This window comes from Aliivibrio salmonicida LFI1238 (assembly GCF_000196495.1).
Classification (GTDB): Bacteria; Pseudomonadota; Gammaproteobacteria; order Enterobacterales; family Vibrionaceae; genus Aliivibrio; species Aliivibrio salmonicida.
The window spans coordinates 1,207,243-1,437,928 of the sequence record NC_011312.1 but is presented as its reverse complement, the minus strand read 5'-3'; the positions used below and the strand labels follow the sequence as shown (position 1 = coordinate 1,437,928).

The window sequence follows — 230,686 nt, the reverse complement described above, 5'->3', positions numbered from 1 at the left end:
TCATTACCGGAACATCCAACTCTAACGATAATTTAGCAATCTTTTGCAGTACTTCGGTTGTATTGGTGTATGGCGCATGTGGAGCAAAAGCTGGCGTAATGCGTGGGTGATCTTTATATTCTTCAATAAAGTTTACTGCGTATTGAATCCCTTCTTCTGCATTAGCAGCATCTGCTACTGGAAATTTAATGACACTTTCACCTAGAATTGCACGCATGCCAATTTTATCAACCGTTTTCGCGACTTCATCTTCAAAGTAGTACATATCAGCATAAGTGGTAACGCCCCCTTTTACCATTTCTACATTTCCTAAATTAGCACCAATACGAACCATATCGCGTGACACTAACTTTTTCTCTAAAGGGAAGACATAACGGTGTAAACGATCTAGAACGTCATCACCTAATGAACGAAAAACGGTCATAGAAGCGTGTGTATGTGTGTTAATTAAACCCGGTAAAACAATATCACCATCGACGTCTAATACCGTTTTTGCGGCATATTTAGAGGCTATGCTTTTGTCGCCCACAGCAATAATTTTATTACCAGAAATAACGACAACACCATTCTCAAATGTCTCTTTCGAATCGTTCATTGTTAGTAACGTTGCATCAGTAATCATCAAGTCAACTTGTTGCGCTGAACTTGCCGAAAACGAAAATAATGAGCCTGCGGCAATAGCGACAGCAAGCAGTGATTTTCTTAAATACATGAATAAACTCATCAATAGTAAAATATTGGCGTGAATGGTATACGCTATTATTTTTATATCAAGTATATTGTCAATAATATATATGGCACCCTTCACATTTCCCTTTCAAACGGTGACTCTACAGCAACAAAAACAAACCAAATAACGACAGCTGTCACATAACCAAGAGTTTATTTCCATATAAATCAAAATACATACAGTCTATCGAACCATAAAAAACACTCGTTAAGTGATTGGTTTTACAACCGCTAACTATTAATTCTCTCAATAAAAATAGTTCACATTCTATTTTTGATGGATTAAGCACCATTTTTATCACTTTTAATTACGTTAACGATATGTAAACATCCTGTTGATTTCTCAATTAATAGAGAAACATTACAAGGACTCACCTATTAGTGAGCACAATATTCTGGAGAAAAAGTACATAATGAAAAAATCACTTTCAAGTAGAATTTTTATAGGTTTATTCGCTGGCCTATTAATTGGTACCGCGATTCAATACCTGTTTAATGGGGTTGCGTTTTTTGATTCGTTCCTACTAGGAGCAGCAGAAGGCGTTGGTGGGATGTTTGTTTCACTCATCAAATTACTTGTTGTTCCTCTCGTTTATGTCTCTATTGTTTGCGGTATCGTTGAACTAAAAGACATTGCTTCATTTGGTCGCCTTGGTGGGAAAACTTTTGCTCTTTACCTTATTAACACCATCATTGCGATAGCCGCAGCATTAACCGTCGGTATGATCTTTGCCCCTGGTGCAGATGCAAACTTAGCAGGAACCGTTGTCGTCGGCTCTGTTGAGCTAAAAGCAACGGAAACCCCGGACATCTTCTCACTCATTACGAATATCGTTCCTAGCAACCCTGTAGAGGCATTTGCTAGCGGTAATATGCTACAAATCATCTTTATGGCAATTTTAACGGGTCTTGCCATTCAAGCCCTTGATCATCGTGGGGGTCCTGCGATTAAAACGTTTAAAGTTGCCAATGAAATCATGATGAAGCTAATTAGCTTAGTGATGAGCCTCACTCCTTATGGTGTGTTTGCTCTGATGATTCAATTAGGTGCGACGTTAGATGCAAATACCTTAATGTCAGTTGCAGGTTACGTGGCTCTTGTTGTTTCGATGCTTGTTTTCTGGATTTTTGTTTTTTATCCAATCATGGTTGGTTTATCAACTGGGATTTCACCTAAAACATTTTTACGTGCAGTACGTGAGCAAATTTTATTCTCACTTTCAACAGCAAGTTCAAATGCGACCATCCCTGTAACGATGCGAACATTAACTGAAAAGTTAAACGTATCTAAATCTGTGGCCGGTTTTGGTGTTCCATTAGGCGCAACCATGAATATGTCTGGTGTCTCTATTTATATTGCTCTTGCCGCTATCTTTGTTGCTAATGCTTTTGGTCAACCTATCGACTCAGCGGATCTATTTACATTAGGCTTCACTATTCTATTACTTTCCATTGGTGCTGGTGGTGTTCCGGGTGGTGGTGTTGTCATGGTCGGCGTTATTTTACACCAACTTGGCCTTCCGCCTGAAGGTCTTGCTATTGTGGCCGCGGTTGACCGTATTAACGATATGTTCTGTACTTCGTCTAATGTTGTTGGTGATACCGCAGTAAATACCATTGTTGCCAAATCAGAAGGTGAAATAGGTAAAGCAGAATCAACCACTGATGAAGTATTTACTGAAAAAGTAAACGGCTAGTTCTATATTTAGTATAAATATCAATATAAAGAGAGAGCTCGTTATGCTCTCTCTTTATATTCAGACATAAAGCATTTATAATGTGACTACATTTTTTTTACATCTTTTGAGCTATGAAGCCTTATTTTCTTACCACTTTACTTTTTCTTTTCCTATCATCTTTTAAAAGTAACGCTGAATCCCTTTCTCTTTACTCTATGAATACAGGTTCATTCCTTTATCACCTCGTTCCTTACGATCCTGATTCACATCAATACTTTGGTAATCAATACTTTTCTGTCGAACGTAAGTTTTCTGAAGATTCAGATTACAGCTTTATGGTGGGCACCTTTCTAAATAGCCAAGCCAATCGCTGTATGCTAATCGGCGTCAGAAAAGACTGGTATCGTGTTAACGACAAATTAGTCATCAAAGGAATGTATTCATACGCTGGAGAGTTCTTCGTTGATGCTTTTGAAAATTGTGGTGACGGAGGGATCTATGAAACCGCAAAAGAAAAAGTAGGGATAGCTTTCGCCCCTTATATTTACCATGCTGCACAATACAATCTAACCGATTATTTTGGTGTTGAAGCTGGTTTTATTCTGCCGGGTATCATTGTGATGAGTATGCAGTGGAGTTTCTAATGTAGAAACGAAACTAAAATAACGCACATAAAAAAACCACGATTCAGTAAATGACATCGTGGTTTTTTATTATGGTGAGAAGAAAAAACGCTTATTCGCTTTCGTTTTCTTCATCTTCTTCTGTTACTTCACCACGTAAATCAAATTGAACGCCTTGTAGGAAGTTACGTAACACTTGATCTTTACAAATACGGTAGTGTTTATGATCGGCTTTACGGAAGAATGCACTCAATTCATGCTTACTTAGACGGAAGTTAACTAACTTCATTAAGTCTAATACTTCATCCGCTTTTAAATTCAAAGCAATCTGTAATTTTTTAAGAATAATGTTGTTCGTTAGTTTTTGCTCTGGCTTTGGTTGCTCGCCTTCACGCTTACCACGTCGATCATTGATGAAACCATTTAGAAACGTTGCTAATTGAACATCTTGACAGCTTTTGTAATCTTTATCTTCGTCTGATTTTAACCAGTTACATACTTCTTCACGAGTTACTTTAAGATCTGCTGCACCAAATAGGGCGATCATTTTTGTATCGTCGAAATCAAAAGTATAGCGAATGCGTCGTAGAACGTCGTTATTAGTCAAGGTAAATCCTAAATGTCTTAATATAAATTAGAGGCAGACTATAACTCGTAATGTAGATAGGTAAAAGATTTATGTCGTTTCTGGATATAAAAAACCCGAGAATAATCTCGGGTTTCATCACAATCACATAAACGTTAACAGTATTATAACTGACGCAGTGCGTTAATACGTTTTTCTAGTGGTGGATGGCTCATTAATAGCTCAGTCAGTGACTTTTTACCATTAATACCAAATGCCATCATAGAGCCTTCAAGTTGAGATTCTTGTCCCATTCGTAGGCGCTCAAGAGCCGCTATCATTTTATCTTTACCGACTAAATTAGCAGCACCTGCATCCGCATAAAACTCACGATGACGGCTGAACCACATCGTTAAGAAACTGGCTAAGAAACCAAACGCAATTTCTAATACCGTTGATACAATAAAGTAAGTCATAAAGCTACCGCCTTCGCCCTCACCTTCTTCATCATTAGAAGTAAACCCACTCACTGCATTGGCGATCATACGAGATAAGAAGATAACGAAGGTATTCACGACACCTTGCATTAATGTCATCGTAATCATATCACCGTTAGCAATATGGCTCACTTCATGCGCTAAAACAGCCTCTGCCTCATCACGAGTCATGTTATGTAATAAACCAGTAGATACAGCGACTAGAGAGTCATCACGTTTTGCACCCGTTGCAAACGCATTCATATCTGGTGAATCGTAAATCGCTACAGTCGGCATACCAATGCCCACTTGTTGCGCTTGGCGAGAAACGGTTTCCATTAACCAATGTTCAGTTTCATTACGTGGTTGTTCAATAACTTCACCACCCACTGAACGTAATGCCATTTTTTTGGACATTAATAAAGAAACTAATGAACCACCAAAACCAAATAATACGGCCATAACCAGTAAGCCAGATAGGCTACCTTGCTGAATCCCCGTGACTGCATAAACAATATTCAATACAATACTGAATACGATCATTACCGCTAAGTTTGTTGCTAAAAACAGCGCAATACGCTTCATTTATTCTTTCTCCGATTAATAATTTAATTCTACTCATTGATTTTGTTTTTTTGAGCAGACACCAAACGCATCTAGCACGTTTAATAGGTATATGCATAAGATAGTGTCATTTCCCACAAATACAAGGGTTTGACGCACTTTGATACACTTTCTTTTATCTATTCACCTTTCTATTCTCTTTCCGTTTCTCTTCACTCAAATAACCGAGAATAAAATCACTTTAGACTTTGGTCGTATTGTCAAAGCAAGTAATTCAACTTACTTTGTGATCAAGAAAAATCATGAGTAATAACATCAAGGATTGAACATGGCAGAACAACAAACTTACCTAATGGCAATTGATATGCTTTGCTGTCACCTAGGATTATCTAAAGAAGAAGCGAAAGCACAACTAGGTATTGAATCCACGAATGATATTGAAAGTAAGATAGCTGACACTCAAGAGGCATTATTGAGCCTATATCAATAACTAAAGCATCACATACAAAAAAGGCAGCTTACTAATTATTAGCAAGCTGCCTTTTACTATTCTATAAACGGTTATTTATAAGTTAACACTTATGCAGTAACAGTTGCTGCTTCTTTCGCTTTCATTTCACCAACAGGCAATACAGTACGACCGTACTCACCGTTAATGACTTGAGCCATAGAGAAGTACATTGCACTGAAACCACAGAATAGACCTACATAACCAGCCATGTGGCCAATTACTACGCTACCTGTGAAATCGCGAGCTGAAAGCAATGCGAACAAAATAGTTAAGCTACCAAATACCACTTGCTTAGCACGTGGATAATTAAATGAACCCAAGAACAAGAAGAATGTTAGAACACCCCACATTGCAAGATACCAACCCATGAAAGCAGGTGATGTTGCTTGGCCTAGGCCCATTTCAGGCATAAGAATTAGACCAACTAACGACAACCAGAAGAAACCGTAAGAAGTAAATGCAGTCGTACCAAACGTGTTACCTTTTTTATACTCCATGATGCCTGCAATTACTTGCGCGATGCCACCGTAAAAAAGACCCATTGATAAGATCGCAGTATTTAAAGGAAAGAAACCAGCGTTATGCAGGTTTAATAACACAGTTGTCATACCAAAAGCCATAAGCCTAATGGTGCTGGATTCGCAAGTTTATTTGACATGCTGGAGCCTCAAAAAAAAGTGTAATGATTAAAAAAGTATTTAGCGTGCGCATTCTATTTACGAGTGACGAACATCACAACTACCAATTATGGAATCTTATATTCCATTTATGCAATTCCCATAAGTAAACCTTCTTTTTACGACTCCGTAACAATAAAATAAATTTCTCCCTCTTCTATTTAGACTCTCTGCACATTTCCGATTACACTAACTATCCTGCTTTATATATAGAGACCCATCATGGAATTGGTGTTTTCCCTTTTACAGCAATTAAGCGTTTATCTTGTTCTTGCTTACCTATTAAGTAAAACGCCTTTATTTCTTCCTATTACGACGATTTCTGGTCGTTGGAGTCACCGCTTCCTTTGCTACATCATTTTTTCTGGCTTCTGCATTTTAGGCACGTATTTTGGACTCGCTATTCAAGATGCCATCGCAAATACCCGTGCGATTGGTGCCGTTATGGGCGGTGTATTAGGTGGGCCTTTAGTTGGTTTTTTAGTTGGACTCACAGGAGGATTACATCGCTATTCTATGGGTGAATTTACCGATTTAGCCTGTGCAATATCAACGACGGCAGAAGGACTATTAGGTGGTTTGTTTCATTTATACTTTCTGAGAAAGAATCAAATAGACCAGTTGTTTAGACCAAGAACGGTCTTAATGATCGCCTTTATCGCTGAATTACTTCAAATGGCGATCATTCTCATCGTTGCAAAGCCATTTGACCAAGCTTATGTACTCGTTTCATCTATCGTTTTACCGATGATTGTTGCTAACTCTATTGGTGCAGCCATGTTCATGAGTATTATCCAAGATAGAAAAGCAATTTACGAAAAATATTCTGCCGCTTTCTCTAATAAAGCACTGAATATTGCACAACGTTCAGTGGGTATTTTAAGCCAAGGCTTTAACCAAGAAAACAGCGAACAAATTGCTAAAATAATTTATGAAGAAACAGGGGTTGGTGCTGTTTCGATTACCGATAAAGAAAAAATATTGGCTTTTATTGGTATCGGTGATGATCACCATTTGCCGGGAACCCCTATTGCCTCAGATTACACACGAAAAGCAATTATACAAAGCAAGGTGATGTACATTGATGGGGATGAGCACCCTTACCAATGCTCAATTAATGACAAATGCAAGTTAGGTTCAGCCTTAGTTATCCCACTCATTGGTGTAAATAATGAGGTAATTGGAACCATTAAACTGTATGAACCGAAACGTAAATTATTTTCCTATATCAACCTTACGTTGGGTGAAGGTATTGCTAAACTGCTCTCAAACCAAATTCTTGCGGGACGATATTTACAACAACAGACCTTATTAACTCAAGCTGAATTACGGTTATTGCAAGCTCAAGTGAACCCCCACTTCCTATTTAATGCATTAAATACCATCAGTGCAGTTATTCGTCGCGACCCAAATAGAGCAAGAGAACTTATTCAGCATTTATCTCAATTTTTCCGCCGAAATTTAAAACAGAACTTTGAGCAAGTCACCTTAAAAGAAGAGTTACATCACGTACAATCTTATCTAGAGATTGAGCTCGCCCGTTTTGCTGACCGATTAACCGTAAATATGGACATTGATGAACGTTTATATTCATTAAAGCTGCCCACTTTTACGTTGCAGCCGCTAGTTGAAAATGCCATCAAGCATGGAACGTCAAATATGTTTGAAGAGGGAGAAATTACAATTAAAGCCTATCTTTCTCATCACCAAGTCATTTTAGAAGTTATCGATAATGCCGGGTTATACATAGAACAAGAAAACAGCGATGGATTAGGAACGAACATTGTTGATAAACGTTTAAAAAATCAATTTGGTGATGCCTTTGGATTAACAATGTCCTGCATTGAAAACCAACAAACCAAAGCCACTATTCATTTGCCAGTAGAGACTATTACTCATGCTTAAAGCCATTGTGATTGACGACGAATTGTTTGCTCGTGAAGAGTTAATTGAACAACTGAATGAAATTGGTCACATTGAGATCATAGCGGAGTGCGGTAATGCCATTGATGGCTTAAAGCAAATTAACCAACATAAACCTGACGTTGTATTTTTGGATATTCAGATGCCTAAGATCACAGGAATGGATCTTATTAGCATGCTTGATCCTGATACGATGCCTAATGTTGTCTTTGTTACCGCTTATGATGAATTTGCAGTAAAAGCCTTTGAGGATAATGCCTTTGATTATCTCTTAAAACCCATCGACCCATGCCGTCTTAAAAAAACAGTCAAACGTTTATTAGCCGCAGAGACAAAACAAGATCTATCCCCTATTGCTCAAACAGAGATTGAATTGATCCCCTGCTCTGGTCATAACCGCATTCTTCTTTTGCCCTCTCATGATATTGAAGTGGCTAGCATTCAAGCATCTGGGGTTGAGTTGCTGACAAAAACAGAAAAAGCATGCACTCAACTGACTCTAAAAGTCCTTGAAGAAAAAACGCCATTGATCCGCTGTCACCGCCAGTTTTTAATTAATCCCCATTTCATTAGAGAGATTAAATTGCATGACAATGGCACAAGTGACACTGTAACGCAAAGTGGTCACGTGGCCCAAGTAAGTCGTCGGCATCTTAAAGAAATTAAAGAACGTCTTGGCATACAATGCTAAATTTATTTTTTATAACGTCATCGTTACACGAACAAAAACCACTTAACATTAAATAACACCACTTAACCTCTTATCTTAACCACTCACCTTTTTTGGGCGTGAACTCTTTACGCCCATCAGTATGATAACCAACATATTAATTTACCTATTATTACATTAGATAACTTTTACAAGGAATGAATTATGGTTTGGTTTCTAACTTGCGTTGCTGCACTGATTGGTGGCGACTTTATTTACGGCGCATTTATTGAAAAAATCTTCGGCATTAAAGAAGACCGAAAAAACCCCGCTTACACAAAAACAGACGGCGTTGATTTTGTACCAATGTCGACACCACGAGTCTATCTGGTTCAACTTCTAAACATTGCAGGTGTCGGTCCAATTTTTGGCCCAATCATGGGTGCCCTTTACGGCCCTGCAGCTATGTTATGGATTGTACTTGGCTGTATTTTTGCCGGTGCAGTACACGATTATTTCTCAGGTATGTTATCTATTCGTAATGGTGGGGCTTCAGTACCAACGATTACCGGAAAATACTTAGGCAATGGCGCAAAACACTTTATGAATGTGTTCGCGATTGTTCTACTTCTTCTTGTTGGTGTTGTCTTTGTATCGGCTCCAGCAAGTATGCTAACAAACCTAATGAATGACCAATTTGATTTAGGTGTCACGATGACATCAATGGTTGTTATCATTTTTGGTTACTATATCTTGGCGACGATCGTGCCGGTAGATAAAATCATCGGTCGCTTCTATCCATTATTTGGCGCTCTATTGATTTTCATGTCTGTTGGTCTAATTTCAGCCATTGCATTATCAAGTGATCACTCCGTTCTTGGTAGCTACGAACCGAGCCAAATGTTCACAAACATGAATCCAAATGATTTACCGCTATGGCCTGCTCTATTCATCACGATTGCTTGTGGTGCAATCTCAGGTTTCCACGCAACGCAATCACCATTAATGGCGCGCTGTATGGAAAATGAAAAAAATGGCCGTTTCGTGTTTTACGGTGCAATGATTGGTGAAGGTATTATCGCGCTTATCTGGTGTGCCATTGCTCTGTCTTTCTTTGATAGCATGGAAACACTTCAAGCGGCTGTCGCAAATGGTGGCCCTGGAAACGTCGTTTATGCCTCTTCATTTGGTCTTTTAGGTACTTTTGGCGGCATCCTCGCTTTCTTAGGTGTTGTTATCCTACCAATCACATCGGGTGACACAGCATTCCGCTCAAGCCGTTTAATCCTTGCTGAATAGTTCAACATGGAACAAAAAACACTTCGTAACCGTCTATTAATGGCGCTTCCACTGTTTGTTCTTGGTGCAGTATTAACACAAGTTGACTTCGGTATTATCTGGCGCTACTTCGGTTTTGCTAACCAAACCACCGCAGTAATGATGTTATGGACAGCCTCAGCTTACCTACTTCGTCACAATAAACTGCATTGGGTAAGTACCGTCCCTGCTATCTTTATGACAAGTGTTTGTATTACGTTTATTTTAAGTAACCATCAACTTGGCTTTGGCTTACCAATGACGCTATCAACCATCACTGGTGTTGTTTCTTCGTTTGTTATTGCAGGCTTGGTGATTGTAAAATCAAAAGGAAAAGGCGAGATTGATTCTGAAGACGAGAGTTTGCAGTCTTAATCAATAAATAAAGCGAGTGTTATAATCGCTTTATTTCGTACATAAAAAACCGAATCACATTCATGATTCGGTTTTTTATTGGTAAGCGTGCGGGGAACTACACCTTGTCTTTTACATTCCAAGGTAAAAGTGAATCGATATCTGGCGATCCAACACATAAACGATCTAGACAATACCTAATATAATCGTAAGGGATTAATCCGTTTGCCTTTGCTGTTTCTACAATGCTGTAAAGCATTGCACTTGAATCTGCACCAGCCGTTGAACCCGAAAATAACCAGTTTTTCCGGCCGATAACAAACGGTTTAACCGCTCGCTCTGCTCGATTGTTATCAATAGATAACAATCCATCATCAATATAACGAACTAATTTATCCCATTGATTTAATGTATAGCTAATCGCCTCACCTAATTTTGTTTTAGGTGATACTCGACTAACTGCGCTATCAAGCCAATCACGGAGCTCTTTAAGTAAATCGCGGGCTTCTGTCTGCCTAGCAACATACTTGGCTTCAGGGGAAGCCTCTTTTAATAACGATTCGATCCGGTATAGCTTTTGGATTTTACTCAATACCCAATCTGCACTCCCTGTTTTCCCTTTTACTTGAACACGTTGAGCCTCAATAAATCGTCGACGTGCGTGTGCCCAACAGCCAACTAAAATCGCTTCAGTTTGTTCATAACCTTGGTAACCATCGGTATGTAAATACCGTTATAACTTTTAAAAAGTTAACTGGATGGTAGCCATGCCTGCTAGATTGATAATCATAAAGTACAATTCCAGGCAAAACACCAGAGCCTGGAGAATCATAGCCAGAGCAGTAGACCCACATATAACATTTTGCTTTTTCAACATCCAACACATTTACCGTTGTTTCATCACAATGCAGAGTGGGTTGTTCAAGCAAAATACGATGTAACTCGTTATTAAGAGGGGTAAATAGTACCGAGCATTTTATTAACCAATCCGCCATCGTTCGCCGTCCAATAATGATACCCCATTGCTGAAATAACGTTTCTTGACGATAAAGTGGAAGACTGTATTGAAATTTAGCCGTAATAATTTGAGCAAGTAAACTTGCGGTCGCAATCCCTTTAGGGATTGGTGACGCTGGCATTGGGGCTTGTTTAATGTCTACTGAAGTATTGTTTTTTTCACAATTTCGGCAAGCATATTTAGGACGAACATGTTGAATAACTTCCACTTTAGCTGGTACAAATTCCAACTTTTCACTGATGTCTTTACCCATCGCATGCATCTCTAGACCGCAACACTTACAAGTTTTATCTTTTATGTCGTGGATAATAACAGTACGCGGTAAGTCTTCAGGTAAGCGTTGGCGTTTTGGCTTTTGACGAGTGTAGGTAATCGTTTGTGTGTCATCATTTTCAATGATGATTTCTTCTTCTGTTTCATTGAATAAATCAAATTGAGTCGAGTCAGATTCACTGCTTTTACCAAAGCGCTGATGTTGAGCCAGCCGAAATTGCTCTAGAAGACGGTTATATTTATTTTCAAGCTGAAGCACAAGTGCTTTCAGCTCGTCAATGGTATCAGGAAGTGGTTTTATTTTATCAGTCATGTAGATGACTATATAACGATAATACAGGTAATCAATCGGTTGCCTCCTATTCTTGACTGAGAATCAACTATTTAAAGGGTTGTTTGATAATGTACCGGTTGATGTCCTAAGATATCAAAACCTTGTAATAGCAGTGTCAGTTGCTGCTCTGATAATGCTAACGTATCGTTATTTATATTTCGTGGCCATTTGAAGCGGTCTTCATCTAATCGCTTGTACCATAAAGCGAATCCTGTTTTATCCCAATACAATATTTTGAGTTATCACGAGGCTTATTGCAAAATATAAATAGAGCATCACTAAACGGTGATAGTTGCATTTCTTGCTCAACAATCACGACAAGGCCATTAATGGCCTTGCGAAAATCGACAAAATCACGATGAAGATAAATGGTGGAAACATCAGTAAATACATTCATGATTGATACCCTTTTAATAAGAGTCCTATCCAGTGAGGTTCAGTATTAGCTGGCAATGTTAATCGCAATTTTCCGATAGAAAGTTGAATATCTGGTAATTGTGGAGTGGCGATGATAGTTGATGTTAACGCTTCTACTTTCAAGAAAGTAGAAGCGTTAATCTTTTGTTTCCATCGTGCTTTACGTGCACTAAATGTCTTTGGCAGAATATTATGGTTACGACAAAATTCAGCGGCACTAAGCTTGCTAGATTGCTGAGATTCAAATAGAGCGTGCCATTGCTCTGGTGTTCTCTTTTTATCTTTTTGCATAATTACGTTCTCGTTAAATGAAAGATCGTAAGATACGCATAATGAATTTTATTTGTTAGGTGTAGTTCCCCGCACGCTTACTTTTATTGGGTGTAATATCTCCAAAAAATGGAAACAAATAAAAACGGCAGTGATACTGCTATCACTGCCGTTTTATCAAAGATAATTAGATTAACTTAATTTATTTCTTTGCCGCGATGCTCGCGTAATCACCTAATAATTTAGACAAAATAGGCAACCAATTCAATGCATCTGTTGGCGGTTTCATCAAAATGGTTTCGACCAATTCACAGTGCTGCTCAAGAGTGACGGCTTCTTCTAAATTAAACAACATCGCATAAGCATGCCATAAAATAAGACGCATCATACGTAAACTATTCTGTTGTGAATTATCCGACTCAGAGAACGCGTGAGTCACCTCACCAAGAGCCACAGCAGCAAGACGAAGCATGGCATCAAGTTGAGCCGTTTGCATTCTGTCTTCATTCACTGTTTCTTCTTGATCAAAGGTAAAAATCTCTTTCATCGTTTCTTCTGGAACCATACGACTAACAACGCGATGACTGAATTCTTCTAAGTCATGTCGTGGCATCGTCACTAGGCATTCAAAAGTATAATCACGTTCCATTTTATAACCTTACTTTTTTAGCTTAGTAATGCCAGCTTTCTTCTGGATTGCATTTTTTAGACGCATACGACGTTCAGCAGATGACTGATCTTGGTTCGCATTAGTCGCATTATTTGTACGACCTTTACGATCTTTAAATCCTGCTTTCGTATTCACTTTTTCAATGTAAGATTCACGGCTTTTTGGTTCATAGCCAGGTTGCTCAACACGGTGAATTCGTTGTTGGATAAGTGTTTCCACTTGAACAACCGTTAACTCTTCTTCACGGCTAACAAAAGAAATCGCATGACCTTTTTTACCAGCACGGCCTGTACGACCAATACGGTGAACGTAATCTTCAGCCAAGAAAGGCATATCGTAGTTAATTACGTGTGGTAAGTCAGCAATATCAAGACCACGAGCAGCAACATCCGTTGCAACCATGACACGAGCTTTGCCTTCTTTAAACTCTTCTAGAGCACGACGACGAGCACTTTGTGCTTTATCACCATGACAAATCACCGCTTTAATACCATCAAGCTTAAGCTCTTTAACGATGTTGTTTGCGGTTTCTTTATAGTTAACAAAAACCAATACTTGTTGCCAGTTTTTACGACCAATTAATTCTGATAGTAATTCAGTTTTACGTTCTTCATCTACCGGATAAACAACGTGTGATATTGTTGTTGCCGTCATGTTTTCACGGTCAACTGAAATACGTTTTGGTTTACGTAAAATATCACTCGCTAACTTATTCATTTGCGCTGAAGACGTCGCAGAGAACAACATAATTTGCGGCGCTGAATTAACTTCCATCATGATATTACGGATTGCGTTAACAAAGCCCATGTCTAACATACGGTCAGCTTCATCGAATACTAAAAATTCAAGGTTAGCGATTGATACATTGCCTTCTTCTATATGTTCTTGAAGACGACCAGGTGTCGCTACTAAGATATCAACACCTGGATCAAGCGCTCGTTCTTGAGAAGACATCTTTTTGCCACCAAATACAGCCGTCACTTTTAATGACGTGTATTTCGTGTAGCTAATAATATTTACTGCAATTTGCTCTGCAAGCTCACGAGTTGGAGCCAGAATTAACGCACGAGCTGAACGACGAGTCGCCGATTTTTTGGTATCTAATAATCGTTGAATTACAGGCAATGCAAACGCAGCAGTTTTACCTGTACCCGTTTGTGCATTAGCCAGAATATCATGACCTTTACGCGCCAAAGGAATAGCTTTCTGCTGAATTGGGGTTAATTTTTGATAACCACATTCAGTTAATGCTTTTACGACTTCAGGTGCAAGACCTTGAGATGAAAATGACATAAAGTGGATTCCTTAAGCGAACAGTCTATCTATTCAGTGATATATAATTTAGCCGCGCATTATAGATGATTTATGGTGAGTTAGCGCACATTTTTTGTTACTCAATCATAAAAAAAAGCAGAAATACCAAAGTACTTCTGCCTTTTTACTCATTTATTTTTAAAACGACCGAATTAGTGAAGTTTTAGGTTTGGACGTAATACTCGATTAATACGACCAACAAGCACGATCAGTGCTGTTTTAAAGACACCATGTAAGGCAACTTGATGCATGCGATAAAGTGAAATATACACAATACGAGCAATACGACCTTCAATCATCATTGAGCCTTTAGTTAGGTTACCCATTAAGCTACCAACCGTTGAGAAGTTGCTTAATGACACTAAAGAACCATGATCTTTATAAACGTATGGTTTCATTTCACGATCAGTCATCTTAGCGACGATATTCTTAAACGCATGGCTTGCCATTTGATGAGCAGATTGAGCACGAGGTGGAACAAAACTACCGTCCGCTTGTTGGCATGATGCCAAGTCACCAATAACAAAAATACAATCATCACGTGTTGTTTGTAATGTTGGTTTAACAACAAGTTGATTGATTCGATTCGTTTCAAGACCTGCGATGTCTTTCATGAAATCAGGCGCTTTAATACCCGCAGCCCATACCATGATTTGTGCAGGAATAACGTCACCATCTTTAGTATGTAAACCTTCTGAATCGGCTTTTGTTACCATCGTTGCCGTACGTACATTCACACCAAGTTTCGTTAATTCACTGTGTGCAGAAGCCGAAATACGAGGAGGAAGAGCAGGAAGAATACGTTCACCCGCTTCCACTAGGCTTACATTCAATTTACTTGAATCTAAATCACCAAATCCGTAAGAACGAAGTTCTTTAACCGCATTATGCAATTCAGCAGAAAGCTCAACACCTGTCGCACCCGCGCCAACGATCGCAATATCTACCGTTTTTTGTGTTGGATGCGAATGTAACTTCAAGAATTGATTATTCATTTCAGTACGGAAACGATTCGCTTGTTCAGGACTGTCTAAGAAAATACAATTATCGCGAACGCCCGGTGTATTAAAATCATTTGATGTTGAACCAATAGCAAGGATCAAGAAATCATAATCAATATGACGAACAGGAACAATAACTTCACCATGCTCATCTTTAATGACAGCTAACTTGATTTGTTTTTTCTCACGGTCAATATCGCACAAGCTGCCCATTTGAAAATCAAATGAATGGTTTTTAGCATGTGCACGGTAACTGATTGCATCAACACCTTCATCCAAAGACCCTGTAGCTACTTCATGCAGTAATGGTTTCCATAAATGGCTCGTTTTACGATCAACCAACGTCACTTCAGCACGGCCTTTGCGACCCAGTGTACGACCAAACTTAGTAGCAAGCTCTAAACCACCAGCTCCACCACCAACAATAACAATCTTAGTCATTGCAATCTTCCTCTAAAAAATAAAAAAGTGTATTAACCCGAATACTCAGATTAAAAAATTGATGCTCTCAACATGTTTTATTACATATAGTAAAAGAGAGTCTTGAGGAAACGGCGTTCACGTCACACTAACTTAGAGCAATTTATGCTTCTTATCGTTCTATTTTTCATTATATCTTTCTATTTCTGATGTTATCAAGCAGATATAGATGTTATGGAGAAGATTTTTTTTGAGGTGTAAAATAAATGACTAAATTGAAAGTTTTTGTAACAGAAATGAGTTTCTTTGGTTTAGATCAAAAAACCCCACGAAATAGTGAGGTTTTGATTATGTTACTAAAATAAGTTTTTGTCTTTAAATCAATGTTTCTTCGTCTTTAAATACTTTCATCGCTTGGAGATGTTGTGAGATTTTTTTAAATTTATGCCCCTCACTTTCATCCCAAATCACTTGGTAGTAAGGTTCAAGTTCTGCCGCCGTTTCAGCATTATCTCTGATTTCATCACTTCTTGATAAAATACATAAGCAATGCTCTTTATTCTTTTGACGGAACTTCTCAATGCACTTAGTTGCAATATCAGCGTATTCTTCAGGTCGATCAATTCGCCCTTCCATGTTCACTTCAGGATGCAAATTAGGATTAAACATCACTTGGCGAATACCACATAAGAAACCAATACGCTCCGCCCAGAACCCACCGAGGCCGACACCGCAAATAATTGGGTTTGGATCACCCGCTTGCTCTATCACTTTAGACACTTCTTTCAATAAGTGCTGCATATCATGTTTAGGATGCAGAGTGCTGTAATTAATAAAACGTACATCTTCATCAATGAATTGAAGCTGCATCACTTTTTCATGATTACCTGGGCTGGTTGAGTCGAAGCCGTGAAGATAAATAATCATGTATTCCCCCTGTTTCTTGAATAAGAACTTTCCATATAGTAAATTTAATCTACCATGAAAAATAAGGTTTTAAAGCCCTTAGCTTGAGCAATAATGAGAACAGTGATCTACCTTAGATTATTAAGTAGTTAATGATAAGTTTTCGAGAATGAAGATTTCGCCTTTACCATATATCCATATGGTATTAAAATGAGTATTTTAACGTCAGTGTCTATATCATAATGAAAGCAGTTAATCCTTTAACAGACAATGAAAAAATAACCCTAAAAGAAGCGATCGCTAATCATCCAAAAAATAGAGTAAGAATACGAGCACATGCGATTATTCTCAGTGATAAAGGCTACTCTATTTTAGCGTTAACTGATATTTTAGACGCTAAATTTGAGACCATATCGTCATGGATAGACCATTGGGAAGCCTGTGGAATGCTCGGATTGTATGACGCTGTTCGTATAGGTAGAAAACCTATTTACACAGAAGCAGAAGTATATCGTTTGAAGTCATTGGTTGATGAAGAGCCACATCAACTTAAACGAGCACAAGCAATACTTGAAGAAGAAACAGGTAAAAAATCCAGCTTAGACACTATTAAACGAAATATAAAAAAAGTGATTACAGTTACAAAAGAGCCCGACACTCATTAAAGTTAAAGCGTGACGATATGAAATTCAATAATTTCAGTAATATATTGAATTCATTGATTGAAATGGAACGTACGAATAAATGTGAACTCTTTTATTTTGATGAGTCAGGCTTTAGTCAGAAATCTAATCTTCCTTATTGTTGGGGACCTATCGGTGTTCAATCGCTAAGGCCTGCTCATCACACAGCAAACGGCTCAATGTTCTTGGCTTCTTAAGTAGACAAGGTAAATTGAGTTTTCAAACAACGGAAGGAAGAGTAACTACCGATACAGTAATTGATGCATTTGAGCACTTTATCAACGCACGAAAAAACGATAAGCCATGCTTTATTATCTTAGATAATGCCTCTTTTCATAGGTCAGCAAAATTTAAACAAAAATTGCATGAGTGGTTGATGAATGATGTATTAGTTTGTTATCTACCACCGTACTCTCCAGAGCTCAATATCATTGAGATATTGTGGAAGAAAGTAAAATATGAATGGTTACCATGTGAAGCGTTCAAAACGTTTGAAGACCTCAGTATTAACATCAAAAACATATTAAATTATTACGGCGAAAAATTCACAATAACTTTTGCGTGACTACTTACTTATTTATTTCTCAATTAAAGGTAAGAATTTCTTTAGCTTGTTCATTTCTCGCTCAGCCAACTCTTGATAACAGTGATCTTTAAGTAATTGATGGCCTAGCGTGAACCATAGCGCCCCCATAAAGCACACCCAAGGTGTCCAATATGTCACCGCTTTTTGCCAAGGTTCGATGTCAACGTTACGCTGCTGACAATAATCAGAAATAACCTCATCAGCATCAAACTGATTAGCAATAATCATCGTTGTTAAATCTTGACTCGGATCGCCGATAGAAGCGTACTCCCAATCAATTAAACCATAGCCTTCTTCCTTTACAATTATATTATAAGCCCCAATATCATAATGACATAAACAGGGAGTAAACAAAGCCTGTTCTTCTTTTGTAGAAAAATAGTCAACGTAAGTTTGCATTTCACTTGTTTTATTTTCTGTTTCTAATGATGACCAGTAATCCAAAATGCGTGATTTCAAACTCATCACATCATTTTTAATATCATCAGTGAAGTCATCTATTATTAGTTGGTGGACGGAGACTAATAGTTCGATCGCAACACCTTGAGCTTTATCAAGGGCAATCACTTCCCCATCAAACCATTCAACTAACAAACCATGTTCATTTGAGTCATGTACTCTTGGGGTAGAAGGGACTGCATGTAACGCTGTTAAAATGTCACGTTCTTTATATCGATCAGCACCAAGTAACTTCGCTTGCTCTGAAACAGGACGCCAAACAAAAGTCCCCTCTTTCGCTTCTACTTTTAAACAGGCATTAGTTAATCCCCCCGTGAGTGGCTCAACATGAATAAGATCTAATTTTAGCGTATTTAAACTCATAGGTATCCTAGCCTCTTTAAAATGGAAACATGGTTTTATTGTTTGAATTTAGAAGTTCAAATAATGCTTTTAAACCCTTTTTAAATTTCTCATCTGAATTAATTGACATTAAAGATAAACGAACATGGTTCAAGTGCGTATCTGTAGCATTAAAATAGCCACCACTACTTACAATTAATCCTCGATTTTTTGCCTCTAAAACAAATTGATCTTGTTGCCAATGCGCCATAAGCGGCAACCAAACATGATAACCATCTGTTTTTAAATAACTATTGCCAAAAACCTCATATACCATCTCTTGTCGGCGTAAAGCTATCTCACGTTGATAGTTTGCTAGTTGATAAGCGACTCCTGTTTCAATCATATCACTCGCAGCAATGTAATTAATTGGAGAAGATAGCCAAATACTGGCTCGAATTTGAGCACCAACATTTGAAATATGTATATCAGGAACCTTAACAAAACCACATCGAATTGCAGGGCTTATTGCTTTAGATAAACTTGTAATATGAAAGCCTTGTTCCGGTAACCAATTACAAATAGCAGGAATAACTTTTTCATTCAAAAAACCATAAATATCATCTTCAATTAGATAAATATTATTCTTAATAATGACGTCTGCAATTTCTTTACGACGAGCTGTGGGCATCGTTATACCAGTTGGATTTTGAAAGCTAGGAATAACGATGACTAATTTAGGTTTATGCTGTTTAATAACTCTAGTTAAATCTGTTGGGGACATCCCTTTGTCATCAAGCGCTACACCCACGATTTGCCTACCAAGCAAACTCGCAATAGCAATAATTCCGGGATAAACCAACGCTTCAATAGCAATGGTATCACCGGGCTTAGTCAATACCTCAATCAATAAAGAAAGAGCATGTTGTGCGCCATTTGTCAGTAAAGTGTTATTGGCATTACCACCAACTAAACCATATTCTTTCGCCCAATTCACACCTGCTAAACGGTGAGTTTCATGCCCTGAGTGCTCCGTATATCCAATGAGATCTGAGGTTAATTGACTAGCTGCTTTCTCTAATGCTTCTTTTAACGGTTGAACATTATGGCTCAAGCAAGGTTGTAATATTGAAAAATTATAGTCTCCGTTGTCTTCAGAAGATTGAATCACTTGATCTAAACGTGACTCACCACATACAAAGGTTCCTCTGCCTACAAATGGTTCAACTCTCTTTTTATCAGCAAGCAATTTATAAGCTTTCGCGATAGTAGCAGGTGTTGTCGATAACTCATTAGCTAGCTCTCTATGAGGAGGCAGTTTAAAGTTTGGGGGATATATACCGTCAATAATTCGTGACTCAATAGTCTCCGCTATTTGCTTAAATTTATTTTCACTCATCTACTCACCGGCACTAAATCCAAATATGACAACATTATGACCTAGTTTATTACTAGCAGATTATGAATGAAATACTTTAATACAATTTAATTGACATATGTCACTAGGTTGTTTTATAGTCAACTCTCAGTTGGTAATTAACATATAGGACATACGGAAAGTGTTCAATTTAAAAAAAGAAAGCAGCCAAGAGCTGCTAAAAATAATAGAAATTCATATTCCTTACGATTCAGCAAGGAAATTAAGCAGCGCATTTTCTCACTTGAGATTAGGAGATGACAAATCATGGCTAAGAACTAGTCATTGGTTCGGAACTACAATAAAGCATTGTTTAATAAAAGAACTTAATTATAAAATTTCTAATTTCAAAGAAAATAAAGATCAACAGGCATTAATTATTAGAGGCTTACCTATTGATCAAAACCTTTGTAAAACACCATATAATGGCTATGTTTCACCAAGTAAATTACCCATCATCAGCGCCATTAACATTGGCATATATCAATTAGCTAAAATTGAACCAACTTCATATCAAAGTGAAAACGATGGACTGCTATTTAGACATGTCGTTCCATCACTAAAAGGGCGAAATGATAAATCCTCACACGGTTCAAAACATACTTTTGGTCATCATGTCGATAATCCTGATCTTCCCCTTACTAATGAAAAAATAACAGATAAAAGTGGCTGTCCAGAGTTCCTATCTCTAATGTCACTACGCTCAGATCTAAAAGTTAAATCTAATTTCATACTCGTTGATGACGTACTTAATCAATTAAGTAACGGAGTTATTGAACAGTTGAGTAAACCTCACTTTGAAATTTCAAGACCGGATTCATTTAAACAATCTGTTAAAACAATTCTCCCACTTATCAGCTTTGATAATGATGGAGTGGCCTACTGCCGTTACGACAAAGAAAATACAACACCACTCACAACAGAAGCTGCAGCCGCTCTTGTTATGTGGGAAGCACAACTCAAAAATACAGAGTTAAATAATGCCATTACTTATCAACCTGGCGATTTCTTAATCATAAAAAATCAACGCTTAATGCATAGCAGAGAAGGATTTTCACCACGAGATGACGGAACAGATCGCTGGTTAATTCGCTTATTCGGCATGAGCTCATTAGAACGAATTATCCCTATTAATGAAGAAAATAAACATATTGCACAAGACTAGGAGCATAGAATGGAAGCACAAAAAGTAGCATTTATTGGATTAGGTGTAATGGGATACCCAATGGCTGGGCACTTACAACACTCAGGACTAGAGACAACTGTTTATAACCGTTCTTTAGATAAAGCCCTTCAATGGTGTACTGAATACCAAGGTTTTTTAGCTTCAAGCCCTGCTGAAGCAGCTAAGAACTGTGACATTGTATTTATTTGCGTAGGAAATGACGATGATGTCCGAAGCGTTGTTTATGGGCCAGAAGGCGTACTGGAAGGAATGAAAGAAAATGCCATTCTTGTTGATCATACAACAGTTTCAGCTGACTTAGCGATAGAGCTTGCGCAACAGTGCAAACAAAAAAAGATCAACTTTATTGATGCTCCTGTTTCTGGGGGGCAAGCTGGTGCAGAAAATGGAACACTTACTATTATGTGCGGCGGAGCAAAAGAAACCTTCGACCAAATTGTTACTACAATAGATTGCTATGCAAAACAAGCAACACTATTAGGAGATAATGGGCAAGGACAACGATGCAAAATGGTTAATCAGATTTGTATCGCTGGTGTATTAAAAGGACTAAGCGAAGCTCTACTTTTAGCAGAAAAATCAAATCTTGATATTGAACAAGTAGTTAACGTACTTAAGCACGGTGCTGCTGGCTCATGGCAAATGGAAAACCGAGCAGTGACTATGGCTGAGCGTAAATTTGATTTCGGCTTTGCTATTGATTGGATGAGAAAAGATCTCTCTATTTGCTTAAATGAAGCTAAGCAACACAATTTATCTCTACCTATGACACAAGAGATTGATAGGTCATACGCGATCTTACAAGATCTCAATCTTGGTCGTATGGATACCTCAATTTTGATTAAAAGTTATGATCAACCTATTACAAATGAATTAGCAATTTAAGGAGGCAATAATGGAATGGATAAGTAATGACATCACACTATGGATTTTAATCGCGTTAATGTTATCTGCATTTGCAGCTGGATTCATTGACAGTGTTGCAGGCGGAGGAGGTTTGATCTTAGTGCCCTCTTTTATTCTTGCTGGACTTCCACCTCAAGTCGCTTTAGGTCAAGAAAAAATAGTCAGTACATTAGGGACTATCGCTGCTATTCGTAATTTTATTCGAAACAAAAAAGTGGTATGGGCAGCAGTAACAACAGGGATCCCCGCAGGATTATTAGGCGCATACATTGGCGCAGAAGCCATCTTGTATTTTGATCCAGATACGATAGGCAAAATAATTATGGGCATGCTACCTATCGGTATTGTTCTATCTTTTATACCTAAAAAAGCCAAAGAAGTTAACCAAAGTGACATTAACCCTAAAATTATTCTTTTTGGTGTCCCTACTGCTGTTTTTGTAATTGGTTTTTATGATGGATTTTTTGGACCAGGAACTGGTAGCTTTCTTATCCTAGCTTTACACTATTTACTTCGCTTTGATCTTGTATCTGCATCTGCTACATCGAAACTGTTTAACTTTGCATCAAACATAGGCGCTTTAATTGCATTTACATTATCTGGCCATGTTCTGTACTTATTAGCAATACCTTTAGTTATCATGAATCTATTAGGAAATCATATAGGAAGCTCATCAGCTCTCAAATATGGACCTAATCTAGTAAAGAGAACATTAACCTTATCACTCACTTTGTTGATGGGTTCCTTAGCTTACAAATTCATTGTCCTTTAAAAACTCAGCCAGGATCTTCCTTTTGATTCTGGCTTCACTTCTTCATTTTTATCTTTACTAAAATACCAAAAAGTACAAATGACCCCCACCATAAGATTTTAGTATTCTTATTTCCTTTTTTGAATTACTATCCGCGCGCAATGAGCCTCTTCTGGATAAGTTCTTACAAAGTTACTTATCTAACGCACTTCTTTTATACCTCTCAAAATAAGCAGTTAATTAAACACTTAAAAGAGATTGGTATTGTTATGGATAAGTACAAATGTCCTCTAACGCTTTATATACTGATCTGTCTGGTTACTACGATTTAATGTGTGCAGACATCGATTATCATGAGCAAAGTAATTATGTACGCCGAATTCATCAGATTTTCGGTAATCAAGGAAGAAACTACCTTGATTTAGCTTGTGGGACAGGACCACACGTTAAACACTTTATTAACTATGGTTATCAAGCAAAAGGCTTAGACATTAATCAACCGATGCTTGATCTTGCAAAGCTGCGTAACCCTGATGCTGAATTTATTTTGCATGACATGAGTAACTTTACTGTTGATAAACCTTTAGACTTAATCACCTGTTTTCTTTATTCAATTCATTACAATGCAAATATTGAAAAGTTAGCAGAATGCATTGAAAGTGTTCATGCGGCATTAAAAACAGATGGCGTATTCTGCTTTAACTCGGTAGCAAGAAATAAGATTGATAATCGCTCATTTGTAAAGCACCCAGCAGAACATGAAGGCAGCCAGTTTACGTTTCAATCAGGTTGGAATTACAGTGGCCAAGGGGATGGGCAGCATTTATTGTTGAAGATCGAGAAAACAACAGATGGCGTAACCGAAATTTGGGATGATAAACACCCAATGGTCGCCGTAGATTTTGAACAACTGCAAGCGCTGTTAGAACCGTACTTTGAGGTTCACTTGTTTGAGCATGATTACGAAAAGATAACGCCTCTTGAGACATCGTCAGGCAATTCCATTGTCGTCTGTATCAAAAAGTAGCAACGCAATAACTATATTTAGAACATAAAAAATCCGCCTATCTAAGGCGGATTTTTATTAAACCTAAATACAGAAATAAAGGCTTATAAGTAGTTTGTATCAACCAGTTCACTGATCTCAACTTTACTAACTTCAGGACGACTGTCCAACCAGTTAGCAACTAATAGTTGTTGTTCAGCCGTTGCTGAGTCATAACGCTCAGTTGAACAAACAAAACCTTCAAATAACTCAAGGCCACCACCACAAAAACATAAATCAATGCTGTTGATGTAATCAATAAATTCATCGACGAATACATCATACTGATCAAAGTCTTTAAACTCAGTCTTACAGCTTAGTTCAAAACCAAGAATCGCAAACTCACCTAAGTAAAGTTTCTTACGAATACGACGATTTTTGTTTTCTAACTTTTTAACTTTCATGGCATTTCTCTCTTTGATTTATCTACCTCTATTTATACTCCTTTCCATCACTTTTCCCAAGCTTTGATTGAAAGAAATCAAGAAATTCAAATACAAAAATGCCAGAGCAGTTACCTACTCTGGCATTCAACGATTAAATAACAAAAAGTGAATTAGCTGTCACTCATAACCGGTGCAGGTTCACCTCTTCGACTTGTTGCTTCATCAACAGAATATTGCTCACCGATAACGTCTATATCTAAGACAAACTTTGGATAATAATCAAAATCAAAAAAACCTTTAATATCGGTAATTTCCTCAATTTTGATATTTGTATTTTGTTTTAAAAGATCGAGTACTTTGGCCATATCGTCATCTGAATTAAAAAACACATAACTTCGTGAACGAGTTTGATTTCTTGAAATCATCGTATGTGTTGTATCGCAGTAATAACATATATCAAATCGATGATATAGTGCCATTACGTTTCTTTTACGGTTAAATTGCGCATAAAGAAACTGCTCAGTTGAAGAAAAACGATGATCAACATACACGGTTTGTTTCTTAGTCATTCCAAATGCAAGTAATAATGATCCACCTGCACCAGCTAATGCCATCGGGCCAATAAAAATAACGGCAAAGACACAGAACGCACAAGCGACATAAGCGACTTTTTGAGCTATAGAATTAATGATTTTTGGTTGATCGAGTTGTTTTGAATAAGAGAATCCTTCGCTAGAAAAAGAATATTCATAGCTGTCATCTAATGCAAATACGAAATAATATATATAATTTATTATTATAAGTATCGGGATAAAGCCATACCCTAACTCGTTTTCAAGAGTCCATACTTCAATATCAAACCCAGTAACAAAAGCGATAAGTAATATACTAAAAGCAACGCAACCTAACCAAAACAACTTACGGTCATAGCGGTTTTTATGTTCAATATTTTTAGCTATCCACTGCATTGAACCTACAGAATGTTCAATTTTTTCTTTATTCTTAAAGCACTCTTGTTCAAACTCTTCAGGTGTAATGTAAAAAGGAAGATACGACATCCTTAATCCTCTAATTTTGTATGATCGATGACAATATCTGCCGATTTATTTAGCGATTGAGTTCCCCATTTATTCAATTTCTCACTATCACTAATCGCGGTATAGACGGCTTTTTGCGTTACAGCATACTGGAATTGATAGCTGTATTGGATCTCTTCTTCACTATTTTGACTTAACATCAAATAATCAATTTGAACGGCAAGATAATTCATCTCACTGCTTATTGGTAAAGTGACTTGATAAACATCACGTTGTTCACTCAGTATTGGTTTTTTATTATCTATTTGAATTTTTTCTAATGTCACTAAATCAACATTAGATAGCCATTCACCACTTTCCAACTCTTCCATGCTTGCATTGCTATTAGTGGTAATGCGCAATGATTGACTTCCCATCCCACGAGGTACCGAAAACCTCACATCAATCGCATGGCATAGTGCAACGGCTGCAGGGTAACTCTGCTCCGATTTAACATACGTCAATTGCGGTTCTTGGTAGATAACAGGTTGTAACTGTATACGTTTTAAATCATTCAATGCCGTATTCAATATATTGGTATTCTCTTCTAAACGTAGAGAAACATCTTTTGATTCACTCCATTTAACCCGCTTAGGGTTCGTTCCCCATGGGAGTAATGCCAACCATTTTTGGTATTCATCTTGTTTGAATTTATCCAATTGATACCCAAATGCGATATAAAAAATAGTGAGTACTAGTAAGGCAGCCATGACTCCAGGGCCAAACATTACTCCAATAGCAAACCTTCCAGAAATAGCACCAATAGCCTGAAAAGCACCAATAGTTGATAATCCGCCTAATGAGTAAACTTTGCCATACTGCATCGTTTTTTCTATGCCATACATATCCTCTAATTTATCGGCTTCCCTTAACAGTTCAGTAACAGATGCTATCGTTCCTAATACAGCGGTCACACCTAACCATCGTGTAAATATTTTAATATCTTTCAATGGTAATTTAGTTAACCAATCATCAACTCCTTCTAACCTTGCTTTCTCTATAGCGCTAACGGTAGACTTTAGTAGTTCTGGGTTTCCTTGAATCTTAGCCCATGCAGTTCCAGTTCTAATACCCGCCCATGCAGATGCTGTATAAGCGATTTTTTGTCCTATTTCAGCATAATTATCTGCCGTGGCTAGGCCATCTTGCCTTATCGTTCTCAAAGAATCATTCAAGCTAATTAGATTAAATACCAAAACAAGGAAACCTAAACCACCGACATCAGCAAAATGATTTTTAGCACTTACCGCAACGCCTTTTAAGCGCTCTTCACTCATACTGTGAATAGCACCTTTAATATCTGATGGCCATTCAAAACGTTGAGGAAAACCAACAACATTAGCCGCTTTAACTTTTTGTAGGCGAGTCATTTCTTTTAACGCCGCTTGCTTTTGTTTTACTGATATCGATTTATTTTCCACTATTGTCGTTGAAGTCTTTATATCGACATCAACCTGAGCCATTCTCTTCTGCCACTTATCGAAATTTTGTGCAAAGCCTTCTGCAACATTGATGCCTATTTTATGCGCTAATTTCTCAGCAAACGTAATTCGATAAAGAGAGGTTGTTCGTGATGCATACCCAGTAGGCATAGCAGGTAAAAGTAAAACAGAGGCTTGCGCGATAGGGCTAACGCCTAATTTAGCTATATATTGAATTAATCCACCAGAAGCAGCGATAAGAACGTGATTCAATTGTTGAATCGTTTCCCCAAGCTTTTTAAAAATTTCCGTTTCACTTACACTTGCGTGCGCCATAAAATCCACAATTTTACTGTACATCATTGTGGTATTACTCAAACCGGCGACTTCGATATAAAACCCATCTTGAATTGTTTGTGGTGTGTCTACATCCTCAATTATCGATTCATGATTTGATTTATTTGCCCCATCATTATCATCATGCTTAGGGAGTAACTCTTCTAATTTCTTAAATAACGTATGACTAAAACCTGCGGTATATAATGGAATAATACTGGTTGGTTTTTCACATTGTGCGGTTAGCCAATCTTTATCTTCTACGGAGGCTAAAAATGTAAATGCTTCTATAAAATGCAAATTGGCGTCTTGGAGTTCTGTCTGGGTTTCTTCTCCCCACAGATCACATTGTCGTTCGATCATAAAAGGAGTGAATGCGTTAAGAAAATGTTTAAAATCTTTTTTAGCCTCAAAAGCCTCTTTTTCTAACTCATCCCTTTCTTTTTGAAGTTCATCCATTTCTGTTAGCATCGCCTCCCAATCAAGCTGTTTACGCCATTTACTTTGAGCTAACCAGTTTTCGTATTTATTTAAATGACTCGCAGGAATGCTGTATTTTGATTGGATGGATTTAGCTATTTCTGACTGTTCGCCCTTATAAACGCGAGCGATTGCATCACTTGATGGACTTTGTGATTTATAGGCGTTACTTGTTTTCTCTCCTGCATCATAGAAACGAGACATATCAAGGTAAAATTCAAGCTCCTTATTGTTTCTTGTGACTGAAGGTGGAAATTTAATATCATCCATAGACCCGAACAATGTCATTTGCATTGCCGTCTGCATTAATGTCCATTGATTAGAGAAATTTTCATCAAAGAAACGATATGGTGTGGCAGCCCCAACAAACTGCGTAGCAAGATCACGACAATCAACCAAGTGGTCATTAACGGCAACAACGTAAGCCACCTCTTCTTCTGGTATCTCTGGAATGAAATCAGACACAAAAGCGACTGGCTTTATTTCAGAGTGCCCATGCTCACCATCTTGCGAATCAGAAGTGCCAACATAACTCGCAGAAAAACGACCATCATCAACCGCCGATTCTTCGATATCAGCAACTTTAGACAACAATTCAATGTCTCCCACATGCGCAGGACAACCGTCTCGGCTTAATACCACCGTTTGCATATAACTTGAGTAGCGACCAATATTTTCAAGTACGTCTTGAAACATGATCCAACTCCAACGGTGCTTAGAATAGAGTAATGACAGCACACTGTTGTTGGGATAGCTTAAAAAGCCCGTAGACGCTTGCTTTTGACCTCTTTCTTTGTTGCTTGGGTCTTCACTATCACTTAATTTAAAATGAGTGAATTGAGTCCCTTCGACTTGATATTCATCAATGGTTTTTTGTTCATAGTTATAAACGTATAACCAACCATCCCTTAACTGACGAAGTGTGTATTGATTAGAGGTTAATCGCCTTGCCGCCAAACCATTGCCATTCCATCCTTCAGGCAAACCAAATGGAGTAATCGACCCATCGCTATTACGTTGTTGATCTATGGCATAACGAACCGGTACAAAATGAGCATCAGCATTTGATGCCTCCTCTTTAGAGGTGAAATCAACCACTTCAGGTTCATTAGAAACGACGTCTGTTTTATTCGTTTCTCCTGTCCAATACATGCTTTTTTCATTAGGTAAGCCATTCGTATCATCAGCGGGTGCTGTCGACATGGTTTTCAAAGAGAGTAAATTACCATCCTTATCGAAAGCTTGAGCGGCCTCTTCATAAGAGAATTCTTCAGTGTTCCAGCACATAGAATTTTTAGGTTGAAATGGGTAATTGTGACTCATGGACAGATCCTTTGATAACCAAACATCTACATAAGCAAAAATAAAGCCACAATTAAATCACTTAAAATCAACACTTTACATAATGCGTAATTTTCAAAAAGACAACAACTTGTGATTTTAACCAACTTATTGTTTTTATTTCTCATACAAAAATGCCAGAGCAGTTACCCGCTCTGGCATTTATTACAAACTCAAGTTAGCTATTGGGTGGTAATTACCAACCTAATAGGCTTTTCTCTTGTTGCTTACGGATTTCAGTTTCATCAGCCCATTCGATCAGACCTGTTTCTAAATCCATTAAACGCATTGTCATTTTGTAATATACGTCTTTATCGCTACCTGCATTTTTCACGATGCTAGAAAGGTTACCGTAAAGCATGTATTGAGCACCAACCATTTTACCGAATTGAATCGCAGTATTTTGATTTACTAGCTCATCCGTATTTTGAAAATTCAGTTGCGTACGAACCGCTTCTACACGATCCATATCAACAAAACGGAATTTACCAGAGTTAAGCAATTTAGTACTGATTGAGTCAGTTACTGATTCTGTATCAATGTGCTCGCTTGTTTTGTTTTTAATGCTTTCAACAAAAACAATTGGACGATTACCTTGAGTGATTTGTGCTACAGAGCCAGATGAAAGCATGCTTTCTGTCATTTCACCGGCAATTTTTTGCAAATCAGTCGAGCCAAAGTCAACCGTTGTTGTTTCAACAGCTTGAGCATCACCGTAACTTACTTTATTAGAACAACCACCAAGTAGTACAGCTAAGCCTAATAATGCAACAACACTTTTTTTCATTTTATTTTCCTCTAAATAAGTGGTTTCTATCTTCAATAAAGAAAGATTATTCTAATGTACGAATTTGAATACGGAATTGCGTCGCTTCTGGTTTCATTGCAACACCTTGAACGCTCATCGTGTCTAAACCACGAACGATAAATGTACGCCATGGTGAATCAGAACCATTCACTTCTAGGCCTTGATCGTCATACCAATAAAAACGGTATTGAAGTTGTTGATCGCCACTGAATTTACTCGTTAGAGAAACAATGCCGCGAACTAAACCGTTATTATCTTGAGTGCTGATCTGATCAACAGACAGTCGGCCACCCAATACGTTATCACCAAAGACAACTTTCTGAGTGCTACTATCAACACTTATGCCTGATGTTTGACCAGAACTACATGCTGCAAGTACCAACGGTAGCAACAATGCAATAAACCATTTTTTCATTATATTTCTCCTAATTGTTTATGCCACCAGGTGACAGCATTTCCTTGTCTAGATACCCAAACCACCACGGTGTGACCTTCTTTTACACTAAAGTTTAGTTCATTACCTTGATACTCAAGTGTATTATTTCCTGCTTCAACGCTCATATTTGTTACGCTGATGATTGCTGGCAGTGTTTGCCAACTTCGAGTGTCTGGTTGCTCGGTTAATGAATTGAATATCGTAAATAACGCATTGGCTAACTCTTCTTCCTTTGTATTACGCGATGTTTTACGTAATTCATCTTTAGCAACAACACGTAGCGCCTGGCGGATCACCATCGCTGGGATACGTTCACTCAAATCATTTTCGGCCATTAACGTCACATCAGCCAGTTGATCGGAAGGCAAGGCTTTATCATTCACTCGTAATGGAGGGAAAGTTTGTCGCTGCATTTTCTTATAATAAGGCAGCGATAAGTTATATTGAACAAAGTTGCCATGGCTATCCCACATTGGCAACCTTAAACGCCAATCATCTAGCTGTGGCAAAATACCTTGTTCATCGATGATAATTACTCGACTATCAGTGCGATTTGGTACTTTATAGGCACCGTATTGTTTTTCTAGTGTTTGGATATCATTTTTCATACCCAATCGACGAGCTAGCCGCTGAACGGATTCAATCACCGTTTTATTATTTGGTGCCACCGCTAACGCTCGCTTGTAATCAATGTAAGCGTCACTAAAATTTCGGTTTGTTTCAAATAATAAGCCAGAATAGTAAAACAAATACCCATTTTGCACGGCTTTAAGTGTTTTGCCTGCATCTGGATAATTCGCTAATATTGCACCTACATTTGCGTTTACACCCTTTTTCTTCGCCTCTTTCTCGGCTGATTTCAACTCTTTCTCTCGGTCTTTTCTGGCTTGTTCTTGGATGTAGTTAGCTTTTCTGACTTCAACCAACGCCCCTTCTAGATCATTATTTTTTAAATAGTTTAGCGAAAGGTATAAATGCAAATAACCCAGTTCATAATCCGCTGGTTTATAATCGATAAGGTTATCGTTAGTCACTAAAGAACCAACTTGGTTCGCAGAGCCTGAAACTGTGATGGTCGCTTCATCACTTTGTACTCGAGCAGCTTGCTCTGCAATTTCAAAATCGGATTTACTCTCAGCGTATTGCTCACTTAATAACGCAATACGACCTAACTCTAAATTATCTAGAATTGGCCCACCGGTATCCTCTGCTGCGTCTTGATAAGCCAGCTTAGCTTCCCCATTCTTAACTAACTCATACGTATCTTGAGTTTGAGCGGAATAATGACTAAACAGATTTCCAACCGATAAGTTGGCACACCCTGACAATATCAAGGTAAAAGAAAGGATAACTGATTTTTTTAAGACTGATTTCATCAAAATTAAAGAAACTCGTAGTAAGAAAAAAGTAAGGCTCCGATCATGGGAGCCTTAATATTGTCTATTAACTTAATAGCATCGGACCTAATGGACGCCCGCCCACAAGGTGCATGTGAATGTGGTATACCTCTTGTCCACCATGGGGGTTACAATTCACGATTAAGCGGTAGCCCTCTTTTGCGATGCCTTCTTCTTGAGCGATTTTCTTAGCCACAGTAAACAAACGTCCCATCACTAACTCATCTTCTTGCTCAAGATCATTGGTTGTTGGGATGAGTTTATTCGGAATGATCAACACATGACTTGGCGCTCTAGGGTTAATATCACGAAATGCGGTCACCAAATCATCTTGATACACCACATCTGCTGGAATTTCTTTACGAATAATTTTGCTAAAAATAGTTTCTTCAGCCATGACTCATCTCCAATAAAACACAGTTTTTTATCTCTAATTCTCTCTAGTATGCGTTACAAATTTCTCGAAAACAATCACTTGAATGATAACTTAACTACAAATTAACCCTCTACATACAAAAAACCATTAAATAAATGAGAGTGATCTCTCTTTATATATTATTAAATTTATAGATATGGTCACAGCAGGCCTTAACTAATAATCATAATATGAATAATTGTTGTCATAATTTTAAGACTTTTCTTATTTACTTTCTAAATTCTAAGTCTTGCATTACTTTTAAAGAGAGAAGAGAACATGAATAGTTCGGTTGTACGTCGCATGTATGCAGGTTTTTCACTCATTGTTATCCTGTTTATTACGACAGTCATTATAATGCTCAATGGAACGAGCAACATCCACAAACAAATGCAATCGGTCTCAACAGAGTCCATGCCCCTTGTCAGTTTATCAAACGAAACAAGTGTTGCCTTACTTGCCGCCGACAAATCCTTTAAAGATTTCCTAACCACTCGTGATCCGGTTCAGATGCAACAAGCTCGTCAGCAATTCTCTGTTGCAGAAACAACATTTAAAAATACCTTTCAGCGCTTAACCGCCGCCGCACAGAGAAACAGTACCACCGCACAACAAAGCGCAGAGTTAGCGTCAATCGAAAGCCAATATTTCACCGAAGCGCTCGTCGCAATGGACAACTACCAAGATTTATTAGTCGCAGAAGACAGCAAACAAAAAGCAACCCGTAACTTTCAACGTTTGTATACTGAGCTTAGTGTACGAATGAAAGAATACATTGACGGTCAAGAAAGCATTGCCGTAAAAATGATGGCAAAAAGCTACTTTGTAAAACTAGAAGATGCAGAGTTAATCACATCAGATGCACTAGCAAGTAATGACGTTGAGTTCGTTAAAAAAGCCGTCAATAAAAACAAGAAAGCCGTGACTCATTTAAACTACGCTTACCGTGGGTTAAACAATCAACTGCCAGAATTAAAACCTATTTTTGATGATTCAGTGAATAAATTCAGTCTTGAAGTCGGTAAAAAAGAAGGCATTCTTAATACGCATTTCATTTACTTAAACGCCAAAGAAACCTTATACACCAACATCTCAAATTTAGCTCATCAAATTGATGCAGGGCTAACGCTTCTTAACTCATTCAATAAATCAGCCAATCAAGGTTTACAGAATTCACTAGAACAGGCTGACGTCATTTATCAACAGAGTTTTTATAAAGCGGTTGTTCTCGGTGTGGTTGTCTCGCTACTTGCAACAGCTATTGGTTTTCATCTTGCCTCATCAGTACGAACGCCACTCAATAATATGCTGCGTATTTTAGAATCATTAACCTCTGGGGATATGACACAACGAATTGCAACAAAGCATAACTCTGAATTTAGTCGTGTATCTCGCCATATTAATACGTTAGCGGATAATTTGCAGAAAGTCTTATTACAGCTAAGTGCGGCTTCTGATGAACTTACGACGGTTGCACAAAATAACAGTTCTACCGCAGAAAAGGCCAAACAGCAGCTACTAGAACAACGCGAAAAAACCACCAGTGTTGCGGCCGCAATGACAGAAATGGAACACTCTGTCGTTGAAGTTGCATCAAGCTCAGAAAGCTCCCTGCTTAAAGTACAAGAAGTTGAAGCGGCATCAGAGCACGGCCAACAAGTGATGACAAATAACATTGCAACGATAGAGCAATTATCAAGTCGCTTAGATGAATCTGTACATGCCGTTGCAAACTTACAAAAAGTCAGCAGTGAAATTGGTTCGATTCTCGATGTGATCAATAAAATTGCAGCACAAACTAACTTACTCGCTTTAAATGCCGCCATTGAAGCCGCTCGTGCTGGAGAGCAAGGTCGTGGATTTGCCGTTGTTGCCGATGAAGTTCGAGTGTTAGCAAAACGCACTGCAGAATCAACCTCTGAAATTGAAACGATGATTGGTAACCTTCAATCCAGTTCAAAAACCACCACTCTCGTCATTGAAAGTTGTGTCGAAGATATGCAACAAAGCGTAACTCAAACTAATGAAGCCAATAATGCCATGGTGATGATTCAAAACTTAATTGAAGAAATAAGTCACATGAGTAACCATATTTCTCAAGCAGCAAATGAGCAGAGTGCCACAACCACTGAAATTGCACGCAGTTTGGAAGACATTAGTCACATTGCAGAAGAGAATCAAACCGCAATGAATGATATTGCCAATGTCAGTTCAACGCTGAATGAGTTAGCCCATCAGCAAAGTGATATTGTGCATCAATTTAAAGTGTAAATTGAAAGGTAATTCCGTTATTCAATATGAAATAGCATAAAAATATAAGCCAATACCTACAGAAGTTTTAATTACTGTCCTACTCTTTAAACATATAGTTAACAATGATGTGTTTCTAATAAAGGACTGAAATATGAAAAAATCATCTTTACTTGTTGCAGTAGCTCTAACTTCTGTAGGATTTTCTTCCCCCCTATTAGCTGAGGCTTATTTTGGGGGGAAAATAGGGTTAGGGCTCATTGATGATGCTTGTTCTGCCTCCGGTCCTTGTGACGATGATGCTTTTGGCTTTGGTGTATACGGTGGTTACCATTTCACTGAGCGATGGGGATTAGAGCTTGGATTTGATTCTATTGGTGAGTTTGAATCGAGTCATTATTATAACAACACAACAAAATATGTTGATAGCCGTCTTACTGCCCTTTCATTAACGCCTCGCTATACCTTTACCGCTACCGATACCATCGATGTATTCCTCAAAGTGGGTGCCGCTTACATGGATTACAGTCGCGCAAATGATGTGGTATTTACGGCGGGTGTAGGCAGTGAATTAGCCATTAGTGAAAGCTTAGCTTTACGTCTAGAATACCAATACTTTGATGATATCGATGATAGCTATATCTATGATCTATCATCCCATTTTATCTCTTTTGGTCTTACTTATACCTTTGGGAGTGCTTCAAACTCAGAACCCCAAGCGGCCTTAATTGAAGAAGAAGAAATTGAAGTTGTCGCAGAACCAGAAAAACAAATGACGGACTCGATGGAACCAATGGCTGAAGAGAAAGGTAAGCGTGCGGGGAACTACACCTTGTCTTTTACATTCCAAGGTAAAAGTGAATCGATATCTGGCGATCCAACACATAAACGATCTAGACAATACCTAATATAATCGTAAGGGATTAATCCGTTTGCCTTTGCTGTTTCTACAATGCTGTAAAGCATTGCACTTGAATCTGCACCAGCCGTTGAACCCGAAAATAACCAGTTTTTCCGGCCGATAACAAACGGTTTAACCGCTCGCTCTGCTCGATTGTTATCAATAGATAACAATCCATCATCAATATAACGAACTAATTTATCCCATTGATTTAATGTATAGCTAATCGCCTCACCTAATTTTGTTTTAGGTGATACTCGACTAACTGCGCTATCAAGCCAATCACGGAGCTCTTTAAGTAAATCGCAGGCTTCTGTCTGCCTAGCAACATACTTGGCTTCAGGGGAAGCCTCTTTTAATAACGATTCGATCCGGTATAGCTTTTGGATTTTACTCAATACCCAATCTGCACTCCCTGTTTTCCCTTTTACTTGAACACGTTGAGCCTCAATAAATCGTCGACGTGCGTGTGCCCAACAGCCAACTAACATCGCTTCAGTTTGTTCATAACCTTGGTAACCATCGGTATGTAAATACCCGTTATAACCTTTTAAAAAGTTAACTGGATGGTAGCCATGCCTGCTAGATTGATAATCATAAAGTACAATTCCAGGCAAAACACCAGAGCCTGGAGAATCATAGCCAGAGCAGTAGACCCACATATAACATTTTGCTTTTTCAACATCCAACACATTTACCGTTGTTTCATCACAATGCAGAGTGGGTTGTTCAAGCAAAATACGATGTAACTCGTTATTAAGAGGGGTAAATAGTACCGAGCATTTTATTAACCAATCCGCCATCGTTCGCCGTCCAATAATGATACCCCATTGCTGAAATAACGTTTCTTGACGATAAAGTGGAAGACTGTATTGAAATTTAGCCGTAATAATTTGAGCAAGTAAACTTGCGGTCGCAATCCCTTTAGGGATTGGTGACGCTGGCATTGGGGCTTGTTTAATGTCTACTGAAGTATTGTTTTTTTCACAATTTCGGCAAGCATATTTAGGACGAACATGTTGAATAACTTCCACTTTAGCTGGTACAAATTCCAACTTTTCACTGATGTCTTTACCCATCGCATGCATCTCTAGACCGCAACACTTACAAGTTTTATCTTTTATGTCGTGGATAATAACAGTACGCGGTAAGTCTTCAGGTAAGCGTTGGCGTTTTGGCTTTTGACGAGTGTAGGTAATCGTTTGTGTGTCATCATTTTCAATGATGATTTCTTCTTCTGTTTCATTGAATAAATCAAATTGAGTCGAGTCAGATTCACTGCTTTTACCAAAGCGCTGATGTTGAGCCAGTCGAAATTGCTCTAGAAGACGGTTATATTTATTTTCAAGCTGAAGCACAAGTGCTTTCAGCTCGTCAATGGTATCAGGAAGTGGTTTTATTTTATCAGTCATGTAGATGACTATATAACGATAATACAGGTAATCAATCGGTTGCCTCCTATTCTTGACTGAGAATCAACTATTTAAAGGGTTGTTTGATAATGTACCGGTTGATGTCCTAAGATATCAAAACCTTGTAATAGCAGTGTCAGTTGCTGCTCTGATAATGCTAACGTATCGTTATTTATATTTCGTGGCCATTTGAAGCGGTCTTCATCTAATCGCTTGTACCATAAAGCGAATCCTGTTTTATCCCAATACAATATTTTGAGTTTATCACGAGGCTTATTGCAAAATATAAATAGAGCATCACTAAACGGTGATAGTTGCATTTCTTGCTCAACAATCACGACAAGGCCATTAATGGCCTTGCGAAAATCGACAAAATCACGATGAAGATAAATGGTGGAAACATCAGTAAATACATTCATGATTGATACCCTTTTAATAAGAGTCCTATCCAGTGAGGTTCAGTATTAGCTGGCAATGTTAATCGCAATTTTCCGATAGAAAGTTGAATATCTGGTAATTGTGGAGTGGCGATGATAGTTGATGTTAACGCTTCTACTTTCAAGAAAGTAGAAGCGTTAATCTTTTGTTTCCATCGTGCTTTACGTGCACTAAATGTCTTTGGCAGAATATTATGGTTACGACAAAATTCAGCGGCACTAAGCTTGCTAGATTGCTGAGATTCAAATAGAGCGTGCCATTGCTCTGGTGTTCTCTTTTTATCTTTTTGCATAATTACGTTCTCGTTAAATGAAAGATCGTAAGATACGCATAATGAATTTTATTTGTTAGGTGTAGTTCCCCGCACGCTTACAGAGAAAGCCGTAGAACCAATGGCTGAAAAAACCACAGGAGTTATCGCACCAGTAGTTGTCACGCAACAAGAAGCACAATCACACCAAAACTTATTTACCAATAATGGGTCGACAATATCTCCAGAAAGCCACTCAGAATTGGATCTTATTGCAAACGTATTACTTGAGCACCCACAAGCAACGGTAAATATTGTCGGTCATACTGATTCATCTGGCTCTGCTGCATATAATCAAAAAATATCCGAAGCACGAGCTCAATCCGTCTCTACTTACCTACAAGAGCAGGGCGTTAAAGAGAGTCAAATTAATGCAAGTGGTGAAGGTGAATCTAATCCTATTGCTACAAATAAAACAGCCGAAGGAAGAAGCGAGAATCGTAGAGTAGATATCGAAATACCAGGTTTTGAATATTAATTAGCCTTATATTTCTGACACAAAGGGTTGAATACATATTCACACATTCAACCCTTTTCTTTTCAACCACTCAATTTGAGCCATACTGTCATTGTTTACACATCGATTAATGACACAATAAAAGATAAGAATATTTAGGAATACTAAACACAAGTACGCCTTCTTTTTTCTGACACAATTGATTGGATGAAAACTCTCTCCACTCACTGTCCGATGACATACTCACTTCAATATTCTTGTTCGATTTATTTAACGCCACAATACCTTGATCTCCTCGTGCAAAAACAAGATGATCGTCACTCGCTTCAATCAAAGTTTGCCCTTCTCCATACATACGATGATGAAAATGAATCAATCCTGACATTTTTTCTTCTTTCCATGCGTTTTTCCAGCGTGGGGAACCAAATGAATTAGTGATACCACTGGTATCTAAATCCGAATAAACCAACGGGATCCCCCCTTCTCTACCAAATAAATACGCATAAGCTAACCACTCGTTATGCTCACTCATCACCAAACTTTTAAATACTTGGTTATTCGGAATATCATGAGTAATGGCAAAAGTAATCGCACGTAAAGGAGACAAAGCCAAGCCATAGCAATAAGGATCGATTAATGACGTTAACGACCCTTTTTTCTCAAACGCTTGATAAAGAATATTAAATAAAGGAAAGTCGTAAGCACCTAACGTGGTTCCCATTAAATAGGGACTTAAAAACGTCTCATACTCTTCTTTTGTTGCTCCACCGTCAGTAATTATCTCACCAAAGATATGTACATCATTGGTTATATCGTCAGTCCATACTTTATTTAGGTGTTCAAGGCTCATGTGCTTTGCTGCATCAATACGAAAACCTTTTACTCCCATCGACTTCAATGCCAATAAATAAGCACGCTGTTGCTCAACAACATGTTCATTATCAATTAAGGTAGGTAAACCTGGATCATGAGGTCCCCCAGATATGCGGCCATTTTGAACTTCCCATTTATCATTCCAATTCTCAATACCAAAAGCATCAACAAAATCAGGTTCAGTAAAAAGAGGTTCAGAGAGATCACCAAACAGCGTTAACGCGTGATATTTTATCGGGTCTTTTTCGTAATCCTCTCTATCCCATCGATTTGGGTATTGAAGATCCGCTCGAATGTCTGATTCGTTTGCCATGTGATTAAACACAACATCGACATAAACCCATAAATTAAATTCAGCAAGACGCTCTATCATATGTTTAAAATCAGAGGTATTGCCTAATGGATTATCAATCAAACGATAGTCTTGAGGTTGATAGCGCTGCCACCACTGAGTACCCGAGGGTAATTGAAGTGATTTCATTGCAGGGGAAACCAACACAGAACGATACCCTAATGCGGCAATCTGCTCTGCTTGTTCAGCAATGCTTTGATAGGTCCAGTCGAACGCATGAAGAATGACATTACTTACTGCGGGTATATTATGTAATTGTCCCGCCATTCCCTGACTCATTTGTGTATCCCTTTTTGTATAACGTCATTCTATTATAAAAAAGCCGTTCACCTTACTCCTCCTCCCTTACTCTATAAAATACAGTAGGAGCAGTAAGGCGTAGAAAACAAATTCAGAGAAAAAATACGACGGCGAACCCCATAAAATATCCCTAAATCTCTTTTATAACAATAGATTACCTTCGATTGGAATAAAGCGGTCAGCGGCATCAATTAATGCATTTGCGGTTAAATCTGCAACGCCATACACTTCAACTTCTTTGTTAAAACGTGACTGAATTCGCTGAACGAGTAATTCAAAATCACCATCGCCCGACAGAATAACCACGATATCCGCCTGCTCAGCAAGCTCGATGGCATCTAACGCAATGCCTACATCCCAATCGCCTTTCGCTGAACCGTCACGGCGTTGAATAAACGGTTTTAACTTTACATCAAACCCAATGCCACGAAGAATATTATGAAACTGCTTTTGCTTATCATCACTACGAGCAATGGCATACGCGTTTGCACCGACAACCTTACGGCCATCAGTCACTTTCGCCCATAATGCATTGTAGTCAAAATGACGTTGGTATACGTCACGCGTAGTGTAGTAGATGTTTTGCACATCAACGAGGATCGCAACTGTTTTCATATTTCACCTTCCTAGGAAATTATCTAATGAGTCTATATGAATCCCTTTAATTTAGGTATACTTCGCCCAAATTTTGTATTGGAAAGACAGTAATAATGACGAAAGGTTACTCTTGTATTGGATTGGTAAACCCAAAAACACCTGAAAATGTAGGCTCAGTAATGCGAGCGGCAGGTTGCTATGGCGTAAACTCGGTATTTTACACGGGAAGACGTTACGATATTGCCAAGAAATTTTGTACTGATACAAAAAGTCAGCACCTCAATGTGCCACTTATTGGTGTTGAAGATCTTAAAGATATTATTCCTTTAGATTGTGTTCCTGTTGCTGTCGATCTTATCGAAGGCGCAAAGCCGTTACCAGATTACAAGCACCCTCCTCGTGCGTTTTATATTTTTGGCCCTGAAGACGGTACATTGAAAAAAGAGATCACTGATTTCTGCCGTGAAACCATTTATGTACCTACCAATGGCTGCATGAACTTAGCGGCTGCTGTGAATGTGATCATGTACGATCGCATGGCGAAAGGTGAAAACTTCTCAAACCATAAGTAGCCTACATTTAAACTAAATAAAGGAACTCGAACATGTTTGATTTATCACGTATTTCGGGTTTCGAAAACGCATCAATTCGCCAGACTGACACTTTACAAATCTTATGGGGCGGTTATGGTGAATTGGTGCGTTTGCATTTAACACAAGCTCCAACCTCTTCTATCATCATCAAACAGATGACCTTACCCAAGCCTAAAGTGCATCCTAGAGGGTGGAATACTGATCTCTCACACCAACGTAAACTCAACTCCTACCAAGTAGAACTCAATTGGTATCAAACTTACGCCAATTCGGTTTCTACCCATTGTCCTGTACCGCGCTGTTTATACGTAGAGCAGCGTGATAACGAGCTGATCTTAGTATTGGAAGATTTAGCGACCTGCGGATTTCCAATCGTAAAAACAAACGCCTCTATTAATGAAGCTAAAGCCTGCTTAACGTGGCTTGCGAACTTTCATGCTGAACACATGAATGTTGAACCGATTGGATTATGGCAAACAGGCACTTACTGGCATTTAGATACGCGACCTGATGAGTTTGAAGCCTTAACGGATTTACCCTTAAAGCAAGCGGCAGTTAAGATTGATGAAACACTAAAAAACACCCGTTACCAAACCTTAGTTCATGGTGATGCTAAGTTAGCGAACTTCTGTTTTTCTGAAGGTGGTAATCAGGTGGCTGCGGTTGATTTCCAATACGTAGGTAAAGGCTGCGGGATGAAGGATGTGATCTTGTTTATCAGCAGTGCGGTTATGCCAGAACAATGTGCAGAGCTTGAGAACGAATTATTGGATAATTACTTTAGCCAACTTAAAGCCTCCCTATTGCGTTTAGGGCGCACCGAGGCAAGTGACGATATTGAGCAAGAATGGCGACCACTTTTCAGTGTTGCTTGGGCTGATTTTCAACGCTTTGTAAAAGGCTGGAGCCCAGAGCATTGGAAGATTAATGGGTATACTGAGGGACTTAAAGAAAGAGCGTTGAAGGGTTTGTAAGGAAAGATCGCAAGTGAGCGACCTTTTTTATGTGGGTTTGGTGGGTGACTTGTTTTTTGGCATCTCCAATTTAGCAACGATAGCCTCTAGGTAATGATAAATATGAAGGTTTCAAATAACAATATGTAGACAAATTTAATAATTCAAAATGGGGAGTTTTCATAACTTGCTTGATCTTGTATGTACCTAAAAATATATTGAGCCTGTTGTTTTACTGCTTCTGATGCCTTCTGCTCTCCTTCAAGAATATCTCCTAACTGAATAAAAACTTGGTTCATATAGTGTTTGACTCTACCTTTATCATCAATATCTTTTAGTAGAGTTTTATCCCAAGGTGCGCCATAAAGGTTACGAACAAATAAAACTAGAGGATGCTCCTGAGGAAGTAGTTTAACAAGACGATCTAACTCAAAAAGAATAGTAACAATGCGATAGTGACCAGAAATAATGCTGTTATATTCAGGTGTATCTTCCCTCTTATAATAATTCAATAGCTGAAATCCAAGATCAATAGGACTATAAATTACGCCCCTTTCTCGAGGTGATTCCAGACCACAAAACTCATTCAGTGACTCAAAGATATCTGCTGAGTGACTTCTCATTAGCATTGTGTCAAATACACTTGCAAATACTTCATCGGTATTAACTAAGTCGCCTGTTTGGGGGATCCTATTGCATCGTAATCCTAGACTCCCAGCCGTATTGAAAATCGAGTGCTCTATCTGGTGAATGGGCAGTGGATTAGGAAACTTTTCAAGACGCTCTCCATTCTCGTCTATTATCAGTCTTCCTTGCCCGTGAGTTCTTAGGATGCGGTCTACTTTATCAATATTTTTCCATGCTGCATCTAGTGGGTGTTGCTTCATTAAATCTGCTCGTGTTAACTTGTACTTAAATGTTGCAAGCTCATTTCTAGGGGAGTTATTCGGAAATAAGTTTAAATACAGCTTAGTTCTATCTTTAAAAACGTAAAAATCACTATGCTTATCTTCTAGTGTATCAAGCAATTGCTCAAACTGTACTTTATGCTCCCTATAACGAGCAAAATCTAATGACTCTTCCTGCTTTTTCCAGACTCTTTTTTGGTGTATTACATTTTGATTGTGCTGACGATTTAACATTATAAGCGAGCCTATTGTACCAATGGCCGCACCTAAAGTGCTTATCGCAGCTAGCCAAGTCGCAGCGTCTCCTATTTGTAAGTTTCCAGCTAACAGGGAGTCTAGTGTATAGCCTAAAATAATCCCACCAAATAAGACTCCTAATATGCCAACTATGAAACACGCTATTATATATACCACACGCACCTAGCCATCATTATTCATTTAAAAACATAATCTTATATGATCCTACATAGACAATCTATCGTTCAACAAATATCTTTGCACAAAGCAGGGCGTTTTCGAGAGATCCCCTTTGCTGTCAGTCATGAGTAGATGTACGGTGATTTCAATAGATAAGATTTGCCACTCAGTAATTACGTTAACCTACTTTGGGGTAGAAACAAACTAGACAATCCTGAAATTACTCCATCTTGGTAATAAATACGTATCATGAAAACAAAATGACTTCCTCCACTATTCCTATGATTCCTATGATTCCTATGATTCCTATGATTCCTATGATTCCTATGATTCCTATGATTCCTTCAGGAAATCATCGCCTAGTTTCACTTAAATAAAAACGCCCCTAAATAGGAGCGTTTGAAGTTGAGTGTTGTCACCAAGAGTCAGATGATTATTTAGCAAGTTGATATTCGCCAATAAGACTCTCAAGTGGAATGTTCAACTTACTATTTAAGCTTCTAATCATGGTGAGTGAAAGTCGTCTCTTTCTTTTTAAAATCTCAGTAACTCGGCTGCGTTGCCCTAATATTGGTGTTAAGTCACTATCACTTAACCCAAGCTGTTCCATTCTGAATTTAATTGCTTCTACTGGATCTGGTGCTTCAATTTTATAATGAACGTTTTCGTATGCTTCAACTAAAGTGGTTAAAATTTCTAATTCATCAAACTCAATATCAGGTAATGCATCAGGATCGCCGCTAGTAAGCTCACTGATACGAGCCATAGCTGCTTTGTAATCATCTTTAGTTCTAATTGGCTTAATATTCATAATTTATTACCACTGCATTGTTATTTGAATAAATCGATGGTTTCGGCATCAACGTTATCATATTGTTTATGTGTCCCTACAAACTTCACGTAGAAAGCCTTTAAACGATAGCTCACTGAAACAATCAATCTATATTTGTTACCACAAATATTAAAAACTACCCTTTTATTTCCTACAATACTTGCGTTTGTATACTGTGCTTTTATTTCATGAGGAGTATTCCAATCTGCTTGAATAACCTCATCGTGCCACGCTTTTAATGCTTCTTCTGAATCTTTATAGAGTGGATTTGAGTAAAACTCTATAAGAATTGGTTTTGAAATAACTCGCACATAGCCTCCGTTCTATAATTGAGTTCCCATTATGGGAATAACTGTACAAAATGTCAACTCGATTTTCCCGCTTTGGGAATATCAAAGGTAAAAAAGTAATAACTTTACGTATTCGACCGTCATCATTTATTTGTTATTGCATAAAAAACTCCCCAGCAAAAAGTACCAGAGAGTTTGATTGTAGATCTAATTGTAACTTTAGCTCTTAATCTAGCTACAAACTAACCTAACTAGTTAACTCGTTTAGTCGCTACCTTTGGTTTATCAACTTCCGTCAATAGTCCTTTAAGTAGACTCACACTGCCTAGCAAGAGAATAATTGTAAACGGCATTGCAGCAATAATGGTAATTGATTGCAGAGATTCAATAGATTGAGTACCACCAATCCACAACATAACCATTGCGATAGCACCGGAGATAACTGCCCAAACTACTTTCTGTTTAACGGGTACTTCTAACTTACCACCGGCGGTCATGCCATCAATAACGATAGAGCCTGAGTCCAACGTTGTCACAAAGAAAACGATAATCAGTGCCACGGCAATAAAGGATAGAATATCCCCAAATGGGTAAGCGTCTAACATATGGAACAAGCTTAGAGAAACATCGCTAATACCTTGTTGAGCGCCCAATAATCCAACTTTATCTATTACTTGTTGAATCGCAACACCGCCGAAGATAGACATCCACGCCGTGGTTACCATTGTAGGAATAAGCATTACGCAAAGAAGGAATTCACGAACGGTACGTCCTCTAGAGATACGAGCAACAAACATACCAAAGAAAGGTGCATACGCAACCCACCACGCCCAATAGAACACAGTCCAACCGTGCAACCACGCTGTATCTTCACGACCCGAGGTTTGACTCAATGGAATAATATTTTTCACATAACCCGTTAGAGCCGTAACCAAAGAATCCAATACGGTAGTGAAATTCAAAACAGCAATAAGGCCAAGGAAGACAAACGCAATAACCATATTCAGGTTACTAAGAAACTTAACGCCACCATCCATACCACGTAGAACAGAAATGATCGCCAGACCCATGATCAATACGATAACGGCTTGTTGAAGATAGATATTATTGTCTATTCCGAAAACATGGCTGATACCACTAGCCGCTTGTGTGCCTCCTAAACCAAGGGAAGTCGCTAGGCCAAACAAGGTAACCAATACGGTTAAGATATCAATCACATCACCTGTTCGCCCCCAAACTCGATCACCCAATAATGGGTAAAATACCGAGCGCATTGAAAGTGGCAACCCTTTATTGTAAACAAAATAAGCAAGACAAAGTGCTGTCATGCCATAGATAGCCCATGCGTGTAAGCCCCAGTGGAAGACCGTTGCCCCCAGAGCAAGTTCACGCCCTGCTTCTGTAAAAGGTTCTACATTAAGCGGGGTTCCAAACCAGTTGGTAAAGAACGCGGTTGGCTCTGCAACACCCCAGAAGATAAGCCCAATACCCATACCGGCAGCGAATAACATCGAGATCCAAGAGGCTTTAGAATAATCTGGTTTCGCGTCGTCACCACCTAAGCGAATTTTACCCAAAGGCGAAAATGCTAAAATAATGGCAAAGATTAATAAGATGTTAGCGCCCCACATAAAGAGGAAGTCAAAATTTGACAACACAGAACCTTTAAGTGAATCAATGGCTGCTTTTGCGTCTGCGGGAGGTAATGCGAGAAGAGTGATAATGAAGAGAAGAGATAAGCCGACTGAGGCTACAAAAACGGTGTTGTGGACATCCATGCCCCATTTACTGATGTTATCTTGACCGACTTCATAATCCGTCGATTCAATACTGTACTTTTCTGATTTAAAACCCATAAACGATAATGTTCACATATCCGGCTAAGCGAACAGCTAGACGAATATAAGGACAACTCCTTATCCAATTACTATTTGATTGAGTAGCGATACCATATAAATAAACATGATAAGAATCAACACGGTAGGTGATTAATTGCTCTTTTTCTCAATCCCAAGTGTCGTATTGTAACACAAAATGGCACTCCTCCGTTGAATGCTAGGGTTTCTCCGTATATAACCGACACTCATAGCTAAAGCTTAAGTCAGTATCAAAGCAATTAAAAATAAGAGAATCTGACCGGTATGGTATCGAAAAAGGATTGAGCCATGACCATTGAAATATTAATGGTCACACAGGTAGCCCCATACAAAAACCACCCGATTAATTAACTTCAAACCAACAATTTATCGAAAAAGTGTAAATAAAAACAGTGCAACCCCCTACCTATAAAGTTGTATTTTTATAATAATTCCTTTCTAACATGAGCGACAACACCCTAAGTATGACTGACCTATTCGATTGTTTTCATAGCACTCGCTTATAGGTTACGTGACATAAAACACACTAATGGACAAATTATAAATGTAACGAACAAGTTTCATTTTAGATCTGCTAACCTGCTCGCACTTTGAAAGTTGTACAAAGTAATTTAATGGAGATTAGTTCATGACGAATGACAACAAAAAAATTAAAAGCTCTTTAACTGCTCGCATCATTACCGGCATGGTTGCTGGTATTTTATGTGGATTTTTGATCCGTACTTTTTTAGGCGACAATAGTTTTATTAACGAGTACCTAGTCAATGGTTTGTTTGATGTTGGCGGAAAAATTTTCATTGCCAGCTTAAAAATGCTCGTAATTCCCCTTGTCTTTGTTTCCCTTGTTTGCGGTACAAGTTCTTTAAAAGACATGACAACATTAGGTCGATTAGGCGGTAAGACTCTCGCTTTCTATATCGGAACCACTGCGTTAGCCATCTCTTTAGCGCTCATCATGGGTATCTTCTTACACCCAGGAGCAGGTGCCGATCTAACCTCTGCGGCTTCTTTTAGCACAGCAGAAGCGCCTTCATTAGGCCAAGTTATTGTTGGCATGTTCCCAAGCAACCCGATGGCAGCAATGTCTCAAGGTAATACATTGCAAGTTATCGTATTTGCGGTGCTATTTGGTATAGCCATCAGCCTTGCTGGAGAAGCAGGGCAACGTGTTTCTGATTTCTTTAGCGACGTAAATGAAGTAATCATGAAGCTGGTTACGCTGCTAATGAAAGTAGCGCCTTACGGTATTTTCTTCTTAATGGCGAAACTGTTTACTGGTTTAGGTTTAGATTCAATCGCAAACCTAGCGGCATACTTCTTAGTTCTTGTTGCGGCACTGCTTATTCATGCCTTTGTCACTTACAGTATTCTTCTTAAAGTTCTTTCAGGCCTAAGCCCTATCGTATTTTGGAAGAAGATGAAAGATGCCATCATGTTTGCCTTTTCTACCGCCTCTTCTAATGCCACTATTCCAGTGACCATGGAAACGGCAACACATCGATTAGGTGTCAGTAATAAAGTCGCTTCATTTACCATTCCTCTTGGTGCCACCATTAATATGGATGGTACGGCCATCATGCAAGGGGTCGCAACGGCCTTTATTGCTCAAGCATTTGGCGTAGATCTAAGCATTGGGGATTACATGACAGTGATCCTAACAGCAACGCTTGCATCTGTAGGTACCGCTGGTGTCCCTGGCGTTGGTTTGATCATGTTAGCGATGGTATTAAACCAAGTAGGCTTACCTTTAGAAGGTATTGCACTCATCATGGGTGTTGACCGCTTACTTGACATGATCCGTACGGCGGTAAATATTACCGGTGACAGTGTGGTGACTTGTATTGTGGCTAAATCAGAAAATGAGTTAGACATTGATGCCTTTAATGATCCAAAAGCTGGTGAAGCGGAACTCGCACTAAAAAGAAGTGCTTAATTAAATACGTATCTCTCGCTTAACCATAAAGGCCTCAACATCATGTTAAGGCCTTTATTTTTCAACTCATTTATTTATGCTTAAGCAAACGGATCTACGTTCATATTCCATAAGGTAAAACATACCTATCAACACTTAACCCTGAAAAAACACTTCACGCTTTATCTCAATCCAAAAAAATAAAGTCTTTTCATTAGTTTAATTAATGCTTATTTATCTATCCCATCTTGTGACAATTACAATAAATACATTTAAATTTATCTTTACAGTTACTTAGTTAACCAAAACTAAACATTCTGACGCTATTTTTCTAATGCTTAATTTTTTAGAGCATTTAATATAATGAGACTTACCTCACTGCTGACAATATATAAAGCAAACAAATATCACATTTTAAAACTCAATATTAACCTTTAATACCACCACAACATCGTAAGCGTGCGGGGAACTACACCTTGTCTTTTACATTCCAAGGTAAAAGTGAATCGATATCTGGCGATCCAACACATAAACGATCTAGACAATACCTAATATAATCGTAAGGGATTAATCCGTTTGCCTTTGCTGTTTCTACAATGCTGTAAAGCATTGCACTTGAATCTGCACCAGCCGTTGAACCCGAAAATAACCAGTTTTTCCGGCCGATAACAAACGGTTTAACCGCTCGCTCTGCTCGATTGTTATCAATAGATAACAATCCATCATCAATATAACGAACTAATTTATCCCATTGATTTAATGTATAGCTAATCGCCTCACCTAATTTTGTTTTAGGTGATACTCGACTAACTGCGCTATCAAGCCAATCACGGAGCTCTTTAAGTAAATCGCGGGCTTCTGTCTGCCTAGCAACATACTTGGCTTCAGGGGAAGCCTCTTTTAATAACGATTCGATCCGGTATAGCTTTTGGATTTTACTCAATACCCAATCTGCACTCCCTGTTTTCCCTTTTACTTGAACACGTTGAGCCTCAATAAATCGTCGACGTGCGTGTGCCCAACAGCCAACTAACATCGCTTCAGTTTGTTCATAACCTTGGTAACCATCGGTATGTAAATACCCGTTATAACCTTTTAAAAAGTTAACTGGATGGTAGCCATGCCTGCTAGATTGATAATCATAAAGTACAATTCCAGGCAAAACACCAGAGCCTGGAGAATCATAGCCAGAGCAGTAGACCCACATATAACATTTTGCTTTTTCAACATCCAACACATTTACCGTTGTTTCATCACAATGCAGAGTGGGTTGTTCAAGCAAAATACGATGTAACTCGTTATTAAGAGGGGTAAATAGTACCGAGCATTTTATTAACCAATCCGCCATCGTTCGCCGTCCAATAATGATACCCCATTGCTGAAATAACGTTTCTTGACGATAAAGTGGAAGACTGTATTGAAATTTAGCCGTAATAATTTGAGCAAGTAAACTTGCGGTCGCAATCCCTTTAGGGATTGGTGACGCTGGCATTGGGGCTTGTTTAATGTCTACTGAAGTATTGTTTTTTTCACAATTTCGGCAAGCATATTTAGGACGAACATGTTGAATAACTTCCACTTTAGCTGGTACAAATTCCAACTTTTCACTGATGTCTTTACCCATCGCATGCATCTCTAGACCGCAACACTTACAAGTTTTATCTTTTATGTCGTGGATAATAACAGTACGCGGTAAGTCTTCAGGTAAGCGTTGGCGTTTTGGCTTTTGACGAGTGTAGGTAATCGTTTGTGTGTCATCATTTTCAATGATGATTTCTTCTTCTGTTTCATTGAATAAATCAAATTGAGTCGAGTCAGATTCACTGCTTTTACCAAAGCGCTGATGTTGAGCCAGCCGAAATTGCTCTAGAAGACGGTTATATTTATTTTCAAGCTGAAGCACAAGTGCTTTCAGCTCGTCAATGGTATCAGGAAGTGGTTTTATTTTATCAGTCATGTAGATGACTATATAACGATAATACAGGTAATCAATCGGTTGCCTCCTATTCTTGACTGAGAATCAACTATTTAAAGGGTTGTTTGATAATGTACCGGTTGATGTCCTAAGATATCAAAACCTTGTAATAGCAGTGTCAGTTGCTGCTCTGATAATGCTAACGTATCGTTATTTATATTTCGTGGCCATTTGAAGCGGTCTTCATCTAATCGCTTGTACCATAAAGCGAATCCTGTTTTATCCCAATACAATATTTTGAGTTTATCACGAGGCTTATTGCAAAATATAAATAGAGCATCACTAAACGGTGATAGTTGCATTTCTTGCTCAACAATCACGACAAGGCCATTAATGGCCTTGCGAAAATCGACAAAATCACGATGAAGATAAATGGTGGAAACATCAGTAAATACATTCATGATTGATACCCTTTTAATAAGAGTCCTATCCAGTGAGGTTCAGTATTAGCTGGCAATGTTAATCGCAATTTTCCGATAGAAAGTTGAATATCTGGTAATTGTGGAGTGGCGATGATAGTTGATGTTAACGCTTCTACTTTCAAGAAAGTAGAAGCGTTAATCTTTTGTTTCCATCGTGCTTTACGTGCACTAAATGTCTTTGGCAGAATATTATGGTTACGACAAAATTCAGCGGCACTAAGCTTGCTAGATTGCTGAGATTCAAATAGAGCGTGCCATTGCTCTGGTGTTCTCTTTTTATCTTTTTGCATAATTACGTTCTCGTTAAATGAAAGATCGTAAGATACGCATAATGAATTTTATTTGTTAGGTGTAGTTCCCCGCACGCTTACGTTGTAATTACTTCCGCCTTTAATTCGTCCATATTGAGATGAATTTTCAAAAATAGCCGACCGATGATGAATACTGTAACCAAGCCAAACACCATCTAACTCTCGATGATTAAATAAGTCGCCTAGGTTCAAGTCAAAAGAGAAATCAAGATAGTTTAGTAGTTTGCTTTCCTTATACCCTTTTTTATCCATTTCTGATTGTTCAATATAAGACACATTATTAATATAAGACAAACCTTCAGCCACACCAAAACGCCATTTAGTCGGCCATGGAATCGTTACATACGCTTTAATTGCGACCACAAATTCTGAGCTTAAATTTTGAACGTCTGATTTCCAATGCTGAACATAACCAGGGGTTAAAAATAAATCCACTGGCAATGAAAACACTTCATCAGTTAGCGGTAGGCCATAAAAAATAGAGGTCATTTGGTTATTATAAGGATCTTTTTCTGAATCCAGATTGATAATATCCCCAATATTTGAAGGCGTAGCCCAACCATGCGCTATACGTAAATAAGGTTTATTACTGATGTCTTTTTTTGAATTATCACTATTGGTAAAAAAGCCAACACCCAGAAAATACTCATATTCCCATCGCTGATCAATATATTGGCTACTGTAAGCATTATCATCAAGACGATTAATATAAGCACCGCCTAGAAGGTACAAGTTAGAGATCACATGATAACGAGACATAAAACCGGCTTTAGCATCAATACCTGCGCCTAAATTCTCGTCATTGCTTGTCTCACCATTCAATGCATAATAATAACTAACCTGAATTCTGGATAAAACATGCTTTAAGCGAGGATTAGTTCAAATTCACATTCTGATAGCTTAATTCGTGGCTTTTGTTTTTTTAAACAATAAGCCACAACGCCTGAAATTACATTTAGCATGAAACCAGTCACGCTACGATGACGGCTATGTTCAATTTGAGAGATATTCTTCAATTGGTCATTTATCGTTTCGATAATGTATCTCTTTGATAACATAGCCTTATCAAAAGCACTTATCTCTTTTGCTTTCATGTTTTTTCGCGAGGTAGTCACTAAATCGACATCAGAGTTCTTTAAGCTCTCACTCAACTTTTTACCTATGTACCCTTTATCAGCGTACAATTTCCCCGAGAGTTCTTTGCATAAATCAGGTACAGGAGTCCTATCATTTACATTGCCAGCTGTGATTTTCAGCGAAATAATTTCTCCAAGATGGTTAATCAATAAATGAAGTTTGAAGCCGAAAAACCATCCCATGGTACCTTTTCCTCTTTTCGCAACACCATCAAAGACTTTATGGCGAGGAATTCGAATGTTATGGCATACTTTAAGACTCGTGGAGTCAACAAAAGCAATGCCAGTCGGCTTACCTTTGATAGATTGAAAATAGGCACACATTGGGGCGATTAGGCTAGGCATTTTGCTCACAAATCGAGTGTAGCTAAGTAAATTTGGAAAGTATCCTTTCCAATATTGATGAACTAACCCGATATAGAAGTTCTTGAAATCTCTATGATTTGATTGATGAAAAGCGATGACAATAGTCATACATTCACTAGTAGACATTACTGACTGACGTTTTCTTTTTCTCTCACTAGCCTCAACAAGGTATTTTTCCCATTGAGATAAGAATTGATAACAAAAATCATCGACATCACAAAATATATCAACTAATTTATTCATCTTGCCCACCTTTTAAAATACGTTCAAATAATTCTTGGTCGAAAGATCTGATCGTTAGGTGGGCAATTAGTTCAGCCTTATCCAGAATTCAGGTTATGTACAATTTGAGCCAACACAGACTCTCTTTTAAGTCGGCTACTCACGTCTAAAGAAGGCAGCTCAAGCTCATGTCGTATTTGTTCTGAAAGTGCCTTAGCTTCTTTTAGTACCTCTTCATTAATGACTAAACCAGCGCAATCATGCCCACGAAGAAGAGAGACTAACGTGACAACATCACAACGTTTTGGATTCCATCGTAAAAAAGAATCTAATGCCATTTCTGATTTTTCAAACGAATACAATTTTTGGGAAGCAGACAATGCCGAGACTAAATCAACCACGGTCTCTTTTTCTGCTTTTCCCTTAATGATAGAAATTAAATGGGCAAATAAGGTATCGATTGGCAATGGAAATAATCGTAACCCGTACTCCGTTATCGCTTTGTTATCATCCAGCGCTAACATGGTTTGTAATTTCGTTTCAGCTAAACCCAATGCTTTTTCTGGTAACTGTTCTAAAAAAGACAATTCACGCAATGCCGACCCACAACTGGCAGCGGCTAACACAGGCTCGACCAATTCTTCACGTTGTAATTCTGGAGGTGTCATTAGCTCTAGCGGGGCATGTTGTCCATACAAACGAATAGCATGACCTGCTTGTGTTCTACCTGCTCGGCCTACTCTCTGATCCGCACTTGCTTTAGAAATAGAGTGTAACGCTAATGCTGTGCGTCCATTGCGTTGGTGTGTTCTTCTTTCTAAACCAGAATCAATGACCAACGTAATATTAGGAATGGTTAACGACGTTTCCGCCACATTGGTTGAGAAAATAACCCGCTGTTTTTTAGACTGGCTTAATGCTCGTTGACGTAATTCATCAGACACACCCGCATACAAAGGGATCATATCTAACGCAGGAAAGAGTGAACTCGCCATTTCAACACATTGAGTTATCTCTTTTTTCCCGGGAAGAAAAATAAGTACATCGCCTTCTTCCCCATTAAACAGCGCCTCCTGTAAAGTAGACACAATTCGGGATTCAAGATCTTTACCAGAAGGCATCAACTGTGATTGAGTGGCAAGAAAAGAGATCGATACCGGATATTGGCGACCTTCTGCTTTTAATACAACGCCATCAATATACTGTGCCAGTCGTTCACTCTCCATTGTCGCGGAAGTAAGCAGTAATCGATGTTTATTGTGTGTATTCAACAAAGATAACAAAAGATCACTGTCCCAACGACGTTCATGAAACTCATCAATCATGACAATATCAAAATGTGCTAATTTATCTTCCATGAACCATTTTAATGCGACTCCTGGAGTAACAAAAATCACTTGGCTTTGATCTGAGTATTGGCTATCTAATTTAATAGCATAACCAATAGAGTCCCCCACCTTCTCTTTTCTTTGTTCCGCTAAATATTCGCCTAATGCAGTACACGCAATTCGTCTTGGCTCTATGACTAAGATTCGTCCGTATTCAGCCGCCCACAAAGGAAGATGAGTCGACTTTCCTGACCCTGTTTCAGATTTCACCACTAAATTTTTATGGCGAATTAAAGAACAAAAGTCAGAATGAATCGCATTTATTGGTAATAAAGACATATAAACCGAAAGATAAAAGAATATTTCACTACTCTAGCGGATTTGATTGATAAAAACATGACTCCTTTCGCACTTTATTCGCATTCACGCTTTGATATTTCAGTAAAGTAGGAATAGGATCGGTGGTTCATTCTTGATTTGAAGAAGCATAACAATGAATAATCACATACGTCCCCTATATATCCCTTATGCTGGCCCAGCACTTCTAAGTACTCCTCTGCTAAACAAAGGCAGCGCATTCAGCACTACTGAGCGTAAATATTTTAACTTAGAAGGCTTACTTCCTGAAGCCATTGAAAGTATCGAAGAACAAACTGGTCGTGCATACAAGCAATACCAAAGCTTTGAAAATGATATGGATAAACATATCTATCTTCGTAATATTCAAGACACGAATGAAACTTTGTTTTACCGTTTAGTTCAAAATCACATCAGCGAAATGATGCCCATTATTTACACCCCTACGGTTGGCGCTGCTTGTGAAAACTTCTCTAATATTTATCGTCGTGGTCGTGGATTATTCATCTCTTATGAAAACAAAAACCGCATTGATGATCTACTAAACAACGCCGCAAACCAAAACGTAAAAGTTATCGTGGTGACTGATGGCGAACGTATTCTTGGTCTAGGCGATCAGGGGATCGGCGGCATGGGTATCCCAATTGGTAAATTAGCACTGTATACCGCTTGTGGTGGTATCAGCCCTGCTCATACTCTACCAATCGTTCTTGATGTGGGCACAAATAACCCTCAACGTCTTGCCGATCCAATGTACATGGGCTGGCGTCATCCTCGTGTTACTGGTAACGAATATAAAGATTTTGTTGAAGAGTTCATTCAAGCTGTTCAACGTCGCTGGCCTCAAGCTCTCGTTCAATTTGAAGATTTCGCTCAGAAAAATGCGATGCCTTTACTTGAACGTTACAAAAATCGCATTTGTTGCTTTAATGATGATATTCAAGGTACCGCTGCGGTTACTGTTGGGTCTTTACTTGCGGCATGTAAAGCAGCAGGAAGTTCATTAGCTCAGCAACGAGTTACTTTCCTTGGTGCAGGCTCAGCGGGTTGTGGTATTGCAGAGGCGATCATTGCTCAAATGGTATCTGAAGGTATTTCTGATGCTCAAGCTCGTTCACAAGTGTACATGGTTGACCGTTGGGGCTTATTGCAAGAAGGCATGCCTAACCTGCTTGATTTCCAACAACGCTTAGTTCAAAAAGCAGAAAATACAAAAGAGTGGGTTTCTGAAGAACCAAATTACTCTCTTTTTGATGTCATGCATAATGCAAAACCAACCGTTCTTATTGGCGTATCTGGTGCTCCTGGCTTATTTAGCAAAGAAGTTATCCAAGAAATGCACAAGCATTGTGAGCGCCCAATTGTATTCCCATTATCGAATCCAACAAGTCGTGTAGAAGCAACACCAAACGACATTATTCGTTGGACAGACGGACAAGCATTAGTGGCAACAGGTAGCCCATTTGATCCAGTAACACACAATGGTCAAACCTACCCAATCGCACAATGTAACAACAGTTTCATCTTCCCAGGTATTGGTCTCGGCGTATTGGCAATTAAAGCGACTCGTGTCTCTGATGAAATGCTAAGAGAATCAAGCCGTGCATTATCAGAATGCTCACCACTTGCCATAAATGGCTCAGGTGCGCTTCTTCCACCATTGGAAGAAATTCATACTGTATCGAAGAAAATTGCTTTTGCCGTGGCTAAAAAAGCCATTGAACAAGGTTATGCCTTAGAGATTACAGATGAAGCATTAATGCAGAAAATTGAACAATATTTCTGGAAACCAGTATACCGTCGCTACAAACGTACTGCTTTTTAATTAAAAATTTCCATCGATATCAAAACCAGAGAAAATTTCTCTGGTTTTTTTTCAACTATCTGTTTCTATTAGCGCTAGAATACCCACTACATTACTATTTTATAAAAAGACGCATTACATGAATCTCATTATTTCTTTCTTTAACACAATGGGCAGCTACTTGACCCCTTATTTATCCGATATCTCTGTTGCGATGATTGCTTGTGCTCTTGTCATGTTAGGCGGCGATATTAATCGTGCGGTTCGAGCTTTTCTATCCGGCAAGCATTTTTTAATACGCACAGGCGCATTTATTGGCATTAACGCCTTTGGTTATGGGTTACTTATTGTCAAAGCAGCCCCTCTTCTCAGTTCTACTTTACGTTCAATTCAACCGGCATTTATGCTTGCGATTGTACTTTCCACCTTTATTATCATTGGTGCATGGGCACAGAAAAATCGTCAAGTGTAAATTTTAAAAACAGTTATCAGAGGTACAATGAAGATCCTTTTTCCTTCAAAATTAAAAAAATGGCTGAAAATTATTCTATTAGTGAGTGGCATTTTTGTTGCCATCGTACTGTTAATGGACCTTTATATTTCCTTATCAACTCAATCGCAGCTGTATGACGATATTCAGGCGCTTCCAACTCAAGAAACCGCATTGGTCTTAGGGACAAGTAAGTACATCCGACGAACACTCAACCCTTATTATCAATACCGTATTGATGCTGCTATTGAATTATTTAAACAAAACAAAGTGTCCCATTTCTTGCTCAGTGGTGATAATGCCCATCGTTCTTATAATGAACCATGGACGATGAAACGAGATTTACTCAAAGCAGGCGTTCCCGAAGAAAATATAACGTTAGACTATGCTGGCTTTCGAACCTTAGATTCAGTATTAAGAGCCAAAGACATTTTTGATGTCGAGAGTTTAACGATCGTTACTCAACAATTTCATTGTCAGCGAGCTCTGTTTATTTCTAATCACTCAGATATGGATGCAGTGTGTCTTGTGGTTCCCTCTCCGACAGGGTGGGCAAATACAAAAATTCGCATAAGAGAAGTATTGGCAAGAACCAAAGCAATGCTTGATTTGTATATTTTTAATGTGCAACCTAAATTCTTAGGCCCTAAAGAACCTATCCAGCATAAAACTATTCCTGTTGAATAATTCGATTAAATAAAAAAAGCCTCGCTATGTATATACAATAGCGAGGCTTTTTATAGCAGAAGACTAATCCATAAAACGAGAAACCAATCTTTGATCGGGCAGATTATTACTTCTCACCACCCTATTACGCCCTTGATTTTTAGCTTTATATAGCGCGTCATCCGCCCTTGCTATCACTTCGGAAATACGCTCATTCCCCATTTCTGCCACACCAAAGCTACACGTCAAAGATTCATTATGACACCAAAGGTGATGCTCAACAGTACGTCGAATATGCTCTGCTTTTTCAAACGCTTGATCCAGACCAGTCTGTGGACTAAAAACAATAAACTCTTCACCTCCCCAACGAACGAGGAAATCAGTCGTTTTAATCGATCCCGTCACCACCAAAACAAATTCTCGTAAAATATCATCCCCAACTTGGTGACCTAACTTGTCATTAATACCTTTAAAAAAATCAATATCAATGTAGATAACAGAGAATTGTTGTTTACCCCAACGTACTTGTTGAGACATTCTGTCTAACCAATCCCTTACTGCGTTTCGATTTCTCGCACCGGTTAACGAATCTCGGTGTGCTAACTCGGCAAACTCAACATTTTTTTCTTTTAAATTATCATTCATCTTTTGTAATTTGGTTTCACGATACGTACTGGCTTTAAGACGTCGATTTAACCCTTTTTGTTCATAAAGGATGTAACCAATGATCATGACCAACCAAGCATACAAAATAAATTTCAATAAGGTCGTTTCTTTAACCCAAGAACCACGCAGTTCAATACTATTAATTGTCATTTCAAAATTACCGACACTAAGGCCTGAAGACGTCGCAATTTCAATAATCGATACATTAGAAAATTCAGGCGCAGCATGTTCTACGGCTACTTTGTAATCCGCAATCCACCACGTTAATACTTGAAAATCCGACAATAATATTTCTTTTGGACCCGTTTTAAATCCAGGTTCATATTCGATGCCATTAAATTTTAATGACGCCGCGTCGTTGCGTTTAGTGTATGCCGGGTTGCTGTTTCGTAAATACACCCGTAAACGACCATTAGGATCGGTACTTTTATAATCGATATCGAGTACCAGGGTAGAATAATCCGAGAGATCGATACCTTCAAAAATACTGCCTGATAAATGAATCGCAGCCTCGCAATAAGGCCAAGCATAATCCCCTTTTTTCATATTACACAACATGCTTGGCACATTATTTTTATCGATTAATGTTGCTTCACTAATCCCTCCAACCTTGCGATCATCAGTGCCGTAATAGCTGTATTTTTCAGGACTAATTGTTAATGTTTTAGTATCCCCCCAAAAATGATGCCAAATAAGTGCACTAATTGAGAGGATTAGCATTCCTATTATTATTTTTTGAAATACCCGCATACGACGTTCCTTTCATAGCCAGTAAAAGTTGATCTCCATTCCAAAAAAATAATACCGCACTTAATTTTCATCGCAAAGAAATAATACTTTGTTATTGACTGACTCATGTTTTTACTTCTTTTTTTATGACTAATCTCTAACTTTTCAACTCTATTTTTTATATTTTTTAACAAGAACATCAACAATATAAACCCATGATTTAAATGGCATTTTTTCGACACTATGACAAACTTTTGACTAATGTCCATATTTCTCTTTGTCAAGACTTGAAGATCATATTATATAATGGTTTGATCCCCCCTCCTGAGTTTTGCATTCCATTTTCTATCTTTATGACGCAGTAAGGTCTTCTACATGCCACAATCTAAAAATGCGACAGTTTCCCTAGCGAATCCCACTGAAATTGCTTACCAATCGACCTCAATGGACATTTGGGAGAGTAAATATTGTCTTAAAAACAAACAAGGCAATCGTGTTGATCTTTCCATGGACGATACCTTTAAACGCGTTGCCAAAGCTCTGTCTGATTTAGAACAACCCGCAGAACAAAAACAATGGAATGAACAATTCTTATGGGCATTGCGTAATGGTGCAATCCCGGCTGGACGCATCACATCAAATGCAGGTGCCTTCGAACATAAACCGGCAACATCAACCATTAACTGTACCGTTTCTGGCACCATCGTTGACTCTATGGATGACATTTTAGGAAAAGTACACGAAGCTGGGTTAACGCTTAAAGCTGGCTGCGGTATTGGGTACGACTTTTCAACATTACGTCCTCGTGGCGCATTTGTGTCTGGTGCTGGCGCTTACACGTCAGGCCCTCTATCGTTCATGGATATCTACGATAAAATGTGTTTTACCGTCTCTTCTGCTGGTGGACGCCGTGGCGCACAAATGGGCACCATGGATATTCGACACCCTGACGTTATCGACTTTATTCGAGCAAAACGGGAAGATGGCCGCCTACGCCAATTTAACTTGTCACTGCTCATTACCGAAGATTTTGTAGAAGCAGTTAAAAATCAAAACGATTGGCAACTGATTTTTCCAATTACACTAAAAGAAGCGAAATTAGATCACATGGATCTATACAGCGATAACAGTGTGGTATGGGCTGACTGGCCAGTAAAAGAAGGGTTCGCAGAAAACGAAGAAGGCTTAGTTGCTTGTAAGGTCTATCGTACGATGCCAGCTCAAAATCTGTGGAACATCATAATGACATCAACGTATGATTACGCAGAACCTGGCTTTATTCTAATCGACAAAGTAAACCAGATGAACAACAACTGGTTCTGTGAAGAAATAAGAGCAACAAACCCTTGTGGTGAACAGCCTCTTCCTCCTTATGGAGCTTGTTTATTAGGATCGATTAATTTGACTAAGTTTGTCCGTAATCCATTTACTGACACTGCTTTTTTTGATTGGGATGCTTATCGTAATGTCGTTTCTATCTTCACTCGCATGCTTGATAACGTTGTTGAAATTAATCAGTTACCACTAGAGCAACAACGTCATGAGATCATGCATAAACGTCGTCATGGCATGGGTTTCTTAGGCCTTGGTTCAACATTAACGATGCTACAACACAAATATGGCAGTATTGAATCCATTGGGTTTACGGAACAAGTTGCTCAAGAAATGGCGGTTACTGGTTGGAAGTCAGGACTCGATTTAGCCGCGGAGAAAGGCTCTGCACCAATCATGGAAGAAAGCTTTATCGTGACAGCAAAAATGCTTCGCCAACGCCCTGAGATGGCTGAGGATGGCATTAAACTGGGTGATAAAGTAAAAGGAAAAGTATTGCATGCTAAGTACAGTCGTTACATGCAACAGTTGGCAATCATTGAACCAAAACTCGTCGCTAAGATCATTGAACAAGGTGTTCGTTTTACCCACCACAGTTCTATTGCACCAACAGGCACCATCTCATTATCTCTTGCTAATAATGCAAGTAATGGCATAGAGCCAAGCTTTGCACACCATTACACTCGTAATGTCATTAAGACAGGTAAAAAATCAAAAGAAAGTGTTGATGTCTACAGCTATGAATTATTAGCATACCGTGCATTAATTAACGACAAAGCAATGCCATACAGTACTAATGAAGAAAATAAGCTACCTGATTATTTTATTACTGCTGACGACATAACCCCTCAGCAACATGTTGCTGTACAGGCTGCGGCTCAGAAATGGATTGATTCATCGATTTCTAAAACAGCGAACATACCAACAGACTTCCCATTCGAAGAGTTCAAAGACATTTATATGGATGCTTACGACAAAGGATTGAAGGGCTGTACAACTTTCCGCTTTAACCCTGAAGTATTCCAAGGGGTTCTCGTTAAAGAAGAAGACCTAGAAAATACAACGTATTGCTTTACGCTAGAAGATGGCTCGACATTAGAAGCAAAAGGCAACGAAAAAATTGAGTACGATGGTGAGATGCATACCGCCGCTAATTTATATGATGCGCTAAAAGAAGGTTACTACGGTAAATTTTAATTTACCGCCCTCATCCAATTCAATATAACTAAATAATAAAAATTAGGGAGCATCCCTCCCTATTTAAAGATTAAGAAGGGTTTACCATGGTCAAGAAAATTGACAGCAAAATCATTGGCTTTAAAGTAAAATCAAAAGAAGACATCGCACAAGTACAGGTTGCTGAGACAGAAGAAACAATAGAGCAAATGCATGAGATGATCCAACGCCCAGAGAAGTTATTAGGTTCAACCTACAAACTAAAAACACCTGAGCATGTTTCTGAACATTCTTTATTTATCACGATTAATGATGTGATATTAAATGAAGGAACAAAACATGAGATCCGTCGTCCATTCGAAATGTTTATTAATTCAAAAAGTTTAGAACACTACCAATGGATTATCGCCCTCACCCGTATCATGTCTGCCGTTTTCCGTAAAGGCGGCGATTGTACGTTCTTAGTAGAAGAGCTTCGTTCTGTGTTTGACCCTCGTGGTGGCTACTGGAATAAAGGCAAATATGTGCCTTCTTTAATCGCTGAAATTGGTAATGTCATTGAACAACATTTAAAAGATATTGGTTTGATTGAAGATCCTGAAATGGATAAACACCAAAAAGCATTTTTAGACGCAAAAAAAGCAGAACTAGCGACTAAAGAAGAACCGAAAGAAGAGAAGATTGAATCTAGTTTTCCACCAAGTGCAACACTTTGCTATAAGTGCCATAATAAATCCGTGGTTGTTAAAGACGGTTGTCAAACCTGCTTAAACTGTGGCGACTCTAAGTGTGGTTAATCGTAAAAACCAGTAAACTATAAATATAAAAATGGCTCTATATTATTGAATATAGAGCCATTTTTAACACTACTAACAATTAGTGTTAAATATCAAATTGAACATAAATACTGTTGTAATGTAAGCGTGCGGGGAACTACACCTTGTCTTTTACATTCCAAGGTAAAAGTGAATCGATATCTGGCGATCCAACACATAAACGATCTAGACAATACCTAATATAATCGTAAGGGATTAATCCGTTTGCCTTTGCTGTTTCTACAATGCTGTAAAGCATTGCACTTGAATCTGCACCAGCCGTTGAACCCGAAAATAACCAGTTTTTCCGGCCGATAACAAACGGTTTAACCGCTCGCTCTGCTCGATTGTTATCAATAGATAACAATCCATCATCAATATAACGAACTAATTTATCCCATTGATTTAATGTATAGCTAATCGCCTCACCTAATTTTGTTTTAGGTGATACTCGACTAACTGCGCTATCAAGCCAATCACGGAGCTCTTTAAGTAAATCGCGGGCTTCTGTCTGCCTAGCAACATACTTGGCTTCAGGGGAAGCCTCTTTTAATAACGATTCGATCCGGTATAGCTTTTGGATTTTACTCAATACCCAATCTGCACTCCCTGTTTTCCCTTTTACTTGAACACGTTGAGCCTCAATAAATCGTCGACGTGCGTGTGCCCAACAGCCAACTAAAATCGCTTCAGTTTGTTCATAACCTTGGTAACCATCGGTATGTAAATACCCGTTATAACCTTTTAAAAAGTTAACTGGATGGTAGCCATGCCTGCTAGATTGATAATCATAAAGTACAATTCCAGGCAAAACACCAGAGCCTGGAGAATCATAGCCAGAGCAGTAGACCCACATATAACATTTTTGCTTTTTCAACATCCAACACATTTACCGTTGTTTCATCACAATGCAGAGTGGGTTGTTCAAGCAAAATACGATGTAACTCGGTATTAAGAGGGGTAAATAGTACCGAGCATTTTATTAACCAATCCGCCATCGTTCGCCGTCCAATAATGATACCCCATTGCTGAAATAACGTTTCTTGACGATAAAGTGGAAGACTGTATTGAAATTTAGCCGTAATAATTTGAGCAAGTAAACTTGCGGTCGCAATCCCTTTAGGGATTGGTGACGCTGGCATTGGGGCTTGTTTAATGTCTACTGAAGTATTGTTTTTTTCACAATTTCGGCAAGCATATTTAGGACGAACATGTTGAATAACTTCCACTTTAGCTGGTACAAATTCCAACTTTTCACTGATGTCTTTACCCATCGCATGCATCTCTAGACCGCAACACTTACAAGTTTTATCTTTTATGTCGTGGATAATAACAGTACGCGGTAAGTCTTCAGGTAAGCGTTGGCGTTTTGGCTTTTGACGAGTGTAGGTAATCGTTTGTGTGTCATCATTTTCAATGATGATTTCTTCTTCTGTTTCATTGAATAAATCAAATTGAGTCGAGTCAGATTCACTGCTTTTACCAAAGCGCTGATGTTGAGCCAGTCGAAATTGCTCTAGAAGACGGTTATATTTATTTTCAAGCTGAAGCACAAGTGCTTTCAGCTCGTCAATGGTATCAGGAAGTGGTTTTATTTTATCAGTCATGTAGATGACTATATAACGATAATACAGGTAATCAATCGGTTGCCTCCTATTCTTGACTGAGAATCAACTATTTAAAGGGTTGTTTGATAATGTACTGGTTGATGTCCTAAGATATCAAAACCTTGTAATAGCAGTGTCAGTTGCTGCTCTGATAATGCTAACGTATCGTTATTTATATTTCGTGGCCATTTGAAGCGGTCTTCATCTAATCGCTTGTACCATAAAGCGAATCCTGTTTTATCCCAATACAATATTTTGAGTTTATCACGAGGCTTATTGCAAATATAAATAGAGCATCACTAAACGGTGATAGTTGCATTTCTTGCTCAACAATCACGACAAGGCCATTAATGGCCTTGCGAAAATCGACAAAATCACGATGAAGATAAATGGTGGAAACATCAGTAAATACATTCATGATTGATACCCTTTTAATAAGAGTCCTATCCAGTGAGGTTCAGTATTAGCTGGCAATGTTAATCGCAATTTTCCGATAGAAAGTTGAATATCTGGTAATTGTGGAGTGGCGATGATAGTTGATGTTAACGCTTCTACTTTCAAGAAAGTAGAAGCGTTAATCTTTTGTTTCCATCGTGCTTTACGTGCACTAAATGTCTTTGGCAGAATATTATGGTTACGACAAAATTCAGCGGCACTAAGCTTGCTAGATTGCTGAGATTCAAATAGAGCGTGCCATTGCTCTGGTGTTCTCTTTTTATCTTTTTGCATAATTACGTTCTCGTTAAATGAAAGATCGTAAGATACGCATAATGAATTTTATTTGTTAGGTGTAGTTCCCCGCACGCTTACCTTAATGCTAAATTGCGCGTCAAACAAAATGGCTTCTTTTTCACCACTAACAAGCACTGACGTCGTTGGAAAAACGCCATCTTTACCTGGATTGTACGGTGAAATATTAAGATCTGCTGCGGATGCATAGCTGGTCAATATCAGTGCGCTCGTTAAAGTGATTGCAGAAAATGTAGTCATAATTTACCTATATATGTAGAAACAGTCTGTGAATACGTCACGATTAAAAGACCATGTTATTAGATTGTATTTCGTTGAAATACCCGATAATCTGACTTTCACTGTTTCATTTTTCGAGCATATGGATTTTAGGTGCAAAGTGATGGATAGACTGACCGCGTTACATGTTTTTGTCACAATCGTTGAACAGAAAAGTTTGAGTGCAGCAGCTGATCATCTCGACATGTCACGAGCAAAAGTGTCTCGTTATTTGGCTGAGTTAGAAAGTTGGATGGACGTTAGATTACTGCATAGAACCACAAGAAGCCTCAGTCTAACCACGCCTGGGGAAGAAACGCTTGATGCCGCACGAAACCTATTAGCGTTAGCGGGTACTTTGGATGGCATTCGAAATCAAAATACAGTAAAACTGAAAGGACAACTACGAATAACGGCAAGCTATTCATTAATAGACAGTTGTTTAATTGATGTGATTGATGAATTTGTGACGATGTGGCCAGAAACCTCGATAGATATCCTTTCTACTGACGAATCGGTAAATATTATTGAATCTCGTATTGATCTGGCTATTCGCATTACGAATGACGTTGAACCAAATATTGTGGCTAAGCGTCTAGGCGAATGCCGCTCTATTATTTGTGCTTCACCCTCCTATCTAGCCAAAAATGGCACGCCTCAAAATGTACAAGCACTCAGTCAACATAACTGCCTTTCTTACACTTATTTTGGCCGTTCTGCATGGGTGTTTGATGGTCCTAATGGGCCAGAGTCTGTTCCAATTACGGGGAATATTAGTGCAAACCTGTCAGAAGTATTACTTGCCGCGACATTACGAGGAAATGGCATTAGCCAACAACCCCTTCCTACCGTTCAACCCTTGATTAATCGTGGTGACTTAGTGGCATTACTGCCTGAATGGCAGCCAAAAATCTTAAACGTTTATGCGATTTACGCGACACGAAAACAAGTAACACCTTTACAGAGAGCCTTCATTGATTTTCTAACCAAAAGAATGAAAACGTCACGGTATTGGTAAGTTAGCGTTATCTTAACGCTAACACAATCGCTGCGACACCAGAGATCGAACACATCACTAAAGACACGTTTCTAATCGTCTCTTTGTCTATTCTATCCACCACTTTCATTGCGACTAAATAACCAACATATGACGCTGGCAATAACGGTAAAGTAAGATACAAATGCGACATGCTCATATAACCAGCAGGGACTTGCACCGCTAGCGATATAAGGCTACTCACAACAAAGAAAGCAGATAAATTAGCGCGGATTAAATTCGCCTCTTGGTGCTGTAATAACAACGCCATTGGCGGACCACCAATACCAGAACTCGTACCGAACAAACCAGAGAAAAAACCAGCTATTGTCATTCTTGAATTATTTGGCTCAATGCGAAAAGGCAATAAACTCACCACAACCGCAAGCAATACGACAACCCCGATCCAAAGTGACAAGAGTTTTGCATCAACATAATAAAGCAGCAAACCTCCAAGAATCGATCCAGGAATTCGCCCTAAAAATGCATACCCTAAGCCACGAAAAGAGACATTTTCTTTGTATTTATACGCATTAATAATGGATAAAAACAAACCAACAATCACAATAGGCGCAGGAACGTAACTCGGCGAAATAAGAAATAAAAGAGGTGCCGTGACAATCGCTAAACCAAAACCAATCGCACTTTGTACAAATGACCCGATAAAAATCAGAATCATCGCAAACAACAAACCTAAATCCATTAGAGGAAGCTCCATAAAAAATGCCTTCTATTATGATAGTAATATCAGAAGGCATTATGAACTAGATGTTAGAAAGGAAACAGCAGTATTACACGCTTACCCTTTCGAATTTATTCAACCGATTGCAAGGTTTCCCATGTCACTTCGCAGTCACCTTTCGCAGCTGAAATAAACGCTGAATCGCCTGTGATCATCACTGACATTTCCATCGTTCTTTCTAACAATGCAGAAAATGAGTGTATTTGAACAGAATCAAAACGAACCACATCAACAGGATACTGTTTGAATTTACTTTGGTTTTGCTTCCACCACACTTCAGATTTTGAGTTAAAGCTGTACACCTTAGTCACTTTAGACTGGCGTGACGCTTTTTTCATACGCTCAGGATCAGGCTCACCTGCATCAATCCAAAGAGAGATCGTATCATCGTATTCACGAACCCAAATATCCGGCTCATCAATCGCAGACAATCCTTTCGTAAACGTTAAACGCTCTTCAGCATTCAAACAAAATGCCAATACACGAGCCATCATACGCTCTTCACTTTCTGATGGGTGCTGAGCAATGGTTAAGCTTACTGAATCATAATGATCACGATTCAAGTCTGTTAACGCGATACGAAATTTGTAGATGGTTGGTTTGATAGCCACTGGCTTTCCTAACTATTGAGAATTGAAGGCATTGTACGCGATTCTTGTTGCTTAGCTAGGCATAAAAAAAGACCTCACAGTGGTACCTGCGAGGCCTTAACGTACTTATAGGGGAAAGTACTTATTCGTTCTTTATTTTTTCAATACTAAGCTTAGCTTAAATCGACATTTTTTGTGCCAAAGAACCACGTTGCAATAAAGCCAACCGCATAAGAAATCACTAAGCCCGCAGCAAACACAAGCATACCTGCAAAAATACCCGCGCTTGATGTCATTAATGGTAATGCGACAATACCTGATGGACCAAATACCGTATTCAAACCCACTGGTAATCCCATGTAAGACACTAATCCGATAAAGAAACCACCGGCAGACCCACCAATACACGCCGTAATAAACGGTTTTACTCGTGGTAATGTCACACCATAAATAAGCGGCTCACCTATACCTAAGAAACCAAATTGGCATTTGGAGATTCATTTCCCATGATATAAAGTTGATCTAATAGCGTAGCAAAACCCAATAACAAACCAGCGGCAATGAAACCCGGAATTAACGGAGTAAAGATGGTCGCAAATTTACTTAAAAATCGCTGTGTTGCACTCGTTTGTTTCTTTTTAGTTTCTGTTTATGCTCAGAAGCAACGTCTTTCAACTCTTTTTGTTTTGACGAATCAGGCGTGTCGCTATTGTCTTCTCCCTCCATCATTTCATTCATCATTTCAGCGGCAGTTTGTGCTTTTCCTGCGCCTAAAACGATTTGAAATTGATCATCACTTTCAACCAAACCCATCACACCTGCAATGCGTTTAATCGTATCTCGATTCGCTAAGCTGTCATCATGCAAAGTAAGACGTAAACGCGTCATACAGTTGCCACATTTAATGACATTATTTTTGCCACCAATTGCGTTTAATATCTCTTGTACCATTGATGTCGTTATCTTGGCCATGCCATTTTCCTTTCTCAATCTAGAGGCTATTGCAGACCATATTGATCTGCATAGTCTGGTTAGCTATTAGCGAGTGCATCGCGAATAAATCCATTATATTCCGTCAATTTGTCTGTCGCACTTTTCGCATCGAGCCCAGACAACACAATAAGAATCGCTGTCTTACAGTGGTTATTACATTGAGATAACGACTCTGCGGCTTCCGTTTCTGAACAGCCCGTAGCCTCAATAACAATATTCTTTTGTCTCTGTACTAATTTTGCATTGGTTGCTTCGACATCAACCATCAAGTTACCAAATACTTTACCAGTGCGGATCATCGCTCCGGTTGTTAACATGTTCAGAACCAATTTTTGAGCCGTTCCGGCTTTCATACGAGAAGAGCCAGTTACGATTTCAGGGCCAACAACTGGTGTCATATTGATGTCTGCCAGTTCTGTCATTGGGCTATTTGGGTTACAACTCAGCGTTGCTACGGTTGCACCGACTGATTTTGCGTATGCCATCGCACCAAGAACATAAGGAGTACGTCCACTCGCGGCAATACCCACTAGCACGTCTTTCTCGTTCAATCCCAAATCTTGCAGATCTGATGCGCCTAATTCACGGTTGTCTTCTGCATTTTCTACTGCTTTTAAAATCGCTTTATGACCGCCAGCAATTAAACCCACAACCAGGTCAGGATTAGAGCCGTAGGTTGGAGGGCATTCACTTGCATCCAAAATACCTAAGCGGCCAGATGTGCCTGCACCGATATAAATCAAACGCCCACCACATTGAAACGCCACAGCAATTGCATCTACAACTTCAGCGATTTGAGGCAAAATAGCTTCAACGGCTAACGCCACTTTCTGGTCTTCTTTATTAATAACCGTCAACATTTCTACGGTTGATAACACATCTATTTGCTCACTTGCTTGATTACGGCTTTCTGTTACCAATGTGGTTAGATCAATTTTCATAATGGCGTTCTCTTCAAAAGATAAATTCTCAATTTCAATGGTTGCCATCATAAAGAATAAAAAATTCCATTTAGTGACCAAAATCACAACAAAAGTTATTCTAAACTCTCAAAATAAGTGGAATAAACAAAATTAACAGTAAGATAGAACACGTTAAATAACAGAAACAAACCATTAATTTTCAATAAGATAAAAACAATAAACCAATCAAGAATAATAAGAGTAAATTTGGAATAATTAATTCAAAAAAAGATAGGCATTATGAGTATTTTAGAAAAGATACAAAATCAGAGAAGCAATTTGTCAGCCAATGGCATTAAAATTTTAGATTTTATACTAGAACAGCCTGCGGCAATCGGTGCCTACTCTAGCCAAGAATTGGCAAATAGAGTTCAAGTTTCTCAATCTAGCATCATTAAGCTAACGCAAAAATTGGGCTTTAAAGGATTCACTGCTTTTAAATTGGCCATAATTGAAGACATAGGAAGAAAGCACGCCATCCTCGAACCAGAAAAGCCAATCCACAATAAAATCCACAGTGATGATTCTTCATTAACAATGGCTCAAAAACTGGTTCAAGAAAAACACCACGCCTTAGTTGCTACCACCAACGCCATTGATTACCAAGAGTTTGAACACATTATCTCGTTATTAAACAATGCTAACCGAATTCAAATTATTGGTATTGGAGGATCCGCATTAACCGCAAAAGATCTGTCCTTTAAATTACTAAAGATTGGAATGACAGCGTTATCAGAACAAGACAGTCATGTCCAAATCGCTACCGCGAATACGCTATCAAACACAGATGTACAAATGGCAATAGAAAAAGGAGCGACGGTTATTGCCCTTACCTCTACGAAGAAAAGTCCATTAAGGAAAGTCGCAAGCTATTGTATTGATACCATTGCAGATGAACGTCAGTTTCGCAGTTCATCCATTTCATCTCGTACGGCACAAAACGTCATTACCGATTTAATTTTTATGACCTTATTTCAATTAAGAAGTGACAGTGCCAAATTGCTTATCGATAAAATCTCATCGACTATCGACAGCATTAGATAATCGAGAACAACATAAGGTGCTTTTCTCTAGCAAATAACATTAATTGCCTATGGATTTAGGCAACATGCCTCTCTGTAGTTTAGTATAATTCAGCTCCATAATAATTGCCCTGTTGGTAATTAAATAGACCGGTAATATAAAAATGAAAGACATCTTATTTTCTTTTCAAGGACGTATTAGTCGCAAGCAATTCTGGCTAGGTACATTATTCATGATCGTTCAATCATTAGTACTTTTTGGACTGTTATTAATGACATTTGATGTAGAAACTAAGTAAGCGTGCGGGGAACTACACCTTGTCTTTTACATTCCAAGGTAAAAGTGAATCGATATCTGGCGATCCAACACATAAACGATCTAGACAATACCTAATATAATCGTAAGGGATTAATCCGTTTGCCTTTGCTGTTTCTACAATGCTGTAAAGCATTGCACTTGAATCTGCACCAGCCGTTGAACCCGAAAATAACCAGTTTTTCCGGCCGATAACAAACGGTTTAACCGCTCGCTCTGCTCGATTGTTATCAATAGATAACAATCCATCATCAATATAACGAACTAATTTATCCCATTGATTTAATGTATAGCTAATCGCCTCACCTAATTTTGTTTTAGGTGATACTCGACTAACTGCGCTATCAAGCCAATCACGGAGCTCTTTAAGTAAATCGCGGGCTTCTGTCTGCCTAGCAACATACTTGGCTTCAGGGGAAGCCTCTTTTAATAACGATTCGATCCGGTATAGCTTTTGGATTTTACTCAATACCCAATCTGCACTCCCTGTTTTCCCTTTTACTTGAACACGTTGAGCCTCAATAAATCGTCGACGTGCGTGTGCCCAACAGCCAACTAAAATCGCTTCAGTTTGTTCATAACCTTGGTAACCATCGGTATGTAAATACCCGTTATAACCTTTTAAAAAGTTAACTGGATGGTAGCCATGCCTGCTAGATTGATAATCATAAAGTACAATTCCAGGCAAAACACCAGAGCCTGGAGAATCATAGCCAGAGCAGTAGACCCACATATAACATTTTGCTTTTTCAACATCCAACACATTTACCGTTGTTTCATCACAATGCAGAGTGGGTTGTTCAAGCAAAATACGATGTACTCGTTATTAAGAGGGGTAAATAGTACCGAGCATTTTATTAACCAATCCGCCATCGTTCGCCGTCCAATAATGATACCCCATTGCTGAAATAACGTTTCTTGACGATAAAGTGGAAGACTGTATTGAAATTTAGCCGTAATAATTTGAGCAAGTAAACTTGCGGTCGCAATCCCTTTAGGGATTGGTGACGCTGGCATTGGGGCTTGTTTAATGTCTACTGAAGTATTGTTTTTTTCACAATTTCGGCAAGCATATTTAGGACGAACATGTTGAATAACTTCCACTTTAGCTGGTACAAATTCCAACTTTTCACTGATGTCTTTACCCATCGCATGCATCTCTAGACCGCAACACTTACAAGTTTTATCTTTTATGTCGTGGATAATAACAGTACGCGGTAAGTCTTCAGGTAAGCGTTGGCGTTTTGGCTTTTGACGAGTGTAGGTAATCGTTTGTGTGTCATCATTTTCAATGATGATTTCTTCTTCTGTTTCATTGAATAAATCAAATTGAGTCGAGTCAGATTCACTGCTTTTACCAAAGCGCTGATGTTGAGCCAGCCGAAATTGCTCTAGAAGACGGTTATATTTATTTTCAAGCTGAAGCACAAGTGCTTTCAGCTCGTCAATGGTATCAGGAAGTGGTTTTATTTTATCAGTCATGTAGATGACTATATAACGATAATACAGGTAATCAATCGGTTGCCTCCTATTCTTGACTGAGAATCAACTATTTAAAGGGTTGTTTGATAATGTACCGGTTGATGTCCTAAGATATCAAAACCTTGTAATAGCAGTGTCAGTTGCTGCTCTGATAATGCTAACGTATCGTTATTTATATTTCGTGGCCATTTGAAGCGGTCTTCATCTAATCGCTTGTACCATAAAGCGAATCCTGTTTTATCCCAATACAATATTTTGAGTTTATCACGAGGCTTATTGCAAAATATAAATAGAGCATCACTAAACGGTGATAGTTGCATTTCTTGCTCAACAATCACGACAAGGCCATTAATGGCCTTGCGAAAATCGACAAAATCACGATGAAGATAAATGGTGGAAACATCAGTAAATACATTCATGATTGATACCCTTTTAATAAGAGTCCTATCCAGTGAGGTTCAGTATTAGCTGGCAATGTTAATCGCAATTTTCCGATAGAAAGTTGAATATCTGGTAATTGTGGAGTGGCGATGATAGTTGATGTTAACGCTTCTACTTTCAAGAAAGTAGAAGCGTTAATCTTTTGTTTCCATCGTGCTTTACGTGCACTAAATGTCTTTGGCAGAATATTATGGTTACGACAAAATTCAGCGGCACTAAGCTTGCTAGATTGCTGAGATTCAAATAGAGCGTGCCATTGCTCTGGTGTTCTCTTTTTATCTTTTTGCATAATTACGTTCTCGTTAAATGAAAGATCGTAAGATACGCATAATGAATTTTATTTGTTAGGTGTAGTTCCCCGCACGCTTACGCTTATAGCATCAAAAATACAGAGACAAAAAAGGCACGAACAATCTGAATAATATATTCATCGTTCATGCCTTCCAATTTCGAAATATTGGTGTTTTATGCCGTCGCTAGATCTCTAAACGCCATCAATAATTCTTTTTGCTTATCCGTTAGATTTGTCGGAGTCGCTACGATAATTTCTACCATTAGATCCCCTGTAATTCCTTTACGGCCTTTCACGCCTTTATCTTTCATTCGGAATTTACGACCACTTTGAGTACCTGCTGGCACTTTCAATTTAAAGCGGCTTTCTAACGTTTGGATCTCAACTTCACCACCAAGGGCTGCGGTTGCAAAATCCATTGTAACAGGGCAAATTAAATCGTTACCATCACGTTTTAAAATCTCATGAGGACGAGTATTAATTTGAATTAATAAATCCCCAGCCGGACCACCATTGGCTCCAGATTCGCCTTTACCAGAAAAGCGAATTTTCTCACCATCATCAATACCCGCAGGTACTTTGACGTTGATTTTTTTATTCTCGCCATTAATTGGTAATTCGATGACTTGCTCACACCCATTAATGGCATCCGCAAATTCAACTGTTAAGTTAAACTGACGATCTTGGCCTTTTTGTGGACGAGGACGACGTTGTTGAGAGAACATGTCTTCAAACCCACCACGACTGCGCCCGCCGCCGCCAAATGCACCACCAAAAATATCTTCAAATCCGCCGTAGCCTTGGCTCTGACCACCAAAGCCACCGCCACCTGAGCCACCATTTTGGAATGCAGCGTGACCATAATCATCGTATTGCCCGCGTTTATCGGCATCCGTTAAAATTTCATACGCTTCTTTGATTTCTTTGAACTTGTCTGCGGCTTGTGGATCACCCTGATTCTTATCTGGGTGGTATTTCATCGCAAGACGTTTGTACGCTTTTTTAATCTCTTTTTCTGTGCTGCTTTTAGAGACACCAAGGACTTCATAATAATCACGTTTAGACATGACTCAACCTCGTCAATGAATAGAAACAGGCGTCAGAGAGAGCTCAAACGCCTGTTATAAAATAATACTAATCAATGGAGTTTATGTCCTATCAGATTAAGGTCAAGATCTATCTCACATTATGCGGTAAGTTCTTGCCATTTATCTTCTTTACATTGCCAATTTCCACACAAAATCACTCTATTTAAGTATTAATAAATAGAATAATAATGACGTAAACGTAATATCTTTCTCACTGTAATCCCATTATAAAAAAATCGCAGCTTATTAATGGCTGCGATCTTTTTATTTTACGCTGTACTCACGATTATTTCTTTCCGGTAAGCATCTCTGGTTTTCGTATCCAATAAATCAGAGTTAAGCTACAACAGAGAATAATAATAGTTGCAGGTAATCCGCCTAAATTAGACAACTGTTTAACCCCATCGATACCAACCGTACTCACCATTATCCAAGCAACCAAACCAATGATCGTTCCCCAGAGCATCTTAATCGGTAATGACGTACCGTCTTCTGAATCGGAGTTGAACCCTTTAGTACAAAGATCACCAATCGCATCCGTACTCGAATCGGCCGCGGTTACGTAAGAAATAAAAGCAACTAAGACTAAGAAAAACGATGTTACTCCACCAAATGGTAATTGATGTACGATGTAATACAATAATTGCTCAATACCACCATTACTTAATATATCATTCAATCCACCGTTCGTTTCCGTATCCATGTGAACAGCGGTTCCAGAAAAAACCGAAACCCAAACAAGAATAAATAAACTAGGATAAATAACATTCATTTGGATAAACTCTTTTACGGTATAGCCTCGTGCAATTTTCCCCAAGAACATTGCGGTAATAGGCGCCCAAGCAAACCAAACCGCCCAATAGAACACACTCCAATATTGAGGCCAAGGGTCATTCGCAGCCTGTCCGGTAAATAAACTTAATCGGAAGAAGTTTTGTAAATAAGCACCTAGCCCTTCAACCCCGATAGATAAGATATATACGGTCGGTCCACAGATAAAAACAAACACAAGTAATGCAATAAGCATCCAAAAATTGGCCGCAGAAAGTCGAGCAATCCCCTTTGTTAACCCACTCGCAGCAGACACTAAAAAGGTTACAACAATCATGGCAATGAATATGCCTAAAGTAACGGCGTTTCTCTCAATATCTATAAACTGACTGACACCGCCAAGCATCGTTAACGCACCCGTACCTAATGACGATGCCATGCCCACAACCAGTGAATATAAAGCAAGCGCATCAATCACATCCGCAACTTTATCATTAATATAACGACCAAAGATTGGACGTAATGGGCTAGTAATAGAGAATGGTAATTTTAAATTATAAAAAGTCAGTGCGAAGATGAGAGCCGGAACCGCATAAATAGCGTAAGGCGTTGGTCCCCAATGTAAAAACATAGCAGAAAAAGCAAACAAGATTGCATTCGGACTGCCCGGCTCTATACCCAGACTTTCTGGTGGTGTATGTAAATGATAGATAGGTTCCGCAGTGGTCCAGAAAAGAACACCAACAGCTAATGTGGTACATAACACAATCATAAACCACCGTGGCTTACTGATGCGTGGAACACTGTTTTCTCCGCCAATACGGACGTCACTGATTTTAGAAAAATAGGTAATGACGATGAGAACTAAAAGATAAAAACTACCGAAACTAAATAACCAAGAGAACTTATCCAATACAAAGCTATTTGCGGCGCTTGTTAACGCAGTAAAACTTTTTAGATCCACAAGACTGAGAATCAGTGCTGCCACTAAAACTAAAAATGTAGGGAAAAACACCAAAGGGCGTATTGATTTTAACATGATTTCTTCCTTGAACGTGCTTACATAAAGTGACGCTTGATAGTTTCTGTAAACTGCTTTTCAAAAACGACATCATTGTCATAAAAAGCTTTCCAGTTTGCTGTGATATAAAAATAATCATGGTCACAAATCATTTCATAATGGCATTCAATCCCTGTCCACCACCCTTCACGTCCCATATCCACTTTCAATCGGATATCATTTTTGGCACTCAAAGGATCATCAGGATGAATGCTCAGTTCTTGATGAATAATAAAATCGATTTCACTTTGTGATGATTCATAAAATTGTCGTCCAAAATCCTCCATAGTTTCAAGCGTTACGACCCCGGTTTTGTAGTCCCGATGAGTCACCCGTTTACTGTCTGACGGTCTTAATATCTTACCGTTAAACGAAACGGTTTTATTGTGCTCTGGTACTGATTTTGAACATATTGGTTGAGCATTAACTGGCAAAGTAATCGAACTGTGTTGTGGGTAAACAGTCAGTGTTGCATTATCTGCTGTCGGCCAAATAAGAGGCCAGTAAGCGGTCGAAATCGCAATACGAATTTTATGCCCTTTAGGGATAACATACGCCATGTGATTTACTTTTATTTCAATGTCATACCTTTCATCAGGATTTAACGCTTGGGGAAACTCATGACTGTCTCTATGAGTCAAATTTAAAATACCATGGCTGACTTTTGTTACTTGCCCATTAGGATGTACATCAGAAATTCGAACAATCACACTCGCTTGAGGTTTATCACTCGACAAATTGAGATTAGCGAGCACTTGGCCTGCAATCGATACCTCTTGCTCTAATATCAGAGAATCAAACACCAATGATCCAGAGTCATCTATACGTTGATCCGCAGGATGCTCCATATCTAATCGAATGCCCGCGCAAAAGCGGCCACCATCAAGCCCAACCGTTTGTGGTGAGCAAATACTCATCGTATCCGATTCACTTGCCGTGGTTTTCAATCCACTATCCGATAGATGCCAAATTTGATATTGCGTATTGTCAGAGGGCCAATCAGGTTCCGATACCCACTTCCCTGGACGAGTGTCATAATCCGTTGCCGGCGTCACACTGTCTTGTAAATAATAATTGAGTTTAGGCTCATCCATAATTCCGTTATCGATACCTTTAAGCCAGCGATCCCACCAACGTACCGATTCTTTTACGTAATCCATTTTAGGATTAGGAAACGCGATATTGGGGTATTTATGCGCCCAAGGTCCCACTAACCCTTTTGTCGGAACATCAAGATTCTGAAGCAAAGTAAATACGGTATTACGATAACCATCAGCCCAGCCTCCCATTGCATATACTGGGATCTTAATATCAGAATATTTTTCACACACCGAACCGTGTTTCCAATAGTCATTACGTATTTGCTCTGTTAACCAAGGCTTGGCTAAAAAAGGCATATTTTCTAATCGCTCTAGCCAAATTTCTTTCCAGTTTTCCCCAACAAGCGCCTTGTCCGGCGAGCGACCTTGCGCGTAAGCCCAAAAAAACGCAGCCCAATCCATGTTGTCATTTAATAGACAGCCACCATTAAAATGAATGTCATCACGATAGCGGTCGTCCGTTGAACACTGGGTGATGATTGCTTTTAAAGCAGGTGGATTTAACGCGGCGACTTGTAAAGAATTAAAGCCACCCCACGAAATCCCCACCATACCAAGATTACCGTTACACCACGCTTGAGCAGCAATCCAAGTGATCACATCACAGCCATCTTGTAATTCTTGAGTGGAATACTCATCCGTCATGAAACCTTCAGATTCTCCACACCCTCTTAAATCGACTCGCACACAAGCATAACCTTGTGCAGCCGTTTGGGGCATGGTGATTTCATCACGGATGATTGTGCCGTCATTTTTTCGATAAGGAAGAAACTCTAAAATAGCAGGGACTGGGTTAGTGTGGGCATCTTCTGGCATCCAAGCTCGATAAGCAAGGCGAGTACCATCGGGTAACGTAAGATAATCATGGTGAATTTCTTTAACTGTATTCATGCGAACCTTAATAATAGAACTGATATCAACATCATAGAAGGCTAGCGTTGTGCGTAAACCGCTTTTTAGTTAACATATCCTTAACTAAAAGTTCAGAATAGGTGTCAGTCATGGCCATTAATCATAAAAATATTCCTTCTCTGAGTTGCCTAATTGTATTTGAAGCAGCTTCTAGGTTAGGAACGTTGACTAAAGCGGCTGATGAATTATGTGTCACCCCTACAGCGGTTAGTAAGCAAATAAAAAAGTTAGAAGCCTTTTTAAATACTCAGTTATTCACTCGCGGTAAACAAGGTGTAGAGCTAACCCCTAAAGGCGCACTTTATTTAAACAGTGTGATTGAAGCGTTAGAGATACTATCAAGTCAGCGCATACCAATGGATGATGAACATAACCCCCTCCCCCTAAATATAGAAATAGGAACGTGTTTTTCTCACTTTTGGTTGCTGCCTAAATTGGATGATTTTCGTAATAAATACCCCGAGATCACATTGAATTTAGTGATTAATAATGACAGGAACATTGGCGATAATGCGGATTATGATATGGCCTTTTTCTATTCATCTATGGATTCAATCAATAAAAATAATCATTTACTCTTTGCTGAGAAAGTCCTACTCGTATGCAGTCCCGATTTTCTAAAAAAACGACCTGAATGTACTGATTTATCTCAGCTTTGGCAGCAGCCTGTTATTATGCTGAAAGAGACCTTATCATTTTGGGAAGATTGGCAATCGTGGGCTGATGTGTATGGAATCGAATACCAACCGCCTCAAAATGTTATTCAAGTTGAGGATCAAGTTTCCGTTATTCAAGCCGCGGTTAATGATGCGGGAATTGCACTAGCTTGGGATTGGCATGTAAGGGAATTAATAGAACAAGGGAGGTTGGTTGCGTTAACCAAGCCGGTTGAATTTAACACGAATGCCTTCTTTTTATCGGTTTCAGAAGACAGTGATCATTTCGCTTCTCAACTCTTTGTAGATTGGATTATTTCTACTGAACGTGCCTATTTGAATTCATAAAAAAGCCCTAATAGACGTATTATTCCATTAAGGCTTTCGTTGTGTATGTTTGTTGTTCACATCAATTTACAAGAATCAGTTACGTAATGATTTCATCTGTAATTTAGAGAAAAATTCATCATCAATAATGAAATCAAAATGCGCTTTATTAATAAGAATTTCGGTTTTATAACCCGATTTATTGGCAGGGATCATATCGATACGAGTGGCAACATTGCGGCCATTAAACTCTTTAATATCATTCGTGCTCATCGTATTAACCAATTTATTAAACTCATCGTACGATTCGACTTTACGTTGAATAAACGTCTTTTGTGAAATCCATAAACGCACTTTGCTCAACATGATAGGGGCATCTGGTTTTGCAATGGCATCAATCACCCACGTTTTATCGCCGTCAATCACCTCTTCTTTGATGATTGTTTGATCATAGTCGGCCACTATCGATGATTGATTGCTCACATCATTAGTCGTAAAGTCCGATGCCAACCAAAATCGGTCTAATTTTGATGGCACAATTTTACTGACCTTCTCTGCTCTTGGATCCCAATTCCAAATCTCATTGTCACGTTTCAGAGACGCATTTCCCCGTTCTTCTGCGGGAGCGGTAACAAGCACTAAAGAAAGGTCTTTTCCTTTATTCCAACTTTTCATACTCAGACTTCGTGTCGAATCAGGACGGATGACGTTCATGGTCAATTCTATGTATCTTGACTCTCCTCGCATCTGCTTATCTGATTTTTCAACAATCGCCTTTGCTGACAGCGTTTCTGCAGCAAAAACATGCCCAACGACTCCAAAAAACGCAAAAAATAGAACAATTTTAATAACCAGTTTGATTTTATTTTTCATAATACACCTAGCCATGATGCTTAATTTATGAACTTATTTTAATCCGTTTTGACGAATAATTTCGTGACCTCTAAGACGAAACAACTCAAAGAAAAGTCAGAATAATGTCAAAAATTAAGGCATTGTGGCAATGAGACGTTCAATTAAAATAGCTAATGCTTTAGGTTGAAATTTTCGTTGTTTATACACCAAAAAAGATTGTCTTGGTGGGAACTTATGATCGGAAAATATTTCGATAAGATCCATCTCAGGCATGATCAAATGATAAGGTAATGTTGCAGCACCTAGCCCTTTCACCGTGGCATGAAGCACTTGACCAATATCATTCACTTGCAAACGAGGGTGAATGTGGATCTGCTTTAATGTTTGAGTTTGATCGGTATATGTCATGGTCTTTTGATCGTCTAATCGAATCCAATCAAGTTCTTCGATTTGAGCGACTTTATGCTTATCCCAATAAGACGTTGCGACAAAGACACCATGCTGAGCTAAGAATAGAGGGCGAGCAATCATGTCCTCTGCTCTGCTAATATCAAACGTAAGCACTAAGTCTCGGTCTGTTTTTGGTAACGCATCTTCGGCGCATAAATTAATTTCAATTGACGTTTGTGGGAACTCTAATAAAAAATCAGTAATTAATTCTCTAACGTAGAAATTGTAAAAACGATAAGGCAAAGACAATCGAATATTTCCAACAACCTCTTCAACCTGTTCACTCAATTGGTGGCAGTTACTTTCTAGTAGATTAAATTGGTCTTCTAATAACTGATAGTAATGTTGACCTGTTTGAGTCGGAACAAGCTCTCGACCTTTCTTCTCTAACAGTCGAACATTCAGCTTCTCTTCCATTAATGATAAACGGCGTGAGACGGTCGAAACGGGTAATCCCAATGCTTTTGCGGCTGCTTGTTGAGATCCCAGTTGCACTACTTTACAAAACAAAAACAGATCATCAATAGTTCCAAATATGGAATTCATACTTTTATATCTCGCTATTTTTCATCATTAATGAAATTAATATACTTAATCTCATTCAAACAATCACGATAACAATCAAAAATAGAGAGATGATGATGAGTAAAACACAATTCTGGGTATCTGGTACCATTTCAGCAATTAGAATGAGAGGAATAAGACCCAGACCGCACCATACTAGTGAGAATATCCCCTAATTAAAACCAACGCTTCACCTGATTGGCATACACTTTAAAGTCCTCACCAAACAATTTAACCAGCATTTTTTCTTCTGGTTCAATTTGAAAACGATTCATATAAAGAACAAAACCTAACGCACTCACTAAACCAAGTGGATGTTGGGTATAAGCAACACTACTCAACAAAGCCAGTAGTAGCCCAAGGTACATAGGATTACGAGTGTATTGATAAATACCAGAGCTCACTAATGAAGAACTGCTTTCTGGTTTAAGTGGATTAACCGTTGTTTTTGCCTCTCGAAATTCTTTTACTCCGCACAACGCAATTCCCCCACCTAAAGTAATCAAACTGAGAACAAGAACGTAGCTCAACCAAGGCAAGTAAAACAGGTTAAAAGGAGCAAGGTAGTCAAAAACGAACACAGTTGCCATAAACAACAACATGACTAACGGGGGCGGAACTCTCAGTTCTAATTTTGAGCGCATTTGTTCTCCTTTCACACGGTGATTCTCTGTCCATATAGATCCAGCGCTTACTTTAACAGTCAAGATTACAATGTCACTGGCCTTTTCTTAATTATTCAAGAAATATAGGTCAATAACGGCACAACGCTTAGTCTTAATCCTTCCTTCTCAAAATTCACCGTTCTATTTTCTAGCCCCTTTACCTCAAAAAAACTCAATAAAACAATATCTTTTTTATACTTTTTTTGTATAATTTATTGATAATAGTTATCAATCGTATTTAAGTGAAGTAAAAATGAATAATGAGAATTTAAAAAACTTACGTCTTAAAGATTTAGAAAAAATGATCAAATCACATCACTTTTGGCGATATTTAGTCGCAACTACCCTTGTTGTTTTTTGTATGGATTCATTATTACAACATCGTGATTATTTCGGATTCGTTGAATTTCGTCCCCTGTTTTTACTTATCACCTTCCCTTTGTTGTTCTTATCAATTAGAAATCATAATGATTCCGTTAAAACGGATGAAGAAAAGAGCAAGGATATAAAAAGATGGGAGATAAGAAATCTTGGCCGTTACGAATTCATTATTATTCTATTAATCATATTTCTCTTCGTTCCACTGACATTTTTTGGTCAATACACTGCTTTTGTGCATATATTTAAAGCGTCTTTAATTACCTTTGCGATTCAATGTCTTTTAAAGAAAAGCAATAACAAAGTGAATCAGAAATAATTCATCAATCTACGTACATTCCTCACTTTAAAAAAATGACTGCATTGTGATGTAAAACAATACCGTTATGGGTATTTATATGTTTATATATACATGAAGCTCTTATGCTAAGTCGTTATTTTTAAAGAAAAACCTTTATAATTAAAAGGTTAGAAAGGAAATTGATTATTATGTCATCTGATTTTTATGGCTCTAGTAGCACTTATGCCCGTCAAGAAAGTGGTTACCGTGAAAAAGCATTAAAACTATACCCTTGGGTTTGTGGTAATTGTGCTCGTGAATTTGTGTATTCAAACCTACGAGAATTAACGGTTCACCATAAAGATCACGACCACACCAACAATCCAAATGATGGCAGTAATTGGGAACTATTATGTTTGTTCTGCCATGATCACGAGCACTCTAAATACACAGAGCACGATCAATATGGCTCAGAGATTAAAGCAGGTGAAGATGATCACCAATCAGCAACACACAATCCGTTTGCGGCTTTAAAAGCGATGATGAAAAAGTAATTATTAATTATCATCAACGCCTTATATGACCTTTCTAACGAACAGAAAGGTCATTATCTTCCCCTCTTCTTTTATATTCAAACCTCATCATGAAAATCGAAAATAGCCCAGTAACTCAACATCAATTCAATGGTGTCGATTTCTATTTAAAACGCGACGACCAACTTCATCCCCAATTCTCTGGTAACAAAGCTCGAAAGTTCATGGGACTATTAGAAGGTGACTTTCCAAATATCACGACACTGATTGGCTACGGCTCACCACAAGCAAATTCACTGTACTCATTAGCCGCATTGGCGACATTAAAAGAATGGCACCTCGATTTTTATGTTGATCATATCCCCTCTTTTTTAAAAGAGAATCCCAAAGGAAATTACCGCGCGGCGTTAGATCTTGGGGCAAATATTATTGCTCTAAATTCACTTGAAAGTGCAAAACAAGATGATGGTTCAGTCTTAAGCAGTTTGGATTACATTCAACATATAAGACAGCCTAAAGAACATGAATTATTTGTACCTGAAGGTGGTCGTTGTGGTCTGGCAGAAAGTGGCGTAAAGCAATTAGCTCAAGAACTTATCATTTGGAAAGAAGAACAGGCACTCTCCTCTCTAACGGTTGCTTTACCATCAGGTACAGGAACAACCGCACTCTTTCTTCATAAGCATTTAAAAGCACACGATACCAAAGTTATTACCTGTGCTTGCGTTGGCGGAAATCAGTATCTCACAGATCAATTTCTGGAACTTGGTGAAACCGACCATCCTGAAATATTAACACCAACTAAAAAACATCACTTTGGTAAATTATACCGTCACGATTACGATATTTGGAAACACTTACACGACCAAACCAATGTAGAGTTTGAATTGCTGTATGACCCATTAATGTGGCGTTGTCTAGTTGATTGGCTACCGAACAATCCCAATACCACACTTGTTTATATCCACCAAGGCGGCTTGTTAGGTAATGAAAGCATGCTACCGAGATACATAAGAAAATATGAGAACTAATGACATGATACGTAAGACGGTTTTGACCCCATTTTTTATCTTATTTATGCTATTCGCCAACACCTCAATGGCGGCATCACTTAATGACACTATGATCGATCTTGAAAAACAAACATCCGGTGACATTGGTGTGGCCGTTTTAGATACCAAAACAAACCAAATATGGAGCTATAAAGGCAATCAACGATTTCCAATGATGAGCACCTTTAAAACACTTGCTTGTGCGAAGATGCTGCATGACGCAGACAAAAAAATCATTAATAAAAAAACTGAAACAGCCATCGCACAAAAGGATTTAATCCCTTGGTCTCCAATAACAGAAAAGTACGTAGGTAAAAGCATTTCTACAGAAAAAGCCTGTGAAGCCACAATGCTCATGAGTGATAACACCGCCGCCAATATCGTATTACAGCAAATAGGCAGCCCAAGTTCGCTAACTGCTTTTCTTCGATTAATGGGTGATAGCACGACACAACTGGATCGCATTGAACCTACATTGAATGAGGCAAAAAAAGGCGATATCAGAGACACAACAACACCTATTGCAATGGTTCATACCATTAACAAACTTCTGTTAGGTAATACACTGACCACTACCGATAAAGTGACACTGAAAAAGTGGATGATGGATAACAAGGTGTCTGATCCCCTATTACGATCTATTTTACCAATACATTGGTCTATTGCTGATCGCTCAGGGGCTGGAGGTTATGGGTCTCGTGGGATCACCGCAATTATTTGGAATGAACATCGCTTACCGTTGATCATCAGTATTTATCTAACTCAAACGGACCTTACATTGGCAGAGCGTAATGACATTATCGTTCACGTTGGCTCCGCATTATTTACACAATTCAACGTAAAATAGAACTCGTGAAGCCAAAGTTCACTTAATTAACGCCTCGGTTCACTGATTCTCGTTTTATGAATAATGCCTTTTCTATATAGCTTGAAGAGGTAAATGCGTATACTGTCGCTCCTTAATTTTTAACTTACACGGTTACTGAAAGATGATTATTTTAACTACCAACTTTGGCGATATTCATATTGAGCTTAATAAAGAAAAAGCACCGGTTAGCTCAAAGAACTTTTTAAAGTACTGCCAAGACGGTTTTTATGAAGGTACAATTTTTCATCGCGTGATTAAAGGTTTTATGATCCAAGGCGGCGGGTTTACTGCTGATATGCAAGAGAAAGAAATGCGCGCCCCTATTGTTAATGAAGCAAACCGTGGTTTAAAAAACTTAAATGGTACAATCGCGATGGCTCGTACCGATGCGCCTCACTCTGCAACCAGTGAGTTTTTTATTAACATCGCTAATAATACCTTTCTTGATCACACGGCAACAACCAATACGGGTTGGGGCTATACCGTGTTTGGTGAAGTCACTATTGGTATGGACGTAGTTAAGAAAATTGCCAAAATAAAAACAAAATCAATGGGTGAATTTGATGATGTTCCAAAAGAGAGTATCATTATTGAAAAAGTGACTATTATTGAAGAGTAACAAACGCATTACTCTCCCTTAAATAACACTAAAAACGGTGCTAATTATAGCGCCGTTTTAGATCCCCCTAATGCAATTTTCTGGGATAAACCAATATTAACGCCATAGATAAACACCAAATGCTTATCTAATAGAAAACGGAACTCAATGAATGTCTTTATCTAAAAAGTTAAAACATATTTCGGCCTCTTTGTTATTAATTGCGTCATCAAGTGCGATCGCTAATACGTCGCTTCCCCTCTCTCCAGAGAAAATAACCCAGCCTTATCCTGAGGTGGAAGTAGAAACAATTCACTCAGCACAATCTCTTATTAGTGAGTTTAAAGAGCATCAGTACCAATTAAGCAACATTACAAAAAATAGTACGGTCCCTGTTTTCTTTGTTGAAAATCTTCCTGATGATTTAAATTCATTACCAGTAGAAGAGAAAATATCAGGATTTATTCGTTTATTACTACCAACAATTATTGATGTAAATAAGCACATCATTACCGTTAGAAATGAAGCGATTTCATTATCCAAACAACCAAAAACAGAATGGACAAAAGAAGAAAGTCTGTGGATGAGTAATTTAATGGCGTCTTATGATGTTAACACCAACAACATCGATGAGTTACTTCTTCATCTTGATGTTATCCCTGTAGGCATGGTGCTTGCTCAAGGTATCGATGAAAGTGGTTGGGGTACAAGTTACTTCGCTATCAATGGTAATAGCTTATTTGGTGAACATCTGTCATCTCAAGGTGGTAAGTATTTAAGTACCCCTGGTGGGCATGTAAAAGTAGCCGCATTTGATAACCTTTTTGAAGGTACTGCGCGCTATATGTACAACTTAAACACAACATCGGCTTACCATGATCTTTGGACGTTACGTCAACAATTACGCAAAGATAATAAGTTATCAGGCTATGAGTTGGTTGAATCACTGTCTCATTATTCAACCCGTGGACAAGCGTACGTTGATAATTTACAAGCACTAATCAAACATCATCATTTAGACAGTTTTGATAATGTTGAGTTTAATTACACGACACCACTGCGTATTCGATTTACAAAATAAAAAGAAAAGGTTGTGACTGACTAATGTTACAACCTTTTTTATTGACACATTTTCAACCAAATTAAACTAGACGATTGCTATACTAGCCAGTTACACTTTCTAGCTTACTTTGGTCTCGGGTAAATAACGATGAAAGACATGCGACAATCTATGCTCGATGCAGGATTCAAACTAATTAATGAACATGGTTTTGCTGGCGTAGGCTTGATGAAAATCATCAATGAAGCCCAAGGAACGAAAGGTTCTTTTTATCATTACTTCAAATCTAAAGAACATTTTGGAGAGACTTTACTTAGTGATTATTTTGAAGAACACTTAGCGATCTTAGAAACATTTCTAAGTGATGATTCAATGACTCGCAATGAGCGTGTAAAAGCATACTTCCAGTACTGGGCAACCTCTAAATTGACTGATGATTTCCATATTAAATGCCTCGTGGTAAAACTGGCAGGTGAAATCTCTGGAGCGTCTGGTAAGATGCAGATGGTTATGGCTGAAGGTGCAGAAAAAGTGATTCAGCGTATGGCTCAGTTCTTTGAACAAGGTAATACTGAGAACGATTTTACTATCCAAAATCCAGAAGACACCTCTCGTATGATATATAGCTTATGGCTTGGTAGCACACTGTTAGCAGCAATGCAGAAACGCAGAGAGATCCTTAATAACGCAATGAAAGACACGCTAATCATTCTTAAATGTTAATCAACCTTATTAAAAATAATTTCAATAAATAAAGCAAGAGCATAATTAGTCGAATAAACATTCGATTATTAGTATCAATGAAAAACAGGTCACTTTATTAATATCGGCTTAATTTCTATCATATAAGCTTTTATATTACTTTAACCTTCACGATATATACATAAAGCGGAATTACAACAAAAAATCCGCTTAAATTAAATGTTACTTATACTGTCTTGTTTACAACGAAATATATTAATTTTTTATTTCTTCCCAAGGACCCCATTCATTTTCTCCTGGGATTTCATTTATATTCCACCATTTTGATACAAATCGAATGCTGTTGTGTGACACTTCATTTCCTTTTAAATATATTTTATTTTTATCCCATTCTTCGTAAGCGTGCGGGGAACTACACCTTGTCTTTTACATTCCAAGGTAAAAGTGAATCGATATCTGGCGATCCAACACATAAACGATCTAGACAATACCTAATATAATCGTAAGGGATTAATCCGTTTGCCTTTGCTGTTTCTACAATGCTGTAAAGCATTGCACTTGAATCTGCACCAGCCGTTGAACCCGAAAATAACCAGTTTTTCCGGCCGATAACAAACGGTTTAACCGCTCGCTCTGCTCGATTGTTATCAATAGATAACAATCCATCATCAATATAACGAACTAATTTATCCCATTGATTTAATGTATAGCTAATCGCCTCACCTAATTTTGTTTTAGGTGATACTCGACTAACTGCGCTATCAAGCCAATCACGGAGCTCTTTAAGTAAATCGCGGGCTTCTGTCTGCCTAGCAACATACTTGGGCTTCAGGGGAAGCCTCTTTTAATAACGATTCGATCCGGTATAGCTTTTGGATTTTACTCAATACCCAATCTGCACTCCCTGTTTTCCCTTTTACTTGAACACGTTGAGCCTCAATAAATCGTCGACGTGCGTGTGCCCAACAGCCAACTAAAATCGCTTCAGTTTGTTCATAACCTTGGTAACCATCGGTATGTAAATACCCGTTATAACCTTTTAAAAAGTTAACTGGATGGTAGCCATGCCTGCTAGATTGATAATCATAAAGTACAATTCCAGGCAAAACACCAGAGCCTGGAGAATCATAGCCAGAGCAGTAGACCCACATATAACATTTTGCTTTTTCAACATCCAACACATTTACCGTTGTTTCATCACAATGCAGAGTGGGTTGTTCAAGCAAAATACGATGTAACTCGTTATTAAGAGGGGTAAATAGTACCGAGCATTTTATTAACCAATCCGCCATCGTTCGCCGTCCAATAATGATACCCCATTGCTGAAATAACGTTTCTTGACGATAAAGTGGAAGACTGTATTGAAATTTAGCCGTAATAATTTGAGCAAGTAAACTTGCGGTCGCAATCCCTTTAGGGATTGGTGACGCTGGCATTGAGGCTTGTTTAATGTCTACTGAAGTATTGTTTTTTTCACAATTTCGGCAAGCATATTTAGGACGAACATGTTGAATAACTTCCACTTTAGCTGGTACAAATTCCAACTTTTCACTGATGTCTTTACCCATCGCATGCATCTCTAGACCGCAACACTTACAAGTTTTATCTTTTATGTCGTGGATAATAACAGTACGCGGTAAGTCTTCAGGTAAGCGTTGGCGTTTTGGCTTTTGACGAGTGTAGGTAATCGTTTGTGTGTCATCATTTTCAATGATGATTTCTTCTTCTGTTTCATTGAATAAATCAAATTGAGTCGAGTCAGATTCACTGCTTTTACCAAAGCGCTGATGTTGAGCCAGTCGAAATTGCTCTAGAAGACGGTTATATTTATTTTCAAGCTGAAGCACAAGTGCTTTCAGCTCGTCAATGGTATCAGGAAGTGGTTTTATTTTATCAGTCATGTAGATGACTATATAACGATAATACAGGTAATCAATCGGTTGCCTCCTATTCTTGACTGAGAATCAACTATTTAAAGGGTTGTTTGATAATGTACTGGTTGATGTCCTAAGATATCAAAACCTTGTAATAGCAGTGTCAGTTGCTGCTCTGATAATGCTAACGTATCGTTATTTATATTTCGTGGCCATTTGAAGCGGTCTTCATCTAATCGCTTGTACCATAAAGCGAATCCTGTTTTATCCCAATACAATATTTTGAGTTTATCACGAGGCTTATTGCAAAATATAAATAGAGCATCACTAAACGGTGATAGTTGCATTTCTTGCTCAACAATCACGACAAGGCCATTAATGGCCTTGCGAAAATCGACAAAATCACGATGAAGATAAATGGTGGAAACATCAGTAAATACATTCATGATTGATACCCTTTTAATAAGAGTCCTATCCAGTGAGGTTCAGTATTAGCTGGCAATGTTAATCGCAATTTTCCGATAGAAAGTTGAATATCTGGTAATTGTGGAGTGGCGATGATAGTTGATGTTAACGCTTCTACTTTCAAGAAAGTAGAAGCGTTAATCTTTTGTTTCCATCGTGCTTTACGTGCACTAAATGTCTTTGGCAGAATATTATGGTTACGACAAAATTCAGCGGCACTAAGCTTGCTAGATTGCTGAGATTCAAATAGAGCGTGCCATTGCTCTGGTGTTCTCTTTTTATCTTTTTGCATAATTACGTTCTCGTTAAATGAAAGATCGTAAGATACGCATAATGAATTTTATTTGTTAGGTGTAGTTCCCCGCACGCTTACCATTCTTCTAATGATGGTTTAGGTATATCTCCGGTGTTGAACAACTTAATTGCAGCACTCGCATCCGCCAATCCAGAACCACAGCCAATACATTGATTTGGATTTGGAAATTCACGTGAAGATTGCTTAATAATTTCTTCTACTTTACCTGGAATGATCATAGGATCGGCTTGATATAATAAAGCAGCGAGTCCCGCAACATGAGGCGCCGCCATACTTGTGCCTTGATAATATGAGTATCCTTCAGTTGTCGGTTCTTTTTTTCCATTATTAATCGTCGATAAAATGGCCTCTTTTTTCCCTATTTTTGTGTACTCACCGCCAGGAGCTGCAATATCAACAACCTCTCCAAAATTTGAATAATAAGAACGACTGCCTAGATTATTAACGGCGGCGACAGTAATGACATTAGCACAACTGGCAGGGGTATAATTATCAGCATTACGATTACTGTTTCCGGCGGCAACAACAATTGTCGTCCCCTTTTCTACCGCAAGATTAATTGCATTCTGAGTAATACGAGAGCAACTCCCCTCACCACCCAAGGACATGTTAATCACTTGTGCAGGATTACTATTAATATCCGCTCCCGGTACGTCTCCTCCTGATGCCCAAATAATGCCATCAGCAATATCTGAAGTGTATCCACCACAACGACCTAATACTCTAACCGGAACTATCTTGGCATCGTAGGATACCCCTGCAATTCCTTTATTATTATTGGCAACGGCAGCAATAGTACCCGCAACATGCGTGCCGTGCCATGATGAATCATTCGCTCTTGAATTCTGTCTACACTGGCTTTCGAATACCCAGTCGCCAGGATCCGAAGCATCATTATCACGGCCATCGCCATCATTCGCCATCATTGGGTCGGTAATAAAATCCCAACCTGGTAACATATTCGATTCTAGATCAGAGTGAGATGCATAACCTGTATCAATGACAGCAACGACCGTATTTTTACCAGTGTAACTTGACCAAACACCCGCAGCGTTTATGCCTCCATCGTTCTTACTAACTCCCCATAACTCAGAAATACGAGGGTCATTAGGCATATCTAATGGATGTAGTATCAAATCCAATTCTGCGAATTCTATTTGGGGATCACCTTCTAAACCGTTTAAAATTAAACCTAATTCTTCACTGTTTTTCCATTCATCCAGTTCGTATACTTCTTCACCTGTAGAAAGTGTTCTGATATATCGACTCTTACTCCCTGTCGCAGAGTGTAATACGCCAGCAGTATCTACTTGTCTAATTTCTTGATTCTCAACATTTAACACATCAGATGTCATCGGTTTATATTTAATAATAACTCGATTTGTCTCGACGATATTATTAATATCATCATTAACTTTATTTGCCAAAACACCGTTAGAACTCAATGCGATAGTGATACCTAAGCACATGAATGAGCGTTTAATATTTTTCATTTGTTATTTACCTATTGTTGAACAGTAAAGCATTTTCACAATAATTAATATTGCACATAATAAAAAGATCATTTATTACTAGATCTCAATAGGAAACTTTTTAACATATGAAATAATTAATTTCACCGTACTCATATTATCAATTCGAGTGACAACCAAGTATAAACAAATAAAGGAAACAAGATGTATTCTAATAAATCACAGAAAATAAACTCTATTAGTTTCTATCAACAATGTCTATTGTCCACTTATAAAAATTAATTTTTATAGCTATCAATCAGGTGGGATAAATATTAGATCAACAAAACCATAGAGTGTAAATATCCTTATTTTTTTCTGAAAAAGAGATCAACATACTTCAATTGTTTCAATAAATAAGAGACACTAAAAAATTATTGATAACGCCGATGACAGAAATTCTAATCAGCCTTAAGTATTAACGGGTCTCTAGAACTCATCAGTAAAAAAACCTAGAAATATTTCTCCCTCTAGGCCCTTAAATCAAACATTATGTAATAATACGATACGTTCTAATTAACGTAAGTGCGCTGGTGTTTTCAATTTATCACGCGTTAGATAATAATATAAATAAACAAGTGAGTAGATAGTAACAAAGCTATCCAATACGAACCCACCACTCCATCCATAAAACCAGCTATACTCATTGACACATACGTTATACAGGAATAACCCAACAAACATTGATTTCTCAAACGCACTATAAATCATAGTTGAAGTACGCAATTGTTTATATTTAGCGGAGAACATTAACAGCACACCAATACAACCAATCATAACACCCCAATGTTGATAAATTGCTTGAAAGTACTCTTTATTCTCCATCATTGCTTCATTATAAAAAAAGATATTTTTCATGCTCCATTCTGGCGCTAAAAACGTCATGAATGCAGTTGCGGTTAAAAATCCTGTCCCCAATAAATAGGCTTTCATGGTTTTTTCAAAAAAACGTTCTAACATAATTCAACTCTCAAAAAGTGGTTACAAACTTAGTATGGAATTACTTTCTAATAATACTCATCAAGTAACTTTAAAATCATTACCTTTGACAGAAAACAGAGGTTTTATTTGGTGCTCTTCACCGTTCGTCATCACTGCTTTTTCGTGTAAAAAGTAACGAATCATTCGTGTTCATGATGATTACCTTGAATCAGGTTCTTCTACTCCATTAAAAGGCACCTTCATTGTTGTAAATAAATGTTCCATACCTTCAATCATCGTTTCATTTTTCATAAAACACCTCGTTATTAGATTGGCTACAGAATATACAATACAAACCAGTCGGTCTAGTGTTTATTTGTCCGCGTATTGTTAATTGTTATGACTCCTTATTTTTCTATCTCATTCTGGATGTCTCTTTTTTATACATTAGGCTTTATATGAAGAATGAAGAAGAACAAAAAACAATCTAAAAACAAGGATGTGAAAATGACAAGGGGTAAAACGTTATCAATACGATTTTGGCTCTATTGATTATATGTTTGATATACATTGGTAGAATAACGACATTGATGCAGGGTTAAGTGGCTATACCAGCTTCACAAGTTCCGTATTAACTGGGGTGCGATATGAAATGAACGAATGGTCAGATTTAAACATGGCGTATAAATCCACTTGGGTTGATTATGATAATGAAGGCACATTCACTTATAACACCGCGTCTCAAGGTTCCCTTGTTGGTGTTGGATTGTATTTCTAAAGTCTCTACCCTACTTCTTAATAACGCCAAGATTAGCGAAAAAAAAGGCTCTCAATTGAGCGCCTCTTTTCTATTTAATCAACTTACTGTGCGTTTCTATAAAGAAAGAATCACACCCGCAATTGCAGCACTCATTAAGTTCGCTAATACACCCGCAGTGATTGCTCTGAAACCCATTTTAGCAATGAATGAACGGCGCTCTGGCACTAAACTTCCCAAGCCACCAATCAAAATCGCCATGGTTGAAATGTTTGCAAAACCACACAAGGCAAAAGTCACAATAGCTACTGAATGATCACTTAATTGATCTTTCACTTCCATCAACTGGATGAAGGCAACAAACTCATTCACGACGATCTTATTACCAATCAATGAACCCGCAAGGATCGCTTCGTTCCACGGCACACCAAGTAAGAAAGCCACAGGTGCAAATACGTAACCAAGAATCAATTCAAAACTTAGTTTTAAACCAAAGAAGTCACCTATATGCCCTAACAAACCATTTAATAATGCAATCACACTCACAAACGCGAGCAACGTTGTACCAACAGCCACGGCAATGCGAAGACCTGACATTGCACCATCTGCTAACGCTTCAAATACATTCGTTGCATGATCGATTTCTACCGAGGTAATTTCATCGTCATTGTTCTCTTCGTCACCCGGTGGCACCATCATTTTTGCCATCAATAAGCCAGCCGGTGCCGACATGAATGCCGCTGAGATAAGGAAGTTAAGATCCACACCTAATGATGCATAACCAACCATCGTACCGCCAGCCACTGACGCTAAACCACAGGTCATTACGGCGAAGAACTGAGAATCACTCATGTGCTTCAAGTAAGGTTTAACGACAAGTGGAGCCTCAACCATACTTACAAAGATGTTAGCAGTCGCAGCAAGTGATTCAGCACGACCTGTACCCAATAAGCGTTGTAAGCCACCACCAATAAAGTTAATCACTTTAGGCATAATACCAAGATGGTAAAGCGCAGAAATAAGGGCAGAGAAGAAGATGATAATACCAAGAACATTAACGGCAAATACAAAGCCGACTTTACCCGTGGCTAAACCACCAAACAAAAAGGCAATGCCCTCTTGTCCATATTCAATAACGCCCGAAACGCCTGCGGTTACTGAGTTTAAAACTTCTTTACCTGCTGGAACGTAAAGTACCAACAGAGCAAATAAAATTTGTAGACCAAACGCCAAAGAAACGGTTCTCAAAGGGATATTACGGCGATCAGTCGAACATAGGTAAGCAAATAGTAAAATGGCAAAAATACCAAGGAAAGATGTCATGATAGAAACCTGTGCTATCGAAAATGAGCCTGCATTCTAATGCGCAAAGGTTTGCGTGCAAGTCTGGTTTGCTAACACTCTGTTAATGGTGATTTATATCACATTTTGTAGGTATGGCTAACTGATTGATTTATAGCATAAGAAAAGAATATAGAAAGGCGATTATTGCCATATGGAAAAGATATTTATTTCAAGACTGATAATAGATTTAAGTCATTGATTAAAAAGACATCATTGCGCTGTGTTTTATTTAATCAATGACAATATTGAACGCATCAAACGTTGATTATAACTTAACCCGTTTCATTAGCGTTTTGTCCCAATATGGCGGTTGTCCAATGTGCTCTCGTAAAAAATCAATCACCGCACTTATCTTTCTTGGCAGGTGTTTACGGCTTGGGTAAACCGCGTAAATTGGCATTTTTTGACTCGCTTTCCAGTCGGGTAAAAGCTGAATCAATTTGCCATCATTAAACTCATTGGTAAGTAAGTAACTGGCTAAATACGCCACGCCCCATCCTGAAATCGCGGCATCTCTTACCGCTTCAGCTAAATCGACACAGTAATTACCAGATACCTTCACACACAATGCTTCATTACCTTTACTGAAATCCCAATTACTGTAGTCACGGTGACGGCTTTGGTACGTTAAGCAATTGTGCTCAGTGAGATCTTGAGGATGATGAGGAACCGCTTTATCAATCAAATAATCAGGTGATGCTGCCAATACAAAATGCGAATCCGCTAATCGCTGTGCAACGTAACCTTCTGGTAAGTCTTCAAAGTTGGTTACCCAGAGATCTAGACCGTCTTTAAGCATATCAGCACGATGATCGAACAAACGAACTTCGACCTGAAGATCTGGATATTGGTGACGTAATTTATCTATCGCTGGGATAATGTGCATGGTACCAAAAGACTGTGATAACCCTAAACGCAAGATACCCGCGACCTCATCACGTTCATTATCCATAATTGCACTGGCTTCTGTCATCGCACTGTACATCTTTTCACAATACAAATAGAACTGTTGCCCTGCATCAGTCAGTGTTAACGAGCGTGTCGTGCGCTGTACTAACTTAACGTTAAGCTCTGCTTCTAATATTCCCAGCTGTTTACTCACATGAGAGGTAGATACGCCCATTTGTTTTGCGGCAGCAGTAAAGCTTCCCGCTTTGGCTAGGGCGTAAAATATCACCATTTGGCTGGCACGATCATGCATCTCTCTTGTCCTTTAACTCAAAGGGGATCTGGGCGGCAGATAATAACATCTACTTAGTCTATTAAGTAAAATAACCTTATAAGTATTAATTACGCTCATGCATTATCATGTGATAATTTGATACACTCTAACTCGTTATTATCTGAATAATAGATGGGTTAATATGTTTAATCTCCAGCAACTTGAAACTCTGATTCTTTGTGTCGAGTGTGGTTCATTCTCTGCCGCTGCTCGAAAATTGGGAAAAGCGCAATCAGCCGTTAGTACTGCTATTGCTAATTTAGAGATAGATACGGGAGTGGAGATATTTGATCGCTCGACACGCCTTCCTACATTGACACCCCATGGCAAGCGCTTGTATACCCAATCTATCCATTTATTATCTCAGGCAAAAGACATTGAAACCATGCTTCACTCTTTTAGCCTCGGAGTTGAAGATACATTAACCATCGTAATTAATGAGTTACTATTAACACCTACATTTTTTAACGTAATCAATGAGTTTTATCTGTATTTCCCTCATACAGAGTTGCATATTAATATCGCAGAAAATAAAGATATCTCTGAATTAGTCGCCCAAGGAAAAGCCTCTATAGGGTTTATGCTCTGTGACGATGCTCTTCCTCAAAAAGTAGAACTTGGCTTGGTGGGTTATTTACCTATTTCGATGGTAGCCAATAATAATCATCCCTTGCATTCACAAGATTCTATTCATCTCAATGAATTAAAGCGATACCATCAAATACTACTGACTAATATGCATAGCCCTTGGAATGTTCATTTTTCATCTTCCGTGACTAAAACGAACAATGCTAGTGCTCTGCAATCGTTATTAACGGTTAATGATTCTTGGGGATTTGTTCCTGACCATCTAACTAAAAAAAATAACGTGTTAAAAATATTAGATTTAGACTCAGAAGAAAAAAATTGGTTGTTACATATAGACCGTGTTGTTATAAAAAACAATAACATTGGTCAAGCCTACTCTTGGTTATATCAACATTCCGTAGACATGTTTGAACAATAAAATACGATTAATCATTCAATGCTACTTCTCAGTAAAATACTCTAACAAGATCTGATGCCACTCTGTCGTTTCACGAATTTGTAATAAAGCCCGATTGATCTCTTCTTCGTATTCACTGTTTTCAATTAACACTAGGCCATAATTTTGTTTTTCTAACTGATAAGGAAGTACGACTAATTCGTTAAACAATTGCTTATTTTTACCTTGTTTTATCATGTACCGTAATACCGCATCATCCGCCACAATAGCATCAACCTGATCATTCTCTAATGCCAATAATAACTCATCCATGGTTTGATAATTTTCATGAGCAATGCTGTGATCAGCCAATAAGAGTGATGCCGTTGTGGCTTGCTTTGCACCTGTTCTGAGCTTAGATAAATCATTCACGTTTTTCACATCAAATCTTAATTGCTCTAATGTGAGTGAACTGGTCAAAATAGCGGTGATACTGGCAATGAATACTGTGGAGAACATTGCGATCAATACCGTCATCACTCGTGCTGATAAGGTTTTAAATTCAAAGTAATTAAAAGGACCTTTTGTGATGAATAAAACCCCTAAGATCAACGCTTCTGCCAAGCGACCTTTCTTGGTTGGCATTGAATATAATTTGTCATTATTTTTTCGTTCTAACAAATAAAAGAACCCACCGACGCTAATCGCAACAGTGAAAAAAATACCTATCGCTTTCCATAAAGTCGGGTTAGTGACAATGCTAATAAACGTATCGAAATAGCTACGGCTTTTCACCGCAATAGCCAGATGCGTTTCGTAGAAAGAATGAGAGAAATCGACCCGAGCCTCACGATCAGGCGTGATAGAGATACACGATATCCCAACGTCAATGTCGCCTTTTTCTGAGGCTAACAACAAATCATCAAGTTCGTAGTTCTGTAAGGTATAAGTCGCGCCCATGATCTCAGCAATACGTTCCCATAACGTCATGCTTAGGCCTTCAAACTCTTGACCTTTGTCGTGAAAGATAAACGGTGGGCAATGATATGTCCCTACTTTGAGCTCAGTATTCGCTTGGCTTTTTTCTATTCCTCCAATCATCGCCGCCACGAAAATAACCATTGAAATAACACAATGACGGAAACCCCTTTTCTCATCAAACATACCACTCTCCCATGTATCCTCGAAACGCCCTACTGAATTGATTCTCTTATTAAAAGGTAGCAGTTGAATGGTGATTCTTCGACTTATAGATCTCAATATTCAGCAATAAATACAAAAAATCCCCTTTGATTCTGATAACCAAAGAGGATTTTAATTAAGATGAGTTATGTAATGATAAAAGACTAACTCTGATTGGATCGCCCTCTGCCTTTCCACTGAACTAAAATCAAACCGACCATAATAACAATACCAAGAAAACCAGCGCCAAAAGGGTTCAGCATAATTAGTGGAATGGTAAAAAAGGCCAATAGCCACACCGACCAATAATGGAGAGTAAGCCATCATAAGTAATGTTGTGATCAGTGCTAATGGAATTAAATGGTGCGCGCCATCTTTCATCACGCTCATTACGGCTTCTGTTCGACTCACTGCTTTTAGGTTTAATTTGCACGCCATTAAATGTACGTATAACAAAGTACAGAAGAAATACAAAATCGCAGGTGCGATAGAAGCCAACATGATTTCGCTGTAAGGCACACCGGTAAACTGTGCCATTACAAACGCACCTGCCCCCATGATTGGTGGCATAATTTGCCCGCCCGTTGAGGCCGCCGCTTCAATCCCTGCAGCTTGTTCTGGTTTATAACCCAGCTTTTTCATCATAGGAATGGTAATTGAGCCGGTGGTTACCGTGTTTGCTATCGCTGAGCCTGAAATAGATCCTAACCCTGCCGAGGCCAATACGGCTGCTTTAGCTGGGCCACCACGATATTTACCCGCAATAGAGAATGCTAAATCAATAAAGAATTTTCCTGCTCCTGTGACTTCTAAAAATGCCCCAAATAAAACAAAGATAAAAACCGTTGTTGCTGCAATGCCTAAGGCTGAACCAAAAATACCGTTAGCCGAAAAGATTTGAAATTGAATGAGTTCTTGCAGAGAGTACGACTTTATCGCAAAGCCACTCGGTAATAAGTCACCAAACGCACTGTAAGATAAGAATAATACCGCGATAAGCACCATCACCCAACCAACCGTTCTACGACATCCTTCCATTAATAAGAGAATCAATGAACACCCTGCAATCATATCGGACAGTTGTAATCCATAGAATAGATGGTTGATGTCGTTGTAATCAAATATCGACATTCGATAAGCAGCGAAGACAATCAGGCCACATAAAGCGAGATCAACGACTCGGCCTACAAGATATAAATGGCTTTTTCGATTACTAATTAATGGGTAATGCAAAAAAATAAGAACAAGCACCCAACAAAGATGTATAGGGCGAAAATACGTCGCAGAAATGGTCGAGCTAATGCCCTGCCAAATTTGAAACATTGAGAGTGCTACAGCAATCCCTAGAATAAGGTACCCGAACACTGTCACCGTTTTTTCATGAGGTAAATGCTCTATATCAGGTTGATTTTTATCGGTCATAATATCCATATTAATGCCTTTGGATAAAGTCAGAAAAGAAGAAAAGGCAAGCGAGACACTTACCCTTTCGTTTTGCGTGTATTTGGCGCTTATTATTTTATGATTGAATCAAGATATTTTTGAGCACCAGGATGAAGAGGGACACCTTGTAAGCGATCTGCATTTTCAGGTGTTGTCATCTCTGCCATTTTAACCACTTTACGAACATCGCCGATATTTTCAAAAGCGGCTTTGGTTAAGTTGTATGCCATGTCATCACTCATTTTTGCGTTTACAACCAATACGTTCCATACACTTAATGTCGATACTTCACCTACATTGTTGTATACACCAGCAGGCATATCGTACGTGCTGTATGCAGGGTATTTTTTCATGAACATTGCACTTTCTTCTGGTGTAATTGAAAGCACTTTAATTTTATGCGTTAACGCGATTTGAGTTACCGCCCCTACGCCTTGACCACCCACAATAAAGCCAGCATCAATTTGACCATTCGCAAGCGCATTAGTCGTTTCAGAATAATTTAAATACACGGCATCAATGTCTTTTTTCACATCAATACCTAAAGATTCAAGCAAAGCAGCAGACGTCACAGCCGTACCACTGGCAGGAGCCCCTAAAGACACTCGCTTGCCTTTTAATTGTGATAATGACGTAATGCCTGATTTTTCAAGAGTTAGTGTATGCACTAGGTTTGGGTACAGTGCAAAAAGGGTGTTTACTGGCATTTTTTTCGGAAATTTACCTTTGCCATTGTAGGCATCAAGCACGACATTCCCCATTGCGATACCTGCGATCATATCGCCACGTACCACTTTGATTGTGTTCTCTACTGAAGCGGCTGTCACTTCAGCTTTCGCATTCACATCGGGTACATGTTCTGACCACACTTTTGCTAACGCACCACCAAACGGATAATAGATCCCACTCTGCCCACCCGTACCAATTGAATAGTTCTCAGCGTTCACTGCTGATGGCAATATAAATAATAAAGCCAATAGTAAGTTACGTTTAAACACAATCATCTCCTTGATTATTAATATTTATTCAGACAAAGACTCTACATAAAATGTTTATAATAGATTAGTTTATCAGCAAGCTCACATTACCCGCGGTAAAATGAAAGTCCAATAAATTACATTGCAAATGTGAACTTAGTGTTAAGTTATTGTGTCTATCTAATTTTGTAAAAACAAAAAAGGCAACCAACACACGCTGATTGCCTTTCTCTCTGTTTTACTTTTATTATAGAGGGAAATTACATATCGATACGGTACACAGAAGTCGTCCCACTGACTTCATTACCCACGGCGATAAAATGATCACCTAAACGAGTAAAGTACTTAATGGATTCAGGCCCTAAATCCCCTGCTTTCGGATTGTAGATCCCATTTTGGCATTCGCCCTCGGCATCAACTTGGGTACACACTGGTTCATCAAAATTACGATTATTCACATACGTAATAAAGCGAGATTCTTTCGGTTTTGTTACGTCGTATACCATCACACCGCCTTGACGCTCTAGGCCAATAAATGCATATTGACGACCATTAATACTTGCTACCTCAATCGCTTCTGGCTCGGCACCTTTGTCATCACTGCGGTCATCAGCACTGCTGTTATTATCATTCGTACTATTGAAGTTTTCTTTATTCTTCTCAAACACGATACGAGCAAATTCATCGCCGCTATCAAAAACAAATTCACCAGATTCATCCCATATAGAGAATGAACGACTGCCAAACGCTTGTACTTTTTCATCAGCCGCTAACATGCCTTGCGGCTTAACCACTTTTAAACGGGCTAGCTGATTTTTATCTTTCAATGCCGATGCTAATGGATGATTATTATCAACATCTAATTTTTTACCACGAATCTCATCAACGTAAGCAATACAAAAATCTTGTTTAGTCGCATATTCGGCAGTGCCCTTGTAGTCATCTCCATCCCACTCATACGCTTTTTCATCACACTGTTTCTGGGTTGTTTGGACCCCATATTCTCGGCCATCACCTTCGTTAGCCGTCACAATATAAGTATTACCATTAACGCTATAACTTGTGATGCTGTCTGGCATATACAACCCTTCAAGCATTGGGTAATTTTGGAAATTTCCTAGTGTTTTATCTTTATTTGAAGCGTCTAATTGAGCGTTTTCCCATGATTTTCCACCCAAACCGAAAATACCATCAATCGATGCACTTTCTACATCAATCGCGGCTAATGCATTGTTCTCTTGTAATGCGACATACAACTTACCGTTATCTGAAAAAGTTAAATATTCAGGCTCAAGATCTTGAGAAACGCTTGCCGTCGGTGCAGAAATACGAACTTTATCTGTTAACTCTGAATGACGCGAGCCGCCCATATCAAACGCATTAAAATCAAGTTGAATAACTGACGCATTTAATGGGCCATTAGCAATATCGATTAACGTTACGCTGCCTTCTGGATCAATTGAATAATCGGCACTCGGCTCCCCTTCATTCGCTGCTGCAATATAACGACCGTCTTTGGAAAAACTCACCATATCAGGCAAAGCACCTGCGGGGTATGTCGTGAGTAGTTCAAGAGAATCCGATCGGAACAAAGCAATAATGCCATTCTTCTGTTTATCTTTGTTTTCAACCGCAACAGCAACTAACCCATGATGAGCAGAGACACTGTTTGCTGCACCAATCTCAATACCAGAACGCTTCGCTGCTGATTGAAGATCAATATACCCTGCCGCCTTTGGTTGGCTATTGGCATCAAGGGTTAATACATCAATTTTTTTGGCTTGAGCGTTTACAACATACAACTTATCAGTACACGAGTCGTAACTGACGATCTCTGCTGCAGAGGTAACAAAGGGGGCATCAGCGATGGATGAACCAACGAATGTCAGTCCACGAATGCCTGAACTGCCGCGCTTTGGCTCTTCTTGTGATTTACATTGAATACCAAAAGTGTCTATTGCTGAAAATGTATTTTCTGATGTTGGTATATTTGATTGCTGGCTACAACCTAACAATGCTGAAGTGACCACCGCTAATGTGGTTAAAGTGAGAGTATTACGATTCATATATCCTCCATGATCAATTTGATTTGGCGATCATAGAATGGTTATGTGACAGTTTGTTTTCGGATTTATTGCGAATTAAAGACAAAAAGGCAATAGCTCGATGCTATTGCCTTTTTTATACTCATCACTTTTATAAGTCCGAGTTTTATATTCTTATTTTTATTGCTAGCCAAAGACGAAGTTAGTAATGGAAACCATTAATACTTCATTCCCGTGCATAATAACAACAAATAAGTACGACGTACAGTTTAATGGCTATAATTAATGACTATAGAACCATACTCGCAAAAACAAAACCAAATATGATACTAAAAACCATACTCAATAAACCAGGGATCATGAAACTGTGGTTAAAGATATACTTACCAATCTTGGTTGTTCCTGTTCGGTCAAAATCAATAGAAGCGATAATTGGACCGTAGTTAGGAATAAAGAAATAACCATTTACAGCAACAAAAGTAGCTATAATCACTTCAGGTGGAAGACCCAAAGTAATCGCAACAGGCACAAGTACCGCAGTGGTTGCCCCTTGGCTGTTTACCATTACTGATAAGCCAAATAATGCAAAAGCAAATGTCCATGGCGCTACTTCAACTAACCCTGAAACCGCTTCTTTTACCATAATGTCGTGACCCGCAATAAACGTATCACCCAACCATGCAATACCAAAGATAGCCACAATTGCACGCATACCCGCATGGAATACCGAACCTTGGGTTATTTCATTACCATCAGGCTTACAAAGTAAAATAATCAACGCTGCCATGGCTAACATGACGATCTCAATCGTATGTGCCATTCCCATAGGTGAGCCATTAAAGTTAGGACGTAATGATGGGAACGCGCCCATAATAACAACCACAATTGCGCCAAATAAGAATAAACCCACGGCTTTTTTAGCGCCCGGTTTAATCTCAATCTCTTCAACTTTAACTTCTGCTTCCATTTCCTTACGAAAGACAGGATCTTGCATACGACGCTGATATTCAGGATCGTCTTTTAGATCCTTACCTAGCTTGTTTACGATGACGCAAGCCAGTGCTAAACCACAGAAAGTTCCTGGGATCGTAATCATTAGTACATCAGCAAGAGTAATTCCCTGCGGCTCTAAAAAAGCAACCAAAGCAACAACCGCTGCCGCGATCGGACTTGCTACAATAGCAAATTGTGATGCGATAACCGCCATACCAAGCGGACGTTCTGGGCGAATACCACTACGACGGCTCACTTCTGAAATAACAGGCAATACAGAATAAGCAACGTGCCCTGTACCTGCTAAGAAAGTAAACATGTACGTCACTAAAGGAGCAATAAAGGTAATGTGACGTGGATTTTTACGTAAAATACGTGATGCAATCTTAATTAAATATTCAAGACCGCCCGCCGCTTGCATCGCTGCAGCAGCTGCAACAACCGCCATGATCATTAACATTACGTCAATAGGTGGACTTGTTGGTTGTAATCCAAAAACAAAACTCAGTATTGCTAAACCAATACCTCCCATGACACCTAAGCCGATGCCGCCAATACGAGCACCAATTAAAATACAAACTAGAACGATTAAAAACTCAATTAAAAACACATCAATCTCCCTGATGATAGCTTTTATATAACTATTTTTTAAATTACGACGTTAATTGAGCGTAATTTAAACTCCAAAAATCGAGAGGATAATAATCAGGTTATTAGTTTAATAAATAGCTGCAGATCACACATCATTAAGAATTATATAAATAAAATATATGTAATTGCTTGTTATTTAAATAAATTTAAAACACAAATAAATAACATTTAATTTACTTTGGTTACTATTTTTAATCAAAAAATCAGTATACTGAATACTATTCATGCCGTATTTTTTACTCTATAAATAGCCATTGCCAAACCCTATCTTACTTGTCACTTAATTCATTCCTCTACAATAAGTAAACAAAAAACGCGCTAATTTATTAAAATAACGCATTCTGTCGTAAATATTCAATGCTAATCATCATTGTTCATTCATACTCTTTTCAACATACGAAATAGGAATTTCTTAATACTATTATCAGAAAATACAATGCAACAGACATCAATCAAGTTCTCAGCATTTGGCTTAACACATCAATTAAAGCGCACGATTTTGTGGCTGAAGAGTTTTGGCAATGGCATTGGGCAACAATTAATGACGCACGCTAAACAGCAACGAAATGCACTAAGCTTATCTGTCTATAAACAAAACGAAGCCAGTTACCAATTCTACTTAAAGCAGGGGTTTTCAGTGAAGAGTGAACAAGCGGATGAGCATACTGGATGCATGGAGTATTCGATGACGTTTGATGTGAAGTAATAAGGGAGGAGAGGTAATTAACAACTACCTCTTCTTTTATTTAAGAAGCAAAACCGACAAAATTCTTATCTTCATTTTTAATACGATTCTGGAAATACAATTGATCATCATCAATCATATATTTTAGATCAAACTCAAATCCTTTTAGGGATTCAATATCTCGAATAAAAATAGGCGCATTCTTAGGTTGTCTATGCCAATCTATTTTCTTATAAACCAGTGATATTTTATTCTTAGCAACCGTTTTGTACCCTAATTCATAAAGCAATTCGTACTTTTCCCTCTCTCCGTTTTTAAACACTAATTCCCCGGATTGATAGAGTGTTAAATTCGAAGACGAAGCAAAATCAAATAAATCTCGTTCAAGAATTTCTTGATACTTTTCATAAGGTGCTGAAGTGAAGCCCGTCGACAATTCATTGCAAGACCAACGGGTCCCAGAAAACTCGGTATTCTCAGGCATCCATTTATAAATACCAGCTCCAATTAAAATTAAGAATAGAACTAGATTTACTATTCGCATATTAATTTCGCTCTTTTTAGGCCGTTCGCAATAATGGTCGGTAAATTTTCATGTGAAAACTTACTTAATGAATAATTGCTATTTCGGTTGCTGTTTTTTGCAACAATATACCCTTTCAATGAGTAAGTATCGTCATCGTACACAGAGTCATACATACGGATATAAATTTCAGCATTACACTCAACTAAATTTAAAGACTCAAGACCCGATTGAATCGCCTCAATATTATCTTTACCTCTTGTGTTATTGAGTATGTAGAAATCTGTATTTTTTATCTCAAAATGATTGTAATTTTCTTTCACTAAAAAATAAGGAACAGACGATGCTTTCTCATACCAGCACACAGCAGCGATTAGTGAGCATAAACAAAAGGCGATTAATGCCGATTTCAAAGAAGGCTTTGTTAATAATCGCACGCGAGAACGACCAACTTCAGTCGTCGGCAACACCTGCACATCGTTACTGATTGCGACATTATCATGAACCCTTAAGGGGTCCTCAGCTTGAGGAGACACCAAAACGGCTTTCGGTTCGATATTATCAATAACTGGCGGTATAATTTTGGGTTCAATTACCGGTTGCATAACGACGGTTTCATCTACGGTCAGTAAATACCCTACTTTACTAACGGTTTTTATCGCAATGCCTTCTGCCTCTAATTGGATAAGATTACGTCTTAATCCGGAGATAACATTCGTTAAGGCTTGATCGGTAACAATCGCCCCTTCCCAACAAACATCAAACAGTTCATCACGATCGATGCAATTTCCTTTTTGCTCTAACAATAATGTGAAGACGTTATAAGGCAAAGGCCTAAGTATGATTGCATCATCCGCATTATTACTTAACCTTCTTGTCGCGGGTTCTAAAACCAAATTTACAATTGTGATTTTCTGCATTTGAGCCTAACGACAGTTAATTCTATTGAGTTATTTTGCTTATTTGAAAACAAAATCAGATGTAATGTAACCAAAATGAACATTTCGTTACGTTTTTTTATACTAATGCGTCAGTCTACCGAAAAAAGAATACAAATCAACGATTCACTATAACTTTGAAATGCAAATCTACGAATTATTTATAAAACAATGGATTAAATAACTCTTATCTTTCAACAGATTTAGTTATCAATCAATTTAGTTTTTTAAACTGAAATAATAAATCAAACAAAATTCACATATTTGTATTTAGTGTGGAACTCATTTAGTTTATTTTCATCGTCTATTTACTATGTAGTTAACTTTACCTATAAGATTTATACGGAACAACAAAATGAAAAAACCGATACTATTATTAGCGTTACTGTCTGCTTGTTCATACGCAAATGCCGCAGCAAATGATGTCTCTGGCGTTTACTTAGGCGGTGGTTTTGGTACGACTGATTTTGATGATGATGGTGGCTTTGGTTCAGCTAACATTAATGATAATGACTCTACCTTTAAATTAATTGGTGGCTACCAGTTTAACCGCATTGTTGCAGTAGAAATGCAATATACAAAATACGGTGATTTAAAACTTACCCATTATAACTCTCCTATTAACGGAACCGTTGAGCATTCTTCTGTATCACTTGCCGCAAACGTAGGTTATACCTTTGGCAGCGGTTGGAGACCATTTGCTATTGCTGGCCTAGGTTCAATAGAACAATCAGGAAAAGCATACGGACTTTCTGATAGCGATAGCGGTACTTCTTTCCACTATGGTGCAGGTGTTGAATATACACCTAAAACATTAGGTGGCCTTGCCTTCCGTGTTGCTTATGAAGGCGACCTCTTTGTTGTTGATTCTGGCAGTAATAATATCGATGATGATTACGCAATGACAATTGGTACATTGTACGCTGGCGCAACTTACAAATTCTAATAATAACGATTGTTGGCTAGGCTAGGATACGAATAAAAACGGGGAACTTTTGATTGCCCGTTTTTTATTTCAACTCGAATAACAATATGACGTTAAAAATAGACCTATAATTTATTTATCTCACCTAATGTCATTCCATTGAATTTTTCATCGACCGTTTGTTTAAATCAATATTAGATAACACAACCTTAAACATATTAAGAGAATTTAAATGAAGATATTTCTTACTGGATTAACGTTATTGATTGCAGTTCCGACTCTTGCGCATTCAGCGCCATTAGTAACGCCTAATCAAGCAGGTGTTGCACAAGATCAGGATTACTACACCCAAGACGTGCGTAATACTCGCCTTATTTTCACCGAAGAAAACAAACAGCACGCAGAGCATGCTGCAAGTATTGAAAGCATATTACAGCCAGCTTATGAGGACACCTTTGGGTATCAAATGGATGACCGTTTAAATGTCGGTTTGATGTCATCTTACAATCAAATCGCTAATGGTTTTTCAACTCAATATCCGCTCAATCGCCAAATCAACTATATGGGTGGCGCACAACTTCCCGACTATTTCTCATCAAGCTCTTGGCTCGATACCTTGTTATTTCATGAAACGGCTCATGATTATCAAATGAACGCCAAAGACAATGTAGTCTCTAAGTCGATGTTTGCAGTTCTTCACAATGGTTCTATTGGACCTATTGGTCTTATTCCTGCGGTATTACCTAACTCAACCGCTTCAAGCTTTATGCTTGAGGGTAATGCGGTTTTAAATGAATCTTGGCATGGTCAAGGGGGGCGACTTTATAGTGGTCGATACCGAGCAATGACACATGTACACGCTAAAGCCGGTAACTTATCGCCAGAGCGCCTTTATAACGACAGCCTTTTCTTCCCGTATGGAGAGAGTACTTATGTTTTCGGTTCTCAGTACCAATATTATCTAGCAGAAACTTACGGCCTAGATGTCACTAATAAGTTCTTCAAAAACCGCTCTCAGCATTGGTTATGGCCTTTCCAAGTCAACAAACCAATGAAACAAACGGTTGGAGAAGATTTTGATACCACGTTTGCGGCGTGGGTTAAACAAGAAGCCCAAGAAGCAAAAGAGATGCAATTGGCGCAAGGGGAAATCGTTGCGCGTTCTAAATACTATGGTGAACTCAACACCCAACAAGGCAATATTCTTTTCTTAACCAACCCTACCGCGGTTCGTGCGCCAACGCTTGTTCATTATGATTTAACCAATAATGAAGTAACAAAAGAAAGCAGCAGCCTAGATATGGGGAAAGTCTATTACAACCAAGATAAATACTATACGGTTTCAGGACGTCGTACTTCGGTTTGGCGTACGACTCAAGGTTTATTTAATAACGATGCTCAAATTAAAGAAGGCAGCGAAGGCCGAGTTCATCAAGGCTATATGAGCAACGGCAAAGACGTGTATTTCAAAACCACGGAGTCTTTTGTTCAACCTCAACTCTATGTTGGCGACAAGTTTTACAGCGCTGTTAATTCATCGGTTTTAGTTAAAAATGACAACCTCTATTACTTTGTCCAAAAAGGCAATGACCGCACGTTATATCGCAACAAAGAAGCGCTCTTAACCCTACCCGCTTTCTATACCATCGTTAAAGATGTGGATAGCTCAGGCAGAGTTTACTTTATCGCAAACACTGAAACAGGTAGCTCTCTTTATCGAACTAAAGATGGCAAAGTTGAGCGTGTGCTTAGTGCAGACAACGTGATTGATGCCCGATTGATTAATGATGACAAGGTACTAGCAACCGCGATCTCTGCAGATGATTACTATTATGTTGTCGAAGATATGGAGATAACGGAAGAAGCGCCTTATCAAGTTAAGCTTTTTTGGGATGACAAAGGCGGTCTAGCCGATCAACAACAACAAAAATTAGCCAACCTTGAAGACAAACAGCTCAATACAGACACCTCTTATGGACTGTTCAACAACATTCATTACAGCCGAGGTGCATTAACGGTTGGAGCAGCAACAGAGAAAGACGATAACGGCGAGAGTAAACAAAAACTACGTTATAACGCGACGTTTGAGTTTACTGATCCTCTAGAGCGCAGCACCTATAGTCTTTGGGCAATGAATGATGATGAATACAGTGATTTGATCGGTGCTGGTTTCAGCAATAATCAATTTTTCATTATGGGTGGTGTTCGTGCTTATTATGTCTTAAATGATAATTACTCTGATAATAATATCCAAAAAGATCAGACTCGCAGTAGCGGTGTTGCTGCTCAGTTACGTTTGCCTTTCCTGCAAACAGGGTTTTGGAATGCGGAAATCTCGAGTAATTTCTATCAAGATTACAAATTAGATGAACGTGAACCTTTATCTGCTCAGTTAGATATTTCTCGAACAGAGCATTACGGTAATAGTTGGTTATTAAACAAAGAAGCCGCGGTTTCACTCTATGGCGTTCAAGACCGACACGATGCTATTCACGGTGCTTCGCTGTCTTTTGGCACTGATTTACCTTCAGAGTTTTACATTAACTTATCAGGAAAGTATTCAGGCAGTGATACAAACAAAGCAGGGATATATGAGCGTCGAGGTGTAGAGCTAACACAAGGCAGTGATTTTATAAATAACGATCCTAGTAGCTTTATTATGCCGTCACTTAAAGACGATGCTTTTGCTGAAACTGCTAGCTTGGCTGAGTTAACACTTTCAAAAGTGATTAACCTATCAGCTTATTCTTTCAAAGGCCCAATATCATTGCGTCGTGAGATGATTGAATTTTCTTACCGACGTTATGATTTAGGCAATGTAAATACTCTGGGTGACGTAGCTATTAACCAAGGCGTTGTTGGGCTTCATTTTGATACCTTAATAATGAATGTATTGCCTATTGGATTTTACACTCAATATATTCACAATGATGAAAACCCAATCACTGATAAGAACAGCTTCCAAGCCGGATTATCCGTTCCATTATAATCGCTAGTCTATAAGTACCAAAAATCCCCTTACTCTCAACAAATAAGGGGATTTTTGTATTTATGACGAAACTTATTCAGTGCGTATTTGAAGATAAATTAACGATCAGGATATTGGCGTGACTTTTTTCTTATCGAGGATCACATAAGCCATGTATCCCACAACAATGATATTAATAATGAATGCACCAAAACTCAGAATACTTGTACGGAAGATAATTTCATAAAGTTCAAAAGGGATATAGATAGCCCCGCTTACTAAAGCAAACCATTCAGTCCATACTTGTGCTCGCCATAGTCCATAAGCTTCAACAAGCCTAATGATTGAATACACCACCGCACCAATGGTAAATAACATGATTTTAGCGTCAGTTAATCCACTCGCAGCATCAATAAATACACTAGGTAAATGACTTGCTGGATTTAAGTGTAAACGGCTCACTATTAATTCAGCTAAATGTCGTAAATTATGATCCGCTAAAGCATGCACCCCAAAAGCAACCAATAGAGACATTATCCCCTTACTGGCTTCCAATATGGCAACCGCACGTAGCCCTTTCTTTATTGTTGTCACATTAACCTCTTTCAACTCAACACTTTCTCTTATAGAAAAAGTCATTTAATAGCACGAGTATCCCCCCTAAATTCTATTTTTAAAAGCTTATAAATACACATAGAAGCAGGAAAAACTTTAAGTTGTAGCCCTATCGTTAATATTAACAATTAAGATAATAAACGCATTTACAATAAACATTTGAAAGTAACGATATGTTAACTAAACCAACGATTAACTCATAAATTAGCGATTTAAGCACATTCTCAATAGTGAATGATCCCTAATGTAAACTCATAGGGATCTTATCTATTAACCGCTTTATTTGCCTTTATCTAGTCTTAGTTCGATGACTCTAATGCACTCGATTTTCGGTTTAGTAATAGACTAATAAATACAGTTATCACTACAGGTAAAAACCAACTCGCATGAGCCGAAAAGAGAGGAATATAATGAGTTAATGATGCAGATAAAGAATCAGACAATAAACCCAAAATATGCAGTGCATCTAACCCACCAAATACAACGCTAATCATCACAACACTAACGTATGAAATAGTATTGTGTTTTGTCGTAGGTAAAAACCACGCCGCTAATACTAAAGCAATCGCTACCGGACATAATATGAGTATAGCAGGTAAGCTGATAGCCAAGATTTGCTCTAATCCGAAGTTAGCAACAACGCCTGTCATCGCTGTAACGATAATCGCGGTAATCGCAAACGGAGTGCGGAACGTTTGTTGGCTGTACTCAGCACATGCATTCGTCAACCCTACCGTCGTCGTTAAACACGCCATAATAATAATACCTGCTAATAAGTATTGACCTAGTGGTCCAAATATCTCAGCAACATAACGCGTTAGTAATTCACCACCATTAGTTGCGCCTTCAGCAATAGACGTTGATGTCGCACCAACATAAGCCATGGCTAAATAACACGCCGACATTAGCAGCGCATAAATCAACGTTACTTTAAGCGTTGCTTGAAAAACATCTTTTGGTGATTCACACCCTTTATCACGAATGGCTTTAATGATGACCCAACCAAATCCAACAGCCGCAATCGCATCCATTGTCATGTAACCTTGGATCAAACCGCTTGTGATGGCTTTATGCTGATAACTGGCACTCGGCTCACCAAGAACACCTAATGGCGTAATAATGGCCGCTAACGCTAACGCGGCTAGCATAAGAACAAGCAGTGGCGTCATGACTTTACCAATGTAATCCACCAACTTACCTCTTTGGAAAGCCAACAATAACGTAGCTCCCACAAACATAACCGAGAAAAGCATTAGGTGGTCACCGGTAAAGAAGGGCTTAATCCCCATTTCATACGCAACCGTTACTGCTCGTGGCATCCCGAAGGCAGGACCAATTGCAATAAAAAGTAATACCCAAAAAGCAATCGCCAATGGTTTCGGTAACGCTTGAGTTAGTTGACCACTGTTACTCAGTCGCCCTAAAACAATCAGCGTTAATGCTGGAAGTCCAACCGCGGTAAGTAAAAAGCCGAGCATTGCAGGGAGAAATTGAGTGCCTGCTTCAAGGCCAAGAAAAGGAGGGAATATGATGTTTCCTGCACCAAGGAACATGGCAAACGTCATTAGACCAATCGCAAGCAAGTTGTGTTTTTTCAATGTACAAGTCCTTATTGCTATTGGGCTGTGCCCTATTAGCTTTATTGTGGACCGTCAGATTAGCTGAAAAAAGAAGAAGAAAATTAAGAAGTCCTCCGTCAGCCTGGCTGACGGAAGTGCCGCCAGCCTAGTTAATAATCACTAGAATGACCGCAATAATAGTTGATGTTACACGCGACACAGCACCGAGCACTATTTGGCACAAAGCAGCAAATTGTAGGGCTGTAGAAGAAAGCATGAATGTATCCTAGTCGTTTATCGTGGTAACCAAATCAATATATAAGTAATAATTTGTAAAGTAAACACTCAATAGTTAAAAATATCAGCTATTAGCGAATATCCTAGTTTAAATAACTTTACTCATTAGCGGATTCTATTTTTTCAGCGACCCAATCTAGAATGTATTCTAATTCCTCATCAGACATAGCAAGTAGCGTATCGCCAATGTACCACTCTATCTGAACTTGATTCCTCAAAGGTGTGTATTGTGGGTTCCCAAGCCATACTCCCTTCTCTTTTGCCAATTGATCACACATAAGCGAAGTTTTTTCATAACTTAAAGAAGCAAGAGCATTATGAGTAGAGTGATGGTTAAGACTCTATTTACTGCTGCATTTGCAAATTAATTAACCTGAATTCTGGATAAAACATGCTTTAAGCGAGGATTAGTTCAAATTCACATTCTGATAGCTTAATTCGTGGCTTTTGTTTTTTTAAACAATAAGCCACAACGCCTGAAATTACATTTAGCATGAAACCAGTCACGCTACGATGACGGCTATGTTCAATTTGAGAGATATTCTTCAATTGGTCATTTATCGTTTCGATAATGTATCTCTTTGATAACATAGCCTTATCAAAAGCACTTATCTCTTTTGCTTTCATGTTTTTTCGCGAGGTAGTCACTAAATCGACATCAGAGTTCTTTAAGCTCTCACTCAACTTTTTACCTATGTACCCTTTATCAGCGTACAATTTCCCCGAGAGTTCTTTGCATAAATCAGGTACAGGAGTCCTATCATTTACATTGCCAGCTGTGATTTTCAGCGAAATAATTTCTCCAAGATGGTTAATCAATAAATGAAGTTTGAAGCCGAAAAACCATCCCATGGTACCTTTTCCTCTTTTCGCAACACCATCAAAGACTTTATGGCGAGGAATTCGAATGTTATGGCATACTTTAAGACTCGTGGAGTCAACAAAAGCAATGCCAGTCGGCTTACCTTTGATAGATTGAAAATAGGCACACATTGGGGCGATTAGGCTAGGCATTTTGCTCACAAATCGAGTGTAGCTAAGTAAATTTGGAAAGTATCCTTTCCAATATTGATGAACTAACCCGATATAGAAGTTCTTGAAATCTCTATGATTTGATTGATGAAAAGCGATGACAATAGTCATACATTCACTAGTAGACATTACTGACTGACGTTTTCTTTTTCTCTCACTAGCCTCAACAAGGTATTTTTCCCATTGAGATAAGAATTGATAACAAAAATCATCGACATCACAAAATATATCAACTAATTTATTCATCTTGCCCACCTTTTAAAATACGTTCAAATAATTCTTGGTCGAAAGATCTGATCGTTAGGTGGGCAATTAGTTCAGCCTTATCCAGAATTCAGGTTAATTATTATTTACCTACATTGAACTCACTTTCGTCATTAATAAAGGAACTCTCATGACTATGCTTTCTGATATAACTCTTACTCCTTTTTCTAATTCATTAAATGTTGCCATTCATTTAATGACTAAAGCAAAAGCACATTTTGAGGCACAAAATCGAAATACAAATGACATCGTTGATCTTCAATTAGTTGATGATATGCTTCCTCTTTCATTCCAAGTAAATTCAATTTGTAAGCATACTCTTGGGGCAACAAAAGCCGTATTAAGCGGTAACTTTTATATTCCATCACCTTTAGGTGAAATTGATTTTAATGGCTTAATTGAATTACTTCAAAATACACAAAAAGAGTTGAGTGCAATTACAGAAAATGAGGTAAATTCACGCTCAGGTGAAACCGTTATTTTCCACTATCCAGAACGACCAATGCCGTTTACTGCTGAGAATTTCATTACCTCATTCTCAACACCAAATCTATACTTTCACCAGACCACGCTGTACAACTTACTTCGAAAAGAAGGCGTACCATTGAGTAAATTAGATTTCATTGGTGCTTTATCTCTTAGCCCTTCAGAATAAAGTTCACAATAGCCAATTAAAAAAGCCCTGTTTAGCAATCACTAGACAGGGCTTAAATAGAACCAAGGTATTATTAATCGGTTGTTTTACTATCCAAGTCCACCACATATTCCAATATATCGCCTGGCTGACATTCAAGAATTTCACACAGTTTATCCAATGTCGCTAAACGAACAGCCTTTGCTTTCCCATTTTTTAAGATAGACAAATTTGCTTCTGTGATCCCAACTTCTTGGGCCAAGTGCTTTAGGCGCATTTTTCGCTTCGCCATCATGACATCTAAATTTATACGAATGGTCATCACGAATCCTTAAATTGTATGCTCGTTTTCATCAGCAAGAATATACCCTTCTTTCATGACCCATGAAATTATTAACGTAATAAAACCAAATAGTAACGTTAAAAAATTCATACCAACAAAACTAACCGCTAATATGCGCTCACCGGGAGGATTATTAAATGATAAAATCACGGACATTGCTGCACCATAAATAACAGAAGCTCCTACCCAATAAAAAAGACTGTAACCTAACTTCTGATAGCTCATTGCATTCTCAAGCGAGAAAATGTCATTACGCTCATAATTACGAAATAAATGAATTAATACATTTAAAGCGTACATAACAATACTGCATAACAATAAACTAGAAATGACAGCTAACATACGAATTGTTAACGTTAGTGGTAATTGCGTATAACCATTAACATCAATCGTAGTCTGAATAATTCCGAATGAGGTAAGAAAATCATATTGGGTTTCAATGGTTAACCAATAATAAAGTACAGCTATCGGTGTAAAAACCAAAAATCCTTGAAAAAGTATACGTGCGCGGCGACTTTGTTTTTGAATATTAGACATAATGAATAACCTTATTGATTTGATACACAGACAATACAGTGCAAACAATGTCAAATCAATATAATTTTATCGCAAAGCGATAATAAAATATTAAAAGTCGATATAAAAACAAAAAAGCACTATTTCTCAAAATTCCTTTTCATAAGATTGGCTAAATTTTTCCGGTAATATCGACAGTATGACTAATAATACTCGTCCCTTCACCAACGTTCCCGTGTCCAGGAACAACAAAATTTGCTTGAGGGTATTTCGTTAAGACTTTTTGAGCAGACCCCGCCCATGCTTTCATATCGGCATCACCAGTCCACCCAATCGTATTCACCTCATTTGCTCGCATTAAACAACCGCCAAGTAATACTTTTTCTTTTGGTAACCATACCACCGCATTGTCTTTAGTATGGCCTCCTCCCGGATAGAAAACTTCAATCTTATTTTCTAACAACACAAAATTATCACCTGAAAATTGATGATTCGTCGCTTTCTTGTTATCACCTTTCAAAAATTTGTTCGTTAATGCAGACGCGTAAGTCTCAAAGTGATGTTCTTGCAGGTATTCTAAACCACCAGTTTGATCTTCATGAAAATGAGAAAAGACCGTTTTCTTTAATGTTAATCCTCTGTTTTCAATCCACGTCATCAACTGAGGCATGTTCGACGCATTCCATGGCGTATCAATCAAATACGCATCCTTTCCATCAACATACACTAAAGAATTAGCATCGACCAAAATAGGTTTCTTTGGGCTCTGTAAGTTTTTAAATTCACGATACGATTTAACTAAAAACACATTATTCGTGATTTCTTCAAATTGAAGCGGTTTAACTACAGGCTCTGCTGCTGCATTAAAGCCGATAACCGAACTTAGTAATGCGAGAGTAAGTTTAAACATAAATTTCATTCCTTTTTAAATATAACTGTAAACATACAATATTCTCCCTCTTACTACTGTTAATTAAATGTAAAACATTCATTAAGATCAATACGGAGTCTTCGTTTATTTTCAGTAATCGACTTAATAAAAAACAGTTTTGTACAATCTTCATGTCGCTTTTATGAGTTATTGTATAAAGAACTCAAGGATGAAAAAGAAAACTTATGACTTTATTTTTAGCAATGGCAATGTTTGCACTCATCACCTCCCTCTCTCCTGGGCCGGTAAATATTCTCGCTACCATTACTGGTGCTAATCATGGGTATGTAAAAACCATTCCCCATATTTTTGGTGCTACTGTTGGGTTTGTCTCTATTCTTATCCTATTAGGATTAGGGCTGATACAAGTCTTAGATAATTCCCATACTGCAACATCCATTTTAAATTACTTTGGAAGCACTTTTCTGCTTTATTTGGCTTATAAAGTAGCGACGAGCGATAGAGCAGACCAAGATAGAGATAATAAAGGCAATGCTCCAACGATGGTGCAAGGCTTATTGTGTCAATGGTTAAACCCAAAAGCTTGGATTGTGTCTTTATCTGGCGTGACCGTATTTTCGAGTAACGGTGTGATTCCTCTCGAAGATCTTGGAGCGTTTAGTATGATATTTTTTATCGTATGTTACTGCTGTATATCGACGTGGGCATTACTCGGGTTAACGATTGGACGATATTTAGAGCACCCTGTTCATTATAAAATCTTTAATCGACTTATGGGATCATTGCTCGCATTAACCGTCGTTTATGTCTTCTTTATATCAAATTAACAATGGACGTTATATTGGCTAATTCAAAAACACATTTTTTACGATCATCCGTTCTTCCGTTTGAGTTACGTTATTCTGGTAATTCAAATGCCTGCTATAAAAAACACTCACATCGCGAATTTTCTATTGGTGTCGTAGATAGCGGCGTTAGTGAATACATAAATCAAAATTCAAAACAAGAAATCAGCATCGGCTCTACGGTCATTATCAATCCTGAAACCGTACATTCCTGTAATCCAAAATCGGGGACTAACTGGAGCTATAAAATGCTTTTTGTTGAGCTTGATTGGTTAATACAGTTACAAACAAGCATCACTGGTAAAAAGCATAGTGAGTTTCATCCCTTTCAACAAAATCACAGCCGATGCCCTACTCTGTATCAGAATTTCCAATCATTAACGCAAGTTCTAATTGAAAACGAATCGTCATTATTCGTGGAAGAATCCGCCATCACTTTCTTCTCTACTCTGTTTATTAATGATCTTAAAGCAATGCCGTCCCACAAGACCATTCCCAAACAAGCAACTCATCTCGCATATCAATACATCTCTGATAATGTTGATAAAAACATGTCTATCTCTGAGATAGCGAAAGAGTCTGGTTTGAGCGATTTTTATCTTATCCATTCATTTAAAAAACAATACGGAATAACACCACATGCCTACCAAATGATGATGAAAATAAATAAAGCCAAAGACTTATTAAAAAAGGGAAATGATATTGCGTCGATAGCCACAGATCTTGGCTTTACCGATCAAAGTCACTTTCATCGACACTTTAAAAGCATCGTTGCCGCGACACCAAAGCAATATAAAATAGACAAGCACTCAACGTTTAATGATTAGCTATCCACAATTTAGCTAAATCACACCAACCAAAACCGTTCATTCTTACCTCTTTTAGATTTTCAGAGGTGATGAGTTCAAACGAATCTTTCTTAACGATATCAATAACGCCTATCTGTTGTAACCAATCATACAGTTGCTCCAACTCTTCAACCGCTAACGCTAAATCGGGAGTATTTCTTATGTCAGATACCTTATTTAGAAATAAATCATAATCAACGTCTTTAACGATTTTGTTTTTAAACGGATAAAGAGATAAAAAAGCCAGACGACTGTATAACCGATCACTTTCTTCAAGAATGCTACACAGTGCAGTATCCGCTTGATGATGGTAGTCGCCATAAAAAACGTCTTGTAGTGTCTGAGATGAATATAATTTTTGGGCTAAAGCTTTGCATTCATTGTTGTTTTCATAAGTCACTATATTAGAGCAATCCAAGTTACTGCCTTGTTTTTTTATTATCATAAACAAAGAATGATATTTACTTTTATACGTAACTTTCTTTTCTGGAAATGACAAACTTAGCTGGTTTTGAGCGCAAACTTTATCTTTTGCCCATTCTTCATACACCCACAAATCCACTCTTTCCAACAACGGGAACACTAAGGCATAGTGCTCAAATCGGCCTAATCGGATCATTCTTGGTGACCACACTTCAACCTGAAATGGACCAGAACCAACGATCTTATCTGTCGATACATGAATAGGATAAATAGAGGCTTCACTCCGAGCCAATAATCTTGGCAAATGAAAGTCGCCTTCTGATAAGGTGATTTCAATACACTCTTCAGAAAGAAACCTAATCCCTTTGAGGTTAGAATAAAGTGGACTCCAATAATAGTTGGCTATCAGTGTTTTTAAACAACGTACAACATCTTTTGCCGTTAACGGATTTCCGTCATGACAGACAACGCCACTTCGAAGATAAAAACGCCACTGTGTTGCAGAAGAATCATGCTCCCAATGATGTGCAAAATCAGGGTGAATAATATCGTTATCAATACTCACTAAACGCTGAAAAATTTGACTCACTAAATAACGCTCGGTACGACAGATTGCGTTATGAGGTAATAAGGAGCCAATCTTCCGATGAAAAGGCATACAAACCGAGCGTGGTACGATGTTATTGGAATGGAGAAGATACTTTTTAAGCTCAATAGAAGCATTACGTCCACCAAAACTGAGTATATTCAAAACAGAGTCAGTATTACCAGAATCGACTACAGTAGACACGCAGTCATAACACGCTTCAATCGGTTCTTTATAACACGTTAATTGTGCTTTTTTACTGCGACCCGGCGTTGCTTTCCATTCAATCCAACCCGTATTGACTAATCTCTTAATTACAGTTTGAACATGACGTTCACTCACCTTCAATAATAATGAAAGCTCTGTAATATTACAGCTTGATGCTACTGGTCCATACTTACGAAAAAGTATTTCATAAACCTCTAGTTTTCTTTTTATATTCTCCATTGCACCCAATTTTATCTTTTCGTTAAATGTGTATATCCGTTGGTGATTAACGCTTGCTCTAGTATAGACAATACCTGCCCACTGATTTCAGTATTAAGCACTGAGGAAGTTTGAGCATTGTTTAATAATAACTCTGAACAGTAATCTATTTCATGTTCAAACCCTCCACCACAGCTATGCGTAATGGTGTGAGTTTGACCTCTTAAATGAACATCAATTCGTGAAGGGTTCCACCATTTATCATGTATGACGATCTCAACACCATCGCCTTTTAAAATCGCGCTCCTTGGTAAGTTTTTTGAAATTGACGCCCCTATTTTTCCTTTCATCTTTCCATCAAATAAAAACTCCACGTTTTCATCAACTCTCCATTCAGGGTGTTCTGCGGTAATAGAGACCGACGGTGTTGGGACATCTTCACCAAAGAAATGGCATAAATCACAGTAAAACCAAACGCCGTATACCCCGACATCGAGTGTCGCTCCCCCTGACAATTCAGGATTAAATACAAATATATTAGGATCATACACACTTTCATTACCGAAAGAGGCTTCTATGGAATCCACGACAATCTTGTGTTCATTCATAAAAGTCTTCAACTCTCGATAAGCGGGGAACACAACAGTTTTCATCGCCTCAAGCAATAACACTCCGCTATCTTTAGCAAGTTTCTGCATGTCTTGCCAATCTTGGTAATTAGTAAACGCAGGCTTTTCAACTAAAACGTGTTTATGGTGAGAAAGAAACAATTCCACTAAGGGTCTATGATAAGGATGAATTGTCGCGACATAAACAATATCAACGGTAGGATCCGTCGCTAATTGTTCATAATCACCATAATGAGATACCGCCTTATAACGGGTAGCAAACCGCTCTGCTTTATCAACATCTCTAGCAGCAACGGCCTGTAATTCTCCACATTGACTGTTGCTTGTTAAGTCTTGAGCAAATCGGTGCGCTATGTTTCCAAGCCCTGCAATGCCCCACTTTATTTTTTTCTCTGTCATTACCTCATCCTATTATTTTTAATCGAGACAGTGTAGTCACCTCAACGTAAAAGAAAAATAGAACAAATAAGCACACTTGTTCCTATTTAAAAATAGCCAACGATCATTGTTTGAATACAAAGCGGTTCGTTCGTATTTATTTTTAGATGAAAATATAATCGCGACTTATGGTTCGCCATCATTGATAACTTCTACTATAACTGTTTCAATGTAGTTAACCTGAATTCTGGATAAGGCTGAACTAATTGCCCACCTAACGATCAGATCTTTCGACCAAGAATTATTTGAACGTATTTTAAAAGGTGGGCAAGATGAATAAATTAGTTGATATATTTTGTGATGTCGATGATTTTTGTTATCAATTCTTATCTCAATGGGAAAAATACCTTGTTGAGGCTAGTGAGAGAAAAAGAAAACGTCAGTCAGTAATGTCTACTAGTGAATGTATGACTATTGTCATCGCTTTTCATCAATCAAATCATAGAGATTTCAAGAACTTCTATATCGGGTTAGTTCATCAATATTGGAAAGGATACTTTCCAAATTTACTTAGCCACACTCGATTTGTGAGCAAAATGCCTAGCCTAATCGCCCCAATGTGTGCCTATTTTCAATCTATCAAAGGTAAGCCGACTGGCATTGCTTTTGTTGACTCCACGAGTCTTAAAGTATGCCATAACATTCGAATTCCTCGCCATAAAGTCTTTGATGGTGTTGCGAAAAGAGGAAAAGGTACCATGGGATGGTTTTTCGGCTTCAAACTTCATTTATTGATTAACCATCTTGGAGAAATTATTTCGCTGAAAATCACAGCTGGCAATGTAAATGATAGGACTCCTGTACCTGATTTATGCAAAGAACTCTCGGGGAAATTGTACGCTGATAAAGGGTACATAGGTAAAAAGTTGAGTGAGAGCTTAAAGAACTCTGATGTCGATTTAGTGACTACCTCGCGAAAAAACATGAAAGCAAAAGAGATAAGTGCTTTTGATAAGGCTATGTTATCAAAGAGATACATTATCGAAACGATAAATGACCAATTGAAGAATATCTCTCAAATTGAACATAGCCGTCATCGTAGCGTGACTGGTTTCATGCTAAATGTAATTTCAGGCGTTGTGGCTTATTGTTTAAAAAAACAAAAGCCACGAATTAAGCTATCAGAATGTGAATTTGAACTAATCCTCGCTTAAAGCATGTTTTATCCAGAATTCAGGTTAGTTATTAACATCATAGTAACCAAAGGATGACGAAGAATGAACTTACGCTATTTACTTCTTACTGCCTGCATAATGAGTATGCCCGCACAGGCGAAGCTAGCAGAGAAAGAAGGGGTTAGTGGAGAAATTGCGTTAACGACAGGATTTACGTCTTCAACTTCCAATTTTAATACCGAAGGTGATGATACCATTACATCAAACAAACAAAGTGCATCCACTGACAGTGACTTTATGGCCTTTCCTCTTGGAAGCATTGCCTATACGTTTGGCCAAGAATTAAATCAACAAGTTCATGTCGGTACAACACGTCAAGATGTGGCAACAGGTACCGTTGTTCTTGAGGTCGGCTATAAATATCAATTTGAATCAAGAATGGCGATTGATGTTTCTATTCTGCCAACCATTATGTCAAGTAAGACGTGGGCAGACCCATACTTGGAAGGCTCTGCTCGTACAGAAACAGATGCTTCAGGAAACGCATTTCGTTTTAGAGTCGATAACATTGCAGGCTCAAACTTTACCATTGATACCGCCTATGCCACCAAAGACATCGAGAATGATGACGTCGAAGACATACTAAAAAGAGACGCGGATACGATCTACTTAAAAGGTCAATATCGCTTACCACTAAGTCGTACTTCATTCATCCTACCTTCTGTTATTTACCAATCTTCATCTGCGGACGGAAAAGCAAGCTCTTACGATCAATACGGTGCTGAACTGAGTTTTTTCAAGTTAATGCAAAGACACCAGTTGGTATTAACTGCTGGTTACAATCAACGAACATTCGGTGCTGAAAACCCTATTTATGGCGACACTCGTGAAGACAATAAATTAAGCTTCTTTGCTGCTTATGAATATACTAAATTTATGGATTGGCAAGATTGGTCATTCATTTCTTTTGCAGGCTACAGCTCAACCGATTCAAATATTACTTTTTATGACGAATCAGAATACATTGTTACTGTCGGTGTAAACTATAAGTTTGTAAGCGTGCGGGGAACTACACCTAACAAATAAAATTCATTATGCGTATCTTACGATCTTTCATTTAACGAGAACGTAATTATGCAAAAAGATAAAAAGAGAACACCAGAGCAATGGCACGCTCTATTTGAATCTCAGCAATCTAGCAAGCTTAGTGCCGCTGAATTTTGTCGTAACCATAATATTCTGCCAAAGACATTTAGTGCACGTAAAGCACGATGGAAACAAAAGATTAACGCTTCTACTTTCTTGAAAGTAGAAGCGTTAACATCAACTATCATCGCCACTCCACAATTACCAGATATTCAACTTTCTATCGGAAAATTGCGATTAACATTGCCAGCTAATACTGAACCTCACTGGATAGGACTCTTATTAAAAGGGTATCAATCATGAATGTATTTACTGATGTTTCCACCATTTATCTTCATCGTGATTTTGTCGATTTTCGCAAGGCCATTAATGGCCTTGTCGTGATTGTTGAGCAAGAAATGCAACTATCACCGTTTAGTGATGCTCTATTTATATTTTGCAATAAGCCTCGTGATAAACTCAAAATATTGTATTGGGATAAAACAGGATTCGCTTTATGGTACAAGCGATTAGATGAAGACCGCTTCAAATGGCCACGAAATATAAATAACGATACGTTAGCATTATCAGAGCAGCAACTGACACTGCTATTACAAGGTTTTGATATCTTAGGACATCAACCGGTACATTATCAAACAACCCTTTAAATAGTTATTCTCAGTCAAGAATAGGAGGCAACCGATTGATTACCTGTATTATCGTTATATAGTCATCTACATGACTGATAAAATAAAACCACTTCCTGATACCATTGACGAGCTGAAAGCACTTGTGCTTCAGCTTGAAAATAAATATAACCGTCTTCTAGAGCAATTTCGGCTGGCTCAACATCAGCGCTTTGGTAAAAGCAGTGAATCTGACTCGACTCAATTTGATTTATTCAATGAAACAGAAGAAGAAATCATCATTGAAAATGATGACACACAAACGATTACCTACACTCGTCAAAAGCCAAAACGCCAACGCTTACCTGAAGACTTACCGCGTACTGTTATTATCCACGACATAAAAGATAAAACTTGTAAGTGTTGCGGTCTAGAGATGCATGCGATGGGTAAAGACATCAGTGAAAAGTTGGAATTTGTACCAGCTAAAGTGGAAGTTATTCAACATGTTCGTCCTAAATATGCTTGCCGAAATTGTGAAAAAAACAATACTTCAGTAGACATTAAACAAGCCCCAATGCCAGCGTCACCAATCCCTAAAGGGATTGCGACCGCAAGTTTACTTGCTCAAATTATTACGGCTAAATTTCAATACAGTCTTCCACTTTATCGTCAAGAAACGTTATTTCAGCAATGGGGTATCATTATTGGACGGCGAACGATGGCGGATTGGTTAATAAAATGCTCGGTACTATTTACCCCTCTTAATAACGAGTTACATCGTATTTTGCTTGAACAACCCACTCTGCATTGTGATGAAACAACGGTAAATGTGTTGGATGTTGAAAAAGCAAAATGTTATATGTGGGTCTACTGCTCTGGCTATGATTCTCCAGGCTCTGGTGTTTTGCCTGGAATTGTACTTTATGATTATCAATCTAGCAGGCATGGCTACCATCCAGTTAACTTTTTAAAAGGTTATAACGGGTATTTACATACCGATGGTTACCAAGGTTATGAACAAACTGAAGCGATGTTAGTTGGCTGTTGGGCACACGCACGTCGACGATTTATTGAGGCTCAACGTGTTCAAGTAAAAGGGAAAACAGGGAGTGCAGATTGGGTATTGAGTAAAATCCAAAAGCTATACCGGATCGAATCGTTATTAAAAGAGGCTTCCCCTGAAGCCAAGTATGTTGCTAGGCAGACAGAAGCCCGCGATTTACTTAAAGAGCTCCGTGATTGGCTTGATAGCGCAGTTAGTCGAGTATCACCTAAAACAAAATTAGGTGAGGCGATTAGCTATACATTAAATCAATGGGATAAATTAGTTCGTTATATTGATGATGGATTGTTATCTATTGATAACAATCGAGCAGAGCGAGCGGTTAAACCGTTTGTTATCGGCCGGAAAAACTGGTTATTTTCGGGTTCAACGGCTGGTGCAGATTCAAGTGCAATGCTTTACAGCATTGTAGAAACAGCAAAGGCAAACGGATTAATCCCTTACGATTATATTAGGTATTGTCTAGATCGTTTATGTGTTGGATCGCCAGATATCGATTCACTTTTACCTTGGAATGTAAAAGACAAGGTGTAGTTCCCCGCACGCTTACATAAGTTTTAACCACTTTACGTAAATAAAAAAAGCCCTGTTTGATGAGTCTCAAACAGGGCTTTTTTCATACTATGTTCTAATCGTATTTAATAAAACTTATAATCACTACTAAAGAAATTAATCAATTTTCTTAATACAATATCTCGATGTTTATCGTCTTCTATCAACATATCATGATACGAATCTGGGATTGTTTCTAAATGACAAAGATGACTGTTCTCATGAAAACTTCGCTGAGCCACATTACTCACAACAAGATCGTCTCCTGCTTGTAAAATCAGCATTGGAATTTTTATTTTATGAGCTTCAGCGATGCATTTTTTTCCTGCTTTTATAGATTCAGTGATCCAATGAGTACTTGGGCCTCCTAACCGTAAATTCGGCATATTTTCAAACAGCTCAACAAACATTTGATATCTTATTTTACTGTGAGTTAATACGTTATCGTCATACTCAACTTTCTTAAAATGACTTTGCCCTAATGCATAGTTAGGCTTACTCGCCAACACATCAAGTAAGTTTAGTGTTTGAGTTTTTAGTCCATACGCTTTGCCTGGTATATACACACCAAACATTGGTGACGTTGCCGCTGATGCCGTTACGGGATGATCAAATTTTGAAAGGTATTGGGCGGTCACCGCTCCCCCCATCGAATGAGAAAGCATAAAGCACTCTCCTTCTAAATTTGGTCTGACAACCTTTTCCATAAAGATATACAGATCCATCACATAATCATGAAAGTCATCCACATGGCCTAATTCGTGATCTTGCGTTATCCGTCCTGACTCACCTTGTCCACGGTGATCATACGTATAAATATTAAAATACTGACTTAACTCAAGAATGGCTTCTTTGTATTTCCAATAACTTTCATTACGACCATTAACGATCACTAACGTCTGTTTCTTTTCACCAACGTTAATGTTAATCCACTTCAAGGCAATTCGATCAACACCGAGCACTTCACCGTGCGTTTTGTTGCTCCAAATCTTATCAATCGGATCTTCATAATCTTGTTTTCTGTTCTCTTCTTTCAATCGATCTTCGTGTGTTTTTACAAGAATATGCGGTTGCGGTGCTTGCTCTAAATTCAATTTAGGCGCAATCACCTCTAGAAATAATTTCCCCACATCTTTACCGTGTTGATAATCGTTATCTAATTGCTCTTTAGTGCTTCCCAGTAATTTAGATTCAAGGTTCTTATTCGGTGAAATCTCATAAATAGTGACATCATCCGGCGGATTAGCTAAAAATACCTGCGTTTTACGGTAGCTTTCTTCGTGATTCATCAACATCACGGCCATTTGATTTAATTTGGCATTTTTAGTCATCTTGGCGACTTTCATCATCCAGTCGTGGTTTTCTTTAAATTCAACCGGAACAGTACGGATAACAACAATGTGACGATAACCTCTATCATAGGCTTCTTGTACAGGAATCGGCGTCGTTAATCCTCCGTCAACCCATTCCATTTTATCCATGATCACCGGTTGTTTATGCAACGCAGGAATCGCGCAAGAGGCACGTAAAATATCTTTCCAATTTGTGGTCGATAAGTCAAAGTACTTAGTTTCAAAATTAGTGGCATGAGCAGCAACAGCAAGTACTTGTTTGGTATGTAAGTGCATTTCTCCTACTGTCCAGTTTAACGGAATATCGGCTTCGGTTTTATCGATTAACCAATCCAGATCCATCCCTTCGCCAGAGAGTAAAAAACGAGACAATTTAAAAAAATCAGGACTGCGGGTGATTTGATTAATGATCCGGTAAGCGTGTCCTTTATGCCCACAGATGTAAGAGGCCAAATTCAACGAACCTGCCGATGTTCCAATCAATAAAGCAAATGGATTGAATTTGGCTTCTAAAAACGTATCCAGCACTCCTGCGGTGAAAATCCCCCTTTGACCACCACCTTCTGTCACTAAAGCAATCTTATCGACTTTTGTTTTAGGTACACGAAACACATCATAATTTTGTTTACTGATCGAATAATGTTCGCCCATTCGTTTTGCCCATTCTCGATAACGTAATTGTCTTTGTTCTATTATGGCATATCGCTATAAAGCGTGGGCGGTAAATAGAAGCACGATAAATAATGATTTTATAACTCTTTCATAACTAAGGAATGACTTTTATGAATTTATATAAAATTCTATAACTAGATAAAGCTACAATCACAAATTACCTATGTTAAGGTTCTTAAAAATGGAGGGCACATGATGAAAGACTATGAATTGTTCATAAAAATTAACGATGCCATCTTGCTTGAGTTTGATATATTTAAAGCATGGGAAAAATCATTACTCTTAAACGCTCAAAACCAATTGATGGACAGATTCCCTATTTCGGAACCACAGAGAGAGCTGCTCACCAAAGTCTTAAATAAAAAAAGACCCAAGAAAAAAAGAGAAAAAAAACCATATTGCTAATTGTCAATATGGCTTATCATTTCAGTCGTTCTTTCCACTCTCTTCTTAAGACTTTTTCTAATTAAAGAGTCTACAAAAACAATAAAAATCGGTCTTAGTTCTTAAGATTAACCCGCTTCGCGTGGTGCGCGCCAATCATCATTACCTGCCGTGCCACACGTTTCGTGAGTCACTTCAATTGCACGGTAAGTAAACTTAAGCACTTCTTCTGTTACACGATCTGACGTTGCAGCATCTTGACAATGAGCCATGCGAGTTTGCATATCTACAAGCAGTGCATCAATCAATTTGATTGTGTAATAGTGCTCTTGCTTACCAGAAATAGACGTACGGTAGAAGTTGATACTGCACTCTGGTAATTTTTCACCTGAAACTAATGAGTTAAACAACAATGGAGAACAGCGGTCTTGTTGTTTAGTTACAATCACAGGACGGTGAACTCGTTGACCTGTTGGCTGGCCACTTTGAGGATCACGTGGAACCGTTAATACATGATCAAGTTCTTGAACAAGAAACTCATCAATGTGTGCTTCTTGCCACGTATTCCCTATTGAATCTGCTGAATACGCATCTTTAGTGATGTCACCCTGAACTTCGCCTTTTATTGACATATACGCTGGAGTTGGCATCTATTTATTCCTTATTTTAAATTCGATTAGAGTCGTGTTAATCACGATATGAATGTAATAAGGCAAGATAGATGCCAAAAATAATAGCCAACAAAATCAGTAAATTAAAAAAACACTAATTTACAATCACAAAATAAAAACAATAAATTGGATCATTTCACAATAAGTTGAACATAAATAAACCTAGTCACGGTGGTGTTGGCTAAAGAAATCCAACGCTGGCCCTTTAGGTATAATAAGTGTTGGGTTAATCGTTTCATGACTGCCGTAATAATGCGCTTTTATGTAGTCAATATTAACCGTTTCACTCACTCCGGGTTGTTGAAATAAATCACGTAAATAGCCCCAAATATTCGGGTAGTCAACAATGCGTTTTAGGTTACATTTAAAATGCCCAACATAAACGGCATCAAAGCGAATCAATGTCGTAAACAAACGCCAATCCGCCTCTGTGATCTCATCACCAATTAAGTAACGTTGAGTCGATAAGCGTTGTTCTACCGTCTCTAATGCTCCAAATACTTCGGCAACCGCATCATCATACGCTGCCTGAGTCGTAGCAAAACCCGCTCGATACACCCCATTATTAATCGTTGGGTATATAAATGCATTCAACTCATCGATGTCATTTAATAAGTGCTCAGGAGAAAAATCCAATTCAGTGGCACCAATATCATCAAAAGCAGAATTAAACATACGAATGATCTCTGCCGATTCATTACTCACGATCGTATTGGTTTTCTTATCCCATAAAATAGGAACCGTGACTCTTCCCGTATAGTCAGGAGCAGCCTTCGTGTAAATTTCATGCGCATAAGTTGCATGATTTACCGTATCTTCAATAACGCCTTCACCCGGTTCAAATGTCCAACCGTCGTCTCCCATAAACGCATTCACCACAGACATCGAAATCATGTCTTCAAGCCCTTTTAGCTTACGGTAAATCACTGTGCGGTGTGCCCAAGGACAAGCCAGCGAAACATATAAATGATAACGCCCAGATTCAGCATTAAAACCTGACACTCCAGATGGGCCAGCCCTGCCGTCTTTTGTTATCCAATGGCGAAAACTGGACGCTTTACGCTCAAATTTACCGCCCGTTGATGCCGTGTCGTACCAATCCGTGTGCCATTTTCCGTCAACTAAAAGTCCCATGCTGTTTCCTCGCTATTCATTAAAGATAAAAATGTGTATTAATTACTAAAGACGTCAGTTTGTTAGTTAAAACGACCTTGGCTATAATCATCAAACGCTTGCAATACTTCTTCTCTGGTATTCATTACAAACGGACCACCACGCGCAATCGGTTCGTTCAATGGTCGCCCTGCAATCAATAAGAATCGAGTCTCAGAATCAGACGCCATCACCGAAACTTGTTCTCCTTCATCAAACACACCAAGAGATTTCTTTGTTATCTTCTGGGTACTGTCATTCGCCATGGTCACCGCCCCTTCAATTACGTAGATAAACGCGTTGTGCCCAATAGGTAAGGCTTGTTCAAAAGTCATTCCTTCTGGCAATTTCACGTCCATATATGTCGGTGTAATGTGCGTATTCTTTACTGGTCCAGTCGTGCCTTCATTAGTTGTACCGGAAATTACTCGAACCTCAGTCCCGTTCTCTCTTAACTCTACTGGTGTTGATTCTGGTGGGTACTCTTGATATGCCGGCGCCATCATTTTTGAAGCCTTAGGCAAATTCACCCATAATTGAAAACCTTTCAATAACCCTTCTTCTTGTTCTGGCATTTCAGAATGCAATACACCTTTGCCTGCGCTCATCCATTGAACACCTCCGGGCTCAACAACCCCTTCATGCCCTGCATTATCTTTATGACGCATTTTCCCATTTAACAGGTAAGTCACGGTCTCAAAACCGCGGTGCGGGTGGGTTGGAAAACCACCGATATAATCCGATGCGTCATCACTTTCAAAACAATCTAAAAGCAAAAATGGATCTAAAACATTCAACTGTTGCGTACCAATAATTCGCGTTAATTTCACGCCATCACCATCAGAAGTCGCTATCCCTGGAAACACATTTTTTAGCGCTCTATTTTTATTTGTCATACTCTATTTTCCCGCTTAATTCTTTTATCTTTAGGCTTATGCCTATCGCTTGGTGTAAAGAATAGTCGTTGAACAAAAGTAGATAAACAGCAATACTGAGGAAACACTGTTCTCATATAAAGAACAATAGATAAATAAGGGGCAGTCATGGGTCAGCTAGAAAGTATGCACATTTTTACCAAGGTGGTAGAAGCAGGAGGAATAACAAAAGCGGCGGAACAGTTAAATTTGGCGAAATCGGCCGTCAGTAAACGACTGAGTGAATTAGAGCAACAACTTGGTATTAAGCTCATCAATCGAACGACTCGTACTTCTAGTCTTACCGAAGCAGGGCAATCTTATTTCATAAAATGTAAATTAATACTTGAGGAAGTAAACGATCTTAACTGCCATGTGTCAGCCATTCATCAAGAATTAAATGGCACCATAAAACTCGCCGTTCCCCTCACCTTTGGTGTGATGCATTTGGTTCCTGCCTTAGATGATTTTGCAAAAGCACACCCTAAATTGAAACTGGATATTGATTTCTCTGATCGCAAAGTCGATTTGGTTGAAGAAGGTATCGATTTAGCGATTCGTATTGGTAATCTCACAAGCTCAACACTGCAAGCTAAAGCCATTGCCCCTATTCATCACGTGTTATGTGCAAGTCCTGCTTATTTAGCTGAACATGGCAATCCATCCACTCCTGACGCACTTAAATCACATCAGCTATTAAGATACCGTCAACAGCCTTTATCTGGTGTTGAATTACGTGATAATAAAAATCAAGCGATGACGGTTCCAATGGAAACACATTGTATTGCGAATAATGGAGACTTCTTAAAAGCGATGGCGGTCTCTGGGCATGGGATTATTTTTATGCCGACCTTTATTGTTTGGGAGGAGCTTGCGAAGGGAACGTTGCTGCCTATCATGAACGATTATCACTTCAACTCAGTACACGCTTATGCTCTTTATCCTGAAACCCGATATCTTCCTCAAAAAGTACGTAAATTGATCGACTTTTTAAGTGCTTATTTTGGGAATGAGCCTTATTGGGATAAGTAAATTTATGCGAAAGAAAGTTGCAATATCCGTATCGTAGAACCGAATATTGCAACTGTGTTATTTTAGTATAAGACCATGGTTAGGTAACCTAAAACCAGTACTATCATAGACGTTAACGCATAAGGAACCGGATAGCCTACCGCAGGCATATCACTTTGACATTCATCCTGAGCGCCTTTCATTGCAGGTGTACTATTACGAGCACCAGCACATGCACCAGCAAGGATCGCAGGGTTCATTTTGCGGAAATATAAACCATAAATCCAAGCCAACAATGGTGGAAGTAACGCTGCCAATAAACCTAAGCCTGCAATCTTAATCACTACAATACCTTGGAATGACGCCAATATTTTAGGGCCTACTGCTGCTGCTAATACTGCAACAAACAAGCTCAAACCAATATCTTGTAAGAAGCTACGCGCGCCCTCACTCATTGGTCCACCAAAGGCGGGATTGCGAGTTCTCAAGAACGAAAAGATGATTCCTGTAAGCATACAGCCCGCAGAGGTTCCTAATGCAAATGGAATGCCACTAAAGGTCACACTTAAGTGTCCACACACATAACCAATTAACAAAGAAAGCGCCAAATAGAATGTTTCTGTTAGCGTACTCTCAACAATCGGATTACTGTTCAGTTTTTTAGCAGCTTGTTTAACACACCAATCAGAACCAGCGACACGAATAACATCACCGACTTCAACCACGGTTTGAGGTAACATCGGTAACTGATGCCCTTGTCTAAACACCGCTTTCATGTAGATACCAAAACCAACTTCTTTACTCATTTCTTCGATGGTTTTGCTTGTGTAGGCTGATTTACCTAAATGAATATCGGCAACTTCGATATCAACATTACGCGCTCTAGGCTCATCAACTTCAACACCAACCGTAGATTCGCCGCCTTCGATTAATACATGGTAGTCACCTCGGATACCGATGACATCTCCAAGTTGAAGTTGTGGGTTATCTACCGCATCAAACACCTCATCACCACGAACGACTTTAAGGATCGCAGCATGGGGATAACGATGAAATAACGCTTCTACATTCTGTCCAACTAATTCTTGGTGATCAACTCTGTACGCTCGAATATCTAGAGGAAGAACCCCTAAATTTGAGAATCCATTCGTGCTTGGTAATGCTTCTGTATCACCACCCGCACCAAAATCGGCTTCAGCATCTTTACCCGCTTTCACCGGATCAATACCAAACATCGCAGGTAGGTATTTAATAAGTAAAATAATGAAGACACTAGAAAGAATATAACTAATGGCATAACCCGCGGCTATGTTGGCACTGATTTGATCAAGCGTCATTCCTGCAGGTGCTTTAACTGCCCCTAAATTAATGGCAGATTGAGCTACGCCCATCACGGCAGTTACAGTGTAACTTCCAGAAATAATCCCTGCCGCATAACCCGGTGCTAAATCCAGTAATTTAGAACCAAAGAAAACAATTAGGAAATTACTGAACACGACAATAAGACCAATAACAACAAAGTCTATTCCTCCTCGTGCCAATCCAGAGAAAAACTGTGGTCCTACTTTCATACCAATAGCGTACATGAACATCATTAAGAAGATATCAGACACCAAACCCGGCGCATCAATATGTAAACCATAAACAGAGAAAGCGGTTAACGCGATACCAACACCAACAACCAGAGTACCCGCCGTTGAACCTAAGTTGATGCCTTTAATCGTTACTTTTCCTAAAGGATAGCCAATGGCAATGCTTAAGAAAAGAAACACAAAAGGATTGTGGGCGATATACGTAAACAAAAAACCAAATAATCCAGAGGCTTCATGTTGCGCTAACGCTTCAACCGATTCGGCAGCCATAAGGCGACTAGAGAAGAGAAAAAGTGACAGAGTAAGTAATAAAGTCCGGCGTTGAGACTTCATCCAGTGAAAGACGTTACTCAATTGATCAATATTCATAATTATTTCCCATATAGAATAAAGATGGAGCAGGCTTCTACTGATATTGATAGAAGCGCATTAAAAAAATGGGCCGTAAAAACGGCCCAAAAAATATTAACCGTGATTAAAGCCTGAAGATTCAACTTCATCACTACCATGGGAGATTGGGTGCTTATCGAAAAACTCGATGCAATGTTTCAGATCGGCAACCAGTAGATCAGCTTGATCTCGGCTAAAGCCATGACGAACCAAAATACGCATAATCACCAAGTCTTCACGTTTTGGTGGCATTGCATAAGCGGCAATTTGCCAACCGCGAGAACGAATTCGGTCTGAAAGATCAAACAAGTTAAACCCAGGGTTCACGCCTTCTTTAAGCGACCAACTCATTGCAGGGATACCACCTTTACCATCATAAATAATGTCAAACATGCCCATTTTTTCGATTTCAGCAGAAAGATACACCGCCGTGTCGTAACACGCTTGGTGGATCTTACGGTACCCTTCTTTACCTAAACGTAAGAAATTATAGTATTGCGCTACAATTTGGCCGCCAGGGCGAGAGAAGTTCAACGCGAAAGTAGGCATGTTGCCACCTAAGTAATTCACGTTAAAAATAAGATCTTCGTGCAATGCAGATGCATCACGCCATATTACCCAACCCACACCTAATGGACTCAAACCAAATTTATGGCCTGACGCATTGATTGATTTCACACGAGGTAAACGGAAATCCCACTCTAACTCAGGATCACAGAATGGGGCTAAGAAACCGCCACTCGCCGCATCAATGTGCATTGGAATATCTAAACCAGTTTCTTCTTGTAGTTTATCTAACGCTTCATGCACTGCTTTTACTGGTTCATACTGACAAGTAAATGTCACACCCAACGTTGGAACTACACCGATGGTATTTTCATCACAACGTTTAATCACTTCTTCAGGCGTCATAATTAGACGATCGCCTTCCATTGGGATCTCACGTAATTCAATATCCCAATAACGAGCAAATTTATGCCAGCACACTTGAACAGGACCACAGATCATATTTGGTTTGTCTGTTGGTTTGCCAAGTTTTTTCATTTTTTCACGCCAAGCCCATTTTAGCGCCATTCCGCCGAGCATTGCGGCTTCACTTGACCCCGTAGTAGAACAACCTAACGTATTTTCTGCATCTGGAGAGTTCCATAAATCAGCTAACATATGCACACAACGAGCTTCAAGCTCTGCGGTTTGAGGATATTCATCCTTATCGATCATGTTTTTATCGATGCATTCGTCCATTAGTTTGTGGACTTCATCTTCAACCCAAGTTTGGCAAAAGGTCGCTAAATTCTGTCGAGAATTCCCATCCATCATTAGCTCATCATGAACAACTTGATAAGCATGACGAGGATCATGTTCGTGCTCAGGCATTTTGTATTTTGGCATAGATAGGGAAAGGTCAGTTGATGAATAAACATCATCAAGAAGATCGTCTCTGACTGTATCTTTAGAATGAAGAGGCATACGTTTTAGCTCCATTGAATTAAACAAACAATAAAATATAAACTGTCGAATTGATTGGATTCGGCCTTAATGAGTAAATAATTAACAACAGTGTCAATTACTTACTGATTAATCTTTAGTTACACTTTTATTCCCTTTGATTGATGATGTCAATATACTTTGCTACCCATTTTTTAAAACATAGGTGCTTTTAAAATCAATTTTCAGTAGCACGAACATTACGTCAGCCCCCTAAAAACAAGACACCTGCTACATAAACTGGAGAGTAAAAAATGTCTATTTTTGAGAGCGAATAATTTCTTCATCCACCCATTTAAGTAACTGTTTAATTGCTTTAGATAAAATCTGATTCTGTCTAACAATGTAACCTAAACTGGTTGTTGGGAATTTCGGTAATAGCGTTACTGTCGTTTTAAGGTTTCGCTTTGGGTGAATAGAGAATTCAGGAACGATGGCAACACCAAACCCTGCCTCAGCCCAATCAATCTGAGCATCAACACTGCCCACCTCCATGATCCGGTACTTAAGCAAATTCAAAGATGGCAACGCCAAATCAAGTAAATCTCGTGTTCGTGTATCATGACCTAATAATATGAGCGTAGGTTCACTGTCTAAAACAATAGTAGGATCAAAATTCGCTTGTTGCCACTTTTCAAGATGGTTCCCCAATGCGCACCACTTTATTTGCTGAAGTTCAGTAAAATGAAGCGGTTGACTCTCTTTTTGTGCGATAACAAATCCAAGATCAGCTTCGGCACTTTTCACTAATTCAGACGCCTGTGAAGAGGTGGTATTAAGCAGAGAAAAATCTATTCCGGGGAACTCTTGCTTAAATAATTGGAATGGCCCAATCAATAATAAGCGCGAAATAATATCGCTTGCCGCAATCGTCAACGTTCCACGACTTAAATCATTAATGGCGTTGAGATCCGCTTGGCACACTTGCAACTCCATTAATGTATTTTGACTGGTTTCTAATAATCGAACGCCTGCTTCCGTTAAATGAAATGGGTTTCTTTCAATCAACTTCACTCGAGTTGTTCTTTCTAACTGTTTGATATGTAAACTAACGTTAGGTTGCGTCATGTGTAGAGCCGTGGCTGTTTTACCAAAGTGTTTTAATTCGGCTAACGTTACAAATGTTTTAAGCCAATGTAGATCAAGCATGCCCATACTCTTTTTTTGAATGCATTTCACTCAATATGATATATGGATTTCTTATCAAGTCGATAATTATAATTAATTTCTCATATTGATTTATTAGGATTAACATAGCGTCTTAATCATTTAGGAGTTTGTGTTATGCCGTCTATTGTTGTTGTTGGTGCTAATTGGGGCGATGAAGGTAAAGGCCGTATCGTTGATTTTCTTGCTGCAGATGCATCTGCAAGTATTCGTTTTCAGGGCGGTAATAACGCCGGTCATACTGTGGTAAATGACTTCGGTACGTTTAAATTACACCAACTACCACGCGGTATTTTTAACCCAGACTGTACAGCGGTTCTTGGCCCTGGCATGGTAATTAGCCCTGCAGCACTAAGCGAAGAAATCGCAGAAGTTAAAGCCGCTGGCATTGAAGTAAAAATGCACATTTCTGACCGTGCTACGCTTTGCCTTCCTCTTCATGCGCTTGAAGATACTCTTGAAGAATTACGTTTAGGCGATGGCGCTTATGGTTCAACTCGTCAAGGTATTGCACCTGCGTACGGTGACCGTGTAATGAAAAAAGGCATCCTTGTTGGTTGGTTAATGCAGCCTGAAGTATTGCTTGAGCGTATTCAATTCATGCTTGATTGGAAAATGCCACAACTGAAAGCACTATATCCAACATGTGATTTCAGCCAAACCGCTGAAGAAATGACAGAATGGCTTTTAGAAGTAACTGCACCTTGGCGTAAATTCATCTGTAACGTGACTGAGCCTCTAAAAGTAATGCAAAAGAACGATGCAAACTTATTGTTTGAAGCACAGTTAGGCGCGGGTCGTGACTTAGTTTACGGTGAATACCCATGGACTACTTCTTCAAACGTAACAGCAGCTTATGCTGGTATCGGTAGTGGCTTACCAGCGTTACGTCCTGAGCGTATTATTGCAGTTGCTAAGTCATTCAGCTCATCTGTTGGTACTGGTACATTAGTAACCGCAATGGAAGAGCAAGATAACTTCCGTGAAGCAGCTAATGAATATGGCGCAGTAACAGGTCGTCCACGTGATATGGGTTACTTTGATGCAGTAGCAACACGCAACGGTGTTGAACTACAAGCAGCAACAGAAATCGCATTAACAAAAATCGACTGTTTAAGTGGTATGGCGGATCTTAAAATCTGTACGTCTTATGCTGGCGAACACACTGAGAACCCAATCTGGCCTCAAACTGCTGCATTAAGCCCTGTATATGAAAACATGGAAGCATGGCAAGAAGACATCACTGGCTGTCGTACTTTTGAAAGCCTACCAAAAGCAGCTCAAGCGTATGTATTACGTATTGAAGAGTTAATGGGCGTACCAGTAAGTATGGTGTCAGTAGGTCCTGAACGTGAGCAAATGATCCTTCGTTAATCGAGTCATATAAACCACGTACATTTCCAAACAAAGAATTAGAAAGCCGCACTCCCCTATTTTGTGAGAATTTTAGGGAGTGCGGCTTTTTTATATCAAATATATATAAACGCAATTTAGCTATAAAATGCATATACGATAATAAAGTGGAATACAAATCCAACTAGCACAGGTACTGAAGTGCGCTTGGCTACATCAAAAGGACTTAACTTCGCTCCTGTTGCTGACGCAATAACAACCGCCGACACCGGAGACATTCCACGACCAATTGCCGAAGCTTGTTGCATTGGCATTAACATCGCTGCGGTATTTGCTCCCATGCTTGCTGCGATAGTTGGAATTAATTCAACAAACGCTAAGAATGGCGCATTTCCTGACCCCATAATCACTGCTGCCAATAGGGTAACAACAGCAAAAACTAACGTCATAGCAACACTTGGTAAACCAACCGATTCGGCAAGCATGATTAAGTTAGCAATAGCACCCGTCGCTTGAATACCATACGCAAAAACACCAGCTGCCACGAGTAAAACAACGACGCTACTAAACGCACTCCCCATTCCTTTTGAAAAGACACCAAAGCCATCAAACACAACCTTTAGGCTTCTTTTCGTAACACATTCACACAGCATGGCGATAAACATAGAGACAAATACTATTGTCGTCACATCCATATTAATGGTTGAAACCACTAATTTTGAAAAAAACACAGCCATAATAATAGGAAGTAAAGGGAGCATTACATAGTAACTCGGCGCAGAGCTCCCCTCTTTTGATTCAGCTAATGTGGCTTCTTCAAACTGCTCTGGGTGTTTTTTATCTACATGGGTTTGCCAGATAACATGCATAATCCCGATCACGACCATTGTTGCAATAGATGTTGGCGCTTGGTAATGAGAAACGTAGCTCATTAAATCCATTCCTAATGCTTCACTAGCACGAATAGCATCAACACCCGTTGGCGTAAAACTTACCGCCAATGAACTAGCAATAACCGCAGCAGCACTACCACGAGAAAGACCTAAACCTAACATTACGGGATACAAAGTCCCCATTAATAACACACCTAATCCGGTTGCGGATGGGATCGCGAGTTGAAGAATACTCGCCATACAATAAGCAAAGAACAGCATGATATTTTTGTTTTTAATGCGACTTAATGGTTTTGTAGCTAAGCGAACGACTACATCGTTAGCACCGATATGACTCATATAATCAGCAAAACCGACTAACGCCATTATCATCAAACCTAATGCACCCGCACGATATCCCATCAAAAATTGGATATACTTAAACGGATCAAACCCTGAAAAATTGGTTGATGCCACAGAAGTTGGAAGCATCGGTCCCCAACCAAATATCCCAGTAGCAAAAATTAAAACAGTCCCTGACATAAGTAAGGTAGGCTCTGCTTTGTAGCCTTTTAGAATCATTCTGGCGGCAATAACGACAATAATAAGAACCAATATTAACTGAGCCATATTTATATACCTTCATGCTCTGTTAAGTTGATAATAATTGTCTTAACCACGTTACTTGCAGCCATTAGTGATGGAACAGGCAAATACTCAAATATTGAATGGAAGTTATGGGCGCCAGTAAAAATGTTAGGACATGGCAAACCTTTTTCTGAAAGCACAGCCCCATCGTAACCACCACGCATAGGGATCACTTTTGGTTCTATGCCATTTTCTTTATAAGCCGCCATTGCTAAATCAACTGGCAATGTAGAGTCTTTTAAAAAGTTATGCACGTTGCTATAACGATCGCTCATTTCAAGAACGGCTCGATTGTTATTCTCTTCATTAAACATACTTACTTGTTCGGCAATAAAGGCTTTTCGATATACATAGCCTTCTTCCGTAAAATCTCGAATATCCATATTAAGAACGGTTTTCGCTGAATTTCCTGCAAGTTTCTTCATCCAATAATAACCTTCACGCCCCTCGGTGTGTTCTGGCGTTTCTTTTGTGGGGAATTGGGCCATGAATGAATTGGCTAGCAGCAAAGAATTGATCAAATTACCTTTTGAGTTCATCGGATGTGCAGATTGCCCTGTGAATGTCACCACCGCATTACCTGCGTTCCAGTTTTCACAAACAAACTCACCAATTCCACAACAGTCTAATGTGTAAGCAAAATCAGCACCAAACTCATTCACATCAAATGCATTTGCTCCCAGAAGCCCTTGCTCTTCATCAGGAACAAAACCCACCTTTACCGTTCCATGCTCAACTTCTGGATTTTCGTAGAAAAACTGCAACGCATTTAAAATGGCAGCAATCGCCGCTTTATCATCCGCACCAAGTAATGATTGCCCATCACTCACTATGATTTCTTGCCCAACATAATTTGCCAGTTCTGGCTGCTCTTTTAGAGAAAGAATTGGACCGGTAGACAATGGAATATCTCCCCCTTCATAATAAACCACTTCTGCATGCGTATCTTCAGTTCGCTCTGAGCTGGTATCAAGGTGTCCAAAGAAGGCAACGGTTGGTAATTGTTTTTTAGAGTTAGATGGTAACGTAGCGGTAAGAATGGCGGTATCTCGAAGAACAATATCAACACAACCTAACTCTTCTAATTGCTTTTTAACCAAACACGCTAATTCATATTGGCCTGCGCTTGAAGGCATGATACCAGCAGCACCATTCGCTTGATTTGTGGTTGTATTGATCTTTGTGTAACCTAAAAAACGTTCTACTACATTCATTGTTTTAATCCAAAATTACTTATAAAACAAAGATATTACGATTTTTTAAATTTTTTTAAGTGACTATTATCTCAATAACCATAATTTAAAAGTGGTTATTTAGCTTTCAAAAATAACCGTACTAAGAACCTTATTTCTGTCGTCTCAAATTGTCGCTTTTATTCAATCTTCTTTTTTCATTTATATCTACTATTACTCCTAAGAAATAATTCAAAATAATAAACAGATAAATGATGGCCTGATGCGTCATTTAGTCTTTCTCTATACAGGTAGAAACAATGATTAATGTAATAAAAATTGAAGAACTGAATGAACTTAGCACTCTAAAAGCAGAATATATAAATCAAGCAACAGCACCATTAGATGGCATGTGGCTCTGTGGCTTTGTTCCAATGGCAACTCATTTTGGTTTTTATAACAATGAAGAATTGATAGGCTTTTGTTGCGTCAACAGTGATGGTTACTTATTGCAGTTTTATGTAAATCAACGTCATTACGTACACGCGGCTGATATTTTCACTTCTGTTATTAGCAAAATAGAATCGCCAGCAGGTAAAGTGAATGGGGCTTTTGCAAGTACGGCTGAATCTCACTATTTTTCACTATGTCTTGATGAACAACAAGAAATGCAAGTGAATGGATTCATGTATCAACAAGTGAAAGCACTCACGACTCCTCAAGAGTCATACCTTACCATGGCAGTGGCAACGCTAGATCAACTCTCTGAGTTTGTTGAATTTGCAAAAGAAAACATCGGCGCACCCGAAGAATGGGTATCTGGCTATTATGCAAATTTAATCAGTCGCCAAGAACTCTTTGGCCATTGGAATGGATCTCAACTTATCGCAGCAGGCGAACGTCGCTTATTTAATGAACATCAAACAAACTATGCGGATCTCGGGATGGTTGTTGCCACATCTGAACGAGGAAAAGGACTGGGTGCACAAGTATTAAGGTACTTAGTTGCATTAGCAAACAGCCAAGGATTAACGGCCATGTGCTCAACTGAAAAATCGAATATCGCCTCACAAAAAGCCATTACTCATGCAGGTTTTTCCTCATCACACCGTATTGTTCAGTTTGATTTTTAATCTTAGCGTTAATCACTAATCATCAAAAAAGCTAACCAATCAACTCTAATGGTTAGCTTTTTTATTTCTATTTATAACGACTCAATACCACCATAAATATCAATGGTCAAATCTCTGTTCTTTGCGTATTCCTTCGGCGTTACGCCCAAAGTGCTTTTTAAATAACGGATCAAGTGAGGTTGATCGCTAAAGCCAAATTCATGCGCAACCGTCGTCCAATTGATCTCGTATTCTTCACGCTGATATAAGTAGGTAAGCATCGCTTCTAACCGGTTCATTGATTGACATTGCTTTAACGTAAAACCCGTCACACGTAAAAAACTTCGTTCTAATGTTCTTTGCGAACAATGAAGTAATTCTCCTAACTTAGCAATCGGGGTTGTTGCTAATAATGGGATAGCTTTTCTTGTTAATACGTAGTGCTTATCTTCTTTTACCGCAGTAAATAAAGACTGAAAAAGATCATCTAGCTGAAGGCTTAATTGTTCTGAATCGCTCTTTGCCTGCTGCAATAAGAGCACTTGCTCTCCCTCTTTTACGCACAGAAAATCACTAATATTTGTATCTACAATCTCATTAACAACAGGTTGTTTTGGCTCAATACCTAATAAATACAATGCCCCAACCTGAAATTTTATCCCAATAATAGAAAACCCTTTCGTGTGATCCATTTGTAAGGTCTTACTGTAAGGAAACAACCAATGACTACCCTGCCCTTTTTTTAAGTCGGACTCAATATCATAATTATATCCTTGCGTAGAGGCTGCAATAATTAAATGTCCCGCTGGCTCAGGGTTCAATTTTGGAAATGGGTTACTGTTTGAATCATCCGTTCTTTCTAGAAACCAATAACAATCAATGTATTTAGCTACATCTGGGTTTTTAGGTGTCTGAATCCAATTAATCATTCAATGGCCCATAAATAGTAAGAGAGTCTCTATTCTAGCATTCACTTTTACTTATCTCATTAACAGCACAATAGATCGCAACAGAACGCTATATCATGTCGTCAATAGTTGAGCTAGAGATCTAATTTTGGACAAAAACTCGACAGAATTAAATGTAAGCATAACAAGATCAGGTAAACTCTGCCTCCTCACTTCTACCAAGGATAGGAAAATGAACACGATTCGTATTGGAGAAAAACGAATTACACCAAGTAAATTGTTATGCGTTGGCCGGAATTATCATGCTCATATCAATGAACTAAACAATGCGGTTCCTGAGCAAATGGTCGTGTTCAATAAACCCAATTCTTGCATTAGCTCTACGCTGTCTTCTTTTCACCAAGAAACATTACATTATGAAGCTGAAATCTGTTTTTTAATCGAGAATGGACAACTGTCTGCAGTGGCTGTTGGGCTTGATCTAACTAAGCGTGAGTTACAATCTTATCTAAAAAAGAAAGGATTACCGTGGGAAAGAGCAAAAGCGTTCAATGGCTCAGCCCTATTTAGTCGCTTTATTCCCTTAGACACGATTGATATTAATGCACTTCAAATTGAACTGTTTATAAATAGCATGCGCGTACAATGCGGCAACGTAAGCCAAATGATTTATTCTCCAGAAGCCATCCTTACAGACCTACAAAGTTATACTCAATTATATGATGGAGATGTGATCATGAGTGGAACGCCACAAGGCGTAGGCGAAATCCACTGCGGTGATATTTTTCTTAGTCGCTTAAAATCAGGCGATAAAACCCTAATAGAAACGGAATGGGTCGCAAGGTAGCCTTACCCTATAAATACCCATAAATTCAGCACTAGAAACACCACCATGCTTACAATGGTCGTCAATAATACATTCTTAGTTTTCCATGCGATTACTGCCGCAATTAATGCGGCCCATAAGTACGGATTAGAACCAGATAGAGACAACTCATTGTTTGGCATAAACACAATTGGAGCCCAAATAGCGGTTAACACCGCCGGACTAGAATAACTTAATAACCGTTGCGTTTGAGCATTAAGTCGCAGTGGGAGTTTAGGTTCTAAAAATAAATAGCGGCTTAAAAACACCAATGTCGTCATGGCTAAGATCGATAAAAATATCATGACCTACCCCCTCTTAGGGTTTCCGTTAAATACCCTAAACACATGCCACCAATGCTTGCTATCATCAAACTCCCTTCTACTGAGAAATAATTTAATACGACAGAAAGTACTAACGCACTCAACACCGAGACCAATACTGGTATGTTTTTTATGGTAGGTACGACAATCGCGATAAAGGTAGCGACAACAGCAAACTCTAACCCCAATTCATTTAATGAGGGAAGATAACTGCTTGCAATAATTCCAGCCAACGTAGCAACATTCCAAAAGAAATAAAAACTGAACCCAGCCCCTAATGCATACCACCGATTAAACTGTTTTTTAGATTGATGCCCACACACCGCAAATAATTCGTCCGTCAGCAGAAAGCCCAACGACAAACGCCAACGAAGCGGTAAAGGGCTGATTTTATCTCTCATCGAGACTCTATATAAAAAATGACGCGAGGTAATAAAAAAAGTTGTCAGCAACATGGTTGTTAGCCCTGCGCCTGCTTTGATCATCCCCATGGCAACGAGCTGTGCTGATCCTGCGAATAATATAGCCGAAAGCGCTTGGCCTTCAAAAGGCGTTAATCCAACATCTATCGCGAATGATCCTGCTAATAACCCCCATGGTAATACTGCAATACTAAGAGGGATCATAGCGAATGTGCCTTGCCAAAAAAGACGAGAATTAGAACAAGGTTGTACGGCGGTATTTATATCCATAAACTACTCTTTATTAAATCAAATCAGCCTATATTAGAGCTGTATTCCTTTACCTAAGATTGTACAAACTTGCTAAAACAGTTTGAGGTATTGCCCTGGGGTTATCCCCATCGCTTTTTTAAAATGACGGTGTAAATGGCTTTGATCATAAAATCCCGTTTCTTGTGCAGTATCAGACAAGGAATGCCCTTGCTTAAGAAGTTTACGTGCCATTCGTAAACGAGACTGAATTTGATAGCTGTGTGGAGGAAGACCAAATGTCTTTTGAAACGATCTAACTAGATGATAAGCACTCAGATTACTAAGCTGTGATAAATCTTCAAGAGAGATATCCGCTTGAGGGAAGTCGTCTAAAAATTCTTTAATTAAATACAATGGCTTTTGAGCTTTTGAAATCGTTACATCGGTATAACGCGCTTTACTGTGCTTACACATGAGTTTAACCAAAACACCATAGACTAAGGTTTCTCTTAATAAACGGTTATCCGATTGATCCAACATGGTGAACACCAGCCTCAACTGGTTCGCTAGTTCTGAATCATAAACCACAGGCTCTGGAAAATATGGCGCGCCAACTTGCCCGTAGCTCAACTCTCTGCTTAAACTTTCTAATTGTTCTGGCAAAGGATACATCGCCTTATAGCCCCACCCTCCATCAGTAGCAGAATGACCGCTATGTATATCATCCGCATTAATTAAGATAATACTGTCTTGCGGTGCGGTATGATTACCACCAGTGCGATAGAAATGTTGAGCACCACGTTCAATGACACCAATCGTATATCCTTCATGACTGTGACGTGAGAAAGTCTGCTTTTCATAATCAGCATTTAATATTTCAAGCCCACCAAGCTCTTCTGCTACTTGGTAGTGTGCTATTTCCTTTTTTACTTTCTCATCATTCATCATAAACACATTTATCCCTATTTATTGAAGTATATAGTAAGCCCTCCCATTTCTTTTGTACAAAATTGCGCATTATCGAACATTCAATTTTATTAACAATAAAAACTATATTTTTTAATATATCGCGCTTATATTATTCAGCGACTTTTTAATCATGGATCTTGCCTTCTTACTACTATAAAATTCGCCTCTTAATTTATAATTCAAAATAAAATAATGATTGATATATCTATTCTTCCAGTTTATTTGACTGCAGTAATTGCCCTTTTATTACTGCCGGGCCCAGACATGTTATTAATTGCAAGCTCAAGCATGAGCTATGGCCGTAAGGTTGGCTTATTTGCTAGCTTGGGGAATGCTACATCTGGCATCATCTTAACGCTGCTTGCCGCTTTAGGCGTTTCAACCTTAATTGCAATGAGCCCGCTCGCATTGAAAGCTCTGCATCTATTAGGTGGCATATATTTATTAAAAATGGGTTGGGATTGCATTCGGGCTCAGGCTGATGAAGCACCAGAACTTGCTGATAGTTCAAAAATGGCGACCACGTTTTACCAACGAGCTTTAGTCAGTAATTTACTGAACCCTAAAGCATTGGTTTTCTTTGTGATGTTTTTACCACAGTTTGTTTCAACGAATATTGCCGCAACATCTGGTGAGCAAATGCTAGCACTTGGCTTATTACTGAATGTACTTGGCCTGCTATTCAATTTACTTTTGGTTGCTTTAGTCGGTAGCCTTGGTAAATCACTAATTAACAACATAAAATTTAGAACGTATCAACACAAATTCATGGGAGGAATATTTATTATTCTCGCCTTATGGATGCTGAGCACGTTCTTCATCGCGTAATAATGAAAAAGCCAGTAACTGATTACTGGCTTTTTTCATTTCGGCTCTCTATTGCAGGGACTTCCATAAAGTATACAAAGATAACCACTCTTTTCGTACCGTAGAATTAAAAGCCATCGTAAAATACGTTTTTAGCACTTGTAAAATTATTATTTACACCCAATTCATAAGTACATTTCTAATATACATCGCTTTTTTTTGAATCCTTGGTTCAATTTCTATATCTATTAATTGATCAATTATCTTCGTTAATGCGTACCAATCATCCTCTTTTTTTACTAATCCTTTTCCTTGTAATTGAGAAGGACTTGCAAACGATGGGGTTGCTTGCCAGCATGAAAGTGTTTTGCGAGAAGTTCCTATACGGTAACTTGCACCAAAATCAATTAATCGAATAGAAGTAAGAGCCGGGATAAACAAGATATTCGATGGCTTAATATCCCCATGTACCCAACCTTTATCATGACAATGTTTTATTGCTCTAATGATCTTAGGTAATATCCATAAAAACTGTTTTGCATTGTTCTTATCAAAGGAACTTAATGGTTTTGCTGTTGAATCATACTCAAAATAAATAACACTATTCATTACATCCAAACTTAGTGGCTTTTGAACATAAAGCCCTGCGCATTCATTCACAGCTTCCCACTCTCTTTCCATGTCTTTTGAATTAATATAATGCTTTCCTATCTTAGATAAATCCCAATTCTCACCGTCTAATAAAAAACAATGAAAAAAAGACTTATAAGTAAAGAACTCTTTTGAACTCATAACTGTCTTGGTAATGCAAAAGAAGTAAACAATGATTTACTAAAGCTATGATTGCTATCTCTCAAGGTGTAATCAAGAGCAATACTATTGTTTTCAACTTTGTAATTTAGCTTGTGGATCAAACGATCTGATGTCGCACTTGAATGTCCATCAAATAGAGCTCTAAATAGTGCCCATTGACCAGTATATGAACGAGTTACGATACGATTTTTACCTTGATAAAAATTAGTTGAAAGATAACCGTCAACTCCCGTTGTTGGCCAGTTAAGATCTGTCCATATTCTTGGTCCGTGACGATAGCTAAAGATGCTTTCTGATTCACGAATTTGGAACTCGGTTACTGTTGTGCTCATAGAACTAGGACGAACTGCAAATCGTAAAGCTAATTCTTGTCCAGCTGTTCCAAAGAAAGTTTGAGTTAACTTATGTGATTGGCGCAATTGAGCCAAAGCCTTGTTACTAATAGGCAATGTCAAACCATCAATCGTTTTACGCTTCAACGTTCCATTATTCCAATAAACAAAAGGCTTTAATTGTTCATCAATAAATTTATCGACTCGTCCTTGAGGTTTAAAAAATTGAGCAAAATCATTCAGAGAAACTTCACCACGGCCATTTAATGTAAATGGGAAACGTCCTTCAATTGCTGAGCCATAAAATTGATATATTTGCTCGTTCCATTGTTGATTTAAATAACCAACGCTACCATTAATAACCTCGCTCCACGCTTTTTGTGATACATCTTTTGTCCATACTGCAACTTGATTAGGGGCTTTTGCTCCTTGACGTTGGAATTGAACAATCGCGTCTTGACTACCCGCTGCGTGAGCTAAAGCATATTCATGCATCATTTTACTTGGTTCTGAGCTCGATAACGCTGCATCAAAATAGGTATTCAAAGAGTCAAACTCTTGGATTAAGCTATCAAGTGGAATAACCGTTCCTGCTTTTTTATTCCCATTAACATAATTGCCATATCCAACAAAGGCTTCATTGACAACATAAGATGGTTGTAAATGTAATAATTCCCCCCCTACAGCACTAATGCCGTTCACTTAAGGGTGAATGGCATTCTTGTTTCTGGCATATCGTTGAGGTCTTGGTTTTACCATTCGAGGGAATGTTCTTTCCCTTCGCCTATCAAGTATTAAGCTTTCAGCCATCTGGTGGAAGCCTTTTAATTGTCGAGGGATCGCTCCTGGCGTTGAGTATGGTAAACCAACTAATAATGCAGATACATGAGCAAGTGTCCCATTAAAACTCAATTGATAAGGGAGATAATTTCCTTTTAAATTAAAGCAAAGCTCTACCATTTGGTAGCGAATTAAATTATAAGTCAACAAGATACCCCATAGTTCTTGTTTCACTAATTCAGGCAGACGGCTTCGTAGTGTTAAGCGATTTCCTAACATGTATTGTTTCTGCTCTCGGTAACCCAATTCTATTTCCCAACGATGCTCATAAAGACCGACTATATCTTTCAATGGGTAACGTAATGGGTCAATCATTGACGTCAGAACTTGATAATCTTTTCCTTTAATTTTTCGAGTCACGAGACGAGCAGTCATCGTTTCAGGTAAATTAGAAAACAGTTTTCTTGCTCTTGGGTTACTCCGAAGAATAACAAGTTTGTCATTACGACCTAGCGATCGAATTATTTCATATTGAGTATTTTTTTTAAGGGGAATAAGCCAGTGACGCTCTGAGCCTGTCATCTGCCATTTATGTAGTAATCCTAATGAATAGAACCCCTTATCGAACATAGTTACGCTATGGTCAGGTGTACTATCTATTAACTTCTCTGCCAATATCATTTCATTTGTATTGTAATTATCGAAAGCGCTCGCTGTAATAAGATGACTGCTTAGCTCCATTTGGCAAACCATTCTTACCTGTGGATATTGAGTTCCTTTTTGGCGAGAAAAAGCCTCTTCATTTTTCTGGTTATCAGGTGCTCTCCATACAACACCATCAACGCCTAAGAGAGTTAGTCCATTCCATTTAGGAAGATTAGCACTCTTAAGCCAGGAACTTGTCATTCGCTCAAAGACTGCTTTCATTGCTGCTTCACCTAGATTTTTTCGGCGCTGAGTAAGGGCACTAGGAGCGACAAAAGCTTTACCTGTACGGTCTACAATATCAAGCTGATTAACTAAATCCTTCATGGATTTATTGTTATAGATAGCCATACCAACAAGTAACCATACCATTGATTCAAGAGTAAGCTTTCGCTTCCTCATCGTCACCGTATCAGTGAGAGAATAAGCCTCATCAATCAGATGGATTGGAAGTAAATCAGCGAGAGTCTCTACGTTGCTAGGTTTCCAGTCATTGATTATGTTTAGAGCTTGAGAAACATCCATAAAAAAATCCAAGTGCATAAAATACACTTGGATTTTGACATCTAAAAAGGATCGGTCAACCGATCATATTTACCTTAAATGATCGGCATTACCCCTACAGCACGGTTTATTTTATCGGCTTGACTTAAGCCTTTAGCTATTTTTTTCAAACCTAGTTGATTGGCTACTTTCTTATTTCCTTTAGTGTTAGGTTGTTCCTCTACTGCTAGTGTAGTGTTTACAACAAGAGCTCCAAGCACATCAAGAACTGGACTTGTTGCTGGTTCTCGCGCATTTTTTAATGCATTAGCAAATTCAGCCTGAGAGTTAAAGTTTTTAACTTGGATGTTATTAACTAAATCTTTCCAGTAGTAGATATAATCAGCAAAATATAAGCGTTGTATTTGCTTACTTAACTCTGTCAATTCCATTAAAGATGCACCCGACATATTGCCTTGGATCTCTTTAAATGCCCCTAATTGACGGCGCAAAAGTTCTGATTTTGCGGTCAAATCAATCGTACTATATCCTTGCTTTGTATATATCTCAGGAATTAAATAACCATGAAAATCATTTGAAAACTCAAAGATAGTGTCAAACTTAGCTCCAAGCTGACGACGTATATCAACTTTATTACGATATTTAGGCAGCTCTTTTATACGAGCATAAATAAGACGTTCAGGGGATAAACCTTCCAAATTATTAGTTGCGACAGCAATAAGAGAATTATTTTTTTCTAAACGATGTTGATAATTACCGTTAAATAAATCCGTTATTAATAGCGATAAAATATTAATATCATCTGAAGATAGGTCTCCTTGTACTTTCATATTATTGATAATGTAACCTTTCATTTCACTAATATTTAAACGCTGAACATCAAATAACATTTGATAATAACGTAATACTTCAAATATTTTATTTGGATTACTTAAACTCACAAATGCATATAATTCTGAACTAATTAATTTTTCAATCTTTGGCAATAAAATTAAATTAAGTTGATCTTCATAAGCTTTATAAATACGATCAGCTGTTTCAGTTTGTTTAATACTAATTTTCTGATACCAAGATTTAGGCTCTATTCCTTTTTTTGAAACATCTCTCAATTCATTAAGTAATGCTATTATATCAGATATTGAATAATTATTATTAAGACGCTTAACATCATTACTGTATAATTTTACTTGTGTCATAGCATCTGCACGAAATTGCTCATCTTGATTCCAATTATTTTTTAATAGGGACCCAGTAAAGGCCCCCACCCCTAGAACCAATAAAACCATGACACTTCGCACAACAAGATAACCGGAATGACGTAACTCATTTACACCTGTAATACCTTTTTCTGGTAAAATGACATGACTAAATAAACGAGTTGAGAAATAACTACGGCGACTTGGTTTTTGCTCACGGTAACTGTGAGAATTGAATTCTGTTCGTTCAGCAATAACTTGTGTTAATAAGTCATGCTCTCTACCCTTTTTACCTGACGACAATAAATAAACGCCACGGAGCCATACTGCTTCACGAACTCGATTTTCATGACCAATATCAGTTAATAATTCATTTACTCGCTCAAGAAAAATACGAAGTTGATAAGGTAAAGCGATTATTGAACTCGTTTTTTCACTATTAATGTTACGTAATAACTCAAATTGCTGTTGAGCAACCGCTTTAATCAGAACTTTGCTTTGATCTTCAAATTGGTATTTATCAAAACGGCGAGATTTTGTGTATGGAAATGTCACACCCAATGGATTCTCTACATCACGACCAGAAAAACCTTCAAAAAATTCAACAAAATCAGCAATGCTATCTGCTTTTGAGAAGACACTATATACAGGAAGTGTTAGTGCTAACATTCTTCCCATTGACAAAATTGCTTCTTGATAAACATTACTTAATTTTTGACAATCTTGTCGATCACTTTCAAGCAAACGATTACAACCAATAATAGAAATAGCACCATTTAAGCCTTGGCGAGGACGATATCTTAATAGCTGGTTTGCTAACACTTGCCATAATTGCTCGTCAATTCCTTCGTCAGAAAATAAACGGTGACCAACTTCAATCACAACTATTTGATCATTATTCCAAAACTTAAGGTATTGTTCAGGATCTCCACCTTCAAGATGCTTATCAAAGATAGGTTCTAATCCATTTTGTCTCAGTAGATCACTTTTATCATTTTCCCCATTACCTAACACTAAGTACCAAGGCAAACTATACAAGCTATCTAATTTATTTCTACCTGTACCTCGTATTTTTTTTGTCGCAACTTTAAACAATTGTTCGATAATACATGTATCTTGGTTTAGTAAAATCTGTTGATCATGTTTTTCATTAACTGATTGCTTTTTTATGTATTTTTTATACCATAACCGTGTTAATAACAGAATAACCACGGAACTAAGAGCTGTCATGGTATATTTTGCCCATTTCCATTCATCGTTAAATAAGTAAGTCCAACATAATATTGTTCCTATGATGATTAATATCACAAACAAAACCGCACTGATCTTTTTCATCATATTATATCTGCGCTCTCTTAATCGTAGCATTCAAGTCAAAGCGAATATTTAATTCATTTTTGAGCTTTCGTATAACCGATAAATTATCTCCAGCTCTAATATAAAGCTCGACACCATGGTCTGTTTCTCGTGTGAATGGTTCATACCCCGCTTGCTGTAATTCTGACACCAACCGCACAGCATCTAATGAACGAGTAAATGCAGCAAGCACAACTTCCCATTGCAGAGTTTCTTTAAGTTCTTGTTTTCTATTATCAACTATTTTCCCAATATCTGAACCCGAACTAATATTAATTAATTCTTTGTTATTTTTCTTACCTACACTAGACGTATTGATAGCATTAAATTGTGCAAGAATTGGCTGGCTACGATTAAAATACCAATACTCTGACGCACCATAAACTATGATTGTGATAAAGAAAGCAATCACTAATGTTTTCGACATACTTAGCATTAACCATGGTTGTTTACCTTCAATTAGTTCTGGTATTTTTGGTACAGGTAATACAGATTCACTGCGATAATGACGAATAATGGAATACACATTTGATTGAATTTCATGTAAAACATTTTCATTATCGTGACGGAAACGTCCTTTAAATCCCAACATAAGTAAAACGTATTGCAATTCTAAAAAATCTACTAATTTTGCTGGCTGTTGGCTCGCTTTATCCAATAATGTAAAAAAAGCTTCGCCCCCGTTACGTTGAGAAAAAACCTTACTTAATAATGAATGGTTTTCCCAACGAGCACTTTCCCCCCATTGCGTATAAAGAATGGCTTCATCAAAAGCGGCACATAATACAAAACAACTTTTTTCTATAATACTTGGGTGATATTCAAGATGTGCTCCACGTTGGCGAAATACAGATATTTCATCCAACAAACGTTGCCTAAATCGATTTATATCTCGCGGTTCGCCTTGACGAGATAAAGTGACCAAAATTGCAAATAGCTCAGTTGCAGAATTCAATAACGAGCTATTATAAACAGAGAGGTTATCAATCAACCACTCTGCACCTAAGAGATCTATATCCTTAAGTTCTGCATTTTTTTTCTTTGCCGGTATTTTTTCTTTAGTATGACGAAGTTCTATTGTCGCTTCGTCATTAAATAATTCACTCACAAACCACCTACCTAATTACATGAAATTCAACGTGAACATCTTCGATACGGTCGTCGATATGCAAGGCGATAGGCTCATCATTTTTCACTAAGGCTTGCCATAATTCAGATTTAGTATCAATTTCAAAATACGCGGCATCGTGTTTAGATTTAAGCTCTGAAGGCGCATAAGGCAGGTTTCGTAACCCAACACCGGATAAGGCATTACGAACTAAACCCGCAATATCACTATTACCTGCAAGTTTAATCGCTTTAGGAAACTCTTCACTAAGACGCGATGCACCTAAGGGGGACGTAGCAACCAGAATAAAACGTCCTTCATTATATAAACTGCGATCTTTAACTAATGTGCGGAGTAAACGTCGAGAAACAAATAATTGCTTATCCCATGATAAAGTTGTTAAGTTATCTATTTGAACTTCACGTAACAACACTAATAATTCAGAGAAAATCACAGAAAAGATGCTGTATAAGTTGTTTTGATCCCACACTAAAGAGTCTTTAGGCATTTTTCCTTCAAGACCTTGCATTTGACCTGCCATTGACAGGCATTCTAAATACAAGTGTTTAGTTAATAAGCTGCCATCTTGATTCCATTGTTGTAATTTAGGCATCCAAGCACCTAAGGCTTGCAGCCATAAATAATCACGCATCATCGCTTGATAACTTTTACTGTCATTTTCAGTTTGCAGTCGAGTCGATATTGTCATTACACGATACTGCACTTGGGCTAAAACGTCAGCCACACTATCTTTCAGATAATTAGATACTCCAAACTGCAAACAATGCGGTACAAAAGCTTGATTAAGAAGTACTGCACCTTCTGATTTATGCTCAATTACCTCACAAACGGATATGAGAGTGTAATCTTGTAACTCTTCATCTTCTAATTTTAAAACAATATTAAGCTCAGCAATCTCTAGCAGTACTGATTCACAGTGCTCACGACTAGTATCGAATACTGGATGATCTACAGAAGAATGACGTAAATGCTGATTGGCCCCAACATCTACCGCACCAGGTCGTGATACAGATAAAGCAAGATATACTTTTTTGTGATTTGTATTTTTAGGTATATCTAAAACAAGACCACGATTAATTTCAAATGGCGTTCCATCCTGAAAGATCCCCCTTGCCCGACGAACAGAAACTTTACCTATATTAAGCATAGAGCGATCAAGTTCAAGTAAGGTTAGTCCACTTCCTTGAGGTGCAATTTGTTCTGTAAATTCACGAGTTAAATGTTCAATATAACGTGTTTGCTGTTGAAAATGCTGCGGAGAAAGAAACATTCCTTCACTCCAAACGACTTTTTTATTGTCCATTATTATTCCTCTTCGCCTGATACTGATAGATTAATCCCATCGACTTCAATATTAATGGCTGTAATTCCTAAGATTATCGGTTTATAGATAACTTTATTTTTTGCTTCACGGTAGGCAGCAAACTCTGCAATAACACCGATATATTTAGTTTCTGCAGCAAGAGGAAATACTTCTTGACGTGTTTCTCCTGGTAAAATGCTTTCTAATTGACGAGCAAGTAATAACTCTGCTTTTAAGACACCCTGCTCATCATTATAAATTTGAATAAAATCTGCCTGTGAAAACGCTTGACTATCAGTTAACTGATATACACGTAATTCTAACGGTGAAGGCTTTCCTTCTACATTAGGGTTGATATTTGAAGCAGCTTTTATATTAAGTACAACTTGAGGAGTAAATTCTTCACCACTAAAACTACAACCTGATAGTAACAAAACAACAATAGATGACATTAACCACTTTCTCATTTGTTGCCTCGTTCTAGGTTACGCTGCAGACGGATTGCATCATGAAAATAAGCATGAAATTTAATTTGCCAATCTTTGTTTTCAACTTGTCGAGTAAAATAACGCTTATACATATCCCAATATTTTGGTACACCACTAAAAAAACTTGGTCTTGAAATCTCATCAAACATATCTTCCATTGCATGAGGTGAAATATCTGACAACAAACGGGTTAACGCCATTTCTAGGGCTCTATTCATATGTAGCTGCGTTCGTTCTTCACTTTTTTGATCAACTATAAATGCGTATTTATCATCTGCGCTTTCTTGTATTGAGGCTTTACCTTCCTTTGATTCTAAAGGTAAATTTAATTGAAGCTCTGAACCTGAAAATGGGTCATCATCTAATGCCACAAAGCTTAAATTTACTTCTTTATGTTCTTGTACTTTTTTTATATCTTCGATATTAAACGGGTTATCACCAATAATATTGCAATCAGAAAACGCAAAATCTAATTCCGGTTCTTTATGAACAAAACTTGAAGAAAACGAAGGCTCAACTTCAGAGATATTAAAAGGGTCACCTCCTAATGAGAAGTCTTCAGATAACGTTGAAAAATCCTGTATCTGGGCTTGTTCAGGAACAAAACAAGACACCAATAAGCGATAACGACCGATATCAAGAATATCTCCATCATTTAATGCTGTTTGATTACTTAAACCAAGCGGTTTATCTGAACCATTAATAAATAAACCATTAGTACTATCATCGATGATTTGATAACCACGAGATGTTTTTTTAATGATGGCATGAGAGGCTGAGACCTCTCGAATAGCATCACTTAATTGAATAGAAGCACCAAAAGCACGACCGATACTTCCTCCTTCTTCAGGAAGTAGTTTATTCCACTCAGAGATACTTTCTCCGTCTGGCGAGCTAATTATTCTTATCGATATAGGCATATTATTTACCCTTACATTGTTGTATCGAACGGTTAAATTCAGTTAAGAACCGTAGGAATTTTTTAACAAATAATTTCGAAAAATAGATCCAATTGATGTTGATTTCTTTCATTAAGGAAATCTTCTTCAACTCCTATTGCAATAAAAGACGCTGCAGGTAAACCTACAGCCTGAATTTCATACCAAAATAGGTGTTTATTATCTAAGATCACGGTAACCATTGACCCCTTATGTAAGATGAGATTAATTTATTTGTTATAATTAACGTCAGAACACTTATTTAAATGATCTGGCGAATAGCTTATTTAATATCGATTTGAAATTTATTGCCATTCACTGTAAGTAATACTTCACTAATTGGCTGTGATTGACTCATTCTCACGATGCATTGATTCGCTAGCTCTGGCATTAATTGACGATTAATTAATTGTTCAATTGCACGGGCTCCCGTTTCTGGTGATTGATTCATACTCACTAACAGTTCAATAACTTGAGTGTCGTAATCAAACGTCGCGTTATAATGTTGCTTAATTCGTTTTTCAATGCGGCGTAAAGACAATTGAGCAATCTTACTCATCTCTTCATCATTCAGTGGGAAATAAGGCACTATTGTTGTTCGACCTAAGAAGGCAGGTTTAAAGAAATTCTGCAGCTCAGGGAAGATAGCTTTGGTTAATATTGAGATAGAAGGACGGCCATCAGCACATCCATTAACTACCGCACTATCGGCTGCATTAGATGTCATAATGATGATGGTATTACGGAAATCAACTTCACGACCTTCACTGTCTGAAATAGAGCCTTTATCAAAAATTTGATAGAAGATATCATGAACACCAGGGTGCGCTTTTTCCATCTCATCCAATAATAAAACGGAATATGGATTTTTACGTACAGCTTCTGTTAATACACCACCTTTACCGTACCCGACATAACCGGCAGGAGAGCCAAGAAGCGTAGATACTTTATGTTCTTCCTTAAATTCAGTCATGTTAATTGTGGTTATGTTACGCTTACCACCATAAAGCAGATCTGTTAACGCTAATGCTGTTTCTGTTTTACCAACACCACTTGGGCCACACATCAAGAACACGCCGACAGGCTTACGAAGATCAGTCAATCCTGCACGAGACATACGGATCGCTTTAGAGATCTCCGCAATAGGAGCTATTTGACCAATAACTCGCTCACCAATATGCTTTTCAAGATGCATTAAATGTTCAACTTCTTCTTTTAACATATTCCCGACAGGGATTCCTGTCCATAAAGAGATCACTTCCGCTATGGTTTGTTCGTTCACTTGAGGAAGCACTAAAGGTTGATCATCTTGTATTGCATGCAACTCTGTCATCTTTATCGCTAAAAGGAATTTATCTTCATTTTCTGATAAATCATCACCATTTAGAAACTGTTCATCTAGTTTTGTTTGCAGAACAATGATCTCCTCTACCAAGGTTTTTTCTTGCTCCCAACACTTACCTATTTCTTGATGCTGTTCTTGTAGATCAATTAAACGTTGTTGAACTTGCTCTAAACGATCATCATCAATTGACCATAATGCAGCTTCATGATTCAAGGTTGTGATTTCATTTTCAACATAGCAGATTTGCTCAGCTACTGCTTCTAACTGCCGAGGGGGAGCACTTTGGCTTAACCCAATTCGAGAACAAGCTGTATCTAATAAGCTTATCGCTTTATCCGGTAATTTTCGTTCCGGTAAATAGCGAATAGATAATGAAACTGCGGCATTAATTGCCTCTTGCATTACTTTTACATTATGGTGTTTCTCTAAACATGTCTTTACACCGCTGAGCATGTGTATTGCATCACCTTCACTAGGTTCACCAATCGATACGACTTGAAAGCGACGACTTAAGGCGGCATCTGATTCAAAATACTGCTTATACTCAGCCCATGTTGTGGCTGCAATAGAACGAAATTCACCACGAGCCAACGCGGGTTTTAAGATATTCGCGGCATCATTTTGACCAGCTGCACCACCCGCTCCAATTAAAGTATGCGCTTCATCAATAAACACAATAATTGGTGTTGCTGATTGTTTAATTTCATTAATCACATCTTTAAGGCGGTTCTCAAACTCACCTTTAATACTTGCTCCTGCTTGAAGTAGTGATAAATCTAAATTGCGTAATTCTACGTTTTTTAATGCCGGTGGCACGTTACCGTCTACAATTTGTTGTGCTAAGCCTTCTACAATAGCAGTTTTACCCACTCCCGGATCACCAACTAAAATTGGACTATTTTGACGGCGACGACACAAGATATCGATGGCTTTTCTGATCTCATTACCACGCCCAGAGATTGGGTCTAAATCACCATTCCGTGCCGCTTGAGTTAAATTTTGTGAGTACTTATCAAGAGCAGGAGTACTCATGTTGCCTTCCATACCTTGGTTTTTACCACATAACATAGAAGTTGATGAAAGATGACTTGATGCCGTCTTAGTAATCGATTGACGATTTAGCCATTCAGACGACAAACTTTTTATCCAGGTAGATAACGCACCGTTATATGCCCCCTGTTCAATTCTTTGTTTTAATACAATTAGTACATGAAATTCATTCATCGATAGTTGAGCGTGATTAAGAGAACCAATCATCCAAGCGTCTTTTAATAATTCAACTAATTGGGGTGACAATGACGGTGCAGAGTCATTGCCACGAGGTAAACTAGACAAGTGGTTATTAAGTTGCTCAAGAATACTTTCGCTTGCCATTCCAGTTTGCTCAACCGCTTTTTGCCAACCCACAGTCGGCTGTTGCAATAATTGGACAAACCAATGCTCAAATTCAATTGAAAAATGACCACGCTGAACACATTCTCCTGCTGCGGCTTCAAGTGAAGCCTTCATCCCCGGGGTTAATCTTTTTACTAGACTTTGTAATTCAATATTTATCATAATTAATTAACTTGTTGTTAGTAGCATTTCAACATGCTGTTGCTTGTTTAAACGACTGTTCATCCAGGCTGATTGACCTACTTTTAAGCCTTTGTCTGCATTACTAGTTAGTTGAACTCTTGGCAAATATCGGCTATCCACTTTCATGTAAAGCTTATATTTAATGTTAATTCCCATGTAACTTCGTACTAAATGCTCAATGGCACTAATCATTTTTCTATCACTACGAATCTTAATATAGTGACTATAATTTCGTGGACACACTTTAATATGTAACTTTTGGCCAACCATAGGTGCACTTTTTCCAACGAGTGCTCCCATACCTAACTGCCTATTCTGTCCTATTTTACCTAACTGCGTTAATGTACAAGGCGTTAAAGGTTGGTACTCTAACTCACTTGTTTTTATCACAAACTCAGCATCAAAATAGTCTTCTAACAATAACTTGAGCGCAAACGGACAAGTTAATTTCAAACCCAATAAACCGGTATATTGAATTAAATCCTGTTTTGGAATCGCACTATTATTTTCACCAAGACCACATAAGCTCGATAGCATGGTTGTCAATGATTGCTGGTGAAGGTTCCATGTAAAGGTTTCTTCCTCAGCTTGACTACTTAAGTCATGCTTCAACTCTGCTTGGCAATACAAACGAAAATAGCGGTTGTTAAATACATCAAAGAAATCAACTGGTGCTTCATCACCCAAATCAAATTGAGCACTCAATACCTGACGATACATTTGCCTTGGTATCGTTCCTTTACAACCCGACAAAGCTGCTAAAGGCGTCTTGATTACATAATTACCAATATTATTTCGGTATACTTCAGTAACTTGAGTTTGGTAATACGCAGGCAGTTGCTCTGCGCTAAAAGCTATATTCGGACGAACTCCATTATGCTCAGCTTGATGCTTAAATAGCTGCCACGCTTTATCTAACTCAACATCTTGTTGATTATTATTTAAACGTACTACAACAAAATTTTGCATCCAGATCTCCTTGGAAAGGCCATATAAAGCTCATCTTGTCCCTTCAACTTAATATTTACCTGAGTAAAACTATTAAACCCTGCAAAATACGCAAAGAAGCGTTCAAGAATATGGCCAAACAAGCAGATCCCTCCATTCACATTAGTAGGATCAAGAGTGATTGTTATCTTCGTTCCGTAAGCAAAACATGTTTTTCCTGATATTCGAATTGGAGCGACTACTTGTTCTTGCTCTATTGTCGTTACAGATTCGATATAAGCGTAATTTTGTGGGTTTTGATTATGATTATATAAATCAAATACATTTTTTAATGTTTCAACAGGATCATCTGAGCCTAAAATAGAATGGTAATTAAAATGTAAATGACACAGTAAAGTCCATACATTTTTATTGGTTTCTTTACTACGCATAGGTAATGATGGTCGACGTAATAACTGGATATCTGCTGGAATAGTTAATGATTCACGACATTCAATTTCACTTAATAATGATAAATGGCTCGTTACCATGCCATCAGTCACCGTTGCATTCACTAACCAAGTTTGAGATTCACTTTCTGCACTAATATGCTCCAGATCAGCTACTTTTAATGCACTTTCTAACAAACCATTTTCATGTAGAGTCTGCACTAACTGCCAACGCAACCCTGATTCACTACCATTAAATTTTTCACCATAAATTTGAGCTATTTTGGTAGGTTCTACTTGTGTAACATCCATAACTTCATCAACTGAAAATAGCTCTAAATTATGCCCTTGATTTGCATCAAGTATTATTGGGTATTGTTTCTTAAAAAAATCAACGTCAAGCGGATCTGAAACCATTTGATGTAAATTCACTATCGGTGTGGTAAATAGTGAAAAACGTTCGGCAGATAAGCTTCTAGCAAAATCTACACTTAATTCATCAATAAATATTTGAAGTTTAAATTGATGACTATCGATCTGCTTTAATACATCACCAAAATTAAAATGAAAACCATTAAATCGCTCTGAAAACATAAAGAATTCAGTTAACAACTTAAAGCCACCAAAGCTCGCCGCTTGATAAGGAAGAATCGTATCATTAACCTCAAAACCAACAGGCTTCATTGCATTTCTACTTAGCTCATAGCTTTTACCTTGTGCTGAGACACAAATTTGAGATGTACCTTGTGATAAAAGATCAAACAATCGCAATGCAAAGTTGGTTTCACCTTTAAAATGAAGCTTTAATGATTCAATCAATAATTCAGAAAGTACAACGGTATCATCCACCGTAGAGATCGATATTTCTATCAAAGCATTTGATTGTTCTGCACCTTTTGGTTTTTCTAACTCAAATGGAGCAAAAGAAACGTTAACTCTTTCTATTTTTAAAGGGTAAAGGGCTACCTCTTCTGTTGTACGAAATATGGCACTATTGATCTGTTCATCACGCACTTCAAACTCTGTTCCTGACGGAATATGGTGAGTGGCATTGGTATCATTATTAACCACAAAATCAAGCAAGCTATACGAAGGAATTGGACGTAAGTAATGAGGAAAAAGTAAACGAATAAGACTTTCAGTAAATTCAGGAAAAGAATCGTCTAAACGCTGTTGTAATCTACCATTCAAAAAAGCCACGCTTTCAATTAAACGGGAAATTTGAGGATCATCAATACTGTCTTTTCTTATGCCGAGTGCTTCTGTAGCTCCCGGATGACGAGCTGAAAAATACGACGCTTCCTCTCGAATAAAGCGCAGTTCTTGTTCAAAATATGTCAGTAATGTATCAGACAAAATTTGATTTCCTTACATCCAATATGTTTCGACTTAGATCCAAAAAGGAATTCAATACAATGGCTTCTTCGCCTTGGTCAGATAACATCGTCGCAGAAATACGAAACTGTAATTGATTTTTTGATTTTTCTTTTTCTTCTACTTCTATCAAGACATCAATTAACCTAGGTTCATAGCAACGGATCAAATGAGTAATATCAACAATAATCACATCACTATTCGATTTACTCTGTGCACGAGTCATATTACGTAATCCAGAATAGGCAATCGTATCAGCCAATTCATCTGATGATTCTAACGTTGGCCAAATTGGAGCTCGACTTGAAATAAGATCACAAATATTATCAATAATCGCATCACGCACCGCATCCACATCATTAGTCCAAGATTGAGTTAACTTCGCCATTAAGCTCATGCAGACCCTCCCACTGCTTGATCAGGCATAGAAGTTGTTAATAATACTTGAGCATCCATCATTTCATATTGATACTGAGGCTGAAGCATGATTTCGCATAAATAACGAGTGCTGTCTTGGCTATCTTCTTTGATACGTACTTCACTCGCTTTTAATGGATAACGAGCCATCACTGAATCTTCACCATAATCGACTTCACTAATATAAGATTTTAACCAGTTCTCTAAACCACGTTTGCAATCTTCCATGCTATCGTAACGGCCGATTTGATCTCGGAGCTGAGCTTTAATATAGTGCCCGAAACGACATGCCATTAAGTTAGTTTGTAACGTCCCCAACATTTGGAGTTCTTCTGTTGATGCTTTCCAAACCGATTGATTACTAAAGAATCCTTTTTGTTCCGTTAAATACAAACTACTTAGTGGAACAAAACCTTGTTCTGCCCAAAAACCATCATCCTCATTATAAATATCAACTTTAGCGGTAAGTGATAAATCATGTTGAATGATCGCTCCATATGTACCTGTTTCATTATATGAACGCAAAAAACCAAACCAACTAATGCGTTCAAATTCTTGAATAACATTTCCTGCAAGTAAATACGCACTGTTTCCCCAAAGCGCATTATCACGATAATTACTTTCAGTAAAAATAAACCCCGCAGCATAATTTTGATAAGGACGACGTTGTAAATACTCAGGTAAAACCAAATGCAAAAAACGAGAAGAGGCTTTATCTCTTAATAATTGCCATGAAAGAAAATCACGACTATCTAAAATTCGTTTTACTCTCACGTTATCATGTAGTTGGCGATTAGGATCATCACCGAAGAAAAACTCATCAACCCCTAGCACCACTGGACATAACGAGCGCTCCGCAAGCTCTGATAATAGTTGCAAAGTATAAAGGTCATCATGGTCTTCATCTTCACCATAATCAGACGTAATTTTATGATCAATAACAACAAGACCAAAAGGGGTCCCACCTCCAGTATCAAATTCATTGGCGTATAATCTTTTAAATAGAGCAGTCTGCTTTATTTCAAACGAGTAATTTAGATCATCTGACACCATGCTCCAACTTAGATCTAATATTTTAACTTTAACTCTTCGCGATGAGACTTGTTTTTCTGTCAATAACTGAAGATCAAGCCAACTTGCTTCCAGTTTTTTAAAGTGTTTGTCTTGCATAACTGTTGAAAGTTGTTCGCTAATCACACGATCTAAATTAGCGATTAGTTTAGTAATCAATACTTTAAATTGAGCAGTTTTGCCTTTTTGAGAGAGTGATAATAATTCCTCCCAAGGTAAGCATATTAACTCTGATTGCATCGTTATTGATTGATTGATTGTATTCATTAACTATCCAATTCAAAACAGTTCGGAGGGAGATCCCCCCCGAATATGATTAACTAGGAATATTTGCAACCATACGTAATGATGTGCTTAATTCTTCCATTTGAAGCCAAGGGCGTAAATATGCTACAGCAGAATACGCACCAGGGCGGCCAGCTTGCTCTTCAACTGTCACTTTTGCTTCAACTAATGGATGGCGGGCTTTCGATTCATTACCAATCGCATTTGGATTAACGTCTTTGTGGATCCAAGCATTTAGATCTTTCTCGACATCTTTAGGATCGATGTTTGAGCCAATGAGATCTCGACCCATTACTTTTAAGCATTGAGCGATACGGCTACTTGCCATTGTGTATGGTAAACGAGCTGAAATAGCTGCATTTGCCATTGCATCAGGGTCAAGGCTCCCCCTTGGTTTATGAGCCGTTTGCGCTCCCATAAATACGGCATAATTTGTATTTTTATAGTGTACCAATGGAAGGAAACCAAGTTCACTTAGCTCTTTTTCACGCTCATCAGTTAAATTAACTTCAGTTGGGCATTGTTGCAGCAAATCACCTGCATCTGAGTAATAAGCAAAGCTTGGTAAGCTCTCAACTTTGCCGCCGCTCTCAGTACCACGAACCGCAGTACACCAACCAAATTCAGTGAATGACCGCGTTAGTAATAAACCGAATTCATACGCCGCATTACTCCAGACAAAGTCTTCATCTGAACCTACAATTTGTTGGCCATTATCACGTGTTTTCAATTCTTCAAAATCAAATGATTTAACCAGTACTGTTTGTGCACCGTAAGGCTGACGTGCGATGGTTTTAGGCAGAGTTAATGCCACATAACGAGAGTCGTCACTTGCACGGAAAGCGTTCCAACTAACATAAGCTGGAGAATCAAAACCTGCTGCGACAGGCTTACCATCTGAGAAAGTTGCATAAGTAGTGAAATCAAACATGCTTGCACTTGCTGCTGCAATAAATGGTGCATGAGAAGCGGAGGCTACTTCACCCATATAGCGTAATAAAGCAACATCTTCGTCACCATAACCAAACTCATAGTCACCAATCAAAGCGCCATAAGGTTGACCACCAGCAGTACCAAACTCTTCTTGGTAAACCATATTAAAGAAACGACTACGATCGATTGCTGGAGCATCTTCAAATTGTTCTAACAGTTCATCTTTAGTGTAATCTGCTAATTTAATTTTAAGGTCAGCCCCAAGATCGCTATTTTTAACTAGCTTTTGTAAACCAAGCCAAGTACCTTCTAATTTCTGAAAATCACGGTTCTGCATAACAGATGAAAGTTGTTCAGAAATTTTAGTATCAATTGCATTAATCGCTTTTTCGATAGTAAGAGTTAAATTTTTATCCCACGTAACCGTACCATCAAGTACTTGCGAAGTCAGAATACTCAGAAGCTCTTTTGTTGTATCAACAGGTGTTTGAGCTGTAGCGGTAATCGCACGATCAAGAATACTGATTGTTATCCCCGCTTCTATAGTACCTTCTGGTGTTATTTGCTGCTCTGTAGACATTATTCAGCTCCTTCGTTATTCAGACCCAATTCTTGCGCTAAACCTTGAATTGCATCTGTACTTTGTAGGATTTCTTTTAGTAATCGCTCAAGATCTCTAGAACGATCCGCTTTACTTAATAGCACTTTAAGTTGATTACGAGTTTCTACTAACTTCTTCAATGGATCTATTTGTTCTACCACGCTCTCAGGATGAAAATCTTTCATTGAGCTGAAATTCATATTCACTTCAAATTGGCTTTCATCACTCGCTAATTTATTATCAACTTTATAAGAGAGCGTTGGGGCGACTTGACCCATTACCATATCGAAATTATCTTTATCAATACTTGTAAATTCGCGCTCTTCTAAATCAACTTTTTCTGATTCTGATTTATGTCCAGAAAAATCGCCAATAACACCAACAACAAATGGTAATTCTTTGGTTTCTACCGCGCCGTTTGTTTCAACATCATAAGTAATACTTACACGGTTTTTACTAACACGCTTATGTTGTGAATTCAAAGCCATAGCTGTGCCCTCGTTTATAAATTAAATAGCAAGAGTTAAGTACCTCATTACGAGGTACTTAATTATAAAAATTACTGAGCGCCAGACAATAACTTACCTTGAGGTAGGTTATAACTAACGATGCCGCCATCTTTAATTTCACCACCATCTAATTCGTAATTGTGCTTCTGTGCGATCTCAACATAAGACAGTGCAATATTCTCTTGTGGTTGAGAGCCGTCAGTGCCCGCAACGTTATAAGAAACAAGACGTGCTTTAGATAATTTCACTTGGAAATACAATTTAGCACCAGAACCATCGGCCTCAGGTTTAGTAAATGCAATCTCTACTGTTTTACCTTCTTTACCTGGATTAAATAAGTAAGAAAGTAAGTCTTCAGATGCTCCATCCACTTGCTTGCTCAGGTTAATTTCACTCAATGCAACCATGCCACCATCAGCATTATTGCCATTACCGATATCCATAGCTACATTACGTACCCCCCCCCCAAGCATAAGAAGACAGTGCAAACCAACCTGCTCCCTCTAGACCTTCAACTGTAGCGCCACCTTTAACATCAACACTCTCAATACGCATGTAAATACTAGCCATTTTTTCGTTCCTTATCTTAAGTTCATAATATATTCACCAACGAAGCGCTGTAGGCCTCGAAGATGACTCATCTTCATTTTGTTTTAGTTCAGTATCATTAATAGATACTTGAGCTACTTTAGCTTCAATGTTTACAGGCTCTGAAAAAGAAGAACTCTCAGTAAACGTTAAAGTCTTTTCAATGACACAAGGAGGTATACCGACTTCTGGCAGAAGAATCTGTTCAGAGTGGTTTAATCCTGATGCATTAAAAATCTTATTAACATTATCTCCATCCTGTTCAACCATCATTTCTTGTAATAGCTCAGGTAGAGATAAGTACCCCCAACGAATCGCTTTTTCTAGTAAAAAAGAAACAGGGCTATGTGGCTCACTCTGACGGAAATAACTAGATACTTCTCGAAGTAAATGAAAAGCTAAATCACGATTCATACTATTTGCTAAACCTACTTGCGAGAGGTTATCTGCTGTTAGTCTCAGCGGTATAGATGAATCACTCGCTTGAGAAACAGCTTCTACTAATAGAACATTTTCTCCACAAGTCTCAGTATTTACCGATTGGTTAATTAAACGTTGCTTTTCTTTATGACTTGTACTCGTCACTTTAACTTCAGCTTTCATTCCCGATAACTGCTGCAATGCATTGTTATATTTAGTAAACAACGTTTTCACAAAATTAAAGTTCGGAGCGTTAACACCTGCGATTTGAGCATACGTTTTAGTAATAGTGATTAAACGTTCAATTTGAAAAAGACAATCGGCCACACTTTCTAATCGTTGTCGAACACCATTACGATCAAAAGTAATTAATGATGTCGCCTGTTGTTCGAGTTGGCTTAATTCGCCTTTACGCTCTGCACTTTGAAAATCATAAAATGTAACGTGACCAACAAGCGGCAGCAGTAACAAAGGTGTATACAATAAACTGCTTTCCTCACTATCGCCGAGTAACTGAAAAAACGCTTTCACTTTCGCGCCGTATTGCTCAACTAAACGTCCTGTATCCGAATCACCTTTTAACTTTTCTTCAGGCAATACAGGATTAATGGAATCCCATTGTTCTGCCAATAACTCAGCAAACCAATTCATTGAATATGCAACGCTGCTAAGTGAGTTATCAAGTAAAATTTGAGAAGTAATAAACCACCCAATTAACTCAATATCTCTCGTCACATTTTCAAAAGTAGTCATTAAGCTAGTAGATAACACTTGCCAATTTTCATAATTCTCATCTTGTAAAGATTCCAACTCTTGGCTGCTTGGGTTCTGGCTAAGTTTACGTAAAGATGTTTGAGCGACATTAAACTCATTACGCAGAGGACGAAATGCCCCTTTATCTAATTTTAAATAAACTCCGCAAATCAAATCCTCGGCAATAGGAGTTTGAAACTCTAAAATATTTTTTTGTGTAAACCTCATTTATCCTCCAAACAATACATCAGTAAATTCGATGAATAAGATCTCATTATAAATATAATAAACTTATAAGTTTGTTAACGTACAATCGAAAATATTACAATTACAATTACAATTACAATTACAATTACAATTAATTTTTATATAAAAATTAAAGTATAAAAATCGATCTAACATGCAGTATGTGAGCTATTTAATTTTAAACAAAATTCACACTAATATTAATCTATATATATGAAAGAAATACTGCCAATAAGCAACCCATGTAAATAAACAATACAACTAGGGTATCTTTTAATAAAAAGACAAGAGATCTCGAACCAGTAATTAATATAATATGCATCAGTTATTAATATAAGAATTTATTAATTATCTCTATAAAATTTTAGTACGATAAATTAACCACCAATCAGCACTGTTGGCATTCCCATAATTATTGTTCCACCATGCGCAGTCATATCTCCCATACGAGCTGCTGGTTTATTATTAATTAATACTGTTGCACTGCCTTTAATTATACTGTCAGGCGGCCCTATGCAAATACACATCTGCCCTAAAGTAGCCGCAGGTAAACTACCAATCAGGACAGTTGTAGGAAAAGGTAATAAAGGGCCTCCTACATGTGGAATAGGTACAACGACAGGCGTTTGCATTGGACACATATGCATATCGGTTGCTCTAGCTGCTGGTAACATTCTATTCTCCTAAATATCGCCATTTCCACCTTTAGCGATATCCAAACCAATATCTATAAAGTGTTGATAACGTTCTATTGCTAACTGCCCTTCAGGTAAAACAGCGCTTAAATTAATACAACCGGCAACCGCTTGGGCGTATAAATACTGCGGAGGAGGAACGATTGGATCACTAGGTCTTGTAATACTTCCCCCACTCCAAAATGCAGATTGAGCAGCCCAACCAGCACCAGAATCAAGGCCAGCTTTAAGTGCCATCGCTTCTGCAAATCGACGATTAGTTTCATCAGGGGCATTTACCCATGCTTTTGTTGCACGAATTGCATCCCATTCTTGAGGATTCCAATCGTCTCGGTTATTTGTACAACAATATGCCCACCAAACGGATTATCGGACAGGAAGTGCGTGTGCTAAATAACAAACGACATCTGCATATAATGATCGCTCTAATGCTACTTGGATCAATACATAAGGTGTCATCGTATCCTCTGCTAATTGAGATAAATCATCATTAGCAGAATAAAGCGCTAAAATATCGAGGGCTTTTTTGTATGGAATCTTTAATAATTTCATTAATTTACCTTTGTGATTGAACAATAGGCGCCTACGGCGCAAATCAAAAGGACTCAACCTCTTCCATTGTTGCCAATAAATCGTTTATCCTATCGCCATGCACGCATATAAACCCCTGAAACAATTATTTAATAGTCAAAATAACTGGCTTAAATTTCTTCATAATAACAAAGCTAACCTAAGAGCGGTCGTGATTGAAAATGTCACAAAGATGCTGTCCTGTGGGACAGCGGCTTTTGGCTCTCGCGAATATCATTGTTGCAACCCTGACTGTACCCATATCAAATATATTCACCAAACCTGTAAATCTCGAGCGTGCAGTAGCTGTGGCATGAAAGCCACAGAGCGATGGATACAAAAGCAACAACATGTCTTCCCTGAATGCGAATATCAACACATCACCTTTACCCTTCCAAACACGCTATGGCCTATCTTTCGTCATAACCGTTGGCTGTTAAATAAATTATTCAAATGTGCTGCAAACATTCTGCTGGGATGGGCAAAAGATAAAGGAATAGATGTCGGTATCTTTTGTGCTCTTCATACTTACGGTCGAAAACTGAATTGGAATACGCACTTACATTTATCGGTCACTCGTGGGGGAATTTGTGAACGTACCGGTTTATGGAAACCCATTTACTTCCAAATGAAAACGACAGAGCCTTGTTGGAGAGCGGCTATCGTCAGTTTATTGGGTAAGGCTTATTATGAGCTTGATTTATCAAGCGAAGAATGCCCCTATATCCGTAATAAAACGGATTGGTCACGCTTTTTAAGCAGTCAATATAATCGTCGTTGGAAGCTTCATTTTGCTAAAAAGACAAATAATGTAAAACCGACGATGAACTATCTTGGTCGGTATTTAAAACGGCCCCCGATTTCAGCGTCACGTTTAAGTCATTACGCCAAAGGCGGAATGATAACGTTTAATTATTTAGACCATCGAACAGGAACAACAGACAGCCTAACATTATCACCAGAAGAGATGATAAGACGGATAGTAGAGCACTATCCTGATAAACATTTCAAGATGATCCGATACTACGGTTTTTTATCAATGCGTCGTCGTGGAGAAGCTCTGCCTAGAGTTTATGCAGCTTTAGGTATGACAATAGAAGCTGAGCCGAAAATGCCAGGGTATGCCGCAATGTTAAAAGGATATGTAAAAGTAGATCCGTACGAATGTATTTTATGTGAAAGTCGTCTGGTGTTTACGAATTTCCGAGTCGGAAATTCGGTCAATGATTTAGTCACCCATGCGATAGTTCAGTCAGAATTGAGGGCAGCATAATAAGGTTTGTAGGATAAGTGTATCTAAAACTCATGAAATAGGGCTAAAACAGTTATAAAATCCCCGATAATTATATTTTCGATACCTTTTAAAAAAACAGCGATGGTGAAATTGGCTTTTTTAGACGGGCCAATGCTAACTCAGCAACATTCAAATTCCTTACCTTAAATATAGCGACTGGTATTAAAGCAACCGTATAAGAGTTCATGCCATGACTTGATCCCATTAACCATAATAAGATCATTCCAGCAAACGTAATGTAAACCATGATCGCTTTCGGTGTTTTTAAGAATTTACCTTTAATGTCTAGATTCATTACCGTCTGTTTTGCAGGGTATAAGTAGGTAATTAAAAACCATGCTAATGCCATCATGACGATAACAAATGGCACACCAAACACCATCCACTCACCAAAGGTAATTAAATTATCTCCAACTAAATATTTTAGCGCTATCGCATTAGGTGGTGTCCCGATAGGAGTTCCAATACCACCAATATTCGCCGCAATTGGAATACATAATGCAAAAGCGATACGACCTGGGTCTTTAGGTCCAAATACAGCAATGACAGGCGTTAAGATAGATAACATCATTGCGGTAGTTGCCGTGTTAGACATGAACATGGAGAAAATACCGGTAATCAACATTAGTCCAAGCATGACAAACTTTGGGTCTTTCCCAAACGGCTTCAACAATACTCTGGCTAAGTTAACATCTAAACGGTATTTCGTAGCGGCCATTGCCAGAAAAAATCCACCTAAAAACAACATGATAATTGGACTAGCAAACGTGGCCATGATGTCGGTGTAATTAAGAAGCTCGCCAAATTGTGGCGCATCTTGATTCAATTTGAATATGAAAAGGCCTTTATCCGATACCATTAACAGTTCTAAAACAATGATCACAACGGAAGTGGCATAAATAGGGATTGGTTCAAATACCCAACATAATGCAGCGAGTAAGAAAATAGCGATCACCCGTTGCTGAATAACTGTCATGCCTTCAAAAGGAAAAGCAGACAATGGCATCAAAAGGATGATAAGGGGGATAATTGTTGGGATTAAATACTTCATGTATTGACGCATAACACTACCGACTTCCATAGAACAATAAATGGTGATGACTATTATTATCTACTTGAGCGAGCGTTCCGTATGACGTGCTAGATCAATCATTATTTCGAAATAAGAATAAATATGAAATTTTGTGACAGTGGTATCATAAAAAAGAGCCGCATTTCTGCCGCTCTCATCTATTTATTTCTGATTATAATGTCTTTAATTATTAAGACTCTTTCTCAGCTTTTGGCTTTTTACGCTTATCGGTAACAGCCCATTTCCCATCAAGATATAACGCCGTCCAACCTGATGGCTTACCATCAGTTTCAGTACGAACGTAATTTTCTTTAGTCTTACGGCTAAAACGAATTACGGCTGGTTTACCGTCTGGATCGTGCGTTGGCGCTTCCGTTAAGTACACAAACTTAGGCGATAAACGATCTTTAAAGCGAACTAACTCTTCCACTAATGGCGCTCGTGTTTCACGCGATTTAGGGAAGGTACTTGCCGCTAAGAATAACCCAGATGCACCATCACGCAACACAAAGTACGCATCAGATTTTTCACATTCCAATTCAGGAAGGTGTACTGGATCTTCTTTTGGTGGCGCAACATCGCCATTTCTTAGGATCTTACGTGTGTTTTTACACGTCTCACTCGTACAATCCATGTATTTACCAAAGCGACCGTTCTTAAGTTCCATATCAGAACCACATTTGTCACACTCAACAATGGGTCCATCATAGCCTTTAAGTTGGAACTCACCTTTCTCAACAATATAACCATCACAGTTCGGGTTATTACCACAAACATGCAGTTTACGATCTTGATCGATTAGGTAAGGATCCATTGCTGTTTCACACTTAGGACAACGTTTTTTGGCTCGTAATGCGGCCGTTTCTACGTCTTCTTCAAGAACATTAATAATGCCCTCTTCATTACCTAAGTTAATCGTTTTCTTACAGCGCTCTTTTGGCGGTAATGCGTAACCTGAACAACCAAGGAATACCCCAGTTGATGCAGTACGAATACCCATGTTACGGTCACACGTCGGACATTTAATATCAGTTTCTACGATATTATTTGGTGACATGCCGCCTTCTGATTCATCAAGCTCAGCTTTTGCTATATCGTCAGTGAAGTCTTGGAAGAACGCATTTAGCACTTCTTTCCAATCTTTGCTGCCTTCAGCAATCTTATCCAAATTGCCTTCCATACGAGCAGTAAAATCGTAATCCATCAAATCATCAAACGATTGATTTAGACGGTCAGTAACAATTTCGCCCATTTTTTCTGCATAGAAACGACGGCTTTCAACACGAACGTAGCCACGGTCTTGAATCGTTGAGATGATTGATGCGTAAGTCGATGGACGACCAATGCCTTTTTTCTCAAGTTCTTTAACCAATGCGGCTTCTGTGAAACGCGCTGGTGGCTTAGTAAAGTGTTGTTTCGGATCAAGCTGTTCTAGTTTTAGCTTATCGCCAAGTTGAACGGCAGGAAGCAATTGATCTTCATTTTTACCCATTGGACGTTGCACGCGAGTCCAACCATCAAACTTAAGGATACGACCTTTCGCTTTTAAGGTGAATTCATCGGCTTTTACGCTCAATGTGGTTGAATCATATTGTGCTGGCGTCATTTGACATGACACAAATTGATTCCAAATTAGGTTGTAAAGTTTATGAGCGTCGGCTTCCATACCTTGCAGGTCATCTACTTTCACATCCACACTTGAAGGGCGAATCGCTTCGTGAGCTTCTTGTGCGCCTTCTTTGCTTCCATAAATAATTGGAGCAGCCGGTAAATAGCTCTCGCCATACTCAGAACCAATAAACTCACGTAACGTCTCTACAGCTTCTTTACTTAAGTTAGTTGAGTCAGTACGCATATAAGTGATGTAACCGCCCTCATAGAGGCGCTGAGCTAGCATCATGGTCTTTTTCACACCGTAACCTAAGCGTGTACTTGCTGCTTGTTGCAGTGTTGACGTGATATAAGGTGCCGATGGCTTACTTTTCGTTGGGCGGTCTTCACGTTTACAAACTTCGTATTCCGCTTTTTCAAGAATACTTACCGCTGATTCTGTATCCGCTTGATTCAGTGGTTTAAATACCGAACCATTACGCTGTGCAACTTGCAGACGGAAATTTTCTTTTCCAGACGTCAGTGTATCTGCATGAATATCCCAGAACTCTTCAGGAATAAAGGCATTGATTTCACGCTCACGCTCAACCAAAACTTTCACGGCAACGGATTGAACACGACCCGCAGACAAACCACGAGCCACTTTTTTCCACAATAGCGGAGAAGCCATGAAGCCTACAACACGATCTAAGAAACGACGTGCTTGCTGTGCGTTAACCCCTGGCATACTTAGTTCGCCTGGAGTTTCAAACGCTTGTTGAATCGCATTTTTTGTAATTTCGTTAAAAACTACTCGTTTATAGCGTGAATCATCACCACCGATGATCTCGCGAAGGTGCCACGCAATAGCTTCCCCTTCACGGTCTAAATCGGTTGCGAGATAGATAGTGTCTGCATTTTCAGCCAGTTTTTGTAATTCTGCTACGACTTTTTCTTTGCCAGGAAGAATTTGGTAATTCGCCGCCCAATCGTTATATGGGTCAATCCCCATTTTATTGATCAGATTCTTCTTGTCTCTTTCTTTCTTAATGCGTGCTTTATCTTCAACACTCATACCTTTGGTTGACGCTGCCGCCGTTTTCTTTCCGGTGCTTGTCGAACCCATAGGCAAATCACGAACGTGACCTACACTGGATTTTACGATGAAGTCTTTGCCAAGGTATTTGTTAATAGTTTTAGCTTTGGCTGGTGACTCCACGATAACTAGAGATTTACCCATAATGTCTCACTAACGCCCTCGTGCTGAAATACAAAACTGTCGAAAATAATATTATCCACAGCTATAAATTGAGATTTTATCTATATATTACTATTGAGGGTGTATGCCATCACGTCAACCACTTTTTTTACAATTGATGTTAACCGCTCGCACTTTGGACAGTTGTTAAAGGAATGTAATGGACAATTACTTTGCTCAATATATACAATCATAACGCTGCGCACCTATTAGCATTTACTGACAAATAGCTCAAAAATATTGGTCCAATACCTTGCGGTTGCTCACAATAAAGTTCGATTTCCTCACTCTTTTTAATTTTATCTACGATGATGTACATCAATTGTGATTTCGGTAAATTCAGCTTAAAATCCCTCTTTTATATCATTAATAATGAGTGACTTATGAGCGTGAAAAAATCCATTTCTGAGGCTGATTTACTGTTAATCGCCAATCAAATCATTCAAGATCACGAAAATTACCTCGAAGGTATGCGTGCAACTGGCGTTGAAGAAAAAGAAGAAGTACTCGTATTTAAAGGCGAGTATTTTTTATCAGACCAAGGCTTACCAACAGAAAAAACCACCGCTGTTTTTAATATGTTTAAATATTTAGCTCACCAATTATCAAAAGAATTTACCATTAAATAATGTCGATAAATTTGGCAATAAAAAAGGCTGAATGATTCAGCCTTTTTTCGTTAATTACTACCGCTTAAAAATTTAAACAATCGGTCGTTGACCAATATTAATCATTCGCATGAAGACATTTTCAGCTGACTGCCCTGCGATGCCCGCAATTTTTGCACCCAACTTTTTCTTCTGCACATAATGAATCGCTAATACTTCACGATCTTTACATGCTTGAGTTACATAATCATCAGATGTTTGTATCGCATCAATGAGACCTAACTCTAGCGCTTGCTTTCCAAACCAATGCTCACCAGTCGCCACTTTTTCAAGATCAAGATCGGCACGATGTTCATGAATGAAGTCTTTAAATAACACGTGTGTTTCTTCCAACTCCAATTGAAACTTCTCACGTGCTTTATCGCTGTTTTCACCAAACATAGTTAACGTACGTTTGTATTCACCTGCGGTCAGTTGTTCAAATTCAATATCATTTCTTTTCAACAACTTACTAAAGTTAGGCAATTGCGCCACAACCCCAATAGAACCCACAATCGCGAACGGTGCAGCAATGATTTTCTCACCGATACACGCCATCATATAACCGCCTGAAGCGGCAACTTTATCCACTGAAATAGTCAGCGTAATATTCGCATCACGTAGACGATCTAATTGTGATGAAGCAAGGCCATAACCATGAACCATCCCCCCACCACTTTCAAGACGAAGAAGCACTTCATCCCCTTCTACGGCAATCGCTAAAATTGCTGACACTTCTTCACGAAGGCCCGCAACTTCTTTTGCATCGATGCTGCCTTTAAAATCTAAAACAAATAAACGAGCATCACGCTTAAGCTCTAATGTTCCCGCTTTAGCGGCTTGTTTTATTTCTTTCTGTTTTGCTTTCTCGGCTTCTTTATCCGCTTTTTTTTCTGCTTTATCACGCGCTTTTAATTCTGCGTCATCAAACAAATGATATTCTAAATCGGCCACCGTCTCTTTATATTGCTCAGTCAGATTAGTGACTTCTAGTTCACCTTTTGCGCCAGTCGATTTTCCACTAACGGCTTTAGCTGCCACCAAGATGGCAATAATAGAAACAACCACTGTTGCTATCTTTGCTAAAAAGAGACCGTAATCAAACAAAAATTCCAATGTAATACCCTCTTAACTATGTTTCGTGTATTGTACCTAACTTAACCCTAAGTTAATTCATCTTATTGATAATAAATCGCACTAAACGCGCATTTTATATCAATTTATTGCGATGCTTACGTAATAAAGATCATCAAGATGAACGTTCAGATACAAGGATGACAAAGTGAACTATCACGTTTCAGCTAATGCACTAAAAAATAAAACAATTCTCGTTACTGGTGCAGGAGATGGTATTGGTAAACAAGCTGCATTAAGTTACGCAAAACACGGCGCTACGGTTATTTTATTAGGCAGAACTGTCGCTAAATTAGAAGCCGTTTATGATGAAATTGAAACCGCTGGCTACCCTACCCCCGCCATTATTCCTCTGGATCTAAAAGGCGCAAAAAAACAGCATTATATTGATATGGCAGAGACCATTCAAAGTCAATTTGGCAAACTTGATGGACTGCTTCATAACGCTGGTCTATTAGGTATTCTTAGTCCTTTCGAACAATTTGAAGAATCTATTTTTGATGAAGTAATGCAGATTAATGTAAAAGCGCAATTCTTAATGACTCAAGCTTTACTGCCTGTCTTACAAAAATCAGACGACTCTCGCATTATCTTCACGACGTCAACGGTCGGACATCAAGGCCGTGCTTTTTGGGGAGCTTACGCTATCTCTAAATTTGCGACTGAAGGAATGATGCAGACACTAGCGCATGAAATGGAAGGCACTCACGTAAAAGTGAACGCTATAAATCCAGGTGGTACGCACACCCGTATGCGTGCTCAAGCTTTTCCTGCTGAAGACATTAGCTTACTTAAAACACCAGAGGACTTAATGCCTTTGTACGTTTACTTAATGGCTCCTGAAAGTATTACGGTTAATGGTCAGTGCATTGATGCACAACCAAAATAATCAGTTGGTGTGATGTACTAACAATAATAGATTACACCAGACAGTAAAAAGGGCTGAAACCATGTGGCTTCAACCCTTTTTTTAATTCATCGAGAAAGCGTTAATTAACGCTGTCTTGGTGCTGATTTTGGTGCTTTACCATTTGGTGAAAACTTAGTTCTGATCGGTTTTGCACCATTAGCTGAAGGTTTGCCCTTTGGCTTGCCTTTACCGGCAGGTTTTGCACTTTCAATGCTTGTCGGTTTCTTCGCTGTTGGCAATGAACCACCGACTGGTTTTTTATTATTACGACCACGACGACCACCAGCGGTATTACGATCTTCCGTTGTACGCTCATCATGACGCTTAACTGCACGGCGGATCTTTTGAGATTTAGATTTAGCACGCTTACGTGATTCTTTATCTACATCTAATAAACTTTCTTTTTCGTGTGGTAATTCAACCATATCACGCAAGTAGTTTACTTCTTTAAGCTCAAGTTCCATCCAACCGCCACGTGGTAATGCTTTCTCTAGGAAAATATCACCGTAACGTACACGTTTTAGACGACTTACTGTTACGCCTTGTGAATCCCATAAACGACGAACTTCACGGTTACGACCTTCATTAATCACAACATAGAAAGTGTGGTTCATGCCTTCGCCACCGGCGTACATTACATCTTCAAAACGAGCTTCACCATCTTCTAGTTTTACACCAGTAACTAGGTTTTTAACCATTTTGTCGTTAATGTCACCGAATATACGACACATATATTCACGTTCAACTTTGCGGCTTGGGTGCATTAGACGGTTTGCAAGTTCACCATCTGTTGTAAACAACAATAGACCCGCAGTGTTGGCATCCAGACGACCAACAGATACCCAACGAGAATCTTTAATTTTTGGTAAACGGTCAAAAACAGTACGACGACCTTCTGGATCATGACGTGTACATAATTCGCCTTCAGGCTTGTGGTAAGCAAGCACTCGACAGATCACATCAGTAGATTCTTTTACTGATACTACATGGCCATCGATGCGGATTCTTGCATCAACGTTTTCTAGGCGATCGCCTAATTTTGCTTTCTGACCATCAATACTAACTCGACCAGCTTGAATCATCGTTTCTAACTCACGACGAGAACCAAGACCAGCTCGTGCTAATACTTTCTGTAATTTTTCGCTCATTTTTTACCTTATGTCGCCTTCACAGGCGTCAATTATTTTCTTGTTAATCAAGGGCCTAAGTGAAAATCACTCTATCCCTCAATCACTATAAAATTCTATGGAAGCCGAGTATACAATAAGGAGACACTAATCGGTAAGTATTTAAGAAAAAATAAATATTAATTTCTATTTAAAAGCGAGCAACGACCACGTAAACCCTTTGACTTATTTAGCTATACTGAAATCACTGAGATTCTCTTATTTCTCAGTGTTTTTAATAACTTATCTATCATTAAGGATTTACTATGAATAACTTAAAACACTTATTATCAACTTTCGATTCTCTAACTGAAAGTGAAGGAACCGAAAAAAAACCTGCAACATGAGTTTATAAAAGAACTTCATGAATATTGCCACCGAACTCAAAATTACAATCTGCTACAACATTTAATTTCAACAAGAGAAGCAACTATTTTATCTCGCCTTCATCATACTGATATTGGCAACTTGGGTCATAATTTCAATACACTACAAGCAACAGAAATTATAGGAAAACAACCTTGTGCCTCTCTTCCTGAGAGTTATTTTATTATCGAACAATTAGCAATGAAGGTTTTTGGTTGCCTACTTATCTGCAGAACTGAATATGAAATATTCAAAATAATTCATCATTCAACTCACTCTTTACACAAAAAATTAGTGTCCACGAATCAATCAAGTCATAAAAATACAATAAATGAGAATTACCATTACGAGTTGGTTTCTGATATTGCGCTAGAACAGCGTTATTTCCAAACTGAATACAGTGACGTCCCACTTCTTCTTTCGGATGCCATTGTTCTCATTAACATTGTAACGTTCATTAAAGAACACAAGTGGTACGAGATGCTCAATCACTTAGCACTTTCATCGCAAGGAGAACATTTTATTTTGTACCAATATGAGGATCATACACATGCTCCAATGCTTATCTCTTCAGCATTGATCGAGTCTTACAAAAAAAAAGACGACTGGTTATTTTTTGATGACTTTTTCCAAAGTAATAAATGGGTAAATGAAAACTCGTTTAATACAATATCGAGCTACTTTCCAAAACTTGACTCCCTATTAACGTCAACTCAAAAGCACCTATCTTTAGTCTCCGTTTCTGAACTAGAAAATGCTATGTTTCATTCAATAGAAGACAAAACAAGTATTTGTGGTGTAATTCGTTTCACTATTAGTGGTCAAACATCAAAAATTAACTATCATATGTACTTAGCACAAAAAGGGTTAGCTAATGCACTATACGATACAGGACGTGATATGATTTTCTCCATCATAGAGCAACCTGCAATGGTGCTTTTTTATCAGGCAATGAATTCTGTCAACGATTCTAAGCCCCCTTTTTTATTTACAAGTTCTCAAGATATTAATCATACTGGCTTAGTCACTTATAAAGGTATTTGCTTAACAAATAATGCAAGTCATGCTTTTGATCAATGTAATTTCAAATCCTACAATGTTAATATCATTAGAAAAAGAAAGGAATTAAACAAAAGATGAGTGTTTTATAAATGCTAATTGGCTTCCCAAAAGATAAATTACTGCTATTTATCGCTGTATTCATTTTATTATGGGTAGCCTTTTTCATCCGTTCTTTATTCAAAGAGCGGATGAAAGTTGATCCTAAAATTTACTATCCATATATAGGGTATTCTATATTCATCGTTTTTTGGGTTCTAATAAATTACTATTTCCAATCAAATCTTTTACTTCATTTTAGTGAACGAGTTGCCACGACGATGGCTATTCTTGCTAACTTAGCCTCTTATTTTGCCTTTGCATTTGCATTTTTGTTCTCATGTCGCCTCTCATCAACAAGAAAGAACAAAAAGATGGCAACGTGGCAAATCATTTTATTTTATGCTGAAACTATCTTTGCAATCACGATAAATACAATTCCAAACCAAACAGTTACAGGAGTGACCATCGTAGAGAAAGGCATTTTCACTATTCACTTTGGCCCCTTTGCTTCTTTCTTTTTTATCAATGCATTTCTTTTCATTGGATTAATTTTTTATAATTTTTTCAAACTAAGAAAAAGTACAATTCGATTAAATAAAGAAAAATCCATTTATTTACTCTTCGGAATTGTTATTTTCATGATTTCAACCATCATATCTCAAATTATCATTCCAATTATTTGGCAAGACTTTTCATTTGCTTGGCTTCCTCCTGCGCTTTCAGTTACTGAAGCTATATTAATAGGTTACACCTTGTTATATCATCGTTTATATAGCCTTCGTTACCTTGCATTTTGGATATTATCTTATTCCTTAAATGCACTTATTTATTTACTGCCTTTATTTTACATTTATAAAGGAGCATCAGAGTCAAATTTATTATACATGAGTATTTTCTTAATCGTATTCACAGGTTTATTCTGGGAAAAATCCCTCAAAAGAACCAAGAAAATGTCTAGTTTACTTATATATAAAGACAGAAAAACACCTGTAGAAAAGATTTATGCCATTGCAGAAGAATTCAAGTTTTCAAGTAATAATGCAATGGTAAAACTGGCTGAATTATTAAATACACCAAAAGAAGATCTTTTATTAGTTGGGAAAAATGCTAATTACAATATTTTTATCCCTCATTTAAACAAAATACATTCAGCGCTAGTAAAAGATGAGCTCGATTATCAAATTCATTACGCTCCAGAAAAAGACAACTCTAGTCTGCATCAAGTACAAGAGAAAATGAATGAAAGCAAGACCGCTTTAATTTTGCCTATTTTTGGAGAAAATAAACACATCTCACATTTATTAATTTCGTCGAATAAACGAGATGGTTCTACCTTTTCAAATGAAGAAATATCCGCCATTCAATGGGTCTTAACTAAAGTTCAAGGCTACATAGAAAGTGAACGAAAAGTACTTCAATCACAAGCACTTGCAAACTCTATTGCTCATGAAATGCGTAATCCACTATCCCAGTTACAATACCATTTTGAACGCATTAAACATCACTCAAGCATAGATAAAGAAAATAAAGAGTTGATTAATAATGAGCTGAGACAAGGAAGTTTAGCGATTCAAAGAGGCGCTCAGTTAATTGATATCATTTTAAGTGAAGCAAAAAACACGGCTATTAATGATGAATTATTTACCCATTACTCTGCGGCATTATTAACCGAACGTATTGTCGATGAATACGCTTTTGATTCTGATGACATGAAAAAAAGAATTAATATCGATCTTTCTCAAGACTTTATTTTCAACTTAAATGACACTCTATATAGTTTTATATTATTTAACTTATTAAGAAACGCAGTTCATTACTTTAGTGAATGTAATAGCACGATATCCATCCGTTTAGTAAAAGGGTTCGCTTCAAATAAAGTGATATTTAGAGATACAGGCCCTGGTATAGATTCTCATATTCTACCTAATATTTTTGATGATTTTTTCACTCATAACAAAGAAGGCGGCAGTGGTTTAGGCCTCTCTTATTGCTTACGAGTAATGCATGCCTTTGAAGGAAACATTGCCTGTTATTCTAAGAAAGGGGAATTTACTGAATTTGTACTTAGCTTTCCTTATATTGAAGGCGATCTCACTTCTTTAATTAATCAGCAAGAGCATCATGAGTCTGCATTGCCTTTAATTGATGTATACGATTCAGGGGATACGATAAAAACGATTCTTATTGTCGATGATAAAAAAGTGCAACGAATGTTAATCCAAACATTTATAGCACAAGATAATATGAATATCCTGCAAGCCGAAAATGGAGAAGAAGCAATTTCTATTGCGATGAATCACCCATTGGATATTATTTTTATGGATTCTAGAATGCCAGTAATGAATGGTATTGATGCTGCAAAAAGAATAAAACTCTCCTACCCAAATTTACCGATCATTGCGTTAACGGGTGAATCCGGACACGATGAAATTCAGCGTATCTCTCAAGTTATGGACGGTTATCTGACAAAACCAATATCAAAACCACAACTCATACAAACTCTGCACAAGTGGGTGTAATGCACATAAAAAAATAGCCAACCTCAGTTGACTATTTACTTCACGATATATCAGCCGTCTTTATTCAAACGGGCTAGGATCGCCAGCGCCAACACGCGCAATCTTGATATCATCATCGCTAAAATCAATCACTGTCGTTGGTTGCTCACCTAAATAGCCACCATTCATGATCAAATCAACTGCATGTTCCAATTGATCACGGATAGCCTCTGGGTCAGCTTCTGCCATTTCATTTCCAGGAAGGATTAACGTGGTAGACATTAATGGCTCACCAAGAGCTTCAAGTAAGTCTAAAGCAATTTTATTGTCAGGCACACGCATACCAATCGTCTTACGTTTTGGATTCATAAGGCGACGTGGCACCTCTTTTGTCCCTTTAAAGATAAAGGTATATGCGCCTGGTGTATTATTTTTCAATAGACGAAACATAGTGTTATCTACACGAGCATAAATAGACAACTCAGAAAGATCGCGACATACCAGCGTAAAGTTATGCTTATCATCCAATCGTCGGATCTGACAAATTCGCTCTAACGCTTGTTTATTTTCAATCTGACAACCCAGTGCATAGCCTGAGTCTGTAGGGTAGATAATCACACCACCATCACGAATAATAGCAACAGCTTGGCTAATTAAACGTGCTTGTGGATTATCAGGGTGTACATAAAAAAATTGACTCATAAGTCCTCCTGCTCCGCAGGTAATAGTATAAACAGTGGTTTTATTTTAGTTTTTTATTCTAAATTCACTTTTCTATTCAAATGTAGGTAAAGCCCAATCTTGCCATACAGGAACAACCCCTGCTGGTAACCATAAATTTCGGCCTAATTCGGTCCACGGGGATGGATAATGGAAATCCGAACCTTGTGACACTAATAAGTCAAAATGAATCGCGTAATCAGCAAGTACTCGGCGCTCTTGAACCCCTTGCTGTGGTAAAGCGACTTCCATCGCGTCCCCTTTTGCTTCAACAAAAGCAGCAAGTAAACGCTTAATCCATTTTGCAGTTAAATTATAGCGGCCTGGGTGGGCTAATATTGCCTTCCCTCCTGCGTTATGTATTACCTCAACCGCTTCTTCAATAGAACACCACTCTGGTGGAACATATCCAATATTGTTTCGAGTTAAGAATTTTTTAAAAACCGCTTGCATGGTTTTTGCGTAACCTTGATCAACCAACCATTTACCAAAATGAGCACGAGTTAAAGTCCCACCGTTAGCAAGTGCTTTTGCCCCTTCCAGAGCTCCGGGATAACCCGCTCTTTCTAGACGCTCAGCCATTTTCTCTGCACGCGCAATTCTGCGAGCTTCTTGTTGCTCAATTAACGCTAATAATTCAGGATGATTAATATCTAAATTCAACCCCACGACGTGAATATCTTTATTGCTCCACAGCGTAGAGATCTCAATGCCATCAATTAAATGCAATGGCAGATCTTTCTCTTTTATCGCTTTATGGGCCTCAGCTAAACCAGCAACCGTATCGTGATCGGTAATAGCAAAAACTTTAACATCAAAATTCACCGCTCTTTCTACTAATTCTGTCGGTGATAAGCGTCCATCTGACGCAGTTGTGTGACTATGTAGGTCTATTTTCATAATTATTCTTGACTTTTATTCCTCGCACTAGTTTACTAGTACGCAGTTAAACACTTTCTTATGTTTATTTATAATGATTTCTAATATAGGTACTTTATGCCACAGCACACCAAACAACAAGTGTTCTTAAATACATTAATGACAAATGGTCAACGTTGGTGGCACTACTTAGGGTAGTGTTTTTGTGCTTGGTTTTATAAATACAACATAAAAAACAACTGCCCGCCCTTTCAGCGGGTTTTTTTATGCCTAAAGCACAATGTAAAAGAGAAAATACAACATCGATGAAATAGTAAACATTCAGTAATTTAGCCCTCATAAGTTTTAACAAAAGAGTGGCAACAACAGTGAAATATGCGACTATGCCAATACAAAAGAAATTAACAGAAGATCAACGAATTAGCAGAGAGGCTATGATGCAATCATCACACTCAAAAGATGGTCAGTTAGAATTACTTTGCCTTGAGGTACCCTACGTTTCCGACCCAACGGAATTGTATTCGACACTGTGTGCAAACCAAGCCATGAGCTTGTTACTTGAGTCTGCTGAAGTTGATTCAAAACAAAACCTAAAAAGCTTAATGTTGATTGATGCAGCAGTCCGTATTCATTGTTTCGATAAAATCGTTACTCTTGAAGCATTAACGAAAAACGGAGAAGCATTATTAAAAACATTACGTCTTTCTCTTCCTTCTTCGTTAGTTGATTTGATTTCCAGCTCGGTACTTAAGCTTCATTTTCCAGAGATTAATCAAGATTTAGATGAAGACAGTCGCCTAAGAGAGCTTTCTTCTTTTGATGCATTACGCTTTATCCAAAACCAATTCGATTTGACCGGATTACCGTCAAATGCACTCTTTTTGGGTGGTTTATTTGCTTATGACTTAGTGGCAAATTTTGAACAACTAGGCAGTGCAGAAACAACCAACAAATGTCCTGATTACCTATTTTATATTGCAGAATCTTTACTCGTCATAGACCATCAAACAAAAACATCGACAGTACAAGGCTCTATATTTACAAAAGAGCCAGCAATCAAACAAAACATATCGACTCGTTTAGAAGCTATTAATGTTTTTTGTTCAGAACCTCACACCTTGCCTGATGCTCCAATATTAGATCGTTGTGAAGCTCTTCCAAGTGTCTCTGATGAAGATTTTTGTCAAACGGTTCTGGATTTAAAAGAATACGTTATTAGAGGCGACGTATTTCAGGTGGTTCCATCTCGTCGCTTTACGCTTCCTTGCCCTGCGCCGCTTTCTGCTTACCGAGAGTTAAAAATCGGCAACCCAAGTCCTTACATGTTCTACCTGCAAGATCGTGATTTTACTTTATTTGGGGCTTCTCCTGAGTCTGCGTTAAAATATTGTAAAGACAGCAATCAAGTCGAAATTTACCCAATAGCAGGGACTCGCCAGCGTGGGAAAAATAACGATGGTTCAATTAATTATGACTTAGATAGCCGTATTGAATTGGAATTACGTTGTGATACCAAAGAAAACGCAGAACACATGATGTTGGTGGATCTTGCTCGAAATGACGTAGCTCGAATTTCAGCCCCTGGTACAAGATACGTTGCTGATTTATTAAAAGTCGATCGCTACAGCCACGTAATGCATTTAGTTTCTCGTGTTGTTGGACAGCTACGAGGGGATCTTGATGCCCTTCATGCTTATCAAGCGTGTATGAACATGGGGACCTTAACAGGCGCCCCTAAAATTCGAGCAATGCAATTAATCCGTGATGTAGAAAAAACACGTCGTGGAACTTATGGTGGTGCCGTTGGTTATTTAACGGGTGATGGCCACATGGATACTTGTATCGTTATTCGCTCTGCTTATGTAGAAGATGGCATAGCTCAAGTTCAAGCCGGTGCAGGGGTCGTTTATGATTCTCATCCACAAGCTGAAGCAGATGAAACACGAGGTAAAGCTCAAGCCGTTATCTCTGCAATTCAAAAGGCGCACCTTGCATCACAGAAAGCAAAGGAGAAAAACTAATGACTCATATCGTATTACTGGATAATTTTGACTCCTTTACTTACAACCTTGTCGATCAGTTTCGCTCACTTGGTTACCCTGTAACTATATATCGAAACAGTTTATCTGCGATAGCATTTGAAGACGCGGTCACTAAATTAGAAAACCCTGTTGTTGTATTATCCCCGGGGCCTGGTGCCCCATCAGAAGCAGGTTGCATGCCTGACGTTATTCAGCGCTTAAAAGGCAAAGTTCCGATGATAGGGATTTGTCTTGGTCATCAAGCCATCGTTGAAGCGTACGACGGCATTGTCGCTGGTGCGGGTGAAATTGTTCATGGTAAATCAGCCATGATGACACATAACCAACACGCCATTTTTGATGGATTACCAAATCCACTTTCTATTGCTCGTTACCACTCTCTTGTTGCCACTAAAGTTACCAAGCAATTAACAGTAACGGCAACGGTTGACGATTTAGTTATGGCGGTCATTCAAGAAGAAGATAAAGTGTGTGGGTTTCAGTTTCATCCCGAATCCATTCTCACTACGCAAGGCGAACAACTTTTAATTAATACCTTGAATTGGGCACTCGATATCACTCAATCCCATTCAGAAAATAAAGAATAAGGATATTCTCATGACTCAAATTGAAGCCATTTTTAATAAGCTATACAGCCAAGTTTCTCTTTCAGAAACTGAGAGCCAAATTCTATTTGATGCCATCATCAAAGGTGAACTTGATCCAATCCTATTAACCGCAGCGCTAACGTGTTTAAAAATTAAAGGCGAAACGCCAAATGAAATCGCTGGGGCCGCAAAGGCATTACTTAAAAACGCGAATCCATTTCCTCGTCCTGACTATGACTTTGCGGACATTGTAGGTACTGGCGGTGATGGCTCAAACACAATCAATATTTCTACTACGGCCGCATTTGTTGCTGCCGCGTGTGGATTGAAAATTGCAAAACACGGTAATCGTGGCATTTCAAGTAAGTCGGGATCATCTGATTTACTGGATTCGTTCGGCATCAATTTAGCAATGTCAGCAGAAGACACTCGTAAAGCCGTTGATGACTTAGGTGTTGCCTTCTTATTTGCACCGCACTATCACGGTGGTGTTCGACACGCGATGCCAATTCGCCAAACCATGAAAACCCGTACCATCTTTAATATTCTAGGTCCATTGATCAACCCTGCTCGTCCTAACATCGAATTAATGGGTGTGTACGATGAATCTCTTGTTCGCCCGATTGCTGAAACCATGGTTAACATGGGCATGAAACGCGCTGCAGTTGTCTTTGGTTCTGGTCTTGATGAAGTCGCTATTCACGGTCCAACAACCGTAGCAGAAATTATTAATGGCGAAATAAAAGAATACACACTAACCCCAGAAGATTTTGGCTTAGAAACTCATCCCCTAGATGCGATTAAAGGGGGAGAACCAGAAGAAAATAAAGCCATTATTACTGACATTTTGACAGGTAAAGGCACTGATGCACAATTAGGTGCGATAGCCGTAAATGTATCGTTATTAATGCGTTTATTTGGCCATGAAGATTTAAAAGCCAATGCACAGAAAGCCATTGATGCAATGAACTCTGGCAAAGCATTTACATTAGTTCAGCAATTAGCGGCACGAGGATAGAGAAGATGACACAGCAACTGTCTGAGCATATCTCAGTAGAAAACACACAAATGGCAGAAGTACTTGTAAAGATCGTCAAGGACAAAGTCATTTGGGTTAGCGAACGCAAAGAAACTCAACCTCTTGATTCGTTCCAAAATGGCTTAACGGCATCTGATCGCAGCTTTTACAAAGCATTAAAAACAGGCAACACTGAATTCATTCTTGAATGTAAAAAAGCCTCGCCATCTAAAGGGTTGATCCGTCAAGATTTTGATCTCAATTACATCGCATCAGTGTATAACAATCATGCCAGTGCAATCTCAGTACTCACCGATGAGAAGTATTTCCAAGGCAGTTTTGATTTCTTGCCAATCATTCGTGACCAAGTCAATCAACCAATTCTATGCAAAGACTTCATGATTGACACTTATCAAGTTTATTTAGCTCGTCACTACGGCGCAGATGCAATTCTATTAATGCTTTCTGTTCTTGATGATGAACAATACTGTGAATTGGCGGCCGTCGCCCACTCTTTAAGTATGGGTATTTTAACCGAAGTCAGTAATGAAGAAGAGTTACATCGTGCAGTGGCATTAGAAGCTCAGGTTATTGGTATTAATAACCGTAATCTTCGTGATTTATCTACCGACTTAAACCGTACCAAAGAATTAGCACCTCTTCTCCCTAAAGACACAACCATCATTTCTGAATCGGGGATTTACAACCATCAGCAAGTGAAAGACTTAGCAAAGCACGCGACAGGATTTTTGATTGGCAGTTCATTAATGTCGGAAGAAAACCTAGAGCTTGCTGCACGAAAAGTTATTTTAGGGGAGAACAAAGTCTGTGGCCTAACGTCAATAGAAGATGCGAAAGCGGTCTATAACGCAGGCGCGGTGTATGGTGGATTAATCTTTGTTGAGAAATCACCTCGGTTTGTTTCTCTTGAAACAGCAAAAACCATCACCCAAGCCACCACATTAAACTATGTGGGTGTATTTCAAAATGAAACGCTTAAAAACATCGTGAAGACAGCAAATGACTTATCTTTGTCCGTCATTCAACTTCATGGAAATGAGAGCGAAGATTACATTACTGAACTAAAACAACAATTACCAACAACATGCCAAGTGTGGAATGTTATTTCTGTGTCAGATGATGCCCAAAGCATTTCACTTCCACAAAGTGTTGCTGATAAAGTACTGGTAGATTGTAAGGTTGGTTCTCAAACTGGAGGAACTGGTGTTAGTTTTGATTGGAATAAACTGCCACACAATAACATCATTCTTGCCGGTGGATTAAGCCTTGAAAATACGAAAACAGCCTCACAATTAGGGTGCTTTGGACTCGATTTCAACTCTGGAGTAGAAACGACTCCAGGGAAAAAAGATCATAAAAAATTAAGCGCCGTATTTAGCGCATTACGAAATTATTAAGGAAAATATCATGGCAAAATTAGATGCCTACTTCGGCGAATATGGTGGTCAATACGTACCACAAATTTTAGTTCCTGCACTTGATCAACTTGAGCAAGCCTTTATTGATGCTCAAGCAGACGAAGATTTCCGTGCCGAGTTCATGACACTATTGCAAGAATATGCGGGTCGCCCTACCGCTCTTACCCTTTGTCGTAACCTAACTAAGGGTACTAAAACTAAGTTATACCTAAAACGTGAAGATTTACTGCACGGTGGCGCGCACAAAACCAATCAAGTATTGGGTCAAGCACTGCTCGCTTTACGTATGGGTAAAAAAGAAATCATCGCTGAAACAGGTGCCGGTCAACACGGTGTAGCAACGGCTCTTGCCTGCGCATTGCTTGGCTTAAAATGCCGCGTTTACATGGGTGCTAAAGATATTGAACGTCAAAGCCCGAATGTATTCCGCATGGAATTAATGGGCGCAGAAGTGATCCCCGTTCATTCAGGTTCAGCAACACTAAAAGATGCCTGTAATGAAGCATTGCGTGATTGGTCTGCAACGTATGAAACTGCCCACTACCTATTGGGCACTGCTGCGGGTCCTCACCCATTCCCAACCATCGTTCGCGAATTCCAACGCATGATTGGCGAAGAAACTAAAATGCAAATCCTTGCTCGTGAAGGTCGCCTTCCTGATGCCGTAATTGCTTGTGTCGGTGGCGGCTCAAATGCAATAGGTATGTTTGCGGATTTCATCAAAGAAGAAAATGTAAGACTGATTGGTGTCGAACCCGCAGGTAAAGGCATTGATACCGACCAACACGGGGCACCATTAAAACATGGAAAAACCGGTATTTTCTTTGGTATGAAAGCGCCATTAATGCAAGATGAACACGGTCAAATTGAAGAATCTTATTCTGTTTCTGCGGGTCTTGATTTTCCATCAGTTGGTCCACAACACGCTCACTTGAATTCGATTGGCCGTGCTGAATACGGCTCAGTAACCGATGATGAAGCACTCGAAGCATTTCAAATATTAGCAAAAGGCGAAGGCATTATTCCGGCACTGGAGTCTTCTCATGCGCTTGCTTATGCATTACAAATGGCACATTCAGAGCCAGAAAAAGAACAACTATTAGTGGTAAACCTATCTGGTCGTGGTGATAAAGACATTTTCACCGTTCATGACATCCTAAAAGAAAAGGGAGAAATCTAATGGATCGTTATCAAGCCCTATTTGCTAAATTAGCAGAAAAAAACCAAGGTGCATTTGTTCCTTTTGTAACCATTGGCGATCCAAATCCAGAACTTTCTTATGAAATCATGGATACTTTAGTAAAAGCAGGTGCCGATGCACTTGAACTTGGTATCCCATTCTCTGATCCTTTGGCTGATGGACCAACAATTCAAGGTGCAAATATTCGTGCATTAAACAGTAAAACAACGCCTATCGTATGTTTTGATTTAATCGCAAAAATCCGAGCTAAATATCCTGAAACCCCAATTGGCCTATTAGTTTACGCCAACCTTGTCTTCGCAAATGGCATTGATACTTTCTATACTAAATGTCAGCAAGCTGGTGTAGATTCAGTGTTAATTGCAGACGTACCAACCAATGAATCAGAAGAGTTTAGAACAAGTGCAATTAAACACAATGTTCACCCTATCTTCATTGCGCCTCCGTCAGCCTCAGATGAAACATTAGAAACCGTTGCTAAGCTTGGTGGGGGTTATACTTACCTTCTTTCTCGTGCAGGTGTTACTGGTGCTGAAACTAAAGCGGGCATGCCTGTTGCTCAATTATTAGCACGTTTAAACCAATTTGATGCACCTCCTGCGATTCTTGGTTTTGGTATATCGGAACCTGCTCAAGTAGAAGAAGCGATTAAAGCCGGTGCAGCAGGCGCAATTTCAGGCTCTGCAACTGTTAAAATCATTGAACAACATCAAGACAATCCAGCGGCGTTACTTGATGCACTTACGGCATTTACTTCTGCCATGAAAGCAGCAACACAAAAATAACCAAAACACCTTATTCATTATTTAAAGGAGCTCATTTTGAGCTCCTTTTTTAATTCAATAATCCCTATTAAAAATAACTACGTTAATTATCAAAATGAAAAAGAAAGGAAAAACAATCAAAAAAACGGATTTAAGCATAAAAAGCAACAATAAAGACACAATAACCTCCATAAGTTTGATTATATTCGATAAAAATGTTGCTAATTGTAAATATTGCGTGTAAAACGGCAACCAATATATTTAACTAATGAATAGATACATTTTAAGAGCTATTGATTAGCTTTTATAACAAACACAACACAGAGGTAAAGAAAGTGCTAAATAAGAAAGGACTTCTAAACAATATCGGTATTCAAGTCGTTATTGCTATGATCATTGGTACACTTGTCGGTGCAACCATGGGTCAATCTGCCGTAATGTTCGCTCCATTAGGGACTATTTTCATTAACCTAATTAAAATGCTCGTTATTCCACTGGTTGCTGTTGCGCTGATCTCTGGTGCGGCTGGCCTAGGAAACAGCAGCAACGCAGGTAAAAAGTAGGCTTAACAACATTAAGCTATTTCGGCATCACTTCTGCTCTGGCTGTTGCTCTGGCTTTATTCATGGGTGAAATATTTGAACCAGGTAAAGGCATTGATGTCTCTGGCGTTGAAGGCATGTTCTCTTCCGCTTATGCTGCTAAAGGTGAGCTACCAACCTTCTGGGCAACCATTACTGGTATGATCCCAACGAACGTATTCCAATCGCTAAATGAAGCTAACATTTTACAAATTCTCGTTTTCTGCTTATTTTTCGGTATTGGTCTTTCTAAATTAGAAAAAAAGCGTCGTGAACCAATGCTTAATGCCGTGAACTCAATTGTTGATGTTATGGTTTGGATGATCAACAAAGTCATGATAATTGCTCCTATCGGTGTATTTGGCTTAATGGCCGAAGCCGTAGGCACGTTTGGTTTTGGTGCATTGATGGTTGTGTTTAAACTATTCCTTGTTTATATCGCCGCTATTTTTATCTTTGGTTTTATTGCTTACCCACTAATGGTTGGTTTGTTAACTAAAACATCAGCGAAAAAATTCCTGATTGCGATGAAGAAACCACAAGCCGTTGCTCTATCAACTGCGTCTTCAATGGCAACACTACCTGTGACAATGGAAACGGTCGAGAAAGACTTAGGCGTGCGTAACTCTACCGCCTCATTTGTTCTACCATTAGGCGCAACAATCAACATGTCTGGTAATGCAATTTACTATGGCTTGGTTGCTATCTTCTTTGCACAGCTGTTCAACATTGATTTATCTATCGGTGCTTATGTCGCTATCATAATTACTTCAACGTTAGGTGCCGTTGGTCAAGCGGGTGTCCCTGGTCCATCATTTCTTGTTGTTGCCGTATTATTGGCGGCAGGTATTCCGATTGAAGGCTTACCACTTTTATTCGCATTAGATCGTATTTTCGATATGATCCGTACTGCATTAAACATCACTGGTGATGCCGCGTGTGCTGTAATTGTTGACGCTCTGATCGATGATTCTCCAGTAGAAGAGACGGCATCAGAGAAACAACAAGCATAACGTTTTCTCAAAAAAAGACTAAAGCCTGCTTCTTGAACCTATTAAGAGCAGGTTTTTTATCTCAATTCAAATACTCCCTTCAATATCGCCTTTGTCATAAAATAATAAGTAAAATGTAACAAGCAATTTTTAGCGATTCCCTCGCCTCTCAATTTTAGATACACTCGCTGCATAATTTATTATTGGCTCAACATATAAACATGAAACAGATCTTAGATTTTATCCCACTGATTATCTTTTTTGCCTTATACAAAATGTACGATATCTACACAGCAACAGGTGCACTTATCGTAGCCACTGCCGTTCAATTAATACTGACTTACGTACTGTACAAAAAAGTAGAAAAAATGCAGTTAATCACCTTTATTATGGTGACAGTTTTTGGTGGCATGACCATATTTTTACACGATGATAATTTCATAAAATGGAAAGTAACCATCGTATACGCTGTTTTTGCTGCTGGTTTAATTATCGCTCAAATTTTAGGCAGACCTATTATTAAAGGTATGCTTGGTAAAGAAGTGACTTTACCTGATAATAAATGGAATAAAATTAACTACGCATGGATCTTATTCTTCACTGCATGTTCTATTGCTAACTTGTACGTGGCTTTTGAAATGCCATTAGATGTATGGGTTAACTTTAAAGTATTTGGTCTGTTAGGACTTACTTTCATATACACCCTACTTACCGGTATGTACGTTTATAAACACATGCCAAAAGAGAAAAAAGAAGAACAAGAGTAAGTTTTATTCTTTCCCTCTTTTAAACCGTGTTGTTTACAACACGGTTTTTTTATATTTACTATTTTGTGATAGACTTCTAACAATTTCATTTTTGTTGTATGGAAATCATATTGAACACCTCAGTAAATACCGACCAAGTTCCTAAAGGCCAACTTCTTTTACGTACCCTTTCGATGCCTGCAGATACGAATGCCAATGGTGACATCTTTGGCGGTTGGATAATGTCACAGCTTGATTTAGCGGGTGGGATTTTAGCAAAAGAAATATCTGGTGGTCGTATTGTTACCGTTTCTGTCTCTAGCATCACCTTCAAGAAACCAGTAAAAGTTGGCGATGTCGTTTGCTGTTATGGTGAATGCGTTAACATTGGTCGAACTTCAATGTCGATTAATTTGGAAGTATGGGTAAAACCAATCAAAGAAGATGGCATTGGTGATCGCTTTCAAGTTTGTGAGGCCACTTTTAATTATGTTGCTATCGATGCTAAAGGAAAACCTCGTCCTATCCTCAAAAATGCGTAAGAAATAGAGGAATATCACCTTTATTTGTAAAATGCTCTGGTTTAACACCAGAGCTTTTTTTATTATGGTGTAAGCTATCTCAAATCAAATACAAATTATCACCAAAATAAAAGGATTCTATAATGTGGTATATCATATTCTCTCAAGATGTTGAGAACAGTTTAGAGCGTCGTTTACGCGTTCGTGAACAACATTTAGCACGCTTAACAACATTACAGAACGAAGGTCGTTTACTTGTTGCAGGGCCAATGCCTGCTATCGATTCTGAAAACCCTGGTGAGGCTGGTTTTACAGGTTCTACTGTTATTGCCGATTTTGACTCTTTAGCGTCGGCACAAGAATGGGCAAATAATGACCCTTACATCGACGCTGGCGTTTACGCTAACGTAATTGTAAAGCCATTTAAAAAAGTACTTCCTGCATAATTGATATTAAGAATTTAAATGAAAAAAATACTATTCACCGCATTCAGTCTTATTCTACTTTCTGGTTGTGCTTCTAATGAACAGCAAAAAGAAATTGATATGCTTGCTGATTATAGAGCCAGCGTTCTTAGCAGCGTATTACCTTTAGAGATAGGTCCACTGACTCTACTTCGTGCAAAAGCAAAGCATGGCGTTGTTGAAATGATGTTTTTAGACAGTGGAAATGGAAAGGTCAGTACAACAGAAGTCATAGAAAAAAGTATTACTACTTTCTGTAAAGACAATGAAGTTCGCCCCGTGATTGATAAGGGAGTTACCTATCAATACATTATCCGTAACTCACGAGGTCAGCAGCAAAATAACATTATCGTGAATGAGCAGTCTTGTTTAGATCGAGAGCAAACAGAAAAAAAATAATCTAAAACTAAAAATGCCTTCTCAATAGAAATATGAAAAGGCATTTTTTAATTTAAACAACATCAGTTTCAGATGAATTAGCGAGTAAATCGCATCACTTTTAACCCACTTTCAGGATTAATATCAGCAAACTCAGGTGGATTATCTAAACGCTCAATATATTTCAACTCTGGTGCTTCTTCTGCCATACCATCAGTTAAGAAATCCGTTGATACTGCCGGTGAATTCACACACGCCAATACCTCTCCATTTTCTGTTAACAAATCAGGTAGGCGACGTAAGATCTTTTGATAGTCTTTAGTTAACGCAAAACTGCCTTTTTGAAAACTTGGCGGATCAATAATGATCAAGTCATACAAACCCAATTTCTTAATCTTTCCCCATGACTTAAATATGTCATGGCCTAAGAATTTCACTTTAGAAAGATCATGTTCATTTAGGCGATGGTTATCACGCCCACGACCTAATGACGCTTTCGCCATATCTAGGTTAACCACTTGAGTGGCACCACCAGCAATCGCAGCCACAGAGAAACCACACGTATATGCAAACAAGTTTAATACTGACTTGCCTTCGCTATGTGCTTGAACCCACTGACGACCATAACGCATGTCTAAAAAGATACCCATATTCTGGTTCTTTTTTAGCTCTAGTTGGTACTTTAAACCGTTTTCTTCAACGACAGGAAACGTATTTTCGTCTCCCCATACCACTTGTGTTGGCGCTAATTCTTGGTAACGATGTTGCAATAAGATAGAAGACCCTTTCGCATTCGTCCATAACTCGGAATCTGCAAATGCTTTTAGTCTAGCTTCTAACTCTTCTACAAATTCAAGGTCTTGCTCTTTAAATAACGCCACCACTAGTTGACCTTGAGAGCCTTGCCCCTGAGAGTCTTTCGCTTGCAGCCAATCTACCGTGATTTGCTCTAATCCTTCAAAGCATTGACCACGACCATGAAATAAGCGGCGTAGTTCACCTAATGGCTGAGTCAGTTGCTGTTCAAGATGCGTAAATAACGTATCTAATGCTTCTATCTTCATGATTTCTTCTTAATCTCTGGCCAAGTTAATGTCCACGGTGTTTGCCATTGCGCTAACCCTGCTTGAACGGTGTCATCTTGCCACTCTTCACCTTGTTTTGGTGTTTCAATAAATTCAAACGCTTGCTCTTGATAGGTAAATCGCAAAGCATAAGCATGAAGGTAACCACGATCAGCCTTAGATGAGCTATAAATTGAATCACCTAAAATACCCGAGCCTACGCTTTTTAACGCCACTCGAATTTGGTGTGTTTTCCCTGTATGCGGTTTGCATAAAAATAGACGATTGCCATTATGGGCTGCCGTTGAGAAAAACTGAGTAATCGCAGGGTTTTCTTTACTGTTGATTAGCTTCCATGATGCTCTACGTGAGCGTTCCATATCGCCAATAACCAGACCTTGTTTTTTCTTAGGCTTTTTATCACCAATAGCGAGGTAGTATTTTTCAACTAAACGCTTTGCGAACAATTGTGATAATTCACTGGCTGCTGATTGGTGTCGGCCAATAAGCAATAATCCTGACGTCATTTTGTCTAAACGATGGATTAAATAAAGCTGTTTATCACCAGTGACTTTAGCGAGTTCAATTAATAATGAAGTGTCGCCATCATCTTTATGAACGCTAACATTAGGGTGTTTATTGATAACAAGAAAATCTGAATTTTGATAAAGGATATCGAACATTGGCGCTCCTAAAATTGAGCGCAGAGTATATACCGAAGCGAAGGGGTTGTGCGAGAGCCTATAGATATTTATCACTAAAACCTTAAGAACTCTCACTTTACATCGTAAATAAACGAATAGAGAACTAGCAGCCTGTTGTTACCGTAGATAACTGATAAGGTTCATCAACAGATTTAGCCACAACATATTTAACATAACAGTTTGTCTTTTTTACTGAATCCTTTTGATCATAAGTACCGACAATGCTTGACAATGAAATATATTCAGCAATACCATCCTTATCATTTATTGATCCACCAGCCCATTCTTTATTCACAGTATACGACTCATAATCAATCTCCATATACTGAGTCCATTGATCATAAATAGGATATCCATAAGAATAAGTGATTCCATCTTGAATAATTGAATCTTCTTTCTCAATACCTAATATGGCAGCCTTAGAATATGTAAGGCTTATCGCCCCTTCCATCTCACCTTTTAATCCATTAATCACTGCAGCTTTTGCATCATTCTGTAGATTTAAAAACTTAGGGGCAGCAACAACGGCAAGAATGCCTAATATAACAATGACAACGACTAATTCAATTAATGTAAATCCTGACGCTTTTTTCATTCAAAAAATCCAAATCAACTACATATAGAAACATTATATTCAATTCACATTAAATTTATGAGACTAAAGTTAAGAAGTTACATATAAAAAAGCTAATAACTGAGTATTAACTTAAATATTATCAAATAATCGTTATTTTACGTATGACGTTCTTTCAATTTATTAATCACATCATCAAACGACAAGCCTTGGTCTTGAAGCAGAACAAACAAGTGATACATCAAATCTGCTGATTCACACACTAGCTCCGCCTTGTCACCCGACGTCGCTGCAAGCGCAACTTCAACGCCCTCTTCGCCAACTTTCTGCGAAATACGTTTGGTGCCACGGGCGTAGAGACTTGCTGTGTAAGAGGAGTCAGGATCAGCATTCTTACGCTCGGCAAGTAGCTGTTCCAACTGATGAAGCCAAACTAATTGGCTTTCTTCTGTTTTATCGCTATCCCAACAAGTAGTTGTCCCTGTGTGGCACGTTGGACCAACAGGTTTAACTTTGATAAGTAATGTATCGTTATCACAATCTAAAGAGATATTAACCAAATTTAAGCTATCGCCTGATTCTTCACCTTTAGTCCATAAACGATTCTTAGTGCGAGAGAAAAAAGTAACTTTCTTTGTCTCTAACGTTTTTGATAACGCGTCTTTGTTCATGTAGCCCATCATCAATACTTGGCTTGAACTAAAGTCTTGAATAATTGCAGGTACTAAGCCGTCCACTTTTTCCCAATCAATACGTGTTGCAAAATCTTGTTGGCTCATCGGCGTACCTCTATTTTTTGTTGTGCTAAATATTCTTTTAATTCACCAATATTGATGATTTGCTTATGGAATACCGATGCTGCTAAAGCACCGTCCACGTTTGTTTTCTTGTATACATCGGCAAAGTGCACCATTTCACCCGCGCCGCCTGAAGCGATAAGCGGAACATGACACACTTCACGTACCATGTTTAATTGTTCAAGATCGTAACCGTTACGCACACCATCTTGATTCATCATATTAAGCACGATTTCACCCGCACCGCGTTTTTGTACTTCTTGCACCCAATCTTTGGTTTCCCATTTGGTTGCTTTGGTGCGTTCTTCATCACCCGTGAATTGGTAAACTTGGTACTTACCTGTTTCTTTATCAAAGTATGAATCAATACCAACAACGATACATTGAACGCCAAATTTATCCGCAAGCTCAGTGATGAGTTCAGGGTTAGCCAGTGCAGGGGAGTTAATCGATACTTTATCAGCACCAAACTCTAAAATCTTCGCGGCATCTTCTGCTGTTTTAATGCCACCCGCCACACAGAATGGAATATCAATCACTTCAGCTACACGTGCGACCCAGCTTTTATCTACAACGCGACCATCACTAGATGCGGTGATATCATAAAAGACCAATTCATCTGCGCCCTCTTCTGCATAACGCTGCGCTAGAGGAACAATATCACCAATGATCTCGTGATTACGAAATTGAACGCCTTTTACGACTTGTCCATCTTTAACATCTAAACAAGGGATTATTCGCTTTGCCAACATTGGAATGCCTCCTCTGCGGTGAACTTGCCATCAAGCAGTGCTCGTCCAACGATGACTCCAGCAACACCTGAGCCTTTAAGCGCGACGATATCATCAAGAGAACCAATGCCACCTGAAGATTGGAATTGCACTTGTGGGTACTGCTTACATAAGTCTACGTACAGCTCTACGTTTGAACCTTGCAGTGTGCCGTCACGAGAAATATCAGTACATAAGACGTGCTTAAGGCCAACGGTTAGATAATCTTCAAGCAGTGCTTCAATAGTTACACCTGAATCTTCTTGCCAACCTGAAATAGCAACATTACGTGTGCCGTTTTCATCAATGTTAATATCTAGCGCTAATACGATTTTTTCTGCGCCGTATTTTTCCATCCAACCTTTAACAAGCTCTGGCTGTTTTACCGCAGTAGAACCAATCACCACACGTTGTGCGCCGGCGTTCAATAAATCTTGTACATCCGCTTCATTACGTACACCACCACCGATTTGAATATTGGCAGGCGTGCTTGCTAGCAAACGAGCGATCAAATCCAATTGACGTGCGGTAGTGTCTTTTGCGCCAGTTAAATCAACAAGGTGCAGCCAATTAGCACCCGCTTGGTGATACAGATTGAACTGTTCAGCCGGATCAACTTTGTATTCTGTTACTTGCCCGTAGTCGCCTTGGAAAAGACGAACTACTTGGCCTTCAATTAAATCTAATGCTGGAATGATCATAAATATCCTTATTAGCAGAATCGAGAACATTCGCTACGCTCATTACGAGATCCGAGGGACGAGTAAGAGCCCTAAAACCTCGAAGCGAAGCGACCTCGCACCTAGTCCCTGCTCTTATAACTCCAAAAAGTTCTGAATAAGCGTTGAACCCACTTTACTTGAACGCTCAGGGTGAAACTGAACACCGTAATAATTACCCACTTGTAATGCCGCAGTAAATGGTTGTCCATAGTCACAAGTCGCAATGGTATAATCACCCACTTGCATGCCAAAGCTGTGTACGAAGTAAAAGTAACTGTTCTCTGGAATGTCTTTAAACAGCGGATTACCTTCAATAGGCTTAATCGTATTCCAACCCATGTGAGGCAGCGGTAAATCACCCGTTTGAAGCTTACGAACTTCACCGTCACATAAGCCTAAACAATCTACAATTTGATCTGCTTTTTGGCCTTTCTCTTCAGAAAGCTTACCCAAAAGTTGCATACCTAAACAGATACCCAACAGTGGCTTCTCAACTTGTTTAACCAATTCAATGAGATCTCGTTCAGCCAAGTTTTTCATCGCTTCGCTTGCTGTGCCAACGCCCGGTAAAAACAGCTTATCTGCTGCTAATACCACTTGTGGATCTCTGCTTATCGTAACGTCATAACCCAAACGCTCAATCGCAAATCTCACTGACGATACGTTAGAGCAGCCTGTATCAATAATAACGACATTTTGCTTTGTCATAGTCACTCCTACAATACGCCTTTTGAGCTTGGTAGTTCATTACCTTCCACTTTAATTGCTTGGCGTAAAGTACGGCCAAAGGCTTTAAATAAGCTTTCAATAATGTGGTGGTCATTATGACCGGCAGAAGAAAGGTGCAATGTACAAGCTAATGTATCAGTAAGTGAACGGAAGAAGTGAACCACCATTTCTGTTGATAAATCTCCCACTTGATCACGACTAAATTCAGCATCAAATTTTAGGTATGGGCGACCAGATAAATCTAACGCACATTGCGCTAAACACTCATCCATTGGTAAGCTGAAACCAAAGCGACCAATGCCACGTTTGTCACCTAACGCTTCTTTTAACGCTTCACCTAATGCAAGCGCTGTATCTTCAATGGTGTGGTGATCATCAATGTGTAAGTCACCGTCGACATTGATCTTCATTTGGAAACCGCCGTGCGTAGCAATTTGATCAAGCATGTGGTCAAAGAAGCCAAGACCCGTTGAGATCTCATTTCCGCCCTGCTCATCCAGATTAACAAACACTTTAATGTCAGTTTCTTTAGTTGTACGAATCACTTCTGCAGTACCTGCATTTACCGTCAGATCTTTTAAGATCGCAGGCCAGTTCATTGTCTCAGGGTGATATTGGATACCACGGATTGCCATGTTCTCAGCCAATTGAAGATCCGTTTGGCGATCACCAATCACAACTGAATGTTGAAAATCAACTTTTCCACCTTGAAGGTACTCTTTTACCATACCCAATTTTGGTTTACGGCATGAGCAGTTATCTTCTTCAAAGTGAGGACAGATAAGAACGTCATCAAACTTCACACCTTGAGATTCAAAGAACTCCATCATCATATTGTGTGGCGCATCAAACTCATCTTGTGGATAGCTATCTGTACCCAAACCATCTTGGTTGGTTACCATGACTAAACGGTAACCCGCTTCTTGAAGAAACAACAGAGAAGAAATAACCAGAGGCTCGAATTTTAACTTATCTAAACGGTCTACTTGAAAATCGACAGGCGGCTCAACAATTAAGGTGCCGTCACGGTCGATAAATAAAATCTTTTGTTGTTTGCTCACAGGAACTTCCTTTTAATTTTTTCTTGTTTTATTCTTGATAAGCCCCAAGCCTTATTCCTAAGCTTTCGGGGATAAAATCACATTAATTGGTTACGAATAAAGCCTAATGTTTTCTCACACTCTTCGCGGTTACCCACACTAATACGCACACAATCTTTAATTGGTGAATTACGTAAAATAATGCCGTGATCCCATGCTGCTTTAAACACTGCATCGCCATCAGAGAACTGCACTAATAAATAGTTACCCCAACCTTCATGAACAGTAACTCCATTCAATACCATTAATCCTGCGTGCAAATAAGCACGGTTGGCGCTTAAATCAAGCATTTGGTATTTCATGCGGGCTAAACCTGCTTCTGATAATGCTTGAGTTGCAATGTCAGCGACAGGAACAGGAACAGGGTACGGAGCAATCACTTTAGATAACACATCAATCAACTCTTTATTTGCAAGAGTGAAACCACAGCGTAATCCCGCTAAGGCAAATGCTTTGGATAGCGTTCGTAAAATGGCTAAATTGGGGTATGTCGCCAATAAATCAACGGTTGACACTTCCATACAAAAATCAATATAAGCTTCATCCATCACCACAATCGCACGATCTTTTGTCATCTCTAATAAAGACAAAATATCCTTACGGTTAATCACATTACCTGTTGGGTTATTTGGACTACATACAAAGACCAATTTTACATTGTCTAAATTGCGTTCAATGCTTGGAAGATCAAGCTGCCATTCTGATGTTAAAGGTATTGTTTTAGTCTCAACCCCAATCGTCTCAGCACTGATGGAATACATACCATAGGTTGGTGGACAATATAAAATCGCGTCTTCATTTGGCTCACAAAAAGCACGAATTAATAACTCAATACCCTCGTCAGCACCTCGAGAAGTCAGCACCTGCTCTGCTGTTACTTTTGCATAAGCAGCATAAGCATTAATCAATTCTGGAGGCTGACACTCACTGTAACGATTTAGACGAGTAAAATTTACGTTATACTCATTATCAAATGGGGACTCATTAGCATTAAGCCAAACATCACCACTGCCACCAATACGACGAGCCGATAGATACGGCGTCAAGGCTTGAACTTGTTTACGAGCTAATTTTTCCATATCTATGGTCTCTATTAATTCAATTTAGCTAATTTTTCAATTCGAATAGTCACGGCACGTTTATGTGCATCTAGCCCTTCAGCATCAGCCATTGTGACAACCGTTGGCGCTAACCCTTTTAAACCATCAGCAGTTAACTCTTGTACTGTCATGCGTTTAGAAAAATCAGCTAAACCTAAGCTTGAGTGCGTTCTTGTATAACCATAAGTTGGTAAAACATGGTTTGTACCCGATGCATAATCCCCTGCTGATTCTGGAGAATACTCACCCAAGAAAATAGAACCTGCATTATCTAGCAATGGTAATAATTCACGTGGGTTTTTAGTTTGAACAATCAAGTGCTCAGGACCATAAAAGTTTGAGATTGAAACACATTGCGTCAATGATTTAGCAATAATCAACAAACTAGAACCTAGCGCTTGACGAGCGATATCCGCACGAGTCAGTTCTTTTAATTGCTTCTCGATGGCATCAGCAACTTGATCAGCGATGATTGGCGAAGGCGTGACTAAGATAACTTGTGAATCAGGACCATGTTCAGCTTGGCTAAGAAGATCTGCCGCAATAAAATCAGGATCAGCCGTTTCATCCGCAATAACCAAGACTTCAGAAGGTCCCGCAGGCATATCAATAGCAGCACCACGAAAGTCATTAGAAACTTGGCGTTTTGCTTCAGTGACGTATGCGTTACCTGGGCCAAAGATCTTATCTACTTTAGAAACAGATTCAGTACCATACGCCATAGCAGCAATCGCTTGTGCGCCACCAATGTTATACACCTCATCGACTTTACATAGTTTTGCAACGTATAAGATCTCATCAGCAATCGGCGGTGGCGAACAAAGTACCACTTTATGACAGCCCGCAATCTGTGCAGGAATGCCTAACATTAATACTGTTGAAGGCAATGGTGCACTGCCACCCGGAATATACAAGCCGACTTTATTCACTGGCATCGTGATTTGTTCACATACGACACCAGGTTGAGTTTCAACTTTGATTGGCTGAGGCTTTTGTGCTTTATGAAACTTAGAAATATTGCTATAAGCTTGTTGCAGTGCCGCTTTCATCTTTTCAGATAAACGTTCACTTGCCGCATCAATCTCTGATTTAGATACACGAATGGATTCAGGTTTCACCTTATCAAACTTTTCAGTCAACGCTAACACGCCAGCATCGCCATCTTGTTTAACGGTATTAATCACGCTAGTTACCGCAGCGGTAATATTTGCGCCTTCGGTAATAGCAGGACGCTGTAAGACGGTGTCTTGTTGTGAATTACTGAGTGATTGCCAAACTAGGGTTTTCATAATGGTTACTCCATCATCTTCTCAATTGGAAGAACAAGAATAGAGCTCGCACCCAATGCTTTTAGTTGTTCCATCGTTTCCCAGAATAGATTTTCAGTACTCACTAGGTGAACTGCCACTTTCGCACCGTCACTTGATAGAGGAAGCACCGTTGGATCTTCCGCACCCGGTAGTAGTGATTTAATCGCTTCTAATTTATCGGTTGGCGCGTGTAGCATGATGTACTTAGATTCTTTCGCTTGGATACAGCCTTGCATACGAGTCAGTAATTTATCAATCAAGGCCGCTTTATCAGCATCGAATTCACCTTCACGTTGAATTAACGTCGCTTTAGAGCGGAAAATTACTTCAGCTTCTTTTAGGCCATTAGCCTCAAGAGTTGCGCCTGTTGAAACTAAATCAGCAATCGCATCAGACAGACCGGCACGTGGAGCAACTTCAACTGAACCATTTAAAATACAAGTTGAGAACGGGATATTTTTCTCATCCATAAAGCTTTTAAGCAATTGTGAGTAAGTCGTTGCGATACGTTTACCAGCAAGGTCTTGTGGTCCGTTATAAACAGCATCTTTATCAATCGCGATAGACAGACGACAACCACCAAAATCTAAGCGACGCAATGTGGTAAATGCTGAAGGCTCGCCTAATGCTTTACGCTCTAAACGAACTTCTTCTAATTCGTTTTCGCCAATAACACCTAAGTCAACAACGCCATCCATGATAAGACTTGGAATATCATCATCACGAACCAACAATAAATCAATCGGCATATTTTCAGAATGAACCACTAAACGCTCACCTGATATATTAAATTTCATACCACAGCGCTTAAACAGCTCTTGGCACTCTTTAGACAAACGTCCTTTCTTTTGAATTGCGATGCGTAAACGTTGTGCTGACATAATCTCTTCCTTGTAAAAATGTAATTCTAAATTTGTTGTTAACTATCAATTGCTCAATTATTTAGTCATAAAACGAAAAAACCCTCAGAAGTTTTACCTTCCGAGGGTTTGAAATTTTATTCATCGGAAGGAAATTCTAATTGCCTTCCGGATATAACGTATCCTCCCGAAAGACTACTCAGGATGGTGATGGTGATGAATGTTCAGACCTTGAATACGCATAATAATAAACCTTTAAGTAACAAATTGATTTTGTTTTTAACCTTGTAAATACATTATCAAACTGTGGTTTTATTTCAACAAAAAAGATCTGTTTTTTTAAATAAAGTTTCAGGGAAGAGATAATAGATAGTGGGATATACAGATATTAAAGAAAAAAGAAGTCAGCAGATGTGGTTACAAAGTCAGGGAAATAAGTAGATTAACGTAATTATATTTTTATTTTACCAACAAAAAAAGCCAGTCATGATGACTGGCTTAATAATTCTATTTACTTTAAATCAAGAGATTAGAAGTAGTAGTAGCCCGCTGCGAATACGTAAGTTTCTTCGTCTTTAGTGCCAGCGTCAAGGTCTTGACGTACGTCGATACCCATATTCATGTTCTTAGCTAGTGTATACATTGCTGCAACGTTCACGTAAGAGTAGTCAGTATCAACTTTCTTTTCTTCTTCTGTATTAGCAGCATAACCAGCAGCTAATGTTAGATCTTCAGATACTGCGTAACCAGCTGATACATAGTAACCAGTGTTAGTCATATCTTTAGCTGTTGTATCTGTTTCTTCGATCCAGAAGTTAGCACCAAGTTTTACTTCACCTAGTGTTACATTACCTGTCACAGTGTATACATCGTAATCAGAATCACGAGTTTCGTAACCAGCGTATACATTGAAAGTTTCTTGTTCGATACCAACGTAACCATTCACGCCTTTTTCTGCGTCTACATGAACGTCATCAGTTTCAAAGTAAGATACGCCGTAAGCAAAACCGCTTGTTGAACCTTGGAATTTAACTACGTTGAATGCATCAGATGCATCACCAGCAGAAGCACCAAACTCGTATGTAAAGTCACCAGCACCATCAACAGCATCTAGTGCTGTATCATTTTCCCAACCGTAAGAAGCAATACCGTAGCCAGTATCAAAACCTAACCAAGCTTTATCTACATCAGTAGCTGGGCTTGAATTCTTCTCAGTAGAAGAAGCAGACTTAGTTTCGCTGTCTGTTGTATAGTTAAGCATGAAGTCAGTTTCAAAATAACCAACGATACGGTTGTTACGGTAGTTAACTGCTAGAGTTAGGCCAGTAGCCCAATGATCATAAAATGCTTTAGAACCAGTGTCGTAGTAACCACCAACGCCCACAGAACCAGATACAGAGAACTGGTCTTTGTGCATTGAATCAAATGCAAACATGTCTTCGTTACGGCTGTTTTGGCTGCTTGTATCAACAGCAAAAGCTGAAGTTGAGATACTTGCGATTGCAAGCGCTAAAAGAGTCTTTTTCATAATATTCCACTGCCTTTTCTTATGAGATTGGAAATCCGATTTCCGGTTCCATTTTATATATCAACACAGAGCTCAACATCTAATAACGTGTTATAAATCTGCATCTCTTAAATCTGGCGATTACTTTGCTAAAAGTTCCTCAACATGTCAACGGCGAATGTCAAGGAAAGCAAAAAAAAATAAATGCCACGAATACAAACAGTTAAAATATCATGTATGAATACTCGACAGATATCGCATTCAAAAGACAAGCATTACATCTAAATTTACATATAAAAAAAAGCACAAAAACACAATCAACACACTAATAAATAACAAGAAAATAAGTAAAAAAACATAATAAACAAACTAATCGAGTCGACTATTAAACAACAAAAACAAAAGATACATATTACATTAATTAACCTTCCATTTTTACCGAGAAATTTATGAAATTTTTTATCAAAAAAACAATTTCAAAGAACATAAAATGGAGGCTTAACAAAAATTAATTGTGATCTATAATCCACTTTTGGAAAGCTCTGCGCTCATATTCTGTTGCACGACTATACCAAAGTTTTAGCTGTAAACTATTTTCTGACTCAGAATTTCCTGAATTTGAACTCTGATTAACAGCCTTAAGTTCTTTTTTCAATTCACGTATTTTTCCACTGTCAAAAATCAATCCATTCTTTTGATTATACGATCTAACCACTTCAGGTATATTTGCGTATGGAAAAACATCAGTATTAGGTGGAAGAATAAATTGTATAACATCAATCTTTTTTCCATTCCCTAAGAACTCGAATATTGGTTTATTTCTATCTATTTTATTTTTAATTTTATCGAGATCTTGAGAAACTAATTGAACTTCTAATCTGTCAATATCTTTAGGATTAACTATCACAATATAAGGCACTGTCGAAATGTGATCTCTCTTTCCCGATATCTTTAATCTGCCAGTAAAATCTAATACTAATTGGTTGTCACCATTAATAAGTAAGATTGATTTTGAATCATCAACTCCCTCGCCATTTAAAGCACGTAAATGAATACCTGAAGCAGGTTCTATACTTGCTGCACAAAGATTACTACAAAATAATAAACTACAAATAACTAATATTTTTTTCATTAATTTCTCTTTAATAACAAAAAAAGCCAACGAATATCGTTGGCTTAAATGTACACTAACTACAAATTAGAAGGCGTAGTAAACACCTGCAAGTAGTGTTGATGCATCATATGTTTTAACTGCATCGTACTCTGCCATCTGATATTCAGCAAATACTGTAATGCTATCTAGTACTGCATAATCAGCACCAACAACTAAGTTAGTCATATCAACTTCAGCGGAGCCTAAAGAAGCACCCGTTCTTGTGTTTTCATCAGCATTTGCAATAGCATATGTTGTATATAAACGAGTTTTATCAAGCTGGTAAGCCGCTGCTACCCCCATTGTTGTACCTGATTGATAATCAGCAGAATCCCAGTAACCGTAACCTTTATTACCTTCATAACTTGCAAACGTAGCTGCTAAATAAAGATCGCCAAATTCAGCCGATGCAGAAACACCCATAACAGAATAATCAACATTTTCTGCTGCATCACCTGTTAAAAATGAGGCGCCGATTGAAAAGTTAGAAAAAGAGTAATCAGCAGAGACACCGTAAGTATTATCAACATCTTTGTCGCTTATTGTATTCACATCAGCAACTAGAACTAGGCCCTCGATAAATTCACCTTTAAATACAGCCCCATGCCCTGCAGATTCTTTATGGTGACCACCGGTAGAGCCCATGTAATTACCTTCATTAGTAATATCATCTTTTTGGATTGCATCCATAGATTCAGCTAAATCACCAACTTCACCAACCGCGACACCCCAAGAGTCGGTTTTAACACCTACATAAACATCATCGAATTTAGCCGTAGAATCACCACCAGCAATATCTTTCGTCTCAATTTCAAAAGATGCAAACGCTTTAAAATCTGAATTTAATTGATGCTCAGCATCCATTTAGATTTTAGCCCAAGTATAAATATCAGCATCTGAATCAGACTTAGTTCCATCCAATTTCTCAACTTCAGAAGCTGCAAGATATGCATCTACCTCACCTTTGACAGAAACTTTAGATGTTTCAGAACCATAAATTTCTGCGGCTGATACTGAACCAGCTGCTGCCATAACTGCTAAAGCTAAAAGAGTCTTTTTCATAATAATCCACTGCCTTTTCTTAGAAAGATTGGAAATCCGTTTTCCGGTTCCCTGTTATAATTATCTACATTGACCAACACATCTAACTGTGTGATTAATCAGTGTTTTTGAATTCCAGAACTACTCTGCAAAATCTTGCAGATCATGTCAAATAAGACATAAATAAAAAAAATAAAAATCATTAAATTTCAATCACTTAATCTAATGTAAATTATATAAACAACACAGAAAACTAGAAAAAACCGGGAAAACATAAAAAATAATTTAATACAAAAAAAGAATTAAACCCCAAAAAACAATTAAAAGTAACAGTAAATCAACATTAAATACCGAAAAAACAACAGCACTCGCAACTTAATGCAAACTAAAAACTAACAATTTATTCTAAAGATTGTATCAATCTCATTTTCGTGACGTGCGTCGATCTTTAATTATATAAGATTCCATTATTTGCATGAGATCACACTCAACGACGCGTGTTACAATACGTTTTTCCTTCTTTTTGAGTAAAACAATGCTGAATAAAGCTGTTACTGATTCTATCCGAGAGAGCTATAAAACACTGCAAGACCAGCTTCCTGGCTTTATACCTCGCCGTGCTCAGAACTATTTAGTAGCAGAAATCGCTAAATCACTTGGTGGCGAATACAGTGATCATCACCGTATGATTGTTGCAGAAGCAGGAACTGGCATCGGAAAATCACTGGCTTATTTACTCAGTGTGATTCCTTTTGCAAAATTAAATAATAAAAAAGTGGTTATCTCAACGGCAACCGTCGCACTGCAAGAACAGTTAGCGCATAAAGACCTGCCCTTTTATCGTCGCATATCACCTTTGCCTTTTTCTTTTATTATCGCTAAAGGTCGTCAACGTTATTGCTGCTCTCATAAACTGGCCTCTTTAGTTGAAAATAACAGTAACGATACTCAACAGGTTTCACTGTTTACAGAAAAACCGAAAAAGAAAGACTTAGACCTTTTAAAGAGAATGTATAAAGCGTTATCAGAAGGTAAATGGGATGGTGACATTGATAATTGGCCAAGTACTATTCCTAACCCTATTTGGCAAACTATCGTTGCAGATAAATACAGCTGCCATAATGGTTTACCATTACATAGAGAGTGCTCTTTTCAAAAAGCTCGTGAACATTTAGATAAAGCAGACGTAGTTATTGCCAATCATAGTTTAGTCATGGCAGATATTGATTTAGGTGGTGGTGTTGTTCTATCTGAACCAGAGCAAACTATATATATTTTCGATGAAGCTCATCACTTACCAAATGTTGCACGCGAACATTCTTCTGCTGCGGCAAGTTTAAAAGGCTCAGCAACTTGGTTAGAAGCTCTTAACAAATCAATTAGTAAATTTTGTAATCTTGCCGATCAAAAACGGGTACATCGTTTTCAAAATAATTTACATGAATATGTCCAAGAATTAATTCCATCTTTAAATCAATTAAGTAAACAATTTGACCCAAGTTTATTTAATGATGATGGCATCTATCGTTTTGAACACGGAGAAATACCGGTTTGGTTAGCAGAACAATCAAAAGATCTAAAGGACCTTTCTACGAAAGCAAATCAAGCATTAGCAAAAATAAGCGATCTGATTTCTGAACGGATGAAAGATGGTGAACTGGCTCCGAGAATGGCAGAGCCAGCGCTTGCTGAAATGGGTTTTTATCTGCAAAGACTCGAAAATTTAGCTCAAGTATGGTTCTTAATGGCAAAACCAAATAGTGATAAAGGCGCACCTTTAGCTCGCTGGTTAGAAAAAAGTAAAGAACGAGATTTAGATGTCATCATCAATGTATCTCCTTTAGAAGTTGGTTGGCAACTGGACCAGAACTTATGGAGCCGAGCTGCTGGTGCTGTCCTTGTCTCTGCCACAATGCGAGCATTAAACTCTTATTCTTTCTTTTGTAAGCAAGCCGGAATATCAGAGAAACCAGAAGATGGGATACGATTCTTGTCTTTAGCTTCGCCATTCAATTACCAAGAAAATGCACAATTGGTTGTACCTAAACTCCCAATGGAACCATCCGCTGCGGGATTTACCGATCTATTAATAGAAGAGCTTCCTTTCTATTTAGCCGATCAAAAGTCAAGTTTGGTTCTATTTTCTTCATACTGGCAAATGAATAAAGTAGCGGAGGCACTTGAAGCTCTAGTAAAAAAACAAGGTTGGAGCCTTTTAATTCAGGGAAAAGAGTCACGACAAGAGATCCTAAAGAAACATAAAGCATTATGTGAAGTAAATAAGATCAGTATTTTATTTGGTACGGGAAGCTTTTCTGAAGGCTTAGATTTACCCGGGAATTTACTTACAAACCTAATTATTACAAAGATTCCGTTTGGTGTTCCCACCTCGCCAGTAGAAGAAGCGCATTCTGAATATATCGAAAGTCGTGGTGGCAATCCATTTATGCAGATCAGTGTTCCAGAAGCGAGTAAAAAATTAATTCAATCTGTCGGCCGGTTGCTGCGTAAAGAGGATGATTCTGGTAGAATTGTGCTCCTTGATCGTCGCATTATAACCAAACGTTACGGTAAAGCGCTTTTAGATGCTTTGCCTCCCTTTAAAAGGGTAATCGAGTAAATATTTATTGCAATTAAACATCGTATATTGCGATTCTAATTCTGCCTACAACTAATAAGAGCTTATATGGAATTTCTTGAACCCTCGACCCTCATTATTTTAGGGTTAGTTGCTTTTGTCGCTGGATTTATTGACGCAGTTGCTGGTGGTGGTGGTATGCTGACGGTTCCAGCATTGCTCTCTATTGGCTTACCCCCACACATTGCATTAGGCACAAATAAATTAGCGGCTACTTTTGCATCATCGACAGCGGCAATCACCTATTTCAAAAAGAAGCTATTTGACCCTCAGTTTTGGAAAGCCTCATTTATAGCCACTTTACTTGGTGCAACTTGCGGAACCTTATTAGTCAATTATATTTCAACGGAATGGTTAGAAAAAGGCCTACCTCTTATTATTCTAGGTGCCGCTATTTATACGATTTGGCCGAATCGTTTAATCTCTGAGCAGAATCAATTACCAGAAAAAACACCTAAGTTTAAAAAACAACAAATCATCCAAGGGTTGTCTTTAGGTTTTTATGATGGTGTTGCCGGCCCTGGCACTGGTGCATTTTGGACGGTAAGTAGTATGGCACTTTATCGTCTTAATATCTTACTGGCTTCTGGTCTCGCTAAAGCCATGAATTTTACAAGTAATATCACCTCGCTTGTCACCTTCGCTATCCTTGGCCAGATAAACTGGGCGCTTGGTTTAACGATGGGGATTTGCCTGATGGTTGGTGCCTTCTTAGGTGCTCATTCTGCTATTCGTTTTGGTTCAAAATTCATTCGCCCTGTTTTTGTTACTGTTGTTTGTATTCTCGCGGCTAAACTCGCTTTTGATGCTTGGTTTTAAATCGAACTCTTCTTGAATACTAAGGAATAAATGATGGCTAACTATAAAACCATTGAAATCATGTTAGAACAATTGGCAAAAACAAGCGCAGAAATTGATCGTCGCCGTGGAGAGCAACGCTTACCCCTCTTTGATGAGCGTCTATTTGGTTGCCGAAGCCGCTATTTAATACCCTGTATTAATGAAACAAAAGCGACACTTCAGTCAATTCAGCGCGAAGAAAAAGCAAATATGTTAACGCCTCAAAGAGCCGAGTATTTAACCCAGATGCTCCTTGCACAAATAGAAGCAATTCAACGGGAGATTGCAACACAACGTATACGTTCACATGAAGTACGGCCAAAAGGCAGTAATAAAAAGCCGATTAGCGATATGTACCAAGATCTTGCGCAGCACCAAGAATGGTCTCGTCGCCTTATCCAAATGGTTCAAGAGCAAGAACAAAATGTAAATAAATGCCATTCCTTCTCACAGCAACAAGAATTACAAAAAGTGCTTCTTACTACAGAAAAGCGATTACAGCGTTGTAAAACCGCGATGATTCGTTTAGAGCAACAAATTACCTACAGAGAACAAAATGACCAATCTTAAGGCTAATAAAAAAAATACGATTGAAACGTTAATTTCAGAATCTCACGATATAAAATCACCAAGTCCATTAGATAACGCTCCTGATGAAATAAAGCTTGCCGTAGATTTAATTTATCTTCTAGAAAATAATAATGTTAATAAAGAAATTGCAATAAAAGCGTTAGACATTGTATTAAACGATCTTAGAAAAAAGTGAACCAGGTGTCTCAAAGTAGAGATTGAGTTATTGAGTTCACTCGATAATAAATAGATCTGGTTTATTAAATTACATAAAAACTTAGATCTATTTCCCAATTAATTTTTATCATGAATTATTCTACTTCCCTATTTAAAGTCCTATCTTTACTATCTCCCCCATAAATAAAAATACAACTATAAAATAAAACCATTATTACTAATTAATTTTAAATATTAACTTTCTTACAATGTTACTTTGCTAGGGTAATTATGTGTACGTATAAAACAATTCTTTCTGACTTATCAGGAGAGAATCACTTTGGCATAGATTTAAGTTATGAAACTGAATTTGAATCTATTGAAAAAGAAGTCGTAAAATCAACCGACATTTTTGCAACGACTAAAACTGACTGGTCAGAAGTTAGATCTAACTCTTTGAATTTACTTCAATATAAAAGTAAAGACTATCGTTTACTTCATTGGTTGCTATTATCAATAAAAAAAGAAAATGACCATAATACGTTCATTATTATTCTTCCAATAATTAATCAATTTTTCATTAAATATAGCACGACTATTTATCCATTAAGAGAGAAACAGCTTTACTCAACGATTAATAAAATAATAGTAATCATTGATGATATAGTCAAAAGTATAATTGATAATTCAATAGATACTAATGCATCAAATAATTTAATCGCATTATTATCAATATTAGATATAACGATTGATGAATCATTTAATGCCAATACCGATAATTTATACTTAACAATTAATAAACTAAGTATAAATATAAAAAGAATATCATCAGAAAAAAAAGAAGGGAGTACTTCCTCATCTCCTTTAATTAATAATGAGGCTATCAAATCAATCGCATCCGTTTCTTTTTCTATCGATCCCATTACCAATGATCGCGATGCAAATAAAGCATTTCGACATTTGCAGGATATTGCCCGTAACTTATCAAAATTTTGGCTTACTCAACGAATTAACAACGAAAAAGCCTATCAACTAAACCGTACATTAACATGGCTACACATCATCCAACTCCCTGCGAGTAACGATGAAAAGATAACCATGTTAAAACCGATCCCACAAACACGACTTCAATATTTCATCAAATTGAAGAATGAATCTGATCACGAAACATTATTACTTGAAATAGAAGAAAGCTTGTCAAAGTCGCCTTTTTGGATAGATGGGCATCTTATCGCTTGGGAAAGCTTAATCGCATTAAACCACCCAGAAGCAGCTCAAATCATTCTCGAGCAAATGGCATTATTAATTAAAAAGATCCCTGAAATTATCACATTAAAATTTGATGATGGAACTGAATTTGCGAGTAATAGTGCAAAAAACTGGATCGCAGAACATTGCACCTCAGCAGCACCATCTCAAATAGCAGCAAATACTTACAATGAAATAAGTGATGGCACAGATTGGGAAGACGCTTTACAAGCTGCACAATCGGTTCTCACTACCGACAATTTATCAGACGCAATTCTTCCTTTAATTACTGGACACAACCAATGCCGTTCAGACAGAGAAGTTTTCTTTTGGAAGTTTTCACAAGCCAAATTGTTATATCAAGCTCATAAATTTGACTTAGTTTGTGCCTTAACAAGTTGGTTAGATTCTCGCTACTCTCACTCAATCTTAATTCATTGGGATCCAGTACTAGAAGAACGATTATTAGAATTATGGCTTTCATCTCAAAACAAGCTACCCAATAAAGAACAAGACACTCATTTAATGAATACATTACGAGAAAGACTCTGTTGCTTAAATCCAATGCGAGTTCTTAATTTTTAAACTTAGGAGACATCATGTCAAAAGACGGATCTGTAGCGCCAAAAGAGCGCATAAATGTGACATTTAAACCATCGTCAGGTGATGCGGCGGAGGCACTTGAACTTCCTTTAAAAATGATGGTACTAGGTGATTTTACACTGCAGCAAGATGATCGAAAATTGGAAGATCGTAAGCCTCTCAACATTGATAAAAGTAACTTCAATGATGTGATAGAAAAACAAGATTTAAATATTGAATTTGGTGTAAAAAATCGCCTTCAAGATGATGAAAATGAAGAGATCCCAGTAAACCTTTCATTCAAGAACATGACTGATTTTGACCCTAGCAGTATCGTAGAGCAAGTCCCTGAGCTAAAGGGATTAATGGATTTACGCGAGGCACTTGTTTCCCTAAAAGGTCCATTAGGTAATGTTCCTGCATTTAGAAAAGCAATTGAAGATGCATTAGTCAATGACGAAGCTCGTGAAAAGCTATTAAGTGAATTAGGTTTAGTGACGGAAAAGGAATAACCAATGTCTGAAACAAGCACAGCCCAAGAAATACAAAAAGAAACAACGATAGGTCTCCTTGATCAAATCGTTGCTCAAACTAATTTAACACCAGAGGATGAAACCTATGGTATTGCTAAACGTGGCGTCAGCGCATTTATTCAAGAGCTATTGAAACCTCATAATCAATCTGAGCCGGTTAAAAAAGCATTAATCGACAAAATGATCACAGAAATTGATCAGCGCTTGAGTACTCAAGTTGATGAAATATTACATCACTCTTCATTTCAGCAGCTTGAGTCTGCTTGGAGAGGACTCAAGTTATTAGTAGATCGCACCGATTTTCGAGAGAACACAAAAATTGAAATCATCAACATCTCTAAAAAGGATCTACTCGAAGATTTTGAAGATGCTTCTGACATCACTCAATCCGGTTTATACAAACATGTCTATACGAATGAATTTGGTACATTTGGTGGTCAACCTGTCGGTGCTATTATTGGTAATTATGATTTTGGCCCTTCTGCACCCGATATTAAAAATCTACAAAATGTGGCGGCTGTAGCCGCAATGGCTCATGCCCCTTTTATTTCAGCGGCGGGTCCTAAATTTTTTGGATTAGATTCTTTTGAAGGGTTGCCTGATCTCAAAGATCTTAATGATCATTTCGAAAGCCCACAATATGCAAAATGGCAGAGTTTTAGAGATCAAGAAGACGCCCGTTACGTTGGGTTAACCTTACCACGCTTTTTACTTCGTCAACCTTATGACCCTGAAGAAAACCCAGTAAAAACATTTAACTACCATGAGAATGTATCTGCAACTCATGAAGATTACCTATGGGGTAATACCGCGTTTACTATGGCCTCTCGAGTCACTGAAAGCTTTGCTAATTTCCGTTGGTGTCCAAATATTATCGGCCCTCAATCTGGTGGTACTGTTGAAGACCTTCCATTGCATCATTTTGACAGCATGGGAGATATCGAAACAAAAATACCCACTGAAGTTTTAGTGTCTGATCGCCGTGAATTCGAACTAGCAGAAGAAGGATTTATCGCCTTAACCATGCGTAAAGGTTCAGATAATGCGGCTTTTTTCTCTGCTAATTCGGTTCAAAAAGCCAAATTATTTGGTAATTCTGAAGAAGGAAAAAGTGCAGAACTAAATTACAGGTTGGGAACTCAACTCCCTTACTTATTTATTATTAGCCGCTTAGCACATTACATAAAAGTACTACAACGAGAACAAATTGGCAGCTGGAAAGAGCCTACCGATCTTGAAAGAGAATTGAATACGTGGATAAGACAATACATTACTGATCAAGAAAATCCACCAGCAGAAGTGAGAAGCCGTCGTCCATTACGCGCCGCAAGCATTGAAGTTATCGATGTTGAAGGAAGCCCTGGTTGGTACAAAGTAAATTTATCCGTTCGCCCTCATTTTAAATATATGGGTTCTGATTTTACTTTGTCACTCGTTGGTAAGTTAGATCAAGAATAACAAAATCGTGCCTTGTGCTTATTAATGACAATAAACACAAGGCAATAGTGGCGTGGCATCATTCATTTAAGGAAGAAAGGAAAAGTAATGCTTAAACAACGATTATTTGAACGTTTATTGGCCGGGAATGTATCGATGAATACGTCGGTATCAGTAATGATATTAACGGAGTCCATTAAAAATCACGTCACTCAATTACTCTCAACAAGGCAAGGTGACGCAAAAATTCGTCCCGATTTAGGTTTACCAGATTTGAATATCTCACACATGACGCCTCATGATGCGATTCTGCACATTAAAAGAGAGGTAGAACGTGTCATCTCACAGTACGAAACTCGAATCATCAATACCAAAGTTAATTATTTAGGTAATATAAACAGCCCTATTCATCTTTATTTTGAAATCAATGGTGATATTTTATTAAATAACCAACTAACGCCTATTTCTTTTAATACTTACGCTCAAAAAGTTAACACTAAGCCTTATAACTATGAAATTCAAGGCCTGGCATGAGTTTTAATACCTATTATCAAACAGAATTAGCGGCATTGAGAGAGCTTGGAAAATCATTTTCAGAAGAAAATCCCGCCTTAGCCCCTTTTCTTGGACAAGAAGGGTTAGATCCTGATATTGAACGCTTATTTGAAGGTTTCGCTTTCTTAGTCGGTCGATTACATCAACGTCTTGATAATCAATTACCTGAGTTAACACATTCATTAATGCGATTACTTTGGCCTAACTATGTTCAAGCAATTCCCGCAATGAGTACATTGAAATTTACACCGAATGCAGAAGCGACTCAATGCTCAACTATCCCCCGAGGGACTAAAGTGAAAAGTCAGTTAATTGATGGGGTTCATTGTCAGTTCAAAACCTGCTATGACGTTGAGTTGTATCCAATTAGTTTACATTCATCTTCCTTTACCGCGAATGGAAATGGCGGGATCTATCAACTACGATTAGAATTACCGACAGGCGTTGAATTACATTCTTTAAATATGAATAAATTAAAAATTCATTTTAATGGGGATAAAGCCAGTAGTCTTTCATTAATCATGGCACTTTGCTCATCCACTACTCAAGCCGAATTTTGTGCATTAAATAGCGATAATGAGTTAATTAATCGGTCTACCTTTCCAACCAAGAGTATCAAATCCGTTGGTTTTTCATCGCAAGAAGCATTATACGATTATCCATTAAACACATTTGAAGGATACCGTCATATTCAAGAATTCTTTTGCTATCCAGAAAAATATTACTACATTGACTTAACTGAACTTCCTGTATGGCCAGCTCAGTTTAGTCAAGGATGTAAGTTCATCGATATCAAATTTACCTTAGCTCACATTACTCAACAGCCTTTTTATGCTACTCGAATACAACCGGCTCTTTTTTGCACACCCATTGTCAATTTATTCACAACGGATACTCAACCGATTTTATTAAGTCATAGAAAAGATCAATATAAAGTAACCCCATCCTCTTTAAGTGACAGCAGCAGTACTATTTTATCCGTTGAAGAAGTGCATGGATGGACCCCGGGACAAAAAGGTCGCATTAATTTCTATCATTTTGAATCTTTTGAACATAACGATACAAATAAACACGCCAACTATTACAGCATCAAACAAGAAAAAAACATTGTCAATGGTCACTTTGATACATACTTATCTTTTCGTTCATTAAATACATTTTCAAATAACATTACGGTATCGATTAGCGTTACCGCATGCAATGGACAACTTGCACAACGCTTATCCGTCGGCAGTATTACTCATGCAACGGAACAGACAACAGGATCCGCTACCTTTTCAAATATTCGCGCAGTCACGCCTTGTTATACTCCGCCGATTGAAAAGGATGGGCTCTGGTCTTTGATCTCCAATATGTCTCTCAATTACCTCTCATTAACAAAGCCAGAAGCATTTAAACGCATTTTACTTGCCTATGATTTTGCAGGACAACAGGACGACTCTAGAAGAAAAAAACATCGTCGATTAATTGATGGTATCAAACACATCACAACAAAACCTTCCGATATGCTTTATGAAGGTGCGCCTGTTCGAGCAATGAATACCCAATTATCACTTAACAGTAAGCACTTTTTATGCGAAGGCGAACTCTACTTGTTTTCATCCGTAATTAATGAATTTTTATCGCTATACACCAGCATGAACTCATTCAATCAACTCAATGTGACAAGTACTTATGGAGGCGACTATTCATGGCAACCACGAATGGGGCAACAACCTCTAATTTAAGTCCAATATCAAAAAATAAAGCGATTGATATAAAGATAGAATACATTGGACAACTGTCACTAATGAAAGCCTTAGATCACGTTTGTCATCAACTTATTCAATACCATCCTTGGTCTTATGATGAAGCCTATGATCGTATTCAATTCATCGCAAATCCATCACAAGGCTTTGCACCAAGAGAGATACAAACCGTGACCGTTCTCATGCAGGACGATGGTCTACCAAAAGTACTCTTAACGCTTAATATGCTATCGCTGATTGGGGCTTCATCACCTCTGCCTCATTATTATAATGATTATTTACAACAAGATGAAAACAACATCATCAAACCATTTTTAGATATTTTCCACCACCGCTTACATCGCCTTATCCGTAGTGTCTGGCAAAAATACCGCTACAACGCTGCTTTTCGCAAAGGCGCTAATGATCCTTTTTCTCAGCATATTTTTGCATTATTGGGATTAAAAAGTGAAGAGCTACGCGATGATGATTCAATCAATTGGTCTCGATTATTTCCATACTTAGGGTTACTCAGCCAACGAGTTCGATCGGCAAATACCATTGAAGGCCTACTTCGTTATTACTTTCAACACCCAAATATACACATTGAAGAGTGCATTCTACGCCATTGTAAAATTCCGAATCAGCAGCAATGCACATTAGGAAATACAAACTCCTTACTCGGAGCCGATGTTGTTCTTGGTGACAGCACGCCAGATCGTGCAAACAAATTTAGAATTCATATAACTGAATTAACTTGGGATCATTTTCATTCATTTTTAACCAATAAACCAAACTGGATCACATTAAATCGCTTAGTTCGATTCACTGTAAAAGATCCGCTAGATTTCGATATTCAACTTCATTTAAAAAACGATGAACCCCGTCCATTAACGCTATCAGAAAGTAATGAATGCTGTCTGGGTTGGACAAGTTGGCTCGGCTCAAAACCAAATGAAGGACGCATAACACTTTCAGGGAAGACATTATGATTAACGTAGAATTACCACAATTAATAAAAACATTAGATAAAGAGTCACACCTTGCTCTTGAGCAAGCCGCTCAACTTTGTGTCACTCGCGGTGGTCATGAAGTTCTATGTGAAGATTTTATTTTAGCCGCACTAAATAACCCTCAAAGTTTTTGGAATAAAGCCTGTATTCAATATGAGGTATCAACTGAAAATTTAATCGAGGCATTGCAACATGGTCGTCAAAGTCGATCCTCTGAAAGCAATAACCCTGTTATCTCTACAGCGCTTATTGAATGGCTTCAAGAAAGTTATTTATACTCAATGTTAGAAATGAAACTCTCTGAAATACTCTCAGCTAACTTACTGTTAACCCTACTGGCACACCCTAATAAATATGGCCATACTCCTTATTACCGTGAATTAAGTGTGATTCCTTTAACTGACTTAAAGCAACAAGTCGAAGGCTTAATCAATTCTGTTACTGAAAATAAAACAGTCAACCATGAACATCAAGATGCACTTAGCGCCTATACCACAAATTACACACAATTAGCAAAAGACAACAAGATTGATCCCGTTCTTTGTCGAGACAGTGAAATCCGCCAAATGATTGATATCTTGGCTCGTCGCCGTAAAAATAATCCTATGATTGTTGGTGAGGCGGGTGTTGGAAAAACGGCATTAGTTGAAGGTCTTGCAATAAAAATAGCGCAAGGCGAAGTCCCTGACATTTTAGAAAATGTCTCATTACTTTCCCTTGATCTTGGTTTATTACAAGCAGGTGCAAGCATTAAAGGCGAATTTGAACGTCGTCTAAATTTAGTGATCAAAGCAGTACAACAAAGCCTTACTCCGATTATTTTATTTATTGATGAAGCTCATACGCTTATTGGCGCTGGTGGGCAAGCAGGAAGTAACGATGCTGCCAATTTATTAAAACCCGCCTTAGCACGTGGAGAATTAAGAACAATTGGCGCGACAACATGGTCTGAATACAAAAAATACATCGAAAAGGATCCGGCTTTAGCTCGTCGCTTCCAACCGATAAAAGTCGACGAACCGACCGTTTCTCAAGCCATTACGATTCTAAGAGGATTGGCTGATAAATACGAAGAGAGCCATGGTGTCTATGTGAGAGATGATGCCATTGTTGCCGCCGCTGAATTATCAGCGCGTTATATTACCGGTCGACAATTACCAGACAAAGCCATTGATCTACTCGATACCGCGTGTGCACGTGTAAAAATAAACCTTAAAGCCAAACCTCAGCCTTTAGAAGCGTTATTTCATATTATCGCGATTACTCAACGAGAATTAAATTGTGTACTTAGAGATAAGCAGGCAGGTATTCATATTGATGAAAAGCACATATATGATCTTGAGAATAAACTGCAAGAAACACAGAGCAAAGCACAACACCTTGAGCACGATTGGCTTAATCAAAAAGAATTAGCTGAAGCACTATTAACGTCTCGTATTAATGTCGCTCAATGTGATGACAGCCAAGAATGTGAACAACTTCTGAGTATCCAAAAAGAGACCTATCATGCACTGATGAAAGCTCAATCAAACCAAGTCTTAGTTAGTTATGAAACCTGCCCATCACTTGTTGCTGAGGTCATTTCTCACTGGACCGGAATACCAATGAGTACCTTACTACGTGGACAAGCTTCTCAAGTATTAACGCTTCATACTCAATTAAAACAACAGATAAAAGGCCAAGATCAAGCCATTATTGCCTTACAGAAAGCAATTCAAGCCACGGCAGCAGGACTTAATAATCCCAATGCACCCACAGGCGTTTTCTTATTTGTAGGTCCAAGCGGCGTAGGGAAAACACAAACAGCACTAGCGATTGCTGATTTGATGTATGGCGGAGAACAATTTCTTACCACGATAAATATGTCCGAATTTCAAGAAAAACACACCGTTTCTCGATTGATCGGCTCACCTCCAGGCTACGTCGGCTATGGTGAAGGTGGTGTTCTAACCGAAGCCGTACGCCAACGCCCTTATTCTGTCATACTGTTAGATGAAGTTGAAAAAGCCGATTCTGAAGTCATGAACTTGTTCTATCAAGTCTTTGATAAAGGGGTAGTAAATGATGGTGAAGGTCGAGAAATAAATTTTAAACAAACCTTAATTATCATGACCTCAAACCTTGCCTCTGAACACATTGAGTCATTATGCAATCAAGACGAGTTACCTTCAGTAGAATCACTCACTAAAGCCATTCGTCCAATTCTGAATCAATATTTTAAGCCCGCGTTAGTCGCTCGTATGAATATCGTTCCTTTTTACCCACTGGATTTAGAGAGTATGGAAGCGCTTGTTGATATTCGTATGCAACAATTAAGTCAACAATTACAAAAGCAGCGTATAGCCCTCTACTACGATGCTCATATTATTAGCCATATAGCCAAAAGCTGCACGCTAACAGAAACCGGGGCTCGTAATATTGATGCCATTATTAATGGTCAGCTTAAACCTGCATTTTCATCTCAAATACTATTGGCTCTTGCTCAAAAAGAACCTTTAAAAGCAATCTCAGTGAATATTGATGAGGATGGGCAAGTATATTGTCAATTTGAACAGCACGGTACAGGTGAGGAAGACGTATGCCTGCCAAATTGATGAATATACACCCGGTTAAAGACGATAATCTAATGAAGGTAACTCAATGTTGGCTTCAAGGGATCATTAAGCACAGTAAAGCGACCAAAGTGATTTGCTTTCTTTCTCAAACCTCTGGAATGGAATTAATAAAAATAGCGGAAGGATGCAGTAATGGCATTCAAACTTGTTTTTCAGAGCCAGTATCAAGAGGTCGAGATCAGAAAAAAAAGACAATAAGTACCGAATATAATCAATTTAATACACTGACCTTATGCATGAGTGAAGGACGCAATTTTAACCTTCACTTTAGTCAATGTAGCGATGAAATCAAAAACATTATCTTTACCCCATCAGAGCATTATGAATTAACGGATGGAGAAGTAGAGTTTATGCCATTAATTAATTCTAAAAAATGTGTTTCTGGCGTACTCGTTTTCTATTTCTCAGATTTTATTACGTACAAACAAAGCGATCGACAAACAATACAAACATTAAATTCTCTCGCAATCGATCGTGTCGCGTTAACGAGTAAACACCAACAAGAATTATTAAAAACAAGAATAGACAGTCCCTCACACGCACAGTGCATTCCTGCTAATTTTAATATTATTGGAAACAGTAATGCGATGCGTGAAGTTCGACTCAATATATCTAAAGCACTCCATATTAACCGTAACATACTCGTCACTGGGGACACTGGCAGTGGCAAAGAATTAATAGCAAAAGCCATTCACCAATTTGGCAATCGTCGTAATGAACCTTATGTAGTACAGAACTGTGCCTCTATTCCTGAACATTTGTTAGAAAGTGAATTGTTTGGTTATGAAAAAGGGGCGTTTACTGGCGCTGACCGTAATTATATAGGCCTAATACGTTCGGCAGATAAAGGCATTCTATTTCTTGACGAAATAGGCGACATGCCCAGTTCATTGCAAGCCAAATTATTACGCGTTTTAGAAGAAAAAAAAGTTCGCCCTTTAGGATCAACAACAATTTATGACATTGATGTCAAAGTCATCGCAGCAACACACCAAGCATTAATGAAAAAATTGAACACGGTGAATTTCGACAAGACCTTTATTTTAGGTTAGCTCAATTCCCCATCGTATTGCCGCAACTCAAAGAAAGAACAGGCGATATATCATTGCTCGCTCACTTCTTTGTTGCGCAATATGCCATAGAACAAAATCAACCAACACCAGAACTCAGTGATGGTTTTCTTGATTCATTACAAACGTATCCATTTCCTGGAAACGTTAGGGAGTTAAAGAATATTATAGAACGTTGCTGTATAGAAGATCCCCACGCGCGACGACTAAATAAATCCATTCTTTTACGTGTTCTGAATGAATTCACCGTAATATCACCCATCGTACATTCATCAAATGACTCACTATTAACAGGCAGTCTATCCACTCAAATAGAACAATTTGAGAAAACGGTGCTCGTTCAATATTTAGAGAAACATCAGGGTCATCTACAAACCATTGCGAACCGATTAGAGCTATCAAAAGGCTCTTTAGATTATCGTCTACGCAAATTTAATTTATCTGCCAAGGAATGGAGATTCTAAGCATGTTATTACGTTTATCATTATTCACCACGATTTTAATGCTTAGTGCATGCAGTAACTATGATGATTACCGACCTGTTGGCAATCCGGCACCACAAGAACAAACAACTCTCGTTTCAGAGGAGAAATAAAATGGAACTCGCCTTTGATATTATTCAATCACAAGATTTACCTATCGATACCCTACCTACTTTTACCTTTAAAAAGGCAGGAGGCACCATTGGCCGTAGTCCCAATTCAGATTGGTATATCGCAGACAATAAACGCCAACTGTCGAATGTTCACGTATCCATAAGTTATGAAAATGATCAATTTTTCATTTCAGACAGCAGCACAAACGGAACTTATCTTGATGGGCAAGAGGCTTCACTAAACAACGGGGAATTGCACCCTGTTTCTCATGGTGATATTTACGAATTAGGTTTAATAAAAATTCGAGCTCGCTTGCTACAAGACCCAGAAAATTATATTTCACCAAGCCAAAACACGCTTGATTCTTCCTCAAATGATGAGCAATCTGTCTTTAATATGATCCCTGACGACAGTTTTTTAAGCAATGCGCCTATCGAAGAATTACTTAACACCGATGAAGACATTATTTTAAAACAAATCGAAGATGCGGTACCCGCTCAATCTCAAATGGACGATACCTTACTTAAAGAACAATTCATTTCTCCCGTTTTATATGATGACTTTGATGAAGAAAATGATGCGGCCTCTTATACCGGAGAAGAACAGATAATAGAAGACCCCATTTTTTCTACTCAAACTAGATCTACGGATAACCCAATACCAGAATCTAAAGAAAAAACGATAGAAAAAGAGAATACTGCCGAACAATCTCAAGCCTATTTAGCCGCGTTATCAAAAGGCCTAGGGATTGAATTAACCAATCTAGAAGATCCAGAGCAAACATTATTTGATGTTGGTAGCGCATTAAGAAGTTCGATCAATGGCATTCAACAGCTTTTACGAACCCGAACTGAAATTAAAAATAAACTCACCGCGAATGCCACCACCATTCAGGCTCAGGGAAATAACCCAATTAAGTTCAGCCATGATGTCAATGATGCCCTTAATGTCATTATTCACCATAAACCCGGCTATTTACAGGGGATTGAAGCCATAAACCAAAGCTGTAAAGACATACAAGCCAACCAACTCGCCATTCATGATGCTTGCCAACATACCTTGGATGCACTCATAGAAAAGCTATCACCACAGACATTAACATATCGGTTTGTACAGGATGGTATTCAAACAAAATTCACAAAACCAGACGCATTGTACTGGCAAGCCTATAAGAAACTGCATGAGCAAATAAGTCATGATTCTGATTGGAGAAATGCCTTACTAGAGCAAGACTTTGCGAAACAATACGAATCTCAACTGCAAATGTTATCTGCCGCTTTACGCGTGTAAAACACAACTAATGATAATTAAAGGAATACATTCATGAAATCGTTGTTCGCTTTATTGACGATATTAATGTTCAGTGGCTGTAGCAATACCCCTGAACCAACCTACGTTGCATTAACCCTTAATGCTTCGGCAAATCTTAACCCTGATCATGTTGATCGTCCATCACCACTCGTTATCAGGATCATTGAACTGTCATCAATCACAAGTCTTGAGAATGCCGAATTCTTTGATTTATACAACAATGCAAAAGCCAATTTAGGTCCTGATTTTATTGCAGAAGAAGAAATAATCTTACGTCCCGGCGATAAAAAGATCATCAAACTAAAATTAAGTGAAAAAGGACAATACCTTGCTGTTATTGGCGCTTATCAAAATATTGAAAGTGCCGATTGGCGTTATATTTATACCGTTGAACCAGAAGAAGCTCAGAAAATAGAATTGATAGCGACGGATACCTCTATTGTAAAGCTGGAGCGCGTAAAGAAAAAAAACACAACCCCAGCTAATAACTCCCACATTTAGAGGACATCGCTATGCAAAAAGTAATATGGAATGAAGGCATGCTATTACGCCCTCAACATTTCCAGCAAAATGATCGTTATTATAATCATCAATTACAAACGAGAACCCAACAGCAACACCGCTTCAATTGGGGATTTCATTCTTTAAGTTTTGATAATCACCACCTATCTGTGGGAAAAATCGTGATAAATCAAGCCAGTGGTATTTTACCTGATGGTTCATTATTTGATATCCAGCACCAAGCAACGCCGATTATTTGGGAATCTGACGAACCAAAAACAAACCTCACATTATATTTGGCTTTATCTTTATCCACCGTGAATAGTCCGGAAGCTCGTAGTGACAAAGAAGCAGGCATTAACACTCGCTATCTTTCTTATGATCTCACTATTGCAGATAACAACGCTCAAATACAAAACTTACAAACAATCTCTTGTGGTGAATTAGATTTTCATATCATTACAGAAGAAGAACTAGATAATCACTGGGTAAAATTGAAACTCTGTGAAATAAAACAAGTCACTCCTGAAGGCGCAATACAGTTAAACCAAAACTTTGAAGCGAGTTTCATTAATGGTCAGCACTCTTCCTTGGTTCATCGCTCTTTGCGAGAAGTATTAACGTTAGTCACTCATAAAGCTGACATTCTTGCAGAACGAATTACTCAATCAGGCCATGCGACATCAGAGATCGGGGATTTTTTATTACTTCAATTACTGAATAAATACGAACCTCAATTGCACTACTTAAACCAATGCAATCAATATCATCCAGAAGAGTTGTACTTATTACTTGCCACACTACAAGGCGAATTAGCAACCTATGATTCAGCTCAACGTCGTGCAGAGTTAAGTCTTGCTTATAACCATAAAGAACAAGGGGATTCCTTCGAACGCCTTCTTTTCCGTCTTCGTAAACAATTAAACCAATCACTCAAACAAAATGCCTTTGAGATCCCACTTCAAAAACGTAATCACGGCGTTCTCATTGCTCCGATTTCAGATACGAGCTTGTTACAAGAAGCCTCCTTTATTCTTGCCGCCCGTTCTCATACGGATGCAGAAACGTTACGTAAGCAGCTTCCTCCACAGTTAAAAGTAGGCCCTGTTGAGAAAATTCGAAACTTAGTCAACTTACAATTACCAGGAATAACTTGCCGATCGTTATCGGTCGCACCACGACAAGTCCCTTTCCATGGCGATTATTGTTATTTTACTCTTGATTTGAATGCGAATGACCGATCTCAATTAACTCAATCAGGAGGTTTTGCGTTCCATATCGCTGGAGATTTTCCAGAACTGTCCCTCTTTTTTTGGGCTATAAGGAATAAATAATATGAGCAGCATGGATGACCGCACGGTACTTATTACCCAAGATCCAAATCAAGTTAGCCCTACGTTAACTCAGAGCCCCAATGCCCCAAAGTTTGATCAATTACAAAATCGAATGGTGTATGCCGCTCGTATCAAACCTGAAGAGTACAACTTTGCTGGCAACAATCCACTGATTAGCGCCGCATCGTCTTTGCTTTGTATTACGTGTGATTTAAAGAAAGAAACGTATCAAGATATAGATCTACTCAAGCCTAAATTAGTCGAAGAAATTAAATCATTTGAATTCCAAGCTTTAAATTCAGGCGTTGAGAATAACTACGTCGCACTATCCCGCTATTTACTGTGCTCTTTTATTGATGAAGTGGTTGTTACTACACCTTGGGGAGCCGAAAGCCACTGGGCATCACAAAGTATGCTTAGTAGCTTTCACAATGAAACCTATGGCGGTGAGAAGTTTTTTCTGTTGCTTGAAAAGCTAAGTCGAAATCCAGCTAAGTATTTAGAATTATTAGAGTTAATGTATTTATGCTTAAGCTTAGGTTTTGAAGGTAAATACCGCGTTTTATCCCGAGGTTTAATTGAATTAGACGCCATTCGAGATTCTTTATACCGCCAAATTCGATCGTTACGTGGTGATGAGAAATCAAGTCTTTCGCCAAATTGGGAGCCTAAACAAGTGCAACGACATAAGCTGACAAGACAAACATCATGGGTAGGCATTGTCTGCGTAGTTCTGTTTTCTTTATGTGCTATCTATGGTGGTTTTTACTATGTATTAGACCAGCAATCAGCTCACGTTATTCAAGCATTTGAACACATTGAATTATAGGATTGTCAGGGATGAAATCATTTTTTAACGCTTTATTAAATACGCTCAAGCAAACATGGTGTTGGTCTTTATTTATCGCCTTATTTATTGCCCTTCTTTTTTGTTTGTTTGGCCATTACATCGCGATAGCATCGACGCCATTAATTGAGTCGACGACAGGAAAAATATTAACGGTTATCGTCTGTCTTATTTTATGGGGTACCTATAACCTCTCTCTTTGGTGGTTAGCAAAACGAGAAGCACAAAAAGAAGAAAATAAAGACGCATACCAAGCAGCTCAAACAGAGTTGGCTTATGTACATGAGCATTCAAACATACTAAAAGAAAAACTTGATACGGCTATTGCCACAATTAAACGGGCTGGATTGTATGGGAAATTAAATAACAACATTAAATACCAACTGCCTTGGTACATGATTATTGGCCCTCAAAATAGCGGAAAAACGACTTTACTAGAATGCTCAGGGCTCGATTTCCCCCTAAATCAAACCGATGGGCATTACACAAGAGACATCCAAAATAGCCAACATTGCGAATGGTACTTTGGTAATCATGCCGTATTATTAGATGCTGCAGGACGCTTTTTTGATCAACATGAACACGAATTGACGAGCCCTATTTGGATTCGTTTTCTAAAAGCACTGCAAAATAAACGCCGTCGTCGCCCTCTTAACGGCGTAATTTTAACCATTGATGTCAGTGCATTACAGTCACCTGATGAGAGTAGCATTGAACTTCAAGCTCGTTATGTACGCGAACGCCTACAAGAGTTAAGACACGAGTTAAGCTCTGATATGCCGATTTATTTTCTGTTAACAAAAATGGATAAGGTCGAAGGATTTGAACCTTTTTTCTCCTCTCTTTCTCGAGAAGAAATGGACCAAGTTTTTGGAATTACATTCAACGAAGGCGAAGGGCAGAAAGCCGATAAAATAAAACATGAGTTTGAAAAGCTAATTTTACGAATAGATTCTCAAGTAATGTCTAAATTACATGATGAGAGAGACGTAATGAAACGCGCAGAATTGTTGCAGTTTCCCCGCCAATTAAGCTTTTTAGCCGAACGTTTAGCTCTATTCTCTGAGCTGGCATTTACCAAAACACGCTATCACCAAGCCGCTCATTTACGTGGTTTGTATCTCACCTCCGTGCCTGAGCCAAGCCATCAACATACAGAATCGACAACATCAAGTATTGGACAAAACTTAGGGATAAGTTCTCGAGTATTACCGACCTATCAACACCAACGAGGCTTCTTTATTCGTAAACTATTAGATGATGTTATTTTCCCTAACAGTGAATTAGCGACTCTTGATGACAATTATGAAAAGAGAATTAAAATAAAGAATGCCTCTATCTATGCATTTTCATTTTCAGTTGTCATCGGGTTAGGCGCACTATGGGCAACGAGCTTTTTAAGTAACCATACTAAACAGCAGCAGTTACTCACATTTGCTGACGATTATAACCAATCGATTGTTCATCTTTCTCCTCTTGCCACCTCTATTGAACTATTACCTACATTAGATACCTTATTATTGGCAACAAAAGTGTATCAATCAGATGAATCTTCATTTACTGAAGGATTCACCGGATTACAACAGGACAAAAAATTAAAAGAAGCGGCAGAAAAAGCTTACCATAATCAACTTAACCATTTATTACTTCCAAAAATAACCAGTGAGTTAGAATACCAAGTAACGAATAATCAAGAAAATCGAGAATTTTTAACCCCTTCACTTCGCGCTTATCTCATGCTTAATTTACATGATCACCTTGATAGAAAATACCTTGAAGAATGGATGAGCTTACATTGGTCATATTTATACAGTGGCTCAGCAACCGAACAACAATCGTTGCAAACTCATTTATCTAATTTACTTAATATTGGTTTTGAACCTGTTGAATTAAATAATAATCTCATTGCGAAATCACGAAAATTTCTGCGTGAAGCTGACACGTCAGAGTTGGTTTACTAACAGCTGAAACAAGACGCCAAAGAGATGAAACTGCGTGACATCAAAATCAGTGACCATCTAGGGCCAAATCAAAATCTATTTAATCACACCAATATTATTATTCCTGGGCTGTTTACTCAAAAAGGGTACCAAACCGTTTTCTTAAGCAAAGGATTAGACCAAGTAAAACAACTCATTGATGAGAATTGGGTCATCGGACTATCAAGCGATTTAAGTACTAATGAAATACGTAATTTATATTCAGAAGTTGAAGACCTTTATTTTCATGATTACATCCGCTACTGGAAAGATGCGGTCGATCAATTGCAAATAAAACCCTCACGTAATATCGATGAAGCGATCCTGCAGATATCAAACATCACAGGCTCAAGCCAACCTATATTAAAATTACTCAATTTAATACGTGAGAACACAACGTTTATAGACCAAGCTCAACTGGCTGAAAATACCGCAAAAACGGCGAAGAAATTACCGATAAATCACAAATTAAAAAAATCGCTTCTCTTGGTCTCCATAGTGTCGAAGAGCGGTCACAAAGCGCACGAAAAGCAGTCAGTAATCAATTTGAATCGCTGAATTTATTATTAACTGATAAAGCACAAGCGACGATCCCATTAGAAGATGCTCTTGTCGTGATAAATGAACTTGGGGGACGTCTTTCTATGGTTAAGTACTCGCCGAACCAAGATTCATCAGCCTTTAAAATTGCACGAGATCGCATGCAAGGAATGCCAAATGAATTAAATGATATTCGAGTCATGGCAGAAACATTACCGCAACCACTCCAACAATGGTGGAGACAAGTTGCGAATAATACATGGGGGATTTTACTTACCCATTCTAGAAACCACATACAAATGGTCTACCAAGACAAAGTCGTCAATCATTACGACGTCGCACTCGCAGGTCGTTATCCATTTAGAAACAGCAATCAAGACGTTAATATTGCTGACTTTGATGAATTTTTCCAAACTGGGGGGATTTTAGATCATTTCTACGATGTTTATTTAGCTTCATTTGTGCATAAACAAAAAGGGAAGTTTTTAGAGAAGCAACTAAACGGACGCTCTTTAGGCCTCTCTAACTCTTTTTTGAACCAATATTATTTTGGCTTAACCATTCAAAAAATGTTCTATGGCTCAAAAGGAAAAGAAGCAAATGTCTCCTTCCGAATTGCCCCATTTGAACTGGATGCGAGTGCTCTGCAATCAACCTTCTATTATGGTAAAAATAAGTTTGCTTATCGTCACGGTCCTATTCAGAAGAAACAGTTCACTTGGCCTATTACAAATCAACGTCAATACGTCAGCTTTGTCTTGCAAGACTTAAGCGGCACAAAAGTAGTTAATCAACAAAACTCTGGTCCTTGGGCTTTCTTCAGAGTATTAGATAAGTTCACTGTAAATAAGTACCGAGGACAAGATGTCATCAAAGTCGATTTTAAAAACCGAGGGATGAACGCAAAGTACCTTATTTATAGTGACCGAACACCGAACCCATTTAATCGTAAAATTCTGACTAATTTCTATCTTCCAAAAAGGATTAATGGATAAGTCAACAATTTCAAATGGCTTATTTCTCTGCAGAAGGAAAAGTAAGGGACAAAAATGAAGATTCTATTTTGTCTCTTACTGAACAAGGGATTTGGGTCGTTGCTGATGGAATGGGTGGCTATGAACACGGTGAGATTGCCAGTGGCATGATCACTGATTCATTTAAAACAGAGCAACTTCATGGGACATTAGAACAGAAAATCACAAAAGCAAAACGAATGCTTTTAAAAGTAAATCATCACCTAAGTCAGGAAAAAACGCTCTCTCGTAGTCGCATCATTGGCAGTACCGTTTGCATGTTAATCGCTCATCATGGGCACATGGCTTGTCTTTGGGCTGGTGACTCAAGGTGCTACTTATTTCGACATAAAAGACTGTATCAAATATCAAAAGATCACACTCAAGAACAGAATGGAAAAGAGGCTCTAACTCAAGCCATTGGAATGGGGAATAACTTGCAAATTGAACACTGTATCATCCCCCTTCAACATCAAGATACGTTCTTACTCACAAGTGATGGGGTACATAAATACCTATCAAATGCCATGATAGAAGCTTGCATGGCATTACCTAGTACGCTTAAGGGATGCTATCACCTAAAAGAGCAAGTGTTACTGACTCCTGCAAATGACAATTTATCTGCAATAATGATTAAGGTGTATCGATGAATATAGATCAGTTTATCAATGGGTATGATTCTATCGACAATACAATAGACTCAACGAAAGCTATGTGATATATAGGTTAAATTAGTCACGGTTAACGACCACAATGTTTCTAATAAGGCTTTATTTTTAGAAGAGGGATCTTGAATGAATTGTAATAAAACCCGATTATCCGCAAGTAAGTTCAATGAAGTGCCTAACTGAGAACCAATAAAATAAACTTCTTTTTTACTGTAATTCAGTTGATGCTTAGCTTCATTTTGCCCATCAGTGTAAATTGTATTTAGTTGTGTCTCATACTGATTTCCAAAATAAAACATTGGAGTAATCCCGATTAAGACCATGGTAATAACAAAATACTTTATTTGTTTAAAATTAATACTGTTCTTCACTGCTTGCCAACATTTTTCTTTTATTCTACCAAATCAATAAATTTAAATAGTGATATCACCCGAGTAAATAGAATCACTAGCGTGATATCACTATTTAAATTTATTCATACAAAAAAGCTCGAAAATAGCTCGAGCTTTAAGATTAAAATCAATTATAACCAAGAGTTACTCATTAAAAGCCATAATTTAAGCTTAATGTACTGTAAATCTCATCGTGTGTCTTCCCTGTTGCTACCACGCTGTTATAAATATATTCAGCGTCTAACATGAGCGATAAACTTTCCATTAGCTTATTCTTTAAGAATACATGCGTCGTTGTAGTTGTATTTGAACTGCCATAATCGACACGGACACCACCACCAGCTTCTAAGCCATCTGTTATTTTTGATTGCCCTTCAATAAAAAAGTTCGCAATCATTTCTTTTTCTGAATTATTAGGTAAATCGTCATCAAATACTTGGCGTTTAGAGTATCTATAACCAGGCCCCGCCCCGACATCTAATGTTGAATGTTCAGTATCAATAATATTCGCACCAAAACCGCCGACTAATAGTGCTTGCTCACAATAAGTCGCAAATTGGTCATGTTCATATTTCGCATTACCAAAAGCAAAGATTCTCTCAGTGATGTCATACTTTACATCATAAATTATCTTATTCTTATTGGTTCCGTCATCCTCTTCATTACCTTTTGTGTAATACGTAGAAAATTCGCCAGTATGATGCCATCGTGCTTCTTTATACTTTAAAGTAATACCAGAATTAACTGACATCGAGGTTTCATCTGTTTTTGAATAAATGAAACCGACTTTCGCATCACCACTAAACTCACCAGAAACATCATCTTCTTCTGCCGCTACGGCGGAAAAATTAAATAAAGTAAGTGCCGAAATAAACGATGCTATCGCAGTTAACCTAAACATGTGTATCCTCTTAAATTGATTATAATTGTTAATGATTATAACGGGGTTTAATTTATTGAATGCCAAACCTACACGGTCGTATTACATTTAAGACATGGTCTATCGCAGATTTTAGTTTAAATTCCTTGTTTGTGTTGTTTAATTAAGCACTTGGCCTGTTTTTTACTATTTATCCTTGCAATCTACATAGCCATGTTTAATAATCTCTCTCGTTCTAACGAACAACAGAATCTATGGAGGCCCTGGTCCTCCCGCAACACTAACTCGTGAACTCGGTCAGATCCGGAAGGAAGCAGCCGCAGCGAGTGACGTGTGTGCCGGGATGTGGCTGGGGCTTCCACCCAACTCCCCTTTGTAAAACAACATCCTCAGCTTTATTATTCCCCTAAATTAAATTCGTAATACAAATAAAACCAACATTGTTCTAACTTCATCAAATCAATACTTTGCTGTTTATCTATATTGTTTAGACTATAGTCTTCTAAATAA

General features: G+C 38.3%; 201 protein-coding genes, 1 other RNA gene, 20 pseudogenes and 1 other annotated feature (1 of these 223 cut by a window edge). Of the genes and pseudogenes, 90 read left to right on the top strand and 132 right to left on the bottom strand.

What is annotated here, in order from left to right; translation table 11 throughout:
* Nucleotides 1-712: the 5' portion of an amidohydrolase gene (locus tag VSAL_RS07140; protein ID WP_012550032.1), read on the bottom strand. 698 nt of this gene lie to the left of the window's left edge; 712 of the gene's 1,410 nt are visible here — the first part of the coding sequence; it begins with the start codon at nucleotides 710-712; its stop codon lies off the left edge, out of view.
* A gap of 430 nt (nucleotides 713-1,142) precedes the next feature.
* On the opposite strand from VSAL_RS07140, the gene VSAL_RS07135 reads away from it, so the two are divergent.
* Both VSAL_RS07135 and VSAL_RS07130 read left to right on the top strand, forming a co-directional pair.
* Nucleotides 1,143-2,426 carry a dicarboxylate/amino acid:cation symporter gene (locus tag VSAL_RS07135; RefSeq protein ID WP_012550031.1) on the top strand — a complete coding sequence of 428 codons (1,284 nt, stop codon included), beginning with the start codon at nucleotides 1,143-1,145 and terminating at the stop codon, nucleotides 2,424-2,426.
* A 197-nt stretch (nucleotides 2,427-2,623) separates the two neighbouring features.
* Complete coding sequence (locus VSAL_RS07130) at nucleotides 2,624-3,052, top strand: hypothetical protein (protein WP_231850897.1); 429 nt, start codon at nucleotides 2,624-2,626, stop codon at nucleotides 3,050-3,052.
* Between the two features lie 91 nt (nucleotides 3,053-3,143).
* Here the strand turns inward: VSAL_RS07130 and VSAL_RS07125 are convergent, their stop codons facing one another.
* Both VSAL_RS07125 and htpX read right to left on the bottom strand, forming a co-directional pair.
* Nucleotides 3,144-3,638 (bottom strand): YehS family protein, encoded by a 495-nt coding sequence (locus VSAL_RS07125; protein WP_012550029.1) that lies wholly within the window; start codon nucleotides 3,636-3,638, stop codon nucleotides 3,144-3,146.
* A gap of 143 nt (nucleotides 3,639-3,781) precedes the next feature.
* Nucleotides 3,782-4,657: a protease HtpX gene (gene htpX / locus VSAL_RS07120; protein ID WP_012550028.1), complete on the bottom strand. Its 876-nt coding sequence runs from the start codon at nucleotides 4,655-4,657 to the stop codon at nucleotides 3,782-3,784.
* Between the two features lie 307 nt (nucleotides 4,658-4,964).
* On the opposite strand from htpX, the gene VSAL_RS22730 reads away from it, so the two are divergent.
* Complete coding sequence (locus tag VSAL_RS22730; RefSeq protein WP_012550027.1) at nucleotides 4,965-5,126, top strand: hypothetical protein; 162 nt, start codon at nucleotides 4,965-4,967, stop codon at nucleotides 5,124-5,126.
* Nucleotides 5,127-5,215: 89 nt separating this feature from the next.
* Here the strand turns inward: VSAL_RS22730 and VSAL_RS07115 are convergent.
* Nucleotides 5,216-5,805 (bottom strand): annotated as a pseudogene (locus VSAL_RS07115) (acetate uptake transporter).
* 241 nt (nucleotides 5,806-6,046) lie between these two features.
* Here VSAL_RS07115 and VSAL_RS07110 point away from each other — a divergent pair.
* The 3 genes and pseudogenes from VSAL_RS07110 to VSAL_RS07100 all read left to right on the top strand — a co-directional run bounded on the left by VSAL_RS07110 (nucleotide 6,047) and on the right by VSAL_RS07100 (nucleotide 10,088).
* A complete protein-coding gene (locus VSAL_RS07110) occupies nucleotides 6,047-7,729 on the top strand; it encodes a sensor histidine kinase (protein WP_012550025.1) in 1,683 nt (560 codons plus the stop codon).
* Nucleotides 7,722-8,438, top strand: coding sequence for a two-component system response regulator BtsR (gene btsR, locus VSAL_RS07105; protein WP_012550024.1), 717 nt, complete (start codon nucleotides 7,722-7,724; stop codon nucleotides 8,436-8,438). The genes VSAL_RS07110 and btsR overlap by 8 nt, the downstream gene beginning before the upstream one ends.
* A gap of 183 nt (nucleotides 8,439-8,621) precedes the next feature.
* Nucleotides 8,622-10,088, top strand: a pseudogene (locus VSAL_RS07100) (carbon starvation CstA family protein).
* A 97-nt stretch (nucleotides 10,089-10,185) separates the two neighbouring features.
* Here VSAL_RS07100 and VSAL_RS07095 read toward each other — a convergent pair.
* From VSAL_RS07095 to ycfP, 7 genes and pseudogenes are all read right to left on the bottom strand, one after another.
* Nucleotides 10,186-11,671: pseudogene (locus tag VSAL_RS07095) on the bottom strand (IS66-like element ISVsa2 family transposase).
* Nucleotides 11,672-11,742: 71 nt separating this feature from the next.
* Nucleotides 11,743-12,089 (bottom strand): annotated as a pseudogene (gene tnpB, locus VSAL_RS23805) (IS66 family insertion sequence element accessory protein TnpB).
* Nucleotides 12,086-12,400 (bottom strand): IS66 family insertion sequence element accessory protein TnpA, encoded by a 315-nt coding sequence (tnpA, locus tag VSAL_RS07085; protein WP_012548925.1) that lies wholly within the window; start codon nucleotides 12,398-12,400, stop codon nucleotides 12,086-12,088. The pseudogene tnpB (VSAL_RS23805) and the gene tnpA (VSAL_RS07085) overlap by 4 nt, the downstream one beginning before the upstream one ends.
* 181 nt (nucleotides 12,401-12,581) lie before the next feature.
* Nucleotides 12,582-13,028 (bottom strand): hypothetical protein, encoded by a 447-nt coding sequence (locus tag VSAL_RS07080; RefSeq protein WP_012550023.1) that lies wholly within the window; start codon nucleotides 13,026-13,028, stop codon nucleotides 12,582-12,584.
* A gap of 9 nt (nucleotides 13,029-13,037) precedes the next feature.
* Entirely contained in the window at nucleotides 13,038-14,342 is a 1,305-nt protein-coding gene (locus VSAL_RS07075; RefSeq protein ID WP_012550022.1) for a DEAD/DEAH box helicase, read from the bottom strand.
* A gap of 173 nt (nucleotides 14,343-14,515) precedes the next feature.
* Nucleotides 14,516-15,805 (bottom strand): NAD(P)/FAD-dependent oxidoreductase, encoded by a 1,290-nt coding sequence (locus tag VSAL_RS07070; RefSeq protein WP_012550021.1) that lies wholly within the window; start codon nucleotides 15,803-15,805, stop codon nucleotides 14,516-14,518.
* A gap of 354 nt (nucleotides 15,806-16,159) precedes the next feature.
* Nucleotides 16,160-16,711, bottom strand: a complete 552-nt coding sequence (gene ycfP, locus VSAL_RS07065) for an alpha/beta hydrolase YcfP (RefSeq protein WP_012550020.1) — start codon at nucleotides 16,709-16,711, stop codon at nucleotides 16,160-16,162.
* A 221-nt stretch (nucleotides 16,712-16,932) separates the two neighbouring features.
* Here ycfP and VSAL_RS22715 point away from each other — a divergent pair.
* A pseudogene (locus tag VSAL_RS22715) lies at nucleotides 16,933-17,938 on the top strand (IS630-like element ISVsa8 family transposase).
* 12 nt (nucleotides 17,939-17,950) lie between these two features.
* On the opposite strand, the gene VSAL_RS07050 reads toward VSAL_RS22715, so the two are convergent.
* Together VSAL_RS07050 and VSAL_RS07045 are read right to left on the bottom strand one after the other, a co-directional pair.
* Nucleotides 17,951-18,781 (bottom strand): phosphotransferase, encoded by an 831-nt coding sequence (locus tag VSAL_RS07050; RefSeq protein WP_012550018.1) that lies wholly within the window; start codon nucleotides 18,779-18,781, stop codon nucleotides 17,951-17,953.
* A 16-nt stretch (nucleotides 18,782-18,797) separates the two neighbouring features.
* On the bottom strand, nucleotides 18,798-20,138 hold the full coding sequence (locus VSAL_RS07045; RefSeq protein WP_012550017.1) for an aminotransferase-like domain-containing protein: 1,341 nt from the start codon (nucleotides 20,136-20,138) through the stop codon (nucleotides 18,798-18,800).
* Between the two features lie 160 nt (nucleotides 20,139-20,298).
* On the opposite strand from VSAL_RS07045, the gene VSAL_RS07040 reads away from it, so the two are divergent.
* The 4 genes from VSAL_RS07040 to VSAL_RS07025 all read left to right on the top strand — a co-directional run bounded on the left by VSAL_RS07040 (nucleotide 20,299) and on the right by VSAL_RS07025 (nucleotide 24,026).
* Nucleotides 20,299-21,321 (top strand): TauD/TfdA family dioxygenase, encoded by a 1,023-nt coding sequence (locus VSAL_RS07040; protein ID WP_012550016.1) that lies wholly within the window; start codon nucleotides 20,299-20,301, stop codon nucleotides 21,319-21,321.
* 9 nt (nucleotides 21,322-21,330) lie between these two features.
* Complete coding sequence (locus VSAL_RS07035) at nucleotides 21,331-22,227, top strand: NAD(P)-dependent oxidoreductase (RefSeq protein ID WP_012550015.1); 897 nt, start codon at nucleotides 21,331-21,333, stop codon at nucleotides 22,225-22,227.
* Between the two features lie 10 nt (nucleotides 22,228-22,237).
* Nucleotides 22,238-23,020, top strand: a complete 783-nt coding sequence (locus VSAL_RS07030) for a sulfite exporter TauE/SafE family protein (protein WP_012550014.1) — start codon at nucleotides 22,238-22,240, stop codon at nucleotides 23,018-23,020.
* Between the two features lie 262 nt (nucleotides 23,021-23,282).
* Nucleotides 23,283-24,026: a class I SAM-dependent DNA methyltransferase gene (locus tag VSAL_RS07025; RefSeq protein ID WP_012550013.1), complete on the top strand. Its 744-nt coding sequence runs from the start codon at nucleotides 23,283-23,285 to the stop codon at nucleotides 24,024-24,026.
* Nucleotides 24,027-24,109: 83 nt separating this feature from the next.
* On the opposite strand, the gene VSAL_RS07020 is transcribed toward VSAL_RS07025, so the two are convergent.
* From VSAL_RS07020 to hinT, 7 genes are all read right to left on the bottom strand, one after another.
* Nucleotides 24,110-24,448 carry a YggL 50S ribosome-binding family protein gene (locus VSAL_RS07020; protein ID WP_012550012.1) on the bottom strand — a complete coding sequence of 113 codons (339 nt, stop codon included), beginning with the start codon at nucleotides 24,446-24,448 and terminating at the stop codon, nucleotides 24,110-24,112.
* Nucleotides 24,449-24,600: 152 nt separating this feature from the next.
* A complete protein-coding gene (locus tag VSAL_RS07015) occupies nucleotides 24,601-25,488 on the bottom strand; it encodes a hypothetical protein (RefSeq protein ID WP_012550011.1) in 888 nt (295 codons plus the stop codon).
* 2 nt (nucleotides 25,489-25,490) lie between these two features.
* On the bottom strand, nucleotides 25,491-29,066 hold the full coding sequence (locus tag VSAL_RS07010; protein WP_012550010.1) for a T6SS effector BTH_I2691 family protein: 3,576 nt from the start codon (nucleotides 29,064-29,066) through the stop codon (nucleotides 25,491-25,493).
* A gap of 214 nt (nucleotides 29,067-29,280) precedes the next feature.
* Nucleotides 29,281-29,871, bottom strand: a complete 591-nt coding sequence (gene lpoB, locus VSAL_RS07005; protein ID WP_012550009.1) for a penicillin-binding protein activator LpoB — start codon at nucleotides 29,869-29,871, stop codon at nucleotides 29,281-29,283.
* Nucleotides 29,872-29,917: 46 nt separating this feature from the next.
* Nucleotides 29,918-30,307 (bottom strand): YcfL family protein, encoded by a 390-nt coding sequence (locus tag VSAL_RS07000; protein WP_012550008.1) that lies wholly within the window; start codon nucleotides 30,305-30,307, stop codon nucleotides 29,918-29,920.
* Entirely contained in the window at nucleotides 30,307-31,704 is a 1,398-nt protein-coding gene (locus tag VSAL_RS06995; RefSeq protein WP_012550007.1) for a COG3014 family protein, read from the bottom strand. The genes VSAL_RS07000 and VSAL_RS06995 overlap by 1 nt, the downstream gene beginning before the upstream one ends.
* Before the next feature lie 67 nt (nucleotides 31,705-31,771).
* Nucleotides 31,772-32,122 carry a purine nucleoside phosphoramidase gene (gene hinT / locus VSAL_RS06990; protein WP_012550006.1) on the bottom strand — a complete coding sequence of 117 codons (351 nt, stop codon included), beginning with the start codon at nucleotides 32,120-32,122 and terminating at the stop codon, nucleotides 31,772-31,774.
* Between the two features lie 297 nt (nucleotides 32,123-32,419).
* On the opposite strand from hinT, the gene VSAL_RS06985 reads away from it, so the two are divergent.
* Complete coding sequence (locus VSAL_RS06985; RefSeq protein ID WP_012550005.1) at nucleotides 32,420-34,411, top strand: methyl-accepting chemotaxis protein; 1,992 nt, start codon at nucleotides 32,420-32,422, stop codon at nucleotides 34,409-34,411.
* Nucleotides 34,412-34,544: 133 nt separating this feature from the next.
* The gene (locus VSAL_RS22710; protein ID WP_083799286.1) at nucleotides 34,545-35,303 is read left to right on the top strand and encodes an outer membrane beta-barrel protein; all 759 of its coding nucleotides are present in this window, start codon (nucleotides 34,545-34,547) and stop codon (nucleotides 35,301-35,303) included.
* Here the strand turns inward: VSAL_RS22710 and VSAL_RS06980 are convergent.
* The 3 genes from VSAL_RS06980 to tnpA (VSAL_RS06970) form a co-directional block, all read right to left on the bottom strand.
* Nucleotides 35,216-36,703, bottom strand: a complete 1,488-nt coding sequence (locus VSAL_RS06980) for an IS66-like element ISVsa2 family transposase (RefSeq protein WP_012550004.1) — start codon at nucleotides 36,701-36,703, stop codon at nucleotides 35,216-35,218. The two genes, VSAL_RS22710 and VSAL_RS06980, sit on opposite strands and share 88 nt — an antisense overlap.
* Before the next feature lie 71 nt (nucleotides 36,704-36,774).
* Nucleotides 36,775-37,122, bottom strand: coding sequence for an IS66 family insertion sequence element accessory protein TnpB (gene tnpB, locus VSAL_RS06975; RefSeq protein WP_012548924.1), 348 nt, complete (start codon nucleotides 37,120-37,122; stop codon nucleotides 36,775-36,777).
* Nucleotides 37,119-37,433 carry an IS66 family insertion sequence element accessory protein TnpA gene (gene tnpA, locus VSAL_RS06970; RefSeq protein ID WP_012548925.1) on the bottom strand — a complete coding sequence of 105 codons (315 nt, stop codon included), beginning with the start codon at nucleotides 37,431-37,433 and terminating at the stop codon, nucleotides 37,119-37,121. The genes tnpB (VSAL_RS06975) and tnpA (VSAL_RS06970) overlap by 4 nt, the downstream gene beginning before the upstream one ends.
* 52 nt (nucleotides 37,434-37,485) lie before the next feature.
* On the opposite strand from tnpA (VSAL_RS06970), the gene VSAL_RS06965 reads away from it, so the two are divergent.
* Nucleotides 37,486-37,929, top strand: a complete 444-nt coding sequence (locus tag VSAL_RS06965; RefSeq protein WP_049940344.1) for an OmpA family protein — start codon at nucleotides 37,486-37,488, stop codon at nucleotides 37,927-37,929.
* Nucleotides 37,930-38,035: 106 nt separating this feature from the next.
* On the opposite strand, the gene VSAL_RS06960 is transcribed toward VSAL_RS06965, so the two are convergent.
* Together VSAL_RS06960 and VSAL_RS06955 are read right to left on the bottom strand one after the other, a co-directional pair.
* A complete protein-coding gene (locus tag VSAL_RS06960) occupies nucleotides 38,036-39,412 on the bottom strand; it encodes an alpha-amylase family protein (protein ID WP_012550003.1) in 1,377 nt (458 codons plus the stop codon).
* 162 nt (nucleotides 39,413-39,574) lie between these two features.
* The gene (locus VSAL_RS06955; RefSeq protein ID WP_012550002.1) at nucleotides 39,575-40,048 is read right to left on the bottom strand and encodes a LabA-like NYN domain-containing protein; all 474 of its coding nucleotides are present in this window, start codon (nucleotides 40,046-40,048) and stop codon (nucleotides 39,575-39,577) included.
* Between the two features lie 95 nt (nucleotides 40,049-40,143).
* Here VSAL_RS06955 and VSAL_RS06950 point away from each other — a divergent pair, with 95 nt between their 5' ends.
* Together VSAL_RS06950 and VSAL_RS06945 are read left to right on the top strand one after the other, a co-directional pair.
* Nucleotides 40,144-40,602 (top strand): RNA methyltransferase, encoded by a 459-nt coding sequence (locus VSAL_RS06950; RefSeq protein ID WP_012550001.1) that lies wholly within the window; start codon nucleotides 40,144-40,146, stop codon nucleotides 40,600-40,602.
* Nucleotides 40,603-40,634: 32 nt separating this feature from the next.
* Nucleotides 40,635-41,597: a phosphotransferase gene (locus VSAL_RS06945; RefSeq protein ID WP_012550000.1), complete on the top strand. Its 963-nt coding sequence runs from the start codon at nucleotides 40,635-40,637 to the stop codon at nucleotides 41,595-41,597.
* A 143-nt stretch (nucleotides 41,598-41,740) separates the two neighbouring features.
* Here VSAL_RS06945 and VSAL_RS06940 read toward each other — a convergent pair whose 3' ends face one another.
* The 4 genes from VSAL_RS06940 to VSAL_RS06925 all read right to left on the bottom strand — a co-directional run bounded on the left by VSAL_RS06940 (nucleotide 41,741) and on the right by VSAL_RS06925 (nucleotide 45,879).
* Nucleotides 41,741-42,898, bottom strand: a complete 1,158-nt coding sequence (locus VSAL_RS06940) for a hypothetical protein (RefSeq protein ID WP_129546084.1) — start codon at nucleotides 42,896-42,898, stop codon at nucleotides 41,741-41,743.
* A 436-nt stretch (nucleotides 42,899-43,334) separates the two neighbouring features.
* On the bottom strand, nucleotides 43,335-43,712 hold the full coding sequence (locus VSAL_RS06935; RefSeq protein WP_012549998.1) for a helix-turn-helix domain-containing protein: 378 nt from the start codon (nucleotides 43,710-43,712) through the stop codon (nucleotides 43,335-43,337).
* A gap of 20 nt (nucleotides 43,713-43,732) precedes the next feature.
* Nucleotides 43,733-44,044 (bottom strand): type II toxin-antitoxin system HigB family toxin, encoded by a 312-nt coding sequence (locus VSAL_RS06930; RefSeq protein ID WP_012549997.1) that lies wholly within the window; start codon nucleotides 44,042-44,044, stop codon nucleotides 43,733-43,735.
* Nucleotides 44,045-44,274: 230 nt separating this feature from the next.
* Nucleotides 44,275-45,879: a BCCT family transporter gene (locus VSAL_RS06925; RefSeq protein WP_012549996.1), complete on the bottom strand. Its 1,605-nt coding sequence runs from the start codon at nucleotides 45,877-45,879 to the stop codon at nucleotides 44,275-44,277.
* Nucleotides 45,880-46,528: 649 nt separating this feature from the next.
* Between VSAL_RS06925 and VSAL_RS06920 the strand changes: the two genes are divergently transcribed.
* Complete coding sequence (locus tag VSAL_RS06920; protein WP_012549995.1) at nucleotides 46,529-47,833, top strand: dicarboxylate/amino acid:cation symporter; 1,305 nt, start codon at nucleotides 46,529-46,531, stop codon at nucleotides 47,831-47,833.
* A 448-nt stretch (nucleotides 47,834-48,281) separates the two neighbouring features.
* Here the strand turns inward: VSAL_RS06920 and VSAL_RS06915 are convergent, their stop codons facing one another.
* From VSAL_RS06915 to VSAL_RS06890, 6 genes and pseudogenes are all read right to left on the bottom strand, one after another.
* Nucleotides 48,282-49,769, bottom strand: coding sequence for an IS66-like element ISVsa2 family transposase (locus tag VSAL_RS06915; RefSeq protein ID WP_012549088.1), 1,488 nt, complete (start codon nucleotides 49,767-49,769; stop codon nucleotides 48,282-48,284).
* A gap of 71 nt (nucleotides 49,770-49,840) precedes the next feature.
* Nucleotides 49,841-50,188: an IS66 family insertion sequence element accessory protein TnpB gene (gene tnpB, locus VSAL_RS06910; RefSeq protein ID WP_012548924.1), complete on the bottom strand. Its 348-nt coding sequence runs from the start codon at nucleotides 50,186-50,188 to the stop codon at nucleotides 49,841-49,843.
* Nucleotides 50,185-50,499: an IS66 family insertion sequence element accessory protein TnpA gene (tnpA, locus tag VSAL_RS06905; RefSeq protein WP_012548925.1), complete on the bottom strand. Its 315-nt coding sequence runs from the start codon at nucleotides 50,497-50,499 to the stop codon at nucleotides 50,185-50,187. The genes tnpB (VSAL_RS06910) and tnpA (VSAL_RS06905) overlap by 4 nt, the downstream gene beginning before the upstream one ends.
* Nucleotides 50,500-50,547: 48 nt before the next feature.
* A pseudogene (locus VSAL_RS06900) lies at nucleotides 50,548-51,357 on the bottom strand (MipA/OmpV family protein); the annotation flags it as partial.
* A 26-nt stretch (nucleotides 51,358-51,383) separates the two neighbouring features.
* The gene (locus VSAL_RS06895; protein ID WP_012548944.1) at nucleotides 51,384-52,265 is read right to left on the bottom strand and encodes an IS982-like element ISVsa6 family transposase; all 882 of its coding nucleotides are present in this window, start codon (nucleotides 52,263-52,265) and stop codon (nucleotides 51,384-51,386) included.
* Between the two features lie 77 nt (nucleotides 52,266-52,342).
* Entirely contained in the window at nucleotides 52,343-53,911 is a 1,569-nt protein-coding gene (locus tag VSAL_RS06890; protein WP_231850896.1) for a helicase-related protein, read from the bottom strand.
* A 154-nt stretch (nucleotides 53,912-54,065) separates the two neighbouring features.
* Between VSAL_RS06890 and VSAL_RS06885 the strand changes: the two genes are divergently transcribed.
* The 3 genes from VSAL_RS06885 to VSAL_RS06875 all read left to right on the top strand — a co-directional run bounded on the left by VSAL_RS06885 (nucleotide 54,066) and on the right by VSAL_RS06875 (nucleotide 56,910).
* A complete protein-coding gene (locus VSAL_RS06885; protein ID WP_012549994.1) occupies nucleotides 54,066-55,754 on the top strand; it encodes an NAD-dependent malic enzyme in 1,689 nt (562 codons plus the stop codon).
* 118 nt (nucleotides 55,755-55,872) lie between these two features.
* Nucleotides 55,873-56,205: a DUF3392 domain-containing protein gene (locus tag VSAL_RS06880; RefSeq protein ID WP_012549993.1), complete on the top strand. Its 333-nt coding sequence runs from the start codon at nucleotides 55,873-55,875 to the stop codon at nucleotides 56,203-56,205.
* A gap of 27 nt (nucleotides 56,206-56,232) precedes the next feature.
* A complete protein-coding gene (locus tag VSAL_RS06875) occupies nucleotides 56,233-56,910 on the top strand; it encodes a SanA/YdcF family protein (protein ID WP_012549992.1) in 678 nt (225 codons plus the stop codon).
* Nucleotides 56,911-56,973: 63 nt separating this feature from the next.
* Here VSAL_RS06875 and VSAL_RS06870 read toward each other — a convergent pair whose 3' ends face one another.
* Nucleotides 56,974-58,305, bottom strand: coding sequence for a GGDEF domain-containing protein (locus tag VSAL_RS06870; RefSeq protein ID WP_012549991.1), 1,332 nt, complete (start codon nucleotides 58,303-58,305; stop codon nucleotides 56,974-56,976).
* Between the two features lie 354 nt (nucleotides 58,306-58,659).
* Between VSAL_RS06870 and VSAL_RS06860 the strand changes: the two genes are divergently transcribed.
* Nucleotides 58,660-60,813, top strand: a complete 2,154-nt coding sequence (locus tag VSAL_RS06860; protein WP_012549990.1) for an adenosylcobalamin-dependent ribonucleoside-diphosphate reductase — start codon at nucleotides 58,660-58,662, stop codon at nucleotides 60,811-60,813.
* Nucleotides 60,814-60,899: 86 nt separating this feature from the next.
* Complete coding sequence (locus tag VSAL_RS06855) at nucleotides 60,900-61,589, top strand: TSCPD domain-containing protein (RefSeq protein ID WP_012549989.1); 690 nt, start codon at nucleotides 60,900-60,902, stop codon at nucleotides 61,587-61,589.
* Between the two features lie 136 nt (nucleotides 61,590-61,725).
* On the opposite strand, the pseudogene VSAL_RS06850 reads toward VSAL_RS06855, so the two are convergent.
* From VSAL_RS06850 to VSAL_RS06835, 4 genes and pseudogenes are all read right to left on the bottom strand, one after another.
* Nucleotides 61,726-63,214, bottom strand: a pseudogene (locus tag VSAL_RS06850) (IS66-like element ISVsa2 family transposase).
* Nucleotides 63,215-63,285: 71 nt separating this feature from the next.
* Nucleotides 63,286-63,632, bottom strand: a pseudogene (tnpB, locus tag VSAL_RS23800) (IS66 family insertion sequence element accessory protein TnpB).
* A complete protein-coding gene (gene tnpA / locus VSAL_RS06840; protein ID WP_012548925.1) occupies nucleotides 63,629-63,943 on the bottom strand; it encodes an IS66 family insertion sequence element accessory protein TnpA in 315 nt (104 codons plus the stop codon). Before tnpA (VSAL_RS06840) ends, tnpB (VSAL_RS23800) begins: the two are co-directional and overlap by 4 nt.
* 84 nt (nucleotides 63,944-64,027) lie before the next feature.
* A pseudogene (locus VSAL_RS06835) lies at nucleotides 64,028-64,204 on the bottom strand (MBL fold metallo-hydrolase); the annotation flags it as partial.
* Nucleotides 64,205-64,346: 142 nt separating this feature from the next.
* Here VSAL_RS06835 and VSAL_RS06830 point away from each other — a divergent pair.
* Entirely contained in the window at nucleotides 64,347-65,240 is an 894-nt protein-coding gene (locus tag VSAL_RS06830; RefSeq protein ID WP_044583226.1) for a LysR family transcriptional regulator, read from the top strand.
* Between the two features lie 7 nt (nucleotides 65,241-65,247).
* Here VSAL_RS06830 and VSAL_RS06825 read toward each other — a convergent pair whose 3' ends face one another.
* From VSAL_RS06825 to murQ, 4 genes and pseudogenes are all read right to left on the bottom strand, one after another.
* Entirely contained in the window at nucleotides 65,248-65,961 is a 714-nt protein-coding gene (locus VSAL_RS06825) for a sulfite exporter TauE/SafE family protein (protein ID WP_044583225.1), read from the bottom strand.
* A gap of 110 nt (nucleotides 65,962-66,071) precedes the next feature.
* Nucleotides 66,072-66,611: a YaeQ family protein gene (locus VSAL_RS06820; RefSeq protein ID WP_012549986.1), complete on the bottom strand. Its 540-nt coding sequence runs from the start codon at nucleotides 66,609-66,611 to the stop codon at nucleotides 66,072-66,074.
* Between the two features lie 152 nt (nucleotides 66,612-66,763).
* Nucleotides 66,764-67,562, bottom strand: a pseudogene (locus VSAL_RS22550) (PTS transporter subunit EIIB).
* Nucleotides 67,563-67,621: 59 nt separating this feature from the next.
* On the bottom strand, nucleotides 67,622-68,524 hold the full coding sequence (gene murQ, locus VSAL_RS06810) for an N-acetylmuramic acid 6-phosphate etherase (RefSeq protein WP_012549985.1): 903 nt from the start codon (nucleotides 68,522-68,524) through the stop codon (nucleotides 67,622-67,624).
* Nucleotides 68,525-68,785: 261 nt separating this feature from the next.
* Between murQ and VSAL_RS06805 the strand changes: the two genes are divergently transcribed.
* Together VSAL_RS06805 and VSAL_RS23710 are read left to right on the top strand one after the other, a co-directional pair.
* Entirely contained in the window at nucleotides 68,786-69,589 is an 804-nt protein-coding gene (locus VSAL_RS06805) for an XRE family transcriptional regulator (RefSeq protein WP_012549984.1), read from the top strand.
* 142 nt (nucleotides 69,590-69,731) lie between these two features.
* Nucleotides 69,732-69,866 (top strand): DUF805 domain-containing protein, encoded by a 135-nt coding sequence (locus tag VSAL_RS23710; protein ID WP_129546031.1) that lies wholly within the window; start codon nucleotides 69,732-69,734, stop codon nucleotides 69,864-69,866.
* Nucleotides 69,867-69,878: 12 nt separating this feature from the next.
* Here VSAL_RS23710 and VSAL_RS06800 read toward each other — a convergent pair.
* The 6 genes and pseudogenes from VSAL_RS06800 to VSAL_RS06775 all read right to left on the bottom strand — a co-directional run bounded on the left by VSAL_RS06800 (nucleotide 69,879) and on the right by VSAL_RS06775 (nucleotide 77,008).
* Nucleotides 69,879-71,365: pseudogene (locus tag VSAL_RS06800) on the bottom strand (IS66-like element ISVsa2 family transposase).
* 71 nt (nucleotides 71,366-71,436) lie between these two features.
* Nucleotides 71,437-71,784, bottom strand: a complete 348-nt coding sequence (tnpB, locus tag VSAL_RS06795) for an IS66 family insertion sequence element accessory protein TnpB (protein ID WP_012548924.1) — start codon at nucleotides 71,782-71,784, stop codon at nucleotides 71,437-71,439.
* Nucleotides 71,781-72,095 (bottom strand): IS66 family insertion sequence element accessory protein TnpA, encoded by a 315-nt coding sequence (gene tnpA / locus VSAL_RS06790; protein ID WP_012548925.1) that lies wholly within the window; start codon nucleotides 72,093-72,095, stop codon nucleotides 71,781-71,783. Before tnpA (VSAL_RS06790) ends, tnpB (VSAL_RS06795) begins: the two co-directional genes overlap by 4 nt.
* A 176-nt stretch (nucleotides 72,096-72,271) precedes the next feature.
* Entirely contained in the window at nucleotides 72,272-73,165 is an 894-nt protein-coding gene (locus VSAL_RS06785; protein WP_012549983.1) for a DnaJ C-terminal domain-containing protein, read from the bottom strand.
* 307 nt (nucleotides 73,166-73,472) lie between these two features.
* Nucleotides 73,473-74,996 carry a BCCT family transporter gene (locus VSAL_RS06780; RefSeq protein ID WP_012549982.1) on the bottom strand — a complete coding sequence of 508 codons (1,524 nt, stop codon included), beginning with the start codon at nucleotides 74,994-74,996 and terminating at the stop codon, nucleotides 73,473-73,475.
* A 20-nt stretch (nucleotides 74,997-75,016) separates the two neighbouring features.
* The gene (locus VSAL_RS06775; RefSeq protein WP_012549981.1) at nucleotides 75,017-77,008 is read right to left on the bottom strand and encodes a CocE/NonD family hydrolase; all 1,992 of its coding nucleotides are present in this window, start codon (nucleotides 77,006-77,008) and stop codon (nucleotides 75,017-75,019) included.
* A gap of 110 nt (nucleotides 77,009-77,118) precedes the next feature.
* On the opposite strand from VSAL_RS06775, the gene VSAL_RS06770 reads away from it, so the two are divergent.
* Nucleotides 77,119-78,033 (top strand): LysR substrate-binding domain-containing protein, encoded by a 915-nt coding sequence (locus VSAL_RS06770; protein ID WP_012549980.1) that lies wholly within the window; start codon nucleotides 77,119-77,121, stop codon nucleotides 78,031-78,033.
* A gap of 75 nt (nucleotides 78,034-78,108) precedes the next feature.
* On the opposite strand, the gene VSAL_RS06765 is transcribed toward VSAL_RS06770, so the two are convergent.
* From VSAL_RS06765 to VSAL_RS06755, 3 genes are all read right to left on the bottom strand, one after another.
* On the bottom strand, nucleotides 78,109-78,885 hold the full coding sequence (locus VSAL_RS06765; protein WP_231850895.1) for an outer membrane lipoprotein-sorting protein: 777 nt from the start codon (nucleotides 78,883-78,885) through the stop codon (nucleotides 78,109-78,111).
* A 114-nt stretch (nucleotides 78,886-78,999) separates the two neighbouring features.
* Nucleotides 79,000-79,863: a LysR family transcriptional regulator gene (locus VSAL_RS06760; RefSeq protein ID WP_012549978.1), complete on the bottom strand. Its 864-nt coding sequence runs from the start codon at nucleotides 79,861-79,863 to the stop codon at nucleotides 79,000-79,002.
* Between the two features lie 194 nt (nucleotides 79,864-80,057).
* Nucleotides 80,058-80,525: a methyltransferase family protein gene (locus tag VSAL_RS06755; protein WP_012549977.1), complete on the bottom strand. Its 468-nt coding sequence runs from the start codon at nucleotides 80,523-80,525 to the stop codon at nucleotides 80,058-80,060.
* A 274-nt stretch (nucleotides 80,526-80,799) separates the two neighbouring features.
* Between VSAL_RS06755 and VSAL_RS06750 the strand changes: the two genes are divergently transcribed.
* From VSAL_RS06750 to VSAL_RS06720, 7 genes are all read left to right on the top strand, one after another.
* Complete coding sequence (locus VSAL_RS06750; RefSeq protein WP_012549976.1) at nucleotides 80,800-81,243, top strand: hypothetical protein; 444 nt, start codon at nucleotides 80,800-80,802, stop codon at nucleotides 81,241-81,243.
* 170 nt (nucleotides 81,244-81,413) lie between these two features.
* Nucleotides 81,414-81,758, top strand: coding sequence for a YajD family HNH nuclease (locus tag VSAL_RS06745; RefSeq protein WP_012549975.1), 345 nt, complete (start codon nucleotides 81,414-81,416; stop codon nucleotides 81,756-81,758).
* Nucleotides 81,759-81,847: 89 nt separating this feature from the next.
* Entirely contained in the window at nucleotides 81,848-82,768 is a 921-nt protein-coding gene (locus VSAL_RS06740) for a 1-aminocyclopropane-1-carboxylate deaminase/D-cysteine desulfhydrase (RefSeq protein ID WP_012549974.1), read from the top strand.
* A gap of 22 nt (nucleotides 82,769-82,790) precedes the next feature.
* The gene (bla, locus tag VSAL_RS06735; protein ID WP_197535571.1) at nucleotides 82,791-83,636 is read left to right on the top strand and encodes a class A beta-lactamase; all 846 of its coding nucleotides are present in this window, start codon (nucleotides 82,791-82,793) and stop codon (nucleotides 83,634-83,636) included.
* A 142-nt stretch (nucleotides 83,637-83,778) separates the two neighbouring features.
* Entirely contained in the window at nucleotides 83,779-84,276 is a 498-nt protein-coding gene (locus VSAL_RS06730) for a peptidylprolyl isomerase (RefSeq protein ID WP_012549972.1), read from the top strand.
* Nucleotides 84,277-84,427: 151 nt separating this feature from the next.
* Nucleotides 84,428-85,336 carry a glucosaminidase domain-containing protein gene (locus tag VSAL_RS06725; RefSeq protein WP_012549971.1) on the top strand — a complete coding sequence of 303 codons (909 nt, stop codon included), beginning with the start codon at nucleotides 84,428-84,430 and terminating at the stop codon, nucleotides 85,334-85,336.
* Between the two features lie 129 nt (nucleotides 85,337-85,465).
* Nucleotides 85,466-86,038, top strand: coding sequence for a TetR/AcrR family transcriptional regulator (locus tag VSAL_RS06720; RefSeq protein ID WP_012549970.1), 573 nt, complete (start codon nucleotides 85,466-85,468; stop codon nucleotides 86,036-86,038).
* Between the two features lie 391 nt (nucleotides 86,039-86,429).
* Here VSAL_RS06720 and VSAL_RS06715 read toward each other — a convergent pair.
* From VSAL_RS06715 to VSAL_RS06695, 5 genes and pseudogenes are all read right to left on the bottom strand, one after another.
* Nucleotides 86,430-87,918 (bottom strand): annotated as a pseudogene (locus VSAL_RS06715) (IS66-like element ISVsa2 family transposase).
* A gap of 71 nt (nucleotides 87,919-87,989) precedes the next feature.
* Nucleotides 87,990-88,337, bottom strand: coding sequence for an IS66 family insertion sequence element accessory protein TnpB (gene tnpB, locus VSAL_RS06710; RefSeq protein WP_012548924.1), 348 nt, complete (start codon nucleotides 88,335-88,337; stop codon nucleotides 87,990-87,992).
* Nucleotides 88,334-88,648 carry an IS66 family insertion sequence element accessory protein TnpA gene (tnpA, locus tag VSAL_RS06705; RefSeq protein WP_012548925.1) on the bottom strand — a complete coding sequence of 105 codons (315 nt, stop codon included), beginning with the start codon at nucleotides 88,646-88,648 and terminating at the stop codon, nucleotides 88,334-88,336. The genes tnpB (VSAL_RS06710) and tnpA (VSAL_RS06705) overlap by 4 nt, the downstream gene beginning before the upstream one ends.
* A gap of 77 nt (nucleotides 88,649-88,725) precedes the next feature.
* A complete protein-coding gene (locus tag VSAL_RS06700; protein WP_083799284.1) occupies nucleotides 88,726-90,165 on the bottom strand; it encodes a S8 family peptidase in 1,440 nt (479 codons plus the stop codon).
* 534 nt (nucleotides 90,166-90,699) lie between these two features.
* Complete coding sequence (locus VSAL_RS06695; protein WP_012549969.1) at nucleotides 90,700-91,143, bottom strand: hypothetical protein; 444 nt, start codon at nucleotides 91,141-91,143, stop codon at nucleotides 90,700-90,702.
* 472 nt (nucleotides 91,144-91,615) lie between these two features.
* On the opposite strand from VSAL_RS06695, the pseudogene VSAL_RS23795 reads away from it, so the two are divergent.
* Nucleotides 91,616-91,882 (top strand): annotated as a pseudogene (locus VSAL_RS23795) (hypothetical protein); the annotation flags it as partial.
* A 96-nt stretch (nucleotides 91,883-91,978) separates the two neighbouring features.
* On the opposite strand, the gene VSAL_RS06690 reads toward VSAL_RS23795, so the two are convergent.
* Nucleotides 91,979-93,184, bottom strand: a complete 1,206-nt coding sequence (locus VSAL_RS06690; RefSeq protein WP_012549966.1) for a NupC/NupG family nucleoside CNT transporter — start codon at nucleotides 93,182-93,184, stop codon at nucleotides 91,979-91,981.
* A gap of 286 nt (nucleotides 93,185-93,470) precedes the next feature.
* Entirely contained in the window at nucleotides 93,471-94,406 is a 936-nt protein-coding gene (locus tag VSAL_RS06685) for a LysR family transcriptional regulator (protein ID WP_012549965.1), read from the bottom strand.
* 163 nt (nucleotides 94,407-94,569) lie between these two features.
* Here VSAL_RS06685 and VSAL_RS06680 point away from each other — a divergent pair, with 163 nt between their 5' ends.
* Nucleotides 94,570-95,433, top strand: coding sequence for a LysR family transcriptional regulator (locus VSAL_RS06680; protein ID WP_012549964.1), 864 nt, complete (start codon nucleotides 94,570-94,572; stop codon nucleotides 95,431-95,433).
* A gap of 21 nt (nucleotides 95,434-95,454) precedes the next feature.
* Here VSAL_RS06680 and VSAL_RS06675 read toward each other — a convergent pair whose 3' ends face one another.
* The 5 genes and pseudogenes from VSAL_RS06675 to VSAL_RS06655 form a co-directional block, all read right to left on the bottom strand.
* Nucleotides 95,455-96,555, bottom strand: coding sequence for a transporter substrate-binding domain-containing protein (locus VSAL_RS06675; protein ID WP_012549963.1), 1,101 nt, complete (start codon nucleotides 96,553-96,555; stop codon nucleotides 95,455-95,457).
* 309 nt (nucleotides 96,556-96,864) lie between these two features.
* Nucleotides 96,865-98,004, bottom strand: a pseudogene (locus tag VSAL_RS06670) (TRAP transporter permease); the annotation flags it as partial.
* An 83-nt stretch (nucleotides 98,005-98,087) separates the two neighbouring features.
* A complete protein-coding gene (locus tag VSAL_RS06665) occupies nucleotides 98,088-99,020 on the bottom strand; it encodes a TAXI family TRAP transporter solute-binding subunit (protein ID WP_012549961.1) in 933 nt (310 codons plus the stop codon).
* Between the two features lie 233 nt (nucleotides 99,021-99,253).
* Nucleotides 99,254-101,059 (bottom strand): choice-of-anchor I family protein, encoded by a 1,806-nt coding sequence (locus VSAL_RS06660; protein WP_012549960.1) that lies wholly within the window; start codon nucleotides 101,057-101,059, stop codon nucleotides 99,254-99,256.
* Between the two features lie 268 nt (nucleotides 101,060-101,327).
* The gene (locus VSAL_RS06655) at nucleotides 101,328-102,641 is read right to left on the bottom strand and encodes an anaerobic C4-dicarboxylate transporter family protein (protein ID WP_012549959.1); all 1,314 of its coding nucleotides are present in this window, start codon (nucleotides 102,639-102,641) and stop codon (nucleotides 101,328-101,330) included.
* A 461-nt stretch (nucleotides 102,642-103,102) separates the two neighbouring features.
* Between VSAL_RS06655 and VSAL_RS06650 the strand changes: the two are divergent.
* Nucleotides 103,103-103,388, top strand: a pseudogene (locus VSAL_RS06650) (GNAT family N-acetyltransferase).
* 40 nt (nucleotides 103,389-103,428) lie between these two features.
* Here the strand turns inward: VSAL_RS06650 and VSAL_RS06645 are convergent.
* Together VSAL_RS06645 and VSAL_RS06640 are read right to left on the bottom strand one after the other, a co-directional pair.
* Entirely contained in the window at nucleotides 103,429-103,911 is a 483-nt protein-coding gene (locus tag VSAL_RS06645) for a hypothetical protein (RefSeq protein WP_012549957.1), read from the bottom strand.
* Entirely contained in the window at nucleotides 103,902-104,810 is a 909-nt protein-coding gene (locus VSAL_RS06640; protein WP_012549956.1) for a winged helix-turn-helix domain-containing protein, read from the bottom strand. Before VSAL_RS06640 ends, VSAL_RS06645 begins: the two co-directional genes overlap by 10 nt.
* Nucleotides 104,811-105,183: 373 nt before the next feature.
* Here VSAL_RS06640 and VSAL_RS06635 point away from each other — a divergent pair, with 373 nt between their 5' ends.
* Both VSAL_RS06635 and VSAL_RS06630 read left to right on the top strand, forming a co-directional pair.
* The gene (locus VSAL_RS06635; protein ID WP_012549955.1) at nucleotides 105,184-105,774 is read left to right on the top strand and encodes a porin family protein; all 591 of its coding nucleotides are present in this window, start codon (nucleotides 105,184-105,186) and stop codon (nucleotides 105,772-105,774) included.
* A 211-nt stretch (nucleotides 105,775-105,985) separates the two neighbouring features.
* Nucleotides 105,986-108,742: an outer membrane protein gene (locus VSAL_RS06630; protein WP_012549954.1), complete on the top strand. Its 2,757-nt coding sequence runs from the start codon at nucleotides 105,986-105,988 to the stop codon at nucleotides 108,740-108,742.
* 105 nt (nucleotides 108,743-108,847) lie between these two features.
* Here the strand turns inward: VSAL_RS06630 and VSAL_RS06625 are convergent, their stop codons facing one another.
* The 4 genes from VSAL_RS06625 to VSAL_RS06610 all read right to left on the bottom strand — a co-directional run bounded on the left by VSAL_RS06625 (nucleotide 108,848) and on the right by VSAL_RS06610 (nucleotide 112,470).
* Complete coding sequence (locus VSAL_RS06625) at nucleotides 108,848-109,360, bottom strand: DUF2127 domain-containing protein (RefSeq protein ID WP_012549953.1); 513 nt, start codon at nucleotides 109,358-109,360, stop codon at nucleotides 108,848-108,850.
* A gap of 275 nt (nucleotides 109,361-109,635) precedes the next feature.
* Entirely contained in the window at nucleotides 109,636-110,934 is a 1,299-nt protein-coding gene (gene brnQ, locus VSAL_RS06620; protein ID WP_012549952.1) for a branched-chain amino acid transport system II carrier protein, read from the bottom strand.
* 356 nt (nucleotides 110,935-111,290) lie between these two features.
* Nucleotides 111,291-111,470 (bottom strand): hypothetical protein, encoded by a 180-nt coding sequence (locus tag VSAL_RS06615; RefSeq protein WP_044583224.1) that lies wholly within the window; start codon nucleotides 111,468-111,470, stop codon nucleotides 111,291-111,293.
* Nucleotides 111,471-111,588: 118 nt separating this feature from the next.
* The gene (locus VSAL_RS06610) at nucleotides 111,589-112,470 is read right to left on the bottom strand and encodes an IS982-like element ISVsa6 family transposase (protein ID WP_012548944.1); all 882 of its coding nucleotides are present in this window, start codon (nucleotides 112,468-112,470) and stop codon (nucleotides 111,589-111,591) included.
* A gap of 148 nt (nucleotides 112,471-112,618) precedes the next feature.
* Between VSAL_RS06610 and VSAL_RS06605 the strand changes: the two genes are divergently transcribed.
* Nucleotides 112,619-113,143: a DUF1993 domain-containing protein gene (locus VSAL_RS06605; RefSeq protein WP_012549951.1), complete on the top strand. Its 525-nt coding sequence runs from the start codon at nucleotides 112,619-112,621 to the stop codon at nucleotides 113,141-113,143.
* 73 nt (nucleotides 113,144-113,216) lie between these two features.
* On the opposite strand, the gene VSAL_RS06600 is transcribed toward VSAL_RS06605, so the two are convergent.
* The 3 genes from VSAL_RS06600 to VSAL_RS06590 form a co-directional block, all read right to left on the bottom strand.
* The gene (locus VSAL_RS06600) at nucleotides 113,217-113,444 is read right to left on the bottom strand and encodes a helix-turn-helix domain-containing protein (protein WP_012549950.1); all 228 of its coding nucleotides are present in this window, start codon (nucleotides 113,442-113,444) and stop codon (nucleotides 113,217-113,219) included.
* A gap of 9 nt (nucleotides 113,445-113,453) precedes the next feature.
* Complete coding sequence (locus VSAL_RS06595; protein ID WP_012549949.1) at nucleotides 113,454-114,002, bottom strand: DUF2975 domain-containing protein; 549 nt, start codon at nucleotides 114,000-114,002, stop codon at nucleotides 113,454-113,456.
* A 151-nt stretch (nucleotides 114,003-114,153) separates the two neighbouring features.
* Nucleotides 114,154-114,891: a subclass B1 metallo-beta-lactamase ALI-1 gene (locus VSAL_RS06590; RefSeq protein WP_026025287.1), complete on the bottom strand. Its 738-nt coding sequence runs from the start codon at nucleotides 114,889-114,891 to the stop codon at nucleotides 114,154-114,156.
* A 206-nt stretch (nucleotides 114,892-115,097) separates the two neighbouring features.
* On the opposite strand from VSAL_RS06590, the gene VSAL_RS06585 reads away from it, so the two are divergent.
* The gene (locus tag VSAL_RS06585; RefSeq protein ID WP_012549947.1) at nucleotides 115,098-115,700 is read left to right on the top strand and encodes a LysE family translocator; all 603 of its coding nucleotides are present in this window, start codon (nucleotides 115,098-115,100) and stop codon (nucleotides 115,698-115,700) included.
* A 14-nt stretch (nucleotides 115,701-115,714) separates the two neighbouring features.
* Nucleotides 115,715-116,545: an AraC family transcriptional regulator gene (locus VSAL_RS06580; protein WP_231850894.1), complete on the top strand. Its 831-nt coding sequence runs from the start codon at nucleotides 115,715-115,717 to the stop codon at nucleotides 116,543-116,545.
* On the opposite strand, the gene VSAL_RS06575 is transcribed toward VSAL_RS06580, so the two are convergent.
* Together VSAL_RS06575 and VSAL_RS06570 are read right to left on the bottom strand one after the other, a co-directional pair.
* Complete coding sequence (locus VSAL_RS06575) at nucleotides 116,535-118,022, bottom strand: ABC transporter substrate-binding protein (protein ID WP_012549945.1); 1,488 nt, start codon at nucleotides 118,020-118,022, stop codon at nucleotides 116,535-116,537. The two genes, VSAL_RS06580 and VSAL_RS06575, sit on opposite strands and share 11 nt — an antisense overlap.
* 11 nt (nucleotides 118,023-118,033) lie before the next feature.
* Entirely contained in the window at nucleotides 118,034-119,029 is a 996-nt protein-coding gene (locus VSAL_RS06570) for a Gfo/Idh/MocA family protein (RefSeq protein ID WP_012549944.1), read from the bottom strand.
* Between the two features lie 311 nt (nucleotides 119,030-119,340).
* Here VSAL_RS06570 and VSAL_RS06565 point away from each other — a divergent pair, with 311 nt between their 5' ends.
* The 5 genes from VSAL_RS06565 to VSAL_RS06545 all read left to right on the top strand — a co-directional run bounded on the left by VSAL_RS06565 (nucleotide 119,341) and on the right by VSAL_RS06545 (nucleotide 123,534).
* Nucleotides 119,341-120,222: an IS982-like element ISVsa6 family transposase gene (locus VSAL_RS06565; protein ID WP_012549007.1), complete on the top strand. Its 882-nt coding sequence runs from the start codon at nucleotides 119,341-119,343 to the stop codon at nucleotides 120,220-120,222.
* A gap of 63 nt (nucleotides 120,223-120,285) precedes the next feature.
* Nucleotides 120,286-121,269: a DUF2860 domain-containing protein gene (locus VSAL_RS06560; RefSeq protein WP_044583223.1), complete on the top strand. Its 984-nt coding sequence runs from the start codon at nucleotides 120,286-120,288 to the stop codon at nucleotides 121,267-121,269.
* Between the two features lie 48 nt (nucleotides 121,270-121,317).
* Complete coding sequence (tnpA, locus tag VSAL_RS06555; RefSeq protein WP_012548925.1) at nucleotides 121,318-121,632, top strand: IS66 family insertion sequence element accessory protein TnpA; 315 nt, start codon at nucleotides 121,318-121,320, stop codon at nucleotides 121,630-121,632.
* Complete coding sequence (gene tnpB, locus VSAL_RS06550) at nucleotides 121,629-121,976, top strand: IS66 family insertion sequence element accessory protein TnpB (protein ID WP_012548924.1); 348 nt, start codon at nucleotides 121,629-121,631, stop codon at nucleotides 121,974-121,976. Before tnpA (VSAL_RS06555) ends, tnpB (VSAL_RS06550) begins: the two co-directional genes overlap by 4 nt.
* Before the next feature lie 70 nt (nucleotides 121,977-122,046).
* Nucleotides 122,047-123,534 (top strand): IS66-like element ISVsa2 family transposase, encoded by a 1,488-nt coding sequence (locus VSAL_RS06545; RefSeq protein WP_012549088.1) that lies wholly within the window; start codon nucleotides 122,047-122,049, stop codon nucleotides 123,532-123,534.
* 104 nt (nucleotides 123,535-123,638) lie between these two features.
* Here the strand turns inward: VSAL_RS06545 and VSAL_RS06540 are convergent, their stop codons facing one another.
* Nucleotides 123,639-125,555, bottom strand: a complete 1,917-nt coding sequence (locus tag VSAL_RS06540) for an alpha/beta fold hydrolase (protein WP_012549943.1) — start codon at nucleotides 125,553-125,555, stop codon at nucleotides 123,639-123,641.
* Nucleotides 125,556-125,768: 213 nt separating this feature from the next.
* On the opposite strand from VSAL_RS06540, the gene VSAL_RS06535 reads away from it, so the two are divergent.
* Nucleotides 125,769-125,981 (top strand): hypothetical protein, encoded by a 213-nt coding sequence (locus VSAL_RS06535; protein WP_012549942.1) that lies wholly within the window; start codon nucleotides 125,769-125,771, stop codon nucleotides 125,979-125,981.
* Nucleotides 125,982-126,088: 107 nt separating this feature from the next.
* Here VSAL_RS06535 and VSAL_RS06530 read toward each other — a convergent pair whose 3' ends face one another.
* The 3 genes from VSAL_RS06530 to VSAL_RS06520 form a co-directional block, all read right to left on the bottom strand.
* A complete protein-coding gene (locus tag VSAL_RS06530) occupies nucleotides 126,089-126,610 on the bottom strand; it encodes an Hcp family type VI secretion system effector (protein WP_012549941.1) in 522 nt (173 codons plus the stop codon).
* Between the two features lie 183 nt (nucleotides 126,611-126,793).
* Entirely contained in the window at nucleotides 126,794-127,765 is a 972-nt protein-coding gene (locus VSAL_RS06525; RefSeq protein WP_012549940.1) for a glutathione S-transferase family protein, read from the bottom strand.
* 62 nt (nucleotides 127,766-127,827) lie between these two features.
* On the bottom strand, nucleotides 127,828-128,679 hold the full coding sequence (locus VSAL_RS06520) for a pirin family protein (protein ID WP_012549939.1): 852 nt from the start codon (nucleotides 128,677-128,679) through the stop codon (nucleotides 127,828-127,830).
* Between the two features lie 147 nt (nucleotides 128,680-128,826).
* On the opposite strand from VSAL_RS06520, the gene VSAL_RS06515 reads away from it, so the two are divergent.
* Nucleotides 128,827-129,729, top strand: coding sequence for a LysR family transcriptional regulator (locus VSAL_RS06515; RefSeq protein ID WP_012549938.1), 903 nt, complete (start codon nucleotides 128,827-128,829; stop codon nucleotides 129,727-129,729).
* Nucleotides 129,730-129,791: 62 nt separating this feature from the next.
* Here VSAL_RS06515 and VSAL_RS06510 read toward each other — a convergent pair whose 3' ends face one another.
* The 3 genes from VSAL_RS06510 to VSAL_RS06500 form a co-directional block, all read right to left on the bottom strand.
* Nucleotides 129,792-131,669, bottom strand: a complete 1,878-nt coding sequence (locus tag VSAL_RS06510; protein WP_012549937.1) for an aspartate:alanine exchanger family transporter — start codon at nucleotides 131,667-131,669, stop codon at nucleotides 129,792-129,794.
* 96 nt (nucleotides 131,670-131,765) lie between these two features.
* Nucleotides 131,766-133,160, bottom strand: coding sequence for a glutamate decarboxylase (locus VSAL_RS06505; protein ID WP_012549936.1), 1,395 nt, complete (start codon nucleotides 133,158-133,160; stop codon nucleotides 131,766-131,768).
* A 276-nt stretch (nucleotides 133,161-133,436) separates the two neighbouring features.
* Nucleotides 133,437-134,327, bottom strand: coding sequence for a LysR family transcriptional regulator (locus VSAL_RS06500; RefSeq protein WP_044583222.1), 891 nt, complete (start codon nucleotides 134,325-134,327; stop codon nucleotides 133,437-133,439).
* Between the two features lie 135 nt (nucleotides 134,328-134,462).
* On the opposite strand from VSAL_RS06500, the gene VSAL_RS06495 reads away from it, so the two are divergent.
* On the top strand, nucleotides 134,463-135,719 hold the full coding sequence (locus VSAL_RS06495; protein WP_012549934.1) for an adenylosuccinate synthetase: 1,257 nt from the start codon (nucleotides 134,463-134,465) through the stop codon (nucleotides 135,717-135,719).
* 116 nt (nucleotides 135,720-135,835) lie between these two features.
* On the opposite strand, the gene dcuC is transcribed toward VSAL_RS06495, so the two are convergent.
* On the bottom strand, nucleotides 135,836-137,200 hold the full coding sequence (gene dcuC, locus VSAL_RS06490; protein ID WP_012549933.1) for a C4-dicarboxylate transporter DcuC: 1,365 nt from the start codon (nucleotides 137,198-137,200) through the stop codon (nucleotides 135,836-135,838).
* Between the two features lie 2 nt (nucleotides 137,201-137,202).
* Complete coding sequence (gene pepT / locus VSAL_RS06485; RefSeq protein ID WP_012549932.1) at nucleotides 137,203-138,432, bottom strand: peptidase T; 1,230 nt, start codon at nucleotides 138,430-138,432, stop codon at nucleotides 137,203-137,205.
* A 278-nt stretch (nucleotides 138,433-138,710) separates the two neighbouring features.
* On the opposite strand from pepT, the gene VSAL_RS06480 reads away from it, so the two are divergent.
* Nucleotides 138,711-139,523 (top strand): GNAT family N-acetyltransferase, encoded by an 813-nt coding sequence (locus VSAL_RS06480; RefSeq protein ID WP_012549931.1) that lies wholly within the window; start codon nucleotides 138,711-138,713, stop codon nucleotides 139,521-139,523.
* Nucleotides 139,524-139,594: 71 nt separating this feature from the next.
* Here the strand turns inward: VSAL_RS06480 and VSAL_RS06475 are convergent, their stop codons facing one another.
* Entirely contained in the window at nucleotides 139,595-140,431 is an 837-nt protein-coding gene (locus VSAL_RS06475) for a helix-turn-helix domain-containing protein (RefSeq protein WP_012549930.1), read from the bottom strand.
* A gap of 211 nt (nucleotides 140,432-140,642) precedes the next feature.
* Here VSAL_RS06475 and VSAL_RS06470 point away from each other — a divergent pair, with 211 nt between their 5' ends.
* A complete protein-coding gene (locus VSAL_RS06470) occupies nucleotides 140,643-141,257 on the top strand; it encodes a fumarylacetoacetate hydrolase family protein (RefSeq protein WP_012549929.1) in 615 nt (204 codons plus the stop codon).
* Nucleotides 141,258-141,259: 2 nt separating this feature from the next.
* On the opposite strand, the gene VSAL_RS06465 is transcribed toward VSAL_RS06470, so the two are convergent.
* From VSAL_RS06465 to VSAL_RS06455, 3 genes are all read right to left on the bottom strand, one after another.
* Nucleotides 141,260-141,580: an AzlD domain-containing protein gene (locus tag VSAL_RS06465; RefSeq protein ID WP_012549928.1), complete on the bottom strand. Its 321-nt coding sequence runs from the start codon at nucleotides 141,578-141,580 to the stop codon at nucleotides 141,260-141,262.
* On the bottom strand, nucleotides 141,577-142,290 hold the full coding sequence (locus VSAL_RS06460; protein ID WP_012549927.1) for an AzlC family ABC transporter permease: 714 nt from the start codon (nucleotides 142,288-142,290) through the stop codon (nucleotides 141,577-141,579). Before VSAL_RS06460 ends, VSAL_RS06465 begins: the two co-directional genes overlap by 4 nt.
* Nucleotides 142,291-142,362: 72 nt before the next feature.
* Entirely contained in the window at nucleotides 142,363-143,199 is an 837-nt protein-coding gene (locus VSAL_RS06455) for an AraC family transcriptional regulator (protein WP_012549926.1), read from the bottom strand.
* 213 nt (nucleotides 143,200-143,412) lie between these two features.
* Here VSAL_RS06455 and VSAL_RS06450 point away from each other — a divergent pair, with 213 nt between their 5' ends.
* Nucleotides 143,413-144,048 carry a LysE family translocator gene (locus VSAL_RS06450; RefSeq protein ID WP_012549925.1) on the top strand — a complete coding sequence of 212 codons (636 nt, stop codon included), beginning with the start codon at nucleotides 143,413-143,415 and terminating at the stop codon, nucleotides 144,046-144,048.
* A gap of 153 nt (nucleotides 144,049-144,201) precedes the next feature.
* Here VSAL_RS06450 and VSAL_RS06445 read toward each other — a convergent pair whose 3' ends face one another.
* The 20 genes and pseudogenes from VSAL_RS06445 to VSAL_RS06355 form a co-directional block, all read right to left on the bottom strand.
* On the bottom strand, nucleotides 144,202-144,819 hold the full coding sequence (locus tag VSAL_RS06445) for a protein kinase domain-containing protein (protein ID WP_012549924.1): 618 nt from the start codon (nucleotides 144,817-144,819) through the stop codon (nucleotides 144,202-144,204).
* Nucleotides 144,816-145,874 carry a type VI secretion IcmF C-terminal domain-containing protein gene (locus VSAL_RS06440; RefSeq protein ID WP_044583221.1) on the bottom strand — a complete coding sequence of 353 codons (1,059 nt, stop codon included), beginning with the start codon at nucleotides 145,872-145,874 and terminating at the stop codon, nucleotides 144,816-144,818. The genes VSAL_RS06445 and VSAL_RS06440 overlap by 4 nt, the downstream gene beginning before the upstream one ends.
* Nucleotides 145,875-147,182 carry an IS4 family transposase gene (locus VSAL_RS06435; protein WP_012549425.1) on the bottom strand — a complete coding sequence of 436 codons (1,308 nt, stop codon included), beginning with the start codon at nucleotides 147,180-147,182 and terminating at the stop codon, nucleotides 145,875-145,877.
* A 74-nt stretch (nucleotides 147,183-147,256) separates the two neighbouring features.
* Nucleotides 147,257-149,695 (bottom strand): type VI secretion protein IcmF/TssM N-terminal domain-containing protein, encoded by a 2,439-nt coding sequence (locus VSAL_RS06430; RefSeq protein ID WP_049940337.1) that lies wholly within the window; start codon nucleotides 149,693-149,695, stop codon nucleotides 147,257-147,259.
* Between the two features lies 1 nt (nucleotide 149,696).
* Entirely contained in the window at nucleotides 149,697-150,821 is a 1,125-nt protein-coding gene (icmH, locus tag VSAL_RS06425) for a type IVB secretion system protein IcmH/DotU (protein ID WP_012549923.1), read from the bottom strand.
* A gap of 7 nt (nucleotides 150,822-150,828) precedes the next feature.
* Entirely contained in the window at nucleotides 150,829-152,145 is a 1,317-nt protein-coding gene (gene tssK / locus VSAL_RS06420; protein ID WP_012549922.1) for a type VI secretion system baseplate subunit TssK, read from the bottom strand.
* Nucleotides 152,146-152,147: 2 nt separating this feature from the next.
* Nucleotides 152,148-152,612: a type VI secretion system lipoprotein TssJ gene (gene tssJ, locus VSAL_RS06415; RefSeq protein ID WP_012549921.1), complete on the bottom strand. Its 465-nt coding sequence runs from the start codon at nucleotides 152,610-152,612 to the stop codon at nucleotides 152,148-152,150.
* Nucleotides 152,609-153,553, bottom strand: coding sequence for a type VI secretion system-associated FHA domain protein (locus VSAL_RS06410; protein ID WP_012549920.1), 945 nt, complete (start codon nucleotides 153,551-153,553; stop codon nucleotides 152,609-152,611). The genes tssJ (VSAL_RS06415) and VSAL_RS06410 overlap by 4 nt, the downstream gene beginning before the upstream one ends.
* Before the next feature lie 62 nt (nucleotides 153,554-153,615).
* Nucleotides 153,616-153,774 carry a hypothetical protein gene (locus VSAL_RS23510; protein ID WP_012549919.1) on the bottom strand — a complete coding sequence of 53 codons (159 nt, stop codon included), beginning with the start codon at nucleotides 153,772-153,774 and terminating at the stop codon, nucleotides 153,616-153,618.
* Nucleotides 153,775-153,854: 80 nt separating this feature from the next.
* Nucleotides 153,855-156,473 (bottom strand): type VI secretion system ATPase TssH, encoded by a 2,619-nt coding sequence (gene tssH, locus VSAL_RS06405; RefSeq protein WP_012549918.1) that lies wholly within the window; start codon nucleotides 156,471-156,473, stop codon nucleotides 153,855-153,857.
* A 6-nt stretch (nucleotides 156,474-156,479) separates the two neighbouring features.
* Complete coding sequence (locus VSAL_RS06400; RefSeq protein WP_012549917.1) at nucleotides 156,480-157,463, bottom strand: type VI secretion system baseplate subunit TssG; 984 nt, start codon at nucleotides 157,461-157,463, stop codon at nucleotides 156,480-156,482.
* The gene (gene tssF, locus VSAL_RS06395) at nucleotides 157,445-159,226 is read right to left on the bottom strand and encodes a type VI secretion system baseplate subunit TssF (protein WP_012549916.1); all 1,782 of its coding nucleotides are present in this window, start codon (nucleotides 159,224-159,226) and stop codon (nucleotides 157,445-157,447) included. Before tssF (VSAL_RS06395) ends, VSAL_RS06400 begins: the two co-directional genes overlap by 19 nt.
* The gene (locus VSAL_RS06390; protein WP_012549915.1) at nucleotides 159,219-159,641 is read right to left on the bottom strand and encodes a GPW/gp25 family protein; all 423 of its coding nucleotides are present in this window, start codon (nucleotides 159,639-159,641) and stop codon (nucleotides 159,219-159,221) included. The genes tssF (VSAL_RS06395) and VSAL_RS06390 overlap by 8 nt, the downstream gene beginning before the upstream one ends.
* Nucleotides 159,638-160,999, bottom strand: a complete 1,362-nt coding sequence (locus tag VSAL_RS06385) for a type VI secretion system contractile sheath domain-containing protein (RefSeq protein ID WP_012549914.1) — start codon at nucleotides 160,997-160,999, stop codon at nucleotides 159,638-159,640. Before VSAL_RS06385 ends, VSAL_RS06390 begins: the two co-directional genes overlap by 4 nt.
* A 49-nt stretch (nucleotides 161,000-161,048) precedes the next feature.
* Nucleotides 161,049-162,530: a type VI secretion system contractile sheath large subunit gene (gene tssC, locus VSAL_RS06380; protein WP_012549913.1), complete on the bottom strand. Its 1,482-nt coding sequence runs from the start codon at nucleotides 162,528-162,530 to the stop codon at nucleotides 161,049-161,051.
* Entirely contained in the window at nucleotides 162,530-163,039 is a 510-nt protein-coding gene (tssB, locus tag VSAL_RS06375) for a type VI secretion system contractile sheath small subunit (protein ID WP_012549912.1), read from the bottom strand. The genes tssC (VSAL_RS06380) and tssB (VSAL_RS06375) overlap by 1 nt, the downstream gene beginning before the upstream one ends.
* A gap of 71 nt (nucleotides 163,040-163,110) precedes the next feature.
* Nucleotides 163,111-163,630: pseudogene (locus VSAL_RS06370) on the bottom strand (Hcp family type VI secretion system effector).
* A 33-nt stretch (nucleotides 163,631-163,663) separates the two neighbouring features.
* Nucleotides 163,664-165,049 (bottom strand): type VI secretion system protein TssA, encoded by a 1,386-nt coding sequence (locus tag VSAL_RS06365; protein ID WP_012549910.1) that lies wholly within the window; start codon nucleotides 165,047-165,049, stop codon nucleotides 163,664-163,666.
* A 395-nt stretch (nucleotides 165,050-165,444) separates the two neighbouring features.
* Nucleotides 165,445-165,741: a PAAR domain-containing protein gene (locus VSAL_RS06360; protein ID WP_012549909.1), complete on the bottom strand. Its 297-nt coding sequence runs from the start codon at nucleotides 165,739-165,741 to the stop codon at nucleotides 165,445-165,447.
* A 9-nt stretch (nucleotides 165,742-165,750) separates the two neighbouring features.
* Nucleotides 165,751-166,314: pseudogene (locus VSAL_RS06355) on the bottom strand (DUF6931 family protein).
* Between the two features lie 97 nt (nucleotides 166,315-166,411).
* Between VSAL_RS06355 and VSAL_RS06350 the strand changes: the two are divergent.
* Nucleotides 166,412-167,605 carry an IS91-like element ISVsa9 family transposase gene (locus tag VSAL_RS06350; RefSeq protein ID WP_012548955.1) on the top strand — a complete coding sequence of 398 codons (1,194 nt, stop codon included), beginning with the start codon at nucleotides 166,412-166,414 and terminating at the stop codon, nucleotides 167,603-167,605.
* Between the two features lie 151 nt (nucleotides 167,606-167,756).
* Here VSAL_RS06350 and VSAL_RS06345 read toward each other — a convergent pair.
* Both VSAL_RS06345 and topA read right to left on the bottom strand, forming a co-directional pair.
* Nucleotides 167,757-168,689: pseudogene (locus tag VSAL_RS06345) on the bottom strand (SLC13 family permease); the annotation flags it as partial.
* A gap of 199 nt (nucleotides 168,690-168,888) precedes the next feature.
* Nucleotides 168,889-171,528: a type I DNA topoisomerase gene (topA, locus tag VSAL_RS06340; RefSeq protein WP_012549908.1), complete on the bottom strand. Its 2,640-nt coding sequence runs from the start codon at nucleotides 171,526-171,528 to the stop codon at nucleotides 168,889-168,891.
* Nucleotides 171,529-171,929: 401 nt separating this feature from the next.
* Between topA and VSAL_RS06335 the strand changes: the two genes are divergently transcribed.
* The gene (locus VSAL_RS06335) at nucleotides 171,930-172,175 is read left to right on the top strand and encodes a YciN family protein (RefSeq protein WP_012549906.1); all 246 of its coding nucleotides are present in this window, start codon (nucleotides 171,930-171,932) and stop codon (nucleotides 172,173-172,175) included.
* 72 nt (nucleotides 172,176-172,247) lie between these two features.
* On the opposite strand, the gene sohB is transcribed toward VSAL_RS06335, so the two are convergent.
* Nucleotides 172,248-173,309 (bottom strand): protease SohB, encoded by a 1,062-nt coding sequence (sohB, locus tag VSAL_RS06330; RefSeq protein ID WP_012549905.1) that lies wholly within the window; start codon nucleotides 173,307-173,309, stop codon nucleotides 172,248-172,250.
* Between the two features lie 166 nt (nucleotides 173,310-173,475).
* Between sohB and VSAL_RS06325 the strand changes: the two genes are divergently transcribed.
* On the top strand, nucleotides 173,476-174,216 hold the full coding sequence (locus VSAL_RS06325) for a YciK family oxidoreductase (RefSeq protein ID WP_012549904.1): 741 nt from the start codon (nucleotides 173,476-173,478) through the stop codon (nucleotides 174,214-174,216).
* Nucleotides 174,217-174,320: 104 nt separating this feature from the next.
* On the opposite strand, the gene rluB is transcribed toward VSAL_RS06325, so the two are convergent.
* Complete coding sequence (gene rluB / locus VSAL_RS06320; protein WP_012549903.1) at nucleotides 174,321-175,385, bottom strand: 23S rRNA pseudouridine(2605) synthase RluB; 1,065 nt, start codon at nucleotides 175,383-175,385, stop codon at nucleotides 174,321-174,323.
* Nucleotides 175,386-175,718: 333 nt separating this feature from the next.
* Here rluB and VSAL_RS06315 point away from each other — a divergent pair, with 333 nt between their 5' ends.
* Complete coding sequence (locus tag VSAL_RS06315; RefSeq protein WP_012549902.1) at nucleotides 175,719-176,909, top strand: acyl-homoserine-lactone synthase; 1,191 nt, start codon at nucleotides 175,719-175,721, stop codon at nucleotides 176,907-176,909.
* Between the two features lie 332 nt (nucleotides 176,910-177,241).
* Nucleotides 177,242-179,389 carry an ATP-binding response regulator gene (locus VSAL_RS06310; RefSeq protein WP_269447612.1) on the top strand — a complete coding sequence of 716 codons (2,148 nt, stop codon included), beginning with the start codon at nucleotides 177,242-177,244 and terminating at the stop codon, nucleotides 179,387-179,389.
* 60 nt (nucleotides 179,390-179,449) lie between these two features.
* On the opposite strand, the gene VSAL_RS06305 is transcribed toward VSAL_RS06310, so the two are convergent.
* A complete protein-coding gene (locus VSAL_RS06305) occupies nucleotides 179,450-180,070 on the bottom strand; it encodes an L-threonylcarbamoyladenylate synthase (RefSeq protein ID WP_012549900.1) in 621 nt (206 codons plus the stop codon).
* Nucleotides 180,071-180,142: 72 nt separating this feature from the next.
* Nucleotides 180,143-180,988, bottom strand: a complete 846-nt coding sequence (rnm, locus tag VSAL_RS06300) for an RNase RNM (protein WP_012549899.1) — start codon at nucleotides 180,986-180,988, stop codon at nucleotides 180,143-180,145.
* 416 nt (nucleotides 180,989-181,404) lie between these two features.
* Here rnm and VSAL_RS06295 point away from each other — a divergent pair, with 416 nt between their 5' ends.
* From VSAL_RS06295 to gspS2, 11 genes and pseudogenes are all read left to right on the top strand, one after another.
* Nucleotides 181,405-182,988, top strand: a complete 1,584-nt coding sequence (locus VSAL_RS06295; protein ID WP_044583416.1) for an anthranilate synthase component 1 — start codon at nucleotides 181,405-181,407, stop codon at nucleotides 182,986-182,988.
* On the top strand, nucleotides 182,988-183,596 hold the full coding sequence (locus VSAL_RS06290) for an aminodeoxychorismate/anthranilate synthase component II (RefSeq protein WP_012549897.1): 609 nt from the start codon (nucleotides 182,988-182,990) through the stop codon (nucleotides 183,594-183,596). Before VSAL_RS06295 ends, VSAL_RS06290 begins: the two co-directional genes overlap by 1 nt.
* Nucleotides 183,597-183,615: 19 nt before the next feature.
* Nucleotides 183,616-184,614, top strand: a complete 999-nt coding sequence (gene trpD, locus VSAL_RS06285) for an anthranilate phosphoribosyltransferase (RefSeq protein WP_158306887.1) — start codon at nucleotides 183,616-183,618, stop codon at nucleotides 184,612-184,614.
* 5 nt (nucleotides 184,615-184,619) lie between these two features.
* Nucleotides 184,620-186,032 (top strand): bifunctional indole-3-glycerol-phosphate synthase TrpC/phosphoribosylanthranilate isomerase TrpF, encoded by a 1,413-nt coding sequence (trpCF, locus tag VSAL_RS06280; protein ID WP_012549895.1) that lies wholly within the window; start codon nucleotides 184,620-184,622, stop codon nucleotides 186,030-186,032.
* Nucleotides 186,033-186,042: 10 nt separating this feature from the next.
* Nucleotides 186,043-187,233, top strand: coding sequence for a tryptophan synthase subunit beta (trpB, locus tag VSAL_RS06275; RefSeq protein WP_012549894.1), 1,191 nt, complete (start codon nucleotides 186,043-186,045; stop codon nucleotides 187,231-187,233).
* Nucleotides 187,233-188,039 carry a tryptophan synthase subunit alpha gene (gene trpA / locus VSAL_RS06270; RefSeq protein WP_012549893.1) on the top strand — a complete coding sequence of 269 codons (807 nt, stop codon included), beginning with the start codon at nucleotides 187,233-187,235 and terminating at the stop codon, nucleotides 188,037-188,039. Before trpB ends, trpA begins: the two co-directional genes overlap by 1 nt.
* Before the next feature lie 314 nt (nucleotides 188,040-188,353).
* A pseudogene (locus VSAL_RS06265) lies at nucleotides 188,354-189,612 on the top strand (dicarboxylate/amino acid:cation symporter).
* A gap of 200 nt (nucleotides 189,613-189,812) precedes the next feature.
* Complete coding sequence (locus VSAL_RS06260; RefSeq protein WP_012549892.1) at nucleotides 189,813-190,358, top strand: septation protein A; 546 nt, start codon at nucleotides 189,813-189,815, stop codon at nucleotides 190,356-190,358.
* A gap of 98 nt (nucleotides 190,359-190,456) precedes the next feature.
* Nucleotides 190,457-190,879, top strand: coding sequence for an acyl-CoA thioester hydrolase YciA (gene yciA, locus VSAL_RS06255; protein ID WP_012549891.1), 423 nt, complete (start codon nucleotides 190,457-190,459; stop codon nucleotides 190,877-190,879).
* Nucleotides 190,880-191,001: 122 nt separating this feature from the next.
* Nucleotides 191,002-191,304: a YciI family protein gene (locus tag VSAL_RS06250; protein WP_012549890.1), complete on the top strand. Its 303-nt coding sequence runs from the start codon at nucleotides 191,002-191,004 to the stop codon at nucleotides 191,302-191,304.
* A gap of 18 nt (nucleotides 191,305-191,322) precedes the next feature.
* Nucleotides 191,323-191,721 (top strand): type II secretion system pilot lipoprotein GspS-beta, encoded by a 399-nt coding sequence (gspS2, locus tag VSAL_RS06245; RefSeq protein WP_012549889.1) that lies wholly within the window; start codon nucleotides 191,323-191,325, stop codon nucleotides 191,719-191,721.
* A gap of 77 nt (nucleotides 191,722-191,798) precedes the next feature.
* Here the strand turns inward: gspS2 and VSAL_RS06240 are convergent, their stop codons facing one another.
* The 15 genes from VSAL_RS06240 to VSAL_RS23785 form a co-directional block, all read right to left on the bottom strand.
* Nucleotides 191,799-192,764, bottom strand: a complete 966-nt coding sequence (locus VSAL_RS06240; protein WP_012549888.1) for a class I SAM-dependent methyltransferase — start codon at nucleotides 192,762-192,764, stop codon at nucleotides 191,799-191,801.
* Entirely contained in the window at nucleotides 192,761-193,447 is a 687-nt protein-coding gene (locus VSAL_RS06235) for a TIGR01621 family pseudouridine synthase (protein ID WP_012549887.1), read from the bottom strand. Before VSAL_RS06235 ends, VSAL_RS06240 begins: the two co-directional genes overlap by 4 nt.
* Nucleotides 193,448-193,571: 124 nt before the next feature.
* Nucleotides 193,572-194,063 carry a type II secretion system protein gene (locus VSAL_RS24070; protein ID WP_012549886.1) on the bottom strand — a complete coding sequence of 164 codons (492 nt, stop codon included), beginning with the start codon at nucleotides 194,061-194,063 and terminating at the stop codon, nucleotides 193,572-193,574.
* 137 nt (nucleotides 194,064-194,200) lie between these two features.
* Nucleotides 194,201-194,821 (bottom strand): bifunctional phosphoribosyl-AMP cyclohydrolase/phosphoribosyl-ATP diphosphatase HisIE, encoded by a 621-nt coding sequence (gene hisIE, locus VSAL_RS06225; RefSeq protein ID WP_012549885.1) that lies wholly within the window; start codon nucleotides 194,819-194,821, stop codon nucleotides 194,201-194,203.
* Nucleotides 194,818-195,591 carry an imidazole glycerol phosphate synthase subunit HisF gene (gene hisF / locus VSAL_RS06220; RefSeq protein ID WP_012549884.1) on the bottom strand — a complete coding sequence of 258 codons (774 nt, stop codon included), beginning with the start codon at nucleotides 195,589-195,591 and terminating at the stop codon, nucleotides 194,818-194,820. Before hisF ends, hisIE begins: the two co-directional genes overlap by 4 nt.
* The gene (gene hisA / locus VSAL_RS06215; protein ID WP_012549883.1) at nucleotides 195,573-196,310 is read right to left on the bottom strand and encodes a 1-(5-phosphoribosyl)-5-[(5-phosphoribosylamino)methylideneamino]imidazole-4-carboxamide isomerase; all 738 of its coding nucleotides are present in this window, start codon (nucleotides 196,308-196,310) and stop codon (nucleotides 195,573-195,575) included. The genes hisF and hisA overlap by 19 nt, the downstream gene beginning before the upstream one ends.
* Before the next feature lie 114 nt (nucleotides 196,311-196,424).
* Nucleotides 196,425-197,039 carry an imidazole glycerol phosphate synthase subunit HisH gene (gene hisH / locus VSAL_RS06210; RefSeq protein WP_012549882.1) on the bottom strand — a complete coding sequence of 205 codons (615 nt, stop codon included), beginning with the start codon at nucleotides 197,037-197,039 and terminating at the stop codon, nucleotides 196,425-196,427.
* Between the two features lie 8 nt (nucleotides 197,040-197,047).
* Nucleotides 197,048-198,121, bottom strand: a complete 1,074-nt coding sequence (gene hisB, locus VSAL_RS06205) for a bifunctional histidinol-phosphatase/imidazoleglycerol-phosphate dehydratase HisB (protein ID WP_012549881.1) — start codon at nucleotides 198,119-198,121, stop codon at nucleotides 197,048-197,050.
* Nucleotides 198,122-198,198: 77 nt separating this feature from the next.
* Nucleotides 198,199-199,239, bottom strand: coding sequence for a histidinol-phosphate transaminase (gene hisC, locus VSAL_RS06200; RefSeq protein ID WP_012549880.1), 1,041 nt, complete (start codon nucleotides 199,237-199,239; stop codon nucleotides 198,199-198,201).
* Nucleotides 199,240-199,253: 14 nt separating this feature from the next.
* Complete coding sequence (hisD, locus tag VSAL_RS06195; protein ID WP_012549879.1) at nucleotides 199,254-200,549, bottom strand: histidinol dehydrogenase; 1,296 nt, start codon at nucleotides 200,547-200,549, stop codon at nucleotides 199,254-199,256.
* A 5-nt stretch (nucleotides 200,550-200,554) separates the two neighbouring features.
* Nucleotides 200,555-201,451 carry an ATP phosphoribosyltransferase gene (gene hisG / locus VSAL_RS06190; protein ID WP_012549878.1) on the bottom strand — a complete coding sequence of 299 codons (897 nt, stop codon included), beginning with the start codon at nucleotides 201,449-201,451 and terminating at the stop codon, nucleotides 200,555-200,557.
* A gap of 72 nt (nucleotides 201,452-201,523) precedes the next feature.
* Nucleotides 201,524-201,650, bottom strand: a sequence feature (His leader region).
* 309 nt (nucleotides 201,651-201,959) lie between these two features.
* Complete coding sequence (locus VSAL_RS06185; protein WP_012549877.1) at nucleotides 201,960-202,958, bottom strand: porin; 999 nt, start codon at nucleotides 202,956-202,958, stop codon at nucleotides 201,960-201,962.
* Between the two features lie 487 nt (nucleotides 202,959-203,445).
* Nucleotides 203,446-204,069, bottom strand: a complete 624-nt coding sequence (locus tag VSAL_RS06180; RefSeq protein ID WP_012549876.1) for a DUF2057 family protein — start codon at nucleotides 204,067-204,069, stop codon at nucleotides 203,446-203,448.
* 66 nt (nucleotides 204,070-204,135) lie between these two features.
* Nucleotides 204,136-204,954, bottom strand: a complete 819-nt coding sequence (locus VSAL_RS06175) for a porin (protein ID WP_231850893.1) — start codon at nucleotides 204,952-204,954, stop codon at nucleotides 204,136-204,138.
* Nucleotides 204,955-205,152 carry a hypothetical protein gene (locus VSAL_RS23785; protein ID WP_231850892.1) on the bottom strand — a complete coding sequence of 66 codons (198 nt, stop codon included), beginning with the start codon at nucleotides 205,150-205,152 and terminating at the stop codon, nucleotides 204,955-204,957.
* A gap of 514 nt (nucleotides 205,153-205,666) precedes the next feature.
* Between VSAL_RS23785 and dinG the strand changes: the two genes are divergently transcribed.
* From dinG to VSAL_RS06085, 21 genes and pseudogenes are all read left to right on the top strand, one after another.
* Complete coding sequence (gene dinG, locus VSAL_RS06170; RefSeq protein WP_012549875.1) at nucleotides 205,667-207,751, top strand: ATP-dependent DNA helicase DinG; 2,085 nt, start codon at nucleotides 205,667-205,669, stop codon at nucleotides 207,749-207,751.
* 66 nt (nucleotides 207,752-207,817) lie between these two features.
* Nucleotides 207,818-208,588 carry a TSUP family transporter gene (locus tag VSAL_RS06165; protein ID WP_012549874.1) on the top strand — a complete coding sequence of 257 codons (771 nt, stop codon included), beginning with the start codon at nucleotides 207,818-207,820 and terminating at the stop codon, nucleotides 208,586-208,588.
* A 33-nt stretch (nucleotides 208,589-208,621) separates the two neighbouring features.
* Nucleotides 208,622-209,179, top strand: coding sequence for a primosomal replication protein (locus tag VSAL_RS06160; RefSeq protein WP_044583220.1), 558 nt, complete (start codon nucleotides 208,622-208,624; stop codon nucleotides 209,177-209,179).
* Nucleotides 209,166-209,375: a DUF2496 domain-containing protein gene (locus VSAL_RS06155; RefSeq protein WP_012549872.1), complete on the top strand. Its 210-nt coding sequence runs from the start codon at nucleotides 209,166-209,168 to the stop codon at nucleotides 209,373-209,375. The genes VSAL_RS06160 and VSAL_RS06155 overlap by 14 nt, the downstream gene beginning before the upstream one ends.
* Nucleotides 209,376-209,626: 251 nt before the next feature.
* Entirely contained in the window at nucleotides 209,627-211,168 is a 1,542-nt protein-coding gene (gene tssA / locus VSAL_RS06150; protein WP_012549871.1) for a type VI secretion system protein TssA, read from the top strand.
* 14 nt (nucleotides 211,169-211,182) lie between these two features.
* A complete protein-coding gene (gene tssB, locus VSAL_RS06145) occupies nucleotides 211,183-211,677 on the top strand; it encodes a type VI secretion system contractile sheath small subunit (RefSeq protein WP_012549870.1) in 495 nt (164 codons plus the stop codon).
* A 3-nt stretch (nucleotides 211,678-211,680) separates the two neighbouring features.
* Nucleotides 211,681-213,156 carry a type VI secretion system contractile sheath large subunit gene (gene tssC / locus VSAL_RS06140; RefSeq protein ID WP_012549869.1) on the top strand — a complete coding sequence of 492 codons (1,476 nt, stop codon included), beginning with the start codon at nucleotides 211,681-211,683 and terminating at the stop codon, nucleotides 213,154-213,156.
* An 87-nt stretch (nucleotides 213,157-213,243) separates the two neighbouring features.
* Nucleotides 213,244-213,669, top strand: a complete 426-nt coding sequence (gene tssE, locus VSAL_RS06135) for a type VI secretion system baseplate subunit TssE (protein ID WP_012549868.1) — start codon at nucleotides 213,244-213,246, stop codon at nucleotides 213,667-213,669.
* Nucleotides 213,666-215,417 (top strand): type VI secretion system baseplate subunit TssF, encoded by a 1,752-nt coding sequence (gene tssF / locus VSAL_RS06130; protein ID WP_012549867.1) that lies wholly within the window; start codon nucleotides 213,666-213,668, stop codon nucleotides 215,415-215,417. The genes tssE and tssF (VSAL_RS06130) overlap by 4 nt, the downstream gene beginning before the upstream one ends.
* Nucleotides 215,381-216,409: a type VI secretion system baseplate subunit TssG gene (tssG, locus tag VSAL_RS06125; RefSeq protein WP_044583219.1), complete on the top strand. Its 1,029-nt coding sequence runs from the start codon at nucleotides 215,381-215,383 to the stop codon at nucleotides 216,407-216,409. Before tssF (VSAL_RS06130) ends, tssG begins: the two co-directional genes overlap by 37 nt.
* On the top strand, nucleotides 216,406-219,024 hold the full coding sequence (gene tssH, locus VSAL_RS06120) for a type VI secretion system ATPase TssH (RefSeq protein WP_012549865.1): 2,619 nt from the start codon (nucleotides 216,406-216,408) through the stop codon (nucleotides 219,022-219,024). The genes tssG and tssH (VSAL_RS06120) overlap by 4 nt, the downstream gene beginning before the upstream one ends.
* Complete coding sequence (locus tag VSAL_RS06115) at nucleotides 219,009-220,097, top strand: sigma-54 factor interaction domain-containing protein (protein ID WP_231850891.1); 1,089 nt, start codon at nucleotides 219,009-219,011, stop codon at nucleotides 220,095-220,097. The genes tssH (VSAL_RS06120) and VSAL_RS06115 overlap by 16 nt, the downstream gene beginning before the upstream one ends.
* Nucleotides 220,098-220,114: 17 nt before the next feature.
* Nucleotides 220,115-220,579 (top strand): AAA-type ATPase lid domain-containing protein, encoded by a 465-nt coding sequence (locus VSAL_RS23780; RefSeq protein WP_231850890.1) that lies wholly within the window; start codon nucleotides 220,115-220,117, stop codon nucleotides 220,577-220,579.
* A gap of 2 nt (nucleotides 220,580-220,581) precedes the next feature.
* Nucleotides 220,582-220,710: a hypothetical protein gene (locus VSAL_RS24065; protein ID WP_023604607.1), complete on the top strand. Its 129-nt coding sequence runs from the start codon at nucleotides 220,582-220,584 to the stop codon at nucleotides 220,708-220,710.
* 1 nt (nucleotide 220,711) lies between these two features.
* A complete protein-coding gene (gene tagH, locus VSAL_RS06110; protein ID WP_044583218.1) occupies nucleotides 220,712-222,001 on the top strand; it encodes a type VI secretion system-associated FHA domain protein TagH in 1,290 nt (429 codons plus the stop codon).
* A 33-nt stretch (nucleotides 222,002-222,034) separates the two neighbouring features.
* Nucleotides 222,035-222,523, top strand: coding sequence for a type VI secretion system lipoprotein TssJ (tssJ, locus tag VSAL_RS06105; protein ID WP_012549863.1), 489 nt, complete (start codon nucleotides 222,035-222,037; stop codon nucleotides 222,521-222,523).
* A gap of 11 nt (nucleotides 222,524-222,534) precedes the next feature.
* Complete coding sequence (tssK, locus tag VSAL_RS06100) at nucleotides 222,535-223,857, top strand: type VI secretion system baseplate subunit TssK (protein ID WP_012549862.1); 1,323 nt, start codon at nucleotides 222,535-222,537, stop codon at nucleotides 223,855-223,857.
* 1 nt (nucleotide 223,858) lies between these two features.
* Entirely contained in the window at nucleotides 223,859-224,686 is an 828-nt protein-coding gene (gene icmH / locus VSAL_RS06095; protein ID WP_012549861.1) for a type IVB secretion system protein IcmH/DotU, read from the top strand.
* Between the two features lie 11 nt (nucleotides 224,687-224,697).
* A pseudogene (gene tssM / locus VSAL_RS06090) lies at nucleotides 224,698-227,241 on the top strand (type VI secretion system membrane subunit TssM).
* 86 nt (nucleotides 227,242-227,327) lie between these two features.
* Entirely contained in the window at nucleotides 227,328-228,218 is an 891-nt protein-coding gene (locus VSAL_RS23775; protein WP_231850889.1) for a type VI secretion IcmF C-terminal domain-containing protein, read from the top strand.
* Nucleotides 228,219-228,232: 14 nt separating this feature from the next.
* Nucleotides 228,233-228,886 carry a PP2C family protein-serine/threonine phosphatase gene (locus VSAL_RS06085; protein WP_012549860.1) on the top strand — a complete coding sequence of 218 codons (654 nt, stop codon included), beginning with the start codon at nucleotides 228,233-228,235 and terminating at the stop codon, nucleotides 228,884-228,886.
* A gap of 50 nt (nucleotides 228,887-228,936) precedes the next feature.
* On the opposite strand, the gene VSAL_RS06080 is transcribed toward VSAL_RS06085, so the two are convergent.
* Nucleotides 228,937-229,203: a hypothetical protein gene (locus tag VSAL_RS06080; protein WP_231850888.1), complete on the bottom strand. Its 267-nt coding sequence runs from the start codon at nucleotides 229,201-229,203 to the stop codon at nucleotides 228,937-228,939.
* A 244-nt stretch (nucleotides 229,204-229,447) separates the two neighbouring features.
* Nucleotides 229,448-230,197, bottom strand: a complete 750-nt coding sequence (locus VSAL_RS06075; RefSeq protein WP_012549859.1) for a DUF481 domain-containing protein — start codon at nucleotides 230,195-230,197, stop codon at nucleotides 229,448-229,450.
* 240 nt (nucleotides 230,198-230,437) lie between these two features.
* Here VSAL_RS06075 and ffs point away from each other — a divergent pair.
* Nucleotides 230,438-230,534: signal recognition particle sRNA small type (ffs, locus tag VSAL_RS22400), an RNA gene on the top strand.
* Nucleotides 230,535-230,686: the final 152 nt, after the last annotated feature.

Coding starts and splice junctions, on each gene's coding strand:
- VSAL_RS07135 (WP_012550031.1), top strand. CDS start 1,143: ATGAAAAAATCACTTTCAAGTAGAATTTTTATAGGTTTATTCGCTGGC.
- VSAL_RS07130 (WP_231850897.1), top strand. CDS start 2,624: ATGAATACAGGTTCATTCCTTTATCACCTCGTTCCTTACGATCCTGAT.
- htpX (WP_012550028.1), bottom strand. CDS start 4,657: ATGAAGCGTATTGCGCTGTTTTTAGCAACAAACTTAGCGGTAATGATC.
- VSAL_RS22730 (WP_012550027.1), top strand. CDS start 4,965: ATGGCAGAACAACAAACTTACCTAATGGCAATTGATATGCTTTGCTGT.
- VSAL_RS07110 (WP_012550025.1), top strand. CDS start 6,047: ATGGAATTGGTGTTTTCCCTTTTACAGCAATTAAGCGTTTATCTTGTT.
- btsR (WP_012550024.1), top strand. CDS start 7,722: ATGCTTAAAGCCATTGTGATTGACGACGAATTGTTTGCTCGTGAAGAG.
- tnpA (WP_012548925.1), bottom strand. CDS start 12,400: ATGCAAAAAGATAAAAAGAGAACACCAGAGCAATGGCACGCTCTATTT.
- VSAL_RS07080 (WP_012550023.1), bottom strand. CDS start 13,028: ATGGAACGTGATTATACTTTTGAATGCCTAGTGACGATGCCACGACAT.
- VSAL_RS07075 (WP_012550022.1), bottom strand. CDS start 14,342: ATGTCATTTTCATCTCAAGGTCTTGCACCTGAAGTCGTAAAAGCATTA.
- VSAL_RS07070 (WP_012550021.1), bottom strand. CDS start 15,805: ATGACTAAGATTGTTATTGTTGGTGGTGGAGCTGGTGGTTTAGAGCTT.
- ycfP (WP_012550020.1), bottom strand. CDS start 16,711: ATGATTATTTATCTTCACGGCTTCGACTCAACCAGCCCAGGTAATCAT.
- VSAL_RS07050 (WP_012550018.1), bottom strand. CDS start 18,781: ATGAGTTTAAATACGCTAAAATTAGATCTTATTCATGTTGAGCCACTC.
- VSAL_RS07045 (WP_012550017.1), bottom strand. CDS start 20,138: ATGAGTGAAAATAAATTTAAGCAAATAGCGGAGACTATTGAGTCACGA.
- VSAL_RS07035 (WP_012550015.1), top strand. CDS start 21,331: ATGGAAGCACAAAAAGTAGCATTTATTGGATTAGGTGTAATGGGATAC.
- VSAL_RS07030 (WP_012550014.1), top strand. CDS start 22,238: ATGGAATGGATAAGTAATGACATCACACTATGGATTTTAATCGCGTTA.
- VSAL_RS07025 (WP_012550013.1), top strand. CDS start 23,283: ATGTCCTCTAACGCTTTATATACTGATCTGTCTGGTTACTACGATTTA.
- VSAL_RS07020 (WP_012550012.1), bottom strand. CDS start 24,448: ATGAAAGTTAAAAAGTTAGAAAACAAAAATCGTCGTATTCGTAAGAAA.
- VSAL_RS07015 (WP_012550011.1), bottom strand. CDS start 25,488: ATGTCGTATCTTCCTTTTTACATTACACCTGAAGAGTTTGAACAAGAG.
- VSAL_RS07010 (WP_012550010.1), bottom strand. CDS start 29,066: ATGAGTCACAATTACCCATTTCAACCTAAAAATTCTATGTGCTGGAAC.
- lpoB (WP_012550009.1), bottom strand. CDS start 29,871: ATGAAAAAAAGTGTTGTTGCATTATTAGGCTTAGCTGTACTACTTGGT.
- VSAL_RS07000 (WP_012550008.1), bottom strand. CDS start 30,307: ATGAAAAAATGGTTTATTGCATTGTTGCTACCGTTGGTACTTGCAGCA.
- VSAL_RS06995 (WP_012550007.1), bottom strand. CDS start 31,704: ATGAAATCAGTCTTAAAAAAATCAGTTATCCTTTCTTTTACCTTGATA.
- hinT (WP_012550006.1), bottom strand. CDS start 32,122: ATGGCTGAAGAAACTATTTTTAGCAAAATTATTCGTAAAGAAATTCCA.
- VSAL_RS06985 (WP_012550005.1), top strand. CDS start 32,420: ATGAATAGTTCGGTTGTACGTCGCATGTATGCAGGTTTTTCACTCATT.
- VSAL_RS22710 (WP_083799286.1), top strand. CDS start 34,545: ATGAAAAAATCATCTTTACTTGTTGCAGTAGCTCTAACTTCTGTAGGA.
- VSAL_RS06980 (WP_012550004.1), bottom strand. CDS start 36,703: ATGACTGATAAAATAAAACCACTTCCTGATACCATTGACGAGCTGAAA.
- tnpB (WP_012548924.1), bottom strand. CDS start 37,122: ATGAATGTATTTACTGATGTTTCCACCATTTATCTTCATCGTGATTTT.
- tnpA (WP_012548925.1), bottom strand. CDS start 37,433: ATGCAAAAAGATAAAAAGAGAACACCAGAGCAATGGCACGCTCTATTT.
- VSAL_RS06960 (WP_012550003.1), bottom strand. CDS start 39,412: ATGAGTCAGGGAATGGCGGGACAATTACATAATATACCCGCAGTAAGT.
- VSAL_RS06955 (WP_012550002.1), bottom strand. CDS start 40,048: ATGAAAACAGTTGCGATCCTCGTTGATGTGCAAAACATCTACTACACT.
- VSAL_RS06950 (WP_012550001.1), top strand. CDS start 40,144: ATGACGAAAGGTTACTCTTGTATTGGATTGGTAAACCCAAAAACACCT.
- VSAL_RS06945 (WP_012550000.1), top strand. CDS start 40,635: ATGTTTGATTTATCACGTATTTCGGGTTTCGAAAACGCATCAATTCGC.
- VSAL_RS06935 (WP_012549998.1), bottom strand. CDS start 43,712: ATGAATATTAAGCCAATTAGAACTAAAGATGATTACAAAGCAGCTATG.
- VSAL_RS06925 (WP_012549996.1), bottom strand. CDS start 45,879: ATGGGTTTTAAATCAGAAAAGTACAGTATTGAATCGACGGATTATGAA.
- VSAL_RS06920 (WP_012549995.1), top strand. CDS start 46,529: ATGACGAATGACAACAAAAAAATTAAAAGCTCTTTAACTGCTCGCATC.
- VSAL_RS06915 (WP_012549088.1), bottom strand. CDS start 49,769: ATGACTGATAAAATAAAACCACTTCCTGATACCATTGACGAGCTGAAA.
- tnpB (WP_012548924.1), bottom strand. CDS start 50,188: ATGAATGTATTTACTGATGTTTCCACCATTTATCTTCATCGTGATTTT.
- tnpA (WP_012548925.1), bottom strand. CDS start 50,499: ATGCAAAAAGATAAAAAGAGAACACCAGAGCAATGGCACGCTCTATTT.
- VSAL_RS06895 (WP_012548944.1), bottom strand. CDS start 52,265: ATGAATAAATTAGTTGATATATTTTGTGATGTCGATGATTTTTGTTAT.
- VSAL_RS06890 (WP_231850896.1), bottom strand. CDS start 53,911: ATGTCTTTATTACCAATAAATGCGATTCATTCTGACTTTTGTTCTTTA.
- VSAL_RS06885 (WP_012549994.1), top strand. CDS start 54,066: ATGAATAATCACATACGTCCCCTATATATCCCTTATGCTGGCCCAGCA.
- VSAL_RS06880 (WP_012549993.1), top strand. CDS start 55,873: ATGAATCTCATTATTTCTTTCTTTAACACAATGGGCAGCTACTTGACC.
- VSAL_RS06875 (WP_012549992.1), top strand. CDS start 56,233: ATGAAGATCCTTTTTCCTTCAAAATTAAAAAAATGGCTGAAAATTATT.
- VSAL_RS06870 (WP_012549991.1), bottom strand. CDS start 58,305: ATGCGGGTATTTCAAAAAATAATAATAGGAATGCTAATCCTCTCAATT.
- VSAL_RS06860 (WP_012549990.1), top strand. CDS start 58,660: ATGCCACAATCTAAAAATGCGACAGTTTCCCTAGCGAATCCCACTGAA.
- VSAL_RS06855 (WP_012549989.1), top strand. CDS start 60,900: ATGGTCAAGAAAATTGACAGCAAAATCATTGGCTTTAAAGTAAAATCA.
- tnpA (WP_012548925.1), bottom strand. CDS start 63,943: ATGCAAAAAGATAAAAAGAGAACACCAGAGCAATGGCACGCTCTATTT.
- VSAL_RS06830 (WP_044583226.1), top strand. CDS start 64,347: ATGGATAGACTGACCGCGTTACATGTTTTTGTCACAATCGTTGAACAG.
- VSAL_RS06825 (WP_044583225.1), bottom strand. CDS start 65,961: ATGGATTTAGGTTTGTTGTTTGCGATGATTCTGATTTTTATCGGGTCA.
- murQ (WP_012549985.1), bottom strand. CDS start 68,524: ATGAAAATTGATCTAACCACATTGGTAACAGAAAGCCGTAATCAAGCA.
- VSAL_RS06805 (WP_012549984.1), top strand. CDS start 68,786: ATGAGTATTTTAGAAAAGATACAAAATCAGAGAAGCAATTTGTCAGCC.
- VSAL_RS23710 (WP_129546031.1), top strand. CDS start 69,732: ATGAAAGACATCTTATTTTCTTTTCAAGGACGTATTAGTCGCAAGCAA.
- tnpB (WP_012548924.1), bottom strand. CDS start 71,784: ATGAATGTATTTACTGATGTTTCCACCATTTATCTTCATCGTGATTTT.
- tnpA (WP_012548925.1), bottom strand. CDS start 72,095: ATGCAAAAAGATAAAAAGAGAACACCAGAGCAATGGCACGCTCTATTT.
- VSAL_RS06785 (WP_012549983.1), bottom strand. CDS start 73,165: ATGTCTAAACGTGATTATTATGAAGTCCTTGGTGTCTCTAAAAGCAGC.
- VSAL_RS06780 (WP_012549982.1), bottom strand. CDS start 74,996: ATGTTAAAATCAATACGCCCTTTGGTGTTTTTCCCTACATTTTTAGTT.
- VSAL_RS06775 (WP_012549981.1), bottom strand. CDS start 77,008: ATGAATACAGTTAAAGAAATTCACCATGATTATCTTACGTTACCCGAT.
- VSAL_RS06770 (WP_012549980.1), top strand. CDS start 77,119: ATGGCCATTAATCATAAAAATATTCCTTCTCTGAGTTGCCTAATTGTA.
- VSAL_RS06765 (WP_231850895.1), bottom strand. CDS start 78,885: ATGAAAAATAAAATCAAACTGGTTATTAAAATTGTTCTATTTTTTGCG.
- VSAL_RS06760 (WP_012549978.1), bottom strand. CDS start 79,863: ATGAATTCCATATTTGGAACTATTGATGATCTGTTTTTGTTTTGTAAA.
- VSAL_RS06755 (WP_012549977.1), bottom strand. CDS start 80,525: ATGCGCTCAAAATTAGAACTGAGAGTTCCGCCCCCGTTAGTCATGTTG.
- VSAL_RS06750 (WP_012549976.1), top strand. CDS start 80,800: ATGAATAATGAGAATTTAAAAAACTTACGTCTTAAAGATTTAGAAAAA.
- VSAL_RS06745 (WP_012549975.1), top strand. CDS start 81,414: ATGTCATCTGATTTTTATGGCTCTAGTAGCACTTATGCCCGTCAAGAA.
- VSAL_RS06740 (WP_012549974.1), top strand. CDS start 81,848: ATGAAAATCGAAAATAGCCCAGTAACTCAACATCAATTCAATGGTGTC.
- VSAL_RS06730 (WP_012549972.1), top strand. CDS start 83,779: ATGATTATTTTAACTACCAACTTTGGCGATATTCATATTGAGCTTAAT.
- VSAL_RS06725 (WP_012549971.1), top strand. CDS start 84,428: ATGTCTTTATCTAAAAAGTTAAAACATATTTCGGCCTCTTTGTTATTA.
- VSAL_RS06720 (WP_012549970.1), top strand. CDS start 85,466: ATGAAAGACATGCGACAATCTATGCTCGATGCAGGATTCAAACTAATT.
- tnpB (WP_012548924.1), bottom strand. CDS start 88,337: ATGAATGTATTTACTGATGTTTCCACCATTTATCTTCATCGTGATTTT.
- tnpA (WP_012548925.1), bottom strand. CDS start 88,648: ATGCAAAAAGATAAAAAGAGAACACCAGAGCAATGGCACGCTCTATTT.
- VSAL_RS06700 (WP_083799284.1), bottom strand. CDS start 90,165: ATGAAAAATATTAAACGCTCATTCATGTGCTTAGGTATCACTATCGCA.
- VSAL_RS06695 (WP_012549969.1), bottom strand. CDS start 91,143: ATGTTAGAACGTTTTTTTGAAAAAACCATGAAAGCCTATTTATTGGGG.
- VSAL_RS06690 (WP_012549966.1), bottom strand. CDS start 93,184: ATGACATCTTTCCTTGGTATTTTTGCCATTTTACTATTTGCTTACCTA.
- VSAL_RS06685 (WP_012549965.1), bottom strand. CDS start 94,406: ATGCATGATCGTGCCAGCCAAATGGTGATATTTTACGCCCTAGCCAAA.
- VSAL_RS06680 (WP_012549964.1), top strand. CDS start 94,570: ATGTTTAATCTCCAGCAACTTGAAACTCTGATTCTTTGTGTCGAGTGT.
- VSAL_RS06675 (WP_012549963.1), bottom strand. CDS start 96,555: ATGTTTGATGAGAAAAGGGGTTTCCGTCATTGTGTTATTTCAATGGTT.
- VSAL_RS06665 (WP_012549961.1), bottom strand. CDS start 99,020: ATGATTGTGTTTAAACGTAACTTACTATTGGCTTTATTATTTATATTG.
- VSAL_RS06660 (WP_012549960.1), bottom strand. CDS start 101,059: ATGAATCGTAATACTCTCACTTTAACCACATTAGCGGTGGTCACTTCA.
- VSAL_RS06645 (WP_012549957.1), bottom strand. CDS start 103,911: ATGCGAATAGTAAATCTAGTTCTATTCTTAATTTTAATTGGAGCTGGT.
- VSAL_RS06640 (WP_012549956.1), bottom strand. CDS start 104,810: ATGCAGAAAATCACAATTGTAAATTTGGTTTTAGAACCCGCGACAAGA.
- VSAL_RS06635 (WP_012549955.1), top strand. CDS start 105,184: ATGAAAAAACCGATACTATTATTAGCGTTACTGTCTGCTTGTTCATAC.
- VSAL_RS06630 (WP_012549954.1), top strand. CDS start 105,986: ATGAAGATATTTCTTACTGGATTAACGTTATTGATTGCAGTTCCGACT.
- VSAL_RS06625 (WP_012549953.1), bottom strand. CDS start 109,360: ATGACTTTTTCTATAAGAGAAAGTGTTGAGTTGAAAGAGGTTAATGTG.
- VSAL_RS06615 (WP_044583224.1), bottom strand. CDS start 111,470: ATGTGTGATCAATTGGCAAAAGAGAAGGGAGTATGGCTTGGGAACCCA.
- VSAL_RS06610 (WP_012548944.1), bottom strand. CDS start 112,470: ATGAATAAATTAGTTGATATATTTTGTGATGTCGATGATTTTTGTTAT.
- VSAL_RS06605 (WP_012549951.1), top strand. CDS start 112,619: ATGACTATGCTTTCTGATATAACTCTTACTCCTTTTTCTAATTCATTA.
- VSAL_RS06600 (WP_012549950.1), bottom strand. CDS start 113,444: ATGACCATTCGTATAAATTTAGATGTCATGATGGCGAAGCGAAAAATG.
- VSAL_RS06595 (WP_012549949.1), bottom strand. CDS start 114,002: ATGTCTAATATTCAAAAACAAAGTCGCCGCGCACGTATACTTTTTCAA.
- VSAL_RS06590 (WP_026025287.1), bottom strand. CDS start 114,891: ATGTTTAAACTTACTCTCGCATTACTAAGTTCGGTTATCGGCTTTAAT.
- VSAL_RS06585 (WP_012549947.1), top strand. CDS start 115,098: ATGACTTTATTTTTAGCAATGGCAATGTTTGCACTCATCACCTCCCTC.
- VSAL_RS06575 (WP_012549945.1), bottom strand. CDS start 118,022: ATGGAGAATATAAAAAGAAAACTAGAGGTTTATGAAATACTTTTTCGT.
- VSAL_RS06570 (WP_012549944.1), bottom strand. CDS start 119,029: ATGACAGAGAAAAAAATAAAGTGGGGCATTGCAGGGCTTGGAAACATA.
- VSAL_RS06565 (WP_012549007.1), top strand. CDS start 119,341: ATGAATAAATTAGTTGATATATTTTGTGATGTCGATGATTTTTGTTAT.
- VSAL_RS06560 (WP_044583223.1), top strand. CDS start 120,286: ATGAACTTACGCTATTTACTTCTTACTGCCTGCATAATGAGTATGCCC.
- tnpA (WP_012548925.1), top strand. CDS start 121,318: ATGCAAAAAGATAAAAAGAGAACACCAGAGCAATGGCACGCTCTATTT.
- tnpB (WP_012548924.1), top strand. CDS start 121,629: ATGAATGTATTTACTGATGTTTCCACCATTTATCTTCATCGTGATTTT.
- VSAL_RS06545 (WP_012549088.1), top strand. CDS start 122,047: ATGACTGATAAAATAAAACCACTTCCTGATACCATTGACGAGCTGAAA.
- VSAL_RS06540 (WP_012549943.1), bottom strand. CDS start 125,555: ATGGGCGAACATTATTCGATCAGTAAACAAAATTATGATGTGTTTCGT.
- VSAL_RS06535 (WP_012549942.1), top strand. CDS start 125,769: ATGATGAAAGACTATGAATTGTTCATAAAAATTAACGATGCCATCTTG.
- VSAL_RS06530 (WP_012549941.1), bottom strand. CDS start 126,610: ATGCCAACTCCAGCGTATATGTCAATAAAAGGCGAAGTTCAGGGTGAC.
- VSAL_RS06525 (WP_012549940.1), bottom strand. CDS start 127,765: ATGGGACTTTTAGTTGACGGAAAATGGCACACGGATTGGTACGACACG.
- VSAL_RS06520 (WP_012549939.1), bottom strand. CDS start 128,679: ATGACAAATAAAAATAGAGCGCTAAAAAATGTGTTTCCAGGGATAGCG.
- VSAL_RS06515 (WP_012549938.1), top strand. CDS start 128,827: ATGGGTCAGCTAGAAAGTATGCACATTTTTACCAAGGTGGTAGAAGCA.
- VSAL_RS06510 (WP_012549937.1), bottom strand. CDS start 131,669: ATGAATATTGATCAATTGAGTAACGTCTTTCACTGGATGAAGTCTCAA.
- VSAL_RS06505 (WP_012549936.1), bottom strand. CDS start 133,160: ATGCCTCTTCATTCTAAAGATACAGTCAGAGACGATCTTCTTGATGAT.
- VSAL_RS06500 (WP_044583222.1), bottom strand. CDS start 134,327: ATGCTTGATCTACATTGGCTTAAAACATTTGTAACGTTAGCCGAATTA.
- VSAL_RS06495 (WP_012549934.1), top strand. CDS start 134,463: ATGCCGTCTATTGTTGTTGTTGGTGCTAATTGGGGCGATGAAGGTAAA.
- dcuC (WP_012549933.1), bottom strand. CDS start 137,200: ATGGCTCAGTTAATATTGGTTCTTATTATTGTCGTTATTGCCGCCAGA.
- pepT (WP_012549932.1), bottom strand. CDS start 138,432: ATGAATGTAGTAGAACGTTTTTTAGGTTACACAAAGATCAATACAACC.
- VSAL_RS06480 (WP_012549931.1), top strand. CDS start 138,711: ATGATTAATGTAATAAAAATTGAAGAACTGAATGAACTTAGCACTCTA.
- VSAL_RS06475 (WP_012549930.1), bottom strand. CDS start 140,431: ATGATTAATTGGATTCAGACACCTAAAAACCCAGATGTAGCTAAATAC.
- VSAL_RS06470 (WP_012549929.1), top strand. CDS start 140,643: ATGAACACGATTCGTATTGGAGAAAAACGAATTACACCAAGTAAATTG.
- VSAL_RS06465 (WP_012549928.1), bottom strand. CDS start 141,580: ATGATATTTTTATCGATCTTAGCCATGACGACATTGGTGTTTTTAAGC.
- VSAL_RS06460 (WP_012549927.1), bottom strand. CDS start 142,290: ATGGATATAAATACCGCCGTACAACCTTGTTCTAATTCTCGTCTTTTT.
- VSAL_RS06455 (WP_012549926.1), bottom strand. CDS start 143,199: ATGATGAATGATGAGAAAGTAAAAAAGGAAATAGCACACTACCAAGTA.
- VSAL_RS06450 (WP_012549925.1), top strand. CDS start 143,413: ATGATTGATATATCTATTCTTCCAGTTTATTTGACTGCAGTAATTGCC.
- VSAL_RS06445 (WP_012549924.1), bottom strand. CDS start 144,819: ATGAGTTCAAAAGAGTTCTTTACTTATAAGTCTTTTTTTCATTGTTTT.
- VSAL_RS06435 (WP_012549425.1), bottom strand. CDS start 147,182: ATGGATGTTTCTCAAGCTCTAAACATAATCAATGACTGGAAACCTAGC.
- VSAL_RS06430 (WP_049940337.1), bottom strand. CDS start 149,695: ATGATGAAAAAGATCAGTGCGGTTTTGTTTGTGATATTAATCATCATA.
- tssK (WP_012549922.1), bottom strand. CDS start 152,145: ATGGACAATAAAAAAGTCGTTTGGAGTGAAGGAATGTTTCTTTCTCCG.
- tssJ (WP_012549921.1), bottom strand. CDS start 152,612: ATGAGAAAGTGGTTAATGTCATCTATTGTTGTTTTGTTACTATCAGGT.
- VSAL_RS06410 (WP_012549920.1), bottom strand. CDS start 153,553: ATGCCTATATCGATAAGAATAATTAGCTCGCCAGACGGAGAAAGTATC.
- VSAL_RS23510 (WP_012549919.1), bottom strand. CDS start 153,774: ATGGTTACCGTGATCTTAGATAATAAACACCTATTTTGGTATGAAATT.
- tssH (WP_012549918.1), bottom strand. CDS start 156,473: ATGATAAATATTGAATTACAAAGTCTAGTAAAAAGATTAACCCCGGGG.
- VSAL_RS06400 (WP_012549917.1), bottom strand. CDS start 157,463: ATGCAAAATTTTGTTGTAGTACGTTTAAATAATAATCAACAAGATGTT.
- VSAL_RS06390 (WP_012549915.1), bottom strand. CDS start 159,641: ATGAGCTTAATGGCGAAGTTAACTCAATCTTGGACTAATGATGTGGAT.
- VSAL_RS06385 (WP_012549914.1), bottom strand. CDS start 160,999: ATGAATACAATCAATCAATCAATAACGATGCAATCAGAGTTAATATGC.
- tssC (WP_012549913.1), bottom strand. CDS start 162,530: ATGTCTACAGAGCAGCAAATAACACCAGAAGGTACTATAGAAGCGGGG.
- tssB (WP_012549912.1), bottom strand. CDS start 163,039: ATGGCTTTGAATTCACAACATAAGCGTGTTAGTAAAAACCGTGTAAGT.
- VSAL_RS06365 (WP_012549910.1), bottom strand. CDS start 165,049: ATGAGGTTTACACAAAAAAATATTTTAGAGTTTCAAACTCCTATTGCC.
- VSAL_RS06360 (WP_012549909.1), bottom strand. CDS start 165,741: ATGTTACCAGCAGCTAGAGCAACCGATATGCATATGTGTCCAATGCAA.
- VSAL_RS06350 (WP_012548955.1), top strand. CDS start 166,412: ATGCACGCATATAAACCCCTGAAACAATTATTTAATAGTCAAAATAAC.
- topA (WP_012549908.1), bottom strand. CDS start 171,528: ATGGGTAAATCTCTAGTTATCGTGGAGTCACCAGCCAAAGCTAAAACT.
- VSAL_RS06335 (WP_012549906.1), top strand. CDS start 171,930: ATGAGCGTGAAAAAATCCATTTCTGAGGCTGATTTACTGTTAATCGCC.
- rluB (WP_012549903.1), bottom strand. CDS start 175,385: ATGAGCGAAAAATTACAGAAAGTATTAGCACGAGCTGGTCTTGGTTCT.
- VSAL_RS06310 (WP_269447612.1), top strand. CDS start 177,242: ATGGCAACGTGGCAAATCATTTTATTTTATGCTGAAACTATCTTTGCA.
- VSAL_RS06305 (WP_012549900.1), bottom strand. CDS start 180,070: ATGAGTCAATTTTTTTATGTACACCCTGATAATCCACAAGCACGTTTA.
- rnm (WP_012549899.1), bottom strand. CDS start 180,988: ATGAAAATAGACCTACATAGTCACACAACTGCGTCAGATGGACGCTTA.
- VSAL_RS06295 (WP_044583416.1), top strand. CDS start 181,405: ATGCAATCATCACACTCAAAAGATGGTCAGTTAGAATTACTTTGCCTT.
- VSAL_RS06290 (WP_012549897.1), top strand. CDS start 182,988: ATGACTCATATCGTATTACTGGATAATTTTGACTCCTTTACTTACAAC.
- trpCF (WP_012549895.1), top strand. CDS start 184,620: ATGACACAGCAACTGTCTGAGCATATCTCAGTAGAAAACACACAAATG.
- trpB (WP_012549894.1), top strand. CDS start 186,043: ATGGCAAAATTAGATGCCTACTTCGGCGAATATGGTGGTCAATACGTA.
- trpA (WP_012549893.1), top strand. CDS start 187,233: ATGGATCGTTATCAAGCCCTATTTGCTAAATTAGCAGAAAAAAACCAA.
- VSAL_RS06260 (WP_012549892.1), top strand. CDS start 189,813: ATGAAACAGATCTTAGATTTTATCCCACTGATTATCTTTTTTGCCTTA.
- yciA (WP_012549891.1), top strand. CDS start 190,457: ATGGAAATCATATTGAACACCTCAGTAAATACCGACCAAGTTCCTAAA.
- VSAL_RS06250 (WP_012549890.1), top strand. CDS start 191,002: ATGTGGTATATCATATTCTCTCAAGATGTTGAGAACAGTTTAGAGCGT.
- gspS2 (WP_012549889.1), top strand. CDS start 191,323: ATGAAAAAAATACTATTCACCGCATTCAGTCTTATTCTACTTTCTGGT.
- VSAL_RS06240 (WP_012549888.1), bottom strand. CDS start 192,764: ATGAAGATAGAAGCATTAGATACGTTATTTACGCATCTTGAACAGCAA.
- VSAL_RS06235 (WP_012549887.1), bottom strand. CDS start 193,447: ATGTTCGATATCCTTTATCAAAATTCAGATTTTCTTGTTATCAATAAA.
- VSAL_RS24070 (WP_012549886.1), bottom strand. CDS start 194,063: ATGAAAAAAGCGTCAGGATTTACATTAATTGAATTAGTCGTTGTCATT.
- hisIE (WP_012549885.1), bottom strand. CDS start 194,821: ATGAGCCAACAAGATTTTGCAACACGTATTGATTGGGAAAAAGTGGAC.
- hisF (WP_012549884.1), bottom strand. CDS start 195,591: ATGTTGGCAAAGCGAATAATCCCTTGTTTAGATGTTAAAGATGGACAA.
- hisA (WP_012549883.1), bottom strand. CDS start 196,310: ATGATCATTCCAGCATTAGATTTAATTGAAGGCCAAGTAGTTCGTCTT.
- hisH (WP_012549882.1), bottom strand. CDS start 197,039: ATGACAAAGCAAAATGTCGTTATTATTGATACAGGCTGCTCTAACGTA.
- hisC (WP_012549880.1), bottom strand. CDS start 199,239: ATGGAAAAATTAGCTCGTAAACAAGTTCAAGCCTTGACGCCGTATCTA.
- hisD (WP_012549879.1), bottom strand. CDS start 200,549: ATGAAAACCCTAGTTTGGCAATCACTCAGTAATTCACAACAAGACACC.
- hisG (WP_012549878.1), bottom strand. CDS start 201,451: ATGTCAGCACAACGTTTACGCATCGCAATTCAAAAGAAAGGACGTTTG.
- VSAL_RS06185 (WP_012549877.1), bottom strand. CDS start 202,958: ATGAAAAAGACTCTTTTAGCGCTTGCAATCGCAAGTATCTCAACTTCA.
- VSAL_RS06180 (WP_012549876.1), bottom strand. CDS start 204,069: ATGAAAAAAATATTAGTTATTTGTAGTTTATTATTTTGTAGTAATCTT.
- VSAL_RS06175 (WP_231850893.1), bottom strand. CDS start 204,954: ATGGATGCTGAGCATCAATTAAATTCAGATTTTAAAGCGTTTGCATCT.
- VSAL_RS23785 (WP_231850892.1), bottom strand. CDS start 205,152: ATGAAAAAGACTCTTTTAGCTTTAGCAGTTATGGCAGCAGCTGGTTCA.
- dinG (WP_012549875.1), top strand. CDS start 205,667: ATGCTGAATAAAGCTGTTACTGATTCTATCCGAGAGAGCTATAAAACA.
- VSAL_RS06165 (WP_012549874.1), top strand. CDS start 207,818: ATGGAATTTCTTGAACCCTCGACCCTCATTATTTTAGGGTTAGTTGCT.
- VSAL_RS06160 (WP_044583220.1), top strand. CDS start 208,622: ATGGCTAACTATAAAACCATTGAAATCATGTTAGAACAATTGGCAAAA.
- VSAL_RS06155 (WP_012549872.1), top strand. CDS start 209,166: ATGACCAATCTTAAGGCTAATAAAAAAAATACGATTGAAACGTTAATT.
- tssA (WP_012549871.1), top strand. CDS start 209,627: ATGTGTACGTATAAAACAATTCTTTCTGACTTATCAGGAGAGAATCAC.
- tssB (WP_012549870.1), top strand. CDS start 211,183: ATGTCAAAAGACGGATCTGTAGCGCCAAAAGAGCGCATAAATGTGACA.
- tssC (WP_012549869.1), top strand. CDS start 211,681: ATGTCTGAAACAAGCACAGCCCAAGAAATACAAAAAGAAACAACGATA.
- tssE (WP_012549868.1), top strand. CDS start 213,244: ATGCTTAAACAACGATTATTTGAACGTTTATTGGCCGGGAATGTATCG.
- tssF (WP_012549867.1), top strand. CDS start 213,666: ATGAGTTTTAATACCTATTATCAAACAGAATTAGCGGCATTGAGAGAG.
- tssG (WP_044583219.1), top strand. CDS start 215,381: ATGGCAACCACGAATGGGGCAACAACCTCTAATTTAAGTCCAATATCA.
- tssH (WP_012549865.1), top strand. CDS start 216,406: ATGATTAACGTAGAATTACCACAATTAATAAAAACATTAGATAAAGAG.
- VSAL_RS06115 (WP_231850891.1), top strand. CDS start 219,009: ATGCCTGCCAAATTGATGAATATACACCCGGTTAAAGACGATAATCTA.
- VSAL_RS24065 (WP_023604607.1), top strand. CDS start 220,582: ATGTTATTACGTTTATCATTATTCACCACGATTTTAATGCTTAGTGCA.
- tagH (WP_044583218.1), top strand. CDS start 220,712: ATGGAACTCGCCTTTGATATTATTCAATCACAAGATTTACCTATCGAT.
- tssJ (WP_012549863.1), top strand. CDS start 222,035: ATGAAATCGTTGTTCGCTTTATTGACGATATTAATGTTCAGTGGCTGT.
- tssK (WP_012549862.1), top strand. CDS start 222,535: ATGCAAAAAGTAATATGGAATGAAGGCATGCTATTACGCCCTCAACAT.
- icmH (WP_012549861.1), top strand. CDS start 223,859: ATGAGCAGCATGGATGACCGCACGGTACTTATTACCCAAGATCCAAAT.
- VSAL_RS23775 (WP_231850889.1), top strand. CDS start 227,328: ATGGTTAAGTACTCGCCGAACCAAGATTCATCAGCCTTTAAAATTGCA.
- VSAL_RS06085 (WP_012549860.1), top strand. CDS start 228,233: ATGGCTTATTTCTCTGCAGAAGGAAAAGTAAGGGACAAAAATGAAGAT.
- VSAL_RS06080 (WP_231850888.1), bottom strand. CDS start 229,203: ATGTTTTATTTTGGAAATCAGTATGAGACACAACTAAATACAATTTAC.
- VSAL_RS06075 (WP_012549859.1), bottom strand. CDS start 230,197: ATGTTTAGGTTAACTGCGATAGCATCGTTTATTTCGGCACTTACTTTA.